General features: G+C 52.2%; 222 protein-coding genes and 3 tRNA genes (2 of these 225 only partly in view). 94 read left to right on the top strand and 131 right to left on the bottom strand.

From position 1 onward, the window contains the following. Nucleotides 1-624 carry the 5' portion of a tetratricopeptide repeat protein gene (locus tag ACIKP9_RS06990; RefSeq protein ID WP_400880960.1) on the bottom strand. It extends 345 nt beyond the left edge of the window, so the window shows 624 of its 969 coding nt (coding positions 1-624); the start codon lies at nt 622-624; the stop codon falls past the left edge of the window. A gap of 232 nt (nt 625-856) precedes the next feature. Between ACIKP9_RS06990 and ACIKP9_RS06985 the strand changes: the two genes are divergently transcribed. Beyond that, nucleotides 857-1,291, top strand: coding sequence for a hypothetical protein (locus ACIKP9_RS06985; protein WP_400880958.1), 435 nt, complete (start codon nt 857-859; stop codon nt 1,289-1,291). A gap of 14 nt (nt 1,292-1,305) precedes the next feature. Here ACIKP9_RS06985 and ACIKP9_RS06980 read toward each other — a convergent pair whose 3' ends face one another. Continuing rightward, entirely contained in the window at nt 1,306-1,791 is a 486-nt protein-coding gene (locus ACIKP9_RS06980) for a helix-turn-helix domain-containing protein (RefSeq protein ID WP_400880956.1), read from the bottom strand. 525 nt (nt 1,792-2,316) lie between these two features. Between ACIKP9_RS06980 and ACIKP9_RS06975 the strand changes: the two genes are divergently transcribed. The 3 genes from ACIKP9_RS06975 (at nt 2,317) to ACIKP9_RS06965 (ending at nt 4,765) form a co-directional block, all read left to right on the top strand. After that, nucleotides 2,317-3,027: an Lcl C-terminal domain-containing protein gene (locus ACIKP9_RS06975; RefSeq protein WP_400880954.1), complete on the top strand. Its 711-nt coding sequence runs from the start codon at nt 2,317-2,319 to the stop codon at nt 3,025-3,027. A gap of 780 nt (nt 3,028-3,807) precedes the next feature. Continuing rightward, nucleotides 3,808-3,996: a hypothetical protein gene (locus ACIKP9_RS06970; RefSeq protein ID WP_400880952.1), complete on the top strand. Its 189-nt coding sequence runs from the start codon at nt 3,808-3,810 to the stop codon at nt 3,994-3,996. Continuing rightward, the gene (locus ACIKP9_RS06965) at nt 3,986-4,765 is read left to right on the top strand and encodes a hypothetical protein (protein ID WP_400880950.1); all 780 of its coding nucleotides are present in this window, start codon (nt 3,986-3,988) and stop codon (nt 4,763-4,765) included. Before ACIKP9_RS06970 ends, ACIKP9_RS06965 begins: the two co-directional genes overlap by 11 nt. 359 nt (nt 4,766-5,124) lie before the next feature. On the opposite strand, the gene ACIKP9_RS06960 is transcribed toward ACIKP9_RS06965, so the two are convergent. From ACIKP9_RS06960 to mog, 10 genes are all read right to left on the bottom strand, one after another. Further along, complete coding sequence (locus ACIKP9_RS06960; RefSeq protein WP_400880948.1) at nt 5,125-6,816, bottom strand: DUF6538 domain-containing protein; 1,692 nt, start codon at nt 6,814-6,816, stop codon at nt 5,125-5,127. Nucleotides 6,817-6,924: 108 nt separating this feature from the next. Then, nucleotides 6,925-7,018 (bottom strand) — tRNA-Ser (locus ACIKP9_RS06955). A gap of 61 nt (nt 7,019-7,079) precedes the next feature. Next, a complete protein-coding gene (locus ACIKP9_RS06950) occupies nt 7,080-8,306 on the bottom strand; it encodes an aspartate kinase (RefSeq protein WP_230347978.1) in 1,227 nt (408 codons plus the stop codon). A 66-nt stretch (nt 8,307-8,372) separates the two neighbouring features. Next, entirely contained in the window at nt 8,373-11,045 is a 2,673-nt protein-coding gene (gene alaS / locus ACIKP9_RS06945) for an alanine--tRNA ligase (protein WP_230347977.1), read from the bottom strand. 66 nt (nt 11,046-11,111) lie between these two features. Beyond that, nucleotides 11,112-11,579 carry a recombination regulator RecX gene (gene recX, locus ACIKP9_RS06940; protein ID WP_400880946.1) on the bottom strand — a complete coding sequence of 156 codons (468 nt, stop codon included), beginning with the start codon at nt 11,577-11,579 and terminating at the stop codon, nt 11,112-11,114. After that, nucleotides 11,560-12,594 (bottom strand): recombinase RecA, encoded by a 1,035-nt coding sequence (gene recA, locus ACIKP9_RS06935; protein ID WP_400880944.1) that lies wholly within the window; start codon nt 12,592-12,594, stop codon nt 11,560-11,562. The genes recX and recA overlap by 20 nt, the downstream gene beginning before the upstream one ends. Before the next feature lie 44 nt (nt 12,595-12,638). Then, nucleotides 12,639-13,142 carry a nicotinamide-nucleotide amidase gene (gene pncC / locus ACIKP9_RS06930; protein ID WP_400880942.1) on the bottom strand — a complete coding sequence of 168 codons (504 nt, stop codon included), beginning with the start codon at nt 13,140-13,142 and terminating at the stop codon, nt 12,639-12,641. Beyond that, a complete protein-coding gene (locus ACIKP9_RS06925; protein ID WP_400880940.1) occupies nt 13,118-13,615 on the bottom strand; it encodes a phosphatidylglycerophosphatase A family protein in 498 nt (165 codons plus the stop codon). The genes pncC and ACIKP9_RS06925 overlap by 25 nt, the downstream gene beginning before the upstream one ends. Next, nucleotides 13,593-14,549, bottom strand: coding sequence for a thiamine-phosphate kinase (gene thiL, locus ACIKP9_RS06920; RefSeq protein WP_400880938.1), 957 nt, complete (start codon nt 14,547-14,549; stop codon nt 13,593-13,595). The genes ACIKP9_RS06925 and thiL overlap by 23 nt, the downstream gene beginning before the upstream one ends. 3 nt (nt 14,550-14,552) lie before the next feature. Then, the gene (gene mog / locus ACIKP9_RS06915) at nt 14,553-15,140 is read right to left on the bottom strand and encodes a molybdopterin adenylyltransferase (RefSeq protein WP_230347971.1); all 588 of its coding nucleotides are present in this window, start codon (nt 15,138-15,140) and stop codon (nt 14,553-14,555) included. 118 nt (nt 15,141-15,258) lie between these two features. Here mog and ACIKP9_RS06910 point away from each other — a divergent pair, with 118 nt between their 5' ends. Together ACIKP9_RS06910 and ACIKP9_RS06905 are read left to right on the top strand one after the other, a co-directional pair. Next, nucleotides 15,259-16,020, top strand: a complete 762-nt coding sequence (locus ACIKP9_RS06910) for a PDZ domain-containing protein (protein ID WP_400880936.1) — start codon at nt 15,259-15,261, stop codon at nt 16,018-16,020. Nucleotides 16,021-16,102: 82 nt separating this feature from the next. Beyond that, nucleotides 16,103-18,136 (top strand): site-specific recombinase, encoded by a 2,034-nt coding sequence (locus ACIKP9_RS06905; protein ID WP_400880934.1) that lies wholly within the window; start codon nt 16,103-16,105, stop codon nt 18,134-18,136. Nucleotides 18,137-18,148: 12 nt separating this feature from the next. Here ACIKP9_RS06905 and ACIKP9_RS06900 read toward each other — a convergent pair whose 3' ends face one another. From ACIKP9_RS06900 to yjgA, 7 genes are all read right to left on the bottom strand, one after another. Beyond that, complete coding sequence (locus tag ACIKP9_RS06900) at nt 18,149-18,517, bottom strand: Na+/H+ antiporter subunit G (RefSeq protein ID WP_230347968.1); 369 nt, start codon at nt 18,515-18,517, stop codon at nt 18,149-18,151. Beyond that, a complete protein-coding gene (locus tag ACIKP9_RS06895; RefSeq protein WP_230347967.1) occupies nt 18,514-18,783 on the bottom strand; it encodes a K+/H+ antiporter subunit F in 270 nt (89 codons plus the stop codon). The genes ACIKP9_RS06900 and ACIKP9_RS06895 overlap by 4 nt, the downstream gene beginning before the upstream one ends. Further along, nucleotides 18,780-19,268 (bottom strand): Na+/H+ antiporter subunit E, encoded by a 489-nt coding sequence (locus ACIKP9_RS06890; RefSeq protein WP_400880931.1) that lies wholly within the window; start codon nt 19,266-19,268, stop codon nt 18,780-18,782. The genes ACIKP9_RS06895 and ACIKP9_RS06890 overlap by 4 nt, the downstream gene beginning before the upstream one ends. Further along, nucleotides 19,268-20,800 (bottom strand): monovalent cation/H+ antiporter subunit D, encoded by a 1,533-nt coding sequence (locus tag ACIKP9_RS06885; RefSeq protein ID WP_400880929.1) that lies wholly within the window; start codon nt 20,798-20,800, stop codon nt 19,268-19,270. The genes ACIKP9_RS06890 and ACIKP9_RS06885 overlap by 1 nt, the downstream gene beginning before the upstream one ends. Next, nucleotides 20,797-21,126, bottom strand: a complete 330-nt coding sequence (locus ACIKP9_RS06880) for a Na+/H+ antiporter subunit C (protein ID WP_400880927.1) — start codon at nt 21,124-21,126, stop codon at nt 20,797-20,799. The genes ACIKP9_RS06885 and ACIKP9_RS06880 overlap by 4 nt, the downstream gene beginning before the upstream one ends. Continuing rightward, the gene (locus ACIKP9_RS06875) at nt 21,114-24,014 is read right to left on the bottom strand and encodes a monovalent cation/H+ antiporter subunit A (protein WP_400880925.1); all 2,901 of its coding nucleotides are present in this window, start codon (nt 24,012-24,014) and stop codon (nt 21,114-21,116) included. Before ACIKP9_RS06875 ends, ACIKP9_RS06880 begins: the two co-directional genes overlap by 13 nt. Nucleotides 24,015-24,144: 130 nt before the next feature. After that, nucleotides 24,145-24,687: a ribosome biogenesis factor YjgA gene (yjgA, locus tag ACIKP9_RS06870; RefSeq protein ID WP_400880923.1), complete on the bottom strand. Its 543-nt coding sequence runs from the start codon at nt 24,685-24,687 to the stop codon at nt 24,145-24,147. Between the two features lie 38 nt (nt 24,688-24,725). Between yjgA and pmbA the strand changes: the two genes are divergently transcribed. Further along, nucleotides 24,726-26,084 (top strand): metalloprotease PmbA, encoded by a 1,359-nt coding sequence (pmbA, locus tag ACIKP9_RS06865; protein WP_400880921.1) that lies wholly within the window; start codon nt 24,726-24,728, stop codon nt 26,082-26,084. Nucleotides 26,085-26,143: 59 nt separating this feature from the next. Here the strand turns inward: pmbA and ACIKP9_RS06860 are convergent, their stop codons facing one another. Continuing rightward, nucleotides 26,144-26,884, bottom strand: a complete 741-nt coding sequence (locus ACIKP9_RS06860; protein WP_400880919.1) for an MlaA family lipoprotein — start codon at nt 26,882-26,884, stop codon at nt 26,144-26,146. A gap of 211 nt (nt 26,885-27,095) precedes the next feature. Between ACIKP9_RS06860 and ACIKP9_RS06855 the strand changes: the two genes are divergently transcribed. Continuing rightward, nucleotides 27,096-28,091: a class 1 fructose-bisphosphatase gene (locus ACIKP9_RS06855; RefSeq protein WP_400880917.1), complete on the top strand. Its 996-nt coding sequence runs from the start codon at nt 27,096-27,098 to the stop codon at nt 28,089-28,091. Between the two features lie 33 nt (nt 28,092-28,124). Here the strand turns inward: ACIKP9_RS06855 and ACIKP9_RS06850 are convergent, their stop codons facing one another. The 4 genes from ACIKP9_RS06850 to panD are packed head-to-tail and all read right to left on the bottom strand — an operon-like array spanning nt 28,125 to nt 30,799. Beyond that, nucleotides 28,125-29,561: a cryptochrome/photolyase family protein gene (locus ACIKP9_RS06850; RefSeq protein WP_400880915.1), complete on the bottom strand. Its 1,437-nt coding sequence runs from the start codon at nt 29,559-29,561 to the stop codon at nt 28,125-28,127. An 18-nt stretch (nt 29,562-29,579) separates the two neighbouring features. Next, nucleotides 29,580-30,047, bottom strand: coding sequence for a 23S rRNA (pseudouridine(1915)-N(3))-methyltransferase RlmH (rlmH, locus tag ACIKP9_RS06845; RefSeq protein ID WP_400880913.1), 468 nt, complete (start codon nt 30,045-30,047; stop codon nt 29,580-29,582). A 12-nt stretch (nt 30,048-30,059) separates the two neighbouring features. Then, nucleotides 30,060-30,419 (bottom strand): ribosome silencing factor, encoded by a 360-nt coding sequence (gene rsfS / locus ACIKP9_RS06840; protein ID WP_400880911.1) that lies wholly within the window; start codon nt 30,417-30,419, stop codon nt 30,060-30,062. Further along, nucleotides 30,419-30,799, bottom strand: a complete 381-nt coding sequence (gene panD, locus ACIKP9_RS06835) for an aspartate 1-decarboxylase (RefSeq protein WP_400880909.1) — start codon at nt 30,797-30,799, stop codon at nt 30,419-30,421. Before panD ends, rsfS begins: the two co-directional genes overlap by 1 nt. Before the next feature lie 93 nt (nt 30,800-30,892). Here panD and ACIKP9_RS06830 point away from each other — a divergent pair, with 93 nt between their 5' ends. After that, nucleotides 30,893-32,635, top strand: coding sequence for a DUF4153 domain-containing protein (locus tag ACIKP9_RS06830; RefSeq protein ID WP_400880907.1), 1,743 nt, complete (start codon nt 30,893-30,895; stop codon nt 32,633-32,635). Between the two features lie 40 nt (nt 32,636-32,675). Here ACIKP9_RS06830 and ACIKP9_RS06825 read toward each other — a convergent pair whose 3' ends face one another. The 3 genes from ACIKP9_RS06825 to ACIKP9_RS06815 all read right to left on the bottom strand — a co-directional run bounded on the left by ACIKP9_RS06825 (nt 32,676) and on the right by ACIKP9_RS06815 (nt 36,661). Beyond that, nucleotides 32,676-35,081: a TonB-dependent siderophore receptor gene (locus ACIKP9_RS06825; RefSeq protein WP_400880905.1), complete on the bottom strand. Its 2,406-nt coding sequence runs from the start codon at nt 35,079-35,081 to the stop codon at nt 32,676-32,678. A gap of 87 nt (nt 35,082-35,168) precedes the next feature. Continuing rightward, the gene (locus ACIKP9_RS06820; protein WP_400880903.1) at nt 35,169-36,143 is read right to left on the bottom strand and encodes a FecR domain-containing protein; all 975 of its coding nucleotides are present in this window, start codon (nt 36,141-36,143) and stop codon (nt 35,169-35,171) included. Continuing rightward, entirely contained in the window at nt 36,140-36,661 is a 522-nt protein-coding gene (locus ACIKP9_RS06815) for a sigma-70 family RNA polymerase sigma factor (RefSeq protein WP_400880901.1), read from the bottom strand. The genes ACIKP9_RS06820 and ACIKP9_RS06815 overlap by 4 nt, the downstream gene beginning before the upstream one ends. A 143-nt stretch (nt 36,662-36,804) precedes the next feature. Here ACIKP9_RS06815 and ypfJ point away from each other — a divergent pair, with 143 nt between their 5' ends. After that, complete coding sequence (gene ypfJ, locus ACIKP9_RS06810; RefSeq protein WP_400880899.1) at nt 36,805-37,653, top strand: KPN_02809 family neutral zinc metallopeptidase; 849 nt, start codon at nt 36,805-36,807, stop codon at nt 37,651-37,653. Nucleotides 37,654-37,975: 322 nt separating this feature from the next. On the opposite strand, the gene ACIKP9_RS06805 is transcribed toward ypfJ, so the two are convergent. The 13 genes from ACIKP9_RS06805 to ACIKP9_RS06745 all read right to left on the bottom strand — a co-directional run bounded on the left by ACIKP9_RS06805 (nt 37,976) and on the right by ACIKP9_RS06745 (nt 51,265). Continuing rightward, entirely contained in the window at nt 37,976-40,438 is a 2,463-nt protein-coding gene (locus ACIKP9_RS06805) for a TonB-dependent siderophore receptor (RefSeq protein ID WP_400880897.1), read from the bottom strand. An 88-nt stretch (nt 40,439-40,526) separates the two neighbouring features. Continuing rightward, nucleotides 40,527-41,366 (bottom strand): FecR family protein, encoded by an 840-nt coding sequence (locus tag ACIKP9_RS06800; protein WP_400880895.1) that lies wholly within the window; start codon nt 41,364-41,366, stop codon nt 40,527-40,529. A gap of 6 nt (nt 41,367-41,372) precedes the next feature. Beyond that, on the bottom strand, nt 41,373-41,840 hold the full coding sequence (locus tag ACIKP9_RS06795) for a sigma-70 family RNA polymerase sigma factor (protein ID WP_400880893.1): 468 nt from the start codon (nt 41,838-41,840) through the stop codon (nt 41,373-41,375). Nucleotides 41,841-42,037: 197 nt separating this feature from the next. After that, nucleotides 42,038-42,889, bottom strand: a complete 852-nt coding sequence (gene panC / locus ACIKP9_RS06790) for a pantoate--beta-alanine ligase (RefSeq protein WP_400880891.1) — start codon at nt 42,887-42,889, stop codon at nt 42,038-42,040. A 3-nt stretch (nt 42,890-42,892) separates the two neighbouring features. Further along, the gene (gene panB / locus ACIKP9_RS06785; protein ID WP_400880889.1) at nt 42,893-43,681 is read right to left on the bottom strand and encodes a 3-methyl-2-oxobutanoate hydroxymethyltransferase; all 789 of its coding nucleotides are present in this window, start codon (nt 43,679-43,681) and stop codon (nt 42,893-42,895) included. A 4-nt stretch (nt 43,682-43,685) separates the two neighbouring features. Then, nucleotides 43,686-44,333: a deoxynucleoside kinase gene (locus ACIKP9_RS06780; RefSeq protein ID WP_230347944.1), complete on the bottom strand. Its 648-nt coding sequence runs from the start codon at nt 44,331-44,333 to the stop codon at nt 43,686-43,688. Beyond that, on the bottom strand, nt 44,330-44,821 hold the full coding sequence (gene folK / locus ACIKP9_RS06775) for a 2-amino-4-hydroxy-6-hydroxymethyldihydropteridine diphosphokinase (protein WP_400880887.1): 492 nt from the start codon (nt 44,819-44,821) through the stop codon (nt 44,330-44,332). Before folK ends, ACIKP9_RS06780 begins: the two co-directional genes overlap by 4 nt. Nucleotides 44,822-44,823: 2 nt before the next feature. Continuing rightward, complete coding sequence (gene pcnB, locus ACIKP9_RS06770; protein ID WP_400880885.1) at nt 44,824-46,182, bottom strand: polynucleotide adenylyltransferase PcnB; 1,359 nt, start codon at nt 46,180-46,182, stop codon at nt 44,824-44,826. A gap of 215 nt (nt 46,183-46,397) precedes the next feature. Beyond that, nucleotides 46,398-47,474, bottom strand: a complete 1,077-nt coding sequence (locus ACIKP9_RS06765; protein WP_400880883.1) for a sulfate/molybdate ABC transporter ATP-binding protein — start codon at nt 47,472-47,474, stop codon at nt 46,398-46,400. Between the two features lie 35 nt (nt 47,475-47,509). Beyond that, on the bottom strand, nt 47,510-48,406 hold the full coding sequence (cysW, locus tag ACIKP9_RS06760; protein ID WP_400880881.1) for a sulfate ABC transporter permease subunit CysW: 897 nt from the start codon (nt 48,404-48,406) through the stop codon (nt 47,510-47,512). A gap of 9 nt (nt 48,407-48,415) precedes the next feature. Next, nucleotides 48,416-49,255: a sulfate ABC transporter permease subunit CysT gene (cysT, locus tag ACIKP9_RS06755; protein WP_230347935.1), complete on the bottom strand. Its 840-nt coding sequence runs from the start codon at nt 49,253-49,255 to the stop codon at nt 48,416-48,418. Nucleotides 49,256-49,378: 123 nt separating this feature from the next. Continuing rightward, nucleotides 49,379-50,263 carry an EAL domain-containing protein gene (locus tag ACIKP9_RS06750; protein ID WP_400880879.1) on the bottom strand — a complete coding sequence of 295 codons (885 nt, stop codon included), beginning with the start codon at nt 50,261-50,263 and terminating at the stop codon, nt 49,379-49,381. 12 nt (nt 50,264-50,275) lie between these two features. After that, a complete protein-coding gene (locus tag ACIKP9_RS06745; protein ID WP_400880877.1) occupies nt 50,276-51,265 on the bottom strand; it encodes a sulfate ABC transporter substrate-binding protein in 990 nt (329 codons plus the stop codon). 356 nt (nt 51,266-51,621) lie between these two features. Between ACIKP9_RS06745 and epsC the strand changes: the two genes are divergently transcribed. The 3 genes from epsC to ACIKP9_RS06730 are packed head-to-tail and all read left to right on the top strand — an operon-like array spanning nt 51,622 to nt 55,414. Further along, a complete protein-coding gene (gene epsC / locus ACIKP9_RS06740) occupies nt 51,622-52,584 on the top strand; it encodes a serine O-acetyltransferase EpsC (RefSeq protein WP_400880875.1) in 963 nt (320 codons plus the stop codon). Between the two features lie 54 nt (nt 52,585-52,638). Next, nucleotides 52,639-53,556: a family 2A encapsulin nanocompartment shell protein gene (locus ACIKP9_RS06735; RefSeq protein WP_400880873.1), complete on the top strand. Its 918-nt coding sequence runs from the start codon at nt 52,639-52,641 to the stop codon at nt 53,554-53,556. Next, nucleotides 53,543-55,414, top strand: coding sequence for a family 2A encapsulin nanocompartment cargo protein cysteine desulfurase (locus tag ACIKP9_RS06730; RefSeq protein WP_400880871.1), 1,872 nt, complete (start codon nt 53,543-53,545; stop codon nt 55,412-55,414). The genes ACIKP9_RS06735 and ACIKP9_RS06730 overlap by 14 nt, the downstream gene beginning before the upstream one ends. 99 nt (nt 55,415-55,513) lie before the next feature. On the opposite strand, the gene ACIKP9_RS06725 is transcribed toward ACIKP9_RS06730, so the two are convergent. The 6 genes from ACIKP9_RS06725 to ACIKP9_RS06700 all read right to left on the bottom strand — a co-directional run bounded on the left by ACIKP9_RS06725 (nt 55,514) and on the right by ACIKP9_RS06700 (nt 60,068). Continuing rightward, on the bottom strand, nt 55,514-55,729 hold the full coding sequence (locus tag ACIKP9_RS06725) for a TOBE domain-containing protein (protein ID WP_230347929.1): 216 nt from the start codon (nt 55,727-55,729) through the stop codon (nt 55,514-55,516). 39 nt (nt 55,730-55,768) lie between these two features. After that, a complete protein-coding gene (locus tag ACIKP9_RS06720; protein ID WP_400880869.1) occupies nt 55,769-56,122 on the bottom strand; it encodes a DUF2325 domain-containing protein in 354 nt (117 codons plus the stop codon). Nucleotides 56,123-56,195: 73 nt separating this feature from the next. Next, nucleotides 56,196-57,206, bottom strand: coding sequence for a sulfate ABC transporter substrate-binding protein (locus tag ACIKP9_RS06715; protein ID WP_400880867.1), 1,011 nt, complete (start codon nt 57,204-57,206; stop codon nt 56,196-56,198). Between the two features lie 24 nt (nt 57,207-57,230). Next, on the bottom strand, nt 57,231-57,431 hold the full coding sequence (locus ACIKP9_RS06710; RefSeq protein ID WP_400880865.1) for a YezD family protein: 201 nt from the start codon (nt 57,429-57,431) through the stop codon (nt 57,231-57,233). A 169-nt stretch (nt 57,432-57,600) separates the two neighbouring features. Beyond that, nucleotides 57,601-59,181 carry an alginate export family protein gene (locus ACIKP9_RS06705; protein WP_400880863.1) on the bottom strand — a complete coding sequence of 527 codons (1,581 nt, stop codon included), beginning with the start codon at nt 59,179-59,181 and terminating at the stop codon, nt 57,601-57,603. Between the two features lie 320 nt (nt 59,182-59,501). After that, nucleotides 59,502-60,068, bottom strand: a complete 567-nt coding sequence (locus ACIKP9_RS06700) for a cob(I)yrinic acid a,c-diamide adenosyltransferase (RefSeq protein ID WP_400880861.1) — start codon at nt 60,066-60,068, stop codon at nt 59,502-59,504. A gap of 105 nt (nt 60,069-60,173) precedes the next feature. On the opposite strand from ACIKP9_RS06700, the gene murI reads away from it, so the two are divergent. Then, the gene (gene murI, locus ACIKP9_RS06695; RefSeq protein ID WP_400880859.1) at nt 60,174-60,995 is read left to right on the top strand and encodes a glutamate racemase; all 822 of its coding nucleotides are present in this window, start codon (nt 60,174-60,176) and stop codon (nt 60,993-60,995) included. Between the two features lie 60 nt (nt 60,996-61,055). Here the strand turns inward: murI and ACIKP9_RS06690 are convergent, their stop codons facing one another. Both ACIKP9_RS06690 and ACIKP9_RS06685 read right to left on the bottom strand, forming a co-directional pair. Next, the gene (locus tag ACIKP9_RS06690; protein WP_400880857.1) at nt 61,056-61,247 is read right to left on the bottom strand and encodes a zinc-finger domain-containing protein; all 192 of its coding nucleotides are present in this window, start codon (nt 61,245-61,247) and stop codon (nt 61,056-61,058) included. Between the two features lie 20 nt (nt 61,248-61,267). Then, entirely contained in the window at nt 61,268-62,188 is a 921-nt protein-coding gene (locus ACIKP9_RS06685) for a branched-chain amino acid transaminase (RefSeq protein ID WP_400881896.1), read from the bottom strand. Between the two features lie 248 nt (nt 62,189-62,436). Between ACIKP9_RS06685 and ACIKP9_RS06680 the strand changes: the two genes are divergently transcribed. The 12 genes from ACIKP9_RS06680 (at nt 62,437) to ACIKP9_RS06625 (ending at nt 73,528) form a co-directional block, all read left to right on the top strand. Next, nucleotides 62,437-63,099, top strand: coding sequence for an OmpW/AlkL family protein (locus ACIKP9_RS06680; RefSeq protein ID WP_400881894.1), 663 nt, complete (start codon nt 62,437-62,439; stop codon nt 63,097-63,099). Nucleotides 63,100-63,260: 161 nt separating this feature from the next. Beyond that, complete coding sequence (locus ACIKP9_RS06675) at nt 63,261-63,770, top strand: SCO family protein (RefSeq protein ID WP_400880855.1); 510 nt, start codon at nt 63,261-63,263, stop codon at nt 63,768-63,770. A gap of 82 nt (nt 63,771-63,852) precedes the next feature. Further along, nucleotides 63,853-65,310 carry a cytochrome-c oxidase, cbb3-type subunit I gene (ccoN, locus tag ACIKP9_RS06670; protein WP_230347918.1) on the top strand — a complete coding sequence of 486 codons (1,458 nt, stop codon included), beginning with the start codon at nt 63,853-63,855 and terminating at the stop codon, nt 65,308-65,310. A 41-nt stretch (nt 65,311-65,351) separates the two neighbouring features. Continuing rightward, nucleotides 65,352-66,086 carry a cytochrome-c oxidase, cbb3-type subunit II gene (gene ccoO / locus ACIKP9_RS06665; RefSeq protein WP_400880853.1) on the top strand — a complete coding sequence of 245 codons (735 nt, stop codon included), beginning with the start codon at nt 65,352-65,354 and terminating at the stop codon, nt 66,084-66,086. 12 nt (nt 66,087-66,098) lie between these two features. Then, nucleotides 66,099-66,266, top strand: a complete 168-nt coding sequence (locus tag ACIKP9_RS06660; RefSeq protein WP_230347916.1) for a cbb3-type cytochrome c oxidase subunit 3 — start codon at nt 66,099-66,101, stop codon at nt 66,264-66,266. Nucleotides 66,267-66,279: 13 nt separating this feature from the next. Further along, nucleotides 66,280-67,221: a cytochrome-c oxidase, cbb3-type subunit III gene (gene ccoP, locus ACIKP9_RS06655; RefSeq protein ID WP_230347915.1), complete on the top strand. Its 942-nt coding sequence runs from the start codon at nt 66,280-66,282 to the stop codon at nt 67,219-67,221. Between the two features lie 91 nt (nt 67,222-67,312). Further along, complete coding sequence (ccoG, locus tag ACIKP9_RS06650; RefSeq protein ID WP_400880850.1) at nt 67,313-68,749, top strand: cytochrome c oxidase accessory protein CcoG; 1,437 nt, start codon at nt 67,313-67,315, stop codon at nt 68,747-68,749. Nucleotides 68,750-68,752: 3 nt separating this feature from the next. Further along, a complete protein-coding gene (locus tag ACIKP9_RS06645; RefSeq protein ID WP_400880848.1) occupies nt 68,753-69,550 on the top strand; it encodes a FixH family protein in 798 nt (265 codons plus the stop codon). Continuing rightward, nucleotides 69,543-71,963, top strand: coding sequence for a heavy metal translocating P-type ATPase (locus tag ACIKP9_RS06640; protein ID WP_400880846.1), 2,421 nt, complete (start codon nt 69,543-69,545; stop codon nt 71,961-71,963). The genes ACIKP9_RS06645 and ACIKP9_RS06640 overlap by 8 nt, the downstream gene beginning before the upstream one ends. Nucleotides 71,964-72,167: 204 nt before the next feature. Continuing rightward, entirely contained in the window at nt 72,168-72,656 is a 489-nt protein-coding gene (gene bfr, locus ACIKP9_RS06635; RefSeq protein ID WP_230347911.1) for a bacterioferritin, read from the top strand. Between the two features lie 10 nt (nt 72,657-72,666). Beyond that, nucleotides 72,667-73,146 carry a bacterioferritin gene (gene bfr / locus ACIKP9_RS06630; RefSeq protein ID WP_400881892.1) on the top strand — a complete coding sequence of 160 codons (480 nt, stop codon included), beginning with the start codon at nt 72,667-72,669 and terminating at the stop codon, nt 73,144-73,146. A gap of 184 nt (nt 73,147-73,330) precedes the next feature. Then, complete coding sequence (locus ACIKP9_RS06625; RefSeq protein ID WP_400881890.1) at nt 73,331-73,528, top strand: (2Fe-2S)-binding protein; 198 nt, start codon at nt 73,331-73,333, stop codon at nt 73,526-73,528. A 76-nt stretch (nt 73,529-73,604) separates the two neighbouring features. On the opposite strand, the gene hmpA is transcribed toward ACIKP9_RS06625, so the two are convergent. The 8 genes from hmpA to lnt form a co-directional block, all read right to left on the bottom strand. Next, the gene (hmpA, locus tag ACIKP9_RS06620; protein ID WP_400880844.1) at nt 73,605-74,813 is read right to left on the bottom strand and encodes an NO-inducible flavohemoprotein; all 1,209 of its coding nucleotides are present in this window, start codon (nt 74,811-74,813) and stop codon (nt 73,605-73,607) included. Between the two features lie 83 nt (nt 74,814-74,896). Beyond that, the gene (locus ACIKP9_RS06615; RefSeq protein ID WP_400880842.1) at nt 74,897-75,346 is read right to left on the bottom strand and encodes an RrF2 family transcriptional regulator; all 450 of its coding nucleotides are present in this window, start codon (nt 75,344-75,346) and stop codon (nt 74,897-74,899) included. A gap of 105 nt (nt 75,347-75,451) precedes the next feature. After that, entirely contained in the window at nt 75,452-76,162 is a 711-nt protein-coding gene (locus ACIKP9_RS06610) for a M48 family metallopeptidase (RefSeq protein WP_400880840.1), read from the bottom strand. Further along, nucleotides 76,162-76,872 carry a lysophospholipid acyltransferase family protein gene (locus ACIKP9_RS06605; RefSeq protein WP_400880838.1) on the bottom strand — a complete coding sequence of 237 codons (711 nt, stop codon included), beginning with the start codon at nt 76,870-76,872 and terminating at the stop codon, nt 76,162-76,164. The genes ACIKP9_RS06610 and ACIKP9_RS06605 overlap by 1 nt, the downstream gene beginning before the upstream one ends. A gap of 3 nt (nt 76,873-76,875) precedes the next feature. Further along, entirely contained in the window at nt 76,876-77,418 is a 543-nt protein-coding gene (gene gmhB / locus ACIKP9_RS06600) for a D-glycero-beta-D-manno-heptose 1,7-bisphosphate 7-phosphatase (RefSeq protein ID WP_400880836.1), read from the bottom strand. 31 nt (nt 77,419-77,449) lie between these two features. Then, on the bottom strand, nt 77,450-79,552 hold the full coding sequence (glyS, locus tag ACIKP9_RS06595; RefSeq protein ID WP_400880834.1) for a glycine--tRNA ligase subunit beta: 2,103 nt from the start codon (nt 79,550-79,552) through the stop codon (nt 77,450-77,452). Then, complete coding sequence (glyQ, locus tag ACIKP9_RS06590; protein ID WP_400880832.1) at nt 79,549-80,487, bottom strand: glycine--tRNA ligase subunit alpha; 939 nt, start codon at nt 80,485-80,487, stop codon at nt 79,549-79,551. Before glyQ ends, glyS begins: the two co-directional genes overlap by 4 nt. Before the next feature lie 111 nt (nt 80,488-80,598). Next, complete coding sequence (gene lnt, locus ACIKP9_RS06585) at nt 80,599-82,092, bottom strand: apolipoprotein N-acyltransferase (protein WP_400880830.1); 1,494 nt, start codon at nt 82,090-82,092, stop codon at nt 80,599-80,601. 126 nt (nt 82,093-82,218) lie between these two features. Between lnt and mscL the strand changes: the two genes are divergently transcribed. Continuing rightward, the gene (gene mscL, locus ACIKP9_RS06580) at nt 82,219-82,638 is read left to right on the top strand and encodes a large conductance mechanosensitive channel protein MscL (RefSeq protein WP_400880828.1); all 420 of its coding nucleotides are present in this window, start codon (nt 82,219-82,221) and stop codon (nt 82,636-82,638) included. Nucleotides 82,639-82,924: 286 nt separating this feature from the next. Next, nucleotides 82,925-84,640 (top strand): methyl-accepting chemotaxis protein, encoded by a 1,716-nt coding sequence (locus ACIKP9_RS06575; RefSeq protein WP_400880826.1) that lies wholly within the window; start codon nt 82,925-82,927, stop codon nt 84,638-84,640. A gap of 66 nt (nt 84,641-84,706) precedes the next feature. On the opposite strand, the gene ACIKP9_RS06570 is transcribed toward ACIKP9_RS06575, so the two are convergent. The 5 genes from ACIKP9_RS06570 to miaB form a co-directional block, all read right to left on the bottom strand. Then, entirely contained in the window at nt 84,707-85,081 is a 375-nt protein-coding gene (locus ACIKP9_RS06570) for a hypothetical protein (protein ID WP_400880824.1), read from the bottom strand. A 97-nt stretch (nt 85,082-85,178) separates the two neighbouring features. Continuing rightward, nucleotides 85,179-86,039: an HlyC/CorC family transporter gene (locus ACIKP9_RS06565; protein WP_230347897.1), complete on the bottom strand. Its 861-nt coding sequence runs from the start codon at nt 86,037-86,039 to the stop codon at nt 85,179-85,181. A 9-nt stretch (nt 86,040-86,048) separates the two neighbouring features. Further along, nucleotides 86,049-86,501 carry an rRNA maturation RNase YbeY gene (ybeY, locus tag ACIKP9_RS06560; RefSeq protein ID WP_400880821.1) on the bottom strand — a complete coding sequence of 151 codons (453 nt, stop codon included), beginning with the start codon at nt 86,499-86,501 and terminating at the stop codon, nt 86,049-86,051. A 3-nt stretch (nt 86,502-86,504) separates the two neighbouring features. Beyond that, nucleotides 86,505-87,485: a PhoH family protein gene (locus tag ACIKP9_RS06555; RefSeq protein WP_400880820.1), complete on the bottom strand. Its 981-nt coding sequence runs from the start codon at nt 87,483-87,485 to the stop codon at nt 86,505-86,507. 8 nt (nt 87,486-87,493) lie between these two features. Beyond that, a complete protein-coding gene (gene miaB, locus ACIKP9_RS06550; protein WP_400880818.1) occupies nt 87,494-88,822 on the bottom strand; it encodes a tRNA (N6-isopentenyl adenosine(37)-C2)-methylthiotransferase MiaB in 1,329 nt (442 codons plus the stop codon). A gap of 238 nt (nt 88,823-89,060) precedes the next feature. Here miaB and cysG point away from each other — a divergent pair, with 238 nt between their 5' ends. Continuing rightward, a complete protein-coding gene (gene cysG, locus ACIKP9_RS06545; protein WP_400881888.1) occupies nt 89,061-90,464 on the top strand; it encodes a siroheme synthase CysG in 1,404 nt (467 codons plus the stop codon). Here cysG and ACIKP9_RS06540 read toward each other — a convergent pair. Then, nucleotides 90,385-91,713 carry an ATP-binding protein gene (locus tag ACIKP9_RS06540; protein ID WP_400880816.1) on the bottom strand — a complete coding sequence of 443 codons (1,329 nt, stop codon included), beginning with the start codon at nt 91,711-91,713 and terminating at the stop codon, nt 90,385-90,387. The two genes, cysG and ACIKP9_RS06540, sit on opposite strands and share 80 nt — an antisense overlap. Before the next feature lie 48 nt (nt 91,714-91,761). Next, nucleotides 91,762-92,496, bottom strand: coding sequence for an osmolarity response regulator transcription factor OmpR (gene ompR / locus ACIKP9_RS06535; RefSeq protein ID WP_449815731.1), 735 nt, complete (start codon nt 92,494-92,496; stop codon nt 91,762-91,764). Between the two features lie 221 nt (nt 92,497-92,717). Here ompR and ACIKP9_RS06530 point away from each other — a divergent pair, with 221 nt between their 5' ends. The 3 genes from ACIKP9_RS06530 (at nt 92,718) to ACIKP9_RS06520 (ending at nt 95,148) form a co-directional block, all read left to right on the top strand. Beyond that, nucleotides 92,718-93,389, top strand: coding sequence for an EF-hand domain-containing protein (locus ACIKP9_RS06530; protein WP_400880813.1), 672 nt, complete (start codon nt 92,718-92,720; stop codon nt 93,387-93,389). A 226-nt stretch (nt 93,390-93,615) separates the two neighbouring features. Further along, nucleotides 93,616-93,828 carry a glycine zipper 2TM domain-containing protein gene (locus ACIKP9_RS06525; protein WP_400880811.1) on the top strand — a complete coding sequence of 71 codons (213 nt, stop codon included), beginning with the start codon at nt 93,616-93,618 and terminating at the stop codon, nt 93,826-93,828. A gap of 192 nt (nt 93,829-94,020) precedes the next feature. Further along, the gene (locus tag ACIKP9_RS06520) at nt 94,021-95,148 is read left to right on the top strand and encodes a GNAT family N-acetyltransferase (protein ID WP_400880809.1); all 1,128 of its coding nucleotides are present in this window, start codon (nt 94,021-94,023) and stop codon (nt 95,146-95,148) included. Between the two features lie 25 nt (nt 95,149-95,173). On the opposite strand, the gene ybaL is transcribed toward ACIKP9_RS06520, so the two are convergent. Beyond that, entirely contained in the window at nt 95,174-96,841 is a 1,668-nt protein-coding gene (ybaL, locus tag ACIKP9_RS06515) for a YbaL family putative K(+) efflux transporter (RefSeq protein WP_400880808.1), read from the bottom strand. A 276-nt stretch (nt 96,842-97,117) separates the two neighbouring features. On the opposite strand from ybaL, the gene ACIKP9_RS06510 reads away from it, so the two are divergent. Together ACIKP9_RS06510 and ACIKP9_RS06505 are read left to right on the top strand one after the other, a co-directional pair. Then, a complete protein-coding gene (locus ACIKP9_RS06510) occupies nt 97,118-97,594 on the top strand; it encodes an SRPBCC family protein (protein ID WP_400880806.1) in 477 nt (158 codons plus the stop codon). Nucleotides 97,595-97,637: 43 nt separating this feature from the next. Next, nucleotides 97,638-97,805, top strand: a complete 168-nt coding sequence (locus ACIKP9_RS06505) for a hypothetical protein (RefSeq protein ID WP_400880804.1) — start codon at nt 97,638-97,640, stop codon at nt 97,803-97,805. 257 nt (nt 97,806-98,062) lie between these two features. On the opposite strand, the gene ACIKP9_RS06500 is transcribed toward ACIKP9_RS06505, so the two are convergent. The 4 genes from ACIKP9_RS06500 to ACIKP9_RS06485 form a co-directional block, all read right to left on the bottom strand. Beyond that, a complete protein-coding gene (locus tag ACIKP9_RS06500; RefSeq protein ID WP_400880802.1) occupies nt 98,063-98,323 on the bottom strand; it encodes a hypothetical protein in 261 nt (86 codons plus the stop codon). Between the two features lie 121 nt (nt 98,324-98,444). Beyond that, nucleotides 98,445-98,894 (bottom strand): hypothetical protein, encoded by a 450-nt coding sequence (locus ACIKP9_RS06495; RefSeq protein WP_400880800.1) that lies wholly within the window; start codon nt 98,892-98,894, stop codon nt 98,445-98,447. Then, nucleotides 98,869-99,789 carry a zinc dependent phospholipase C family protein gene (locus ACIKP9_RS06490; RefSeq protein ID WP_400880798.1) on the bottom strand — a complete coding sequence of 307 codons (921 nt, stop codon included), beginning with the start codon at nt 99,787-99,789 and terminating at the stop codon, nt 98,869-98,871. Before ACIKP9_RS06490 ends, ACIKP9_RS06495 begins: the two co-directional genes overlap by 26 nt. A gap of 124 nt (nt 99,790-99,913) precedes the next feature. Further along, nucleotides 99,914-100,234 carry a hypothetical protein gene (locus ACIKP9_RS06485; RefSeq protein ID WP_400880796.1) on the bottom strand — a complete coding sequence of 107 codons (321 nt, stop codon included), beginning with the start codon at nt 100,232-100,234 and terminating at the stop codon, nt 99,914-99,916. Between the two features lie 173 nt (nt 100,235-100,407). Here ACIKP9_RS06485 and ACIKP9_RS06480 point away from each other — a divergent pair, with 173 nt between their 5' ends. Beyond that, the gene (locus tag ACIKP9_RS06480; RefSeq protein WP_400880794.1) at nt 100,408-102,000 is read left to right on the top strand and encodes a phospholipase D family protein; all 1,593 of its coding nucleotides are present in this window, start codon (nt 100,408-100,410) and stop codon (nt 101,998-102,000) included. A 57-nt stretch (nt 102,001-102,057) separates the two neighbouring features. Here the strand turns inward: ACIKP9_RS06480 and ACIKP9_RS06475 are convergent, their stop codons facing one another. Both ACIKP9_RS06475 and crcB read right to left on the bottom strand, forming a co-directional pair. Then, nucleotides 102,058-102,294, bottom strand: a complete 237-nt coding sequence (locus ACIKP9_RS06475; protein ID WP_230347879.1) for a hypothetical protein — start codon at nt 102,292-102,294, stop codon at nt 102,058-102,060. A gap of 122 nt (nt 102,295-102,416) precedes the next feature. Continuing rightward, a complete protein-coding gene (crcB, locus tag ACIKP9_RS06470) occupies nt 102,417-102,797 on the bottom strand; it encodes a fluoride efflux transporter CrcB (protein WP_400880792.1) in 381 nt (126 codons plus the stop codon). A 976-nt stretch (nt 102,798-103,773) separates the two neighbouring features. Between crcB and ACIKP9_RS06465 the strand changes: the two genes are divergently transcribed. Beyond that, nucleotides 103,774-104,178, top strand: a complete 405-nt coding sequence (locus ACIKP9_RS06465) for a hypothetical protein (protein WP_400880790.1) — start codon at nt 103,774-103,776, stop codon at nt 104,176-104,178. Nucleotides 104,179-104,372: 194 nt separating this feature from the next. Beyond that, the gene (locus ACIKP9_RS06460) at nt 104,373-105,107 is read left to right on the top strand and encodes a PEP-CTERM sorting domain-containing protein (protein ID WP_400880787.1); all 735 of its coding nucleotides are present in this window, start codon (nt 104,373-104,375) and stop codon (nt 105,105-105,107) included. Between the two features lie 5 nt (nt 105,108-105,112). Here the strand turns inward: ACIKP9_RS06460 and ACIKP9_RS06455 are convergent, their stop codons facing one another. From ACIKP9_RS06455 to ACIKP9_RS06440, 4 genes are all read right to left on the bottom strand, one after another. After that, complete coding sequence (locus ACIKP9_RS06455) at nt 105,113-105,730, bottom strand: hypothetical protein (RefSeq protein WP_400880784.1); 618 nt, start codon at nt 105,728-105,730, stop codon at nt 105,113-105,115. Nucleotides 105,731-106,510: 780 nt separating this feature from the next. Next, nucleotides 106,511-106,735: a helix-turn-helix transcriptional regulator gene (locus ACIKP9_RS06450; RefSeq protein ID WP_400880780.1), complete on the bottom strand. Its 225-nt coding sequence runs from the start codon at nt 106,733-106,735 to the stop codon at nt 106,511-106,513. Nucleotides 106,736-106,919: 184 nt separating this feature from the next. Beyond that, the gene (locus ACIKP9_RS06445) at nt 106,920-108,131 is read right to left on the bottom strand and encodes a tyrosine-type recombinase/integrase (protein ID WP_400880777.1); all 1,212 of its coding nucleotides are present in this window, start codon (nt 108,129-108,131) and stop codon (nt 106,920-106,922) included. Nucleotides 108,132-108,295: 164 nt separating this feature from the next. Further along, nucleotides 108,296-108,372 (bottom strand) — tRNA-Met (locus ACIKP9_RS06440). A 298-nt stretch (nt 108,373-108,670) separates the two neighbouring features. Between ACIKP9_RS06440 and ACIKP9_RS06435 the strand changes: the two genes are divergently transcribed. After that, nucleotides 108,671-110,143, top strand: coding sequence for an iron-containing redox enzyme family protein (locus ACIKP9_RS06435; protein ID WP_400880774.1), 1,473 nt, complete (start codon nt 108,671-108,673; stop codon nt 110,141-110,143). A gap of 80 nt (nt 110,144-110,223) precedes the next feature. Here ACIKP9_RS06435 and ACIKP9_RS06430 read toward each other — a convergent pair whose 3' ends face one another. Both ACIKP9_RS06430 and ACIKP9_RS06425 read right to left on the bottom strand, forming a co-directional pair. Continuing rightward, nucleotides 110,224-110,466, bottom strand: coding sequence for a KGG domain-containing protein (locus ACIKP9_RS06430; RefSeq protein ID WP_230347876.1), 243 nt, complete (start codon nt 110,464-110,466; stop codon nt 110,224-110,226). A 157-nt stretch (nt 110,467-110,623) separates the two neighbouring features. Further along, nucleotides 110,624-111,181 carry a DUF4142 domain-containing protein gene (locus ACIKP9_RS06425; RefSeq protein ID WP_400880771.1) on the bottom strand — a complete coding sequence of 186 codons (558 nt, stop codon included), beginning with the start codon at nt 111,179-111,181 and terminating at the stop codon, nt 110,624-110,626. Nucleotides 111,182-111,407: 226 nt separating this feature from the next. Between ACIKP9_RS06425 and ACIKP9_RS06420 the strand changes: the two genes are divergently transcribed. After that, nucleotides 111,408-111,881, top strand: coding sequence for a DUF421 domain-containing protein (locus ACIKP9_RS06420; protein WP_400880768.1), 474 nt, complete (start codon nt 111,408-111,410; stop codon nt 111,879-111,881). Between the two features lie 67 nt (nt 111,882-111,948). Here the strand turns inward: ACIKP9_RS06420 and ychF are convergent, their stop codons facing one another. The 8 genes from ychF to ACIKP9_RS06380 form a co-directional block, all read right to left on the bottom strand. Beyond that, nucleotides 111,949-113,034, bottom strand: coding sequence for a redox-regulated ATPase YchF (gene ychF, locus ACIKP9_RS06415; RefSeq protein ID WP_400880765.1), 1,086 nt, complete (start codon nt 113,032-113,034; stop codon nt 111,949-111,951). A 27-nt stretch (nt 113,035-113,061) separates the two neighbouring features. Beyond that, nucleotides 113,062-113,646: an aminoacyl-tRNA hydrolase gene (gene pth / locus ACIKP9_RS06410; RefSeq protein ID WP_400880762.1), complete on the bottom strand. Its 585-nt coding sequence runs from the start codon at nt 113,644-113,646 to the stop codon at nt 113,062-113,064. 74 nt (nt 113,647-113,720) lie between these two features. Then, nucleotides 113,721-114,338 (bottom strand): 50S ribosomal protein L25/general stress protein Ctc, encoded by a 618-nt coding sequence (locus ACIKP9_RS06405; RefSeq protein WP_400880759.1) that lies wholly within the window; start codon nt 114,336-114,338, stop codon nt 113,721-113,723. A 110-nt stretch (nt 114,339-114,448) separates the two neighbouring features. Further along, nucleotides 114,449-115,384 carry a ribose-phosphate pyrophosphokinase gene (locus ACIKP9_RS06400; protein ID WP_230348079.1) on the bottom strand — a complete coding sequence of 312 codons (936 nt, stop codon included), beginning with the start codon at nt 115,382-115,384 and terminating at the stop codon, nt 114,449-114,451. A gap of 118 nt (nt 115,385-115,502) precedes the next feature. Beyond that, a tRNA-Gln gene (locus ACIKP9_RS06395) sits at nt 115,503-115,579 on the bottom strand. Between the two features lie 17 nt (nt 115,580-115,596). After that, nucleotides 115,597-116,472 (bottom strand): 4-(cytidine 5'-diphospho)-2-C-methyl-D-erythritol kinase, encoded by an 876-nt coding sequence (gene ispE, locus ACIKP9_RS06390; RefSeq protein WP_400880757.1) that lies wholly within the window; start codon nt 116,470-116,472, stop codon nt 115,597-115,599. A gap of 22 nt (nt 116,473-116,494) precedes the next feature. Further along, the gene (lolB, locus tag ACIKP9_RS06385; protein ID WP_400880754.1) at nt 116,495-117,097 is read right to left on the bottom strand and encodes a lipoprotein insertase outer membrane protein LolB; all 603 of its coding nucleotides are present in this window, start codon (nt 117,095-117,097) and stop codon (nt 116,495-116,497) included. Between the two features lies 1 nt (nt 117,098). Continuing rightward, nucleotides 117,099-118,787 (bottom strand): tetratricopeptide repeat protein, encoded by a 1,689-nt coding sequence (locus ACIKP9_RS06380; RefSeq protein ID WP_400880751.1) that lies wholly within the window; start codon nt 118,785-118,787, stop codon nt 117,099-117,101. A gap of 362 nt (nt 118,788-119,149) precedes the next feature. On the opposite strand from ACIKP9_RS06380, the gene ACIKP9_RS06375 reads away from it, so the two are divergent. The 11 genes from ACIKP9_RS06375 (at nt 119,150) to ACIKP9_RS06325 (ending at nt 129,485) form a co-directional block, all read left to right on the top strand. Further along, nucleotides 119,150-120,082, top strand: coding sequence for an ABC transporter ATP-binding protein (locus ACIKP9_RS06375; protein ID WP_400880748.1), 933 nt, complete (start codon nt 119,150-119,152; stop codon nt 120,080-120,082). Between the two features lie 31 nt (nt 120,083-120,113). Beyond that, a complete protein-coding gene (locus tag ACIKP9_RS06370; protein WP_400880745.1) occupies nt 120,114-120,860 on the top strand; it encodes an ABC transporter permease subunit in 747 nt (248 codons plus the stop codon). Nucleotides 120,861-120,872: 12 nt separating this feature from the next. Next, nucleotides 120,873-122,246 (top strand): GldG family protein, encoded by a 1,374-nt coding sequence (locus tag ACIKP9_RS06365; RefSeq protein ID WP_400880742.1) that lies wholly within the window; start codon nt 120,873-120,875, stop codon nt 122,244-122,246. After that, nucleotides 122,243-123,124 (top strand): DUF4340 domain-containing protein, encoded by an 882-nt coding sequence (locus tag ACIKP9_RS06360; RefSeq protein ID WP_400880739.1) that lies wholly within the window; start codon nt 122,243-122,245, stop codon nt 123,122-123,124. Before ACIKP9_RS06365 ends, ACIKP9_RS06360 begins: the two co-directional genes overlap by 4 nt. 9 nt (nt 123,125-123,133) lie before the next feature. Next, complete coding sequence (gene mutM, locus ACIKP9_RS06355) at nt 123,134-123,952, top strand: bifunctional DNA-formamidopyrimidine glycosylase/DNA-(apurinic or apyrimidinic site) lyase (protein WP_400880737.1); 819 nt, start codon at nt 123,134-123,136, stop codon at nt 123,950-123,952. A 257-nt stretch (nt 123,953-124,209) separates the two neighbouring features. Continuing rightward, on the top strand, nt 124,210-125,241 hold the full coding sequence (locus ACIKP9_RS06350; protein ID WP_400880734.1) for an AAA family ATPase: 1,032 nt from the start codon (nt 124,210-124,212) through the stop codon (nt 125,239-125,241). A 3-nt stretch (nt 125,242-125,244) separates the two neighbouring features. Beyond that, on the top strand, nt 125,245-126,108 hold the full coding sequence (locus ACIKP9_RS06345) for a DUF58 domain-containing protein (RefSeq protein ID WP_400880732.1): 864 nt from the start codon (nt 125,245-125,247) through the stop codon (nt 126,106-126,108). Then, complete coding sequence (locus ACIKP9_RS06340; protein ID WP_400880729.1) at nt 126,105-127,010, top strand: nonribosomal peptide synthetase MxaA; 906 nt, start codon at nt 126,105-126,107, stop codon at nt 127,008-127,010. The genes ACIKP9_RS06345 and ACIKP9_RS06340 overlap by 4 nt, the downstream gene beginning before the upstream one ends. Further along, nucleotides 127,007-127,987 (top strand): vWA domain-containing protein, encoded by a 981-nt coding sequence (locus ACIKP9_RS06335; RefSeq protein ID WP_400880727.1) that lies wholly within the window; start codon nt 127,007-127,009, stop codon nt 127,985-127,987. Before ACIKP9_RS06340 ends, ACIKP9_RS06335 begins: the two co-directional genes overlap by 4 nt. Next, nucleotides 127,972-128,508, top strand: a complete 537-nt coding sequence (locus ACIKP9_RS06330) for a hypothetical protein (RefSeq protein WP_400880724.1) — start codon at nt 127,972-127,974, stop codon at nt 128,506-128,508. The genes ACIKP9_RS06335 and ACIKP9_RS06330 overlap by 16 nt, the downstream gene beginning before the upstream one ends. Beyond that, entirely contained in the window at nt 128,505-129,485 is a 981-nt protein-coding gene (locus tag ACIKP9_RS06325) for a vWA domain-containing protein (RefSeq protein ID WP_400880722.1), read from the top strand. Before ACIKP9_RS06330 ends, ACIKP9_RS06325 begins: the two co-directional genes overlap by 4 nt. A 12-nt stretch (nt 129,486-129,497) precedes the next feature. On the opposite strand, the gene ACIKP9_RS06320 is transcribed toward ACIKP9_RS06325, so the two are convergent. The 5 genes from ACIKP9_RS06320 to ACIKP9_RS06300 all read right to left on the bottom strand — a co-directional run bounded on the left by ACIKP9_RS06320 (nt 129,498) and on the right by ACIKP9_RS06300 (nt 134,427). Next, nucleotides 129,498-130,979, bottom strand: a complete 1,482-nt coding sequence (locus ACIKP9_RS06320) for a sodium:solute symporter family protein (RefSeq protein ID WP_400880719.1) — start codon at nt 130,977-130,979, stop codon at nt 129,498-129,500. 142 nt (nt 130,980-131,121) lie between these two features. Beyond that, complete coding sequence (gene ubiB, locus ACIKP9_RS06315; RefSeq protein WP_400880716.1) at nt 131,122-132,666, bottom strand: ubiquinone biosynthesis regulatory protein kinase UbiB; 1,545 nt, start codon at nt 132,664-132,666, stop codon at nt 131,122-131,124. An 11-nt stretch (nt 132,667-132,677) separates the two neighbouring features. After that, a complete protein-coding gene (locus tag ACIKP9_RS06310; protein ID WP_400880713.1) occupies nt 132,678-133,265 on the bottom strand; it encodes a ubiquinone biosynthesis accessory factor UbiJ in 588 nt (195 codons plus the stop codon). Nucleotides 133,266-133,296: 31 nt separating this feature from the next. Next, nucleotides 133,297-134,037 carry a bifunctional demethylmenaquinone methyltransferase/2-methoxy-6-polyprenyl-1,4-benzoquinol methylase UbiE gene (gene ubiE, locus ACIKP9_RS06305; protein WP_400880710.1) on the bottom strand — a complete coding sequence of 247 codons (741 nt, stop codon included), beginning with the start codon at nt 134,035-134,037 and terminating at the stop codon, nt 133,297-133,299. A 15-nt stretch (nt 134,038-134,052) separates the two neighbouring features. After that, nucleotides 134,053-134,427: a gamma-butyrobetaine hydroxylase-like domain-containing protein gene (locus tag ACIKP9_RS06300; protein ID WP_400880708.1), complete on the bottom strand. Its 375-nt coding sequence runs from the start codon at nt 134,425-134,427 to the stop codon at nt 134,053-134,055. A gap of 193 nt (nt 134,428-134,620) precedes the next feature. Here ACIKP9_RS06300 and ACIKP9_RS06295 point away from each other — a divergent pair, with 193 nt between their 5' ends. Continuing rightward, complete coding sequence (locus ACIKP9_RS06295; RefSeq protein ID WP_400880705.1) at nt 134,621-136,579, top strand: dynamin family protein; 1,959 nt, start codon at nt 134,621-134,623, stop codon at nt 136,577-136,579. Next, nucleotides 136,576-136,782: a cbb3-type cytochrome oxidase assembly protein CcoS gene (gene ccoS, locus ACIKP9_RS06290; RefSeq protein WP_400880702.1), complete on the top strand. Its 207-nt coding sequence runs from the start codon at nt 136,576-136,578 to the stop codon at nt 136,780-136,782. The genes ACIKP9_RS06295 and ccoS overlap by 4 nt, the downstream gene beginning before the upstream one ends. Before the next feature lie 211 nt (nt 136,783-136,993). Here ccoS and rpoH read toward each other — a convergent pair whose 3' ends face one another. The 6 genes from rpoH to ACIKP9_RS06260 form a co-directional block, all read right to left on the bottom strand. After that, the gene (rpoH, locus tag ACIKP9_RS06285) at nt 136,994-137,851 is read right to left on the bottom strand and encodes an RNA polymerase sigma factor RpoH (RefSeq protein WP_400881886.1); all 858 of its coding nucleotides are present in this window, start codon (nt 137,849-137,851) and stop codon (nt 136,994-136,996) included. Between the two features lie 173 nt (nt 137,852-138,024). Further along, the gene (locus ACIKP9_RS06280; protein WP_400880699.1) at nt 138,025-138,633 is read right to left on the bottom strand and encodes a DUF3299 domain-containing protein; all 609 of its coding nucleotides are present in this window, start codon (nt 138,631-138,633) and stop codon (nt 138,025-138,027) included. 36 nt (nt 138,634-138,669) lie between these two features. Beyond that, the gene (locus ACIKP9_RS06275; RefSeq protein WP_400880696.1) at nt 138,670-139,938 is read right to left on the bottom strand and encodes an ABC transporter permease; all 1,269 of its coding nucleotides are present in this window, start codon (nt 139,936-139,938) and stop codon (nt 138,670-138,672) included. Then, nucleotides 139,935-140,642: an ATP-binding cassette domain-containing protein gene (locus tag ACIKP9_RS06270; protein WP_400880693.1), complete on the bottom strand. Its 708-nt coding sequence runs from the start codon at nt 140,640-140,642 to the stop codon at nt 139,935-139,937. The genes ACIKP9_RS06275 and ACIKP9_RS06270 overlap by 4 nt, the downstream gene beginning before the upstream one ends. Then, nucleotides 140,636-141,166, bottom strand: a complete 531-nt coding sequence (locus ACIKP9_RS06265; RefSeq protein ID WP_400880690.1) for a DUF2796 domain-containing protein — start codon at nt 141,164-141,166, stop codon at nt 140,636-140,638. The genes ACIKP9_RS06270 and ACIKP9_RS06265 overlap by 7 nt, the downstream gene beginning before the upstream one ends. A 43-nt stretch (nt 141,167-141,209) precedes the next feature. Then, on the bottom strand, nt 141,210-141,956 hold the full coding sequence (locus ACIKP9_RS06260) for a ZIP family metal transporter (RefSeq protein WP_400880689.1): 747 nt from the start codon (nt 141,954-141,956) through the stop codon (nt 141,210-141,212). Between the two features lie 556 nt (nt 141,957-142,512). Here ACIKP9_RS06260 and ACIKP9_RS06255 point away from each other — a divergent pair. The 3 genes from ACIKP9_RS06255 to ACIKP9_RS06245 all read left to right on the top strand — a co-directional run bounded on the left by ACIKP9_RS06255 (nt 142,513) and on the right by ACIKP9_RS06245 (nt 146,138). Next, a complete protein-coding gene (locus tag ACIKP9_RS06255) occupies nt 142,513-142,785 on the top strand; it encodes a hypothetical protein (RefSeq protein WP_400880687.1) in 273 nt (90 codons plus the stop codon). Nucleotides 142,786-143,389: 604 nt separating this feature from the next. Further along, nucleotides 143,390-145,378, top strand: a complete 1,989-nt coding sequence (locus ACIKP9_RS06250; RefSeq protein ID WP_400880684.1) for an LTA synthase family protein — start codon at nt 143,390-143,392, stop codon at nt 145,376-145,378. Beyond that, nucleotides 145,365-146,138: a phosphatase PAP2 family protein gene (locus tag ACIKP9_RS06245; protein ID WP_400880681.1), complete on the top strand. Its 774-nt coding sequence runs from the start codon at nt 145,365-145,367 to the stop codon at nt 146,136-146,138. The genes ACIKP9_RS06250 and ACIKP9_RS06245 overlap by 14 nt, the downstream gene beginning before the upstream one ends. Nucleotides 146,139-146,146: 8 nt before the next feature. Here ACIKP9_RS06245 and ACIKP9_RS06240 read toward each other — a convergent pair whose 3' ends face one another. Both ACIKP9_RS06240 and ACIKP9_RS06235 read right to left on the bottom strand, forming a co-directional pair. After that, nucleotides 146,147-146,359: a DUF3820 family protein gene (locus tag ACIKP9_RS06240; RefSeq protein WP_400880678.1), complete on the bottom strand. Its 213-nt coding sequence runs from the start codon at nt 146,357-146,359 to the stop codon at nt 146,147-146,149. 3 nt (nt 146,360-146,362) lie between these two features. Then, nucleotides 146,363-146,680 (bottom strand): DUF4144 family protein, encoded by a 318-nt coding sequence (locus ACIKP9_RS06235; protein ID WP_400880675.1) that lies wholly within the window; start codon nt 146,678-146,680, stop codon nt 146,363-146,365. 123 nt (nt 146,681-146,803) lie between these two features. On the opposite strand from ACIKP9_RS06235, the gene ACIKP9_RS06230 reads away from it, so the two are divergent. Continuing rightward, entirely contained in the window at nt 146,804-147,133 is a 330-nt protein-coding gene (locus ACIKP9_RS06230) for a cupin domain-containing protein (RefSeq protein ID WP_400880672.1), read from the top strand. A 78-nt stretch (nt 147,134-147,211) separates the two neighbouring features. On the opposite strand, the gene ACIKP9_RS06225 is transcribed toward ACIKP9_RS06230, so the two are convergent. Next, entirely contained in the window at nt 147,212-148,363 is a 1,152-nt protein-coding gene (locus ACIKP9_RS06225) for an MFS transporter (RefSeq protein WP_400880669.1), read from the bottom strand. Further along, nucleotides 148,363-148,869, bottom strand: a complete 507-nt coding sequence (locus tag ACIKP9_RS06220) for a MarR family winged helix-turn-helix transcriptional regulator (protein ID WP_400880666.1) — start codon at nt 148,867-148,869, stop codon at nt 148,363-148,365. Before ACIKP9_RS06220 ends, ACIKP9_RS06225 begins: the two co-directional genes overlap by 1 nt. A gap of 176 nt (nt 148,870-149,045) precedes the next feature. Here ACIKP9_RS06220 and ACIKP9_RS06215 point away from each other — a divergent pair, with 176 nt between their 5' ends. Further along, complete coding sequence (locus ACIKP9_RS06215; RefSeq protein ID WP_400880663.1) at nt 149,046-149,357, top strand: hypothetical protein; 312 nt, start codon at nt 149,046-149,048, stop codon at nt 149,355-149,357. Here the strand turns inward: ACIKP9_RS06215 and ACIKP9_RS06210 are convergent. Both ACIKP9_RS06210 and ACIKP9_RS06205 read right to left on the bottom strand, forming a co-directional pair. Continuing rightward, nucleotides 149,344-150,699 (bottom strand): ATP-binding protein, encoded by a 1,356-nt coding sequence (locus ACIKP9_RS06210; RefSeq protein ID WP_400880660.1) that lies wholly within the window; start codon nt 150,697-150,699, stop codon nt 149,344-149,346. The genes ACIKP9_RS06215 and ACIKP9_RS06210 overlap by 14 nt on opposite strands. Before the next feature lie 19 nt (nt 150,700-150,718). Further along, the gene (locus ACIKP9_RS06205; protein WP_400881884.1) at nt 150,719-151,417 is read right to left on the bottom strand and encodes a response regulator; all 699 of its coding nucleotides are present in this window, start codon (nt 151,415-151,417) and stop codon (nt 150,719-150,721) included. A gap of 206 nt (nt 151,418-151,623) precedes the next feature. On the opposite strand from ACIKP9_RS06205, the gene ACIKP9_RS06200 reads away from it, so the two are divergent. Beyond that, a complete protein-coding gene (locus tag ACIKP9_RS06200) occupies nt 151,624-152,124 on the top strand; it encodes a Spy/CpxP family protein refolding chaperone (protein ID WP_400880657.1) in 501 nt (166 codons plus the stop codon). Nucleotides 152,125-152,208: 84 nt separating this feature from the next. Here ACIKP9_RS06200 and ACIKP9_RS06195 read toward each other — a convergent pair whose 3' ends face one another. The 6 genes from ACIKP9_RS06195 to ACIKP9_RS06170 form a co-directional block, all read right to left on the bottom strand. Beyond that, nucleotides 152,209-152,424 (bottom strand): formate dehydrogenase subunit delta, encoded by a 216-nt coding sequence (locus ACIKP9_RS06195; protein WP_230348075.1) that lies wholly within the window; start codon nt 152,422-152,424, stop codon nt 152,209-152,211. A 2-nt stretch (nt 152,425-152,426) separates the two neighbouring features. After that, nucleotides 152,427-153,263: a formate dehydrogenase accessory sulfurtransferase FdhD gene (gene fdhD, locus ACIKP9_RS06190; protein WP_400880654.1), complete on the bottom strand. Its 837-nt coding sequence runs from the start codon at nt 153,261-153,263 to the stop codon at nt 152,427-152,429. A gap of 2 nt (nt 153,264-153,265) precedes the next feature. Then, on the bottom strand, nt 153,266-156,115 hold the full coding sequence (gene fdhF / locus ACIKP9_RS06185; protein WP_400880651.1) for a formate dehydrogenase subunit alpha: 2,850 nt from the start codon (nt 156,113-156,115) through the stop codon (nt 153,266-153,268). Between the two features lie 76 nt (nt 156,116-156,191). Further along, nucleotides 156,192-157,742 (bottom strand): formate dehydrogenase beta subunit, encoded by a 1,551-nt coding sequence (locus tag ACIKP9_RS06180; protein ID WP_400880648.1) that lies wholly within the window; start codon nt 157,740-157,742, stop codon nt 156,192-156,194. Continuing rightward, nucleotides 157,739-158,206 carry a formate dehydrogenase subunit gamma gene (locus tag ACIKP9_RS06175; protein WP_230347828.1) on the bottom strand — a complete coding sequence of 156 codons (468 nt, stop codon included), beginning with the start codon at nt 158,204-158,206 and terminating at the stop codon, nt 157,739-157,741. The genes ACIKP9_RS06180 and ACIKP9_RS06175 overlap by 4 nt, the downstream gene beginning before the upstream one ends. A gap of 306 nt (nt 158,207-158,512) precedes the next feature. After that, on the bottom strand, nt 158,513-159,922 hold the full coding sequence (locus ACIKP9_RS06170; protein WP_400880645.1) for an FAD-binding oxidoreductase: 1,410 nt from the start codon (nt 159,920-159,922) through the stop codon (nt 158,513-158,515). A 233-nt stretch (nt 159,923-160,155) separates the two neighbouring features. Here ACIKP9_RS06170 and serA point away from each other — a divergent pair, with 233 nt between their 5' ends. Continuing rightward, the gene (gene serA / locus ACIKP9_RS06165) at nt 160,156-161,388 is read left to right on the top strand and encodes a phosphoglycerate dehydrogenase (protein ID WP_400880642.1); all 1,233 of its coding nucleotides are present in this window, start codon (nt 160,156-160,158) and stop codon (nt 161,386-161,388) included. A 120-nt stretch (nt 161,389-161,508) separates the two neighbouring features. Here the strand turns inward: serA and ACIKP9_RS06160 are convergent, their stop codons facing one another. The 6 genes from ACIKP9_RS06160 to ACIKP9_RS06135 all read right to left on the bottom strand — a co-directional run bounded on the left by ACIKP9_RS06160 (nt 161,509) and on the right by ACIKP9_RS06135 (nt 167,189). Further along, entirely contained in the window at nt 161,509-161,988 is a 480-nt protein-coding gene (locus tag ACIKP9_RS06160) for a cupin domain-containing protein (RefSeq protein ID WP_400880639.1), read from the bottom strand. 109 nt (nt 161,989-162,097) lie between these two features. Further along, nucleotides 162,098-162,652, bottom strand: coding sequence for a TetR/AcrR family transcriptional regulator (locus ACIKP9_RS06155; protein WP_400880636.1), 555 nt, complete (start codon nt 162,650-162,652; stop codon nt 162,098-162,100). 8 nt (nt 162,653-162,660) lie between these two features. Further along, the gene (locus ACIKP9_RS06150; protein ID WP_400880633.1) at nt 162,661-163,440 is read right to left on the bottom strand and encodes a hypothetical protein; all 780 of its coding nucleotides are present in this window, start codon (nt 163,438-163,440) and stop codon (nt 162,661-162,663) included. 97 nt (nt 163,441-163,537) lie between these two features. Then, nucleotides 163,538-164,062 carry a DUF2380 domain-containing protein gene (locus ACIKP9_RS06145; protein WP_400880630.1) on the bottom strand — a complete coding sequence of 175 codons (525 nt, stop codon included), beginning with the start codon at nt 164,060-164,062 and terminating at the stop codon, nt 163,538-163,540. 540 nt (nt 164,063-164,602) lie between these two features. Further along, nucleotides 164,603-166,252, bottom strand: a complete 1,650-nt coding sequence (locus ACIKP9_RS06140) for an electron transfer flavoprotein-ubiquinone oxidoreductase (RefSeq protein ID WP_400880628.1) — start codon at nt 166,250-166,252, stop codon at nt 164,603-164,605. 10 nt (nt 166,253-166,262) lie between these two features. Beyond that, entirely contained in the window at nt 166,263-167,189 is a 927-nt protein-coding gene (locus tag ACIKP9_RS06135; protein ID WP_400880625.1) for a LysR family transcriptional regulator, read from the bottom strand. Between the two features lie 113 nt (nt 167,190-167,302). Here ACIKP9_RS06135 and ACIKP9_RS06130 point away from each other — a divergent pair, with 113 nt between their 5' ends. The 4 genes from ACIKP9_RS06130 (at nt 167,303) to ACIKP9_RS06115 (ending at nt 170,376) form a co-directional block, all read left to right on the top strand. Next, the gene (locus tag ACIKP9_RS06130; protein ID WP_400880622.1) at nt 167,303-168,049 is read left to right on the top strand and encodes an electron transfer flavoprotein subunit beta/FixA family protein; all 747 of its coding nucleotides are present in this window, start codon (nt 167,303-167,305) and stop codon (nt 168,047-168,049) included. Then, nucleotides 168,049-168,978, top strand: a complete 930-nt coding sequence (locus ACIKP9_RS06125; RefSeq protein ID WP_400880619.1) for an electron transfer flavoprotein subunit alpha/FixB family protein — start codon at nt 168,049-168,051, stop codon at nt 168,976-168,978. The genes ACIKP9_RS06130 and ACIKP9_RS06125 overlap by 1 nt, the downstream gene beginning before the upstream one ends. Nucleotides 168,979-169,009: 31 nt before the next feature. Continuing rightward, nucleotides 169,010-169,786, top strand: coding sequence for a ferredoxin--NADP reductase (locus tag ACIKP9_RS06120; protein WP_230347817.1), 777 nt, complete (start codon nt 169,010-169,012; stop codon nt 169,784-169,786). Nucleotides 169,787-169,869: 83 nt separating this feature from the next. Further along, the gene (locus ACIKP9_RS06115) at nt 169,870-170,376 is read left to right on the top strand and encodes a GNAT family N-acetyltransferase (RefSeq protein ID WP_400880614.1); all 507 of its coding nucleotides are present in this window, start codon (nt 169,870-169,872) and stop codon (nt 170,374-170,376) included. 61 nt (nt 170,377-170,437) lie between these two features. On the opposite strand, the gene ACIKP9_RS06110 is transcribed toward ACIKP9_RS06115, so the two are convergent. Genes ACIKP9_RS06110 through ftsY form a run of 4 tightly spaced genes read right to left on the bottom strand, consistent with a single transcriptional unit; the run spans nt 170,438 to nt 174,108 of the window. Beyond that, the gene (locus tag ACIKP9_RS06110; RefSeq protein ID WP_400880611.1) at nt 170,438-171,496 is read right to left on the bottom strand and encodes a hypothetical protein; all 1,059 of its coding nucleotides are present in this window, start codon (nt 171,494-171,496) and stop codon (nt 170,438-170,440) included. A 30-nt stretch (nt 171,497-171,526) separates the two neighbouring features. Continuing rightward, on the bottom strand, nt 171,527-172,426 hold the full coding sequence (gene ftsX, locus ACIKP9_RS06105) for a permease-like cell division protein FtsX (RefSeq protein ID WP_400880608.1): 900 nt from the start codon (nt 172,424-172,426) through the stop codon (nt 171,527-171,529). Next, nucleotides 172,423-173,079 (bottom strand): cell division ATP-binding protein FtsE, encoded by a 657-nt coding sequence (gene ftsE / locus ACIKP9_RS06100; RefSeq protein WP_400880605.1) that lies wholly within the window; start codon nt 173,077-173,079, stop codon nt 172,423-172,425. Before ftsE ends, ftsX begins: the two co-directional genes overlap by 4 nt. 18 nt (nt 173,080-173,097) lie before the next feature. Continuing rightward, complete coding sequence (gene ftsY / locus ACIKP9_RS06095) at nt 173,098-174,108, bottom strand: signal recognition particle-docking protein FtsY (protein WP_400880602.1); 1,011 nt, start codon at nt 174,106-174,108, stop codon at nt 173,098-173,100. Between the two features lie 326 nt (nt 174,109-174,434). On the opposite strand from ftsY, the gene ACIKP9_RS06090 reads away from it, so the two are divergent. From ACIKP9_RS06090 to ACIKP9_RS06060, 7 genes are all read left to right on the top strand, one after another. Further along, nucleotides 174,435-175,757, top strand: coding sequence for a M16 family metallopeptidase (locus ACIKP9_RS06090; RefSeq protein WP_400881882.1), 1,323 nt, complete (start codon nt 174,435-174,437; stop codon nt 175,755-175,757). Further along, nucleotides 175,747-177,084, top strand: a complete 1,338-nt coding sequence (locus ACIKP9_RS06085) for a M16 family metallopeptidase (protein ID WP_400880599.1) — start codon at nt 175,747-175,749, stop codon at nt 177,082-177,084. Before ACIKP9_RS06090 ends, ACIKP9_RS06085 begins: the two co-directional genes overlap by 11 nt. Further along, on the top strand, nt 177,071-177,628 hold the full coding sequence (gene rsmD, locus ACIKP9_RS06080) for a 16S rRNA (guanine(966)-N(2))-methyltransferase RsmD (RefSeq protein WP_400880597.1): 558 nt from the start codon (nt 177,071-177,073) through the stop codon (nt 177,626-177,628). The genes ACIKP9_RS06085 and rsmD overlap by 14 nt, the downstream gene beginning before the upstream one ends. Before the next feature lie 39 nt (nt 177,629-177,667). Next, nucleotides 177,668-178,150, top strand: coding sequence for a pantetheine-phosphate adenylyltransferase (gene coaD / locus ACIKP9_RS06075; protein WP_400880594.1), 483 nt, complete (start codon nt 177,668-177,670; stop codon nt 178,148-178,150). A 19-nt stretch (nt 178,151-178,169) separates the two neighbouring features. Beyond that, nucleotides 178,170-178,427 carry a YfhL family 4Fe-4S dicluster ferredoxin gene (locus ACIKP9_RS06070; RefSeq protein ID WP_400880591.1) on the top strand — a complete coding sequence of 86 codons (258 nt, stop codon included), beginning with the start codon at nt 178,170-178,172 and terminating at the stop codon, nt 178,425-178,427. A 124-nt stretch (nt 178,428-178,551) separates the two neighbouring features. Then, nucleotides 178,552-179,307 (top strand): methyl-accepting chemotaxis protein, encoded by a 756-nt coding sequence (locus tag ACIKP9_RS06065; protein ID WP_400880588.1) that lies wholly within the window; start codon nt 178,552-178,554, stop codon nt 179,305-179,307. A 90-nt stretch (nt 179,308-179,397) separates the two neighbouring features. After that, nucleotides 179,398-180,348, top strand: coding sequence for a substrate-binding periplasmic protein (locus tag ACIKP9_RS06060; protein ID WP_400880585.1), 951 nt, complete (start codon nt 179,398-179,400; stop codon nt 180,346-180,348). 51 nt (nt 180,349-180,399) lie between these two features. Here the strand turns inward: ACIKP9_RS06060 and ACIKP9_RS06055 are convergent, their stop codons facing one another. Then, the gene (locus tag ACIKP9_RS06055; RefSeq protein WP_400880582.1) at nt 180,400-180,936 is read right to left on the bottom strand and encodes a DinB family protein; all 537 of its coding nucleotides are present in this window, start codon (nt 180,934-180,936) and stop codon (nt 180,400-180,402) included. Between the two features lie 264 nt (nt 180,937-181,200). Here ACIKP9_RS06055 and gloA point away from each other — a divergent pair, with 264 nt between their 5' ends. The 9 genes from gloA to leuA all read left to right on the top strand — a co-directional run bounded on the left by gloA (nt 181,201) and on the right by leuA (nt 196,411). Beyond that, nucleotides 181,201-181,599, top strand: a complete 399-nt coding sequence (gloA, locus tag ACIKP9_RS06050; protein WP_400880580.1) for a lactoylglutathione lyase — start codon at nt 181,201-181,203, stop codon at nt 181,597-181,599. 103 nt (nt 181,600-181,702) lie between these two features. Beyond that, the gene (locus tag ACIKP9_RS06045) at nt 181,703-182,659 is read left to right on the top strand and encodes a bifunctional enoyl-CoA hydratase/phosphate acetyltransferase (RefSeq protein WP_400880577.1); all 957 of its coding nucleotides are present in this window, start codon (nt 181,703-181,705) and stop codon (nt 182,657-182,659) included. Next, entirely contained in the window at nt 182,656-183,852 is a 1,197-nt protein-coding gene (locus ACIKP9_RS06040; RefSeq protein WP_400880575.1) for an acetate/propionate family kinase, read from the top strand. The genes ACIKP9_RS06045 and ACIKP9_RS06040 overlap by 4 nt, the downstream gene beginning before the upstream one ends. 178 nt (nt 183,853-184,030) lie before the next feature. Further along, nucleotides 184,031-185,401 (top strand): MdtA/MuxA family multidrug efflux RND transporter periplasmic adaptor subunit, encoded by a 1,371-nt coding sequence (locus ACIKP9_RS06035; RefSeq protein ID WP_400880572.1) that lies wholly within the window; start codon nt 184,031-184,033, stop codon nt 185,399-185,401. Nucleotides 185,402-185,412: 11 nt separating this feature from the next. Then, nucleotides 185,413-188,529 carry an MdtB/MuxB family multidrug efflux RND transporter permease subunit gene (locus ACIKP9_RS06030; protein ID WP_400880571.1) on the top strand — a complete coding sequence of 1,039 codons (3,117 nt, stop codon included), beginning with the start codon at nt 185,413-185,415 and terminating at the stop codon, nt 188,527-188,529. Nucleotides 188,530-188,560: 31 nt separating this feature from the next. Continuing rightward, nucleotides 188,561-191,707: a multidrug efflux RND transporter permease subunit gene (locus ACIKP9_RS06025; protein WP_400880568.1), complete on the top strand. Its 3,147-nt coding sequence runs from the start codon at nt 188,561-188,563 to the stop codon at nt 191,705-191,707. Continuing rightward, a complete protein-coding gene (locus ACIKP9_RS06020) occupies nt 191,704-193,131 on the top strand; it encodes an efflux transporter outer membrane subunit (RefSeq protein WP_400880565.1) in 1,428 nt (475 codons plus the stop codon). The genes ACIKP9_RS06025 and ACIKP9_RS06020 overlap by 4 nt, the downstream gene beginning before the upstream one ends. Before the next feature lie 97 nt (nt 193,132-193,228). Next, nucleotides 193,229-194,224, top strand: coding sequence for an alpha/beta hydrolase (locus ACIKP9_RS06015; protein ID WP_400880563.1), 996 nt, complete (start codon nt 193,229-193,231; stop codon nt 194,222-194,224). 504 nt (nt 194,225-194,728) lie between these two features. Beyond that, a complete protein-coding gene (leuA, locus tag ACIKP9_RS06010; RefSeq protein ID WP_400881880.1) occupies nt 194,729-196,411 on the top strand; it encodes a 2-isopropylmalate synthase in 1,683 nt (560 codons plus the stop codon). Nucleotides 196,412-196,498: 87 nt separating this feature from the next. Here leuA and ACIKP9_RS06005 read toward each other — a convergent pair whose 3' ends face one another. Continuing rightward, nucleotides 196,499-197,719, bottom strand: a complete 1,221-nt coding sequence (locus ACIKP9_RS06005) for a Bcr/CflA family multidrug efflux MFS transporter (RefSeq protein WP_400880560.1) — start codon at nt 197,717-197,719, stop codon at nt 196,499-196,501. A 177-nt stretch (nt 197,720-197,896) separates the two neighbouring features. Between ACIKP9_RS06005 and ACIKP9_RS06000 the strand changes: the two genes are divergently transcribed. After that, a complete protein-coding gene (locus ACIKP9_RS06000; RefSeq protein ID WP_400880558.1) occupies nt 197,897-198,445 on the top strand; it encodes an HNH endonuclease in 549 nt (182 codons plus the stop codon). Between the two features lie 87 nt (nt 198,446-198,532). Here ACIKP9_RS06000 and dnaJ read toward each other — a convergent pair whose 3' ends face one another. The 4 genes from dnaJ to waaC form a co-directional block, all read right to left on the bottom strand. Next, nucleotides 198,533-199,660 carry a molecular chaperone DnaJ gene (gene dnaJ / locus ACIKP9_RS05995; RefSeq protein ID WP_400880555.1) on the bottom strand — a complete coding sequence of 376 codons (1,128 nt, stop codon included), beginning with the start codon at nt 199,658-199,660 and terminating at the stop codon, nt 198,533-198,535. Nucleotides 199,661-199,734: 74 nt separating this feature from the next. Continuing rightward, nucleotides 199,735-201,657, bottom strand: coding sequence for a molecular chaperone DnaK (gene dnaK, locus ACIKP9_RS05990; RefSeq protein WP_400880553.1), 1,923 nt, complete (start codon nt 201,655-201,657; stop codon nt 199,735-199,737). Nucleotides 201,658-201,778: 121 nt separating this feature from the next. Then, nucleotides 201,779-202,306 carry a nucleotide exchange factor GrpE gene (grpE, locus tag ACIKP9_RS05985; RefSeq protein ID WP_230347796.1) on the bottom strand — a complete coding sequence of 176 codons (528 nt, stop codon included), beginning with the start codon at nt 202,304-202,306 and terminating at the stop codon, nt 201,779-201,781. Nucleotides 202,307-202,427: 121 nt separating this feature from the next. After that, the gene (waaC, locus tag ACIKP9_RS05980; RefSeq protein WP_400880548.1) at nt 202,428-203,378 is read right to left on the bottom strand and encodes a lipopolysaccharide heptosyltransferase I; all 951 of its coding nucleotides are present in this window, start codon (nt 203,376-203,378) and stop codon (nt 202,428-202,430) included. A 70-nt stretch (nt 203,379-203,448) separates the two neighbouring features. On the opposite strand from waaC, the gene ACIKP9_RS05975 reads away from it, so the two are divergent. The 12 genes from ACIKP9_RS05975 to ACIKP9_RS05920 all read left to right on the top strand — a co-directional run bounded on the left by ACIKP9_RS05975 (nt 203,449) and on the right by ACIKP9_RS05920 (nt 217,656). Continuing rightward, complete coding sequence (locus ACIKP9_RS05975; RefSeq protein WP_400880545.1) at nt 203,449-204,609, top strand: glycosyltransferase family 4 protein; 1,161 nt, start codon at nt 203,449-203,451, stop codon at nt 204,607-204,609. Further along, complete coding sequence (rfaP, locus tag ACIKP9_RS05970) at nt 204,606-205,442, top strand: lipopolysaccharide core heptose(I) kinase RfaP (protein ID WP_400880544.1); 837 nt, start codon at nt 204,606-204,608, stop codon at nt 205,440-205,442. Before ACIKP9_RS05975 ends, rfaP begins: the two co-directional genes overlap by 4 nt. Nucleotides 205,443-205,475: 33 nt before the next feature. Beyond that, nucleotides 205,476-207,179 carry a phosphoethanolamine transferase CptA gene (gene cptA / locus ACIKP9_RS05965; protein WP_400880541.1) on the top strand — a complete coding sequence of 568 codons (1,704 nt, stop codon included), beginning with the start codon at nt 205,476-205,478 and terminating at the stop codon, nt 207,177-207,179. After that, nucleotides 207,172-208,656, top strand: coding sequence for a lipopolysaccharide kinase InaA family protein (locus ACIKP9_RS05960; protein ID WP_400880539.1), 1,485 nt, complete (start codon nt 207,172-207,174; stop codon nt 208,654-208,656). Before cptA ends, ACIKP9_RS05960 begins: the two co-directional genes overlap by 8 nt. Nucleotides 208,657-208,674: 18 nt before the next feature. Beyond that, complete coding sequence (locus tag ACIKP9_RS05955; protein ID WP_400880537.1) at nt 208,675-210,393, top strand: carbamoyltransferase family protein; 1,719 nt, start codon at nt 208,675-208,677, stop codon at nt 210,391-210,393. 143 nt (nt 210,394-210,536) lie between these two features. After that, nucleotides 210,537-212,351, top strand: coding sequence for a phosphogluconate dehydratase (gene edd, locus ACIKP9_RS05950; RefSeq protein ID WP_400880534.1), 1,815 nt, complete (start codon nt 210,537-210,539; stop codon nt 212,349-212,351). Between the two features lie 43 nt (nt 212,352-212,394). Then, the gene (eda, locus tag ACIKP9_RS05945; RefSeq protein WP_400880531.1) at nt 212,395-213,024 is read left to right on the top strand and encodes a bifunctional 4-hydroxy-2-oxoglutarate aldolase/2-dehydro-3-deoxy-phosphogluconate aldolase; all 630 of its coding nucleotides are present in this window, start codon (nt 212,395-212,397) and stop codon (nt 213,022-213,024) included. Nucleotides 213,025-213,108: 84 nt separating this feature from the next. Further along, nucleotides 213,109-213,777 carry an HAD family hydrolase gene (locus ACIKP9_RS05940; protein WP_400880528.1) on the top strand — a complete coding sequence of 223 codons (669 nt, stop codon included), beginning with the start codon at nt 213,109-213,111 and terminating at the stop codon, nt 213,775-213,777. Further along, on the top strand, nt 213,771-214,460 hold the full coding sequence (locus ACIKP9_RS05935; protein WP_400880525.1) for a BUD32 family EKC/KEOPS complex subunit: 690 nt from the start codon (nt 213,771-213,773) through the stop codon (nt 214,458-214,460). Before ACIKP9_RS05940 ends, ACIKP9_RS05935 begins: the two co-directional genes overlap by 7 nt. Before the next feature lie 3 nt (nt 214,461-214,463). Beyond that, nucleotides 214,464-215,588, top strand: a complete 1,125-nt coding sequence (locus ACIKP9_RS05930) for a glycosyltransferase (RefSeq protein ID WP_400880522.1) — start codon at nt 214,464-214,466, stop codon at nt 215,586-215,588. After that, nucleotides 215,546-216,607, top strand: coding sequence for a glycosyltransferase family 9 protein (locus ACIKP9_RS05925; RefSeq protein ID WP_400880519.1), 1,062 nt, complete (start codon nt 215,546-215,548; stop codon nt 216,605-216,607). Before ACIKP9_RS05930 ends, ACIKP9_RS05925 begins: the two co-directional genes overlap by 43 nt. After that, the gene (locus ACIKP9_RS05920) at nt 216,604-217,656 is read left to right on the top strand and encodes a CgeB family protein (protein ID WP_400880517.1); all 1,053 of its coding nucleotides are present in this window, start codon (nt 216,604-216,606) and stop codon (nt 217,654-217,656) included. Before ACIKP9_RS05925 ends, ACIKP9_RS05920 begins: the two co-directional genes overlap by 4 nt. An 18-nt stretch (nt 217,657-217,674) precedes the next feature. On the opposite strand, the gene ACIKP9_RS05915 is transcribed toward ACIKP9_RS05920, so the two are convergent. The 8 genes from ACIKP9_RS05915 to hrcA form a co-directional block, all read right to left on the bottom strand. Further along, complete coding sequence (locus ACIKP9_RS05915) at nt 217,675-218,871, bottom strand: hypothetical protein (protein ID WP_400880514.1); 1,197 nt, start codon at nt 218,869-218,871, stop codon at nt 217,675-217,677. Beyond that, the gene (locus ACIKP9_RS05910) at nt 218,868-220,016 is read right to left on the bottom strand and encodes a glycosyltransferase family 4 protein (RefSeq protein WP_400880511.1); all 1,149 of its coding nucleotides are present in this window, start codon (nt 220,014-220,016) and stop codon (nt 218,868-218,870) included. The genes ACIKP9_RS05915 and ACIKP9_RS05910 overlap by 4 nt, the downstream gene beginning before the upstream one ends. Before the next feature lie 3 nt (nt 220,017-220,019). After that, on the bottom strand, nt 220,020-221,048 hold the full coding sequence (gene waaF, locus ACIKP9_RS05905; protein WP_400880508.1) for a lipopolysaccharide heptosyltransferase II: 1,029 nt from the start codon (nt 221,046-221,048) through the stop codon (nt 220,020-220,022). A gap of 3 nt (nt 221,049-221,051) precedes the next feature. Continuing rightward, on the bottom strand, nt 221,052-222,518 hold the full coding sequence (gene hldE / locus ACIKP9_RS05900; protein ID WP_400880505.1) for a bifunctional D-glycero-beta-D-manno-heptose-7-phosphate kinase/D-glycero-beta-D-manno-heptose 1-phosphate adenylyltransferase HldE: 1,467 nt from the start codon (nt 222,516-222,518) through the stop codon (nt 221,052-221,054). A gap of 23 nt (nt 222,519-222,541) precedes the next feature. Further along, nucleotides 222,542-223,105 (bottom strand): D-sedoheptulose 7-phosphate isomerase, encoded by a 564-nt coding sequence (locus tag ACIKP9_RS05895; RefSeq protein WP_400880502.1) that lies wholly within the window; start codon nt 223,103-223,105, stop codon nt 222,542-222,544. A gap of 18 nt (nt 223,106-223,123) precedes the next feature. Continuing rightward, entirely contained in the window at nt 223,124-224,104 is a 981-nt protein-coding gene (rfaD, locus tag ACIKP9_RS05890; RefSeq protein ID WP_400880499.1) for an ADP-glyceromanno-heptose 6-epimerase, read from the bottom strand. A gap of 74 nt (nt 224,105-224,178) precedes the next feature. Further along, nucleotides 224,179-225,213 (bottom strand): ferrochelatase, encoded by a 1,035-nt coding sequence (gene hemH, locus ACIKP9_RS05885; protein WP_400880496.1) that lies wholly within the window; start codon nt 225,211-225,213, stop codon nt 224,179-224,181. A gap of 79 nt (nt 225,214-225,292) precedes the next feature. Then, nucleotides 225,293-226,315: a heat-inducible transcriptional repressor HrcA gene (hrcA, locus tag ACIKP9_RS05880; protein ID WP_400880493.1), complete on the bottom strand. Its 1,023-nt coding sequence runs from the start codon at nt 226,313-226,315 to the stop codon at nt 225,293-225,295. A 173-nt stretch (nt 226,316-226,488) separates the two neighbouring features. On the opposite strand from hrcA, the gene ACIKP9_RS05875 reads away from it, so the two are divergent. Further along, a complete protein-coding gene (locus ACIKP9_RS05875) occupies nt 226,489-227,352 on the top strand; it encodes an NAD kinase (protein WP_400880490.1) in 864 nt (287 codons plus the stop codon). Nucleotides 227,353-227,408: 56 nt separating this feature from the next. Further along, on the top strand, nt 227,409-227,831 hold the 5' end (the start) of the coding sequence (gene recN / locus ACIKP9_RS05870; protein ID WP_400880487.1) for a DNA repair protein RecN. It continues 1,236 nt past the right edge of the window; the window shows 423 of its 1,659 coding nt (coding positions 1-423); it begins with the start codon at nt 227,409-227,411; its stop codon lies beyond the right edge, outside the window.

Genomic DNA, 227,831 nt, shown 5'->3' with positions numbered 1-227,831 from the left:
GAGAATCTTATTGTAGCTATATTCATACATTGATTTCTTATGACCAAGATCACAAGCTCTCTTTTGATATTGGTGGCTTTTAGTGTGATTTCTTAGTTGTTTGATCTCGCTGTATATTTTCGACAAAGCTACTAGGGCATCAATATGATTTAGTCTGGCTGCTTTTGATAACCAGGATTCCCCTGTCCGAACATTCTTTTTAACCCCTTTCCCATAAGTTAAAGCTAGTCCGTAATGGAACATGGCTTCTGGATTACCTTTAGTTACAAGTTTTTTTAGATAGGGGATGACTCTGGCAGGGCTCTCATTCATACGGATGTATAACTGCATCAAATTTAACTCTGCCTCGGTATTGCCTTGTTCTGCAGCCTCTTCCCACCAATATTCGGCGAGCTCAATATTTTGTTCAATGTGGATCCCATCATAGTAAGCATTTCCAATAATCACCTGAAATTTAGCTATCCCCATTTCGGCTTTCATATTAAAAATTGAAAGTTGCTTAATGGGGGATAGATTGGGATCAAGATTTGCAGTTGTATCCTCCGAGGAAAACAATGTGGATGCTATTTGTGCAATATCTGATAGAACAAGAGGTGGAATAACTTTTGGTTTTTGAACTGACATTTTTAATTTCCTATATTAGTTAGCTCCTTTCTTAAGGTGTACGATGGATTGGTTTTTCAATGCATGCCTGCTTACTATCCGGAGATAGCGCTTGGGACACCTCCTAAAGGAGGATCACCGATTGATGATGTAAACATTGTAATACAAATGATACCATATGTCAATATGTGTATTCTTTTTGTTGTTTTTGGTTTACAATTTCTACTTGAATGTTGAGTGCGATTGGATCTATATGGAAGAAACGCCAAAAGGCAAAGCTGAAGTGATGAGCTTGAGGTTGAATGCCAAACTTAAATTTGAGCTTGAAACCTTGTCTAGGCTGGAGGACAAAAGTATCGCCCAAATCATGGTGGCTGCTTTAAATGCTTATCTAGATAACCAGGATAACTGGCCAAAAGGCTCAAGGTGGGAATTGGATCAGTTTGTCTGGGATATCTATCCGCAATTTAGAACATTGAGAAAAATGTTTCATCCAGCCTTCAATAAAGAGCTTACCTTGCAAGAAGAGGTAATTTTGAGAAACATTATCAGCCAAGGGAAATATTGGCATGATAAGAAACCCAGAAATTGGACTGAGCGAGACAATTTAAAATATACAGACCTCAATGATGTTGTTATTTTTAGGGATTGGAGCAAACTCAAAACTAACCAACTGAACATTGAATAGGATTGAGCTCCATATCAATATTCATCAAATGGGTCTTCAAAGTCAGACAATTCAATATTCATTACTTTTCTCACTTCTCTGGCTACTTGATAAGGCTGTAATAATTTAGCATCTACTCCTTGGGGTAAGTAATCTCCTTTACCATGCCCTTTACCTTTTCCATGTTTTTCTTCTACAAGTTTCTCAATAGTATTTGTTCTGGGAACTTTCAACCTAATAGTGTTGCAGGCGTTTAAGCCAATTTGTTGACGATGCTCAATGAAACCTATCTCTTCAAGTTCTGAATAGGTTTTAGATATATCAGAAATATGAATTCCAGTTTTCAAGGAAATTTTTTCTCTGGAAATAATGACATTCCCTAGCTTATCGGAGTGGCTGCACAAAACTAGAAGAACAAGAAGTTGACGTTTAGTGAGCCCCATATAAACAGCCTCTGTCGGAATCATGATGAATGATTGACTAAATCCATTGCGCTGCCATGATGAGTTTGAGTTTTTCATATGTATACCTTATACAAGTTGTTAAAAATAAGTATAGGTATTTCAAATGACTTATTGTGATTAATATACTTTGGTGAATGGGAGCGAAGCGACTTTCTATATTTTTTAACTATGAGGAGAGTGTGTGCATATTACCTAGACTGGTAAATTTAGTGATATACCTATACTAGGAGGTGTAGGTGTTTTAAAAGATTTTAGGCAGGTTATAAGTTGTTTTTCTTTGGATGTCACAACAACTACGATCAAGGCAGTCTGTGTGTTTGGTGATTTACATATAACGCCTTGAGGTTGTTTTAATCGCGAAGAATGCGCCTCGCACTACGGGGATATCATTAGGGGTTTCCAGACTAGCTCTTTATTCAAACTGGTGTCATCCACCATCCCGAAACTACATTGACAGTTCAGGTTGTTATTTGTCGATGCAATTGCTCGCGGCACTGAGTTGAATTTTTATAGTGTTTTAAGTTTGCATCTGCAATATACCTGTTGATTTATTTTAACCATCCTCAACAAAGGAACTATCACATGTACTTCAAACCCACTTTGCTAGCTAGCGCCCTGCTGTTTGCCAGCCTTAACGTCCACGCTGAGCTTACCAGCTACAACCCCAATGGCGTAGAACTCGTTTACAGCTCTATCAGCGATGTCACCTGGACCAAGGACGCCAACCTGCTCGCCAGCCTCATCAGCAGCCAGGGTCATAGCACCATCGTTGACGCCATTATTGCTGTCACCCCCACCATTACGAATACTCCTAATGTTAACAGCCCCTTGGGCATTTACACGCTCAGTGCTGCCGACTTTTCTGAAAACGGACGCACCAGCTGGTGGGGCGCACTGGGATTCGTCAACTACCTCAACAGCGTCAGCTATGGCGGTAGCGACCAATGGCGTTTGCCCACGGTGGCCACTTCCTCTGACGAATTTCCCGAATTGTTCTTCCAGGAACTGGGAGGCACGGCATGGAGACCCATCCCCAACACTGCCACGTTCGACAACGAACAGTCCTACACTTACTGGTCTGGCGCAGAATATAGTAGTGTTCCTAGTGTGTTTGCCTGGGTTTTCGGCAACCACAACGGCTTTCAGGGCTATGGCCTTAAGGAAGACCAGCGCTACGCCTGGGTCGTGACCTCTGGATTAGTAGCAGCGGTACCGGAAGCAGACATCTACGCCATGTTACTGGTAGGCTTGGGCTTGCTGGGTGCAGTAATGCGCCGTCGTCACGCTAAATAATTCGGCTCATCTGACTGTCAAAACTCAGTCAATGTTCTGTCAATAACAAAGCTAGTAGATGACTACCAGCTTTGTTAATTACTCTTCCCCAAAACAATCAGGCTTGTGTTTTCTTACTGTCCTGCTTGTTCTGTCCATCTGACATTCTCTACCATGCTATCAGTTACCAATGCCTTGGATTGATCGTCATTCAGTTCCTTGATGGTGAGTTCAGGGAATGATTCCTGAGTCTTTGCGAATTTTTCTAGAAACAAGCTGCTGTTAGTTAGATCGCCCGCATTCTGTAGGTTGCCTCTAAGCGGTTAACCTTAATAATTACTATGCTCAACAATACCTCTTCTAAATACTAGACTTCAAAATTTCATGAGGGGGCCCATTACATATTTTTTCGCCAACGAAAAAAGCTCTCCCAAGAGCGATATATGTAATGGGGAGCGAAGCTCCGCAAAATCCCTGAGCTGCAAGCAGCTCGGGGCAAGGCACTGAAGGTGAATATGTAATATTGACCCGTAGCTTTAGCGAAGTCGAAGCATGTTAAGCAGTCGCCCTAGCGATTGCTTGCTGAGATTCAGTGCCTTGCCCCGAGGTGTGGCAACACAAGGGCTCGGGGATTTTGCGCAAAGAAATCGGCGTTGCTTCCCAAAGCAATAGTCTCATAGCTCGTCCAGAGCGCTAATGAGAGTTTTAGCCGATAATTAATTTTAATTATTCACTACTTTCTTCATTTCACTCGCTATACATCAGTGCACAAGGGTCTGTGCGGATATATAAAGGATTGATATGAAAATAAATGAAATTGTGACTAAGGATTTTTTTGAAGCCTTGCTTGCCGAGTTGGAATTTGTTGCAAAGCAGATTAAAAATGATCCAGCAACCTATTACAGAATCTTAGTTTTACATGACAGGTTAGCGGATATATCTGGAAAACCTCATTTGAAAAAAATAAAAAGGAGTACAAATGAGAGATAAGCAAATGATAGGAGTGGAGCAGCACGAGCTAATACTTAAATATATAAATCGTTTTGGTTGGCTGACAAGCAGAATGATCAAAAAGCTAGTCTATGATGACTCAAGCCAAGGGCTTGCATTGGCAAGGCGAGCTTTGGTGAAAATGATAGATAATAAGCTAGTGATTAAAAGAGGACTTCCGAACGGTGGGGAGGCTTACTTGCTAGGAACAAAGGGAGCTGCTTTCCTAAGATCATTGAATATTAATATTGATGCACAAAGTGGAGCAAGGTTAAAGCTAGGTAATCCAGTTCATCGTGCATGCTCAAATTGGTTTCTGATTGATGAGTTGGTAGATAATAAATCATCAATATGGACTGAATTTGAAATTCAGAATGGCACATGTCCCATTCATCAAATTTTTGGAAAGATTCCCGATGGATTGATTAGATCGGATTCTGAAGTCGAATGGGTGGAAGTTGAGAATTCTTGGAAAAATAGAATGGAACGTGAAAGAATCGTACGGTTCTGCGCTGACATGCTTGGTTGCGAAAATTATCAACCTCTCAGTAGTGACTTCTATCTCGTAAAAATGATTATTGTATGCTCAAACAAAGAGTCTTCGAATTATTTGGTTAGAAGTTTCATAGAAGCCTTTGAGGCTGGGGTCATCACTGAGGCTGTTCTCAGTGAAGTTGAGATTGTATTTGCTGAGGTTAGTTCTAATCTTATGCCGCCTACTAGTATGATTAGAGCAAATCTTTGGTATGACTTAATACAGCGTGTCTAGAATGGCTTGTCAATTTTCATTGGAGTGATTTTTTTGATACAAGCATTATTTTTCCAGAGATGTCTAGAAGATACTCTTAAGAAAACTCAAAGTGTCTCGCACTTTGAGTTTGTGATTACTGATGAGTATTTGAAATTTAGTTAGCTTTATGGCATAAAAATTTTTAGCTATCTGAATCAAAATTACTAAAATTTGAGTTGTTGTTTATATTATCTGACCAATCATTAATGCTTTGATGAGGTGCGGATTGTCCCCAGGAATTTTCCCAGTTGGATTCTATCAATGGTGTAGTCTCTGTAGGCTGGTGAGAGGATTGATTTTGATCATTGGTAAATGTATTGCGTATAAAATCAAATAAATTAAACATTGTGTTGATCCTCCTTAAACAAAATTGGGACTTCTAAACCATGATATTCAACTTTTAAAATTGCCTGTGCTGCCAGTTTGAGTTTTTTTGCACCTCCATACACGCTTCCCTGATTCCCGCTATTACTATGACCAAGAATAATGTTCTGAAGCTCAGGATCAATTTCTGCTAATCGCAGTGCATCTTTGAAGTTATGTCTAAATGAATGAAAAACCTTTGTTCTGCTCTCAATTCCTATAGTTTTTCTTAAATATCTACTCCACCATTTTGACCAGTTGGCTGTATATTTATGATTACTGTCTAGCGTTAGTTCAGGAAAGACGCGTGTGATAGCGCGCGATCTGAGTTGCTTAACATACGCTATAAACCCTGCCTCAATAAGCTTTGAATGAATTGGGATCATTCGACGAGCATTCATGGTTTTAATTGAATGGTCTTCGTTGTGGTCGTTTACATCGATAAAGTAAGAGCCATATTCAAACTTGATGTCATCAATGTTCAATTGTCCCAGCTCTTCTTCCCGTGCCCCTGTATATAGTGCCAGGAGGGGAAGCCAATATGCCGCAGCCCCTTTGCCTCCAATCGAAATATCTCCACCATGGAATATTGGGGCTGAGAATATTTTCGTTAGATCATCTTCCGAGAAGGGTTCACGTACCGCATTCAGAATAGTAGGTTTCTTTACTGAGAGCCGGACTGCTGGATTGGTTTTGATTCGCTCGTTATCAAAAGCCAGATTGAAGATGGTAGCGACTTGCCTAACTCTCTTCACAATCGTTTTATAGTAAAGCTTTCCATCTGAGACTAAGGAGTCTCGCCAGTCCAATATGTCTCGCCTAGAGACTTTATTAGCCTCTTTATTCGCCACGAATTGTGTAAATGCTAGAAAGGTCGAGGAGTAATCCTTGATGGTTTTTGTATTTCTTGGAACTGCATTGACCCATTCAGATAGTATGAGATCAAGTGATACAGCTTTGGGTATATCTACTTTTGGCACGACCTTGTGCGTCTCGACAATCTGACCATTACTTTTTTCCAAAGCGAATTCAAGACTGCGAATATTAGTTTTAAGCAGTGCTTCGCGAATCCGATTTTTACTATCACTATCAACAGAATCTGGATCATAACCCCACTGTTTGAGAATAGTCTCCACAACAGTGCCACTAATCATAGTGGTGTCATTAATACTTAATGCCTGTCTTGCAAGCCGTAAATTATCCTCAACGATGCCAATAAAGTTGGGTAGCGTGGACAGCTTAAGGTTTTTCTCTCTTCTCCAGTGGTCATCCTTGTTTAACGATTCATGCAGTAGATTTGTGAAATGGGCATCAATTACTTCATTAGGTATGACAGTTAATTGAGAGGTGGTAGGAATGTCCAAGATATTCCTTGCTGTCTCAATTGTTTCATTTGGTGAGATCAGACCTAAGAGCGCCTCAAAGAAGCTGTTGTAGGTTGCCAAATGACGATCTCTGAGCTTTTTTGCTACTGAATAATCTTTTGTCTCAAGAGAAAGTTTGATTTCCTTTGAAGAGTATTTTTTCTGAAGCGGCTCTGGAATGATGTGTGAAATATCATTTCCAGACCGGAGATTGTCTTGAATGAAATTTCTGACTTGCTTGGGAATGGTGAGGCGGAAATACCAGGTTGAATCTACTTTATAGATGTAATCCTGAATGGTCATGTCGGGGGCTCGCTTTGTCATAAGCGTCTCACCTCAGTGTCTTACCAGGCCATCTTGAAACCCAAGCCCCTATTGAATTCTTTATAAAATAGGAGGTTAGGTTGTTGATGGCGGAGAGCGAGGGATTCGAACCCTCGATACAGGTTTAAGCCCGTATGCTTCCTTAGCAGGGAAGTGCCTTCGACCACTCGGCCAGCTCTCCGCACGAGGGCGTAACAATACTTGATTACGCCGTAAAAATCAACGCCAAAACGGCGTAATTCTTAAACTTCTTCTAGTCCAAAAGCCTTATGCAATACGCGTACTGCCAATTCCATGTATTTCTCGTCAATAACGACAGAAATCTTAATCTCGGAGGTGGAGATCATCTGGATGTTGATGCCTTCTTCAGCCAAGGTGCGGAACATCTGGCTGGCTATACCAACGTGGGAGCGCATGCCGACGCCGACCACGGAGACTTTGGCGGTCTTGTCGTCGCCGATGATCTCGCGTGCGCCGATATGGCCTTGTACCTTGTCGCGCAGGATGTCTAGGGCCTTCTGCAGGTCGTTCTTGTGCACGGTGAAGGTGAAGTCGGTGGTGCCATCGGCGGCAACGTTCTGGATGATGATGTCGACGTCGATGTTGGCATCAGCCACTGGGCCCAGGATCTGATAGGCAATGCCTGGGCGGTCAGGTACACCTAGTACGGTGATTTTGGCTTCATCGCGGTTGAAGGCGATACCGGAAATGATGGGTTGTTCCATATTGTTGTCGTCCTCAAAAGTAATCAACGTGCCTTCGCCTTCTTCCTCAAAGCTGGAAAGCACGCGTAGTTTGACCTTGTATTTGCCTGCAAACTCGACTGAGCGGATTTGCAGTACCTTGGAGCCCAGGCTGGCCATTTCCAGCATTTCCTCGAAGGTGACCGATTTGAGGCGGCGTGCTTCAGGCACGACGCGTGGGTCGGTGGTGTAGACGCCGTCTACATCGGTGTAGATCTGGCACTCATCGGCCTTGAGAGCAGCTGCCAGCGCGACGCCGGTAGTATCGGAGCCACCGCGGCCTAGGGTGGTGATATTGCCTTGCTCGTCAACACCCTGAAAACCAGCGACGACAACGACATGGCCGTCATCAAGATCTTTGCGGATACGCTCTTCATCAATCTTGAGAATGCGCGCCTTGGTGTGAGCATTGTCAGTGATGATGCTGACCTGGCTACCGGTGTAGCTCTTGGCTTTTACCCCAAGCTCTTGCAGGGCCATGGCAAGCAGGGCAATGGTGACTTGTTCGCCGGTGGAGACGAGCACATCAAGTTCACGTGGGCTAGGGTTGGGCATCACTTCCTTGGCCAGGCCGATCAGGCGGTTGGTTTCGCCGGACATTGCCGAAACCACGACCACGACTTGCTGACCTAATGCCTTGTGGCGAGCCACGCGGCGGGCGACGTTGCCGATGCGTTCTGGATTGGCGACTGAGGTGCCGCCGTATTTCTGTACGATAAGTGCCATATCTATGTCGGTATCAAAAGTGCATCAATAAAACGCGGGTGGCTGTCATGCATGCCCCCGCGGCGGTTAATTCAGTTTTTCGCCTACCCAGCTAGCAACGCTGGCGAGTGCTTGTGGCAGCTTGCTGGCATCGGTGCCACCTGCCATGGCCATATCCGGCTTGCCGCCACCTTTGCCGCCGACTTGTGCGGCAACAAAGTTGACCAGCTCGCCAGCTTTGACTTTGGAGATAGTGTCAGCGGTGACACCAGCGGCAACGCTGACCTTGTCGCCATTAACGCTAGCAAGCACGATAGTAGCAGTCTTGAGCTTGTCCTTGAGCTTGTCCATGGTTTCGCGCAAGGTGTTGGCATCTGCGCCTTCCAATGTCGCAGCCAGAACCTTGACGCCATTGATCTCCACCGCTTGGCTTACAAGCTCATCACCTTGCGATGAGGCCAGCTTGGATTTCAGGCGTGCGAGTTCCTTCTCCAGCGCTTTGATATGATCCAGAGTCTGGCTGATCTTGCTAGCCAGTTCTGCTGCTGGTGCCTTGAAGGAGGCAGCAGCATCGGCAAGCAGTTGCTGCTGTTGCTGGATATAGTGTAGCGCTACATCACCAGTAGCTGCCTCAATGCGACGCACCCCGGCAGCAACGCCTGATTCGGAAGTAATCTTGAATAGGCCAATATCGCCTGTGCGGCCGACGTGCGTGCCGCCGCACAGTTCGCGCGAAGTGCCGATGTCGAGTACGCGGACTTCATCGCCATATTTCTCGCCGAATAGCATCATGGCACCGGTTTTCTGTGCCGATTCAATATCCATCACACGTGCCTGGGTCGGCGCATTGGCGAGAATCTCGGCATTGACGATATCTTCAATGCGACGGACTTCCTCATCGGTGACGGGAGCATTGTGCGCGAAATCGAAGCGTGTCTTGTCAGGGTCTACCAATGAGCCTTTTTGCTGCACATGGCTGCCCAGCACTTCTCGCAAGGCTTTGTGCATGAGGTGGGTGGCCGAGTGGTGGCGCATGGTGCGATGGCGCGAGACGAGGTCCACGCGTGCGCTGACTTCGTCGCCTACGCGCAGGGTGCCGGTGTTCAATACGCCGTGATGGCCGAACACATTAGCCTGGATTTTTAAGGTGTCTTCTACCTGGAAGATACCTTCCGCGCCCTTCAATATACCTTGATCGCCGACCTGGCCGCCAGATTCGGCATAGAAGGGGGTGTTATCTAGCACGACCACGCCTAGCTCGCCTTCATTCAAGCTATCGACAGCGCTGCCATCCTTATATAGTGCCAGCACTTTGCCCGGCGCTTCCAGAGTGTCGTAGCCTTGGAATGTAGTGGCCGCCCCTACATATTCAAGGTTAGTGGCCATCTTGAACTTGCCTGCGGCGCGGGCTTGTTCTTTTTGGCGTGTCATGGCGGCGTCGAAAGCGGCGGAGTCTACGCTGACTTCACGCTCACGGCAGACATCTGCTGTGAGGTCAAGCGGGAAGCCGAAGGTGTCGTGCAGCTTGAATGCGGTTTCGCCGTTGAATACGGTATTGCCGGTTTTAGCCATGTCGGCCAACTCAGCGTCCAGGATCGCCATACCGTGCTCAATGGTCTCGAAGAACCGGTCCTCTTCCAGGCGCAAGATGTCGGTAATACGCTGTTCGCCGCTCTTGAGCTCGGGATAGGCATCGCCCATCTCGGCTACCAAAGCAGAAACCATTAAATGAAAGAAGCTGCGTCTGGCTCCAAGTTTATAGCCGTGGCGAATCGCGCGGCGGATGATCCGGCGCAATACATAGCCACGCCCTTCGTTGCCAGGAATTACTCCGTCAGCAATCAAGAATGCACATGAGCGAATATGGTCTGCTAAAACTTTCAGCGATGGATTAACAATGCCTTGTTCTTTTTCAGTCATTAGTGCATTGAATGATGAGTCATCTTCATATGCAGTGAATATTGCTGAACGAGCACTGGTAATTAAATTTTCGAACAGATCGATCTCGTAATTGCTATGTACGCCTTGCAACACAGCAGCAATCCGCTCCAAGCCCATCCCAGTATCGACCGAAGGCTTGGGCAGCGGATGCATGACACCAGCTTCGTCACGGTTGAACTGCATGAAGACGTTGTTCCAGATTTCGATGAAGCGGTCGCCATCTTCTTCGGGGCTACCTGGAGGGCCGCCCCAGATATGGTCGCCGTGGTCATAGAAAATCTCGGTACAGGGGCCGCAGGGGCCAGTATCACCCATCATCCAGAAGTTGTCGGAAGCATAGCGCGCGCCCTTGTTGTCGCCGATGCGAATCACGCGCTCGGCAGGTACGCCGATTTCCTTGGTCCAGATATCGTAGGCTTCGTCGTCTTCTGCATAGACAGTGACGGTGAGCTTGTCTTTGGGTAGCTTGAAGACTTCGGTCAGCAGCTCCCAGGCAAAATTAATGGCATCACGCTTGAAATAGTCGCCAAAGCTGAAGTTGCCCAGCATTTCAAAGAAGGTATGGTGGCGCGCGGTATAGCCGACGTTTTCCAGATCGTTGTGCTTGCCGCCAGCGCGTACACACTTCTGCGAGGAGGTGGCACGGGTGTAGGGGCGTTTGTCAAAACCCAGAAATACGTCCTTGAACTGGTTCATCCCTGCATTGGTGAAGAGCAGTGTAGGGTCGCCAGCGGGGACCAGTGAACTGGAACTAACGATCTGGTGGCCCTTGGAGGCGAAGTAATCCAGGAAAGCCTGGCGAATCTGGTTGCTCTTCATTGATATATGTTCTTGCTCAAAGCGTTAATGTCAAAAAAATCCATGGATGCAACGTGCTATGTTGCATCACTCAATATCTTCCGGGCTGCCACGCAGCACTTTGCGTATTACTTCAAACCCAAACCCGCGGCCTTGCAGGAAGCGGGCTTGCTTGGCCCATTCTTCTCGCGATTGCGGTGCCTGGGTAAACTTCTTCTGGTATACCGTCCTGGCAGCGGCCAACTCATCTGTTGCCATGTCAGCAACTGCTTTGCTGATCAACTCATCACTGATGCCATGTTGCCTGAGCTCATGGGCTACGCGCAGGCTACCGTAGCGGCCTTTGCGTGCATGGACGATCTGCTCGGTATAACGGGTATCGGATAACCAGCCACGTTTCTTGAAATCTTCAAGTAGTGAGGGTAGGTCATCGTCCTCTCCCACATGCGGGGTCAGCTTTTGCTGCAGTTCCTTATAGGAATATTCCCGGCGTGCCAGATAAGCCAAAGCCCGCTCGCGCAGGCTGGTGGCAGGTTTATTCGTCGTCTTCTTCATCCGGCGCCGTGGTCATCGCGGCATTGGCCAGGTTGGATTGTTCACGAATCTTGGCATCAATTTCATCGGCAATCGCCGGGTGCTCCTTGAGGAACTCGCGCGCATTATCTTTGCCTTGGCCAATTTTATCGCCCTTGTAGCTATACCAGGCACCCGCTTTTTCAACCAGCTTGAGGTTCACGCCCAACTCGATGATTTCGCCTTCACGCGAGATACCCTCACCGTAGAGAATGTCGAATTCTGCTTGCTTGAATGGGGGCGAAACTTTGTTTTTCACCACCTTGACGCGAGTTTCGGAGCCGGTGATTTCATCACCCTTCTTGATGGCGCCAGTGCGGCGGATATCCAGGCGCACAGAGGCGTAGAACTTCAGTGCATTACCGCCAGTGGTGGTTTCGGGGTTGCCGAACATCACGCCGATCTTCATGCGGATCTGGTTGATAAAGATGACCAGCGTATTGGTGCGCTTGATGTTGGCCGTGAGCTTACGCAGCGCTTGTGACATCAGGCGGGCTTGCAGGCCCATGTGTGAGTCGCCCATTTCGCCTTCGATTTCGGCCTTGGGTGTCAGTGCTGCTACAGAGTCGACAACAACGATATCAACAGAGCCTGAGCGCACCAGCATGTCGGCGATTTCAAGTGCTTGTTCGCCAGTATCAGGCTGGGAGATCAGTAACTCGGAAACATTCACGCCTAGCTTTTGCGCATATTGCGGATCAAGTGCGTGTTCAGCATCAATAAACGCTGCCGTGCCACCCAGTTTTTGCATTTGTGCAATCACGGACAATGTCAGCGTGGTCTTGCCTGATGATTCAGGGCCATAAATTTCCACGATACGGCCACGTGGCAAACCACCAATGCCGAGGGCAATATCCAGGCCCAGCGAGCCGGTAGAGACTGCCTGGATGTCAGCGGCGACGTCAGTGTCGCCCATGCGCATAATGGAGCCTTTGCCGAATTGTTTCTCAATTTGCGAGAGGGCGGCGGCTAGCGCTTTGCTTCTATTTTCATCCATCAGTGAATACCTTTTCGAGTTACCTGCTAAAGCCTGCAATTATTTCATAAATCAGTGGCTAAGGTAAGTTGCAACAAGCCTGTTAATGCGGTTTTGACCGCTTGTCTCCGCACCGCCTCGCGATCACCTGAAAATACTTCTGTTTGCGTGAGGATTTGACCGCTTTTACAACTCCAGCCAAAGCATACCGTACCGACGGGCTTTTCAGTGCTGCCGCCCTCTGGCCCGGCAATGCCGGTAATGGCTGCACTGATGTCTGCCGAGCTGTGGGCGATGGCACCCAAGGCCATTTCCTCTGCAGTTTGCTCGCTGACCGCACCGTATTGTTCCAGTGTATCTGCGCCAACCCCTAGCATCTGTTGTTTAGCAAGGTTGCTGTAGGTGACAAAGCCGCGGTCAAACCATGCCGAGCTACCAGCGATCGCTGTAACAGATTGCGCTGCCCAGCCACCGGTGCAGGATTCGGCGAGGGTCAGGTTCCAGCCTTTATTCTTCAAGGCGGTGCCAAGCTCGTGAGCCAGAGTTAAAAGTGTTGCATCATCCACCATTGGGTTCCTTTCAATACGGCAATTGCATAGATTGCGGCGAGCACATCATCCAGCATCACGCCGAAGCCGCCATGTACTTGGCGATCCAGTGTGCGGATGGGGAAGGGTTTCCAGATATCGAACAGACGGAAGAGCAGGAAGGCATAAAGCCACCATTCCCAGGCCTTGGGTGTGAATTCCAGCACTAGCATGAAGGCGACAATCTCATCCCAGACGATACCACCGTGATCGCTGACGCCTAAGTTGCGTCCCGTTATGCCGCAGAGTGGAATACCCATCAGGAATAATAGCGCCAGGATAGGCAGGTGGCTCACTTCAGGCAACAGCAGCAATAGGCCGAATAGTGGTAATGCTACCAGGGTGCCGAACGTGCCCGGGCCTTTGGGCGCCAGGCCGCTGCCAAAACCAAGTGCAAGGAAATGCGCAGGGTGGCGCAACAGAAAGTGGCGATCAGGCAAAATGGTCAAAGCCATGCTCCTTGAGAGTCAGCGGGGTGTCGTCCAGCCCTAGAATGGTGAGTGTGGGGGATGCGGTCATCTGCCCGATGACTGCTAGGGTCAGGCCTAGCTTTTGGCCAATCTCTGCAATACGGTGGCGATTTTTTGCTGGGGCAGTAAAGCATAGTTCGTAATCATCACCGCCGGAGAGAATCATCGCCTGGACTTCGCTTTGGTGAGAGTGTGCGCTTACAGTTTTTGACTGTGGAATGGCATTCAGCCAGACCTCAGCTCCTAGCTCTGAGCGTTCGAGGATATGCCCAAGGTCGGCAAGCAGGCCATCGGAGATATCCAGTGCGCTGTGAGCTAAACCCTGCAAAGCCAGCCCCAGGGCCACTCTGGGTTGGGGTTGATGCAAGGCCGGGCTACATGCGTCAAGTTCAGCCTCGCTGAGGGGGAATCGTCCCTGGATGGCTGCCAGCGCCAATGCGGCATCGCCTAATGGCCCAGATACCCAGAGATCATCACCCGCTTGGGCATTGCTGCGTAGCAATGATTGGCCTGGCGCAATTTCGCCCATGATCTGTACACTGATGGTGAGCGGCCCGCGTGTGGTGTCGCCACCTATCAGGGCGACATTGAATTGCTCGGCGCAGGCAAAAAAACCTTCAGCAAACCTGGCGACCCAGGTTTCATCCGCTTTTGGCAAGGCGATAGCCAATGTGGCCCAACGAGGTTGAGCGCCCATGGCAGCCATATCGGAGATATTCACTGCCATGGATTTCCAGCCTATCATCCAGGAATCTATGTCTGCATAAAAGTGAGTGCCTGCTACCAGCATGTCGGCAGAGATGGCCAGCTGCATGCCTGGAGAGACTTGCACCAAGGCTGCATCATCGCCCACGCCCAGGATAGCGTCTGGCTGCGGGCGATTAAAGTAACGCTTGATGAGGTCGAATTCCGAGGCCATGGATCAAGCGGGCTTTTGTGCGGATTTAGGGCGGAATGACGATACGATGTCGGGATTGGTCTCGATGTAAGGTGCCTCGATCAAATCTAGGCAATAAGGCACGGCGGCAAAAATGCCAGGCACCACGGTTTTGCCATGTTCATCCTTCAGGCCTTCGAGGGTTTGGGCAATAGCCTTGGGTTGCCCCGGCAGGTTGATAATCAGGCTACGCTTGCGGATGACCGCGACTTGGCGTGAGAGGATGGCGGTGGGCACGAAGTTGAGGCTGATCTGGCGCATTTGTTCGCCAAAGCCAGGCATCACCTTGTCTGCCACTGCCAGAGTTGCCTCTGGTGTGACGTCGCGAATAGCAGGCCCAGTGCCGCCTGTGGTCAGCACCAAGTGGCAGCCATCGAAATCCACCAGGTCGCGCAGGGTTGCTTCTATTTCATCCTGTTCGTCAGGAATCACGCGTAGCGTGCTTTCCCACGGGGTTGCCAATGCGCGGCCTAGCCACTCTTGCAGGGAAGGGATGCCCTTGTCTTCGTAAGCGCCGCTGGATGCACGGTCACTGATCGAAACCAGGCCGATACGGATGATGTCTATTGCCATAAGTGAAGAGTGATGGTTGATGGAGTTGGTCGGTTAATCTGCCTGTAGCGTGTACGCAGGCGATGAAAAAAACATCGTTTCATCATACCATTGTCGCTAGGAAAAATGAGTGGAGAGGATGATGCATCCCTATGTCATCGTATTATTGCTAGCCATGCTGGCTGCTTGTAGCAAGCCGGTGGTGAAGCAGCCGATACCGGATCAGCCCGTGATTGCTGTGCCGCCGGTGGAGGTACCTGCTGAGGATAATCCTTATACCCAGCACTATGTCGCTCGCCAATTGCATGGCGTGAAACTGAGCCCAGGTGGCCAGGAACCAACCATCTATAAAGGCGTGAATGAAACGGATGATTACCAGCGCATGCTGAATGATGGTTACGAAATGTTGGGTTATTCCAGTTTTGAAACCACCGATGTTCCGCCTTCACGCGCCGTTTCTCAGGCAGCCAAGGTCAAGGCGGATGCGGTGATTGTGTATACCAAGCTGATCGCTGCGCCAACTGCGGCAATGAGGCTGCAGCAAATCAAGGAGCAGTCAAAGAGCCAGGGAACCAGTGCTGGGAAAGGTGAGGTCTATAGTTACTTTGCTACTTACTGGGGCAAGCTGGCACCGCCCGCGCTGGGTGTGCATGTCATGCAACCCAGCAAGGACGATGCTAAACCCGGCTTGACGGTGCTGGCGGTGATTACCGGATCTCCTGCGGCGCAAGCTGGGGTGGCTGTGGGGGACGTCTTGCTCAATCTTGCTGGGGAGCCTATTCCGTCAGCGCAGGCACTACAGCAAATCGTTCATCGCCATGCTGGGCAGGAGGTGGAATTGGTCTTGCGCCGTGTCAACAGCGAAAAGCGCCTGCATCTGACGCTGGGAGCGGCATTATAGTGCGTGCCTCAAGCTCATATGTGGGATGATAAGAACAAAGAAATCAATTCCTGATAATCACAAAAATGTTTTCGATAGAAATATGCTGATGGAAGAAATCCTGCGCGATTACGCACAACATAATACGAATGCCGCCCACTTGGTTGCTGACTTGGTGGCAGAAATTCGTCCACGCCACAATAACGATACCGCGCATGCTGCCCATGCAGTGCAGGCACTTTGCCATGTATTGAACAGCGATCCGGACAAGGCACGCTTGCTGCGTGATGCTATCGTCAGCCTGCTGGTGGGACGCAAGCCTATCTCGCTGTATGTGGATTCTGGCATTCAGCCTAACAGTGGTTTTTTTACAGAGTTGGCACGCCGTATTGGCCACAAGATGCTGCCCGATGCCATTAATCCGGCTTATCTCAAGGACTTATTTGGGCAGATATTCCCAAAGAATGGCGATGAGGAGTGGGTATCTTCCGTGCCTGATGAGGTCTGGCTGCAACTGGTGCATGCCTTGCGCTTTAATGAAGTGCCTGCCGAGAAGGTGGCTGAGTGCCAGAAAAGCCTGCTGGATGCGGCGCAGGTGCTATCTTACCGGCTCGCTGCTTCTGGCCTTGAGCCTGAGTTGATCCGCAATCACCCCGAGATCGAGTACCACGATTCGCCTTTTATTACCCAGAGTGTTGAGTTGCAGGCTTTGCTTGCCAAGCCCCTGGAGCAGCAACACGATGTGGGCCACATACTCGTAATGCTGGATCAATGCCGCCAAGTGATTGCCAAGATAAGGCGCAATAGTTCGCAAACCGGGACCAGCGTGCGCCTGACATTCTTGCTGCAGCGCATGGGGCAACAGGTGCGGCGGTTGGAGAGCTTGCTGGGTATCATCAAGCTGGTACGCAGCGAGGCAGATGCTGGCGTGGCCATGGTGCAATTGTTCAAGACGCTGGTTTCCGCTGAGCGTCACAAGAATGATGTGCGCCAGCATTTCCGTGAGAATGTCGAGTTGATGGCTTTGCGCGTGACGGAGAATGCGAGCCGTACTGGCGAACACTACATCACCGAGACGCGTAGCGAATATTTTGGCTTGATGCGCTCAGCGATGGGGGCGGGCGTGATCATTGCACTCATGACCATGCTCAAGATCATTGCCGCCAAGCACCATTATGCGCCCCTGACTGAGGCTATCCTGTTCAGCCTCAATTACGGCCTGGGTTTTGCGTTGATTCACATCCTGCACTTCACGGTAGCCACCAAGCAGCCCGCGATGACGGCAGCGGCGATTGCGGCGAGCATTGACGCCAGTGACCGCAAGAACAAGAACCTCGATAAGCTGGTGACCATTATTGCGCAGACATTCCGCAGTCAAACCATTGCTATCCTTGGTAACGTAATGATGGCGGTACCAGTGGCGATGCTGGTGGGCTGGTTGATCCTGACGGCGACTGGCGAGCACTTCATCACGCCGGAAAAAGCGCATGCCTTGCTGGACGCCAACGATCCGTTCCATAGCGGCGCCGTGTTTTATGCGGCGATTGCCGGGGTGTGCCTGTTCCTTTCCGGCCTGATTGCGGGCTATCACGACAATATGGCGGTTTATAACAAAATCCCGCAACGCTTACGTGCTTTGGGCTGGCTGGAATGGTTGCTGGGGCCTGCGCGCCTTGATCGTGTCGCGCGCTATGTGGAGAATAACCTGGGCGCGTTGGCAGGTAACTTTTATTTTGGTTGCTTGCTGGGCGGCATGTCTGGCCTAGGTGTGCTACTGGGCGTGCCTATCGATATCCGCCATATCGCTTTTGCCTCGGCGTTTACCGGTTATTCCTTTATGGCGCTGGATTTCATTTTTTCATGGCAGGTGCTGGTGACTGCTATCCTCGGCATCTGGCTGATAGGCACGACCAATCTTGTGGTGAGTTTCAGTTTGGCGCTGTATGTGGCAATGAAATCACGCAAGGTCACCTTTGCCCAGTGGCGCTTATTGTTGAAGACCTTGGCCAAGCGCTTTATCCAGAACCCAGCCTTATTCCTGTTTCCGCCCAAGCGTAGCAGTCATGTGAGTGTGGAGGATTTGCAAGCTGCCACACAGGATCAGGCGGGCGCTGACAAAGCGCCGCCAGCGCATTGAGTATTTAGTAGCTTAGTCCAGTGTCTGGTAAGGCTTGTGTTGGCTGTTCTTGCGGGCGATGGCTTCGTCCGGCAAGGGCACCAGCGACTCCACCTTGAGGTGCAATGCTGATTTCGCTAGCAAGTGAGCGCTGATTGGTGCAGTGATAAACAGAAACAGGGTAATCAGCACTTCATGCAAGCTGAGGCCCTCTCCTTGCACGCTGAAAAAAATGGAAGAGGCAATCAGCAGGCAGCCCACGCCCAGTGTCGTTCCTTTGGTCGGGCCGTGCAGGCGGGTGTAAAAGTCGCGTAGCCTGGCCAGGCCAAGTGAGCCGATAAAGGTGAGCAAGGCACCGGTCACAATCAGTAGCGAGAGCAAAATTTCCAGTACGATATTCATTCGATAATGTCTCCGCGCAACAGGTATTTGCACATGGCAATGGTGCCAATGAAACCCATGAGGGCAATCAGCAACGCCGCCTCGAAATACACCATGCTCTTGATATGGATGCCAAACACGACCAGTAAGGCGATGGTGTTGATGTAGAGCGTATCTAGGGCCAGGATGCGGTCAGGCGCGCTTGGGCCTTTGAGCAGGCGCCAGGCATTCAGTGCCAGCGCGGCTGAAACCAGCACGAATGCGATATGGATGGCGATTTCTATCATTCCTCGAAAATCTCCTTCAGTGGCAGTTCGTAACGTGTCTTGATGGTATGGATGAAAGCATCGACGTCATCGACGTCAATCGCATGCACCAGGATGCTTTTACGGTCAGGTGCGAGTAGCGCCGACAGTGAGCCAGGGGTCAGGCAGGTGGTATTGGCGAGAATGCTCATGCCGAAATCGGAATTCAGGTCGATAGGCACCACGATAAAGGCCGGACGCAGCTTCTCCGGGTTGCCCAGAATACGCATGGCGACAATGAAATTGGCCTCGATGATGTCATAGAGCAGGATAAAGCTGAACCGCAACAAGGTGAGCGGTTTATGCACTTTGAGTTTATCTGGCCAGAATTGCAGGGCAAAAAATGGGATTGCCCAGCCGAGCAGCAGGCCCAGGACAATTTGCCCTGGCTCTATGCTGTTGTTGAGCAATAACCAGATGATCGCCAGGATGATGGTGAGCAGCGGGTGGGGCAAGAAGCGTTGCATTATTGTGCTTCCTTTCCAAGAACGGCATCAATGTACGCTGGTGTATCCAGTAACTGGTTGGCAGTTTCCAGGCTGTAGCTATTGATGGGGCCAGCCCACAAAGTCATGAGCACGCACAGGCCGAGCAATGACAGGATGGGCAGTAGTTCGCGTACCTTGAGCGGCTCGGGTTCGCTCTGCTTGATATAGGTGTTGGTGGCAGTGTCGACTGCATGGGCTGCAAAGAAGAACAACGCGCCTGTGCGTGCCATGGCAATCACGGTCAATAGGCCATTCACCAAGACAATCGCCATGATGTAAGGCAGGGCTGGGTGTTCCAGTGCAGCACGCAACAGCATGAACTTGCCGAGGAAGCCCGACAGAGGAGGAAGGCCAGAGGCAATGATGGCGAGTACGAAGAACATGACGCCGAGAAATTTTTGCTTGGTGATGACCAACCCGGCCTCCAGCTTATCTTCCATCTGGTCGCGGCGCTGTACGATGAGGTCGGCAAGCAGGAATAGCGCAGCCGTCGCGAAGGTCGTGTGCGGCAGGTAATACAGCCCGGCGGCAATGCCAGCCTGCGAGTTGAGGCTGAAGCCGGTGAGCAGGGTGCCTGCGGAAATCACGACCAGATAGGCGACTTGCTGGCGTAACCGTTTGCTGCCCAGCAGGCCAAAGCTGCCAATGATGATGGTGGTGAGCGCCATGCCCAGCAACCAGCCATCCAGCAGGTTGGCAAGCGGGCCTGCTTCGTTGCCGAAGATCAGGCTGTAGACGCGCAGGATGCTATAAGCACCTACCTTGGTCATGATGGCGAACAAGGCAGCAGCAGGGGCGCTGGTTTGCGAATAGGCGGTGGGTAGCCAGAGGTAAAGTGGCAACAACGCGGCTTTTAATGCAAATACGACAAACAGCAGCAAGCCCGCGGTTTTCACGAGGCCGATATTCTCGGGGCTGACATGGGCGACCTTGACTGCCAGATCAGCCATATTCAGTGTACCCAGAATGCCGTAGAGAATACCGACGGCAAACAGGAACAGTGAAGAGCCCACTACATTGATGACGACGAAGTGCAAGCCGGAGCGTATGCGCTTGCGTCCTCCACCATGCAGCAACAGGCTGTACGACGCCAATAGCAATACTTCGAAGAACACGAACAGGTTGAACAGGTCGGCGGTGAGGAAAGCCCCGTTAAGCCCGAACAACTGCAACTGGAACAGGATGTGGAACTGGCGTCCCTGCCTATCCGTGCCACTCATGGCATAAATGAGTGAAAACAGGGCTAGTAGCGAGGTAGTCAACACCATCAGGGCTGCCAGGCGATCTGCCATCAGCACAATACCGAAAGGCGCAGGCCAGTTGCTCAACGAATACACCAGGATGTTGCCATCGCTGACGGCACACAATAGCTGGGTGGAGACGGCAATCAGTGCAATGCTGCTAAGGCCGGAGATGGTACGTTTGATATAGATGCGTTGCTCGCGCAACAGCAATAGGAAGATGCCGGTAAACAGCGGCAGTAGCAACGGGATGATGGCAAGGTGGCTCAACGGATATCCTTTCCATCCACATGATCATTGCCCATCTCGGTACGTGCCTTGAGTGCCAATACGATGATATAGGCGGTCATGGCAAAGCTGATGACAATCGCCGTCAGCACTAGTGCCTGTGGTAATGGGTCAGCATAGCTGCTGGCTTGTTCGCTGATGATGGGAGGCTTGCCGATCACTAGGCGCCCCATCATGAACAGGAACAGGTTCACGGCATAGGACAACAGCGTGAGACCGAGGACGACGGGGAAAGTGTGGCTGCGCAGGCAGAGGTAAACGCCGCCTGCGGTGAGTATGCCAATCAGGATGGAGATCAACGCTTCCATGGCATGTCTTCCTGTGTTTGTGTTGTGGACTTGTCGGTCTTGTTGCCGACTGGTGTACTACGTGCCGCTTTGGGCTCTTTATTACCTGGGTTTTTATTCACGCGTGGCAGGTAGCTAACCTGATGGATCATGCCCAGGTTGATCAGAATTAGCAGCGAGGTGCCGACCACTACCAGGAACACGCCGATATCGAAGGCCATGGCGGATGCCAGCTCAAACTCGCCCAGCACTGGCAGGTTCAGGTGATCAAAGGTTGAGGTGAGGAACGGGTAGCCAAAATACCAGCTGGCAATGCCGGTGCTGGCTGCAATCAAGAGGCCATAGCCAATAAGTGGGTGTGTGTTGGCAGGCAGTTTGCTGCGTGTCCATTCTACGCCATTGGCGAGATATTGCACGATCAGCGCAGCAGAGGTCACCAAGCCTGCAATGAAGCCGCCACCCGGTAGGTTATGCCCGCGCAGCAGGATAAAGATGGCAACCAGCAAGGCCAGTGGCAGCAGGATGCGGCTGAAGGTGGCAAGAATCAAGGGGTGGGTATCGGGGTTCCAGGGGCGGCCATCGGCATCCTGCTTGGGACTGAGCAATTTGAGCTGATCCAGCATGGCATAGATGCCCAGGCCAGCTAGCGCCAGCACCGTGATTTCCCCCATGGTGTCGAAGCCGCGGAAATCCACGAGCAAGACATTGACCACATTGGCACCGCCGCCACCGCTGACGCTGTTGGTGATGAAGTAATCGGCAATGGTGTCATAACCACGAGTCAGCACGGCATAGCTCAAGGCTGCAATACCTAGCCCTGACACTACGGCGATGAAGATGTCACGCGCCTGGCGCAGGCGGTCCTGCTCATCTGGGGTCGTCTGAGGCAGAAAAAACAAGGCCAGCAATAGTAGAACGGCCGTGATGAACTCGACCGCGAGCTGTGTCAGCGCCAAGTCTGGTGCAGAAAACTTCACGAAAGTGAGTGCTACGCCCAAGCCCACGGCGCTCACCAATACCAGTGCGGTAAAGCGTTGCTGATGCATGACGACAGTCGCAATGGCAGCTGCCATCATGATCACGGCGACCATCACGCTCATGGGATCAACAGGTAGCATGGGGCGGTTACCGGTCAAGGCGCTGCCGCCACTGATGAAGCCATAGCCTCCCAAGACAATGGCCGTGACGAATAATATCCATAACATGCGTTTTTGCGAGAGATTGTCGGCATTCATGGTGATGGCGCTGGACCAGGCAAACAACCTGCGCATGGCGCCGTTATAGATGATCTTGGCATCAAGTCTGCCATCCACCAGGGTTTGCAGGGAGAAGAAGGCTTCACGCTGGCGATAGACCAGGATGCCGCCTGCGAGTGCAATTGCGCTCATGTACAACGCTGGGGTAAATCCATGCCAGATGGCAAGGTGAATCTCAGGTGCGGCACCTTGTAGCGAACTGCCAACGACCAGCGTGACCAGTGGTTCGGCAATGGCTGGAAACAAGCCAACGACAATACAGGCCAGCACGAGAATAGCCACTGGAATTTGCATGCCGGCGGAAGGATCATGCGGCTCTTTTGGCAGGTCACTAGGTTCGCCGCCAAAGAAGACATTGTGTGCAATGCGAATAGAGTAAGCCGCTGAAAAGACCGCGCCTAGCGTCACAATCGCAGGTAGCAGCCAGGTGTGTGTGGCGTGATGACCCTGCTCGACGACTTGTTCAAGAAACATTTCCTTGGAAATAAAGCCATTGAGCCCGGGAATGCCCGCCATCGCGGCGGCGGCAATCACCATCAGCACCATGGTGTAAGGCATGTAGCGCCACAGGCCGCGCAACTGACGCATATCGCGCGTGCCGGTTTCGTGGTCGACTATCCCCGCGAGCATGAACAAGGAGGCCTTGAAGGTGGCATGGTTGATGATATGGAATACGCCAGCGACTACTGCCAGCGGCGTACCGATGCCGAATAGCGCGACAATCAGGCCAAGATGGCTGATCGTGGAATAGGCCAGCAAGGCTTTCATATCGTGCTTGAACAGCGCGATATAGCTGCCTGTCAGGAAAGTGATGATACCGACAGTGGAAACGATCCAAGTCCATTCCGGCGTGCCAGACAAGGCAGGAAACAGGCGTGCCAGCAGGAAAATACCCGCTTTGACCATGGTGGCAGAATGCAGATAAGCCGACACAGGCGTGGGGGCCGCCATCGCATTGGGGAGCCAGAAATGGAAGGGGAACTGCGCTGACTTGGTGAATACTCCCAGCAAGATCAGGAGCAACATGGGCAGGTAATGCTCGTGGCTGCGGATGGCATCACCGGCCAGCAAGATATCGCTGAGATTGTAACTGCCAGCCATCTGCCCTAAGAGGAGAAACCCACCTAGCATGGCAAGGCCACCGCCGCCGGTAATCGTTAGCGCCATACGCGCGCCACGGCTGGCTTCTTCACGTTGTTGCCAATAGCTGATCAGCAGGAATGAAGACAGGCTGGTGAGCTCCCAGAACATGAGAAGCTGGATGATGTTTTCCGAGAGCACGACACCCAGCATGGAGCCCATGAACAGCAACAGGTAAGTATAAAAACGCCCCATGCTGTCGCGCGGTGAGAGATAGTAGCGGGCATAGATCACCACGATGAGACCGACGAGCAGGATCATCAGGCTGAACAATAGCGATAGGCCATCCAGCCGGAACGATATATCAATGCCAAGCTCTGGCAGCCAGGGACTGACGCGCTGGATGATGGTGGCACCCTGCCAGACTTGCGTAGCCAATGGCCATAGCAAATACAGCGATAGCGTTGCAGAGAATAAGGAAACCCAGGCCGATGAGTATCGTCCCAGCCGGGTGCTGAGTTTCGTGAAAACTGCCCCGAGAAAGGGGATAAGTGTTAAATAAGCTAAGCCCATGAGGTTTGCAATGTCTTGTTAAAGTTTACGCTGGTGTTGCCCGAGTCATTCGGGCAATCAACACATGCTCAGCATTAGCTGGCACAGCCGGAAACTCCCAGAGGGCCTGACTGGCTATTGCACTGATGGATTAATCAGCGTCGAGTTCAGTTTCTGGCGTTATATTTTCCGTGATGCCACGGATGAGTTTGAACAGCTCCCGGCTGCTCTTGGGTGGCTTATCTGCGGCGTGCTCCCGGCGTGCATTGCGAATCAGGTTGCGAATCTGCTGTGCTTCGGTGTTGGGATATTCATTAATGAACTCTGCCAGCGCAGCTTCGTCTTCCAGCAAGCGGGTACGCCATTGTTCCAAGCGGTGGAAGCGCGCATTTTCTTCATTATGCGAGCCTTCCCAGCGCTGCAATTGATCAACGATAGGTGCAGTGTCAATATCGCGCATCAAGCGTCCGAGGTATTGCATCTGTCGGCGCAACGCACCATTGGAGTTAATACGCTTGGCTTCATTCACTGCATCCAGCAGGGCTTCAGGCAGTTCCAGCTTGGCAAGCTTGTCCTTGGGCAGGCCAACTAGTGTGACGCCGATGGCTTGCTGCGCATCGGCTTCGGCCTTGCGCTTGGTTTTGCTGATGGGTTCGATACCCGGTTCGGTGTTTTCTGTCTTGTTCGGTTTCATGCTGATGTATGATAACAGTTTTTTGCAAAGAGACGCCCGTGAACGACCAGACAGCCCATGATTCGCGCTTTTCATACACGCTGGATGAGCTGAAGGGACTGAGCGATGAAGTGTTGCGTTTTGCCAAAGCAGCAGGGGCAAGCGCAGCTGAAGCAGAAGTGAGCCTGGGCATTGGCCAGAATGTCTCGGTACGTATGGGTGAGACTGAAACCATTGAATACAACCGTGACAAGGGTATGTCTGTCACTGTGTATTTCGGTCAGCAGAAAGGTCATGCCAGCACCTCTGATCTCAGTATGCAGGCGCTCAAGGATACCGTCGCAGCGGCTTGTAATATTGCACGTTATACCGCACAGGATGAGTTCTGCGGACTGGCTGATCCTGCTTTGCTGGCACGCGACATTCCAAATCTTGATCTGCATCATGCCTGGGATATCAGCGTTGATGAGGCTTTAGCCTTGGCACTGGAGTGCGAGCAGGCCGCCCGGTCTGCTGATCCCCGTATCAGTAATTCCGAAGGCGCTTCGGTTTCCACTTATGAGGGCCTGTTTTCCTACGCCAATAGCAATGGCTTTAACGCTGGGTATCCCAGTTCCCGCCATGGATTGAGCTGCTCGGTCATTGCTGAGGCAGGTGAAAGCATGCAACGGGATTATTGGTATTCCAGCGCCCGGCACCCTGCTGACCTGGATTCAGCGCTTGCGGTAGGCTTGCGTGCCGGTGAGCGTACAGTACGTCGTCTCAGCCCAGGTCGCGTCAAGACTTGTCAGGTACCCGTGCTATTTGAGGCGCCACTGGCTTCTGGCTTAATTTCTCACCTGGTTTCTGCGATCTCGGGTGGCAGTTTGTATCGAAAATCATCTTTCCTGCTGGATAGCCTAGGCAAGCAGGTGATGTCTTCACTCGTGAATATTGAAGAGTTGCCGCACGTGCCGCGCGGACTGGCAAGCTCACCATTTGACAATGAAGGCGTGGAAACCCATGCACGGACCTTGATCAAGGATGGCGTGTTGCAGGGCTATATGCTTGGCAGCTATTCCGCTCGTAAGTTAGGGATGCAAAGTACGGGTAATGCTGGTGGTAACCACAATTTGATCATACGACACGGTGATCTTGATCTTGCTGGGCTACTGAAGACCATGGGCACAGGGCTGCTGGTGACGGAGTTGCTGGGGCACGGTATCAATATGGTAACGGGTGATTACTCCCGTGGTGCAGCTGGTTTCTGGGTGGAAAATGGCGTGATTGCCTATCCGGTTGAGGAAATCACGATTGCCGGCAATTTGGCAGAAATGTTTATGAGTATCGTGGCAGTAGGCAATGATGTGCTGGTACAGGGTTCCAAACACACAGGGTCTATCTTGATTGAACGCATGACGGTTGCAAGTGGAGAGTAAGTCAGTCAGCTTCTACGCATCAATAAAAAAGCCACGCATTTGCGTGGCTTTTTGTTTGGTTATTGCTGTCCAGCTGGGGTTTCGTCGTCATCATCATCGTCGTCGAAATCATCATACTGCGTGGCTTTGCCATGTACAGCGATATCACGACGTTGCAGGTAGGCTTCGCGCATGAAAATGTATGGATCAAGTGCTGCATCATCGACCAGATCGCTCGCTGGCAAATATTGTGAACGCAGATCAACGAAGCTGAGCATACGCAATTGATTACGTATACGGACATGATTGGTGTACTGGATAGGGTCGAAGTAGAGCGTGTCAACCGTCAGGCCAGCGGTATCGCGGATGGTGCTTGGGCCTACAAATGGCAGCACCAAGTAAGCGCCACTGCCAACGCCCCATTTGCCCAGTGTCTGGCCGAAATCAGCTTTGTGTCTAGGTACGCCATCCATCGAGGCAACATCAATCAGGCCACCAATACCAATGGTGGAGTTGATCACCAGGCGGCCAGCATTATCCATGGCCTTACCCAGCTCCAACTGCAGGATGTTGTTGATCAGAGAGGTGAAGGTGCCCAGGTTCGTGAAGAAATTGTTGACCCCTGTGCGAATCGGGCTAGGAAGGACTGCCTTGTATGCGCCTGCAATGGGTTTCAGTACGGCTTTATCAGCAGTATCATTGAACTTATAAACGCCACGGTTAAAGCCTTCCAGTGGGTCTTTATTGGCTTGGGTGGCACAGCCGCTGATACTCAGTGCGAGTACTAGGCTGGTGGCGATCCCTGAAATTTTAATGCGCATACATCTGTCCTAATTATTATTGAGTGTCTCTAATTTGACACAAACGGAACCCACTTTAACCGAGCGGTTTTTAGTTGTCTATCGAATTTAATACAACTAAAACCTCTTAACGGTAGCGAGTTGTAAAAATGAAACACCTCATGCATAGAGGTGTCTGGTACAACCAATGGCTTGCAGTATGCCGCAAGCATGTAGAGAGGAAGCACTGACGATGTTGAATTTATCGGATTTCCTGGCAGAGCAGGCCACGCAATTTCAGCTTGCTCCAAGCCTGACTGAGGTAGTGGCAACGCTTGCATTGGCATGCAAGGCCGTGGCGCATGAGATTAGTCATGGTGCGTTGCGAGGCAATATGGGAGAGGCTGATCAGCAGAATGTGCAAGGCGAGCAGCAGAAAACATTGGACCTCATCAGCAACGATATTTTTGTGCAGATGGCTGCCCAAAGCCCACAGGTCGCGGCGCTGGCCTCAGAGGAGCTGGAGCATGCCCAGATATTTACTGGTAAGCAGGCACCTTACTTGTTGGTGTTTGATCCGCTTGATGGATCATCGAATATCAACCTGAACTTGTCCGTAGGCAGCATTTTTTCCATTCTGAAGGCTCCAGAGGGTCACATTGATGAGGCTGCATTTTTACAATCTGGTAACCAGCAGCTGGCGGCTGGGTATGCTTTATATGGCACGTCGACCATGCTGGTGCTGACCCTTGGACATGGTGTATATGGGTTTACCCTTGACCCTGAACAAGGTGAGTTTTACCTGACCCATCCAGCCTTGACCATTACCGCCAGCACCCAGGAGTTTGCCGTCAATATGTCTAATCAACGCTTCTGGCAGCCTCCGGTACAGCGATATATCGAGGAATGCATTGCAGGGAAAAGTGGGCCGCGTGGCAAGGATTTCAACATGCGCTGGGTGGCGACCATGGTGGCAGAGGTACATCGTTTATTGGTGCGTGGTGGCGTGTTTCTTTATCCACTCGATAGCCGCAGCGTAGGGCGGGGCGGGCGTCTGAGGTTGTTGTATGAAGCCAACCCCATGGGTTGGCTGGTGGAGCAGGCTAGTGGTCTTGCCAGTACTGGGCACCGGAATATCCTCGAGGTGGAACCCGGTAGCTTGCATCAGAGAGTGGCCGTGATTCTGGGGGCGCGGGAAGAGGTTGAGCGTTTGCAGGAGTTTCACTCCTTCACTGACCCGACTGCATAGATATCGGGCCAGTTTTTGTCACTGGCAATGGGATTATGTTGCGGTAGAGGCCTTGTGGCTGACTTGTTTATAGAGTGCGAGTGCTTGTTCACGCCGCATGGCGTGATCCACGATAGGGCTGGGATAATCCTTGCCTATCATAAGGCCGAGGGCCTGTTGTCGTAATGGGGGCATTAGCCAAGGCGCGTGGATTTCTTTGCTGGTGCATGCTTGTAGTTCAGGTACATATTTGCGGATGAATTTGCCATCGGCGTCGAATTTCTCTGATTGTGTGACCGGGTTGAAAATGCGGAACCATGGTTGTGCATCACAGCCGGTAGAGGCCGCCCATTGCCAGCCGCCATTGTTTGCTGCGAGGTCGAAGTCGATCAAGTGTTCTGCAAAATAGCGCTCGCCCCAGCGCCAATCAATCAATAGATCCTTGACTAGGAAGCTTGCTGCCACCATGCGCAGGCGGTTGTGCATATAACCAGTCTGGTTCAGTTGGCGCATGGCAGCATCCACCAGCGGGTAGCCCGTCTGGCCCTTGCACCATGCCTCGAATAAACGCTCATCGTTAGGGAACGGGATATGCTCGAATTCTGCTTTGAAGCTTTTCCCGGTGGCCACCTGGGGATGGTGGTGCAGGATCTGGAAGTAGAAGTCCCGCCAGAGCAATTCATTGAGCCAAGTTTCAGCGCCCAAGCCTCCTTGCTGCCAGGCCGTGCGTGCTAAGTGGCGGATAGACACCGTGCCAAAGCGCAGGTGGACGGAAAGGTAAGACGGGCCTTTGATGGAGGGAAAGTCGCGGGCATCGCGGTAACGTGCCATGCGGTTGCTAAAGTCTTCAAATAATGTGCTGCCGCCGGACATGCCTGTGGGAAGCTTAAGCTGCTTCAGGTTGGTGCGTCCAAAACCCAGTGACTCCAGGGACGGCATGGATTGCGGATCCATTATTGCCAAGTGATGTATATAGCGATCTACAGGGTAAGCCTTGAGGTAAAAATCATTGAGTGTTTTAAGGCAGGCGTTTTTGTAAGGCGTGAACACGCTGAAAGACGTGCCGGATTTGGTGAGAATTTCATCCTTTTCAAATAAGACCTGGTCTTTGAATGACTTGAAGGCTATGTCTGTCTGATCTAATGCCTGCTGGACGGTGAGATCGCGCGCCATGGCATCCGGCTCGTAGTCATGATTGCAATATACGGTATCAACTGCCAGAGTTTGTGCTAGCTTGGGGATTTCATCTGCCGCCTTGCCATGCAGCACGAGCAGGTCGCTACCTTGTTGTTGCAGGGCGGTTTTGAGCTCATGCACGCTTTCCCAGATGAACTCGACGCGTCTATCCTGCTTATTGGTGAGTTGCGTCAGGATATCGGTGTCGAAAACGAAGGCACAGATAACTTGTGTTGAGTTTTTCAGTGCGTGATAGAGCGCGGCATGATCGTAATCTCGTAAGTCGCGGCGGAACCAGACGAGTGATTTGTTCATGAGTTTGGGCGCGAAAGCTTATTCGCGATGGTAAGGATGATTGTTGATGACACTTAATCCGCGATAAAGTTGTTCGCTCAACATGACGCGCACCATACCGTGTGGCATAGTGAGTTTTGACAGGCTCCACAGCCAATCTGCCTGGCGTTTCAAGCTGTCGTGCAGGCCATCGGCACCACCAATCACCAGGCTGACATCGCGCCCGCTTTCCATCCAGCCGCGCATCTTGTCAGCCAATTGCAGTGTCGTCACTTCTTGACCACGCTCATCCAATGCCACGAGATAGTCTCGGCCGGCAGCCTCGAGGATGCGCTTGGCTTCAGCTTCCTGCACGACTTCCGCATTTTTGCCTGAGGCGCGCTTGTCTGGCTTGATCTCGACAATGTCCACGCTCATTTCACGTGGCATGCGCTTGGTGTATTCGTTGCATGCGGATTGCACCCAGTCCGGCATTTTATGTCCGACAGAGATGATCCGCAGCTTCAAGGGAGTATCGCGTTACTCTACAGCTTTGATATGGCCGCGACGGCTTTCAGCTTCGCCCCAGAGTTGCTCCAGGTTGTAGTAAGCGCGGGTCGCAGGCACCATGACGTGCACGACGATATCGCCCAGGTCTACCAGCACCCATTCGCCCTCTTTCTCGCCTTCAGTGCTCTGGATATTAGCGCCTTTTTCCTTCAGTTTTTCGCGGACATTGTCGGCAACTGCCTTGGCTTGGCGAGTGGAATTGGCACTGGCGACGATCATGTAATTGGTCATGGAGGTGAGCTTTCGCACATCCATCACAGTAATATCAAAGGCTTTGATATCTTCCAGCGCGTCGACGACGGCCAGCTTCATTTGTTCTAAATCTAGCATTAGGCAGCTTGTACAGGGATATGCTGGCGTTGATCCTTGATGCGGTTTTGCGCATCAACGTACACCAGCTTGGGTTTGAAAGTGGCGAGCTCAGCTTCGGAATATACCGCATAGCTGGCGATGATCAATAAATCGCCGGGGCTGGCCTTGCGTGCAGCCGCACCATTGACGGAAATCACGCCGGAGTTGCGTTCGGCCCGGATCGCATACGTTGTGAAGCGTTCGCCGTTATTGACATTGTAGATGTCGATCTGTTGATATTCCTTGATGTCTGCTGCGTCCAGCAGCGTTTCATCAATGGCACAGGAACCCTCATAGTCCAGCTCCGAGTGCGTCGTGCGTACCCGGTGCAGCTTGGATTGGAGCATAGTTCGTTGCATGGCCTGCCAATGTAAAAAAACGAGACCCGCTATTATAGTGGAAACAACACGCTGAATAAATGAAGATTTATTGGTTTAGAGGAGATTACTTGCATGAGTAGACAAGCGCGTAGCTGGATTATTGCCTGGGCGACGGGGCAGGGCTTGGGTCTGTGGCTGTTGCATGAGTGGATACTCAAGTTGGCTATCCCTCAACAATATTTCAGCGTTATCTGGGCTTTGTATGCTTTGGTCATCACTCTGCCCCTCAGTTTCATGCTACTTCCGGCCTATCGCCAGCAGCGACGCTTATGGGGAATGGCGCTGGCTTATTCCCTGTTGATGGCAGGCGCTGCTGCGTATAGCGGGTACCAGGCCTGGATGTCGGGAATTCCCTATCATCAAACCTGGGAGCTGGGTTTTATCCTGGGCTGCATTACCTTCTCTAGCTGGTTTGTATTGCTGCCGTTTGCCGAGCATGGGCTCTGCAAGGGGCAGTGGTTTAGTGATTATGCCTTCCTGTTTTCCGCAGCCTGGCGCAACTGGGTCAAGCTGATGCTGGCGGGATTGTTTGCTGGCCTGTTCTGGGTCTTGTTGTTCTTGCTAGCCGGGTTGTTCAAGGTGCTGCATGTCAATTTTCTCATGGACTTGATCAGCAGCAGGATATTTGCCTATCCAGTCACCGCCATTACCTTTGGCATAGGGCTCTCGTTGTATGCCGCTAAGGAAGATGCCTTGGTCGGCATTTACCGAGCCAGCCTGGATATATTGGGCTGGCTGCTGCCCGAGGTCAGTTTTATTCTGATTCTGTTCTTGCTGGCACTGCCGTTTCAGGGCCTGGCCTTGCTCTGGAAAACAGGTTATGCCACTAGCCTGATGTTGTGCCTGCTGGCGTGGACGATTTTCCTGTTCAATGCTGCCTGGCAGGATGCTACGCGTGAGGAACGTTTCCCAAGGTGGCTGCGACGCTTCATCGGCCTCGGCCTGCTAACCATGCCTGTATATATCCTTTTGTGTGCTTATTCTTTAGGGTTGCGGGTGACGCAATATGGCTGGACGATCGATAGGGTCTGGGCGGCCTTGGCCATTCTGATCATGGCCATCTACGCGCTGGGATATGCCTGGGTTGTGTTACGACGGAATGCGGTCTGGATGTTACAGGCAAGGCAAGTCAATATTGTGGCGGCATTGTTCGCCGTGACATTGCTGATACTGACCCTGACGCCAATCCTTGATCCTGTCAGGTTGGCAGTGCATAGCCAGGTTTCCCGGTTGCTGGATGGCCGTACGTCAGTTAGTGATTTTGATTTCGAGTATTTACGGTTGGAAGGCAGGCGATATGGTAACCAAGTGCTCCAAGAGCTAGCACGCAATACCACGCATGAGCATGCTGTCTTGATCAGGCAAAAGGCAGAGGACGCAATGAAAGTGACGTATCGCACGTTCAAGCCACAAGGGCCGGAGCCTTTGACGCATGCGCAATTGCAAGAACAGTTAACGCCGTATCCCCATACTGTTGCACTTGATCCGGCCTTCGTGGATTTCCTGCTTGAGCAGCGCAATAGCGGCAAGCTTTATCTTAACTGCAGCACCAGCAAACCTTGCCCAGTATTGGTACTTGATATGAACGATGACGGCGAGCAGGAACTGGTGGTATTGAGTGGTTATAGCAGCCACGTATTTCAGCGTACACAAGGCGTGTGGAAAGTCGCTGGGCGGCTGACAGGCAAGGATATGGATGCGCTGGGTGCCACCAAGATACAGCGTGAGTTGGACGCGTTGGATTTCTCCGCCAAGCCCAATGCCTGGCGTGACTTATGGATAGGGAATATGAAATACCAGGTGGAGGAGAGATAACGGCAGCAGTGTAATCTACTGCTGCCGATGTTTCGGGGTATTAGAAATCGACAGATGCCGACAACACAAAAGTGCGTGGAATAGCAGGGGAAACAGCACCCCACGAGGTAATGCCTGACCAATATGCACGGTCTGTGAGATTCTGGACGGTGGCCCGCAATGTGGTATGACGTCCAGCGATGCTGGTTTGGTAGCGTGCTCCGACGTCAATGCGCGTCCATGAAGGGATGTGCAGTGTGTTGGCCTGGTTGACATATTGACTGCCGGTATAGATAACATCGGCAGTTAATGTCATGTCCTGAATGAAGGTAGAGTCCCATTCCACGCCCAAGTTTGCCTGTTGCTTGCTGGTGCCGATGGGTCGATTGCCTATCAAGCTAGATGTTGCTGCGCTGGTGATTTCACTATCTATCAAGGTGATGCCACCCATTGCCCGCAGGCTGGGTAACAGAGTGCCGTAACTATATAGTTCAAGGCCTCGATTGCGCTGTTCACCATTGGCGGAAAATACGCCATTGTCCAGGCCTCCGCTGGGTTTCTCGATCTGGAACACGGCCATGGTAGTCATGAAATGACCAGCGTCATACTTGATGCCTGTTTCATATTGTTTGCTCTTGTATGGTGCCAGTACTTCGCCATAGTTTACGGCAGCGGGTGGTGCGATGTCTCCTTTGCTCAGGCCTTCGATATAGTTGGCATACAGTGATAAATGCTTGACCGGTTGTACGACGATACCAATAGCAGGGGTGGAGACACTGCGGTCATAATTGTTGTTATTACTAGCACTCAGCACATTGTGATTAGTAGTTTTGATTCGCTGGTGACGAAGCCCAAGTGATATCTGTAGCCTATCGTCTAACATGGACATGGCATCGACCAAGGCAAAGCTAGTATTCTGGTTATCATAGATGCGTGGAATATAGCTAGGCTTGGCAATATGCTGTTTTGCATAGTCCATCGTATCGTAAATATTCGAGGTCACTGCGGTTCCTGCAAGCAGAGCTCTATCTAGTTGGTCGCGGTAAACACTGGTTTGGAATGTGACAGAGTGTTGAATTGAGCCGGTCTGGAATTTGCTGCGTAGGCCAGCATCATAAGTTTTGCGGGCAACATCAAATACGCCATAAGTTGGTGTGATCTGTGTGGTGCCTTGCTCGGTCACTAGTCGAGGAGCCGAGTCGTATACACGGGAGACGTTGGCTGAGGATGTGCCTACATTCGCAAATAATGATAAATACTGATTGAAGTCATATTCCGTGCGTAACAGGATGGCTTGCTCTTTGTTATCCGACCATTCCCAAGGCTGGGTGACATTGCGTTTGCCATCTGGTGCGCCCGGCATACGACTAATACCGGAGGGCATCAATGGACGGGTGGGAGCATTGATATGCTCTTTTTGCAAGATGATATCCAGCGTAGAGCGGAAGTGCTCTCCCTCATAATCCAATGCCAATGCACCCGTGTGCCCTTCCATAGATTGCTTGTCGGTAGCAGTGTCACCGTTGTAATAGCTACCATTGAAGCGAATGCCAAACTGGCTATCTGTACCAAAGCGCCTGCCAATGTCCAAATGGCCCCCAGCTTGGTTGTTGCTGATCAGCGATGTGGTGAATGTGGTGACGTCCTTGTTGGCTCGCTTGGGAGCAATATTGATGACGCCTCCGACCGAGCCGTTTGGCGAGATGCCAAACAATAATGCGCCCGGCCCCTTAATCACCTCAATACGTTCCACATACTCTGTCCTGACACGGTAATTGGGAGCAATACCATAAATGCCATCAAAGGCGATTTCTCCTGAGTTTCCCTCCCAGATTGGAAAGCCTCGTATGTATAGATTGTCCACATTGCCACCAGGAGCAACTGTGTAGCGCACGGATGGGTCGCGATTGATTGATTCCGCGATGGTTCTTGCCTGCTGATTTTGGATGGCGACCGATGTGTAGCTGGTGGTGCTGAATGGGGCGCGGAGGTTGGAGGTGTTGCCCAATATTCCTAGCCTGACACCTTTTGCGATCTGCTCGCCGGCATATGGTGTTGGTAAGAGATTGATGTTCTGGTCGCCAGCACTGACCTTGATTTCAGGTAGCACCTCGGTTTTGATGTCATTGGGGACAATGGTGTAGCGTTGTTTTTCTTGTTGCTGATAGCGGAGACCAGAACCTTTCAATAGTTCTTTAAAACCAGTTTCTATACTGTATTTTCCATTTAGCCCAGGGCTGGTCTTGCCATCGGCCAATGCGGCATCTGCTGAGAGCAGAATCCCAGCATCGGCAGCGAAATGGCTCAATACCTGGCTCAGTGGTCCTGCTGGGATATGGTAATCGTGTAATTCTACATTCGGTTCGGCAGCGATGGATGGTATGGCTGATACGCTGCCGATAGAAATGACCAGAAGCGCTGCACGTAAAAGGTGTCGGAGCGGAGTAATGGACGGATGAGGTTGCATGGGTTTCCCTGATTGAGTGTAGAAATGAAATGCTTCACCTCTAAACCGAAGCAGATGTAGAAAAGGGAACCTCGGATGTGAAAATTTTTAATGAGCAGGTATCAGCATGATGCCGTCTGCGCCTAACTGTTGCAGAGATACAGGTAGTGTCTGGGTAATCGCGTTGAGCGTTTTTGGCACGTCGTTAAACGGATAGGCTCCCATCAGCCGCAAGTGCGCGATAGAAGGCGACACACTAAGCTTGCCGGGGTAATAGTTGCTTAGCTCGGCAATAAAGTCATCTAACCTGCGGTTATCAGCGATGAGTATGCCGCGTGTCCAAGCTTCCCTGGCGGGTGATGCCGGTGCGGTGTGTGCAACGTGCTGGCGGTCGAAGCGGGCTTGCCAGCCAGCCTCAATAATGACTGTTTTACCTTGCTTCGGCTGAATAGCTACCTGGCCTTCATAGACGGCGAGCAAGGTGAATTCTGCCTGTTGTTGCACGCTGAAGCGTGTGCCTAGCGCTGTCAGCCGGCCATGGAGCGTGTCGACCACCAAGGGGCGGAGTGCTTGATCATGACCAGATTGCAGTAGTAGTTCCCCTGCTACGAGGGTGATGCGTCGCAGCGTGATGCCATATTCCACCTTGGCTTCGCTGCCAGCATTAAGCCAGAGCTTGCCTCCATCAGCCAGCGTGACCACGTCGGTCTTGCCTGGTTCCGAACGATGGATGTCTGATTGTGCAGTGAGTGTAGTGGCCCAGTCTTGCCATGGCGTATAGCGTTTAAGCAGCATGCCGCTAACAAAGGCGGCACCGGCAAACCCTAATAGTTTCAAGGCCTGGCGGCGGGATGCTGGATGGTGCAGCGCACGATGTGCGGCAGGCTTGTCGGCAATGGCAGTGAGTTGTGTAAAAGGTGTATTGATCGCTTCGACTTCTTGCCAGGCTGATTGATGCAATGGGCTGGCGTTGAGCCATACCTGCCAGGCAGCAAGGTCATCTTGCTGCACATGCTCATCGCGCAGTACGGCAAACCACTCTGCCGCTTGTTGCAAGGCAATATGGTCAGTGGTTTGCTTCATCCGGCTGCAGCGTTCAGGTCACGTTTTAATAACAGGCAATGCATCATGGCTGTGGCCATATATTTCTTCACCATGCGTTCTGAAACCCCCAAGTTGTCAGCAATTTCCTGATAGGTAAACCCATCGATCTGAGCGAGCAGGAATGCCTGCCTGGCCCTGGGGTTGAGCCGGTTCAGCATGGCATCAATTTCTAGCAGGGTTTCGATCACCATAGCTTGTACTTCCTGAGATGCTAGCGATGGCTGGGTATCTATCCTGAGTGCCTCAAGATACCGTTGCTCCAGCTCCTGCCGCCGCCATTGGTCAATGATCAGCCCCTTGGCAATCTTGACCAGGTAGGCGCGAGGCGTGCTCAAATCCTGCAAGGCATCATGCTTGAGTAGTAGCCTGACAAAGGCATCCTGGGTAATGTCGGCGGCGTTGTGCTGGCAGCCCAGCTTCTTGCTTAGCCAGCCGCATAGCCAGCCATGATGAGCGGTATATAAGCCAGAAAATGAATAATCATGCTGGACGGACATGAGAAGTGTTTGATCTAGATATGATAATTATTCGCATTCTAAATCCTGATGCAGTGTTCCACAATGGGAGTAAGCCCAATTCATCATAATCAAGCCACGGGATGGGCGTATGATGAAAACCATCTTGGCTCGGGAGAAGTCACATGAAGTGGGATGGATTAAGGCGCTCAGGCAATGTAGAAGATAGGCGCGGAGGCGGCGGAAAAGGTGGCCTTGGATTAGGCGCTGTCTTGGTGGCGTTGGTGGCGGGCTGGATATTCGGCGTTAACCCCTTGACCATACTCGGTTTGCTCGATGGTGCCAATGCGCCGGCAACACAACAACAAGGCACGGCTCCGTCCATGGATGACAAGCAGGCCATGTTCGTTTCGTCGGTGTTAGCCAACACCGAAGATGTCTGGGGCAAGCTGTTCAGTGAAGCAGGGCGCACTTATCAGGAACCCAAATTAGTGTTGTTTGGTGGTAGTTCCAACACTACGCAAACCGGTTGCGGCGTTGGGCAGAGCGCCATGGGGCCGTTTTATTGTTCCCTTGATCGCACCGTGTATATAGACCTTGGGTTTTATGAAACGCTGGAAAGGCAGCTAGGTGCACCGGGCGAATTTGCGCGGGCCTATGTGATTGCGCATGAAGTGGGGCACCATGTACAGAACCTGCTTGGCGTATTGTCTAAAATTGACCAAGTGCGTGCGCATATGAGTGAGACTGAGGCCAATAAGTTATCTGTATTGCAGGAGTTACAAGCAGATTGTCTGGCTGGGGTGTGGGCGCATCACGCTGATAAACAGTACAGCGTGGTCGAGGCGGGAGACATTGAATCTGCACTGAATGCAGCCTCTCGCATTGGTGATGACTATTTGCAAAAACGCGGTCAGGGCCATGTTGTGCCTGAAAGCTTTACCCACGGCACTAGCGCGCAACGCATGAAGTGGTTCAGTACGGGTTATAAACTGGGTGATATACAGGCGTGTGATACGTTTCGGCAAGAGTAAAAAATAAAGCCAGCTTCCTGCTGGCTTTTTAGTATCAATATCTACCTTGGCCACCTTGCTGTTGACCGCCTCCAGGTCCACCGCCCGGGCCTCCACCAAATGGAGGGAACCAGCAACAACCATTGAGTAAGATGGTTGCCATTGCAAGTAATGCAATTGTTTTCTTCATCTTGATGTCGCCCCTTCAACTGTTAATAAACGCTTTTAGCATTTTAGTGGTAGAGCTTAGTGGCGATTGTTAATCGGGGTAAAAGTTCGTTGAGCACATACCCATCCCCCTAATTTTTGCGATATCAGGGGGATGGTTTTAATTGAAGTAATATTAATAATCGATGGTATAGCTCAGTGCTATCGTTCGACCCTCTGCGGGAATGCTTGAAATGCGACCAAAGGTGACAGCAGCCTGTTGGGTATAAACCGTACGGTAATATTTGTCGAACAGGTTATATACTCCAACATCGATACGTCCCTTGGGGGCAGGGAAGTGTGCCAGCACATCAATCAGTGCATAGCCCTTGATCTCTGCCGCGCTATTGGCGACTACATTGCTATCGTATGTGGCAACTAAAGCATCTTTGTATGCTTCGTTGGTGCCTTTGATGGCCAGCATTTGCACCCTGACGCCCGATCCACGTTGATTATCCCACTCGCCGAACAGCGTAGCCTTGATGGGGGAAATTTGGTAAGCGTTCAGTTCGCGCCACTCGCCTGCTGCATCCTTAAACTGCCCTCGGGTATAGCCCAATGTGCCACCTACCTTGAATTGCTCAAGCACGGGATAGCTGGTGTTTAGCTCCACACCATAAATACGCTGGTCTGTGCTGGCAACATTGATGGTTCTATTGGCCTGGAATTGCACCACTTTGTTGGAGTCATTGAAGAATGCCGTGATGCCGGTATTCAGGCCGCGTGGTTGTTGCAGGCGCCACCCTAATTCATAGCTGTTCACGGTGATAGGCGTAATATTGGCAGATGCCAAGTTATAGCCAGTGGGGACATCACGCATGATGCGTTGCACATCGGGATAGCTGAAGCCTTGTGAGAAGTTGGCAAATACCTGCTGTCCAGCTTGCAACTTATATACCGCACCCAGGTTGAATAGTGCTTTGCCCGCGCTGGTGGAACCGCCATCTACCGGGGTCAGGTTTGCTGCATTGCCAATTGCTGCATTTCTAGCGGCGGCCGTTGGAATGAATGCTTCCGTTTTTGCGCGAATATATTGATAGCGAACTCCCGCCTGGATATTCAGCTTTTCTGTTGCGGCAAAAGCGCTTTGCAGGAATGTGCCCAGGTTCTGGACAGTGGTATCCGGGCCAGCATCGAATTGGTTGCCAGTATCGGTATAGTTGGTTCCCAGGTTGGTAAAACTTAAGACATCGATATATTGATGATCTTTTTCGTGATCATAATCCAGGCCATAGGTGAGCGTTAATTCCTTGCCTTGTAGTTGCAGATCACTTTGCATGGTAGACCTGAAGCCTGCTACATCAATATTGGATTGTGATTGGGTGGCGTAACTCGTTGTGAACAGGGTCGGGAAAAAGCGCGCTTTTTCCTTACGGTAATAAGCCTCGATATTCAGGATTTGGCCCAGAAAGTCCTTATTCTGGTATTGCGTATTGATGGCATAGCGCTCTGTAAATGCCTGCTTGCTCAGGTGCAAGCCTTTGACAGCTCGGTAGCTTGGGTTGAGTAAATAGTTACCGGAGTAGTCTGGGGCATAAGCAGTGTCTTGCTCATCCTTGAAATACTGCACACCAACGCTGAGTGATTGGAGGTTGTCTAGTTTGAAGTTCAGGCGGCCATTGATATCAATGGTATCGGTGTCTGAGCGGCTGGTTTGGGCTGGGTCCGGTGCAATACGGTTGCCGTTGCCATCTATTTGGTCACCACGGCTGGTGTAATTGATGCCTAGAAAGCCATCCATGCTGTCCTGGTTAAAAGACACGGTTTGCCCTAGTTCATAAGCCAAGCCATCGCGGTTGAAATTGGTACCAGAAGCCACGCCTACTTTAGATTGGAAACTGAGTGGCTTGGATTTATCCGTGCGCTTGGTGATGATGTTGATGATGCCACCGGTCGCACCAGAGCCGTAAATACTGCTGGCACCAGAGACGACTTCAACACGTTCAATCATCGCCGGGCTGATGCTGTTCAACTGACGTGAGACATCGCGCGAACCAGTCTGCGAAACACCATCAATCATCACCAACACTTGCCTGCCTCGCATGGTTTGACCGTAATTGCTGGTGGTACCGCTGCTTGGTGCCAGGGATGGAATCAGTTGTGCCAGTGCATCGGCAGTCTTGCGCCCAACAGCGGCTTGCTGCCTGATTTCCTCATGGCTGATGGTCTGCACGGTCCCGGCGATTTCCGCAATATTCTTGGGAGTGCGGGTTGCTGTGACAATGGTTTGCTCCAAAGTGTGTTCGGCTTGTTCTGTGGTGGAAATTTCTGGCAAGACCGAAGTTTTTTGTGGTGCGGCTGTGATGATGAAGCTGTTGTTGCCTTTTGACTGAATGACCAACTCCGAGCCAGCCAATAAGCGTTCCAGCGCTTCCTGTGCCGTGAAGTTGCCTTTTAGCGCCGTGGCAGCAATGCCTTGCGCCAGATTGCTGGCGATCAGTACCTGTACATTGGCTTGCTTGGCAATACGGTTGACGGCTTGTTCCAGCGGTTCTGCTGGAATGTCGAAGGCAAGCTTGGCGGTATCGGCATAAATAGAGGTAGTGAATAACAAGCTGATCGCGATGACTATCTGCTTGAGTGGTTGATGGTGTGACACGATTAATTTCCCTTTGATTAAATGACCTACAGGGCGTTAGACGTTTGGCAGGCTGAGTACCCCAACCTGGGAATGAGAATTTTTTTGATTATTTTTCGCTAATCAGCAGGCTGCCATCTGACTGTGGATTCACCTTGATGGGCAGAATAGCTGGCAGCAGCTGTAATAAGGCATCGGTATTGTCGATGCTGAATACACCGGAGAACTTCAATCTACCCAGCGCTGCGGATTGCAGGCGTATGGGTTCACGGCGGTAGCGCTGGATGTCGGCAATGGCCTGCGCCAACGTGGTTTGTTCAAATACGAGTTTGCCATCGCGCCAGGCGAGGCTGCTTGTTGGCTGGATTACATTAACGGCGTGCAAGTTGCCATCTGCTGAGATGGTGATCTGCTGATTGGCGGTGAGCATGTTGCGCAGATAGCCAGCGGTTGCCTTGCTGGTGACTTGCACTTTGCCTTCTTCCACCGTCACTGTGACATGATCGGGATGGTGGTAAACATCAAAAACCGTACCGACTACCTTGATATGCGCTTTGCCCGCTGCAACCGTGAATGGGCGATAGGTGGCCTTGGCGACTGCAAACAGCGCCTGTCCTCGGTGTAGTGCCACGCGGCGAGAGCGCAGGTGCCAAGAAACCTCCAGTTGCGTATCGGTATTGAGCGTGAGCTTGCTGCCATCCGCCAGTGTAATGTCGGCACGCTGCCCGATGACGGTGGCATGCTGTTCGCTCCTGTAGGCCGGGTCCAGCCAGAGTAAGCCTGTCGCGATCATGGCGAGCAGCAGCATTGCGTTCGCGGCGGTTTTCTTCTTGCGTGACTTCTTGATTACCGGCAGCGGGAAAAGCTCTTTCAATGTATCGCGGTGCTGCGCCAGTGCGTCTTCTGCACTGTGTTGTTCTTTGCCGGGCGGTAGATTTTTCTGCGACATGGATGCTTAATCACGTCCGAGTTGTTTTTTGCAGGCAGCCAGCCCCAGGCGGGTATGGCGTTCGATCATCTTAACGGAAATGCCGAGTTGCGCGGCCACCTCGGATTGAGCCAGGCCATGGATCTTGTGCATAATAAATACCTGCTTGCAGCGCGGCGGCAGTTGTTCGATGGCTTGTGCCAGCAGTTGCACCTCACGCTGGGCATCCAATGCGGCAGCATGGTCAGGCATGCTGGCTGTTTCAGGCAATGTTGCCATGGATTCAATCAGGCGATTGCGTACGCTCTCGGAGCGGCATTCATTCACTGCCATGTTGTGCGAGATGCGCTTGAGTAAGGCAATCGGTTGTCGCGCTTCAATGGCGGGTTTTTCCAGCAGGTGTACGCAAACGTCATGCACTATTTCACGAGCAAACATCTTGCAGCCAAAGCGCCGCCGGACATAATCCACCAGGTCGTCATAATGTCGGACCAAAGAGACCAGAAGGGGAGGAGTGGATGAGTTAGGTAGCACGCGTGCAAACCAGCCAGTATTAAGTAGGTGTTTATTATAAATAATAATGCTTCTTAATTGTAGTTGATTGGGCTGGGATCGTAGCTTAAAAAAGGATGAGCGCTGCAAGTATTTTTCAGCGCTCTTGATGGTTAATGCCTCATGACATGGCTGTGTAATCAGGTTGAGGCGAATGATCGTGTGAATTCGATATTGTCGATCAGACGGGTATTGCCTTGCCGGGCCGCGGCAAGCACGACAAGCTCAGTGTCTGTTGCGCTGGCAGGCAGCAGCGTCGCTGCGGAGCGGATGGAGATGTAATCTACAATCCAGCCCAGTTGGGTAAGGTATTGGCTGGATTGAGCTTCAATGGCGACATAGTCATGGTGACCTTTTTGCACATTGTCGACAATCATGTTCAGGGTGCGATAGAGGCGTTGTGCTTCCAGCTTTTGCGCGCTGCTCAGGTAGCCATTGCGTGAACTCAAGGCCAGGCCGCTATCTTCGCGCTGGGTATCGCCAGCAATGATGTCGATGGGCAAGTTGAACTGATGCACCAGCTCGCGAATGATGAAGAGCTGCTGATAATCTTTCTTGCCGAATAAGGCAACTTGCGGCTGCACGATATTGAACAGCTTCAGCACCACAGTTGCCACTCCATCGAAATGTCCTGGCCGTGCAGCGCCGCACAATTCATTTGCAATCGGTGGTGGGGTGACGCGCATGGTTTGCACCGTTGGGTACATCTCAGTGACAGAGGGCGTGAAGACGATGTCTGCACCAGCAGCCTGCAGTTTTTCACAATCTTCCGCGAGTGTGCGTGGGTAGCTTGCAAGGTCTTCATTGGCGCCGAATTGCAGCGGGTTGACAAATATACTCACGACCACGCATTGCGCATGTTGCTTGGCAAGCTTGACTAGGTGAATATGCCCGGCATGCAGGTTGCCCATGGTAGGTACAAAAGCAATGCTGGGCGCTGTTTTTAGCCGAGCGCGCAGTGTGGCAATGTCAGGGATGATGTCTAGTGCCATGGCTTATTCAAAGCTATGCTCGGTATCAGGGAAGGTTTGTGCCTTGACGGCAGCCACATAGTCGCTGATCGCTTGTTCAATGCTGGTGGCGCCTTGCATGAAGTTGCGCACAAAGCGTGGTGACTTGCCGGCATAAATGCCCAGCATATCCTGCAAGACCAATACCTGGCCATCGCAGTACTTGCCCGCGCCAATACCAATGACGGGAATCTTGATCGCCTGGCTCACTGCCGCTGCCAGGGCGGTTGGCACCATTTCCAGCACTAGCATGCCTGCACCCGCAGCTGCCAGGGCCTTGGCATCCTCAAGCAATTGACGCGCAGCGGCCTCATCACGTGCTTGTACACGATAGCCGCCAAATTGATGTACCGATTGCGGTGTCAGTCCGAGATGGCCGCAGACGGGAATGCCGCGCTCTACCAGAAAGCGCACAGTATCCAGCATGATGTTGCCACCTTCTACCTTGACCATTTGCGCGCCCGCAGCCATCAGCAAGGCTGCATTTTCAAAAGCCTGTTCAGGGTTGATCTGATAGCTGCCGAAAGGCATGTCGGTGACGATAAAGGCTTGTTGCACGCCCTGGGCAACACAGCGCGTGTGATATTCCATATCGCGTAAAGATACGGGCAAGGTGCTGGTGTGGCCTTGAATGGTCATGCCCAGCGAGTCGCCGACCAGCAGCACGTCTACTCCTGCTTTATCACTGAGCGCGGCAAAGCTGGCGTCATAGCTGGTCAGTACGGCGATCTTCTCGCCACGCTCCTTGAGTTGCTGCAATGCAAGCAGGTTCATGGCCTTACTCCAGGTTGGGGTTGAAAAACTCGCGACGGCCACGCATCTGCATCACGCGATCAAGCAGCATGGTCATGGCGGCATCATTTTCGGTGATGTCGAGTTTTTCATTATTCACGATGAGCACAGGAGCCCCATCGTACTGGTGGAAGAAATTGCTGTAGGCATCCGATAGGCGCGAAAGATATTCGCGCGGGATTTCCTGTTCATATGAAGTGCCGCGCTGGTTAACGCGCTCATGCAAGGTTTCCACCGGGGATTGCAGGTAGATCACCAAATCTGGCGTTGGCACTTGTACATGCAGGTGCTTGTACATCTGGCGATACAGCGCATATTCCTCATCATTGAGGTTGAGTTGCGCAAACAACGGGTCTTTTTCCAGGAAAAAATCGGCAATGGTCGCTTGGTTGAACATATCTCGCTGACATAAGTCCCGGATCAACTCCACACGCTGGAACAGGAAAAACATCTGCGTAGGCAAGGCATAGCGCGGTGCATCCTGGTAGAACTTTGGCAGGAACGGGTTGGCACCTGCGTTTTCCAGCAAGAGATTGACGGGGAACATATCGGCCAGCTTTTTTGCCAGCGTGGTTTTGCCGCTGCCAATCGGCCCTTCAATGACGATGTAATGAAAGCGATCAAAAATACTCATGCCTGATCTTCCTGCAACAAGGCAACCCCTTGATCTGCACATTGTGCGGCCAAATCCGTGACTGAGCCGTGGTCAGCAAGCTGCAGGTCTGGGGCAATCTCCGCGAGCGGCAGCAGCACAAAACCACGTTCATGCATGCGCGGATGGGGCAAGGTTAATTCTGGGTTATTCGTGGACACTTGATCGTACAACAACAGGTCCAGATCCAGCACCCTTGGCGCATTGGGGAAAGGACGTTCGCGGCCATGCTGGGTTTCCAGTGCAAGGATGGCGCGTAACAAGGCCAGTGGTTCTAGGCTAGTCTCAATCTCGGCGACTGCATTAATGAAATCGGGTTGATCATCGTAGCCAAGCGGTGCGGTGCGATAGAGTGAAGAAGGGCGAACCACATGCGTTCCTGGCAGGGTGCCAAGCTCAGCCATGGCTTGGCGCACTTCCTGCACCGGGTCACGCAGGTTGCTGCCTAAGGCAATATAAGCACGTGCCATGCTTATTCTCCTGCGGCTGCGGTTGCTGGCTTTTTGGTGCGACGGCGTCTGCGTTTGCGTGGCGTGGCGTCAGGCAGCAACATGGTTTGGCGTTTGTCACCATCGGCATTGGCAAAGTCAGTCCACCATTGGCCAAGCTCTGCAGGCAGCTCGCCAGACTCACAACGTAGCAAGAGGAAATCATAGCCAGCGCGATAGCGCGGGTTTTCCAGCAAGCTGTAGGGGCGCTTGCCAGCACGTTGTTCAAAGCGAGGCTGCAAGCTCCAGATTTCGCGCATCGTCACGCTATAGCGCTTGTTGATCGCCATTTTCTCGGCCTGGATGTCACAGACTTCGTCCATCGCCATAAACAAGGCGGGGATAGGCTTATTGCCTTGCTGCTCAAACTTTTTCCATGCCAACAGCACTTCGTGCCACAGCAGCGTGGCAAATAAAAAGCCAGGAGAGACCGGCTTATCTGCCAATACACGCTCATCGGTATTTTTTAAAGCCAGCTTGACGAAACGCTCGCCCATTGGCTGCTCCAGCACCACATCCAGCAAAGGCAGCAAGCCATGGTGCAGGCCATGCTCGCGCAAGGCATTTGCACTTTCGATCGCATGGCCGGAGAGAAACATCTTCAGCATCTCGTCGAAGAGCCGTGAAGGTGGCACATCGTGCAGTAACTCTGCCAACTCGGAAATCGGCTGTTCAGTTTTCTTGTCCAGCTTCAGCCCAAGTTTTGCCGATAAACGCACGGCACGCAGCATGCGTACAGGGTCTTCACGGTAACGGACTTCTGGGTCACCAATCATGCGTAGCACGCCTGCCTGGATATCAGGGACGCCATTGTGGAAATCCAGCACTTCTTCGGTCGCCGGATCGTAATAAAGCGCATTGGCTGTAAAGTCGCGCCGTACCGCATCTTCTTCCTGTGAGCCAAAAACATTGTCGCGCAAGATGCGCCCGGTATCGGCGACCTTGGCATCGCCTTGATCATTTAAATGGCTACCACGAAACGTCGACACCTCAATTGTCTCATCGCCAAACATTACGTGCACCAGCCGGAAGCGTCGGCCAATGATACGAGAGCGGCGGAAAATCCGGTTCACTTGCTCTGGCGTGGCATTCGTCGCCACATCGAAATCCTTGGGGCGTTTTTTCAGCAAGAGATCACGTACCGCCCCCCCCACGATAAATGCCTCAAAACCGGCCTTCTGCAATCCTTCAGTCGTCTTGATCGCAGCATGGCTGATCAGCTTGCGGTTGATTTGGTGGGTCTTGGCAGTAATACGAGTGGCGTGCTGATTCGATTTGGCTGCGGGCGAAGATGCGGATTTTTTAGAGGGTTTAAAAACGCGTTGCAGCAGTTTTTTAATCATTTAGAGGTGGAGCCTAAGCATCTGGTTGAATGTGCGAATGCCAGTAATTATATCGTATGTCTTCTGCACGCATGTAATTGTCATTACTCTTCACTACTATGCTACGTAGTGAATGACTACATTGCGGCATATCGGATAGAGCGATGCTCATTATTGATAGCAAATAAAAGCCCATGCAAGAGTGCATGGGCTTGGGGATATGCTGCAAGCAAAAGTTAGCGCGTACTGGTGCTACTTTCCAGAAACACTTGCACGCTACGTGGTTTGAGATAGACATTGCTACCTTGGCTAATAGCAAGCTCGCGGAAGCGTTCACGGGTGATTTCTGCTTCGATGATGTCGGCATTGTTTGTAGGCTGCAGTTCAAGCCTGACTAGTGGGCCAGCCGCATGGATATAGCTGACCACGGCTTGTAATGCGGGGCTGCCGTTTTGCTCGGTATAGATGTCGATGTCGTGTGGGCGTACGTAGGCGAGTGCATCGCTGTTCTGTACGGTATGGTGCTCGTCCAGTGTTAGGCTGATGTCGCCGATATGCGCTTTGCCTTGATCTACGCGGCTGTGGAACTGATTGACGTTGCCGAGGAATTGATAGACGAACGGTGAGGCTGGGTTGTCGTAAACCTCCTGTGGAGAGCCTATTTGTTCGATCTTGCCTTGGTTCATAACGACGATGCGATCTGCGACTTCAAGCGCCTCTTCCTGATCATGAGTGACGAAAACGCTGGTGATGTGCAGTTCGTCGTGCAGTCGGCGCAGCCAGCGACGCAGGTCTTTACGCACCTTGGCGTCCAAGGCTCCAAATGGTTCATCCAGTAACAAGACTTTGGGCTCAACGGCCAAAGCGCGGGCGAGTGCGATGCGTTGGCGCTGACCACCGGAAAGTTGTGGTGGATAACGATCAGCCAACCAATCCAGTTGCACCAAGCTTAAGAGTTGGTGAACTCGGCGGTGGATTTCAGCCTCTGTTGGGCGTGTCTTTTTAGGGCGAACACGTAAGCCAAACGCGACATTCTCGAATACTGTCATGTGGCGGAACAAGGCGTAATGCTGGAATACGAAGCCGACTTCGCGTTCACGTACGTCGCGGTTTGTGGCTTCTTCACCGTGGAAATGGATACTGCCAGAATCGGGAGATTCCAGGCCCGCGATGATGCGCAATAGTGTGGTTTTGCCGCATCCTGAAGGGCCAAGCAGGGCGACAAGTTCGCCGCTAGGGACATCAAGGCTGACGTCTCCCAGTGCGGTAAAGCTGCCAAATTCTTTTTTGATATTGCGGATTTCGATACTCATGATGTCATCCTTGTGACGGTGATGCGGTCAGTGCGTTATTGGTCAGAGGCTTTTTCACGTGCGCTGGCGCTACGGCCGCTTTGCCACTCAATGTATGACTTAAGTGCCAGTGTAATCAGCGCCAGGAAGGCCAGTAGTGAGGCGACGGCAAACGCCGCAGCATAGTTATATTCGTTGTAGAGGATTTCCACATGGAGCGGCATGGTATTGGTGAGCCCGCGGATATGGCCCGATACCACTGAGACAGCGCCAAATTCGCCCATGGCGCGGGCATTGGTGAGGATGACGCCATACAGCAAGCCCCACTTGATGTTGGGGAGCGTGATATGCCAGAGAATTTGCCAGCCTGACGCGCCGAGAACCAAGCCTGCCTCTTCTTCTTCCTTGCCTTGTGCCTGCATGAGTGGGATGAGCTCACGGGCAATAAAGGGGAAAGTAACGAAAATCGTGGCCAGCACTATGCCGGGGATAGCAAAAATAACTTTGTAATCATGATCAATCAGCCATTCGCCAAACCAGCCTTGCAGGCCGAAGATCAGCACGTAGATCAAGCCGGCAATTACTGGTGAGACTGCAAAGGGCAAGTCGATCAAGGTAATCAGGATGCTTTTGCCCTTGAACTCGAATTTTGCAATGGCCCAGGCGGCGGCAATACCAAATACCAAGTTCAGCGGTAGCGAGATGGCGGCAGCAATCAGGGTCAGCTTAATGGCGGAGACGGCATCGGGCTCAATCAGTGCGGCAAGGTAGGTGTCGAAGCCCTTGCGCAATGCCTCGGTAAATACGGCTGCCAAGGGAACAAACAAGAATAAGCTGAGGAACAGCAGGGCGGAGATAATCAGCGTCCAGCGAACCCAGGCAGGTTCTGAAGTGGCACGGCTGCGTGCTACCTTGGCATTGTAACGGGCGAATTGGGAAACGGTGGTTGACATAATGTATTCCTATCGCGAGGCGCTGTTGCGGCTGCTGCTCCACCATTGCAGGCCGTTGATGGTGAGCAATAGTAGGAAAGAGATGACCAGCATGACGACGGCAACTGCAGTCGCGCCTGTGTAGTCGTATTGTTCGAGCTTGGTGATGATGATGAGCGGTGTGATCTCGGAAATCATCGGCATATTGCCTGCAATGAAAATCACGGAGCCATACTCACCCACTGCACGGGCAAAAGCGAGCGCAAATCCAGTGAGCAGGGCTGGCCAGAGGGCAGGCAGGATAACGCGATGAAAGGTCTGCCAGCGATTGGCGCCTAAGCTTGCGGCGGCTTCCTCAGTTTCTGCTTCCAGGTCTTCCAGCACGGGTTGCACGGTGCGGACAACGAATGGCAGCCCAATAAATGTCAAGGCGACGACGACGCCTAGTGGGGTAAAGGCTACCTTGAGGCCGTATGGCTCGATCAGGCTACCAATCCAACCATTGCCTGAATACACAGCGGTGAGTGCAATACCAGCGACCGCGGTTGGCAGGGCGAATGGTAAGTCTACCAATGCGTCTACCAGCTTCTTGCCGGGAAAGGTATAGCGGGTCAGCACCCAGGCTGTGAGCAAACCGAACACGGCATTGATCAGCGCCGCAAATAAGGATGCACCGAAAGTAAGCTTGTATGAAGCGATCACTCTGGGGGTGGTGACGGTATGCCAAAACTCTGCAAGGCTTAACTCTGTCGTCTTGAAAAAGGCAGCTGATAATGGAATCAGTACTATCAGGCTCAGGTATAACAAGGTATAGCCGAGAGATAGGTTAAAGCCGGGCAGTACGTTATGCGGTTTGTGTTTTTTTGCCATATTGTGAAATTAGTGTGTGTGGCTAGAGCAAGGCCGCTGCAATGTAGCAGAAGTGGCTGTGTGCAAAAAATAATATGTTTTTATAACGATATAGCTCAGGGTTATTTTTCGATAGCCGGTTGCTTATGCGGCTGCGCGTTTGTTCAATTGCAATGATGGCTTGAGCGCTTGCGTGGGTTGAAGTTCCTTGGCAGTCACGGGCCTGCCAAGGAAGTATCCTTGCAGCAAAGTGGTACCGGATTCCACAGCAATATCGAGGCCAGTTTGCGACTCGATACCGGTAATCACAGGTTGCGCACCGATGTCATGGATGAGCTGGATCAAGCGCGGCAATATCTTGCGCATACGGGTATTACGCTCGGCTTCCTTGATCAGGCCAATATCAAGTTTGACAAACTCAGGGGCAAGTTTCCATAGCCGTTCCAGATGGGAGTGCTTGCTGCCAAAGTTGCCAATCGCGATACGGTAGCCTCGTTCTTTGTAGTTTTCAATGGCATCTGCCAGTTGATGCTCATGCTCGACGACACTTTCCTGTATTTCAATGACAACGCGATGCGTGGGAACAGAGTTTGCGTGCAGGATGCGCTCGAAAACTTTGCCGTGCGCGTTGACGCTCATGAGCAAATTGGGATGCACATTGAGGAACAACAAGCCATTTTCCGCATAAATCTGGCGGAAATTCAGTACATGAAGTGTGCGGACAACGCGATCAAACTTCACCAGCTTGCCCACTTGCCCGGCAAAGCTGAAGGCAAATTCTGGATTAATGGCTTGTTGGCCACCGAGCGAGGGGCGGATAAAAGCTTCATGACCAAACAAATCTCCCGCTTCGCTATCGTAGATAGGTTGGAAGGCGCTGTTGAGCTGCAATCCCAGAAAGGAGCTATTGAACTCTCCTGAAGACTGCTCCTCTAGCCCATATTCATCAAGGTCCAGGTAAAGAGACTCGCGCAACTGGGCTTTCAATTGTTCGATAGCGATGGAGGTGGGGACGCTGTGCTTGGTCATGATCTTGGCTGCTTATTTATTCACGTAAATCTGGTCAAATACGCCGCCATCGGCAAAATGCGTTTTTTGTGCTTTTTGCCAGCCGCCAAATGTCTCATCTACGGTAAAGAGTTGCAGTGGCTTGAAATCAGCTTTATGTGCTGCCAATACCTCAGCAGAGCGCGGGCGCAGGTAATGACGCGCGGCGAGCTCCTGCCCTTCTGGTGAGTAATGGAACTCCAGGTAAGCTTGTGCAATTTGGCGTGTCTTGCGCTTGTCCACCACCTTGTCAACGAGTGCGATGGGGTTTTCTGCCAAGATGCTGGAAGATGGATAAACCACGTCGAAGTTATTGTTGCCTAACTCCTTATTGATGAGGAATACCTCGTTTTCAAAAGTCAGCAATACGTCGCCAATGCCGCGCTGTACAAAGGTCGTTGTTGCGCCACGGCCACCTGCATCAAGTACAGGGACATTTTTAAACAGCTTGGTGACAAAATCACGCGCCTTGGCTTCGTCACCGCCTTTTTTGAGAACGGCACCCCAGGCAGCAAGATAGCTATAGCGGCCATTGCCAGAGGTTTTGGGGTTGGGGATCACGACACCGACGCCGGGTTTAATGAGGTCGTCCCAATCCTTGATGTTCTTGGGGTTGCCCTTGCGCACGAGGAAGACGGTCGTGGATGTCGTGGGTGAGCTGGCATTAGGCAGGCGTTTTTGCCAATCAGCGGGCACCAGCTTGCCGCGCTCGAACAAGATATCAATATCATTGCTCTGGTTCATGGAAATGATGTCAGCCTGCAAGCCATCTGCTACGGCCCTGGCCTGCTTGCTGGAGCCGCCATGGGATTGATTGATGGTAACGGATTCACCTGTTTTTTGTTTCCAGTACTTACTAAAGGCAGGATTGAAGTCTTTGTAGAATTCACGTATCACATCATAGGAAACATTGAGTAGTGTGGTGTCTGCATGAGCAATTCCGGCGACGGCAAAAAGACTGATTGCCACTATTTTTCTTAGCATGTAGGCCTCAAAAGATTGGTAGTGAATGTGCGGTACTATAAGAATTTATTTTAATAATGTAAAAGAATATAGTGGAATATAATTAAATTTAATGGTTATTTGATTGGCGTTGATGCATATATTTTTTTGTTCTATGTATAGAAGTTAATTGAATATGTGATAGTCTTCGCAACATGATATGTTTGTTGCACCATCTTCAATATGGACAGCAAGCATAGTGAGCTTGAATGAGTTTAAGCTTATTAGCATTGCCATAATATCGTTAGCGTAAGCTGACCGGACAACCGGAAGCCAGCATCTCTCTTGAGAGGTGCTGGCTTTTTTGTTTTTACAAGGTCACTTGTAGGTAGGGTTTGATGAGTCAACGCGAAAAAATGAGTGAACTGGGTGACGAGCTGGGGATTAGCCAGATCGTTGGTGAGTTGCGTGAGGTGAGGTTGACGTCGCTGGAACATCGCAATCGCTTGAATCGTCCTCCCAAGCTCCCTGCGCGCAAGGCGCTTGCAGGGGTGATAGAGGGGTTGGGGGCTGCCTTGTTTCCCAATCGACTTGGCCTGCCAGACTTGCGAGAGGAAGGTATCGACTATTTTGTCGGTCATACGCTGGACGTAGCCTTGCGAGAACTGGTGGTACAGGTACGCCTGGAGTTGAGTTTTGTCGCGGAAGCATCACAGTTGACTGCAGTGAGAGAGCGTGCCACAGCGTTGGTGCGTGAATTTTCTGCCCAGTTGCCAGCCGTGCGCCGCTTGCTGGATAGCGATATTCGAGCGGCTTATGAAGGTGATCCAGCAGCACGTAGTGTAGATGAGGTGTTGGTTTGCTATCCGGGAATAAATGCCATGATCCATTACCGGATTGCGCATTTGCTACACCAGCTTGGTGTGCCATTAATTGCGCGCATGATCACTGAAATTGCTCATTCTGCCACTGGTATTGATATTCACCCCGGCGCTCAAATCGCCGAGGGTTTTTTCATTGACCATGGCACCGGGGTCGTCATCGGAGAAACCAGCATTATTGGTCGGCATGTCAGGCTTTACCAAGCCGTGACACTAGGTGCCAAGCGTTTCCCAGTGGATGCCGATGGTAGCTTGGTAAAGGGCAATGAACGACACCCCATTGTCGAGGACGATGTCGTGATTTATGCCGGTGCAACCATTCTGGGACGCATCACGATTGGGCGAGGTTCAGTGATTGGCGGCAATGTCTGGCTCACATATAGCGTCCCACCCAATAGCAATATTAGCCAGGTACAGATGAGGGACGGTGCATCTGCAGGCCATAGTCATGGCGCTATACATCATCCAGTAGTTCAGTAGTGCATAGGGTGGGCATCGGCCCGCCATTGATTGGTCATTTTTAGGAGAGTTTTCATGTCAGATATTCATCAGGCCCATACCGCATTGGGTGATGTCGCAGCGCGTACCCTTGCCAATGCAACCAAGACTGTTCCCATGCTTGGGTCCATTACGCCGCGTTGGCTGGTGCACCTGATGCAATGGGTGCCTGTCGAGGCGGGTATCTATCGTGTCAATAAGGTAAAAGACAACCACAATGTAGAGGTAGATTGCTCCAATAAGGATGAGCGTGAGTTGCCAGCTACGTTCGTTGATTATGAAGAGTGGGGGCGCGAATATGTATTGAATGCGGTGAACACCGTGGTGGATGTGCATACCCGTATTTCTGATCTTTACAGCAGCCCTCACAACCAAATCCGCGAGCAATTGCGCCTGACCATTGAAACAGTGAAGGAGCGCCAGGAAAGTGAACTGATCAACAACAAGGAATATGGATTGTTGCACAATGTAGCCGCTGACCAGAAGGTCAAGTCGCGTACTGGATCACCAACGCCTGATGATTTCGATGAGTTGATTTCCCGGGTATGGAAGGAGCCGGCATTTTTCCTGGCTCATCCGCAAGCGATCGCCGCATTTGGTCGTGAGTGCACACGTCGTGGCGTGCCACCGCCAACAGTGAGCATGTTTGGCTCACAATTCATTACTTGGCGTGGTATTCCATTAATCCCTTGCGACAAGCTGCGCGTGACCAAGGGTAAGACCAATATCCTGTTGTTGCGCACGGGCGAGAGCCGTCAAGGGGTTGTTGGCCTTTACCAGCCTAATCTGCCAGGGCAGCAAAGCATGGGGCTTTCAGTACGTTTCATGGGTATTAACCACAAGGCGATTGCTTCCTACCTGGTATCACTCTATTGCTCGCTGGCGGTATTGACCGAAGATGCGATTGCTGTGCTGGAGAATGTAGACGTAGGCAACTACTATGACTACAAGTAACCTGAACGATCTATCTTCTTTCGAGCCAGAGGCCATCCTGGCTTCTGTGCCTGGTGAGCATCCACGGATGGCGGCTGCATTGGCCGTGGGTCGGGATGCCCAGGCGAGTGGTCACTTGGATGTTGATGAGCTGACCCGTATTGCCAATGAGCTTTACGCGGAAGGTTTCCCTCGCTTGCCACAAGATCCACCCTCAGTCACTTCACTGTCTGATTCAGCCGCGCCTTTTGCGGCGGGTAGCCCAACTATCGGTGCTCCGGTCCCGGCTGCACCATCCGTGATGTCTGCGGCGCCAATGGGCTTTCCCGCAGCAAGCAATGTTATCCCGGGGGCGGAAACAGTAGCCTTCAGTGCACCTAGTCTTGGGGTATCTCCTTCTGACTTGCCCTCCGCATTCAGCGAGGAGCGTGTGGATGCTGTTGGCCCGACTCCAAGTCTATCTGGGCTGGATGTCAGCAGTCTGTTGGGTGGGGTCGATATTCCTTATGCTATCGATTTGGGATTGTTGGCATCTCCGCTGAGCAGCGTGCTTGGGGCTGGTACAGGCTCTGGCAAAGCTCCTGCAAGCAAGGCTTCTTCGCCTTACTACTTCCTCGCCGAGTCACCTAAGGCGCCTGCTGTTGCAGATTCTGCTCATCCAGCGTTTGACGTTAACTTGGTGCGCAAGGATTTCCCTATTTTGCGTGAGTTGGTCAATGGCAGGCCATTGATCTGGCTGGATAACGCGGCGACAACGCAGAAGCCGCAAGTGGTGATTGATCGCCTGTCGTATTTTTATCAGCACGAAAACTCCAATATTCACCGTGCAGCACATGAGTTGGCCGCGCGTGCAACTGATGCTTACGAAGGCGCGCGTGAAACGGTGCGGCGCTTTATCAATGCGCCTGCGGTGGAAAATATCGTGTTTGTACGCGGGACGACCGAAGCGATTAACTTGGTGGCCAAAACTTGGGGCAGGAAGCATCTGGGTGAGGGAGACGAGATCGTGGTCACCAACCTGGAACATCATGCCAATATCGTCCCCTGGCAACAGCTATGCCAGGAAACAGGGGCCAAGTTGAAGGTAGTCCCTGTCGATGATAGTGGCCAAGTGTTGCTGGATGAATACCAAAAACTCTTAACCTCACGTACCAAGCTGGTGTCGTTTACGCAAGTGTCCAATGCTTTAGGGACAGTTACGCCCGCACAACAGATGATCGCTATGGCGCATGCCGTGGGTGCAAAAGTGCTGCTGGATGGTGCCCAGTCGGTTTCCCACATGCGTACGGATGTTCAGGCGCTAGATTGTGATTTCCTCGTGTTTTCCGGACACAAGATTTTTGGCCCGACAGGCATAGGTGCGTTATATGGCAAGGCTGAAGTGCTTGATGATATGCCAGCCTGGCAAGGTGGCGGCAACATGATTCAAGATGTCACCTTCGAGAAAACCATCTACCATGGTGCTCCGGCCAAGTTTGAGGCAGGCACGGGAAATATCGCGGATGCGGTTGGCATGGGGGCCGCCCTTGAATATGTAGAGCGCTTGGGCATTGAAAATATTGCTCGCTATGAGCATGATATTCTGGTGTATGCCACCGCTGCCTTGAATAAAGTGCCTGGCCTGCGGTTAATCGGGACTGCTCAGAATAAGGCCAGCGTACTTTCATTCAATTTACATGGTTACAAGAGTGAGGAAGTTGGTGCGGCATTAAATCAGGAAGGCATCGCTGTACGCTCTGGGCATCATTGCGCGCAACCTATATTGCGACGCTTCGGTGTAGAAACCACGGTCAGACCTTCACTGGCGTTCTATAACACTTATGCAGAGGTTGATGTGCTACAGAGCGTGTTGCTCAAGCTGGCATCTGCCAAGCGTTAATGTATTAACTTAAGAACGTAATAACACAAAAGGCCAGGGAGCAATCCCTGGCCTTTTTATTCATGACATCAGGCTTGCGTTGCGCCTGAGCGTGGCTAATTAAACCTTGGCGAGAGAAACCTCAGTCGCTTTGATCAGCGCCAAGACTTCAGTGCCAATCTGCAAGTTCAGTTCATTGACTGAGCGCGTGGTGATGACTGATGTGACGATACCTACCGGAGTCTCGACATCGACTTCAGAGACCACAGGCCCCAGAACGATTTCTTTGATCCTGCCGCGAAATTGGTTACGGACATTAATTGCGTGAATTGCCATGATAAAACTCCTTTTGCTACATCAAATCTTGATTGCTGGTTAATTCAGTGAGTGGCGCGCTTGCCACTGGCTTTGGTATTGGACGCTACACTCACTCTCCTGGACGTAGTCTGGGTTGATTTGCTTCAGGCGTATGCGCAATGCACTTGGGCCATTCGGCGTATATACAATCCTGACGCCGCGCTTGGCTGCGCTCTGCTTGATCTTGTGAGTGAAGGTGTGGCTGATCCAGTCAGTCACCAATACGATGAGGTCAGTGTCTTGGGGAATGACTTTTTTGCCATCACCAACTTTACGGCCTGACCAGTGGTTGATATGCGTAACACCAAAATTGGATAGCTCTTGCTTGATGCCTTCAATTTGGTCGCCACCTACAATTAACGCAGTGCTCATGATAAGAGTCTCCTTTGGCTGCTGGCGGTGCCAGGTTGTGCTTGGCGCCGCCCGTTAATCAAGAAATTAAGGTTTATTGTTGGTAAATCTGATCAAAGGTACCGCCATCAGCAAAATGCGTTTTTTGCGCTTTTTGCCAACCACCAAAAGCTGAATCAATCGTCACCAGCGTCAATTTAGGGAAAAACTTCTCATATTTCTTGGCGACTGAGTCCAGGCGAGGACGGTAATAGTTTTTGGCGGCAATCTCTTGGCCTTCTTCGCTATATAGGTGCTCAAGATAGGCCTCTGCTACTTTGCGAGTGCCACGCTTATCGACGACCTTGTCGACGACAGAAATGGAGGGCTCAGCTAGGATGGAAAGTGACGGAGCGACAATCTCAAACTTGTCGGGCCCAAGCTCTTTCTGCGCCAAGAAAGCTTCGTTTTCCCATGCCAGCAGTACATCGCCGATGCCACGCTCTACAAAGGTAGTGGTAGCGCCGCGAGCACCAGAATCAAGAACCGGTACGTTCTTCAGAATCTTGCCAATGAATTCGCGGGTCTTGGCTTCATCGTTATTGAATTTCTTCTGGCCATATGCCCAGGCTGCCAAGTAGTTCCAGCGTGCGCCACCGGATGTCTTGGGGTTGGGTGTGACTACCTTGATGCCAGGTTTGATCAGGTCGTCCCAATCCTTGATGTTCTTTGGGTTGCCTTTACGCACCAGAAAAACAATCGTGGAGGTATAGGGGGAGCTATTGTCAGGCAGGCGGGTAATCCAGTCCTTGTTGACCAGCTTGCCTTTCTCTGCCAATGCATCCACATCGTAGGCCAATGCCAGAGTGACGACGTCGGCCTGCAAGCCATCAATCACGGAGCGGGCTTGTTTGCCCGAGCCGCCATGAGAAGCTTTGATGGTGACCTTATCGCCTGTTTTTGCTTGCCAGTATTTGGCAAATGCACTGTTGTATTCCTGATAAAGCTCCCGGGTCGGGTCGTAGGAGACATTCAATAAGGTGACATCAGCAGCCAATACCGTCAGCGAGCTGCTTAATGCGGTCAGGGTGAGGAGGCTGGCCAAGTGAGGTAAAAAACGTTTCATGCAACAATCCTTTTTATTATCGATTTAGTGATTAGCCGCGCTTTGCAGGGCGGGCTTAATTTTTTGAGTGTCACTGTTGAAGCGCACTTTTTCTCGACGCTCTATCTGTGTCACCCGCCCATCGTGTACGGTGATTTCAATCGAGCCAAAACGCAGTAGGTCAATTGAACGCAGAATTTCCTGAATCACGTCATCGTTGGGTTTCTGTTTGGATTCGTGTGACATACCTTTGCCCTTGGCTGTGTTCAATGAGTAGGTGCACTGTAGCAAGGTTATTAAATAGTTAAAAATAATTTGTTTTTATATTTTTATATATTTTATGGAATATTGAGGTGTAAAAAAACCGGCAGCCATGGGCTGCCGGTTAAGTGGAGGTATACCTGAGTAGTAGCGATTAGAAGGCGCTGACTGTCAATTCAACATAGAAGAAGTTGGAAGAGTCTTTGCGATCCGCGGTTGCTGCAGCGTTTTTGATAAAGTCACCACCCTTGAAATAGGCGTAGCCTACGTTGGCTGATACTTGTTTGACGACAGGGAAGCGCACGCGGATATCCCATTCCTCGCCGAGATCACGGCCACTGTTTCCAGTGGCATCTCTCAGGTTATTACCCGCACCCCAGCGATCAGTGGCGTTATCAAGCTTATACCAACTATAACCGGTATCGATATTGACCCCGGTGAAAGGGCTGAACTCGGCGCGTATCTTGGTGGCATTGATGTTTTCCATTTGGATGTAATCATTGCTAGACCATGGACGGGCAAAGCCGAACAGTCGGTCAAAGCGTTCGTTCGTACCTGTGCTGGAGTTTTTATCGCCACTAGCTACACCGTAGTTTGCGCTGAAGCGTGGTTTCCATGCATGGTCAGCGGTATAGCCAATTTCGGCAATATAAGAGTAGGCACGATAATCACGCTTGGCCGTAGGGGTTCTGTCTTCCTCACCCCATTGGCGATAGTAGCTGGCATCGTAATCAAACCCGGTCTGGCCGATCAGGCCATAGCCACGCAAGCCAGCAGTGTGTATTTCTCTATCCTTGAAATCATTGACGCCGGTCACTCTGGCACCGGAAGCGTTGTATTTCACTTCATCGCCATCTTGCTTGAGATAGAAGTATGAAGGAGACAGCGTAATGACATCAGACCATTTGCGCCAATCGAATACAGCACCATAAAACCATTGTGCCTTGTCGCGCTGATTAAGTTGCTCGGTGAAGCGCACGATAGGCTGTAACGCAAACAGATCCAGCTCCCAGTCGTTCTTGTGCTGGCCGAAGGTGGCGCGCACGCCTTGGAATGTGTTTGTTGTATTACGCCATTCGTTACGTGCGATTAAGCGGCGATCAAGCTGTTCAAATGCCATACGGCCAGCCTTGATGCTCACCGGGCGATCATTACCGAGATCATCCTTGCCTAAACCATCCTTGAAGAACAGTTCTGCATAAGCCTGGATAGGTTCTGCCAAGTCGACATCGCGGTTATCACGGGCGAAGTTGCTGTGGTTGCGACGCGCATCTTCGGCTTCCAGCGTGAAACGTAATGGATCAAATTTATTGCGCACGGCTACATAAATACGTGAACGTAACAGGAAAGGTTCGTCGGTGACGTTAACGCCTCGGCGGAAGTCGTTTTCACGGTTTTCGTAGCGGAAGCGATAGTCTGCGCCCACATCTAACCAGTCAATATCGGTATATTTCTTTAACCAGGTTTTTTCAATGGGTTTCACAAAGCGTGGAGGCTCTGTCTCACGTTGCGTTCCATAAGCACGAGGTGCTACCCAATAGCCTTTTTCGGCTTTTTTTGCCAAGGCTGCCTCGGCTGCAATCTCAGCTTTGCGAGCCTTGATGCGTGCTTGTTGATCTATTTCTTCCGCTGAAAGTGCGGTGTTTGCGGCCTCTTCGGCAGCATAGCTGAGTCCTGCCGTGAGCGTAATGCCGCTGGCAATCAATAGCTGGATAAGCCCAGTTTTATTGAACAAGATAAATCTCCCTGATTGTTGTGTCGCTTCCAGTAGACTGGTGAGCGAGCCTTGCTTATGAACAAGTGTGCTGTTTAACCGCTGGTGATACAGTAGGTATTAAAGGTGGCTAGAGGGTAACGTGGTGCCAGCGCATAGCCTTAGCGGGATGTAGCCTGACAGATCAGGTGATGACTCTGGTCACTGATAAGACCTAATATAAATGCCCAGATTGATATCGACATGATGTAGACGTTCTTTAAAAGTGCGCAGCAAAAGATAGCTCGCACTTTAGCAATGATGTTTAATAGTTAAAAATACTTTTTTTTTATATTTTTATATTATTTTTCTATATTGCTGTGCGAGCGTTGCTTTTGCCACAACACATCGCTTTGACCGGCGGCTTGATTAAGATAACGTGCGATGACGAACAGCAGGTCGGAGAGGCGATTGAGATAAGGTAATGCAGCAGGCGAGGTTGCATGTTGACGATGCAGGGCAAGCAGGACTCGCTCTGCACGGCGGCAGATAGTGCGCGCCATATGGCAGAGTGCTGCGGGGCGTGTGCCGCCAGGTAAGATAAACTCCTTGAGTGGTGGCAGCTGGGCATTGAGCGTGTCCAATATTTCCTCTAAAGCCGTCGCACGGTCAGCTTGCAATAATTGGAAGCCAGGGATAGATATTTCACCACCTAAATCAAAAAGATCGTGTTGAATGTGCACTAAAGCATCCTTGATTTGCTCAGGTAGTGGTTCAGCAAGCAAAATGCCCAAGGCGGCATTCAGCTCATCAATACACCCCATTGCCTCTACCCTTAGGCTGTTCTTCTCAACGCGGCTGCCATTGCCCAGGCCTGTCGTGCCGTCGTCGCCGGTGCGTGTATAGATTTTGCTTAAGCGGTGACCCATGTTCATCCTTATTGAAGCGATGAGTCGTATTGTAAAGCAATGCGCCTGCTGGCTCCTCAGCGTAGGCTTGGGTAAACTATCTGGATATTCACTTTTTTATAGATCGTGCCTTACTCATCAACACTTGCTGCGGGAAAACCAGAACTGCCATCTGCAATTGGAATCTTTGATTCCGGGGTCGGTGGTCTGAGTGTATTGCGACATATTCATGAGCAATTACCCAGGGAGTCCCTACTGTACTTTGCGGACTCACTGCACGCGCCTTATGGACCTAAATCCCAAGCTTTTATTATCGAGCGTTCTCGTACCATTGCCCGGTTCCTGATAGCGCATGGAGCAAAAGCGATCGTTGTGGCTTGTAATACGGCAACCGCTGCTGCGATTCACTCGCTCAGGCAAGAGTTGGACTTGCCGATTATTGGGATGGAGCCTGCAGTGAAGCCCGCAGTAGCTGCGACGCGTACTGGTGTTGTGGGGGTATTGGCAACGACGGGGACACTGCAAAGCGCACAATTTGCTGCTTTGCTGGAAAACTACGGGAAAAATATCAAGATTGTCACCCAGGCCTGCATTGGCTTGGTTGAGTGTGTCGAGCAGGGTGAGTTAACTTTTGAAACAACGCGTGCACTGATCGCTAGATATGTCCAGCCGCTCATTGATGCAGGAGCCGACACGATTGTACTGGGATGTACGCACTATCCTTTTGTAAAGCCCCTGATTGCCGAGATAGCGGGGCCTGATGTCGTGTTGATTGATACGGGCGAGGCAGTGGCTAGGCAGGTGCGTCACCGATTGCATGAGGGCGCTTTGCTCAGTGGTTCCTCTCTATCGGGAGAGATCAAGTGTTGGACCAATAGTCCTGACAGTAGTGCGTCCCAGCTCATCCAGAGGTTGCATGGCGGGGAGATCACGATTGAGTGCTTGTGAAATCAGCAATGGATGTTGCAAGGAGTAAAAATAAAGCCGGACATGTCCGGCTTTATTGCATTAATGCTGGGCGATGGTTTCGCCTGCTTTTAATTTATATTTAGTCCCGCAATAAGGGCAGGCAACGTGCCCATTGGCAGCAATATCAAGGAATACCCGGGGATGCGAACACCAAAGCGCCACCTCCTTGGTTGGACAATGCAAGGGCAAGTCTTTTGCAGTGACCTCAATTTCCTTGATATCTGTTGCCATATAGAAATCTTTTCCTTGAGTTAGACCAGGGTGAGCCAGCCGATATGCTCTGGAGAGCGGCCATGGACTACGTCAAAATACTTCGACTGTAGCTTCTCGGTGATTGGGCCGCGTGTGCCGGTACCAATCGCACGGTTGTCCAGTTCACGGATTGGCGTTACTTCTGCCGCAGTACCCGTGAAGAAGGCTTCATCTGCTGAGTAAACTTCATCGCGTGTGATGCGCTTCTCAATGATCTGGTAGCCAAATTCGGTGGCCAGTTGCACAACGGTGTCGCGTGTAATGCCTTCCAGGGCACTGGTTAAATCTGGCGTGTAGATCTTGTTGTTGCGGATGATGAAGATATTTTCACCTGAGCCTTCGGCAACAAAGCCATCGACATCCAGTAACAAAGCTTCATCATAGCCATCTTGGGCTGCTTCCTGATGTGCCAGGATGGAGTTCATATAGTTGCCATTGGCTTTCGCTTTGCACATGTGGATGTTGACGTGATGGCGGGCAAAGGACGAAGTCTTGACGCGGATACCGTGCTTGATGGCATCGTCACCCATATAGGCGCCCCATTTCCATGCAGCCACTATCACGTGGGTAGACAGAGTCTTGGCGGAAATGCCCATGGCTTCTGCGCCATAAAATGCCATTGGACGCATGTAGCCTGATTCAAGATTGTTTTCACGGATCGCGGCTTTTTGCGCTTCCAGCAGGGTTGCCTTGTCGAAAGGCATCTTCATGCCCAGGATGTGGGCGGAGCGGAATAGGCGATCAGTATGATCCTGCAGGCGGAAGATTGCAGTGCCTTTGTCTGTTTTATAGGCACGTACACCCTCAAAGACACCCATGCCATAGTGCAATGTATGGGTCAGTACATGTGTGGTGGCATCGCGCCAGGGTACCATTTTTCCATCATACCAAATCAGACCATCGCGGTCGGCCATCGACATCTTTGCTTCTCCGTTACCAAGTGCTGTCAAAAACGCCCATTGTACGCGCAAGGCCTTGTATTTGAATAGCGGGTTTTCTGATTTTGTTGCCATGGAACACAGTGGTTTGTGAGGGATGCAGTTAGATAATATGGCTCCTAAATAAGTTGAGTAAATTGATAGGTTATTAACCACTTTTAAATTATGGTTAATGGGGGTAGAATGAATTCCATAAATTTTTTGTGGTTAATAATAAAGCGAGAGATATGATGAAACTGAAGCAAAGTGTTCTGTTGGTATGCGCCTTGTTGTCCCCTTTGGCTGCGATGGCAGAGGCTGGGGATTGGGTGATTCGTGCGCGGGCAGTGAATGTGAGCCCGAACGAAAGTAGTGATCTGGGCAAGTATCTGAATCGAGAGGCTGGTGCTGGTGCTGGCTCCAAGCTGGAAGTGAATGACCAAGTGATTCCTGAGTTGGATGTTTCTTATTATGTTACTAAGAATATTGCGCTGGAGTTGGTGCTTGCTTTGGGTACCCGTCATGATGTAAGTATTAAGGGCGCTAATGGTGTAGCGAGTGAGAATCTGGGTTCTGTGAATTTGTTGCCGCCAACATTGACTGCTCAGTGGCACTTCCGTCCTGATCAAACATTTGATCCATATGTTGGCGCTGGTATTAACTATACTCGCTTTATGGATAATGGATTGCACACTAATCAGCTTGGTGGGCAAGACATTCGCGTTGAGCGCAATAGTTGGGGGCCTGCCCTGCAAGCTGGTTTCGATATCAACCTCAAGGATGGTTGGTTGCTGAATGCTGATGTGAAGTATTTGTGGATTGATACCGATGTGAAGCTGAAGAATGGCCCCAAGATTGATAGCTTGGATATTAATCCATGGGTCATCGGTTTTGGTTTTGGTAAGCGCTTCTAAAAGCCTGCTCGCGCATCAATTCCTGATGCGCGGTTTGGCATAACTTGCCTGATGGCCGATAATCCTATGGATTGTCGGCTATGGGTATGTGGATGATGTTGAGATGTTGTTTGTTCGCGCTTTTTTTACTGTTAGCTGGATGTGGGCAGGATCAGCGTGATTTGGATTTGTTTGGTGCGGATATTAGCGATAAGGCGCTGACCGGGGCGTTTGCCTTGATGGATCATGAAGGCAATGTGCGCCATCTTGATGACTTCAAGGGGAGGGTGGTTGCCGTATTTTTTGGATACACGCATTGTCCGGATGTGTGCCCAACTACCATGCTTTCCATGGCTAATGCGATGAAGTTGCTGGGTAAGGATGCAGGGGAGGTGCAGGTGCTGTTCGTGACTGTTGACCCTGAGCGCGATACGCAGGCGGTGTTGGCTGAGTATGTACCGTTCTTTGATAAGCGCTTTATAGGGCTGTATGGAACGCCTGAGCAGTTGAAGCAAGCCGCCAGAAATTACAAGGTGGTATATGCCAAGAGGCAGGCTGATGCGGGAGATGCTTATACCATGGATCATAGTGCGGGGGTGTATGTGGTTGATCGCGCAGGAAAAGTACGGGCCTACTTGAAGCATGATGAAACACCCGAGCAGCTGGCGCATGATATTACCCAATTTTTTTAGGGTTTTTCTTGTCCAGGGGCTTGGATAAAGAATATAATTTTGCGGTTTTTTACAAATAGACTTTTAGATGAGGAGTGCGACCATGGCAACGGCAAGCATTGCGTCTGCTGGTGTTGGTACTAGCGAGCAATATAACTACGATATTATTCGCAAGTTCGCCATCATGACCTTGATCTGGGGTGCGATTGGTATGTTCGTTGGCGTGTATATCGCCTCCGAGTTGGCCTTTCCGTTCCTGAATTTTGATAGCCCATACATCACATTTGGTCGCTTGCGCCCAGTGCATACCAGCGGTGTGATCTTTGGTTTCGGTGGTAGTGCCTTGTTCGCCACTTCTTATTATGTTGTTCAGCGTACCTGCCAGGCCCGATTGTTCGGCGGTGAAGGCTTGGCTAATTTCACTTTCTGGGGCTGGCAAGCAGCGGTGGCGTTGTCTGCACTCGGATATATGTTCGGCTATACGCAAGCGCGTGAGTATGCCGAAATGACATGGCCAGTTGATTTGCTGATTCTGTTCGTCTGGGTAGCTTACTTGGCGATCTATGTCGGCACCTTGCTTAAGCGTAAGCAGCCTCACATCTATGTTGCCAACTGGTTCTACCTGGCATTCATTCTTGCAACGGCATTGCTGCACATTTTCAATAACCTGCAAGTGCCTGTGAAGTTGTTCTCCCTTGAGTCCTATAGCTTGTTTTCTGGCACTCAGGATGCGATGACCCAGTGGTGGTATGGTCACAATGCAGTGGGCTTCTTCCTGACTGCGGCGTTCTTGGGCATGATGTACTACTTCGTTCCGAAGCAAGCTGGTCGTCCAGTGTATTCCTATCGCTTGTCCATCCTGCACTTCTGGGCAATTATCTTCCTCTACATGTGGGCTGGTGCGCACCACTTGCATTGGACAGCTCTGCCTGATTGGACTGGTACGCTTGCTGCGACCTTCTCCATCATGCTGTTGTTGCCATCCTGGGGCGGTATGATCAACGGCATCATGACCTTGTCTGGTGCTTGGGACAAACTGCGTACAGATCCTGTGATCCGCTTCCTCATCGTGGCATTGTCCTTCTACGGTATGTCTACCTTTGAAGGTCCGATGATGTCGCTCAAGGATGTGAATGCCCTATCTCACTATACTGATTGGACTGTAGGTCACGTGCACTCTGGTGCATTGGGCTGGGTTGCGATGATTACTTTCGGCAGTATGTACCATCTGGTTCCACGTATCTGGAACACACAGATGTACAGCTTGCGCCTGATCAATGTCCATTTCTGGCTGGCTACTATCGGTGTGCTGCTTTACATCACCGCGATGTGGATCTCCGGCATCATGCAGGGTCTGATGTGGCGTGCTTTTGATGACTTCGGCAACTTGCAGTATTCCTTCGTGGAATCTGTTGCCCAGATGCATCCGTTCTACGTCATGCGTGCATTGGGTGGGGTGTTCTTCCTGACTGGCATGATCATCATGTGCTACAACATGTTCAGGACCATCCGTCAGGGCAGTACGGCTGCCCACGCAGGCCTCAATGTAGCGGCTGCCTAATCGGCGCTTGATTGTAAAGAGACGAGTTACTGGAGTTATTCATGAAGCATGACAAAATTGAGCGCAACCTAGGTATCTTGCTGGTGTTTACCATGCTGGCCATTAGTGCAGGCGGCATGGTGGAGATCATCCCACTGTTTTTCATCAAGGAGACAGTGGAAAAGGTGGAAGGCGTGCGTCCTTATACCCCTCTTGAGCAGCGTGGCCGTGATATTTATACCCGTGAAGGTTGTTATCTCTGCCATTCGCAGATGATTCGTCCTTTCCGTGATGAAGCATTGCGCTACGGTCATTATTCCCTGGCAGCTGAATCCAAGTATGACCATCCGTTCCAGTGGGGTTCCAAGCGTACTGGCCCTGATTTGGCTCGCGTTGGTGGTAAGTATTCCAATGATTGGCATACGCAACATTTGATCGCGCCTCGCTCGCTGGTACCCCAGTCCGTGATGCCTAACTACCCATGGTTGGCGAGCACCGAACTCAAGTATGACGATATCCAGGATCGGATGAAGGCTTTACGTCGTGTTGGTGTTCCTTATTCCAACAGTCAGGTGGAATACGAGCGCAATGTGAAGGAATTCGGTGAGACTGTCGCCAAACAGTTGCACATTCCTGATGCGGAGAAGAACCTAGTCGCACAGGCGCAATTGGGTAATTATGATACCGATCCAAGCAATATCAGCGAAATGGATGCCTTGGTGGCCTATTTGCAGGTGCTGGGTACCATGGTTGATTTCAAGAAATATGATGACGATTATTTCGTCAAGTTCCGCTAAGGGGTAAAGACGATGGAATGGTTGCTATGGTTCACTCGTTTCGAAAACACCAAGCCTTTGTCCTTGGCGATTTTCTTCCTCGTGTTCTGCGGCATCTTGTTCTATGTCTTCGGAAGCAAAAAGCGTGGCGAGAGGCTGGAAAGCCACAAGAATATTCCGCTGCAAGATGACGAAATCTAGTTAGGAAAGCATTATGAGTCAGGATAAGGCTACTACGACAACACCAAAAACCACTGGCCATAGCTGGGATGGGATTGAGGAGTACACCAACCCGTTGCCTTCATGGTGGATTTGGGGTTTTTATATTACTTTCATTTTTACCGTGGTTTACTGGTTGCTCTATCCGGCATGGCCGATTGGCGACAAGTTCACCAAGGGGGTTCCTGGGCTGCATACCATTACCTATACCGCTACTACGGTGGATGGCAAGGAAGTGGAGAAGACTTCTCACTGGAACATGCGTGCCAAGTTCATGCATGAAATGAACGAGATGCAAGCAACCCAGAAGCAATGGTTCGACAAGGTGGCTGCGATGCCCTTTGAGGACGTATCCAAGGATGCTGAGTTGATGCAGTTCGTGAACTCTGCGGGTAAGACATTGTTTTCTGATAACTGCGCTCCTTGCCATCAGTCTGGCGGCCAGGGCAAGATTGGTTTTTCTCCTAACCTGACCGATGACCATTGGCAGTTTGGCGGTACTTATGCTGAAATCAATCAGACTATTGACCATGGACGTCGCGGTTTCATGCCTGCGTTCAAGGAAGTGCTGAACGAGCAGCAAATTACCCAACTTGCCAATTATGTATTGAGCTTGTCTGGTGAGCCTCACGATGCGAGCCAGGCAACAGCTGGCGCGCAGTTGTTCAAGAGCGAGGAAGCTGGTTGCTACTATTGCCATGGTGCCGATGCCAAGGGCAATACCCAAATGGGTTCGGCTAACCTGACAGACAAGATCTGGCTCTGGGCTGATGTGGGTGGCAAGACTGGTCAAGAAGCCAAGCTGGCTGAAGTTAAGCGTGTCATTACTGCTGGTTTGGATCGTGGTGTCATGCCAGCCTGGGGTGGTCGCTTGAAGCCAGAACAAATCAAGCTCTTGACTGTCTATGTGCATGACAGCCTAGGTGGTGGCCGTTAAGGCGCATGGAGGTTGAATAAAGGCTCACGGTTGCGTGGGCCTTTATTTCTTGGAGTGTTGCATTTTTGAGGGGTGGTGTGTCACCAGCGTTATGGAAGCAACCAGTTCGACCAGCAGTACTAACAAATCCCCGCTTCTAAACCGGCAGATCCCGATTGTCACGCGTTCGGTGAAAGGTAAGTTTCGTACCTTCAAGACCGCGGTGATGGTGATTGCCTATTCAGTGTATTTCCTGTTGCCGTGGTTGCCGTGGTCGCGCAACAGTGCCGCAAGCCAGGCAGTGTTATTTGACCTGGAATCGCGTCGTTTCTTTATTTTTAACTTGGTGGTATATCCACAAGATATCTTCTGGCTGGCGGTGCTGCTATTCATTGCTGCCGCATTGTTATTCTTTACTACAGGTTTGATCGGCAGGGCATGGTGCGGCTATTTCTGCTTCCAGACTTTGTGGACAGATCTTTTCATCATGATTGAGCGCATGATTCAGGGAGAGCGGCCTGCACGCTTGCGCTTGCTAAAGCAGCCCTGGAACGCCGAGAAAATCCTCAAGATGGGTAGCTCGCATGGGCTGATGATACTGATTTCGTTCTGGACTGGGGTGACGTTTGCCTGTTATTTCACCTATGCCCCGGATTTCATACCACGCTTGTTCAGTGGTACGGCTGCTGAAGCCGGATATATCACGGTCATTGTCCTGACCATCACGACTTATGTTGCTGCGGGTTTGTCACGAGAGCACATTTGTACATTGGCTTGCCCATATGCCAGATTCCAGGGTGTCATGTATGAACAGGAGACGCTGGCCGTTGCCTATGATACACGGCGCGGGGAAGGTAGCGCTGGCCGTAAGGCGCCTGCCAAGGGCTTGCGTACACGCGAGGAGCGTCAAGCAGCAGGGCATGGAGATTGTATTGACTGTGGTTTTTGTGTGCAGGTTTGCCCAACGGGGATCGATATACGCGATGGTTTGCAGTACCAATGTATTTCTTGCGGTTTGTGTATTGATGCATGCAATAACATTATGGACTCGATTGGTTCTCCACGAGGTCTGATCCGTTATGATTCAGAGCAGAACATCGCTAGTCCCGCGCCACACAAGCCGCGCCTAGAGTGGAAGCGTCCGAAGGTATTGGGGTACGCTTCAGCACTAATAGTGGCCACAATCATCTTGTTCTACAACATTGGCACTCGCAACGATACCGAGGCGAATGTGCAGCAAATCAGGCAGCCGCTATTTGTCATGTTGTCGGATGGTAGCGTGCGCAATCGTTACCAGATCAATATCGCCAACAAGAGTGAGTTCGAGCAGCGTTATGAGCTCAAGGTGCAGGGTATTCCTGCTGCTGCGCTAGATCTTGGCAATATCCCGGAAATCCGTGTGCGCGCGGGTAAGAGCTTGAGCTTGAATGCCAAGGTTGACCTAGCCAGCGAAATCGCGCGTAATACTAAAGAGTTCTCGTTTGTCATTATCCCGACGATCGCAGATGCCGAGCCCGTTGTGGTGAAAACTAATTTCAATAGTCATTGATACATGCTTAAGCTGATTCCTGTGTTATCCATCGCCGAAACCTTATTCGGCGGCCTGATCTTTGCCATTGGGCTTTACTTCCTGCTGCGTGTTCTCAGGGTTGCCAATTTCTGGGCCGCTGTGTTGAGTGGTGCAATTCCGTTTGTCCTGTATATCGTGTACAGCACCCAGCATTGGGCAGGGGGCGATGTGCTGGCTATCCACTTTGCGGTGTTCTTGGCGAATGCCGGCTTGCTGGGCGTGTTTGGTAGCATGAAACAGAACAAGCAAACCATGCATTGGGGCCCCAAAATCATTATTGGTTTCTTTATCTGCCTGGTGATTTCCAATGCGATCTTGCTGTCAGTCGCAGGACGTGGCTTGCCACAAAGCCTGACCTCCATGTTCCTGCCCAGCCCGGAGAATCAGCGTGTGCATACTGCTTTCCCCGGCATCATGCCGCATGATCGCAACAAGAGTTATCAACCTCATCTTGAGCAATTGCAGCAACAACAGGCTTTGGGCTGGCAATTAAAGTTGATTGGTGCGGATACCTTGAGCCCAGGCAAGCAGCAGCAGATGTTGGTGCAAGTGCGCGACGAGCATGGCAATGCCGTGACGCAGGCCGAAGTCACGCTGAATTTCTGGCGCATGGCGAATAGCCGTGACGACAAGGTTTACCCGCTTGTAGAGCAGGCTGGGGGCGAATATGCGGCAGATGTGCTGCTACCCGACTCGGGCCGCTGGGTCGCCGAGGTGTTAGTCAAGCAGGGTGACCAACGCTACCGCAAGCAGGAGTCGCTATTCATCGGCGATGAATAAGCCGCCAGACATGGAGGCAGCTTGCTACCATTGCGGGTTGCCTGTTCCAGGCAACACTCATTTCCACGCTAGCATCCTGGGTGAGCGCCGAAGGATGTGCTGCCATGGTTGCCAGGCTGTGGCGGAATCCATTGTTGAGAATGGCCTGGAAAGCTATTACCAGCATCGTACCGAGCTGCCTCAAACCGCTGATGAACTGGTGCCTGAAGAGCTACGCCAGCTTGAACTCTATGATCATCCAGAAGTGCAGAAAAGCTTTGTGCATGATGAATCTGGCGATGTATTGGAAGCCTCGCTGATTCTGGAAGGCATTACCTGTGCCGCTTGCATCTGGCTGAACGAACGCCATTTACAGCAGTTGGATGGCGTTGTATCCGCTTCCATCAATTACTCGTCTCATCGCGCACGAGTACGTTGGGATGACCGCAAAATCCGCCTGAGCCATATCCTCACAGAAATACGTAAATTGGGCTATCACGCCCATCCATTCAGCGCCCAGCAACAAGAGGCGGTGCGTGAACAGCAACGTCGACAGGATTTTCGCCGATTGGCGATTGCGGGCCTGTCTGCCGCACAAGTCATGATGGTGGCGGTTGCATTCTATGCCGGGCCTGCTCAGGGTCTTGAGCCCGCCACCGAACAATTGCTGCGCTGGTTCAGCTTGGTGATGACGCTGCCAGCGATGATCTATTCAGCCTGGCCTTTTTATCAGTCAGCCTGGCGCAGCATCACGCATCGTAGCGTAGGCATGGATGTGCCGATAAGCCTGGGGCTAGTGACTGGTTTTATTGGCAGCGTCTGGGTGACGTTCCAGGGGCAGGGTATCGTCTATTACGACACGCTGACCATGCTGATTTTCTTCTTATTGGCGACACGCTACTTGGAGCGGCATGCGCGCGAGAAATCTGTAGAGGCGGCAGAAAACCTGCATCGCCTGATTCCTCCCATGGCGACCAGGCTGGATGAACAGCAGCAAGCGAGTATTGTGCCTTTGCATGATTTGCGCGTGGGAGACACCTTGTTAATTAAGCCGGGAGAGGCCATTGCCGGTGATGGTGTCGTAACACAAGGCGAAAGCCAGGTGGACGAGGCCCTGCTGACTGGTGAAAGCCATCCGGTTCCCAAGCAGCCTGGTGCTTATGTCTATGCAGGTAGCGTCAATTATGAAAGCCCGCTACAGGTAAAGATCACAGGCCTGGGTGAGCAAACGGTGATTGCAGGAATTGCGCGTCTGCTGGATAGGGCGCAGGCTGAAAAGCCACGGCTGGCAAGAGTGGCAGATCAAGTGGCCATCTATTTCACCACGGTTCTCTTGCTGGCTGTCATCGTGATCGGACTGGCTTGGTGGTGGATTGCATCTGAGCGTTGTTTTGAAATTATCCTGGCGGTACTGGTTGTCAGTTGCCCATGCGCGTTATCGCTCGCGGCGCCTGCGGCATTTGCTGCCGCCGGGTCACATTTGGTTGGTCGCGGGGTCTTGCTGACACGGGGCCATGCGCTGGAATCGCTGGCCAGGGTCACGCATGTCGTGTTCGATAAGACGGGTACATTGACCATGGGGCATCCGCGTATTACCAATACCATGACCTATCAAGGCGCGGATGCCAGTGAGATGTTACGTATTGCGGCCAGCTTGGAGCAAGCCTCGGAGCATCCGCTGGCGCGTAGTTTCACGGATGCCGTACCTGCCACAGAGCGTTATGTCGTGCTGGAGGCCAATAACCAGCCTGGGCGTGGCTTGAGTGGAGAAGTGCTTGGCAAGCGCTACTTTATTGGCAACATGGCGCTCAATTCTCAATTGGTCTATCCGGAGATTGCAGGCCTGGAGCCTGGAGCCAGTATTGTGTGGTTGAGTGATGCGCAGCAGGTGCTGGCAGCATTTGTGTTGGCAGATACCATGCGGCCAGGTGTCACGGCGCTGATCGATCAGCTCAAGGCGCGCAAGATTGCCGTGTCAATATTGAGTGGGGATACGGCCTCCAGCGTACAGCACTTTGCTGCTATCGCTGGAATTGGCGATTGGCAGGCAGGCTTGACGCCAGAAGGCAAGTTGACGGCCCTGCGTGATATGCAGCAGCGTGGCGATGTTGTGGCGATGGTGGGTGATGGTATTAACGATGCCCCGGTATTGGCTGGTGCCCAGGTATCGTTTGCCATGGGTAACGGCACGCAAATGGCGAGGGCTTCTGGCGATATCGTGCTGCTGGGTGAGAGCCTCCAAGAGATAGAGCATGCCCTGGCGACCGGTCGATTTACTGTCAGTGTGGTGCGCCAGAACTTTACTTGGGCATTGGTATATAACGCCGTGGCATTGCCATTTGCCGCCACGGGCTTGATCGCACCGTGGATGGCCGCCATCGGTATGTCTGTCAGCTCCTTGATCGTCATCCTCAACGCATTGCGCTTGCGATAGCGTAGCTTCTAACCTGCTGCAGTATTTCCTCTTGCTCCTGTCGCGAAAGTGACTTGTTCTCGGCTAATACGAAGAATGATTCTTGTTGGTATTTTTCTTTATAAAATCATTAAAAATCAATAATTTATATAAAAATATTCCTATCTTTTTACTCATGCCTTGGGTATGATGCCTTCCATTGAGAAACCGCTTATGGAGTGCGCGATGAAAGGCGATAAAAAAATCATTGATACCCTGAATGAATTACTGGCAGGGGAGCTAACGGCAGTGGATCAATACCTGCTACATGGCGAAATGTATGCGGATTTTGGCCTTGGGCATCTAGCGCAGAAAACCTTGCATGAATCTGACCACGAGCGTCAGCATGCGCGTGCCATTATTCAGCGTATCTTGTTCCTGGAGGGTAAGCCCAACCTGGAAAAGCGTCATGGCCTGACAACAGGAAAAACCGTGACCGAGATGCTCAAGTCTGATCTGGCGCTGGAATACAAGGTGGTGAGTGATCTCAAGGCTGCCATGGCGCAATGTGAAAAGACGGGTGATTATGTCACGCGCGATATGTTGCTGCTGCAACTGGATGATACTGAAGTCGATCATGCCTACTGGCTTGAAAAACAATTGCGCCTGATCGGGATGGTTGGCTTGGAAAATTATCTGCAAAGTCAGATGGGCTCTGACGCGGCATCTGTATAAGGAGAAAATGATGAAGGGCGATAAAAAGATAATCGACATCCTGAACAAGGTGCTGAAGAATGAGTTGACTTCCATCAATCAATATTTCCTGCATGCCCGTATGTTCCGTAACTGGGGGCTGGAAAAGCTCAACGACTACCAATACAAGCAATCCATTCGCGTGATGAAAGAAGCGGATGAGTTGATTGAGCGCATTCTGTTCCTGGATGGCTTGCCTAATCTACAAAACCTCGGCAAGTTGCTGATTGGTGAAAATGTCGTGGAATGCTTGCAGGGCGATCTCAAGTATGAGAGGGAAATTCACCGTCCCTTGTTGATCGAGGCTATTGCGTTGTGCGAAGAGCTACAGGATTATGTCAGCCGCGACTTGCTGGAAGAGTTGTTGGAAAAAAGCGAGGCCGCTATTGATTGGTTGGAAACCCAGCACAGCCTGATTGCCGACGTGACATTGCCCAACTATCTGCAAGCGCATATGGAAGTGGCAGACTGAGATTGACCATATCTTTCTGAAAAAACCGCAGCTTTGCTGCGGTTTTTTTATGCGCGCGATAGTGAGATGGTGGTGATGCGCCGGGCAGGAATTCTTCTTGACAAGTAAATGTCTTAAAAACGATAATGGTTATCGTTTGTTAACGCATCTTGATTTCGCAAGAGAAAGTATCTGGTCGTTTCATATGTACGTCTGTGTGTGTCGTGCTGTTACTGATCGCCAAATTCTCCAGGCCGCCCGGGATGGAGCTAGCAGTCTCAAAGACTTGAGGCGTGAATTGGGCGTGGCTACCGAGTGTGGTCAATGTGCCAGTTGCGCCAAGCAATGCCTGCGTGAGGCCCATCAAGGCAGTGATGCCGCCATGCCTATCAGCTTCGCCTGACTAGGTGTCATGATCAAAGCATCGGCAGGATTGCTCCCGCCGATTATGTCAATTCACACCTGAATTTCTTACAATCTTAAAGCAAGTGATCCAGCAGATCGGGCCCAAATACTTCCCGATGTATGCGCTGTGGATCCACGCCAGCATCAAGTAATTGTGAGCGTTGCGCCTGCATGAACCCGAGCGGGCCACACATGTAGATATCTGCCGTTTTTAAAGCTTGCGGCCATAAAGTGGTGATATCCATCAGCCCCTGATGTACACCACCTATGCCACCATGAGCGCCTTCCAGTGTTTCGTAGAATAAAGCCGTCGAGAGTGAGGACATGCGGCTCTTGGCTTCTTGCAAATCTAACGCATGGCTTTGCCAAGCTGGACTACGTGCGGCATGCGCGAAGAACACTGGGCGCTGTGGTGCCAAGTCACGGACGGTATTGAGCATGGATAGCATAGGGGTAATGCCGATTCCGGCGGAGAGCAATATGAGTGGTTGTTCGCTCGCGACAGGGTCTAGCACGAAGTCGCCAAATGCAGGTGTCACCTGCAATAAGTCGCCGACTTCGACCTCATCATGTAGCCAATTGGAGAGGCGGCCTTGTGGTTTGCCCGCATCTTGCTCACGCTTGATGGAGATGCGCCACCATGGTGCTGCTGTGGAGTCCGACAAGCTGTATTGTCTAAGTTGCTTGCTGCGCCCTTCGTCAAACTGCATTTCCACGCTGACGTATTGTCCCGGCAGGAAATCTCCAGGCTTACGGCCATCTGGATGTTGCAAGTAAATTGAAACAATGTGTTCTGACTCAAATACCTTGCGGGCAACCTTGAGTGGCATTAACGCGCCTGCCGTGGTGGCGGTCGTGGCGTAGAGCGTCTTTTCTTCCTCAATAAGCAGGTTTGCCAGCAACCAATAAGCCTCGCCCCATGCCGCTAGCAATTCATCCGTCGCAGCGTCTCCCAGCACCTGCTTGATAGCTCCCAGCAAGTGTTCGCCGACGATGGGGTAGTGTTCAGGCTTGATGCCTACGGCGGCATGTTTGTGCACGATACGTTTAACCACCGGGGCCAGTGCAGCAGGATTGTCGATATTGGCAGCATAAGCAAACACGGCAGAGGCCAGCGACTGTTGCTGGACGCCGCTGGCTTGATTGCCCATATTGAACAGGTTCTGCAGTTCTGGGTGGCTACCCAGCATATTCTGGTAAAAGGCCTTGGTGATCGTCAGGCCGTGCTCACGTAACACTGGGACGCTGGCTTCAATATAGGGGCGGGCGGTGGCAGAAAGCATAGTGGTTCCTTATGTTGTATATAAAATGAAACAATTAATGCAGAAAAAAAGCGATCAATCGCACAGGTTTTTTCTATCCCTGATTAATGTAATTCGGCCAAATGATGTTGCTGCAGCCTGATGATGACATTGGCGGTATGGTCGTGGATCACGTCTGCGAGGGTATAGGTGTCCATGTGTTCGTAAAAAGCATTCAATCCTAAGTCCAGGGCGTGCTTGAGGCCGCATTGCCCTTTGAGCGGGCAGGGTGGTTCCTGGCAGTTCACCAGTGAAGTGCTGCCTTCCAGTATTCGGATTGCCTGCCCAAGGCGTAATGAGGCTGGGTTGATGCCAAGGCGCAAGCCACCATTGGGGCCGCGTGTTGTCTGGATCCAGCCAGTTTTATTGATAAAGGTGACGACCTTGATCAGGTGATTACGCGGAATATTGAATTGCGTGGCGATTTCACTGATGGTGATGGGCTTGTCGCGTTCATATTGGGAAACGTACATCAGTACGCGTAAGCCAAGATCGGTGAATTTTGTCAGCTGCATGTCGCGCAGTATAAGATTGTTTATTTGTATATGCAACAATAAAGGCAGCAAAAATTTCAAGGCTGATGGAGGGGCGCAAGTGCTGAATTGGCCTGAGCGCTTGGCTTAGCCAAGGCGATACAAGGCTTGGGAGCAGGCCTTCAAGCCTTGTTCTGCGGCAGGGTAGTCAGGATGAATCTTGGCGACAACGGCCCAGAAGCGTGCGGAGTGATTCATCTCGCGTAGATGAGCAAGCTCATGCGCGATGACATAGTTAATCAACGCAGGTTGCGCCTGGATCAAGCGCCAATTTAGCCTGACCTTACGCCTGGAGTTACAGCTGCCCCAGCGAGTCTTCGCGTTAGAGAGAAAGAGAGCGGGTGTTGGTTCACCCAATTTGGCAGCCAGAATGTGCAGGCGCCTGGCAAAATCCAGCATAGCCTCTTTTTGCAGCCAATGAATGACCTTGCGTGCAATCATGACTTGGTCATGGATATTACTCGTCGCAATTTGTAAGGTATTGCCCTCCAGCTTGGGCTGGCTGTTGCGTGTGGATGGGAGGATACGCAAGATGAGTGGCTGGCCGAGTAATTGCAACTCTGCACCATCGCGCCAACTGAATGCAGGCAAGGTGGCAGCTTGCCTGGCTTTGAGCTTGGTGCTGATCCAGCGGGCCTTGCTGCGCAGCAAGGCCTCCAGGTCAACCTGGCGGATGCGTAAGGGGGCATGCACAACCAAACCATCCGTGGTGATCTTCATGCCAATGGTGCGCCGGGCGCGGCGCTCAAGCAGGTAGGGGATATTCTCCCCATTGGGCAGTGCCAGGATGTGCTGCATTATTTGCGGTCCAGCAAGCGCATTTCCTGTTCTATCCAGTCTTCAACACGCTGATTGAGCACATCAGCCTTGATACCTGCTGTTTCAATAGGCTTGCCTATGCTCAGCGTAATCGTGCCTGGGCGCTTGAGGAATGAGTTTTTCCCCCAGTATTCCCCTGCATTGTGTGCCACGGGGACGACTGTGCTCTTGCTATGCGTTGCCAGCCAGGCACCACCAATATGGTATTTGCCGCGTGTGCCGGGAGCCACACGCGTACCCTCGGGGAAGATCACGACAAAAAAGCCTTGTTTCAGGCGCTCCTTGCCCTTGGCGACCAATTGTTTGAGCGCTTCGCGCCCGGCAGCGCGGTTGATCGCGATGGGCGAAGTCAAGGCCAGGCCCCAGCCGAAAAAGGGGATCCATAACAGTTCACGCTTGAGTACCCAGACTTGCGGCGGAAAAATCTGCTGTAGTGCCAGGGTTTCCCAGGCGGATTGGTGTTTACAGAGGATGACGCTGGGATGGTCGGGAATATTCTCGCGACCAAGCACCCGGTAGCGCAAGCCGCAGGTAATGCGTAGCCACCAGAGCATGCTGCGTGCCCAGCCGCTGATCAAGATATAGCGTGTGCGACGCGGTAAAGGGAAAGTGAGCAGTGAGAGCGTGGTGAAGATGGGAGTGAAGATCCACATCCCCAGTGCATAAAGAAACGATCGGATATAAATCATGGTTTAACCAAGTTCGGTGATGATGCGGCGTGCTGCATCGGCCAGGTCGTCGCAGACCCAGGTGTTATCGGGCATGCCGCCGGCAGCCAGTGTCTTCTCGCCTTTGCCGGTGCGTACCAGGATGGTTTGAGCACCGAACGCGGCGCTGGCTTGCAGGTCGCGCAGTGAGTCGCCTACGCTGGGCACGCCTTTGAGGTCCATGCCGAAACGCTTGCTGATTTCTTCTATCATGCCGGATTTTGGTTTTCGGCAATTGCAGTTGGCATCGGCAGCATGTGGGCAATAAAACAATGCATCAATGCGACCGCCGAATTGCGCAAGTGCTTTATGCATTTTGTCATGAATGGCATTGAGCGTGGCCATGTCGAACAGGCCGCGCCCGATGCCGGACTGGTTGGTTGCCAGTGCCACACGGTAGCCGCGTTGATTGAGCAAGGCGATAGCCTCCAGGCTGCCAGCGATAGGCTTCCATTCATCGGGGCTCTTGATGAATTGGGCGCTGTCGTGGTTGATCACCCCGTCACGGTCAAGAATGACAAGTTTCATGATGGTTTCCGCTCAGGCTGCAATGACACGATTATGCCGCGAGCCTGGACAAATCGGCTACCTGGTTCATGGCTTGATGCAGCGTGGCCAGCAATGCCAGGCGGTTAGCCTTCAAGGCTGGGTCCTCGGCGTTTACCATGACGTGGTCAAAGAAGGCATCCACTGGCGTTTTGAGTGCTGCCAAGGCTTTGAGCGACTCGGTATAGTTACCAGCGGAAAACGCTTGTTGTGCCTGTGGTTGTACTTGCTCCAACGCTTGTGCCAATGCCCGCTCTGCATCTTCCTGCAACAAGGCAGGGTTGATGCTAGGCTCGATGTTTCCTTCTGCCTTCTTGAGGATATTGCCGACGCGTTTGTTGGCGGCGGCCAGGCTGGGCGCTTCGGCAAGTGCAGCAAAAGCTTGCACGGCATTGAGACGCTTGAAAATATCAGCGATCAATTGTGGCTTCAGGGCTAGCACGGCTTCGACTTCCTGTGCGCTATAGCCTGCATCGCGCAGGTTGCCCGCCAGACGGTCATAAATAAATTCATTCAGTGCCTGTAAGGTGGCATCACGATCAAACTGGTGCTGGAACACTGACAAGGCTTGCGCCAGCAGAGTATCTAGACCGAGCGCGATATTGCCATCATTGAGCAGGCGCAGAATGCCAATCGCATGGCGACGTAGCGCAAATGGGTCTTTCTCGCCGGTTGGCTTTTCACCAATGCTGAACATGCCAGCCAGGGTTTCCAGCTTGTCAGCTAGAGCGACGATCAGGCCAACGCGATTGCGTGGCAACTCGTCGCCAGCAAAACGTGGGCGGTAATGATCCTCAATGGCATAAGCAATGTCGTCACTCAGGCCTTCATGCTGGGCGTAGTAACGGCCCATGATGCCTTGTAGTTCGGGGAATTCGCCGACCATATCTGTGACGAGGTCAGCCTTGGCCAGTTGGGCCGCCTGCGAGGCTTGAGCTGCGAGTGCGGCGTCACCAAGTGCAGTAGCGATCAGGTTGGCGATGCCGCTAACGCGGGCGATGCGCTCGCCCTGTGAGCCCAGCTTGTTGTGATAAACCACCTTAGCCAAGCCCGGAATGCGTGACTCCAGCGTTTTCTTGCGATCTTGCTCGAAGAAGAACTTGGCATCGGCTAGGCGTGGGCGCACCACACGCTCATTGCCGCCAATCACCGCGCTTGGGTCTGTCGGGCTGATATTCGAGACGATGAGAAACTGGTTTGTGAGCTTGCCTTGCGCATCCAGCAATGGGAAGTACTTCTGGTTGGCCTTCATGGTGAGGATCAGGCACTCTTGCGGTACAGCGAGGAATTCCTGCTCGAACTCGCCGACCAGCACATTGGGGCGCTCAACCAGGGCGGTGACCTCGTCCAGCAAAGCCTCGTCTTCGATTGGGCGCAGGTTGAGCTTGCTGGCAGCGGCTTCAAGCTGTCGTGTAATCTCGTTACGGCGTTCCTCGAACCCGGCAATCACTGCGCCATCCTGCTGCAATTGCTCAACGTAGCTGTCAGCATTGCGCAGCACGATAGGGTTTTGTGTGGCCTCAAAGCGATGGCCTTGGGTTTGGTTGCCAGCAGTCAGGCCCAGGGTATGGAGCTGGACAATCTCGCTGCCATGCAATGCGACCAAGCCATGTGCCGGGCGTACAAAGTTGACGTTGCTCCAGCCATCTTGCAGTTGGTAAGTCATCACCTTGGGAATAGGCAGTTTGGCAATGGCCTCATCGAGAGCCTTCTGTAATCCTTCTGCCAGGGTGGCTCCGGCAACGGTCAGGTCAAGAAACAACACTTCCGCCTTGCCATCGTGCTCGCGCTTGAGCTGGCTGACTACGCTGGCATCGGCACCGAGTGCAGTGAGTTTCTTCAAGAGTGCCGGGCTGGCATTGCCCGCTGCATCGAGGCCCACGCTCACTGGCATGAGTTTTTGTGCAACGGCTTTGTCATCGGCTTTGGCGGCAACATCGGTGATATGCACTGCCAAACGGCGCGGTGATGCATAAGCGGTAATGGCTGAGCTGGGGGCAGTCAGGCCTTGGGCCTGCAAACTATCGAACAGGCTTTGGGAAAATGCTTGTCCCAGTTTGTTTAGGGCCTTGGGAGGCAGTTCTTCAACGAATAATTCTACGAGTAGGTTGCTCATGCTGCTGCTTTCTTTGCCAGTTCTGCCAATACTTCATCTGCCCATTCCTTGGGCGCCATCGGGAAGCCCAGGCGGGCACGGCTGTCGAGATAACTCGCAGCAACGGCGCGTGCCAGGTTACGGATGCGACCGATATAAGCAGCGCGCTCGGTGACGGAAATCGCACCCCGAGCGTCCAGCAAGTTGAAGGTATGGGCAGCCTTGAGCACTTGCTCGTAGGCAGGTAATGCCAGCTTGTGCTCCATGAGTTCCTGCGCCTTCTTTTCGTGAGCATTGAAGGCGGTGAACAGGAAATCGGCATCGCTGTGCTCGAAATTGTAGGTGGATTGCTCTACCTCGTTCTGGTGGAAAACATCACCGTACTTGAGATCAGTCGCGCCATTAATGCCCTTGGAGTAAATCAGGTCGTAGACGTTTTCCACGCCTTGAAGGTACATGGCCAGGCGCTCCAGGCCATAGGTAATTTCCCCTGTGATGGGGCGGCAGTTGATGCCTCCTACTTGCTGGAAATAGGTGAACTGCGTGACTTCCATGCCATTGAGCCAGACTTCCCAGCCTAGGCCCCAAGCACCCAGCGTCGGGTTTTCCCAATCGTCCTCAACGAAGCGGATGTCGTTTTTCTTCAGATCGAAGCCCAGCGCTTCCAGCGAGCCCAGGTAAAGCTCCAGGATGTTGTCTGGTGCTGGCTTGAGCACCACCTGGAACTGGTAATAGTGTTGCAGGCGGTTGGGGTTCTCACCATAGCGGCCATCCTTAGGGCGGCGGCTGGGCTGCACATAGGCGGCTTTCCATGGCTCCGGGCCAAGTGCGCGCAAGAAGGTGGCGGTGTGTGAAGTACCAGCCCCTACTTCCATGTCATAGGGTTGCAGCAGCGCGCAGCCCTGTTTGTCCCAGTATTGCTGCAGGGTCAGGATGATCTGTTGAAAAGTCAGCATGTTGTATTAACTATTTGTCTGAATTGGGTTTGTTGGCGCGCTGGGCGGTGGCGGCGACCAATGGTTCATCGCGTAGGCAAAGCGTGCAAAAGGGCTTGATTTTACTTCTTTTTAGGGCGCGGCAAAAGGCCGTGCGCGATAGCGCCATAAAAGACCCAGTGTCGTGAATAAGAGTAGCAGTATTGGCCAGTTACCCCAGCGTACATAAGGCGTCGTACCCTGATAACTCTGCGCTTCACCTTCCAATATCATAGTGGTGAAGTGAGGGGCATGGGCTGCCAGTGTGCCATCGGGCCGGATAATAGCGGTGGCGCCAGTGTTGGTGGCGCGTAGCATCATGCGTGCGGTTTCCATGGCGCGTGCCTGGGCAATCTGCAAATGCTGGTAGGCAGCGAACGAATCGCCATACCAGGCATCATTGCTGGTATTCACCAATAGGCCTGCCTCGGGCAATTGCAGGATGATTTCCTCGCCAAATACGTCTTCGTAACAAATATTGATCGCAACAGATTGCCCGGCAATCTGCATCGGACGCTGCTGGAAACCACCGCGCGACATATCGGTGAGCGGGATGTCCAGCCAGTTTTCATAGACCCAGCCAAACACCTTTTTCAGCGGGATGAATTCACCAAAAGGCACTAGGTGTGTTTTGCGGTAGGCTTGTTCCGGCGCAGTGCCCAGGCTCAGCATGCTGTTGTAGTAGTGGTCGTTTTCATGCTCTACCGTGCCGATCAGGATGTCGCCACCGTGTTGCCGCGCATGGTCAGTTAATTGTTGCAGGTAGTCAGCTGGCAACTGGCTGGAAATCAGCGGAAATGCGGTTTCGGGCAGGATAATGAGTTTTGCCTGGGTTTGCAGGGTCATGTCCAGGTAGCGTTGCAGGGTTTCGCGTAGCGTCTGGTTTTCCCATTTCAGGTCTTGCGTGATGTTGCCTTGCAGCAAGGCAACGGAAACCGGCGCTCCTGTAGGCGTGCTCCATTGCGGCAGCTTCAATAGCCCACCGGCGAGCCATAGCATGATCAACAAGGAGGCGGTGCGGACAACCATGGCACGCTGTTGCCAATGTAAGGCAATAGCGGCAAGCAGGCTGGCGCTGATAACGGTGGCCAGTGATACGCCATGGATGCCCAGCACAGGGGCAAAGCCAGCCAAGGGGCTACCAGGAATCTGCGAATAGCCTGATAGCAACCAGGGGAAGCCGGTGAATATCCAGCCACGCACCCACTCACTTAACACCCATAATACCGGGATGCTGAGCCATAGCTTGCCTAGTTTGCGGGCTGCCCAGCCAGTAGCCGCTGGAAACAGTGCGAGGAACAGGCTGAGCATGACGGTAGCAAATACCGCCATGGCTGCGGGCATGCCGCCAAAATCATGCAGGCTGATATATATCCAGTAGATACCGACACCAAATAAGCCCAGCCCGAACGCCAAGCCTAGCCACCAAGCCTGTGCCGGTGTTGAAGATCGGTGCCATAGGTAAACTAGAGCGGCTATCCCGACAATCGTGGCTGGGTAAGCATAAAAAGGCGCAAAGCCAATGACGCTGAATGCACCTGCAAGCAGGGCAAGGAAATGAGCTAAGCCTAAGCGCGGAAGTTTCAAGTAAGCCTCGGGGGTAGTAAACTGGACGGGAGTTTGCTGTTTATCGCATTATAGCGGCTCGTATTGATATTCAGGCATGCGGCATGCATGCGCTACTCAAACTGACTGTTTTTGATGGGAGATAATATGTTTAAAGAATTCAAAGCGTTTGCGATGCGCGGCAATGTGGTCGACATGGCTGTGGGTATCATCATCGGCGCGGCTTTTGGCTCTATCGTGAAATCCCTGGTGGATGATGTGATCATGCCGCCGATTGGCTTGTTGCTCGGTAACGTGGATTTCAGCAACTTGTTTATTGTGCTCAAGGATGGCGCTGAAATTGCGCCTCCCTATGCCTCGGTCGCAGCAGCTCATGCTGCGGGTGCCGTGACGCTGAATTATGGCTTGTTCATTAATGCCGTCGTTAGTTTCCTTATTGTGGCGTTTGCTGTGTTCCTGCTGATCCGTGCGATCAATAAGCTCAAGACAGCTGAAGAGCCTGCACCAGCAGCTACACCGGAAGATATCCTGCTGTTGCGTGATATTCGTGATGCATTGAAAAAATAATCTTCATTCTGTACGTGATCTAAGGCGATGTTTTCATCGCCTTTTTTATTGCCCGTGACGGGCGGATGCCTGCTTTATTGGAGTAGAGAGATTAAAGATTACGACTTTTTCGTCGTTCCCAATTGGGAGACTGCATGAGCCTTGTGATGGGGTGAATAAATAACTTAGGGCTTCTCAGTTTGCTACATGAAGGCGAAATGGTATTGATGCAAGGAGTACCGGTAGCCTTGGTAAATGCTGTGTTGACAATGTGCACCAGCGATATGAAAAGAATGGGAGTCATAGCATGAAATTTTCGGATTGGAAGGTTGGAACAAGATTAGGCGCGGGGTTCGCGGTCATTTTGTTCTTGCTGATAAGCATCGTTGGTATGGGAGTAATGCAACTATCCGTCGTGGGCAAGGCGGCGAAGCAGGTGACTGCGGACGAATTGCCAAAAGAGCGACTGGCACAAGAGTGGCTCTCGAATGTGAAACAGAATGGCATCCGCATTTATGCTGCATTGATGATGCAGGACGATGTCATGGTAGCCATGTATAAAAAGCAGATTGCAGAGACGGTCGATATCAATAATGAACTGAGCCACAAGCTGGAGTCTTCCATTTCCAACCCGGAAGCTAAGCTCAAGTTTGCTGATGTGCAGGAAAAATTCAAGGCATTCTCCAGCCATAGAGATGAGCTGATGAAATTGCGCGACCAACGGGCAATTGATGCTGCCACCATGGAGCAAAGGATCAGGACAGAGCTTCTGCCTGCGCGTGAGGTTTATTTTGCCGCTATGGAGGATTTTGTTGCGTTTGAACGCGGTGTTATCGATACTGCCGGCGATCAGATACAGGATGTGAAAAACTCCAGCAGTTTATGGTTTCTGGTGCTGGGGGCGATTGCCTTGGGCTTAGGTATATTCAGCGCCTTGCGTCTTTCCCAGGGCATTACCCGCCCGATTGCGGATGCAGTAAAGTTGGCAGAAACGGTGGCGTCAGGCGATCTTACGGCAACTGTCAAGGCGAGTTCCAAGGATGAAATTGGCCAGTTATTACAAGCACTGGGCAAGATGAATGATAACTTGGCCAAGATTGTGGCCGATGTCCGGCATGGAACAGAGTCCATTGCAACCAGTGCAGGTGAAATTGCCAATGGCAACCTGGATTTGTCATCCCGCACCGAGGAACAAGCCAGCTCGCTGGAGGAAACGGCTTCTGCCATGGAAGAGTTGACCTCTACCGTGAAGCAGAATGCCGATAATGCAAGGCAGGCCAACCAACTCGCTGCCAGTGCTTCCAGTGTGGCAGTGCAAGGCGGGCAGGTGGTTGACCAAGTGATTAGCACAATGGGCACCATCACCGAGTCTTCCAAACGCATTTCAGACATCATCGGCGTGATTGATGGCATTGCCTTCCAGACCAATATCTTGGCATTAAATGCTGCAGTAGAAGCGGCGCGTGCAGGGGAGCAGGGACGTGGATTCGCGGTAGTAGCAAGTGAGGTACGGAATTTGGCGCAACGTTCCGCCAATGCGGCCAAGGAAATTAAAGGCTTGATAACAGATTCGGTCGAAAGTGTGGAGGCTGGTAGCAAGCTGGTGGCCCAGGCTGGAGCGACGATCACCGAAGTGGTGGAAAGCGTGCGCCGAGTCACAGATATCGTTAGTGAAATCAGCGCTGCAAGTGCGGAGCAAAGTACCGGTATTGAGCAGATCAACCAAGCTGTGGTGCAAATGGATGAGGTGACGCAGCAGAATGCTGCGCTGGTGGAAGAGGCTGCGGCTGCTTCACAGGCAATGCAGGATCAATCGAACAAGCTAGAGCAGTTGGTGAGTGTGTTCAAAGTTAGCGGTGGGCAAGCTAGAACCGTGACTGAGCAGGCGCCGAAACCGCGTCCAAGGCCTGTGGCTATGCAAAAGCCCAAGCCTAAACTGGCTGCCTCTAGTATTAAAGCAGTGGGCAATGCTGGGGCTGGTGCAGCGGCTGTGGTCGCAGGGGATGAGTGGACCGAATTCTAGAGAGAGTTGGCCCGATAAAGCAAAAGCCGGATTGATTCCGGCTTTTTTATTGAATGGCCACGCGATCTAAAGATCAGGGGTGAAGTGGCTGGGTGCGGCGGGGTCCTTGCCGTCATGGTTCATGAAAACCACCATTACCACATTGTCACCGACGAAATCGAGCTCGGTGGTCTGGTAATAGCTGCCTTCTAAGTCGGTATTGATGTAATGGTATTGCCAGACCGAGGCCATCAGTTCATCAGTACCTGGCCGATGATAATCCTTCTTGCTAGCAGGCTCGCCAAACTGGGCAATGATGGAGGTTTTGTCGAACTGATGGATGTTCTCGATAAACTCAGTTTCAGTAGTTGGGATAGGCGTACTTGACTGAGGCTGATGTTCCTCTGCCAACACCGGGGAAGAAAATAGCGGTAACAACAGGGTAAGCCACACGATGCGCATCACGTTACTCCCTATCGAAGGTATCAGTCTATTTGGATAAGCGTTTTGATCTAAAGTTCCTGATTCAACAAGGTGTTATAGCTGAATTTGTAACTTTCTATATCTCATTTTCCGTGTGTGTGGGCGGAGTGATTTCAATGAGTAGAGAGTACACGCGTCGGCTATCTGCGCGTAGTACTGTGACGTTGAGATCATCGAAGCTCACTTCTTCACCGCGCTTGGGCATGTGCTGGAATTTGCTGACGACCAAGCCACCAATCGTAGAAAACTCCTCATCGCTGAGTGATGTGCCAAGAATCTCATTGAAGTCAGCAATTTCGGTCAGTGCCTTGACGCGATAGCGGCCATGAGCATCCTGAATAATGTTGTCTTCGTTTTCGTCTTCATCGAATTCGTCTTCGATGTCACCAACAATCTGCTCCAGCACATCCTCAATTGTCACCATGCCTGCGACACCGCCGTATTCATCAACAACGATGGCGATATGGTTGCGGTTGCTGCGGAATTCCTTCAGGAGCACATTCAGGCGCTTGGATTCTGGGATGAACACGGCGGGGCGCAATATCTCGCGTACGTCAAAATCCTTGCCGCTGTAAAAGCGCAAGAGGTCCTTGGCGAGCAGGATGCCGATGACGTCATCCTTGTTTTCATCAATGACTGGAAAGCGCGAGTGTGCAGCCTCAATGACAAAAGGGATAAATTTCTCAGGCGGGTCAGTGATGTCGATGACATCCATTTGCGAGCGCGGGATCATGATGTCGCGCACCTGCATCTCGGAAACCTGTAATACCCCCTCGATCATGGAAAGGGCATCGGCATCAAGCAGGCTGTTTTCGTAGGCGGTGTGGAGTTGTTCGATGAGTTGCTCGCGGTCTTCTGGTTCGCGTAGCAGGAAGTTGGTCAGGCGTTCCAGCCAGTGGGGTTTATCGTTGGAACTACGTTTGTCGGGTTCTGCCATGATGATGGGTTAAGGCTTCTGTTTTTCTGATAAATAAGGGTCGGCATAGCCAAGCTGCACCATGATGAAGGATTCTATAGACTCCATCAGTTCCGCCTGCGCCTCTTCTTCGTGGTCGTAGCCGTGCATGTGCAGTATGCCATGCACGGTGAGATGTGCATAATGCGCTTCCAGGCTGATGCCTTGTTCTTGCGCTTCCTTCTCTACTACTGGCGCGCAAAGAATAATATCGCCGATCAGCCAGGGATCTTCTGTCAGCGGAAAGGTCAGTACATTGGTCGCGTAGTCCTTGCCGCGATAATCGCGGTTGAGCGCACGGCCTTCTTCTTCGTCAACGATGCGCAAGGTCGCTTCGGTATCTACGCGCAAGGTGGTCCGCGCCCATTTGCGGAATTGTTTCTCGCTGGGGACGCCGTTGTTGCTTTCGGTGGCGTATTGCACGCTCATGGCAAGCTTGGGCATGGCTTATTCCCTGCCTGCTTCAGGCTTGCTGGCGCTGGGTTGTGCATGGCGCTCGCTGTCGAAGCGCTCGTAGGCATTGATGATCTTTTGTACCAAGGGGTGGCGCACGACGTCTTCGGAAAGGAATTGCGAGAAGGCAATGCCGCGTACATCCTTGAGCACTTTTTGCGCTTCAACCAGGCCGCTTTTTTGGCCGCGTGCGAGGTCGATCTGGGTGACATCGCCGGTGATGACCGCTTTTGTTCCAAAACCAATACGGGTGAGGAACATCTTCATCTGTTCTGGCGTCGTGTTCTGCGCTTCATCCAGGATGATGAAACTCTGGTTCAGGGTGCGACCACGCATATAAGCCAGCGGGGCAACCTCAATCGCGCCACGCTCGAACATTTTGTTGACTGAGTCGTAGCCTGCTAAGTCATAGAGCGCATCGTAAAGTGGGCGCAGGTAAGGGTCGACTTTCTGCGATAGGTCGCCGGGCAAAAAGCCGAGTCGCTCGCCAGCTTCCACAGCAGGGCGCACGAGGACGATGCGCTTGACGCGGTCCCGCGTCATGGCGTCAATCGCGCTGGCGACGGCGAGATAAGTTTTGCCGGTGCCAGCAGGCCCGATGCCGAAAGTAATGTCAAAATCCTGAATTTGCTGCAGGTAACTGACCTGGCGCGGTGTGCGGCCATGCAAATCCTGGCGGCGCGTCATCAGTGTCGGCATCGGGGTGGTAACCTGGTCGGCAGGTAGGCGATCAAGCTCCACCAAGCCCAATTGGATTTCTTCCAGGCTGATGGGTTTGCCTGCCCGTTCGTAATAGTTTTCCACCAATTGGGCAGCCAGCCGAGTGTTGCCCAGCGCACCAGAGAAACGGAAATGTGCGCCACGTCGCGAGATGCCGACATCCAGTGCATCTTCTATCTGTTTGAGGTTTTCATCCAGTGCACCGCACAGGTTGGCCAGGCGCAAGTTGTCTTCAGGATGTAAGGTAAGCTCCACAGGCAATCCTATATCAGCTCGCCGCGCAAGGTATGCGAGGCTGCCTCGGTAATTCGTACATTGACGAATTGGTTGATCAGTGTTGCATCGCCGGGAAAATTGACGATGCGGTTATTGTCGGTACGCCCTGCAAGCTCGCTATTGCTTTTGGCAGAGAAGCCTTCGATCAGCACGCGTTGCACGCTGCCAACCATGGCTTGGCTGATGGCTTTGCCCTGTTCCTCATTGAGCGCTTGTAAGCGTAGCAAGCGCTCTTGCTTCTCTTCGGCACTGCATTCATCAGGCAGGTAAGAGGCGGGTGTGCCTGGGCGGGGGCTATAGGTAAAACTGAAGCTGAAATCAAAGCCCACGTCACGCATTAATTTCATTGTGGCGGCAAAATCTTGCTCGGTTTCACCAGGGAAGCCGATGATGAAATCAGAGGTGATGCAAATATCTGGTCGTGCCGCACGCAGCTTGCGAATGACGGATTTATATTGCAAGGCCGTGTAATTGCGCTTCATGTTCATGAGCACGCGATCTGATCCAGCTTGTACGGGCAAATGCAGATGCGAGACCAGCTTGGGGATACGGCCATAGCAATCTATCAAGGCTGGCGTCATCTCGTTCGGGTGTGAGGTGGTATAGCGGATGCGCTCGATTTCTGGGATTTCTGCCAGGTATTCGATCAGCAAGGCCAGGTCGGCGGTTTCGCCTTCAGCAGTCTGGCTGCGATAGCCATTGACGTTTTGCCCTAGCAGCGTGATTTCCTTGACACCTTGCTCGGCTAATTGGATAGCCTCGGTGAGAATGTCGTCAAACGGGCGTGAAACCTCGTCGCCACGGGTGTATGGCACGACGCAGAAAGTACAGTACTTGCTGCAACCTTCCATAATCGAAAGAAATGCAGCGGCTCCTTCTACGCGAGGAGGCGGCAAATGATCGAATTTTTCTACCTCGGGGAAGCTGATATCCACCTGTGAAATACCAGTCTTACGCTTGGATTGAATCATGTCCGGCAGGCGGTGCAGGGTTTGCGGGCCGAAGACGACATCCACATAGGGTGCGCGGGCAACGATGCTTTCGCCTTCCTGGCTGGCCACGCAGCCGCCTACGCCAATCACCAGGTTGGGGTTCTTTTCCTTCAGTGGGCCGAAGCGCCCCAGGTGGCTGAACACTTTTTCCTGCGCCTTTTCGCGTACCGAGCAGGTGTTGAGCAGGATAACGTCGGCTTCTTCTGGGTTTTCCGTAGTTTGCATGCCTTCGGCTGCATGCAGCATATCCAGCATGCGTGACGAGTCGTACTCGTTCATCTGGCAACCAAAGGTTTTGATAAAGACTTTTTTAGGCGGATTCATACAGCGGGTCAAACTGCACTCAAAGCGAGGGAGGGGCGAAAGGTAGGCGATGCAGGCTGCAAAATAGCGTAAGAAAAACAGTAGGGTAAGGCTTTATTTTAGCGTAGCTGCCGCGGAAAGCCAATCGTAGCGTCGTTTCATCACCAATTTATCTGACCGTTGTCGTTGCCATGCGCGCTTGCTCTGTGTCGTCACGCCTAATCTCGTATTACATTGAAAATGGAATAAAATGGCGCGCATGGAAACATTGCCTATCTTTATGAAAGTACAAAGCCGCCCTTGCCTAGTTGTTGGGGGAGGCGAAGTCGCCAGCCGTAAAGTCAACCTGCTGGAAAAGGCAGGGGCGAGTATCACGGTGGTTGCGCCTGATCTGCATCCCGAGTTGCAACAATTGCTAGTGGATGGGCGCATTCGCCATCTGCAGGCTGTGTTTGATCCTGCTCAGTTGGATGGCGTCATGATCGTGATTGCTGCGACTGATGATACCGAGGTCAATCGTGCGGTCTCTCACGCAGCACAGGCACGTAATATTCCGGTGAATGTGGTGGATGCGCCAGAATTATGTACTTTTATCGTACCTTCGATCGTGGATCGCTCCCCCTTGCTGGTGGCGGTCTCCAGCGGTGGAGCTGCACCCGTATTGGCGCGCATGCTGCGCACGCGAATTGAGACCATGATCCCTGCCACTTATGGCCGCTTAGCTGCGTTTGCTGCTGAATTTCGCGATGCCGTGAAGCGTCGTTTTTCTACTAGCCAGCAGCGGCGTATTTTTTGGGAAGATGTATTTCAGGGGGCGGTTGGTGAGTTGGTGTTGTCAGGGCAGGAGCCTGCAGCGCGTCATGCCATGCAGCAAGCGCTGGCTGGTGATGAAGAGCTGCATCATGGTGAGGTGTATCTCGTCGGTGGCGGGCCGGGGGATCCCGATCTGCTGACTTTTCGGGCTTTGCGCCTGATGCAGCAGGCGGATGTCTGTGTGTATGACAAGCTGGTGAGTCGGGAAGTGATGGAGCTGGTGCGGCGTGATGCGGAGTTGATCTATGTTGGTAAATCGCGTGACCAGCATACTTTGCCTCAAGAAGATATCAACCAGCTATTGGTGCGTCTTGCCAAGGAGGGTAAGCGCGTACTGCGGTTGAAAGGTGGCGACCCTTTCATTTTTGGCCGGGGTGGCGAAGAAATCGAAACCCTGATGGAGCATGGTATTGCATTCCAGGTTGTGCCTGGTATTACGGCTGCCAATGGCGTATCGAGTTATGCCGGAATTCCGCTGACGCATCGGGATTATGCCCAGTCATGCCTGTTCACTACCGGACATCTCAAGGATGGCTCCGTTGATCTGGACTGGACGGCCTTGGTGCGCCCCAAGCAAACCGTGGTGATTTACATGGGCTTGGTGGGGTTGTCAGAGATTTGCCGCCAGCTGGTGCAGCATGGTGCACCTCATAGCCTGCCTATCGCGATCATTCAGCAAGGCACCACCCAGCGGCAACGTGTGGTAGAGGGTACATTGGAGACATTGCCAGGATTGGTGGAGCAAGCAGGGCTAAGAGCACCCTGCCTGATTATTGTCGGCGAGGTTGTGCGTTTACGCGAAAAGCTTGCTTGGTTTGCGCCGTCACTTGAGGCTGAATCGGCAAAGTAAGCCGTGCTTCCAGCCCACCCTGTGGGCGGTTGAGTAGGGTGAGCTGACCCTTATGCAACTTGGCGATACGATCGGAAATCGCCAACCCCAGTCCACTGCCACTCTTGTTGCCGCGAGCCGTATCCAGGCGCTCGAAAGGGCGCAGTAACCTTTCCATCTGTGAAGCTGGAATGCCGGGGCCGTTATCCAGCACGCTGAGAATGATGTTGCCTGCCGTGATGCGCGTCATGACCGTTACATCGCCGCCGCCATAGGCAAAGGCATTGTCGATCAGGTTGGTGAGCAGGCGCTGCATGGCTAGAGGCCGCAAGGGGATGAGGTGGGTAGGTGCCAAGGAGACCGTCAGCTTGCGACCAGCACGGATATGGCGATCTGCAATCGAAGTGAGTAAGGAGTTGAGGTCCATCATTTGCGTGGGCTCACCCTCAATCCCACGGACAAAATCTAGGAACTGGTGAATGATGCTGTCCATGTCGCCAATATCCTGGATCATGCCGACTTTCAAGCTGGCACAATATTCATCTGGCAACATTTCCACGGAAAGCCGCAAGCGCGCAAGCGGTGTACGCAGATCATGCGAAATGCCCGCTAGTAGCAGTGTGCGTTCGTTATCTAATCGCACCAAGGCCTCGGTCATTTCATTGAAGGTGCGGCTCACCTCGCGTAGCTCATGCGCGCCTTCCTCAGGCAAGGGCAGCGGGTACTCGCCACTACTAAGTCGCCCTGCCGCTTTAACGAGCAGGCGCAAGGGGTGGTGAATATTGGAGGCGATCAGGTAGGCACCCAGGAGTGACAGCATAATTACTAGCGCCCCCCAGCCTAGCCACTGCCAGGGAAAGGGGCGATCTACCTGAATACGCGGAATGACAACCCAGTAATCATCCTGCCCGAGACTAAAGCTTACCCACAAGCCAGGGATGCCAAAATGGTTGAGGACGACCAGGGTGTCCTTGCCCAGACGTTCGCGGATTTTCTCCGCGATCATGCGGATGAGATGGTCATTGGGTAGCGGCTCGATTTCTTCCAGCATGTCCGCTGCGTAAATGCGTACGCCTTCGCGACCAGAAAGCTCGGAAAGCAAGGCTAGGCGGCGGTTTTCATGCGCAGCAAGCAGCGAGGCACGTGTGTAGTTGACGACCGTGATCGCCTGTAGCGCCGCTGCCATTGCACGCGGCTCACTCTCAAAGTAGTCAAACAGCTTTAGTGCTGCAAACTGCCCCGCTGCAAGCAGCAGGGCTATCAGCAGCATGACGCGTGCCAGAAGTGTACGTGGTAACAGGTTCACGAGAGAGTGACACTAGCTTTTCTGGGTTTCGCCATCGGGTACGAACACATAGCCAAATCCCCACATGGTTTGTAGATAACGAGGGTGTGAAGGATCAGGTTCAATCAGACGGCGCAGGCGGGAGACTTGTACGTCGATGCTACGGTCAAATACATCCAGCTCTCGACCACGCGCCAGCTGCATAAGACGGTCGCGTGACAAGGGTTGGCGTGGGTGATCTACAAATACCTTGAGCAGGGCGAACTCACCGCTGGTGATGGTGACAGGGTCGCCATTTTTGGTCAGGGTGCGTGTCGATGGGTCAAAGATGAAATCGCCAAAACTGATGTGGTCTGCTTCTGCTACCGGCGTGCCAGGAGGCAAGCGGCTGTGGCGACGCAGCACCGCATTGATACGGGCCAGTAGCTCACGTGGATTGAATGGCTTGGGCAAGTAATCGTCCGCCCCCATTTCCAAGCCGATGATGCGGTCTATCTCGTCGCCACGGGCAGTCAGCATGACTACGGGAATGGTGCTGCCATTGGCACGCAGGCGGCGGCAAATGGCAAGACCATCTTCACCGGGCAACATGAGATCGAGTACCAGCAAGTCTACGTGCTCGTGGGCAAGCGCTTGATCCATTTCGGCAGCGTCAGACACTGCTTTGACGGAAAAGCCTTGTTCGCCTAAATAACGTTGCAACAACTCGCGCATACGCAAGTCGTCGTCCACCATTAATATTTTTTTCGGAGGTGTTTGCATAGTCATATTTTCTGCGGAAATGGGGGTCGATGAAAAGTATTATTTGCAAGGTTCCATACAATCATGCCGATTCTTGCCTTTCGCTTATATTAAGCGTGCCTGTGAAGGAGAAGTCTGGCGCTGCTGATGTTACAAATTTTTACAATCACAAGTCGATGTGAAACACTCAGTTTACATCAATGCGGGATGATGTCGCCTCATTCAGCTCTCACCTAGGGTGAGTTTGAGTGGTTTCTGAGCTGTTGCGTCCGAATGTAGTACGCAAGGAAACAGGTAAGCTTAAAACAGAGGCGAGCGAATCATATGATCTTGCAAGTGTACGGTTTAGCTTTATGTTGATGCTGACAGATCTAGTTTGGCATCATAAGTTGGCATTAACGGCAGTTTTGCTGGGAGTGGCCAGTGTCGCCCATGCGGCAAATCTCCGCTATGCGAATGATGATCTGGCAAGTGACACACAGGATGTGCCGACAGCGAATATTCATCAGACCCTAGATGCAAAAATTTCTGGTGAGGATCGTCAGCGTTTGAGGCGCGATCTTTACGAGTACTCCCGTAATGTTGATGCTGCACACGCTCAGATAGAAGAGCGTAGGCGTGCCATGCGCCAGCGTATCATGGAACGATTTCAAGAAGCCGATAAAGACGGTAATGGTGTTATTTCCCGTGAAGAAGCGGTAGAGATGATCCCTCAGGTGGCGCGTCATTTCATGCAGTTCGACTTGAATGGTGATGGCGTGATTACAATGAACGAGCTTGAGGTTATGCAGGCTCGTATTGCAGAGCGCCAGCACAAGGCGCTCGATAAGAAAGAAAAAGAGTTGCAGGATGTAGTGGAGCCAGCGCCGCTACATGATGTAAAGGAGATGAGTGCCGCAGTTCCTAAGCGAGCACTATGACCGAATTCCAATAATAATCTTCCTTGTGAACCACTTAAGCACTGCCTTGCCGGGACAGTGCTTTTCTTTTGTCTGTCATTAGCGACGATTTTGCCTTTATTTTGCTGTGTAATAGCAATGTTGATTTTTTAACCAATTGATTTTAATTGATTATTGAATGGTGGCCTATTTTTTGCAAATTGGAGCATGAACAGGCAGAGGCCTGGAATTTGCAAGGAGCAAAAAAATGAATAAAACGATTGCAGGTGTATTGCTGGTATTGATGCTGAGCGGTTGTTCTGGTTTGTCTACGCGTCAAAAGAATGCTGCGACCGGTGCCGCGATTGGTGGTGTTGCCGGTGCGGTGCTGACAGGCGGAAGTTCCTTGGGCACGGTCGGTGGTGCTGCCATTGGTGGCGTGATTGGTCACGGGGTGGATTCTGTCGGTAAGCGCAAGTAGTGGCTGAGCATTGAGGTGTCGTGATTGTGCGACACTTCAATGTGTGTGGCATGTTATTGTTCTGAATCAGCTTGGCCCCGCGAAATAACTTGCCCCTGCGAAATAAATGAATGAGTGTTATACATGCGTTGGGGGCATGATGATTGGCACTATAATGCAGCTTCTATGATGCATAGGTCGTAGGTGTGCTGGATGAAGATAGAGGCTGAATTTGTCGATGGCGTGAGTGGTCTTGATTGCGCACAATGGGATGCATTGACCGATGGTTCACCCTTGCTTAGCCATGCTTTTCTCAGTGCATTGGAGCAAAGTGGCTCGGTGGGTGAGGGTAGCGGCTGGCAACCCATGCCCTTGGTAATCAAAAGTGACGACAACTTGCTTGGGGCCGTGCCTTTATATCTCAAGCAGCATTCTTACGGGGAGTATGTGTTTGACTGGTCGTGGGCTGAAGCCTATGCCCATCATGGTCTTGAATACTATCCCAAGCTGGTTGCTGCTGTACCTTTCACGCCGATTACAGGCAGCCGCTTGCTTTCCCATGATTCTCTCCTGCAAAAGCGTATGGCGGAAATGTTGTGTGAAACAACGCAACATCTACAGTTATCCTCTACCCATGTGCTATTCCCCGATGTGAAAAGCGCGCAAGCTTTATCAGGCCCACATTGGCTAAGGCGTCAGGGTGTACAGTTTCGTTGGGAAAACCAAGGCTTTTCTAGCTTTGATGCATTTCTCACGACCTTGTCGCATGATAAACGCAAGAAGATTCGTCAGGAGCGCAAGAAAGTAATGGGTGCTGGCGTGACTTGTCGGCGCTTGCGCGGACATGAAATCGGCGAGCGTGAGTGGGATTTTTTCTATAAATGCTATATCAATACCTATCTTGAGCATCATTCCAGCCCTTACCTGACGCAAGCATTTTTTCATGTGATAGGGCAGCGTCTGCCTGGCAATGTCATGATGGTGTTGGCCGAACGTGATGGGCGCTACATAGCGGCTGCACTCAACCTTTATGATGCCGATTGCTTGTATGGGCGTTATTGGGGGGCATTGGCTTATGTGCCTAACTTGCACTTTGAGCTGTGTTATTACCAGGCGCAAGAGTTCTGCATTGAGCAAGGTATCCGTTTCTTTGAAGGTGGCGCACAAGGCGAGCATAAACTGGCACGGGGTTTCACCGCGCGGGAAACTTGCTCATTTCACCATCTGACTCATCATGATTTCGAGGCCGCTGTCAGTCGTTTCCTTGCACGCGAAGGGGCCGATATGCACCATTACCAGCAAGAGCTGGATGAGCGAGCGCCCTATAAAAAGACTGATTAAATGAACAGTGCGCTACGTGGCATGCCTACCATTCCACGCCAGCACGTACCCAGTTAGCCATGCCCTTGGCAATCTCTCTTTCACCCATGATGGTGTAGGAAGCACCATGTTTTTCCAGATGCTCAATCTGAGCATCGGAGTGCGCACGCGCGACCACCTCGATTTGAGGGTTGATTTTACGGGCGTGCTCAATAATTTGCCCCGCTTCCAAGGCATCAGGGATGGCAACCAGCAACCAACGTGCAGACTTGAGATTGGCTGCTTCCATCATGCCGGGTGCGACGGCATTGCCACATAAGGCAGGCGTCCCTTGTTCGCGTAGCATCTGTACAACTTCAGGTTGGTCTTCCAGCACAATGAAGGGCTGATCCTGCTGACGCAGCGATGCGCCTACCAACTTTCCCACACGTCCATAGCCTACCAAGACGGCATGCGCATGAAGGTAGGGGTAAGAGATGATGCGAGTACCGCTTTCACCCTTGAGAGGTTTCTTGTCTTCGCGATTAAGTAGCCATGGTTTCAGGCGATCCAGCCACGCAAATAGGAGTGGATTGATGAGGATAGACAAGATGGCACCGCTAAGGATGAGGTCGCGCCCGGTATCTGAGAGCAAGCCCAGAGATGCTCCCAGGGAAGCAAGAATGAAAGAAAACTCGCCAATCTGCGCCAAGCTGGCAGAGATCGTCAGGGCGGTACCTAATGGGTGACCGAACGCGAGCACAATGGCATAAGCTGCCAAAGATTTGCCGAAGACGATGATAAATAGTGTCGCCAGAATCAGCCAGGGCTCGCGGATCAAGATTGAAGGGTCGAACAGCATACCCACAGAAACGAAGAACAGCACGGCAAAAGCATCACGTAAAGGCAAGGACTCTTCTGCGGCACGATGGCTGAGCTCGGATTCACTCAAAATCATGCCGGCGAAGAAAGCGCCCAGCGCAAAGGAAACGCCAAAAATATAGGTAGCGCCCAGTGCAAAGCCAAGAGCAATGGCAAGAACGGCTAGCCTAAATAACTCACGTGAGCCAGTGGCTGCGGTGCGGGCCAGCAACCAGGGGATTACTCGGCGCCCGACCAGTAGCATGACCGCCACAAACGCAATGACCTTGCCTATTGTCAAGGCCATGGTGTTGAAGAGCTCTCCACCATCCAGGCTAGCCCCATTGCCGCCCAGCATACCGCTCAAGGCGGGAACCAGCACCAGAGTGAGCACCATGGCAATATCCTCGACAATCAGCCAGCCAATGGCGATTTGTCCACGCTTGGTTTCGAGGATGCGTCTTTCTTGCAGGGCAGTGAGCAAGACCACGGTGCTGGCTGTGGAAAGGGCCAGGCCAAAAATCAGCCCTTCTCCTAATGGCCAGCCGATGGCTAACGCTAGCGATAGGCCAAGCAATGTTGCGATGGCGATCTGCACGATGGCGCCGGGGATGGCAATTGATTTGACGGAGAGCAGGTCGCGTAATGAAAAGTGCAAGCCGACGCCAAACATCAGCAAGATGACGCCAATTTCAGACAGTTCATGGGCGAGATTGGCATCGGCAACAAAGCCTGGCGTATAGGGACCAACCACGACACCGGCAAGCAAGTAGCCGACGAGAGGAGGCATTTTCAGGCGATGGGCGATCATGCCAAACATAAAGGCAAGTACCAGTCCTCCGACGATGGTGGCAATGAGTGGCGTGTGCTCCATGGCGGGGGAAACCTTTCAAACTTGGCAGGAAATCAAATTGCTGGCCACACACCAAGTAATTGCGTCAATGGTCTATGGATACTCCGAAATTAACTCAAGATTATGTCAGTGCGCAACTTTTTATATGAAACTAGTTGAAGCCCGGGAGCTATATGATTTCTGCCGTGCCTAAAGACATCGTTGGTTTTTCTGACATTTTTTTAGGAACAGGCCAACTCTTGTGTCTGGATTGAAAACTTTACACTGCTAGCTAAGTAATACGTTTGGAGCGCTGATATGCCCACGATTGCAACAAGCATAGACATCAAGGTTCCAGTGAAGATTGCTTATAACCAGTGGATCCAGTTTGAAACCTTTCCCTATTTCATGCAGAGCGTGATTAACGTCAAGCAATTAGATGACAGGCATGTATGGTGGCTTGCCCAGGCAGATGGGCATGCGGTGGAGTGGGAAGCGGAAATTGTTGAGCAGGTGCTAGATGATTATATTGCTTGGCGTAGTGTCTCTGGCGTACATAATGCAGGTGTCGTGTCTTTCCAGCAGGTGGATCCTCACTCAACCCGTGTGCGTCTGGAAATTGAGTATGAGTGTGAGGAGTTCGTTGAAGTTGCCAGCGATATTACTGACAGGTTGGAGCGTAAAATTGTTGAGGATCTGGAGCGTTATCGCCATCTCTTGGAATCTCGCAAACTGTCGGGAGGCAGTTGGCACCGACAGTTTGCCAATCGTATTGGATTGTCATCACGATATTAGGTAGGGGTGTGCTATGGGATTGTTCATGGTGAGTGTGCGTTCCATGAGTCAAGGTCAAGCTGGAGGACCGCCTGTATGGCGCAATCAAGTGAATGCTTCCAACATTGAGGAAGCCTATCGCATAGGCAAGAGCCAATTTGAGTTGGAGTGTCCTGATCTAGCCAATGAGGCTGTGACTATACAAGCCGTATCAGAATATGTGGAAAAATAATATTCCATCGACATGGAAAGCCTAATTACCAAACTGAAAACACCTTCTCCTCATCATGAGGTGGAATTGGTGTTGAATGGTTTCGTTATCACACCACGGGACTCAAGTCAGAGAGCTCTTGATGACTTTCAGCTTATCGTCGAGGAGGCGCTACATTATGCTGGAGACGATTATCAAGTGGTGGCTGTTCCTATGACTGATGCAGTTGGTAAATATGCCAGGGTTTACTTTAATCAGCTAGCCGGGACTTGAGCCACTTACTGCTGGCAGAGGCTAAGCCACTTTTCTATGTATTGGTTGAGATAGTCGTGGTCTCCATCCACGATATTGCCAATCACACCTTGTTCAACCAACCTCTCGCGCTGTTCTTGAATGCAATTTGATAGCGCAACCTTGTCGGGGTGCGACTCTACTACCGCCTTCATGAGGATGCGGTATTCCAGGCTTTCCAACGTGCGTTGATTCAACTGCAGCGCCATCGCTTCCACCTGTGCTTGCAATTTTGGAATTCGTTCCATGATGCATTCTTTCCAAATATATTCCCCGAGATAATCAACGATCAGTACTTAATGCCGCGCTGGCGGTATGCTCCGCCTGCATCTATTGTTACAAAATGAATGCTCCCTGCCAACCGCGTGCCTAGTGAGGTGAGGGTGGTGATAGACATACCTCAGTGATTTGCAGGGTAAATTCACAAGGCGCCGAGGGGGACATCCATAAATGCTTGTCTGCCGCAGCGCTGCATCCAGCATCCTCAATTAGTCCCCGGTGGCCATCCTTGGTACAGACCAGTACCAGGGCATGTCTGTTTTCCACCTTCACTCGTAATAGGCGATGCTGAAACGAGCTGAGTAATGTGCTGTCATGCGCTGTGGCCTGTTGCAGGATTTCTGCTTCGCTTAAGGTGTGGACATCAGGTTCATATCTCACGGTGGCTTCTACAGCACTGCTAAGCTTGGTCAGGCGGGAGGCCTCCATGAGCATGGCTTCCTCATGCGAGGTACGAATTGTGCTGCATCCGCTAGTCAGCATCAGAATGCTGACCAGAAAATATAAAGTGGACTTATGCCCAAAAGCCGAATTGGCCATGCTCGTTCTTTCCGGTATCAAGGTTCCAGTTGCGTACCACAGTTTTATAAGTATCATCTTGATTGATAACGGCATTGGCAACCACTGTCCATATTTGCAGCGTATTGTGCAAAGCATGGTTGAACAGGACGTCATAATCCATCCGTTCGCCAGGAGTCTGTAATTGTTTGATGTATTGCTGGTCAACCTCATTGGGATAGGTTAAGCCTGCACGTACTCCAAGATGGCGTGCAAAAGGCATGAGGCGGTTACCTTCCTCCGCAATTTTATTCACCATGCGATTGAAGCGTTGGTGCCACTTGTGAATTGCAGGTAGATTATCCGCGTAGGCTTGCGGATAGGTTCGTTGCAGCATCCCTGACCATAAGGCATGAATATCTTTATCCAGCATTTTGGTTCCGGGCTCGCGACAAGCCCAGATGCCCGACGATAAGTGTTCGGATAAGCCGATGCCTCCCAGGTTTAGGCGTTGAAAGATATAGGCGTCCTGATGCATTTCACATTGCCGATGATGGCGCTTATTGGCAGCATAAGGCCCGACTTTCAGCTCTACCACTGGGTGGATCGTGACATCCATGATCACATGCGACACATAGCCTAATAACCAGGCCATTCCCTTTTCCCTTTGCATGCCTTGCCATTGCCTGAGGATATGAATACCGGCATGAATGATTTCGCCAGTGCGTAGGTAGTGCATGTTATCTGCCCAGGCTAGCGAAGATGCATCGCGAATGGCGAGGTAAGGATAATCTGGGCTAACTGCGCCAAGCTCGGCGAACTTGAAATGTCGCAATAGCCAAGGAATGGCCTGGCGCGGGAACCCAGGAGCAGTTTCTAGCCTAGGTGTTTCCCGCAAGTGGTTGATGAGAGTGAGGTGGGCAAATGCACCGGGCATGATGGTTATCTCTTGTTATTAGCCTGGATTGCTTGTTCCAGGTGAATGGCTTACCCCGCCATTCTTGAGAGTCCCCGATATATTGAATGAAAGTTTTTTATTTTTTATGGGTTAGTGCTTGGAATTAAGGGTTCTGCCGATATTTCAGCACAAATTCATTTTCCATAAACTCGCAAGCCTCGGCGACATATTTGAGCTCAGTGGGCGATAGTGCCGAGTTGGCGTGACGTTTCCAGCAATCCTCGATCGCTGCGCGATCATTTCTCTGCTCCAAGCTATCAGGTGCCGCAGGCGTACCAAATATATAGTAAAGCAGTACTGCACCGACAAAGACAAAAATAAATAACCAAAGCCAGATGCGCGAACCTTTTTGTTGGGATGGGTTGGTCACCATATGCTTCTCCTTGTTCATCAATAGTAGATTGCTGTTGTTGGTATTATGCATGGATTATAACCTGGCTGGATTGTTCCATTTTTCCCGATAAGGCGAGTATTTCGCGTAGCAAACAATTCACAGAACCTGCGATATTTTGATGTGTCACAGCACACAGCATTACTCTCTTGATGATTCTTGAAAGATAAGCTGAACATGAAAAAGACAGCAGCATGAGGGGCTTCTTGAATAAACCCGGCATACGCAGTTTGTTACCAGGAGGCATCACTTGGTATCAGCGCATCATCATGCTAGTGCTTATCATGCCCTTGCTAGCCTGTGGCCTGCCACATGTGCGTGATAGCGAAAAGCCACCCTCTGTCGCGCTAAAACCAGAAGAAGTCGTGGGCACCAAGCTGGGCCAGACCATGCAGCCACTTAAGGCTGCACATCCTGGGCAATCGGGCATCATGCCTCTGCTGGATGCCTATAGTGCTTTCGCTGCCCGTATGTTGTTGACTCATTCCGCGCAAAAAACCTTGGATGTGCAGTATTACATCTGGCGCAATGACAATACCGGCATCTTGTTTCTGGAAGCTTTGCGCAAAGCCGCCGAACGAGGCGTGAGAGTACGTTTGCTGCTGGACGATAATGGAATTGATGGACGGGCACTGGACGCCAGGCTCGCAGCACTTAACCAGCATCCTAATATGGAAATTCGCTTGTTTAACCCGTTTCCGTTTCGTACATTCAAGAAGCTAGGGTTTCTCTTTGATTTTTCGCGGCTTAATCGCCGTATGCACAATAAGTCCTTTATTGCCGACAACATGGTGACCATTATTGGTGGCCGTAATGTAGGGGATGAGTATTTTGGCGCAACTGATGGCGTGCTATTTGCAGACCTTGATGTAATGGCGATTGGTGCGGTAGTGGACGATACTTCGCGGGATTTTGATCGTTATTGGGCAAGCGCTTCGGCTTATCCTTTGAGTGTATTGATTCATGAGCCAAATGACGATGAGTTGCAAAGATTAAGTGACGCAGCAGAACAGGCAGAAAAAACTGTGACAGGGCAAGGCTATCTGAAAGCGCTAAAAGACAGTCAATTTATTCACGATTTTATTGATGGGCAACATGCATTTGACTGGGCCGAGGTTGAGTTGCTGAGTGACAGCCCAGAGAAGGTCACAGGTGAAGTCGCAGATCGAGACCTGATGGTGTTTGATTTGGCACGAATTCTCCGTAATCCGCGAGAAAGTGTAGACCTTGTCTCGCCTTATTTTGTGCCAACCCAGACAGGCGTTAATGGGTTCTCCCGCCTAGCTGGACGAGGAATCAAGATACGAATTTTGACCAATGCACTTGAATCTACCGATGTGGCAGCAGTGCATGCAGGTTATGCCAAGTGGCGTAAACCATTGTTGCAAGCTGGTATCCAGCTATATGAAATGCGTCGTCAAGCAGGCACTAGACATATGAAGGATTATTTGGGGCCATTTGGTAGCTCAGGCTCCAGCTTGCATGCCAAAACCTTCACGATTGATCGCTCCCATGTTTTTATCGGATCATTCAATTTTGATCCACGCTCTGCAAGGCTTAACACCGAGCTAGGGTTTATTATTGAAAGCCCTAGCTTGGCTGAGCAAGTGGAAAATGCATTCAAGTCAGGTATACCCGAAAATGCTTATGAAGTGCGCTTGAATGAAAATAATCGGTTGTACTGGGTTTCATATCAGGATGGCGTGGAGCAACGATATGATGTTGATCCTGGCACTAGCTGGCTACAACGACTTTTTGTCCGGGTATTATCTGTGATGCCTATCGACTGGTTGTTGTAAACAAGGCAATAAAAAAGGCGGAAACCAATCCGCCTTTTTTATTGCAACAATCTGGCATTACACTTTCTTGGATAATGTCATACCAGTTCTTTTTGCCTTGAGCAGTACTTCAAATACGTCCACTGCTGCGACCTTATGAGTTTTGACAACTGCATCAAATGCTGCAATCAGTTCTGGCATGCCTTCACTTTGACGATTCAACTCTACAGGCTTTTGTTCGAGAGCTTCCAGTTGTTCGGTCAATGCAGAAATCTTTTGCTTCAGTTTTTCTCTTTTTGTATCAATGTTTGCCATGTGTAGATCCTGTTTTTAAGGGTGTGGGAGTAAATGGAGATGAATGTATTAAAGGCATTAATGATGCACTATGGATTTGCATTATATTCAAATTAAATCCAAAAATAAAACAATGATTAACTTCAAAAGAGATGACGGAAAATCATAAAGCTGCCATACATTAGTACAACACCAATGATGACGCTGAGTGATACATAAAGTAGGGCAGTCATGATGTCTCCATTTCTGAGAAGTATCATGGTTTCTAAGCCAAAAGCAGAAAATGTAGTAAATCCACCCAGCAATCCAGTGAACAAAAAAATCTTCCAATCAGGTGAAAATAAATCGTATTTATCCGCCAGGCCTGCGAGGGCGCCAATCACCAGGCAGCCTAAAATATTCACAGTGAAAGTGCCTAGCGGAAATTTCCAGTCAGTCGCTTGATTCATCATGAATCCAGCAAGCTTGAATCGGGCAATAGATCCAATGGCTCCACCAATGGCTACTAAAAATAATTGCTGCATGCTGCCTCACCTGATTGTACAGTTTGATGGGAAGTAGGCTATCACAAAGTGTCAAATTAAACAGTCGAAAAAGACTGATTGAGTTAGTTGAAATATGACAGATATGTGTTGATTGTTAGGATTTTGTATCGAGACATCATGCTGATCTGTTGTTGGCTATTTTTACCTGCATTGCACTGAAGTTTTGTACATAAAACAGCTTTATAGGGTGTCTGCATGATGACGTGATGCATACGGAATGATGAAAATGTATGCTTGCGCTATTGAGATTGATGGCAATAAAAAACCCGCTTGGAGCGGGTTCTTTATTATTTGGTTAATCATCCCTGAATAGGTGTTTGGTGGGATGGGGTCTCCCAAACAAGTGGGTAAAATCCTTGTGCTGCAATGGTTTTGATAATTTTATTTTTCAAGTTACCCCCAAAGTTACCCCAATTTTTTCGAAGTGACTTTTCGTTTACGTCATCTATGTTTTCTTACCTATTCACTAAAACCATTCAGAATTTCCTTAGACTACCGGTGAAGCCGGTCATCTATTTCATTCGATCTCTGCTCTCGTTGTGAGAGTGTATCTAAAGCGCACACAGTCGCGATTAGAGCGATTCTAATCATTTTTAACATGGGGCGGGGAGGGGCCGGAAAGAAAACGGGCCTCATGAGAGGCCCGCTATGACAAAACATTACGTTGTAAAACAGCGCTACGGTACCGCTCCTTTGTTTCACTGTGATGAACCAATTCCAAATTTTCAAATTGCAGTGAAATTTTTTTGACCATGGCCTTCTACTAGTCAGGTCATTTCTAAGATATTCACTTTTGGGAGAGTAGTAGCGCCTTTAAGGAAGCTCTTACTATTGAAGTAATTAATTATATATAAAATAAATCATTTTAAATATTTTAATTTATTTTACATATAACAACCCTGTCACATTATCTGCATAGGATGGTGGCTTATTCATAGCCTTCCGGAAAGAATGTATGCAAGCCGCTCCTGTTCATCATGCCACCCAAGTTAGCCACCCGGAGTTCGTACAATTTATGGGTGCTGTAGCTTCCGACGAATTTGTGGTGGAAAAACAACTTGCAGGTGCTGATATGTTCTTTGTGTATAACGCGAAGAATCACGAGGTATCGTCCATCGGTGTGTATTCCGGCCTGTGCTGCATCATTCAACACACACCTAACCATAGGTTGCCCCTTGGCTCCTTTGTGTCTACTCATCACGTTGAAGAGTATTCAGTTTTTCTTGATGAGATGGAAAGCAAGAGGATTGATGAATCATTACCGGGTTTTGCTGTTACCTATGGCAGGCATTGGTTACTGGGTAATATGGTAGGCATATCAACAACCCGGGGCTGCTACATTCTGAGGGAGCGTCCCTAACTCTTTGGCTGGCAGGTGACAAAGGCCGGACAATACTCTGCCAACCATTGTATTCCGAATTGCCCCCACCAGCCTAGTTCCGGTATTCACACTGTTGCAACCTGACCCGATAAAACTGCATGGTCTAGGGCCTTAACACTGTGGTCAAACAGTGTTGTGGTTTGTTTTCACCATTTTCACAACGAAACTATCACATGTACTTCAAACCCGCCATGCTAGTCAGCGCGTTGTTCCTTTCTAGCTTTAGCGCTCACGCTGAACTCTCCAGCTATAACCAAAACGGTGTAGAACTCGTTTACAGCTCAGTGAGTGACGTCACTTGGACCAAAGATGCCAATCTGTTCAAGACCATGTATGACGCGGACAACAGCCTTATAAGCAAGATAGCTGCGGCTACCACTTCCTACAATGATTCATATTTTGGCTATCGAACCTTAGATAAGCGGGACTTTAACACGACCTATGGAATAGCCAGTTGGTGGGGTGGACAAGCCTTTGTCGGGTATCTGAACAGCATCAGCTATGGTGGTAGCAACCAGTGGTATTTACCCACGGTGGTAAATAATGTCTCAGGCATCAATCTACCCACCAATGGTACTGTCACAGGTGATGAGTTTGCTGAGCTGTTTTACCAAGAACTAGGAGGTATCGGATGGAACTCTATACCAGATACAGCTATTTTCGATAACGAGAACTCTTGGGTATTCGGCTTTTGGTCAGGCACAGAACACGAAGTTGCAACCTATCGTGCGTGGGGGTTTGATAGCAGGAGTGGTTTCCAGAATAGCAACCGTAATAAAGACTTCCAGCGTTATATCTGGGCCGTAACGCCAGGCCAAGTCACAACAGTGCCGGAAGCTAGCACTTATGCAATGCTGCTAGCTGGTTTAACTGCGCTTGGTCTAGCAATACGCCGCTATCGAGCTTAATGGCTTTATTCACCTAAAATAACCCGGCCTTCGTCATCGTCTGCCGGGTGTTCTTCTTCCCACCCGCTATCCTCTACCATTCCGTCTGCCATCAGCGCTTTGGCCTCATCATTTGAAATTACCCTTACCGAGAGTTCCGGTAGTGATTCCGGGGCCTCTGCGAGGCTTTCCAATGGCAGGGTAACCCTTACCATATCCGAGGTGTTTTTAAGTGCTGTAGAGGCTGCCGCTGCTGCTCTCATAACCACGGCGGCGGTGAAAGGGTCTGTTGCTTCCAGGTGCTGAGAGGCTTTAAGAACAATGTCCCGGATGTGCTGAGAGTGAGCAATGTTATCTGCCAACAGCTTTGCCGCCTGATACCGGACTGTTTCATCATCCAAGAGTAACTTTAAAACATCCTGCCGGGCCTGCTCTATCAGTTCCTGCTTGAGCTTGCCTTTCTTGACTCCACCAGCCGCGATGTAACGATGAACGGTGCGAGAAGAAAGGTGCACCTTTTGGGCAATCATGGCGACTGTGTAGCCCGCCTCCCGGAGTGTTTGAATCTGTGCTACCTGGTCAGGGGTTGCATCTGGTGATTTGGTCTTGCTGGTGGGTGTTGCTGGTTTGGTTGCTGTTGTCATATCTATCCTTATTCATCGTTGAGTTTTTCCTTTCTCTCTAGGTTGTTTGTGGCCCGCCTCGCGCGCGCGAATTAATTAATAATTGTTTTAAAAATTGTTATATATATAGGGCTTCAAAATTTCTTACCCAATATATTCCTTCAAATACACCGGGGTGGGGTTGTTGCTTTCTAGTTATTATTATTTATCTTAATGAGGCTTCTGGTAGGGAGCTGTACAACCCCTAACCCAGCTCTATTAAGCAAGGTTGGTTGCACGGCTCCCCTATACTGCGTCTTTGCTTCCGTATAGGTTCCTCCAATCTTGAGGCATGCATTCTCTAGGTAACAATGAACCAAGATTGGTCCGCCGTATTCATTTGTTACCAGACCGGCGCGGCTGCATGCCAAGCCCTTGTGAGGCCAGACCCTACCGCTGAAACGTATTGCCGGTTCCTTCTCGCTTCCGCTCGGTGTTCTGAGCTTGCTCCCCTGCTTTGAACGTGGGCAACCCGATAGTGGGCAGGGGGTGTTGCTTTCTAGTTGGTGTGCAACGTACCAGTATTAAATTTGTGGGTCTATGACCCACTGGTTGGACCTTCAAAGTATAAGTTCGTAGATCACTTTTGGGGCCTGCTGCCCACCAGCCGGATATAAAGCTGTGTGCTATTCACTCAGGCTGTTTCCTGGTCGGGAAAGTTTGCCTTTGTTAAGTGGATATGGCTCAAGCCAGACATGAGGAAATAATGTGTCATTAACTGGCGCAATATGAACTTCGTGTTGTCCATCCTGCATGAAAAGCTCAATCTCGCTCAATTTTTGCAAGGGCGGCTCTTAGTTCACCAGCTCGCCATGCTGTTGTTCTTGGCGAGAGTTTATAAGGTGCCGGAATGCGGCCCTCTTTGACCCATCGCCAAACGGTGCCCCTTGAGCATGTCCATAAAGCGGCAACAACGGGTAAACGAACAAAGCCCTCATCGGGCAGGCTATTAAATCCAATAAGTGCTGAGCTGTATATTTCAGGCATTATGACGCCTCCTAGTATAGGTTTATAGGAAGCAGAATTCGTCATAAAAAGGAAGACTTGGCATGTTGCCTGTCTTAATGAAACAAAACATTTGCTTGTTTCTAGATAAATAGGCCGTTCTGCTATCGGCAACTGGGGATTATAGTTTGTTTTTCATTCGTCGCATAGTGTCTTATAAAATAATTCACGCCTGCTTGAGTTGAATTACCTGTGCACCGGCCTTGAGTTCGTCCAAATAATCCGCCCATGCCTGCATCATCTGTTTGCGCTGCTCGATGAATTTGGTCCGGTTATAAGCACTGCCCAGGGCATCCGGCACCTTATGCGCTAGCTGGTGCTCGATGATGTGTGGATCTATATTCAGGCGTTCATGCAACAGGGTACGAGCCATTGCCCGGAAGCCATGTCCGGTGATCTGTGTCTTAGTGTCGTAACCCATGCGTTTCAATGCGGCATTGATGGCACTCTCGCTCATTGGCTTGAGTGATGTATGGCCTCCCATGAACACGTATTCACTATGGATAGAAAACGGCTGCAACTCTCTCAGAATTTCTACGGCTTGCCTGGGTAGTGGAACTAGGTGGTCTGTCTTGGTCTTGCTTACAAGATAGCGCCACTCACCAGCATCGAGGTTGATGTCTTTCCATTTGGCCTGTCGTAATTCTCCAGGACGGACAAATAGCATAGGAGCAACAAGCAGGGCAGAGCGAACGGTAAATGTTCCCGTGAAAGCATCGATGGCTCTCAAGAGTTCCCCTACTTGCTTGGGTTCTGTGAAGGCTGCCATATGTTTTGTGGTGGTGGGTGGGAGTGCCCCCTTTAAGTCGGCAGTCACATCCCGAACAGCCCGGCCAGTTTGTACGGCATAGCGGAACACTTGCCCGGCTGTTTGTAAGGTGCGGTGGGCGGTCTCCAGTATGCCTAGCTTTTCTATTCGGCGAATGGCTTCCAGAATATCAGGGGCAGTAATGTCAGCAATGGGCCTGCTACCCAGCCAGGGGAATAAGTACAGCTCAAAGCGTCTCAGTACTTTATCCCGGTGGCTGGCTGCTTTATTTACCATATGAGCCGCTATCCACTCACGCGCAACAATTTCAAAGCTGTTTGATGCATTGGTTTGCCTGCTTTGCTTGGCTGCCTTGCGATTCTCTCCCGGGTCTACGCTATCCGCTAAGAGCTTTCGGGCTTCATCTCGTTTTTCCCGTGCTGCCTTGAGTGAAACATCAGGGTAAGTACCCAGGGAGAGCAATTTTTCTTTGCCATCGAAGCGATATTTGAAGCGCCACCACTTACCGCCGGATGGAGTAACCTGCAGGAACATCCCGGCCTCGTCGTAAAGCTTGAATGCCTTGTCTCTAGGCTTGGTGTTGCGGATGGTGGTGTCTGTTAGTGCCATTTGGGGTAACCATTTGTGAGGTAAGTGCTGTTACCCCTAAAGTTACCCCTGAAATTTGGGGTATGTCAATAGACCGTATGGTACGGTATGAGACAATAAAAAAGCCGCTCAGCTAGTATCTGCGCGGCTTTTTTTACTTGGTGAAACCCTGTGAAACAGGAGGTTGGTGGTGATGGGGGGACTTGAACCCTCGACCCCAGGATTATGAATCCTGTGCTCTAACCAGCTGAGCTACATCACCATCATCTAAAGCATGGATTAAACCAAGCCCGCTATTCTATTTTCTTGTTTGCCCAATGTCAAAGCCAATATGCGTTTTCTTGGTATGGATAAATGAGGGAGTGCTAGAACAAGAGTCCTGATTATATCGGGAGTTTTTCATTTTTATATTTAACTATATGAAATTAATGTGTATTTTTTGTTATTACTTGAGTTGTGATGATTTTCCTACGAGAGTCGGGGAAGCTGTCTGACGGCAGGGTTATGTTAATTTCCAGATAATGCATCATTGTCGCTGATGTTCTATATGGGGGTGCATCATGAAGGAAGTTATGCAGGGGCGCGGCTCCTTAGCTGGCGCTGTTCCAAGCTTAGTATTTAGGCGTGATGTCTCCTCAATTGTATTGCGGCGAAGTCAGTTGCCACATCCCCCGACAATTGCCACTCCTGCTCGTGACTTATTTCATGCACTATCGCAGCCGACGGGTATTGAAGCAGTGCGCGAGCAAGCACGTACATTTCTTGATGAAAAAATTGCCGAGGCATCGTTACTGCATAGTGGGTTGCCTAAAGATATGACGGCATTGCCAGCATGGCTGGAGCAGCGTTGCTTGCGGGTGAGAATGGATTATCGGGCCTATTTAGCTGATCGACATGCGGGACATCAGCCTCGATATTTTTCTGCTAAATCCCATGCCTTACATTTCTTGCAGTCTATGGCTCCAAGCCGAATGGTGGAGGGGGCATGGCTATATGGTTTTCTCAAGCATTGGCGCGAAGCCAAGTTTGCGCCGTTGTGCAGGGTGTATCTTAGAAACCTAGGCGATGGTGATGAGTCCAGTAATCAGGTGAGCTTGTATCAGCAGTTGTTGCATCAGAATGGTTGTTCAGATTGGCGCGGGATGGCTGATCAGTACTATGTACAAGGTGCGATCAGGTTGGCATTGGGACATCATGTCGATGATTACCTGCCAGAAATCATTGGGTTTAACTTGGGATATGAGCAGGTTTCGCTACCGATGCTGATTGCCGCATATGAGCTCAGTGAAATGGGCGTACAACCGCATTATTTTACTTTGCAGGCAACCGAGGATGATGCTTGTGTGGTGGCTACTATCAAGCTGTTATGCGTGTTGCTTGATGAGGCTTCAACTCAGAAAGATCAGCATGCTTTGCTGCAGCGTGTAGCCAATGGCTATAAATTACATCAGTTAGGCTTGGACATTCCCGACATTGTGGCATCGTTTGATTTACAGCAGGCTTTTCTTAGCGTGATTCAGCCTTATGCCGTACATATTGAGCGAGCCTATCGTATTGACTGTATGGAACGGGGTATTCGTGGCCGGTGGCCAGATAGTTTGCCGCTGCCCTTGCTGGTACAGCAGTTGTGTCATGAAGGCTGGATGCAGGCTGATGAAAAAGGGAAAACACGCTTATGGCAAGTGTTGGAGCGAGGGCATTGCTTGCCCTGGGATGCTTATCAGCAGCAAGTCCTGTTGGATTGGATAGCTTCCAGCCAGGAGTACGTCAAACGTTTGCAATATACCGACATGCCTGCCTTGGTCATAGCTTCGGGCCCTAGTGCTCATATAACGGCTGTGCAATCTGGTCCGCATGAGGTTGATGAGCCTCAAGAAGATGTGATGGATTACATCATTCGGCTTTTGTCTCCGGTTGTGCACTATACCCAAGAGAGCCTAAAGGCGGCACGTGTTTACAAATCCATCCTTGATAAGGGCAGTGAGCTTTATGCCCAGCATTATGCTTTTTTGCTAAGGTACGATCCGGTGTAAATGAATGCAGTAAAAAAGCCCGGCCTGAGTGACTAACAGGCCGGGCTTTTTTATGACATAAATTTTACGTGTTAGCGCTGCTATGAACTGCGGCGACCACCTTTACGGCCAGCAGCACGAGCCTCGGTTGATGTGAATTGATGGGCAGTGCCTTTTGCGTGGGCAGCTTGGCCTCCTTTGCGGCCTGCTAAGCGGGCAGAGGCCGAGTCGAATTCGTGTGCAGTACCCTTGGCATGGGCAGCTTTACCTCCCATGCTGGCAATCTGACGTTGTTTCTCAGGACTCATTGCGGCAAAGCCGCGCGGGTTTGCAGTCTGGACCATAATAAACCTCCATGATGATGGGATGGAATCAAGCGGTGAATGCGACCACTGCTCTTTCCAATAGAAAGGAAAGTATGTTTATTATTGGTGGTGGCAGAGCATGTTGTTATAAGCCTGTGTCTTATATCCATGTCAGAAAACTCAACCTTGTAGGCATTTAGTCGCTTTCTGTTGCCTTGATGACAGCAAGCAAAGCTTTACCTGTTTCTAATGAGTTTGTTGCTGAAGATAAGTGTTGAAGAGCGAAGGTCTTGATATCTGGGTCTTCAGTACGTTCAGCAATTTTGCCTAACAGCTTGACGATATTTTCTTGGGATTTCACTCCAATAGTCTTGGCATAGCCTAGATCAAACTCATTCCCCTCCTTTGATGACAAGCTTCTGAACTTGGCTTTTTGCCAGAGGGACGGTTCTTTCGGTAAGTCTGCACGTTTCTGGTTGGCTAATTGTCTGATTGCCTCACCTAGTTGTGATTGTGTCTTGATCATTTCGCGTGCGAAGTCACGCACCTGTTCATTTCCCGATTTAAGTACTGCCATTTCGCTAGCTTCGGTTTGCAGGATTTCTAGGCGAGTAATATCTTTCAAATAGCCTTGATCCTTGGAGGACAGCGCCTCGGCTGCAGCTGCGTCATGCAGCACTAGCATAGGCGCTGCAAGCAAGGATATGGCGAGCAGGTGAAGGAAATGCTTTCTTAGCCATAATTGAGAGGTCATATTGAGCTCCATGAGATATGGAGTTTGCATGATCGTATCAAATGATCATGTTTGTGAATCAGACATGGCTGATCATTGTGTAGGAGTGAAGGTGACAAGTGGATAGGGTACACGTTGACATCAAGCCATTTTCCTACTTTCTCCTACAATGCTTTGCGATTTGGGACTACAAAGAACGGAATGATCACGGCTATAAGATGGCGACACATAGTCTTGAAAGATTGCAATGGAATTGTTCACTTTCAGCATTTCGCCTTGGGAGATCATCTTGCGGGGTACATTGGTCTTCTGGTTGTTATTTCTCATCTTCCGCTTTGTCTTGCGGCGAGATGTTGGCAATCTGGGGATAGGTGATTTTCTATTTGTCGTGATCGTGGCTGATGCTGCGCAGAATGCGATGAGCGGCGACGCCAAGACATTCTTGGACGGTGCCTTGCTTGTGATGACATTGTTGATCTGGAATTTGCTATTCGATTATCTGGGGTACCGTTTTCCATTGGTACGTCGTTTTACCGAGAGTGCCAGTATGCTGCTGGTGCGCAACGGCGACATACAATGGCGTAATCTTCGACGTGAATGGATTACCAAGGACGAGCTCATGTCAAAAATGCGTGAGGAAGGCTTGGAAAGTCTGGAGCAAGTCAAGGAAATGCGCTTGGAGCCGGATGGCCGGATCAGCGTGATTCGCCATTCGACATAAATTGATGGAACATAAAAAAATCCGCGGGCTAACGCGGATTTTTTGTCGAACTTACGAGAGGGGAAAGCTAGACGTTGAAGCGGAAGTGCATGACATCGCCATCTTGCACGATGTAGTCTTTGCCTTCGAGACGCATCTTGCCTGCTTCCTGTGAGCCTTTTTCTCCCTTGTGCTTAACGTATTCGTCATACGCGATCACTTCTGCACGGATAAAGCCGCGCTCGAAATCGGTATGGATCACGCCAGCGGCTTGTGGGGCAGTAGACCCTTTGCGCACAGTCCAGGCACGTACTTCTTTCACGCCGGCTGTGAAATAAGTTTGCAGGCCGAGCAAGTCGTAAGCTGCGCGGATGACTCGATCCAATCCTGGTTCTTCCAGGCCTAATTCAGATAGGAACATCGCCTTGTCTTCATCTTCGAGATCGGCAATTTCACTCTCGATCTTGGCGCAGATCGCTACGACAGGAGCACCTTCCTGCTGGCCAAGCGCTACGACCTTATCCAACAATGGGTTATTCTCAAAGCCACCTTCGTCCACATTGGCAAGATACATTACAGGCTTGACCGTAATCAGGCACAACGGCTTGATCAGTCTCAGTTGATCCTCATCCAGGCCCAGCGTGCGTACTGGGCTACCTTGATCCAGATGTTTTTGTATCTTTTCCAGCACGGCGCAAAGTGCAATTGCTTCCTTGTCACCAGACTTGGCTTTCTTGCTCTCGCGTTGCAGGGTTTTTTCCACGGTTTCCATGTCGGCAAGCGCCAGCTCGGTGTTGATGGTTTCAACATCCGCCAGCGGATCAACCTTGCCTGCAACGTGCACGATATTGCCATCATCAAAGCAGCGAACTACGTGGGCGATAGCATCGGTTTCACGGATATTGGCGAGGAATTTGTTGCCCAAGCCTTCACCCTTGGATGCGCCTGCTACCAAGCCGGCAATATCAACAAACTCGACAATGGCAGGCTGGATTTTCTGTGGGTTGACGATCTCAATGAGCGGCTTGAGGCGCGGGTCAGGCACTTCGACGATGCCAATATTCGGTTCTATGGTACAGAACGGGTAATTGGCGGCTTCGATGCCTGCGCGGGTAATCGCATTGAAGAGGGTGGATTTTCCTACGTTGGGTAGGCCAACAATTCCGCATTTCATGATGATCTGCCTGTTCTTGGTTAAGGGTTAATTCTGTTTTGTTTTGGTGTGCAGCTTGAGCATGGCTTCTTCAAACCTGCCCTCCAATAGCTGCGGCAATATGAGGGTGCTGTCATCCATGGCGTATTCTATCTGCTGCATTTCATCACGCAGTGGCGCATGCAAGACGTAATTGACGACGGCGCTACGATCACCGGGGTGGCCGACACCAAGGCGCAGGCGCCAAAAATCGTTGGTCCCCAGTTGTGCGGCGATGTCCTTCAGGCCGTTATGGCCACCGTGACCGCCACCTTTTTTCAGGCGGGCAATCCCTGGTTCGAGGTCAAGCTCGTCATGGATCACCAAGATTTCCTCTGCAGGAATCTTATAAAAGCGTGCCAGTGCTGCAACAGCACGACCACTGGCATTCATAAAGGTTGTAGGCTTGAGCAGCCAAGTATCGGCCTGGCCATTCAGCCGGCCACTGAGGCCAAAAAACTTGGCTTCCAGACTGGTTTTGCTGGAAGTCTGGGCGCAAACTTGGTCTATCCACCAGAAGCCTGCATTATGGCGGGTGTCTTCATATTGGGCGCCCGGATTACCGAGGCCAACAAAAAGGCGGATACCGTTCATGGGTGTGTGACTCTTTAAAATGAATACGCGCGCCCTAGTTGCCCAGAGCGCGCGTTCAAGCATTTACACCGAGATTATTCGGCGGCGGCGTCACCTTCAGCAGCGTCATCGCTTGCTGCGCCACCACGTGGCTTGGCGATCGATGCAACAGCAGCATCATTTTCGTGAGCCAGTTGTACGAACTCAACACCCTTAGGCAACTTGATTTCGGACAGGTGGATAGAGTGACCAGCTTCCAAATTGCCGAGATCAACTTCAATGAACTCTGGCAGATCCTTAGGCAGGCAGCTCACGTCTGCTTCTGTCAGGATATGGGAGACAATACCGCCACCCAGTTTCACGCCAGGAGCCACGTCAGCATTGATGAAGTGCAAAGGCACCTTCACGTGTACTTTTTCGCTGGCGCTAACGCGTTGGAAATCGATGTGCTGAATGGTATTGCGTACTGGGTGCAGTTGGTAGTCACGCAGAACAACTTGCTCCTTCTTGCCGTCTACTTCCAGGTTCAGGATGGAAGCGTGGAATGTTTCGTGACGGAACTCAAGGAACAGTTCCTTGTGGTTGAACTCAAGGCTAACCGCCTCTTTTTCACCACCGTAAACAACACCGGGAACATTACCAGCGCGACGGAGACGGCGGCTCGCACCCGTACCTTTGCCTTCGCGTGTGGTTGCTTTGATTGTAATTGCCATGTTACTACTCCTAAAAAAGGCCAAATAGGCCCTGGGGTTGCCTGTTATCCGCGACCAGATAACAGAAAAGGCGGTTGAGCATTGCTCAGCCGCCGGAACCATGTTCCTGTTTAATCTACAAACAGGGAACTGACTGAATCTTCATTGCTGATGCGGCGTATAGTTTCCGCAAACAGTTTCCCCGCACTCACGACACGAATCTTCGGTGATTGTTGTGCATTGGGACGTAATGGAATGGTGTTGGTGACGACCATTTCATCCAGTTCGGAATTTGTAATGCGTGATACTGCTTCGCCAGAAAGGACTGGGTGAGTACAGTAGGCCACCACTTTCTTTGCACCTTGTTGTTTGAGCGCAATAGCGGCTTCGCACAAGGTATTGGCGGTATCGACCATGTCGTCCATCAGCACACAGGTGCGACCTGCTACATCACCAATGATGTTCATGACCTTGGCCACATTGGGCTTGGGGCGGCGCTTGTCGATAATAGCCAGGTCGACGTTAAGGTGCTTGGCTGCTGCACGGGCACGTACCACGCCACCTACATCTGGTGAAACCACGATCAGGTCATCATGCTTTTGCTGGCTCAAATCTTCTAGCAGGATAGGCGTAGCGTAGATGTTATCTACCGGAATATCGAAAAAGCCCTGAATCTGGTCAGAATGCAAATCCATGGTCAGCAGGCGATTCACGCCGACTGTGGTCAGCATGTTGGCAATGACCTTGGCGGTGATCGCAACACGTGCCGAACGTGGCCGTCTGTCCTGACGGGCATAACCAAAATAAGGAATCGCTGCCGTGATGCGACCAGCCGATGAGCGACGTAGTGCATCAACCATGACCATAACTTCCATGAGGTGGTCGTTGGTTGGCATGCAGGTGGATTGCAGGATGAAGACGTCCTTGCCACGGACATTGTCCAGCAACTCGATCATCACTTCGCCATCGCTGAAGCGATCTACAGTGGCCCGCCCCAGTTCGATGCCCAGGTGACTTACTACCTCTTCGGCAAGCGCACGGTTGGCGTTGCCGGTAAATACCATCATGTCGCCCTTGGCCACAGTTGGAATCCTTATCTCTTTAAAGTAAACCGCGAGGAATAGCTTGTATAAATCACGTACAAAAAACAAAAGCGTGTAATTTTTAAGTTACACGCTTTTATTCTGGCTGGGGAAGAAGGATTCGAACCTTCGCATGCCGGAATCAAAATCCGGTGCCTTAACCAGCTTGGCGACTCCCCATTTGATCGTTATTTCTGTCAGTTGGCGAAACTGTGTAATGGATGTTGATCTAATCCTTTTGCATGAAATCCTGAGACATCGCAATCTACATATTGTTGCAATTCGCGCGTTTCATTTATTCTTGCAAGTACAGCTTTCGCAGCTTCCTGGTTATCGAATGCAGCGAATACCGAAGCGCCAGAACCACTCATACGAGCCTTGGAAAACTGAGAGAGCCAATCTATGCATTTCTCAACTTCCGGGTACTGCCGTCTAACTACGGTTTCGAGATCGTTGTGAACCAAGTCCCTCAGAAAGGCCGCTATTGTCGTGGGATTCGTGTCCCTTGTCAATTGCTTTGATGCAAAAATTTCTGCGGTCGAGATGTGGATGCGAGGCGTAATGACCACGTAATGGGTATTAGGCAATTGAATTGATGTTAATTTTTCGCCTATTCCCTCTACCCAGGCATTTTCGCCAAAAATAAAGAAAGGGACATCCGCCCCGAGTTTTAATCCCACAGAGATCAATTCCTCGCGATGGAGGTCTAGTTTCCAGAGGCGATTGAGGGCCAGTAAAACGCTGGCTGCATCAGAGCTGCCGCCACCCAGTCCACCACCCATGGGCGTGCGTTTGGTGACATGAATGTCAGCACCTAATTGGCTGCCAGTGTGTTGTTTGAGAAGGTGGGCTGCGCGAATGCATAAATCACTAGCCTCAGGTACGCCGGGCGTATCTTCTGTGCGATGAATGGCCTGGTCTGCACGCGGGCGGATATGTATGGTATCGCCAAAATCTAGCAGGCGGAACACGCTTTGCAAGAGGTGATAGCCATCTGGTCGACGGCCAGTGATATGCAGAAAGAGATTGATTTTTGCCGGTGCTGGATAAGCTTGAAAGTCTTGCAAGGTCATGATGAGGCAGTGTTGCTTGGGGCTAAGGGAGTTGCCATTGCTGCACGATCAGCTTGAGCGTGAGTCTGCTGGCGTTGCGCAGGGTAATTCGGGTGGGTAGTTGATATTGGTTGATGCCAATATATTGGCCATATTCAATTTCCCAGCCATCTTGTTTGAGCTTGACCAAGCGCCCAGCAGCATCCCACTGTGAGGCCTCTACGGCTTCTTGGTTCGGGCGCCCTAACACCCAGTCGGATAGTCCGCGCATGGGCAGTCGCCAGCCCAGATTTTGCTCGGTCAAGGTTTCGGCGTCGGCAGCTTCATAGTGCTTATTGTCGCTGGTTATCAGGCTAACCTTTTCTGCCGTTCGCGTGATGGAGGCGGCCTGGCTGCCTAATGGCGAAAACAAGGCGACAGTATCCTGATCTGCCGTGTGTTGCCACTGAGTGGAGCCAGAGAAACCCTTGGTATCGGTTTGCACACCGATACGTCCCTTGAGCTGGAATTGGTCAATGTCAGCCAAGCTAGCCAAGTGTTCCTGGTGTATTTCAGGCGTACTTGGGCTGATGGAGGGAGGTAGGCTGGCACAGCTAGTCAGCGCCAATACCGCGCCTAGCAATAGCCAGCGTGTAACGAACGGCATCTTAACGCTTGAATTTCCTGTTGGTATTGAGCAGGACTTCATTCTCTGGGAAGGCGGAAATGGCGGCTTCCCAGGTCTTGACGGCTTCATCGCGTTTGCCTTGTTTCCAGAGTACCTCTCCTAGGTGAGCGGCAATTTCTGGATCGGGTTGTTGCGAGTAGGCGCGGCGTAGGTAATCCAAGGCCTTGTCCAAATTGCCCAGGCGATAATATACCCATCCCAGGCTGTCGAGGATGTAATGATCTTCCGGGCTTAATTCATGGGCTTTTTCAATGAGTACCCTTGCCTCTTCCAGGCGTACGTTGCGGTCAGCCAGGGAGTAGCCGAGGGCGTTGTAGGCCTGGGAGAATTCTGGCTGCATCTTGATCAGTTTGCGCAACTCACGTTCCATCACGTCGATTTTATTGACGCGTTCTGCTGCCATGGCAAAGTCATACACCAGCTCAGGCGAGTTGGGCAGTGTGTTGATAGCATTTTCCAGCCGGGAGTATGCTTCCTGATAACGCTTGGCTTGTGTGAGTACATTCGCCTGGGAGTGCACGACGGCTGCACGTTGTGCATCGGTCAGGTCTGGCAGGTTTTCCAGTGACTGGATGGCGGCATCAATGCCTTCGCGTTTGGAGATAATGTTTGCGACACCGAGCTGGGCATCTACATAGCGCACCTCGCCAGGGGCAACCTTGCTATACCATTGCAGCGCTTCATCGTCATTACGGTTTTTTTCCGCGATCTGCCCGAGGTAGATATAGATTTGGTCTTTATCCTTGAATCCCTTGCCTAGCGCATCCTTGAAGTATTTCTCTGCATCAGGCAGTTCATTGGCTTGTAGCGAGAGCAGGCCGACGACGACCAGTATTTCTGGATTGCCGTTAGATGCCTCAATGAGCTTGATGAACTCGCTCTTGGCCTCGTCAAACTTTTTCTGTGCCGCCAGGATGCGTGCTAGAGCCAGGCGCACCTCGTTGGCATCGTTATGCTGGGAAAGAAAGCTGCGATAAAAGTCCACGGCTTGTGCTGGAGACTTTCCCAGCAGAACCTGGCCTTGCATGAGTGCTGCCATTTCCCAGCCGGGATGTAGCTTGTTCGCCTGGTTAAGTTCGTTGAGTGCTAGCTCGGTATTGCCTGCATTCCAGGCAGCGTGGGCGATGGCAAAATGAGCTTCAGGGAGGTCAGGGTAGTCACGCGCCAAATCCTGCACCAGGGTCAATACCGCCGCCTTGTTTTGCTGGCGAGAAAGCAGGTTGTTGAGGAACATGAAGCCACTGGCGCGACCTTCTTCGTTAGCCAGCAAGGCCTTCAGGTGGGGTTTTGCTTCATTGAGCTTGCCAGTGTTGATCAGCATCTGGGTCAACGCCTGGTGTGCCTCGGTGGAGGCTGGGTCCAGTTGCGACCACAGGTTAGCTGCATCAATCGCAGTACGGCCATCATTGCCCATGACCGCAGTCTTGGCAGCACGCTCCGCTAAGCGTGAGTCTTGGCTAGTCTGGGCAAGATCAAGGAATAATGCGCTGGCCAGGTCAAACTGCCCACGCTGCCCAGCAATTTCGCCAATCAGGTATTTGTAGACGAACTCGCCTGTGAGCGTAGGCTCAGGGTTTGTTGTCTTGGTGGCTGCACTGGCGGTATTCCCCATGCCTAGTGACATGGCTGCGCAGGCAACTGCAAGTACGATCTTTTTGCTGATAGGCATTTTCAAGGAAATCTCGTGGCGGATTGGTTAAATAGCATATTGAGGCCTGCTGGGCTTGTTTTCAATGGGGTGGATGCAAGTTTTGCATCATTTTTCACCGTATTTCTTAGTCCGTGACAGTACACACAAGTTCACCCATAATGCGCGATGCTATAAACTTTGCGCTATGCGGGTGGGGTTTACCTATCTGTATGATTTAGTGCGTGGCTTTGTATTGTTACTAGCGTGAGGTTGAATGCGATATGTCAATCAAGTCAGGGTTTTCTTGCAATGCAGATAGGTTGCAACGGCGAGACAAACTTGACAGGCGAGTGATGTTTTTCTAACTTAGCACCCCTTAAAACCGGATAATTCACTCATATATGACGACTATTACCGTAGAGGCTTCAGAGTTAACCCGTAAGTATGGCAGCCGTGCTGCGGTTAACGATGTCAGTTTTACCCTGAATAAGGGCGAGGTGCTGGGCTTTCTTGGGCCTAATGGCGCAGGCAAATCCACCACCATGAAGATGCTGACGGGCAACCTGGCTCCCAGCAATGGTTCGGTGAAGATTTGCGGTATTGATATAATGGAGCGCCCCAAGGATGCCAAGGCGTTGATAGGCTACTTGCCTGAGCAGCCTCCCTTGTACCGTGAGCTGACCGTTGATGAATTCCTGACCATTGCAGCGCGTCTACATCGTGTTAGCCGCCAGCATATCAAGAAGGCCGTTGACATTGCCAAACAGCGCTGTGGCCTGACCGAGATGGGCCAGCGCCTGATCGAAAATCTATCCAAGGGCTATCAGCAGCGTGTGGGTATTGCTCAAGCCATCATTCACAACCCGATGGTGGTGATCCTGGATGAGCCGACCGTGGGGTTGGACCCGATCCAGATTCGCGATATCCGCGCCTTGATCAAGGAGTTGGGTGGCGAACACAGCGTCATCCTTTCTACCCACATCCTGCCGGAAGTCGAAATGGTGTGTGATCGTGTACAGATCATACATAAGGGCAGCCTGGTGTTTAATGGCGGTATTGATGTCTTGAAGCAACAGCGCCATGGCAACCGTTTGTTGGTGGGTCTCAAGCAGCCTCCCGCCCACGAAGCCTTGTTGGCTATTCCGGGGGTAGAGTCAGTCGAGGCCTTGGAAGGCAATCTGTTGCGACTCCGCCATACCCCCGGCGAAGCGCCGTCGGAGGCATTGGTGCAGGCTGCTGTTAGCCAGAACTGGGGCCTGTTCCAGATCAATCCTGACCAGACCTCGCTGGAAGAGGTCTTCGTCCAGCTCACATTCCAGGAAGCTGCTGCCTGATGGCAGGCAGTGTGTGTTTTAAGGATTTCTCATGATCGTCAATATCGCCAGAAAAGAATTGAAGGGCTTGTTTTCCTCGCCGATGGGCTGGGTGATTCTTGCCCTGTTGCAGTTTGTGTTCGCCACGTTCTACCTGATGGGTGTGGATCAATATTTCCTCACCATGTCAGGTGCCATGCGGCCAGACCAGCGTATCGGTGTTACCGAGTTCGTTGGTGGCAGCGTTTTTGGTATCGCGCCTTTTATCATGTTGTTTGCCGTGCCATTGCTCTCAATGCGCCTGATCAGCGAAGAGCGCCGCCAGCAAACGCTGCCTTTCCTGTTCAGCGCTCCCTTGTCGCTGAGTGAAATTGTCCTCGGCAAGTTTGTGGGGCTACTGTCTTTCCTCTCCATCAACGTATTGCTGATAGGTGCCATGGTGTTTTCGCTCAATCTTTGGGCGGATATTGATTTCGGCTATTTGCTGGCCAATCTGCTGGGCTTGTTCCTGTTGTTGGCGAGTTACTGTGCATTGGGGACCTATGTCTCCAGCACCACGCAACAGCCGGTGGTTGCCGCCATCATTACTTTTGTTGCCTTGCTTGCATTGCAGTTGATCGAGTATTTCCTTGCTGGTGATCCAAGCAACACGGTGGCTAACTTCTCCCTGATGCGCCACTTTGAGCCATTTTCACGCGGCATGCTGGATACCCGCGATATTGCTTATTTCCTGTTGTTTATCGTTACTTTTCTGACCCTGACTATTCGTAGGCTGGATGCAGATCGCTTGCGTGGCTGATCGAGAGAATTTATGAAAACCAATCGCAAACTACGCTTTCAATTATTCGTACAAAATAGCTTTTTCGTGGTGCTGTTCCTGGTGCTGGTATTCCTGCTCGGCTTCCTGACTTACCAATACCATGTGAGCCGTGATGTGACGCAGGGTGGGCGCAATACCCTGACAGAGGGCAGTGTCAATGTCCTGAAAGAAATGAAGGGGCCGATCAATATCACGGCCTACGTCGTTAAGGACAATGACACCCGCAAGTACATCAACAAATTCGTTGAGCGCTACAAGCGTATCAAGCCGGATATCAATCTAAGCTTTATCAGCCCCACCGAGGAGCCTAAGGCGACCCAGGATGCTGGTGTAAAGGCCGAGATTGAGCTGGTGGTGGAGTACAACCAGCGTACCGAGCATATCGTACCGCCGCAGGCTTTTGTTGAGCAGGACATGACTAACCTGCTGGTGCGCCTGTCACGCACTAACCAGAACGCTATCATGTTCCTGGATGGGCATGGTGAACGTAGCCTCATCGGCGTGAAGAATCATGACTTGGGAGACTTTGGTCGCCATCTGGAAAAGAAGGGTTTCAAGCTTTCCAATCCTGACTTGCTGCTAGCGCAAGAGGTGCCAAGTAATGGCTCCATGTTGGTGATTGCCAGCCCCGCTGTAGATGTGACCGAGGTTGAAGTCCAGAAGATCAAGCAGTATCTGGAAAAAGGCGGTAATTTGCTGTGGTTGATTGACGATGAGGTCAATCTGCATGGCTTGCAACCAATTGCCGAATACCTAGGCCTGCAACTGACACCAGGCATGGTGGTTGATTTGTCTGCGACTCGCTATGGTGCGGATGCCAAGGTGGCATTTGCTAACCAATATGGCGTACATGCGATCACCAAGAATTTCATGCTGCGTACCTTGTTCCCAGAAGCGCGCATGATTCACGCTGAGGATTCTTTTGATAATGGCTGGCGTGCATCCAACTTGGTCGAAGTTGCGCCCAATGGCTGGCTGGAAACCGGCAAAGTGGATGATAACGTCAGTTTTGACAACAAGAAGGACTTGCCTGGCCCGATCAACATCGCAGTGGCGCTGGAACGTAAATACGGCGAAAAAGGCCAGCGCGTGGTCGTGGTGGGTAATGGTAACTTCCTTGCCAATACCTTCCTTTCCAACGGCGGCAACCTAGACCTGGGTTTGAACATGGTTAACTGGCTGGCCGGTGACGATAGGCTTATCACCATACAGCCCAAGCCGCGTAAGGATGTGAACATCGTGATCCCATCCGAAGGCTGGGCCAATTTGCTGGCACAATTCGTCTTCATTGGTTTTAGCCGCATCTTGCCTATCGGCTTGATCGTGATTGGTATTGTGATCTGGTGGAGGCGTCGCAAGGCATGAGGTCAAGATGGATCGTAAATCTGGTGCTGCTGCTATTAGTGGTAGGGATCGTGGCATTCCTATATCTAAAGCCGCAGGAGCATGAAGAGCAGGCCGCAACCTATGAGGTATCCAGCCTCAAGCTGGCTGATTTCAACAAGCTAAGCCTGGAGTTCCCTGCCAAGGCGCCTGTGACCTTCGAGAAAAAGGATGGCTTTTGGTACTTGACACAGCCGTATTCTGCTCGTGCCGATCAGGTGACTGTGCAGCGTATCGTCTCGATTGTGGCTGCAACGAGCCGTGAGAAATTTTCTGCGGCAGACCCTGCGCGGTTTGGTCTGGATAATCCACGACTCAAGATCAAGCTTAATGATGAAGAGTTCATTTTTGGGCTTTATAACCCGGTGACTGCAGAGCAATACGTGGCCTACAAGGATGGCGTTTATCTGCTCTCTGGCCTGTATGCGGAAACAGCTTCCACGCAATTGCTGGAAATGCTCGACAAGAGCCCGCTGAAACCGAGGGAGGAAGTCATTGGCTTTGATTTCTCGCGCCTGGAGCAATGGGAAGATGTGCGCCTGCAGCTAGAGATGGATACCAATGGAAAATGGCAGGTGTCTGTGGCTAATGCCAAACCAAAGCAGGATGATATTAATGCTTGGTTTGACGAGTATTGGACAAAAATCCGTGCGCTGTCGGTGGAGCCATATACGCCAGATCGCAAGGCCAACTATCCTTCGTTTTCGGTAAAGCTCAAGGATGGTAAGCAGGTACATTTCGAGAAGCTGCAAGAGTCACCGCAACTGATACTGGGGCGTCCGGATGAAGGGATGCGTTATTATTTCCCTGCCGATGTTGGCTTTACCTTACTCAATCCACCAGTGGGGCTGGGTAATTAAACAAAGGCCATGCCTGAATTACCAGAAGTCGAAGTAACGCGTCGCGGTTTGGTGCCCTTGGTGGGTGCTACCGTGACGCAAGTTGTCATTCGCCAGCCTGCGATGCGCTGGCCGATTCCCGCTGATTTGCCCATGTTGCTGCAAGGCAGCCAATTGCTGGAGCTTAATCGGCGCGGTAAATACATCATTGCACGCTTTGAGCGTGGTTGCCTGATTCTGCATTTGGGCATGTCTGGGCGGCTATGCCTGCTTGAGCAAGATATTCCCGCTGAAAAGCACGATCATTTTGACCTGCATTTTGCCGATGGGCGCGTCATGCGCTTGCGCGATCCGCGCAGGTTTGGTGCCGTATTATGGGCTGGTGAGCAGCCCGATGAGCATGCGTTGCTCAATGTGCTTGGGCCGGAGCCGCTGGATGCTGCGTTTACCGGCGAGTTTCTGCATGCGGCTATTCGTAATCGATCTTCGCCAATCAAGGTGGTCGTGATGGATAGTCACCTGGTCGTGGGCGTAGGGAACATTTATGCCAGTGAGTCGCTGTTTCGTGCGGGCATCCATCCAGAAACGCCCGCGAAGGCATTGACGCTGGCGCAATGCCAGCGACTGGTTGGTGAGATCAAGCTGACATTGCAGGATGCCTTGAATGCCGGAGGAAGCAGTTTGCGCGACTTTTTTGGTGCAGATGGCAACCCTGGCTATTTTCAGCAAACCTATTTTGTCTATGGGCGCACGCATCAACCTTGCCTAGTGTGTAATACCCCAATTCAAGTGCTGCGCTTGGGGCAACGATCGACTTTCTACTGCCCTTCCTGTCAAAAAAGACGTTGATCTTGTATCGCTGTGCCATGGATAAGCGTGAGCTGATCTAGGGCTAGGCATCTTGGTGGTCTATGCCGTGTTGTCACTTTTCTCTCATCGTGCTTGGCAAAGCGTTGTATTTGATGAGGGGTGTAGTCAATGATTGTTGTATGGTCTGCTGGGATTAAATCCTGTTATTCAGGAATTTTTCTAAAAATCATTGCCAAAAGTTAATTCATCTTTCAAAATATACAGATCTGTATACAAGTGTTCGACTGAGGATGGCTATGGCAATTGCAGCAACGGAAGGTCAATTGGCAGACTGGAGAATGCGTGCTCTGAAGTTAGAGGATGCGGTAAAGAGTGTGATTGTGGGGCAGGATACGGCAATACGCCTGATCAATATCGCAATCTTCGCGCGTGGACATGTCATGCTGGAAGGCGGGGTGGGTGTCGGCAAGACCACCTTGCTGCAATCGGTGGCGCGCGGCATTGGCGGTGCTTATGAGCGTATCGAAGGCACGGTGGATCTGATGCCGAATGATCTTGTCTACCATACCTTCCTCGGGCCTGAGGGCCGTCCGCAGATCGACGAGGGTCCCTTGCTGCGCGCAGGGGAGAATCTCTCTGTGTTCTTCTTCAACGAGATCAACCGTGCCCGCCCGCAAGTCCATGCCTTGATGCTGCGCGTGATGGCTGAACGTCATTTGCATGCGTTCAAGCGTGAATACCGCTTGCCACATATGATCGTGTTTGCTGATCGCAATCAGGTTGAAAAGAATGAGACGTTCGAGATTCCTGCTGCGGCGCGTGACCGCTTCATGATGGAAATCCCGATCAATGTGCCAGACGACAAGGCGCTACGCAAAGCGCTGGTATTCGATACGCGTTTCCAGCACGCCGAGCAATTGATGCGCACTGTCGAGAGCGGCCTGCTGCCATTCAATATGCTTAACGATTTCTCCGACGTGTTGCAGAACCATGTGCAGTCCTCCCAGGCGCTGGAAGATTATGTCATCGATCTCTGGGATGCCACGCAAAAGCCGCAGAATTTCGGCATCACGCTTGATGGCGTCGACATGCAGCGCCTCATCCAGGCCGGGGCTAGCCCACGCGGCATGGGCATGCTGCTCAAGGCGGCCCGCGTGCATGCCTGGCTCATGGAACGGGAATATGTCTATCCCGAGGATATCCATGCGGTCTTCCACGAGGTGATTGCGCACCGCCTCGTGTTCAACTCCATGTACGAAAGCCGCCGCACGGTGTTGGCCCGAGAATTGACTGCCAAGATACTGCAAACCGTGGCGGTGCCGTCCTGAGTCATGCTGCCGTCATATATCAAGCCGTTTTCCTACCAGATCCCCTGGAAGTCTGCCAGCATCCATGCTGGCGATCACTTGGGGATACAGCGCGGGCTGGGGTTCGAGTATAAGGGTAACGCCTCACTGGTTGATTATCCTGACCTGCGCCGCATGGATTTGCGCCAGAGCCTGCGCGACCCCTACGAGCAGGTGCAGGTGCGCCTGTTCTACCATGACTCGATCACCCCGGTGTATGCGGTGTGTGACCTGTCCAGCTCCATGCAGTACAAGGGCGACCGCCGCAAGATTGAGCTGGTGCAGGAGGTGGCGGCATCGATCGCGTATTCGGTATCAGCCGAGAACGATGTATTCAGCCTGATCGGCTATGACCAGCATGTGCTTGATGATTACGTGCTTCCACTCAGCTACCAGATGCATGAAGCCCTGGAGCGTATCGACTCCTTTACCGGCATAGACGCGCTCGGGCGAGGCTCGAATGGCATTCTGGAGGTAGGCCCCCTGTTGAGCCAGAACAAGGGGCTGGTGTTCTGGATATCGGATTTCCACATGCCGTTCGGCACCATCATCCAGGCCATGAACATGTTGTCCCGTCACCAGGTGGTGCCTGTCGTGCTGTGGGAAGAGGAGGAATACCGGCGCCTGCCGCGCTTTGGCCTCGGCACGATGCTGGACCCAGAGACCGGGCGTGACCGTACGATTTTCTTCCGCGAGTCGATCCGTGCCAAATTCATTAGCGCATTCGAGCAGCGCCGGGCGGCGCTGGAAGACCTGTTCCTGGCGTTCGAGAGCCCGCCGCATTTTGTCAGCGGGGTATTCGAGGCCGAAGCAATGACGCATTATTTTGAGAAATACCTGACAGCATGAAAAAACTGACGACCTTGTTTTCCATCTGCCTGCTTCCTATCGGCCTTTGCGCGGGAGCTATGGCACATGCAGCGGAAGCTGCCCTGGTCAGCCTGGACAACCCGCGCATTGCGACAGGCATCACGATAGGTGACGTGCTCGAGCGCAGGCTGGTGATCGAGGCCAGCCCTCCCTACGAGTTGTCTAAGTCGGCCTTGCCGCTAAAGGGTGAGCGCGTTGACGGCATAGAGCTGGTGGGCGTCGCGCTGCAGGGTGAAAAAGCTGCAGGCAGCCAGCGCTATGAGGTCAAGCTCAGCTACCAGGTGTTCGCTGCGGCAAGCAAGCCCAGCGTCATGCGTTTGCCCGCCTTGACGTTGGCGCTCGGCGGCGGCGATACGCCAGCGGAGGTGAACGTGCCTGCTTGGCATTTCTGGAGCGCGCCACTGGCGGCGGGCAACATCCATACCGCGCGCAGCAATGCGCAGCCGCAACGCAAGCCTGCTTTACTCGATACCGGGCCGGAGCGCCTGGCGCTTGCGTTGACTGTGTTCCTGGTAGGCGTAGTCGGGCTGGTCTATATCAATGCTGACCGTCGCTGGCTGCCTTGGATGGGCGGCAGCTTCGCACAGGCTTATCGCAAGCTACGCAAGACGCCTGCGCAAGCCGGGCACCAGGCGCAGGCCCTTGGCTACGTGCACCAAGCATTCAACCAGGTGCATGGAAGCACCTTGTTCCGGCCGCAATTGGGTGAGTTTTTTGCGCAGCATCCGCAGTATCAGCCGCTCGCAAAAGAGATCGACAGCTTTTTCCAGCACTCCGAGTCTTTGCTGTTCACCGGCGAAAACGCAGATAGCCCAGCCCTGCTCAAGGAGCTGCAGCAGCTTTGTCGCCGGCTGAGGGATTGTGAACGGGGAGTTGCATGAGTTTGCTCAATCCCTGGGCCCTGCTGCTATTGCCGCTCGCACTGGTGCCTTTCTGGCTCAAGAGCCTGCAGGGGCAGCGCTACTCCTGGCTGGAGATGGTGCCGGAAGACTCATTCTCGGACAATATCGTCTTGCTGCTCAAGGTGGTGACGGCCGTCATCATCGCTAGCCTCGTGCTTGCCCTGGCAGCCCCGCAAGGCAGCGACAATATCGTGAACCGCGTCGGCAAGGGCGCGCAGACCGTGATGGTGATCGACCGCAGCGTGAGCATGGACCATCCTTTTGCCGGGGACGCTACCAGCGGCCGGGCGGGAGAAATCAAGTCCGGTGCCGCACGCCGGCTGATTACGCAATTCATCGACTCCAGGCACGATGACATGATGGGCGTGGTGGCGTTTACCAATTCTGCCTTGTATGGCGTCAAGATCACGGCCAATCGCGATGCCATCCATGCCGCGATCAACGCGGCGACTAGCGCCGGCATCAACCAGACCAATATCGGTGCGGGCATCACCCAGGCGGCCAGCCTGTTCGACAGCATCCAGAGCTCGGGCTCGCGCGCCATCATCCTGTTGTCCGACGGCGCGGGCAAGCTCAGCCCCCGCGTCAAGGCGCGGATCAGGGAAGAGCTCAAGGACAAGGATATCAAGCTTTATTGGATCGTGTTGCGCGAACCGGACGACGTGAGCATATTCGGCGACCGCGTGTTCGAAGAGGACAGGGGGCCGGCGGCGATCCAGCTCGACCGTTTCTTCAAGTCGCTCAATATCACCTACAAGGCTTACGAGGCGGATAATCCCGTGGCGCTGCAAATGGCGATCCAGGATATCGACAGCCGCGAGAAGAATACGATCCAGTATGCCATCACCGTACCGGGGCGCGATTATGCGCGCGACTTGATTGTAGTGGCCCTGGTGTTGAGTCTGGGCATGTTTGTCATTAAAAATTTCAGGGTAAAAGCATGGGAATCCGCATAAAAGGCCTCAACCTGCTGTTTGGACTGCTGGCGGTTGCCGGGTTGGCGGGCAGCGTCTACCAAGTCAATGCGCTGGTGCAGCGCCATGATGCCAACCAGCAGATTCAGGCCGGGGCATTGGTCACTCACGACGGCTATGGTTTTGAACAGAAGTTCATGGCGGCTTATAAACTGGGAGAATCTGGGGATTACAAGCACGCGGTGCAAAGCTACAGCCAACTGCTTGAAACCGGGTTGAGCCAGCCGCAGCAGGCGCTGGTGCAGTACAACATTGGCAACAACCTCCTGCAGTCCGGCTTGAAGCGCCGTCTCAATGACGATGGCAGCCTCAAGGACGAGGCGAAATACGACTTGTCCCAGGCGCAGATCGCCTATGAGCAAGCCTTGCGGCTAGATCCCGCATTCAGGCAGGCAAAGTTCAACCTCAGCCTGATGCTGCTGGTGCAGCCTAATGGCATCGAGGGGCTGAAAAAGGAACAGGAAGGCATGGAGCTCAGCAACATCCCGGTGGGCCTGCCATGAAGTGGCAGTTGAGGCTGCGCCATGGCTGGCGCTGGGCAAGGGATCATTACGAGTCTGGGCTATATCTGTTGGTGGTCATCTTGCTGTTGCTGGCGATCTTCAAGCCGGAAATACAGCTCAAGCAGCGCGTCCATAACTACCTCTTGCTCGCCGATGTCTCGCAAAGCATGAACGCAGAGGACGTGAGTCTCAACGGCAAACTGGTGAGCCGCATGGCCTACACGCGCCACCTGATGCGCAAGCTGGTGGAGAATTCGCCCTGTGGTACTTACTTCAGCCTCGGCGTGTTTGCCGCGGAAGACGTCGCGTTGTTGTTCACGCCGCTGGAGACCTGCGCCAACTACGACATCATCGTCGATGCGATTGAGCATCTGGAGTGGCGCATGTCCTGGCGCGGCAACAGCCGCATCAGCTTTGGCGTCAAGGGCGCTGCCAAGGCCTTCGACTCGTTGAATGCGCCTGCGCGCCTGCTGTTCTTCACCGACGGCGACGAAGCGCCCAAGGTGAACGCCATCAACAAGCTCAAGCTTGATGACGTGCAGATCGGCGAAAATATCGTCTTCGTCGGTGTCGGCGGCAGCGAGGATGTGCCGATCCCGCGTTACAACTCCAGCAACAAATGGGTGGGCTACTGGTCGTCAGATGCCAAAGAGAATTCTGCCGGTGCGGTCGGCGTCACCTATAGCGATACCAGCCGTGATGATCCCGACCCGGTAGTGGCTTCTGCCGACTACGACCGCTATCTTTCCAAGCTGGAAGAGGCATATTTGAAGGAGCTGGCCGAGGAGATCAATGCCCAGTACGTACTGGGCCAGGATAAGCCCGATTTCTACACCTTCGTGCAGAAGCAGAAACCGGTCGCCAGCTTTGTCACTGCCTATTCATTGCGCTGGGCCTATCTCTTGCTGGCCTTGGCATTGATTCTCGCCAGTTATTGGCCGTATATCCGCCAGAGATTAAAAGCAGAGCCTACCTAGCTTAATAGCTTGTTAGCTTCCCTTATGCGGCACGTGAGGATGCGCGGCATGACTATGCAGGTAACTTGCTTGCTCATGTCGGCGCTGAGGGGCGATCTTCTGCGGTAATAGTGAACCTGCCACCATGCCGATGATACTGACGCCTAGCCCTAGCAATTGTGGCGGTATCAAGCTTTCCTCGCCCACCAATACTTCGACCAACACCCAGGTGCTGATGCCGCCGATGATGGCGGCCAGTGCGCCTTGGTTGGTCGCGCGTTTCCAGAACACGCCGAAGAACAGTGGCACAAAGGCACCCGCCAGCGTGATCTTGTAGGCAGATTCCACCATGCGGAAGATCGATAAATTGGTGTTCAATGCATAGACCAGCACGCAGCTGGCAAAACCCAGCAGGCAAATACGCATGATCTTGAGGAAGCCACGATCATCCAGGTGCGGGAGGTAGCCGCGCACGATGTTCTCCGCGAACGAGATGGAAGGCGCGAGCAAGGTGGCGGAAGAGCAGCTCATGATCGCCGACAGCACAGCGCCGAAGAAGATCACTTGGGCCGCGATCGGCATATGCTGCAAGACTAGCGTAGGCAATACACGCTGCGAGTCCTGATCAATTAGTGTATTGAAGAAGCCTGGGTCGATCAGGGTGGCCGAATAGGCGATGAACATGGGCACGAAGGTAAAGCAGAAATAGATAGAGGCGCCCAGGATGGAGCCCCAGATAGCGACCTTGGCACTCTTGGCTGAGGTGATGCGCTGGAACACGTCCTGCTGTGGAATGGAGCCCAGCATCATGGTCATCCAGGCACCGATGAAGGTGACCCAGAGCCAGGGATCGGCTGGCGGAAGGAAGTCCAGCTTGCCGGCAAGCCGGGCATGCTCAATCACAGGTGCAACGCCGCCGGTCATGCCTGAGACCATGTAGGCGATATAGAGCATGCCGCCTATGATGACGCTCATTTGCACGAAATCCAGGATGGCGACCGAGAGCATGCCGCCCAGGGTGGTGTAGGTCAACACGATGGCGGTGCCAAGAATCATCCCGGCTTCTTCGCTCACTGCGCCGTCAGTGATGATGTGGAAAATCAGTCCTAATGCCTTGATCTGCGCGGCAACCCAGCCCAGGTAGGAAATGACGATCGCAATCGTAGTGAGCACTTCCACGGTGCGGTTGTAGCGCATACGGTAGAAGTCGCCCAGGGTGATGATGTTGAGCTTGTAAAGCTTGGTGGCGAAGAAAAAACCTGCAATCACCAGGCACATGCTGGAGCCAAAAGGGTCAGCAACAATGCCGTTGAGGCCATCCTTGACGAAGGTGGCAGAAACGCCGAACACAGCTTCTGCGCCAAACCAGGTGGCGAACACGGTTGCCATGACCACGGGCAGCGGCAAGTGGCGTCCAGCCACGGCGTAATCCTTGGTGGTCTTGACGCGGGTGGCGGCAAATAGGCCGATGCTGATCGACACCATGACGTAGAGAATGACAAACCAGATCAGCACTAGACCAGCCCTTTGCTATGAGGTTGAAAGATGAATAAAAAAGTGGCCTGTTCAAAGGCAGGCAGATTTTAGCAAAAACTTATCCTGAAAGTGGGCTTTGTTGCTCAAAATCAATGGGTTTGTGAATGTTAGTCAAGCAGGTTTAATGCTGACTTAGCCACCAAGCCAATAGGGCTGCACTTTGCAATAGCACGAGCAAGATCAATGCCACGGAGATCAGGCGTAGCCAACGTGACTGGCGCTGGTGTTCAACGAGGAGGTGTTGCAACTCGGCCAAGCTTGCAGGCGCTTGCAGGCCGCGTTCCAGATGCTGGTGAATCAGGCGTGGCATTTGCGGCAGTATCTTGCTCCAATAAGGTAGCTCTGCCTTGAGGTTGTCGATAGCGCTACGCCAGCCTACTTGCTCTGACATCCAACGCTCCAAATAAGGGCGAGCGGTCTTCCACAGGTCCAGATTAGGGTCCAGGTCGCGGCCCAAGCCCTCAACATTGAGCAGGGTTTTCTGCAGCATGGCAAGCTGGGGCTGGATTTCAACACCGAAGCGGCGCGAGGTCTGGAACAGACGCAGCAATACCTTGCCGAACGAGATTTCCTTGAGCGGTTTGTCAAAGATAGGCTCGCACACGGCGCGGATTGCGGTTTCGAATTCGTCGATAGGGGTATCCTTGGGCGCCCAGCCTGATTCGATATGTGCTTTTGCTACTTCACGGTAATCACGGCGGAAGAAAGCCAGGAAGTTGCGCGCGAGGTATTGTTTGTCTTCATCATTGAGGCTGCCCATGATGCCGAAATCCAGTGCGACATAACGGCCATCATCGGCGACCTGCACATTGCCTGGGTGCATATCTGCATGGAAGAAACCATCACGGAACACCTGCGTGAAGAAGATTTCCACGCCATCGCGTGCCAGCTTGGGAATGTCGACACCAATTTCGCGCAGATAGGCCACTTGGCTGATGGGGGTGCTGACCATGCACTCCATGACCATGACCTGTTCATGGCACCAGTCCCAATAGACCTCTGGCACGATGAGCAGGCGCTTGTCGGCAAAGTTGCGGCCCAGCAGGCTGCAGTTGGCAGCTTCCAGCATGAGGTCGAGCTCGCTATGGATGTGGCGTGCGAATTCAGCCACGACCTCTCGTGGTTTCAGGCGTTTGCCATCTGATGACAGCGTGTGCAATAACCATGCTGCACCATCGAGCAGCTTGAGGTCTTTTGCGATGGTTTTGCCTATGCCAGGGCGCAGGATTTTGACGGCTACCGGCTTGCCATCGGGCAGCTGGGCAAAATGTACCTGGGCGACAGATGCGCTGGCGATCGGTTCGACATCAAAGCTCTGGAACACATCCAGCACTTCCTTGCCATAAGCTTGCTTGAGGATAATTTCTACGTCTTGGTAGGGAAAGGCGGGAACACGATCCTGCAACTTTGCCAGCTCGTCAGCGAGATCTAGTGGAATCAGGTCGCGACGCGTGGAAAGCATCTGACCGAACTTGACGAAGATCGGGCCGAGGGATTCCAAAGCCAAGCGCAAGCGCTCACCTCTTGGCTGTGAAGTATTGCGCCAGAACAGCAGTATATTGACTGGGCGCTGCAAGGGGCGCAGCTTGGTATGGCTCAGAATGAATTCATCCAGGCCAAAGCGCAGGGTGACAATAATGATTTTAAGCAGGCGCAACCAATGCATGCGGACTCTTTCTATTGATCCGCCTGCAGGCGGTGTTTCAGTTTGTTAATGCGTTTTGCCAAGCGTTCCGTATCTTCTTGCAGGATGTCTACATCCTTGATGAATTGCGTTACATGACGTGGCTTGGCTAGCAGTGGCTGCTCTTCCTGCCAGTATTCGGCCAGCATGCTGGCCACATTGTGGGCTTGGCGTTTGGTTCTCTCAACCGCGCTGCGACCAAACTTGGCGATTTCATGGGCCGGAATATCACCGACGATGCGGCTGAGGTCTTCTTCATACTCCCAGCTTATCCCTTGCAGCACCCTGGCGAGGCCAGCAGCAAATTCGGTATCGCCAGTGATGGATGCCGATGCACCTGCATGGTCATCACCCGCCAGGATACGTAGTGCTACTGACGGCGGCACGGTAATGGTGGCATCGACGCTCGCTGTTTCCCCCGCAAGCGCAAGTCCGCCATCTTCCAGCACGATAATGGTAGCGCTTAGTGGAGGCAGGATGAGGCGTGCATGCTTGCCTCCAAATGGTTGCAAAGCCTCCGCAGCCCAGCTGTTTTGGGCCAATAAGTGGTTAAGCAGGCGTGTAAGCAATGGTTTCAGCATGATGAATATAGTCCAGGCTGATGAATGGTGATCAGGTTTTCCAGCCCTTGTGCAGGGCGACAACGCCAGCAGCCAGGTTGTAATAGTCGACTTTGCCCAGGCCGGCATCCAGCATCATTTGCTTCAGGGTTTCCTGATCGGGATGCATGCGGATGGATTCGGCCAGATAACGGTAACTGTCTGCATCATTCGCAAACAGTTTGCCCATGATAGGTAGCAGCTTGAAGGAGTAAGCATCATAAAGCGGCGCCAGAGGCTTCCATACCTGGGAGAACTCCAGCACCAGCAGACGACCACCTGGCTTGAGCACACGCTGCATTTCAGCCAGCGCCTTGTCCTTGTGCGTCATGTTGCGTAAGCCGAACGCGACGATGACACAGTCAAAGTATTGGTCGGGGAAAGGCAGCTTTTCGGCATCACATTGCAGCGCGGGAACAGCCTTGCCATCATCAATCAGGCGATCACGCCCCACAGCCAGCATGGAAGCGTTGATATCGGTAAGGATCACTTGCCCTGTCGGGCCCACCTTGTTGGAAAACAGGCGCGATAAGTCGCCGCTGCCGCCAGCCACATCCAGTACGCGATCTCCTGGCCTGACGCCACTTACCTCAACGGTGAAGCGCTTCCAGGCGCGGTGGAGGCCGGCAGACATGACATCATTCATGAGGTCATACTTGCGTGCCACGGAGTGGAATACTTCACCGACTTTACCGGCTTTTTCGCGCTCATCCACAGTCTGGAAGCCGAAGTGTGTCTTGGCGTTGTCGCTCATGATATTTGCCTTAAATCAATGGTCAGCGTCACGGCTGGCACCTGCCTGTGCAAGCCGTTCGAGATATTCTTGCCACAAGGTATCGTGTCGTTGCAGCAAGGCGTAAAGATAATCCCAGGAGTAAAGACCAGTATTGTGCCCATCGCTAAACACCAGTTTCACGGCGTAATGGCCGACCGGTTCGATGCCGGTGATGTTCACATCCCGCTTGCCGGTTTGCAGCACCGGGTTGCCATGCCCTTGTACCTCGGCTGACGGTGAATACACCCGCAAGAATTCGCATGGCAGCATGCCGCTGACACCATTATCGAAGGTGATTTCCAGCGTGCGAGAAACCTGGTGCAAGCGGATATCGGTGGGAAGTGGGGTGTCTGGGCTTAAGCCGCTCATCTGCCAAATGCCGGAATTTACTCAAAAAGCGATGATAGCAGAATGTATTCATACGCTTCAAAATACCGTCATGATTGGTATGCATAATATGCCGTGAATCGGCCTGTGGAAACGGATTTAGACGGCTGATTCGTTTGATAATTTACACAAGCGTGCTAGAGTAGCGCTTAAATAAAAAGCATCGGGGGGTGCTATGGCGGAAAACAAGCTTGAACGCCACTTTCAGGCATATGCCGATTGGCGCAAAGCCTTGGTGGACACCATTAGTGACTATCGTAGCTGGCTCAATGAGCAGGAGCTCAATGATGCCCAGATAGACCTGCGATTGCAGCAATTGCTCGAGCGCCTGCGTGAAGACAAACTCAATGTCGCCTTTGTCGCTGAGTTTTCGCGTGGAAAATCTGAGTTGATCAATGCGATCTTCTTTGCCGCTTATGGCCAGCGCTTGCTGCCATCCAGCGCTGGGCGCACGACCATGTGCCCCACTGAGCTACTCTACGATCCATCAAAACCTACTTCGTTGCAGCTCCTGCCGGTAGAAACCCGTACTTCAGATGCGACGACGACCGAGTACAAGCGTTACCCCGAAGAATGGACCATCTTGCCATTTGATGTCAGCAATAGCGACAACATGGTGGAGGTGTTCCGGGAAGTCAGTCGCACCAAGCGCGTATCGGTGGAAGATGCCGAGCGTTATGGATTGTTCGATACGAATAGTGCCGATGATGCACTGGCGGTGAATGCCGATGGCACCGTGGATATTCCTTGCTGGCGTTATGCTGTCATCAATTTCCCTCATCCTTTGCTGGAGCAGGGGCTGGTGATTCTGGATACCCCAGGCCTCAATGCGATTGGTACCGAGCCGGAGCTTACCCTCAACATGCTGCCGAACGCGCATGCTGTGCTTTTCCTCCTCTCTGCTGACACTGGTGTGACCAAGTCCGAGATTGATGTATGGCGTCAGTACATCAGTGGTACGCGCTGGAAGCAAAAGGGCAGGCTGGCTGTATTGAACAAAATTGATGGTCTATGGGATGAGTTGCGTAACGAGTCAGAGATAGACCGTGAAATAGCCAAGCAAATCAAGACCAGTGCCGAGTTGCTTGGGCTGGATGAGGAACAGATTTTCCCGATTTCGGCGCAAAAAGGCTTGCTAGCGAAGATTGCCAAGGATGATGCCTTGTTGGCGCGTACTGGCTTGCCTGCATTGGAAAAGGCTTTGTCCGATGAGCTGATTCCTTCCAAACGCGAGATCGTGCGTGACAATACGCTGAGTGAAGTTGATGAGCTGGTAAAAAACTCGAACATCCTTCTGGATGCTCGTCTCGCTAGTCTCAATGAGCAGCTAGACGAGTTACGTGGGCTGCGAGGCAAGAATGAAGATGTCATCGAGCACATGATGAACAAGGTGAAGGTAGATAAGGAAATCTTTGAGAAGGGCTTGCAGCGGTTCCAGGCGCTACGCAGTGTGTTCTCTCAGCAGACCAACAAATTGTTTACCCTGCTGGGCATGGAAACCTTGCGCGTGCAGGTGACCAATACCCGCAGTACCATGATCAATGCCAGTTTTACCAAAAGTATCCGTAGCGCGATGGATGGGTTCTTTGCTGATTTGCGTGATCGCCTAGTGAAATCCGAGGCTCAGATTGACGAAATCAAGCGCATGATGGATGCGATGTACGACAAGTTTGCCGAAGAGCATGGCCTGCGCAAGGCTGAACCACCTGCGTTTTCAACACTGCGTTACCAGAAGGAACTTGGCAAGCTGGAGCGCGCCTATCGTGAACAATTTAATACGACGTTGAATATGTTGACGAACGAAAAGATGACATTGACGTCAAAGTTCTTTGAGACTCTGGCTAGCCGAGTAATCCATGTGTACGAAGTGGCCAATCATGACGTTGAAAATTGGTTGAAAGCGGTGATTGCCCCGATGGAGTCGCAAGTGCGCGAACATCAGTTGCAATTGCGTCGTCGCCTGGAAAGTATCAAGCGTATCTACAAGGCAACAGACACACTGGAAGATCGTATTGGTGAGCTTGAAGTCATTGAGAAAAGCATCCTGAGCCAGATGGCTGACCTCAAGGTGCTACGTCAGCACATGCATAATGCGCTGGTTTTTGAAAACAGCATTGAGGATGAAGCAGCGTGAATCTAACCAGCCTGGTGTTGCAGCTGGGCCTTACATTTGTGTTTATCGGCTTTGCTGCCGCTGGTATTTTATGGGCGATCAGGAGCGGCCAGTACGATGACCTTGAAGGCCCTGCGCAGCGGATATTGATGGATGATGATGATCCCATGATTCCATTTAACCACTTGAAGAGTGGGGCTAATCAGAATAGAATTACTAAATAACTTGCTGGGGAATTTTGAATGGCTACTACCAATAATGCGGACGAAGGTCTCAAGTCCTATTTTACTTTTGCAAATCTGCCGCTCACGATCACGATCGGCCTCATTGTCATGTCTTGGTTGAGCGCGTTTTCAGTTATCTTTTTTGGATAAGATGACGAATTAAAGAAAAAGGCTGCGATTGCAGCCTTTTTTATTGTGTTGCGAGATTGAGTTATGCCGGGGTTAAAAACCCCTTCATCTGTTTCATGGCTTTCTGTTCGATCTGACGGATACGTTCGGCAGAAACGCCAAACTCTTCAGCCAAGTCATGCAGGGTCGCGCTACTGTCTTCCTGTAACCAGCGTGCTTCCACGATACGGCGGCTACGATCATCTAGCTTGGCAAGTGCGGTAGAAAGACCAGCCGTATGCAGATGCTCGACTTCCTGCTCTTCCAGAATCTCGGAGGGTTCAGCCTGTGTCGCTTGCAAGTAAGAGATGGGGGCGAAGACATCCTCAGTCTCATCATCCGCGTTGCCCTCAAGTGAAATTTCATGCCCGGACATACGAGATTCCATCTCCAGCACATCTTCGGGCTTGACGTTCAACTCACGTGCAATATGTGCAACCTCTTCAGATTGCAAGCTTGCAGATTTGCCGCTCTTCATGCTACGCAAGTTAAAAAAGAGCTTGCGCTGAGCCTTGGTCGTGGCCACTTTCACCAAGCGCCAGTTACGCACGATATATTCGTGAATCTCTGCCTTGATCCAGTGCATGGCAAAAGATACCAGCCGTACACCGCGCTCAGGGTCAAAGCGACGTACCGCCTTCATCAGTCCGATATTACCTTCCTGTATCAGGTCTGATTGTGGCAGGCCATAACCTGAGTAGTTGCGTGCGATGCTAGCCACTAGGCGCAAGTGTGAAACAACGAGCTTCTTCGCCGCTTCCAGGTCATTTTCCTTTTTGAGGCTGGTAGCAAGTTGATATTCTTCTTCCGCGCTGAGCACGGGGAAGCTCTTGATCGCACGCATGTACTGATCAAGGCTGTCGTAAGATGAAATCGCAGGTAATGTCATGCTGTTGGTCATGTTGGAAACCTCTCTCATGAAAATGATTCTAGCACTCACTCTTTGAGAGTGCTAGAGGGTAAAAGTTTCAAGTAAGGTGAGTGTTTTTACGAGAGGTAAATCTGTTGGCCTGTGAGGCACTTATTGCTGGTGACTTGCTGCGACTTATTTTGCCTTGTCTTGGGCGCGTGAGCTTAATTATTTTTCAGGGAATATGGAAGCAGTTGGTCAGCCTGGATGCGGTAACCGGAGGTGCCCATTGTGGTATGGCTGGGGACGGTTTCAAGTAGGCCTCTGACCGAAATAGGGCCATATTGCCGCGCGGCCTGGTTGAGTGTTTTTTGCTGGTTCTTGGGGAAAGCCTTAGGTAGGATCACATGAATGACCTGGTTGCTTGGAGGCGGCGGCACATGAATGCATGCTCCAAAGTAAGGGACGAGCAAGAACTCTTGCACTTGTGTGCCATTCATATCCAGCGGCACCACAAAGCCCGGAATCTGTACTCGCTGTTTGTTGAGCTTGGGCACAATGGGTGCATCGTTCCAAGCATTGCGCATTTGCTCAAGAGCCTTGATGGCACGAGGATCGGCATCATCTAGCTTGTCCAGGTTCAGGCCTTTGATCGATTTCATGGGATCCCAGTCTGCGGGCATCATGTCATCCCAGTCGAGCGGCTGGTAACTCGTGCCAGGTTTTGTTGTGTGCTTGGTGTCGCTGATGCGTTCGCCTACTTGATAATCTCCCCCTATAACGTGGGTGCATGCCATGACGGCAAGTAATGTGGCAAATATCCGGGAAAACATGCTTGTCCTCGCGCCTGTGGTATGGGTTGTCAATGTCTAGAGCCTGGGAGTCAGGCCATCTGCGAGCGATAGCTTGTAGGCCATATATGCCGGGAACAGGCTGGCAAAAAGGCCTACCAATGCAATGATTGCGAGTAGTTGGAGCTCTTCCGCACTCAGCCAATGTAGTGACATCGCAATGCCGAAATGAGCTTGCATCAGTGGGGCTGCTAACAATGAGGCAATGGTCAATGCGGCCAGGCCGATGACGATGCTGAGCAGTGTGACAAACATCCCCTCATACAAGAGCAGCAAAAGAATTTCTCTTGGCTGCGCGCCTACTGCCCGCAAAATGGCCAGCTCCCTGCGCCGTTCATTTAGTCCTGAGATCATGATGGCGACTAGCCCCGTCAAGCTAACGACAACCACAATGGCTGAAACTGCAATCAGGCTTTTCTCTGCCACATCGACCACCTGCCATAGTTGTTCTAATGCTACGCCTGGCATGGTAGCCAGCAGAGGTTCATCCTTGAAGTCATTGATCAGTCTTTGCATGCGAAATACTGCAGCACGGCTTTTCAGGCCGATCAATGCCGCGGTAATTTCCTTGGGCTTCAGGTCAAATTTCTGCACATATTGTGGTGGAATATGAAATCCCGGTAATTGTGTTCCTCCTACCCAGTCAAGGTGAATGGCGCTGAGCGCCTCCAGACTGACATGCAGGGTATGGTCAACAGGTGTGCCGGTGGGTTTGAGGATGCCGCTGACGATAAATGGTTTGTCAGCGTGGTCAGCATGATGTCCCAGGCCTGTACCATGGCTGAGTGTGATCTGGCTACCAAGCGAGTAGCCTAGTTTCTTTGCTACCTCGGAGCCGATGACGGTATCAAAAACCTCATGGAAAGGCTTTCCCTCTGCAAGTTGCAGGGAAAGGCGGTCTCCATAGTGATAATGCTTGAAATAATCCTGATTCGTGCCCAAGACAGCAAAGCCACGATGCGAATCGCCTAGGGAAATCGGGATGCTCCACGCCACCATGGGGTTTTGTTGCAACTTTTCAAAGCTTGCCCAGCTGATGTTGTTGGTGGGCTCTCCCACGCGGAATACGGCATATAGCATCAGTTGTACTGGGCTAGTGCGTGCGCCGATTACCAGGTCGGTGCCGGAAATAGATAGACCAAAGCCCTGATGCACCTGCTCACGCAGGCGTTCGACCCCAAGTAATAGCATGACACTCAAGGCAACCGCCATCATGGTCATGCCCAAGGTGAGCTTGCGGTTCCATGCGCTATGTATGGCTAGGGTAAGCAGGTATTTCAAGTTCATGCAAACGCCTGCCTTCCTGCTTGATTGAGGTCGCTCAGGGCAATACTGCGGTGAAAGTTTGAGGCTAGCCTATGATCGTGGCTAACAAAAAGCAGGGTTGCCTGGTTGGCAAGGCACTCTTGTTTTAGTAGGTGTAGAAAGTGGAGTTGGTGGTGTGCATCCAGGGCAGATGTTGGCTCATCTGCAATGATGATTTCTGGGCTCCCGATCAATGCTCGTACTGCTGCAACACGTTGTTGTTGGCCAATGCTTAGGCTGGTGACTTTGCGTGACCACAGCGTGGCATCTATGCCCAAGGCGGCAAGCAGGCGATGTGCCTCAGTCGGGGCGCTTTCTCGAAGGTTGCTGTGGCGATAGCGGGAAAAGCGGCATGGTAGCAGGACGTTTTCCAGTACAGATAGATAGGGGATCAGGTTGAATTGCTGAAATAGAAAGCCGATATGATCCGCCCGGAATCGGTCTCGCGCTGCGCTACTCAGTGTGTCCAGGCGCTGGCCCAATATGCTAACCATGCCTACCTGGGCTAAATGTACGCCTCCGAGGATGCCCAGCAAGGTGCTTTTCCCGCTCCCACTTTCCCCATGCAAGAAGATATGCTCACCGCGGTGAATGAGCAGTGAAGGGATGTCTAGGCAGGGATGATGTTTTGCCCATGCAAACTGTAGATTTTCCAGTGCAATGGCTGGGGTGTTGGGCTCTACCATTTGACTTGGTTCTTTTTCGGTGTCAGTTGCATCATGTGCTGCCCGCTAATGGTGATGATTTGTACATCTATACGCTGGAGGCGGGGAAATCGCTCGAAAATCTGTACCGTGAGATTGGTCAAGGATTGAGGCTGCGTGCATTCATAGGTGAACTCTGCATCCAGGTCTGCGTGAGAGAGGCTTTGTTGTGCTGCTGGCGTGCTCCATAAGGGGGAGTCCAGATGGACTGCGATGCTTTTGCATACGGCTTTAGCCGGCAGAGCGAACAGTTGTGATGGCTGTAATAGTTGTTGTTTCAGGTTGGCGAGCGCTACTTTTTCTTCCGGCTTTCTTGGCGGGTGCTCAAATCCCAGCAGGCTTTCCATCGGGCTCTCCAGCGACAGAGTGAGATTTTTACCCTCTACAGCAATGTTGAGTTTGGCTACTCCATGGACATGGGCATGCTGTTCATGGGCAAAAGCAGGTGGCATGAATAGTAGAGCAAACCCCAACATCCAGAGGTACATTGGGCAATTACGATGCATGGTCTCTCCTTTTTTTGTGTGCTCCATTAATGTCATGACGCCATCAATGATGATGCAACTGCTGGGCGAGCAGGGATACTGCTATTCCGCAAGCGATCAGCCCCAGTTGATAGATGCTGTCTTTCAGTGAACGTTTTTGTTGCAATTCGGGCACAAGGTCAGCTACTGCAATATAGATAAAGCTGGATCCGGCAATGACGAGGATAATCGGGATGGCGGCCTGTGTTGCCTCTAATGCCAACCAGCCAATCACGCCACCTACCATCATGCTGGCGCCGGAGGCTGTATTCAGTAGTAGTGCTCTTGATTTGGAAAGCCCGGCATTGAGCAATACCATGAAGTCTGATATTTCCTGGGGAATTTCATGCATCATGACAGTGATTGCAGTTGCCCATCCCAATATTGGATCTGCCACGAATGCTGCCGCGATTAACACCCCGTCGACAAAATTATGCAGGCCATCGCCAATCACGATCATGGACACCTTCTGGTCAGCAAGAACTTCTGTGTGGGCATGATGGTGTTCATGGCGCCACAGCGCCATTTTTTCTAGTAGAAAAAACCCAAGGATACCTCCCAGTAATATCCAGCCCGCCTTATGTGGCTCCAGGCCTTGTTCAATTGCTTCAGGAATAATGTCCGTTAAAGCAAAACAGAGTAGGGTGCCAACTGCAAAAGCCACCATTTTGTCTGCAATTTTTGCCAGAGAGGTCAAGGATATGATGGCAGCCAATAGTACCGAAATGACACCACCGATCAGGGTGGCCGCCAGGATAGAGATCAGGAGCATTGAGGTAGGCGTAAATAGATGATTGGAAAAGTGGTGCTTTGGGCGCAAGCAAGGAAGACATCGGAGTGACGCTCCATGTGTTTTGTTTTTGCACGCGTATGTTGTAAAACTGGCGTGACGTCACGCAGGGTGAGAGTGCGGCAGAGGCCTCCTCCATGGGAGCATTTGGTCAGGCTGACTTTTGTATGGATGTGGGAGTTCACTGCAATGATTCAAGTGATTCAATCGTGGTGAGAATGGTAGTGCAATTCTGCTGCAATTTGCAACATAATTGCATTTTTGTTGTAAAGCGTGCATGAGGTGATGCGCATGGAGACAAGAGTGTTATTGATCCTAGGCTATGCAGCTCAATAACCGTATGTGCTCATCTTGATTAAATATAAGTGATTTGTTGGTGACTATACTCAGGAGGCATCACCATGGGTAGCAGGCATGATTACACGCAGTGACTAGTTCCACTGACATATAAATGTCATGTAGTTGACATGATACTGGGTTACTTTCTCCTCAGTGGCTCATGCTGAGCCTGATGTTATTCAAGGGAGACGAACGAATCATGAAAACTTATACATGCCAGGCAGAGTATCTGAAGAAGGCCATTGATCTGAGTGAAAAGAAGGCAGAGCGGCTGCTTTCTCGCATGAGTGTGCATTTATATTCTGAGCTGCTACGGGATGCTTATTCGCCTCACGAGATATTGGCTATCCAGTTGCAGATTGAGGCAGAACAGCTACAGGAATGGCGTCAACGCGTGGCGCAACTCCGCCAGCAAGAGCAGGTGTGGCTTTCCCAGCGCACTCCATTGGCTAGCCCTGCCACTGTCAATTGAGGCATCGTGTCATGAGACCCAACTGATATCTTCAGCATGTTTCATTCAGATGTTACCGGGGTGTCTCTTTTTTGAGACGACATATTTTATATTTAAAACAATGGGATATTGAATTGTGGCGTCATAAGTTGTGGGGGGTGTGTCTCTTTTTTGAGACGAGGTAAGATTGCCAGGGTTGCTAATATATTTAAATATTATGTTTAGAATCAATTGGTTGTTTTTGTTGGCATGGATGATGCTATATGTTCTAGTGAAGTACTAGTCTATTTTAGACTACCGAGTCCAAGCCATCCCCCCCTGGCGGAAGACTCACCATCCAACGCCGGGCTTTTGCCCGGCGTTTTCATTTCTGTGTCCTTCACAATCCATCATTAGTACTGTCATTTATTGCAGTCTCTATGGCTGCACTCTGCAAAAAATACCTGCATGTTTTGTTGATTATGAGCTTTTTCAAGAGCTTGGGAAGCTGGGCCTAGATTTTACATATGTAAAATTGTTTAAATAATCATCATGTTAAGAATTGTTGTTTTCTTCTATTCATCACGCTGGTGAAGTGGAATGGCATTTGCCCTCTTAGGCATATCTTGTTTAAGGGAATGAATCGATGCCAACTTCTCAATTTTCTCAGGGCCTGTCGCGGACAAAGCGCACATGGTCGTTGAGTGTCGTCTTGGCCATGGTGGCCATGATGCTCTGGTTGATATTGCGCATGGTGCTGTGGCTAGATTTAGGCAAAGTTGGCCCAGGATGGGGGGATGCCTTTCATGTGCTGGCCTTGGGGGCTTGGTTTGATACTTGGACACTGGCGTATCTCCTAGCACCGATATTGCTGCTGAGTGGCGTGCTACCTAATCGTCTCAGAGTCAGTCGTGCTGCAACAGTATTCAGGTGGTGGCTATTAGGGGCGGCGACGGCCTTGCTGATGTTTGGTGTGGTGGCTGAATTCATTTTCTGGCAGGAGTTCACCACGCGCTTTAATTTCATCGCAGTGGATTATCTGGTCTACACCCATGAAGTGCTAGGTAATATCTGGGAGTCGTATCCTGTGCCTGCCATTTTGGCGGCCATCGTCATGGTGGCAACAGGTTTGACCTGGGGGTTGGGACGCATGTTGACCATCAAGGCTAGCCCACATGGCTGGCGTACCCGTATGGCTTTGGTCGCTACCGCGATTGCGTTGCCAGTGGCGGCAACGCAATTTGCCAACCTTGATCAGGCCGAGAGTCGTAACCATTACGCACAAGAGCTGGCGAGCAATGGTGTGTTTGCATTGGCTGCGGCTATGCGTCGTAATGAGCTTGACTATGATCGCTTTTATGCCACGTTGCCAGAACAGCAGGCCTCGCAAGTGCTAGCTTCGATGGGGCTGCATATGGGGCATGGCCAGGGTGCGATTCAATTGGCTAGCCTGGATGCATCTACGATACATCCAGTAGACGGCCTGCCAGTTAATTTCAAGCGTAGGCCGAAGAATATTGTGCTGGTGACCGTGGAGAGTTTATCGGCCGATTATCTTGCCAGTTTCGGTGGTCAACCTGGCTTGACACCTGCTTTGGATAAATTGGCTGCCGAAGGGCTGAAATTCACCCACCTTTATGCCAGTGGTACGCGCACGGTAAGGGGGCTGGAGGCGCTCTCGCTGGGTACGCCGCCTATCCCGGGGCAAGCGGTAATTCATCGCCCGAATAACGAGCACCTAGTCACGCTAGGAGAGCAACTGCAAAGCCATGATATGGCGAGTTACTTTATCTACGGCGGCTATGGCGTATTCGACAATATGAATTATTACTTCCGGAATAATGATTACCGGGTGGTTGATCGCACTGATTTTCTTGCCAATAGTATTGCGGCAGAAAACATTTGGGGTGTTGCGGATGAAAGCCTATTTGCCAACACTTTAACCACGCTGGATGCAGCCTATGCGCAAGGCAAGCCTTTCATGGCACAGGTGATGACGACCAGCAACCATCGCCCTTACACATTCCCGGATGGTCGTGTGCAGGCGGAGCAGGGGACGCGTAGCGGTGCTGTGGCTTATACCGATTATGCGATTGGCCATTTCATTGAACAGGCGCGTAGCAAGCCTTGGTTCAAGGACACCTTGTTTGTGATTGTGGCCGACCATTGCGCCTCGGTCGCGGGGAAAACCAGTCTGCCTGTTGCTCGTTACCATATTCCCTTGATTTTTTATGCGCCGGATTTGTTAGTAGCAGGCACCTATGACCGCATGGCCAGCCAGATAGATATTGCGCCCACCCTGATGCAGGTACTTGGCTTGCCCCAGCAAGGATTTTTCGGTGAGTCGATGTTTGCAGAAAATTTAAGCGAACCACGCGCGTTCATCAGCAATTATCAGGATTTGGGTTATTACAAGCGTGATCAGTTGATCGTATTGTCGCCAAAAGGCAAGGTGACAGCATTCAACATTAATCCAACAGATTTTGAGGCGACGCCGATTGCGGTAGATGAGGGGCTGAGACAGGAGGCCATTGCCTATTACCAGAGTGCGTCACATGCATTCCAGCGTGGCGAGCTCAAGTATGCACTACCTAGGCGCTTGCTGGCAGAAGGAGGCCGTCATGCGCATAGCTAACAGCATTGTGCCTTTACGGCCTATTTTGGTGACATTGTTCCTTGCGGCGCTGGCGATGTTGGCATTGGAACATTTCACTCATATTGATGTGTGGCTGGAGGATTGGTTTTTTGATGCAGCCTTGCATGATTTCCCGTGGCGCAATAGCTGGTTTGCCACGGATTTTGCCCACGGCAGCCTGAAAAACTTCATTATCAACAGTGGGACCATATTGCTGGTGGTGATGCTGATCGACAAAATATGGCGCATTCGCCGTATGCCGAATTTCTGGCGCTATCGCCTGCAAATTGTCGCCTGGGCTTCTGTCTTGGTGCCAGCCGTGATTCGCGGCATTAAGCGTACATCAGTGCTGAATTGCCCGTGGGATATAGACCGTTATGGCGGTCATGTGCCATACCTCAAGATGTTTGATCATGTGCCTGCAGGGTGGGTACCTGGCCATTGCTTCCCAGCCGGTCATGCCAGCACTGGCTTGTGGCTGGCATCACTGTGTGTGTTTTGGCTGCCTCATCATCCACGCCGGGCGTTGGGCGTGTTTTTTGCTGGTTTGTCGGTAGGCCTTGCCATGGGCTGGATACAGCAAATGCGGGGCGCACATTTCCTGAGCCATACTTTATGGTCGGGCTGGATAGCCAGTGTAACGGTGCTGCTGCTGGTTTTTGCTTATCAACGTCAGTTGCGATTGCACACACAAATGCCAGCTTGCACTTGGCTAACACGCTTGAGAAGCTTGGCCAGCGCTCACAGGCGCCCCTCTTGATGAAAGACTTATTGCTTGCGTAAGGGTTTCAGCAGATCAGCAAGACCATTGTGGTCCAGCTCTTGCATCAAGGCCAGTAACTTGCCTAGCTCCCCGGGAGGAAAGCCCTCCCGCGCAAACCAATTGAGGTAGTTGCCGGGTAGGTCGGCAATCAAGCGGCCTTTATATTTGCCAAATGGCATGGTGCGGGTGACCAGTAGCTCAAGGTCGTGCTGATTCATGCCTTAATCCTTTACCAGGCTGGCGAGTATTGCAAAGGCCTCGGGGATGCTGGCTGCGCCTAGTTTGGATGTGCAGCAAATACCTTCCAGCAGGGCATGCTGACGGATGAGCGTCAGTATTTCACTTAGCGTAGCTTGACCATTGGCGGTCAAATGCTTGTCCGGGCCCGGTATGAATATCTGGCCTGTGGCATCTATCAATCTTGTTGCTGTGCTAGGCACAGGCCATGTGGCGAAAGCTTCGGCGTTATTCAGCAACGCTAATTCAGCATCACCAAGATACTGGATCAATGCTGGCCAATGGATAGTTGAGGTTGTCATGTCTATGGGGTGGTTGGTCTTTACGCAATAGGGCGTTACCATAACGCCTTTTCCCTGGCGTTGTCAGGATCATTTTAACGCCTCTGGCCCAAGCAGGAAGAGGCAAGACCGAAAGCAGCTAGCATGAGCAAGATAGTCATTGAAAACAAGCCATCCTCCACCCGCCTGGAAACCTTAGGGGTCAGCAAGTGGCCTACCTGGTCCAAGGAAGTATCGACATTTCCCTGGGTGTTCCCTGAGCAGGAAATTGCTTATATCCTCGAAGGTGAAGTGGTGATCACGCCGAATGATGGCAGCGCTCCCGTCACTTTTCGCAAGGGGGATCTGGTGACTTTCCCTGCTGGCTTGCGCTGCACTTGGGAAGTCAAGCAGCCACTGCACAAGCATTATCAACTGGATGGCAGCTTGATTGGCCGCATCTATCGTCGCATCAAGCTGTTTTTCACCAAGTAAGTTAGTAGAAACAGTATCAATTCCTTGACGATCCAGCCTGGTGATAATGTCACTGACTGGATCGCTTCACACCTCGCGCTAGCGCCTGATATGCAAGGCGTATCGCTTCGGATCAAACCCCCAGCCTAGCCCCATGGTGATGATGAAGATGAGCGTTAAGCCAAGCCATACCATGCTGAAATCATGCAATGCATCGCGCAACATGCCGGCCAGTATTGGTGATGCTCCCGCAATCAAATAGCCTACCCCTTGCACGTTCGCGGTCAATATTCCGGCTGATTGCGCGTCTTCCAGGTGATCCATGCAGGCAATCAAGCTCAAGGGAAATAATGCTCCTACGCCACATCCTGCCAGAATCACTCCTACCCACGCCATCTGTGCTCCGGCATTCAGGCAGAGTATGCCTGCAATCGCCAGTAGCAGTGCCAGCATGATCCAGGGGCGCCTGTCTGGGGACCTGGCGGCAAGTTGCGATAACAGCAGGCCAGAGATAACTTCAGTGGTGCTGAGTAGTGATAAGGCCAGCCCTGCTGTCGTGGCATCATAGCCAAGATCAATAAAATGCGGTGGCAACCAGGCTAGCATGCACGTGAAGCCGGATGTTCCCAAGCCAAAAAAGCCAGCCAGCCGGCAGAAACGCCCGGGTTTTAATGTGACCTTGGCATTGGCGGCGGCAGTATGTGGCATGGCTGGTACCAACCATAGCAACAGCACTAGGGTAGGGACTGCCAACAAGCCCCAACCTCCCAATGCCCAGGCAATATTACTCGTATGCAGTATCTGCGGCGCGAGTGCGGCTGATATGGCTGCCCCGGCCATGATGGCCGAGACATACATCCCCATCAAGGATGCTGTTTGTGCTGGCCATTGGCGTTTGATGACGATAGGCAGGAATGCCTGTACCAAGGCAATCCCTAGACCTGCAACGATGGAGGACAAGATCATGCTGGCTGGGCTTTGATTGAGCAGGCGACTCAAGGTGCTGATGCCAAGTACGATCAAGGCCAGGGCTAACAAACGTCGCAAGTCAGCTCGGCTCAGTAGCCATTGGCTGCTCAGTGCTCCCAGCCCCATCATGACGATAGGTAGGCCATTGAGCAGGGAAATCCAGCTATAACTGAGGTGCCAGCTTTGCAGCAGGTATTCTGTCAGTGGGCCGATAGAGGCCATCACCGGGCGTAAGTTGAGCCCCAATAATACTAGCAAGAGGATGACGGAAAGCTTGTGCATTATTGTTCCCCTTCGAGGCTGAGCAATAGCTGGCGCAAACCATGATTGATCGCAGTTTTATCCGCTTGTTCAAGTGGGCTGAATGTAGTGGCCAGCTTGGCTAGGTAAAGCTCTAGCAACGGTTCAAACAGCATGTGCCCCTCAGGAGTCAGCTTGACTTCCATGCTGCGTTTGTCAGCCGGATTTACCCGTCGTTGAACCAAGCCTTTGTTTTCGAGGCAGTCCAGGCGGTTGGTCATGGCACCTGAGGTAATAAGTAGGCGCTGATATAGCTCGGTGGGAGAAAGTGTGCCGCCATTGCGGCATAAGGTGGCAAGCACATCAAACTCTCCCTGGTTCAGGCCTGCGTCCTGGATCACTGGCATGATGTGTTTGACGAGAAGCGTGACGCTGCGAAGCAAGCGTGTAGCCAGCTCCATGTCAGCATAGCTCCTGTTGGGTGCAATATGCTTCCAATCGTCGATGAGGCCGTCAATATGGTCTTGGAGTTGGTTGGCTGTTTGCATAGTATCTTAATGTAAAGATAATTTATCTTGATATTAAGATAAATGCATAAGCCAAGCAAGCTGTGTATTTTTATCAGTATTGTCCTACATCAGCTTCAGTCCTTGCTGACTGCGCATAGCATCAGATTTGTGGATGATGTCGCTACCTACAAATAACAGCAAAAATGGAAAGCGACATGGACTTGTTCAAGGTGTGTGTGGCATTTGATGATGCCGATGACATCTATCTCAGCGATGCATTCGAGCATCAGGATGATATTTGCCTGGCATTACGCTGGATTGATGAGCCCGCTCATGACAGCAAGCGTCCGGAGCGCGTGTTAAGAGTCCCCAAAGCGCAACTGCAGTCAACGGATGACTCTTTGCATTACGAATACCTCCTACCACGTGCATTGCCAGGACAATTACGTACGGCGCGACATAGTGCGGAAATCCCGCATGGTTATGCGCTGGAGCTCAGCCCTAATTACACCTTTACCCTGCAATAGGCGAAGAGTTGCTGGTGATGGATAAGGGGAAGGAACAACGTACGCATAGCCCGCCATCGGCACAGTTACTGAGCACGATATTGCCTTGATGATGCTCAATGGCTCGTTTCGCAATGGCCAGCCCTAACCCATAGCCGATATGCCCCGGCTTATCCGTGCCTTGTACGCGGTAAAAGGGTTGAAACACTGATTGCGTCTCTGTATCCGGCAAGCCAGGCCCATGATCCCGTACTTCTACTATCAGTGCTTGGTGATCCTGGCGGATAGAAACTTCTATCGATTCGCCAGCCTGATTGTATTTGAGCGCGTTGCGAATGATGTTCTCGAAAGCGCGGCGTAACAATTCATAATGTCCATGCAAGATGATTTCATGCGATGCTTTGAACTGGATATTGCTCCCCACCGCTTGCGCCTCAAAATTAGCATCCTGCACAATGGTGGCTAATAAATCATTGAGGCTCAGTTTTTCACTACTTTCGCTACTGATACCAGATTCCAGGCGCGACAGCGTCAACATTTGGCCTAGTAGCTCGTCCAGTCTCTCGGTTTCACGCTCAATGCGACTCAAGGCAGATGCCAGTTTTTCTGGTTGTTGTTGGGCCAGGCCCACCGCCAGCCGCATGCGAGCCACTGGCGAGCGTAGCTCATGCGATACATCGTGTAGTAGCAGACGTTGTGCGTCCAGCAGGGTTTGCAGTCGCGTCGCCATATAGTCGAAGTCTGCTCCCAACTCGATCAGCTCATCGTTACGATTCCCCAGTTCCGGGCTGACCCGTGCGCTTAAGTCACCCTCGGCCAGCCTGCGGCTGGCCTTGCGTAGCAACTTGATCGGTCGGCTGAGGTAAAGGGCGAAGCCTGCACTAAATAGCAGGCTGGCCAGCAGGGCGATGAATATTTGCAGTTGCAGGTTGTAGCGAGGAGGCCCGGCTGATTCAGCGCTGGTGGCTGGAATAAACAAGATATATTCATGTTGGTTGCTGGCTTTGACGCGACGCACACTGGGAATCGGTGGAGCCTGATCCAGCGCAAGAATGGCTTGTTGCAATGCTTCGGGTGGCACGCTACGTCCGAGGATGTCCTGATGCTCTTGGTTGATGACCAGTACCGTGGGGGAGCGATGTCCTGGCCAGCTCTCAAACAAGGCTTTGGCACCAGCCTCACCACCATATTGCAGGGCATTGGCGGCAATGCCGACGACGAAATCTGCCCTGCGGTCTCGCAGGAAACCTTCTTCACCTGATAGCGTTTTTTCATTGAGGTAGATGGCACCGCCCACGCCTGCCAGCGTGACCAGCAGTGTCAGTGAAAACCCAAGGAATATTTTCCAGAATAACTTGCCCATCAAAGATGCCTCGCCAGTGTTAGCTCGCGATGAATTGATAGCCCACGCCACGTACGGTCTGGATTGGCGAGCGACCATCTTCCAGCAGGCCTAGCTTTTGGCGCAAATTGCTCACATGTACATCCACGCTACGGTCATAACGCGTTTCTGCTCGTCCTAATGCCTGGGTGAACAAGTCGGCTTTGCTAACGACGCGTCCGGCATTGCGTGCCAGCACTTCCAGTAATGCATATTCGCTGGTGGTGATGTCTAGCGGTTCGCCTTTCCATTCAATGATGCGTTCCGAAGGGTAGATGGCGATCTTGCCGACGCGTGTGATGTTCGGCGTGTTTTGGCTGTGCAGGGCTTCATCCCTAACGACGACGCGACGCTGTATCGCACGTAGCCGGGCGACCAATTCACGTGGGTTGAATGGTTTTGAGAGGTAGTCATCCGCGCCCAATTCCAAGCCAACAATGCGGTCGATCTCATCCCCTTTGGCTGTCAGCATAATCACCGGGATCTGGCTGCTGGTCCGGATGAGGCGCAAGGTGTCAAAGCCATTGAAACGCGGCATCATGACGTCTAGCACCACGAGGTCATATTCGCCAGAAAGGGCCAGGCGGGCGCCTTCTTCCCCATCGTGGGCAATGGTCAAGGTGAAGTCTTCCGCACCCAAATATTCTTCCATCATCTGGCAGAGTTCGACGTCATCATCGATGAGCAAGATACGTAGCACTGTTTTCACCTTTCACTTCTTTCATGTTGCACATGGCATTCTGCCGTAGGCATGGCTTGGAGAATCAGCATCTTACAAAGTTTTACGCACAATTACACCGATTTGACCTAAGCCAACAAACATTTATCCAGGCGCTTGATCATAGTAGGCAGACAAGCTTATTTGTCATGTGATGATTATTTTTAACAAGTAAAGGAGTATTGATCATGATCAAGCTACGCAAGTTGCTGGTTCCATCTTTTATCTTGGCCTCTTCGGTATTGGCGATGGGTATGGTAGCCGTGCATGCCGAGTCGGGGTCTGGGGACAGCAAGTGTGATAAGGGCAAGCAGCATGCAGCATTTGGCGAGCGTCATGGCTTTTCCGAAGGACGCTTGCTGGAACATAAACTCAGCAAGCTGAACCTGACTGACCAACAGCAAGCTGAAGTTAAGCAGATTGTCGACCAGCAGAAGCCATTGCTGGCAGAAAAACGCCAAGCATTGCATGCCTCCTTTAAAGCGCTCACCTCGGCTTCAACCAGTGAGCAATATGATCAACAGAAAATACAAGCCTTAGCTGGAGAGCAGGCCAAGTTACAGGCGGATTTGCTGGTGTTGCGCAGTAATACCTTGCATGAGGTCTATCAAGTGCTAACGCCGGAGCAGAAGCAGAAATGGGGCGAGTTTCAATCCAAAGTACGCCCCAAGCATGATGACAAAGCTTGAGTGCCGCCTGACTGACACATTCTCGATCACATGAAATAACAATGCCCGGTGTCGCCGGGCATTGTTATTGAAGTGTCATGCACCTTAATGCATGTGTTCCTTGATGGCGCTTAACACCAAGGGACTGAGGCCAGTGTCGGGATGCTCGCCGATATATCGCACAATTTGCTGCCGCATCTGCGGAGCCCAGAAGCGTTGCAAATGGCTGGCAATATCCTTCTTTGCTTGCTCAGGGTCAGGGTAGGATCGAAAGAAATCACCGATCTGGTTCGCCATTTTTACCAAGTGTTCTACGTTCATGCTCATACCAGCTCCTTGTGTAACAAACGCTCTGCCACGCTATACACCACATGCTGCTCCTTACGCGCAAATCCTACCAGGGTAAGCCCGCAACCTTGGGCCATCCTGATAGCCAGACCGGTTGGCGCAGAAATGGCGACCAGCATGGGGATATCCGCGCTGGCTGCTTTTTGCACCATTTCATAGCTGGCGCGGCTGGAGGTCAATACGAAACCGTCACGCGGCAATGCTTGCTCGGCAAGCGCGCCTATCAGTTTGTCCAGGGCATTGTGGCGTCCGACGTCTTCCCGTACCAACAAAACCTGGCCTTCCCGGTCTGCCCAGGCCGTGGCATGAGTGGCACCAGTACGCCCCTGCAAGGCTTGCTGCGCCTGCAATTCCCGTTGGGCGCGGTAAATGGCTGCGGCATCAAATGTGATCTCAGTCGCTTGTATTTTCCTGGGTACGCGAATCGCCTGATCCAGGCTTTCGGAACCACATAAGCCGCAGCCAGTACGTCCAGCCATGCTGCGCCTGCGCTCCTTCAGATGAACAAAGCGCTCTGTCGAAATTTCCATCTGCAACTCTATGCCGTTGACGCGCTCGACGATGTCAACGCCATACAAGTCTTGTGGGCTGGACAATATACCTTCGCAGAGCGAAAAACCCAGCGCAAAGTCGGTGAGATCATCCGGGGTTGCCAGCATCACGGCATGCGAGATGCCGTTGTAGATCATGGCAATCGGTACTTCCTCGGCGACTTGGTCTTGCCGCTCCTGCAGTTCACCATGCTCGTACTTGAGCACGGTGACGCAGCTATCGGTTGCTTCGGCTTCTATCAAAAACGCTGGTGCTTTCATCCTTATTCCACACGGGCTGTATCCCGTTGTTTGACCAAGGCAATTTGATCACTGCTGAATTCCTGGTAATTGCGCTGCCATTCTGACAGCTGCGATACACGGGTGACCTGTACCGCAGTTACCTTGAATTCAGGGCAGTTGGTTGCCCAGTCTGAGTTGTCGGTAGTGATGACGTTGGCACCAGATTCGGGGTGGTGGAATGTGGTGTAGATCACGCCAGGTTGTACGCGCTCGGTAATCTTGGCACGTAGCACCGTATTTCCGGCCCGGCTGGTCACACCTACCCAGTCGCCATCCTTGATGCCGCGATCTTCGGCGTCCTGCGGATGAATTTCCACCACATCCTCGGGGTGCCAGGCGACATTGTCGGTGCGGCGTGTCTGGGCGCCAACATTGTAGTGCGACAGTATACGCCCGGTGGTGAGGATGAGAGGGTACTTGTTGTTGACCTTTTCAGAGGTAGGCACATATTCCGTGATCATGAAGCGCCCCTTGCCGCGGACAAACTCATCCACATGCATGATAGGGGTGCCATCAGGATGATCTTCGTTGCATGGCCACTGAATGCTGCCCATCTCTTCCAGTTTCTTGAAGCTGACACCATGGAAGGTAGGCGTGAGCCTGGCGATTTCATCCATGATTTCAGAGGCATGCTGGTAAGGCATGGGATAGCCCAGTGCCTCGGAGAGCATGGCGGTAATCTGCCAATCCTCGTATCCATTCTTCGGCGTCATCACGCGGCGCACGGGCGAGATACGGCGCTCCGCATTGGTGAAGGTGCCGCTCTTTTCCAGGAAAGAGCAGCCAGGCAGAAACACGTGCGCGTACATCGCGGTTTCGTTGAGGAATAAATCCTGCACGATCACGCACTCCATTGATGCTAGCGCATGGGTCACATGCTGGGTATTGGGGTCGGATTGGGCAATATCTTCGCCTTCGCAATACAGCGCCTTGAAGCTGCCATCAATCGCGAAGTCCAGCATGTTGGGGATGCGCAAGCCTGGCTCGTTATCAAGTGGCCGGCCCCAGGCTGATTCAAACAATGCGCGGGTGGCATCATCCGAGACATGGCGGTAGCCAGGAAACTCATGTGGGAAGGAGCCCATGTCGCAGGAACCTTGCACATTGTTCTGGCCGCGTAGTGGATTGACACCTACACCTTCGCGGCCAATATTGCCGGTGGCCATCGCTAGGTTGGCGATGCCCATGACCATGGTCGAGCCTTGGCTGTGCTCGGTCACGCCCAAGCCATAGTAGATCGCGGCATTGCCACCAGTGGCAAATAAGCGTGCGGCAGCACGGATATCGGCAGCAGAAACGCCAGTTGCTTCTTGCAAGGCTTCTGGCGCGTTTTCCGGTTGGGTGACGAACTCGCTCCAGTATTGGTATGAGTCCCACTCGCAACGCTCACGGACAAACGCTTCGTCGACCAGGCCTTCGGTCACGATGACATGGGCCATGGCTGTGATCAGCGCCACATTGGTACCGGGGCGTAGTTTCAAGTGGTAATCAGCCTTGACGTGGGGGCTGGAGACCAGATCGATGGCGCGAGGGTCAGCAATGATGAGCTTGGCGCCTTGGCGCAGTCTCCGCTTCATTTGCGAGCCGAATACCGGGTGGCCATCGGTTGGGTTGGCACCGATCACCATGATGACATCGGATTTCATGATGGAGTCAAACGTCTGTGTGCCAGCAGACTCACCCAAGGTTTGTTTCAACCCATAGCCGGTCGGGGAGTGGCAGACGCGGGCGCAAGTATCGACATTGTTGTTGCCAAACGCTGCCCGCACCAGTTTCTGTACTAGGTAAGTTTCCTCATTGGTACAACGGGATGAGGTGATCGCTCCGATGGAGTTGCGTCCATGTTCGCCCTGAATGCGCTTGAGTTCGCTGGCAGCGTAGCTGATCGCTTCTTCCCAGGAGACCTCTTGCCATGGGTCGCTGATATGTTTGCGTATCATCGGCGTGGTGATGCGGTCGCGGTGGGTAGCATAGCCCCAGGCAAAACGGCCCTTGACGCAGGAGTGGCCATGATTAGCGCCACCGTTCTTGTCCGGCACCATGCGCACGACTTGCTCGCCCTTCATTTCGGCACGGAAAGAACAGCCGACGCCGCAATATGCGCAAGTAGTGACCACACTATGCTCGGGCTGCCCATGTTCCACCACGGTTTTTTCTATCAGTGTCGCGGTAGGGCAGGCGGCAACGCAGGCCCCGCAGGAAACGCATTCGGAATCCAGGAAGTTATCAAAATTACCTGCGGCCACCTTGGAGTCAAAGCCGCGTCCTTGGATAGTCAGTGCAAATGTACCTTGGGTTTCTTCACATGCACGGACGCAACGCGAGCACACAATGCACTTGGAAGCATCAAACTGGAAGTAGGGGTTGCTGATGTCCTTGGGGGCGGCCAGGTGATTTTCACCTTCATAGCCATAACGTACTTCACGCAGGCCGACCGCGCCTGCCATGTCTTGCAGCTCGCAGTCGCCATTGGCAGAACAGGTCAGGCAATCCAGGGGGTGGTCAGAGATATACAACTCCATGACGCCGCGACGGATGTCGGCTAGCTTGGCGGTTTGGGTATGTACCTTGAGACCTTCATCCACCGGGGTCGTACATGAGGCAGGATAGCCGCGCCTGCCCTCAATTTCCACCAGGCATAACCGACAGGAGCCAAAAGGCTCCAGGCTGTCGGTCGCACAGAGTTTGGGAATGCTGACTCCTGCCTCCATGGCGGCACGCATGATCGATGTGCCTTTGGCGACGGTAATCTGTTTTCCGTCAATTTCCAGCGTGACTTGCTGCTCAGTTGTCCGGCTCGCTGGGGTGCCGTAATCCGCTTGCTTGTCCATCACTTTCTCCTCTTGAACTTCTTTGACAGGCTCCGGGTTTTTATTGGGGATGCCTGCCGCTATTTACTGCCCTAACTCATGCTGCACGTTCCTTCTTACTGATGCCAAAATCCTCGGGGAAATGGTTGAGCGCGCTCAAGACCGGATAAGGCGTCATGCCCCCTAACGCGCACAGCGAGCCATTCAACATGGTGTCGCTGAGATCGCGTACCAGGGCGATCTGTCTGGCGTGATCGGTGCCTGCGATGATCTTGTCCATGACCTCAACGCCGCGTGTGGAGCCGATGCGGCACGGCGTACATTTGCCGCAAGATTCAATCGCGCAGAATTCCAGTGCATAGCGCGCCATGTGGGCCATATCCACCGTGTCGTCAAAGGCGACGATGCCGCCGTGGCCGAGCACGGCCCAGAGTTTGCTGAATGCTTCGTAATCTAGAGGTGTGTCGAATTGTGACTCAGGCAGGTAAGCGCCCAATGGCCCGCCCACCTGTACCGCCTTGATTGGCCTGCCCGAAGCAGAGCCGCCGCCGTAATCGTAGAGTAACTCGCGCAGGGTCACGCCAAAGGCTTTCTCTACCAGCCCGCCGTGTTTGATATTGCCAGCGAGCTGGATGGGCAAGGTGCCGCGTGAGCGGCCCATGCCATAATCGCGATAATAGGTGCTGCCTTTATCAAGAATGATGGGGATGCTGGCAAGCGAGATGACATTATTGATCACGGTTGGCTTGCCAAACAGGCCCGCAATGGCGGGCAATGGTGGCTTGAAGCGAACCAGGCCACGCTTGCCTTCCAGACTTTCCAGGAGGGCAGTTTCTTCACCACACACGTAAGCGCCGGCAGCTCTGCGTACTTCCAGGTAAAAATCGTATTCGCTACCAAGAATGCCGCGTCCGAGATAACCCGATTCATAAGCGCTCTTGATGGCAAGATTGAGCGCCGCGATCGAGTGGGGATACTCAGAACGTACATAAATATAACCCTGGGTGGCACCGACAGCGACCCCGGCAATGGTCATGCCTTCGATCAATACAAATGGGTCGCCCTCCATGATCATGCGGTCAGAGAAGGTGCCCGAGTCGCCTTCGTCAGCATTACAGACAATATATTTCTGCTCTGCCTGTGCATCCAGCACCGTCTTCCACTTGATGCCGGTTGGGAATGCAGCACCGCCGCGTCCGCGCAGGCCTGAATCTGTGACTTGTTGTACGATGTCTTGCCGCGCCATGGCGATGGCATTGCGCAAGCCCCGGTAACCATCATGATTAATGTAGTCTGGCAACGACACCGGGTCAGTAATGCCGACACGTGCAAAAGTCAGGCGCTCTTGCTGTTTCATCCATGGCAGTTCTTCTGTCAGGCCCAAGCTGAGTGGGTGATTGCCACCATCAAGAAAATTGGCATCAAACAATGCACTGACTTGATTTGGCGTGACTGGCCCGTAAGCCATGCGTCCTTGTGGCGTAACCACCTCAATCAATGGCTCCAGCCAGAACATGCCGCGTGAACCATTGCGTATAATTTGTAATGGTATGTGGCGCGCCTCGGCCTCCTTGGCGATGGCGGCAGCGACTAAATTAGCGCCTAGAGAGAGTGCGCTGGAATCGCGCGGGATATACAGTGTTTTCATGATGCCCTCCTGGCGTTGGCGAGCAATTGCTCGACTTGCTGGGGGCTGACGCGACCATAAATCTCATCGTCGAGCATGATGGCGGGGGAGCAGGCACAGTTGCCAAGGCAATAAACAGGTTCGAGGGTGATGCTGCCATCGCTGGTGGTTTCATGATAATCAATGCCCAGCGTGGACTTGACGTGTGATTCCAGTGCATTGCAACCCATGGCTTGGCAAGATTCAGCACGGCATACCTGCAATACATGCTTGCCTGGCGGGTGCGTGCGGAAATGGTGATAAAAGCTCACCACGCCGTGGACTTCTGCAACAGAAAGATTCAGTGCCTTGGCGATATTGCCATAGCACTCCTCTGGGATATAGCCTAAATCGTCTTGAATCGCATGCAACAAAGGCAGCAACGCACCAGCCATGTGTTGATGTGATTCGATGTGCGATTTAATGCGTGCCATCTGGTCATGCATTACTTTCTCCTCGAATCCATATTCACTACGGACTACGTTATTGTTATTGCTTCTACTGCTTATAGTACGAACTATATACTGAATTGTACACAGTAGGACAATAAAAACCATGATATGTAAACAGGTTATTTTTCGCCCTACATAACGCGTTTTTCACTGGCTATTGATATGCCCAAAAGAAGCTACCAGCATCTATCACTCGCTATACTTGTATGTCTCTATTGCTAAGACAGTTGGGGATGATGATAGTTTGGAATAAAAAAAGCCCTGTTATGTAGAACAGGGCTTGGGGAAGAATATCTGGAATTAAAGGTCGAAAATCTTGCCGGGATTCATGATGCCATTGGGGTCGAATACCTTTTTGAGTTCGCGCATGTAGCCGATTTCAATGGGGTCACGGGTGTAGGCAAGATAATCTTTCTTGGTCATGCCTACGCCGTGCTCGGCAGAAATTGAGCCGTTGTATTTCTGTACAGTCTCGAAGACAAATTGGTTGACCACTTTGCACTTCTCGAAGAAATCATCCTTGCTCAGGTTCGCCGGTTTGAGGATGTTAAGGTGCAGATTGCCATCGCCGATATGACCAAACCAGCAGACTTCAAAGTCTGGGTAATTGGCGCTGACCACTGCATCAATGTCCGCAATGAAGGCTGGCACGTGGGTGATTAGCACCGAAATGTCGTTCTTGTAGGGTGTGAATGGCGCAATGGTTTCAGATATGCCTTCGCGCAAATGCCATAAGGCTTGGGCCTGCGCTTGCGATTGGCTCATCACGCCATCAAGGATCCAGCCTTGCTCCATGCAGTGCTCGAATATCTGCATGGCATCGTCGACCACGGCTTCGAATCGGCCCTCGAATTCCAACAGCACATAAAGCGGTGATTCTGTGTCGAACGGGCGTGCGGCATGGCCATGGGCGAGGACTTTTTCTAGTGCCACTTGGTTGAAGAATTCAAAGGCGGTGAGGTCGATACGTTGCTGGAAGGCATGCAGAATAGGCATCACGGAGGCAAAGTCAGGCACGCTCAACACCAAGACTTTCAAATCTTGTGGTGCACGTGTGAGTTTGATCTCCGCTTCGGTGACGATACCCAATGTGCCTTCTGCGCCAATAAAGAGCTGGTGCAGTGCATAGCCCGTGGCATTCTTGATCATTCCCTTGTTGAGGTGCAGAACATCGCCCTTGCCGGTGACCACGGTGAGGCCTAGTACCCACTCACGCGTCATACCGTAGTGGATGACCTTGATGCCACCGGCATTGGTGCCAATGTTGCCACCCACTTGGCTGGAGCCAGCCGCGGCGAAATCCACGGGGTAGTAAAGGCCTTGCTGCTCGGCGTATTGTTGCAACTGTTCGGTCACCACGCCCGCTTGTATCTTGACGAGGCGATCGGCAGGCAGGAAATCCAGTACCTTATTCATGCGATCTAGGCTGATGACAATCTCACCATTGGTAGCCACGGCACCCGCAGAAAGTCCGGTGCGGCCACCACTCGGGGTAACGGGGATATTGTATTCATTGGCGAGCTTGACGATGGCTTGCACTTCCTCTGTGCTGCCTGGAAACACGATGACGGAAGGCTTAGGCTCGAAATGCTTGGTCCAGTCTACGCCCCAGGTCTTGAGGCTGTCTTCATCTGTTTTGACGCGTTGTTCGCCCACGATGGCGTGCAGTTGTTGCAGCAGTGCTGGTGGAAGGCTGGCTGGAGCATTCATTCAATGTGACCCTGGAAATAGCAGTGAAAAATTTATTGCAAGATTGTCAACGATCGGGCGATCTGGTGAGTTATTCTAGCAGCTTTTACAATTGATATTGATTCCCGATCTCAGTTTTATCTTGGCTGGTTTGCTCATTAGGCAGTTCAGGCTGTATCCCTTGCTTCATCAGGGTTTAATAAGTCTGCCGCTATGCTAGGATGACTGATTTTTGGCCTTTTCCCGGAGCTGTAATGACCCAACAACTATCCCTGCCAAAAGACAAGATCCGCTTTTTGCTGCTTGAAGGTGTGCACCAGAACGCGGTTGAAGTGTTGAATGCCGCAGGCTATCACAACATTGATTATCGTAAGACTGCACTGGATGAAGATGTCCTGATCGAGGCGATCAAGGATGTGCACTTTATCGGTATCCGCTCGCGCACCCAGATCACCACCAAGGTGCTGGATGCTGCCAATAAGCTTACCGCCATCGGCTGCTTCTGCATCGGTACCAATCAGGTTGATCTGGATGGTGCGCTGGAGCGCGGTATCCCGGTATTCAATGCACCTTATTCCAATACCCGCTCTGTAGCTGAATTGGTGCTGGCGCAGACTATCCTGCTGCTACGCGGCATTCCCGAAAAGAATGCCTTGGTGCACAAAGGCGGCTGGACGAAATCAGCAGAAGGTTCCTTTGAAGCACGTGGCAAGACCCTGGGCATTGTGGGTTACGGTTCTATCGGTTCGCAATTGTCCGTATTGGCGGAAAGCCTGGGCATGAAGGTGATCTATTTTGACGTGATTGCCAAGCTGCCATTGGGCAATGCGCGCCAGGTTGGTTCCATGCAAGAGCTGCTGTCACAGGCTGATGTGGTGTCGTTGCACGTGCCTGAGTTACCTTCGACCATGAACATGATGCGTGCGGAACAGTTCGCCCAGATGAAAAAGGGCGGCATTTTCATCAATGCGGCACGCGGTACTTGCGTAGATATTGACGCCTTGGCAAATGCCATCGACTCCAAGCATCTGGCTGGTGCGGCGATTGACGTGTTCCCGGTTGAGCCTAAGGCCAACGATGAGGAGTTCCTGTCGCCATTGCGAGCTTTCGAGAATGTGATCCTGACCCCTCACATCGGTGGCTCCACCCAGGAGGCGCAAGCCAATATCGGCATTGAGGTTGGCGAGAAGTTCGTGCGTTATTCTGATGCAGGCTCTACTGTCACGGCGGTGAATTTCCCTGAGGTTGCCATTCCGCAACAGCCTGGTACGCATCGCTTATTGCATATCCATCGCAATGTCCCGGGCGTATTGTCTGCGGTGAACAGCTTGTTTGCGCGCAACAACATCAATATTGCCGCTCAAAGCATGATGACCAAGGGCGATATCGGCTACATGATCATGGATGTGGAAGCCTCTGCCTCCAACGCTGCCATTGAGGCCTTGCAGACCGTGGAAGGTACTTTGCGTACACGCGTACTGTACTAGGCTTTAAGCATTACTTCGCTTTAAGAACAGTTTGCAGCCTGCTTTACTTAATGCCCCTTCATTCTGATTGCCAGAATGAAGGGGTTTTCAATTAAACCGTGTTAACACGACACCTGTAGCTTATTTCTTCCTCGGATCATCCTTGGGGTTGGAGTAGCTAATATCCCAAGGCCCTGTGGCAATCAGTTCCACGATGGTTTCCTCTTTTTCGGTCCATACATAATGCGCATGGCCGGCGGGCAACACAAAGCTTTCTCCTACCTTCAGCGTTTCACCCTTGTTCTTATCCAGGACTTCGCCCATACCATTGCCAAGTTTACCCTTGAGTACAGTGATGACTTCGGTGTAGGGGTGGGTATGTGCCGGGATAGGGTAGTTAGGGGGGAATTTCAGCCAGGCGATAAATACACCTGGCTTGGATGGATCCCCAAGAATTAGGGCACTCTTGGCACCTTTGGGCAGAAGGGGCTCGTCTTTCCAGTTGATGTTGGCCGCGTTGTAAGACTGCATCTTGTCTGCTGTCATACGTTCTATCTGATCTGCAGCCTGTGCGCTCAATGTTGTCAATGCAAGACACAGGGTGATGAATATAGATTTCATTGCTACTCTCCTCTATTTGATGAGTGCCCGCTTTGCGCGTGCTAAACAGTTTTTACAATCACGAATGAAGCTAGAAATGATGCATGTGGTATTGAGTTCCTCCTTTTTGTTATTGAGCGGACTTGATCAACGTTTGCACCAAGCTCTGCGCGTGCTGAATGGAAGGGTTGCCTTGTTGCTGGCGCCCCGTGATTGAGGCGCCCTCTATAACCAAGGCCAGCTGCAGGGCTAATGCTTCTGCTTGCTTGATGCCGGCACGTGTTGCCAAGCTGGCAATCTGCTCGCGTAATTGCCTGGAGAATTCTTTTGCAGTTTGGTTGACCGGGTTATCGTGCTGTGGAAATTCAACCTCTGCATTCAATGAGGCAAAGCCCTTGAAATTCTGATCGGCAATGACATCTAGCAGTTGCTGCACCAAAGACTCTAGCTCAGCCAGTGCATTTTCCTGTTGCGATGATGCGGCAAGTTTCTTCCAGAGCTTGGCATCCTGTTCGCGGAGATACTCGATGATCAGCAACTCCTTGGATTTGAAGTATTTGTAGAGCGTGACCTTGGCGACCTGTGCCTGGGCGGCAATGTTGTCTACGCTGGTGGAGTTGAAACCCTGGCGCGAGAAAAGATCGCCCGCGGCTTCAAGAATGTAATCGCGCATTCTGGATGACATATAAATCCTTATATCCTTGAGATAAATCGTTGCTTGATCTGAGCTTGGGGATAGCACTCCCAGGCACGTTGTTGTTCATACCAAGCCAGGAAATTGGCCAGCTTTTGGTTATCGATATTCGGGTTGTCGGATAACCTGGAATGCGCTACCTCTAGATAGACCGGTATCTGTTCCTTGGGCATGCTAAAGAAATTGGGGGTAGGGCAGGTGCCAGCTTCCATGCTTTTGCGCAGCGCAAATGCCTTGAGCAGCAGGTCTGGCGCTATGCTGGTGGTGACGAGTTCGTCGCCAGCATCCTGCTGCGCATGGTAGATAGCTTGTGGCTGATTAGTGGGCCAGAAATGCATTGCCAATAACACGCTGGCTAGACCTGCTGCGGCATAACCGCTAGTACGTATAGCTTGATTCAGTCTTGCCATCTTTGGAGGTTTCGCCTGTGTAATGACTGCGCTAGCAGCGCTTTGCGCAGCTTGTAGCGCCCCCATTCCGGGATTGCGTAACTCCTCTGCGATAGCGCCTTGCAGCAGGATCAACATCTGGTTCACGACCACTGAGGGATTCTGTAGCTTGGCCATCGTGGCTAATGTAAGCAGATGGGCAGTGAGTGCTGGGCAGGCATGTAATAGATCTGGATTGTTGGCGTGTGCTTGACGGGCAGCTGTGCGCATACCAGGCGCCTGTAGCCAGGTTTCCAGCAAGCTGTACAAGGCTAACATCTTGGTACTAGGTTCAGGGCCCGCTTGCTCGATCATGCGAATCAGCCAGGCACTATTGAGAAATTCCATCATGTGGCGTTATCCAGGGTGAATTGCAATTTTCGGTGTTATATCTATGGCAGTTTATTTTGCTGTCTGTAATGCGTATCTTTGCCTGCAATTTGCGATGCTACTTTTTAACATGAAGCGCATCTAAGCGCTGTTTCACCACCTGGGCTAGCTTCTCAGCTGTGCGTATGGTGGTGCGCTCATCTGACCATGAACTTTCCAGCTGTGCGGAATTGGACACCACTACAGTCTGGCTGCGGACATCGACGATGATCAGCCGGGGATAGACAAACAAATAGGTCGGCTTGAGTGCTACGCCTATTACTAGGTAGTCAGCTCCCATGTCTTTATTAAGCTCGATAGCGGTGCCCACATTGTCGTAAAGATAAGTGGGGGAGTGTTTTTCGATTTCTGCTTGTACCTTCGAGTCTACAGGCAACACATTTATTCCCTGACTCTTCAGGCTTTCCTTGAATGTGGATGACAGCAAGGCGATGCGCTTGAGCTCTTCAGGTGCATTGGGCAGGTCGGTCATGTCATTCAGTTCAAAGGCCAAGACGATGACTTTGGGGTCTGCGTTGGCGGCTGATGAAATGAAAACACCTAGGAATAAAAGTGCTTTCAGTAATTTCAACAGTGAGTGCATTTATTCTCCATGATGAAACAAGCGAGCGAAGCGAAATGGTGCAAATGTACAATACTAAACTGTTTAGTATGAATTTGTACTAAATAGTACACTTTTGGAAAATGTTTGCAAGCGAGTATTAAGAATTCAATACGGATAGTGGGTAGGAGAGATTCAAAAGCTCAGATGGGAAATGTCTTGTATGGCATTGTGTGGTGCATCGCTTGCATTAGGCCATTAGGTGTAGGTGCGCTAGCTTTTACTGCATTGCTAGGTAGGTGGCACGTGAGATGAGCAAGCGATTAATCAAGCCCAGCTATCCAGGCATCTGGGCTGAAACGTCTGCAAATGAAGCCGAGGGCCCTAATGCTGCGATAGGGCTATCAGTGTGGTTGGGGAAGGAGGTCTATGCTGGCAGAGTTATGCAGCAGGCATCTAGCTAGGCCTATACGGAGATCGCTGAAATCGGGTTGGTGTGACTTAGTGCCTGGTCATGCAAATCCAGGGCAAACAGCGACATTCACGGCGGTCGTGCAGTCTGTCTGCCCTGGGTCGGATAGGCTACATTCCTATGTAGGTTGGGCCGCCGCCACCTTCGGGCGTGCGCCAATTGATGTTCTGCAACGGGTCCTTGATATCGCAGGTTTTGCAATGGATGCAATTGGCGGCATTGATTTGTAGGCGTGGGTTGCCTTCGGACGTGACGATTTCATAGACGCCCGCCGGGCAATAGCGTTGTTCAGGCGCATCGTATTGCGGCAGGTTGATATCGATGGGGATGCTTTGGTCACGCAGCACCAAGTGGCAGGGTTGGTCTTCCTCATGCATGACATTGGTGAGGTAGACCGACGATAGCTTGTCAAAGCTCACTACGCCATCAGGTTTTGGGTAGGTGATCTTGGGGCTGGAAGCAGCAGGTTTAAGGCTTTCATGATCTGCCTTGCCATGCTTGAGCGTCCATGGCGTGGTGATGCCGAACGAGGCCAGCCACATTTCCATGCCGCCGAAGATGCTACCAAGGATGTTGCCGAAGCGTGAGAGCGCAGGCTTGACGTTGCGTACGGCCTCCAGATCTTTCCAAATCCACGAGGCGCGGATTTTTTCTGGGTAACTTTCCAGTGTGGCACCGATTTTTTCCTGTGCCAGTGCTTCCACGACTGCTTCTGCCGCGAGCATGCCGGACTTCATGGCATTATGCGAGCCCTTGATGCGCGGTACATTCATAAACCCCGCAGTGCAGCCGATCAATAAGCCGCCGGGGAAGGCCAGGCGTGGGATGGATTGCAGACCGCCCTCGGTGAGGGCGCGGGCACCATAGCTGATGCGCTTGCCGCCTTCCAGCAGTGGGCGGATCGCAGGGTGCGTCTTGAAGCGCTGGAACTCGTCAAACGGGCTTAGGTGCGGGTTGCTGTAGTTAAGGTGCACCACGAAGCCGATAGCAACGGTGTTTTCCTTGAGGTGATAGATGAACGAGCCACCACCCGTGCTGTTGTCCAGTGGCCAGCCCTGTGAATGCGTGACCAGGCCAGGTTGGGATTTCTCCGGCTCAATCTGCCAGATTTCCTTGAAGCCTATGCCGAATTTCTGTGGCTCGGACAGGGCGCGTAGCTGGAAGTGCTCGGTGAGGTCTTTCGTTAACGAGCCGCGCGCACCCTCGGCAAACAGCGTGTAATGCGCACGTAATTCCATGCCCAGCGCAAAGCCCGGCTTTTCGTTGCCTTGCTTGTCGCGACCCATATCGCCAGTGATCACGCCTTGTACGACACCAGCTTCGTCATAGATGACTTCGGCAGCGCTGAAGCCTGGATAGATTTCCACGCCGAGTGCTTCAGCTTGCTCACCCAGCCAGCGGCATACATCTCCCAGGCTGACGATGTAATTGCCATGGTTGTTCATGAGCGGAGGAATCAGCTTGGTGGGAATCTGCCAGCTTTTTTCCTGCCCCAAGACCAGGAAGTGATCATCCGTGACTGGTGTGTGCAGGGGAGCTTCTTTGTCTTTCCAATCGGGGATGAGTTCGTTGAGGGCAATCGGGTCGATCACGGCGCCAGACAGGATGTGAGCACCTACCTCGGCACCTTTTTCCAGCACGCAAACACTGACTTCACGCGCTTGTTCCAGCGCCAGTTGCTTGATGCGGATCGCGGCAGAAAGCCCGGAAGGGCCAGCGCCGACGATCAGTACGTCATAATTCATTACATCGCGTTGCATGCTAAAACTTTCATGGAATATACGGTATGTTGATTTCGTCACTGCGCTGCACATCGCGGGTTAGCAGTCGACAATGATTTAAGAATGCGCGTACTGCGGCTGTCTGATATTTTTTCTTATGCCAGACAAACATGAACTGGCGTTTCAAGTCCAGTTCTGGGGTTGCCAATGCCACCAGATTGCCCCGGGCAATATCATCCTTGAGGGCTAGGCGGGAAATGCAGGCCAGGCCAATGCCGGATTCGACGGCACGTTTGATGGCCTCGGTATGCTCCAGCACCATGCGTACGTCCAAGCGGCTTTGATGGTGGCGCAAGGCATGATCAAAGGTTTCCCGCGTACCTGAGCCTTGTTCGCGTAACACCCAGCTTGAGATGAGCAGTTCATCCAGGCTGGCGCTGCCTTGTTTGGCAAGTGCATGCTGTGGTGAGCAGAATACGGTTAACTCATCTTCTATCCATGGCTCTACTTGCAAGTCTGGATGATGGCAATTGCCCTCTATTAGGCCAAGGTCAAGATCATACTGGGCAACCTGTTGCATCACCGAGTTGGTGTTCTGCACGTGCAATTGTACCTGGCAATCCTGATGCTGCTTCATGAATGAGCCGATCAGCAGGGTGGCGAGGTAGTTGCCTATGGTGAGCGTGGCCCCCACTTTTAGTAAGCCAAAGGTAGATTTTCCCTGTAAAATACACTCTATTTCAGTGGCCCGGGAAAGCACCTCGGCTGCCATTGGCAGCAGGCTACGGCCTAGCTCATTGAGTTTTAGCACTTTACCCATGCGGTCAAACAGTTTGCAGTCAAACTGTCGTTCCAGTTCGGCAAGTGCAGTGCTGGCAGCCGATTGCGACAAAGACAAATCCTCGGCCGCTCGTGACACATTCTCCAGGCGTGCAATGGCAACAAACACTTCTAGTTGTCGTAGGGTATGCTTCACCTGAGAATGATTCTCATATCGATATAATAGATATGTGATATACTGATAATTGATTTAACAGATATTTTACCGCTGATTAAAATACGCGGCAAATGATGGAGTGGGATCACAATATGAAAGTGTTAGTTGCGGTAAAGCATGTGGTGGATTACAACATCAAACCACGCGTCAAGGCTGATGGTTCTGATGTGGATATTGCCGGGGTGAAGTTAAGTATCAACCCTTTCGATGAAATCGCCGTGGAAGAAGCAGTGCGCCTGAAAGAGCGTGGCATTGCAACTGAAGTGGTAGCCGTGACGATCGGCAAGACCAATAGCCAAGATAGCCTGCGTCATGCACTGGCGATGGGCGCAGACAAGGCTGTTCTCATTGAGACTGATGTCGAAATGCAGCCACTGGCGGTTGCCAAGCTGTTGAAGTCGGTCATTGAGCGTGAGCAGCCTGGTTTGATCATTCTGGGTAAACAAGCGATCGACGATGATCTGGGCCAGACTGGTCAGATGTTGGCTGCCTTGATCAATGCAGGGCAGGGCACATTTGCTTCTGTGATTGATGTAAAGGGTGACGAAATTGAGGTGACGCGTGAAGTCGATGGTGGTACCGATGTCGTGGCACTCAAGCTGCCAGCCGTAGTAACGACTGACTTACGCCTCAACGAGCCACGTTTCATCAAGCTGCCAGCCTTGATGATGGCAAAGAAAAAGCCCATCGAGACCATTAAGGCAGCAGAGCTTGGCATTGATATCAATCCGCGCCTCAAGCAGCACAAGGTGGCTGATCCTGAGCCGCGCAAGCCTGGCATCAAGGTCGCCAATGTCGCTGAACTCGTCGAAAAACTACGTCTTGCGGAAGTCCTGTAATGAGTATCCTGATTCTCGCCGAACATGACGGCAAACACATCAAGCAATCCACCCGCCAAGCAGTCACTGCTGCTGGCGCATGGCAATTGCCTATCCATCTGTTGGTAATTGGCGCCAATACGGCTGATATTGCCGCACAAGCGGCTGGTATTGCTGGCGTTGCCAAGGTATTGCAAGCCGATGCTGACCACTTTGCACATCCATTGGCTGAGGATGTCGCCGCCTTGCTGGTACAGCTGGGTAAAGATTACAAAGCCATTCTTTCCGCTCACACGGCATTCAGCAAGAGCGTGCTGCCGCGTGTGGCCGCGTTGCTTGATGTTGGCATGGTGTCTGATGCTATCAGCATTACCGCCCCTGCGACTTATGTGCGCCCGATCTATGCTGGTAATGTGCTGGCGACAGTGGAAAGCAGCGATGCGATCCAGGTGGTGACTATCCGTGCAACCTCTTTTGTGGCGGCTGCCGATGGTGGCAATGCAGAAGTGGCGGCTACTGCCGTACCTGCGCCTACTGGCCTTAGCCGCTGGATCAAGGAAGACAAGAATGTCTCCGACCGTCCAGAGCTGTCCTCGGCGCGTGTTGTGGTTTCTGGTGGCCGTAGCCTGGCTGAGCGCTTTAATGAGTTGCTTGAACCACTGGCGCATCGTTTCGGCGGTGCATTGGGTGCGACTCGCGCTGCCGTTGATGCAGGCTTTGCGCCCAATGATATTCAGGTGGGGCAGACCGGTACCATCGTGGCGCCAGAGTTGTATTTCGCGATCGGTATTTCTGGTGCGATGCAACATTTGGCCGGGATGAAGGACAGTAAGATTATCGTGGCCATCAACCACGATCCTGATGCGCCTATCTTCCAGTATGCGGATTACGGCCTGGTGGCAAACCTGTTTGATGCCGTGCCTGAGCTTACCACGGCCCTGAACCAATAATATTCAAAATCGTAAAGAGAATAGAATCTACATGAGTGCATTCAATACCGAGAAAGTCCTGAGCGTTAAGCACTGGAACGACAGCTTGTTCAGCTTCACCACCACCCGTAACGACGCCTTGCGCTTCGAGAACGGCCAGTTTGTGATGATCGGCCTGCAAGTCGATGGCAAGCCGCTGATGCGTGCTTATAGTATCGCCAGCCCCAACTATGCTGAGCATCTCGAGTTCTTCAGCATCAAGGTGCCGAATGGCCCGCTGACTTCACGCCTGCAACACTTGCAAGTTGGGGATGATTTGCTGGTCAGCCGCAAGCCAACAGGTACGTTGTTGCTGTCTGACCTCAAGCCAGGCAAGCACCTTTACCTGCTTTCCACTGGTACAGGTTTGGCTCCTTTCATTTGCCTGATTCAAGACCCTGAAATCTATGAGCGTTTTGAAAAAGTGATTCTGGTACACGGCGTGCGCCATGTGAATGACTTGGCTTACGAAGAGTTCATTACCAAGGAGTTGCCAGAAAACGAATTCTTCGGTGAGCAGGTCAAGAATCAGTTGATCTACTACCCTACCGTGACGCGTGAAGAGTTCCGTAACCAGGGCCGTCTGACCGACCTCATGGAAAACGGCAAGTTGTTTGCAGATATTGGCCTGCCACCACTCAACCCTGAGACTGATCGCGCCATGTTGTGCGGTAGCCCACAAATGCTGATCGATACCTGCAAGGTGTTGGATGCTGGTGGCTTGAAGATTTCCGAGCGTATTGGCGATGTGGCTGATTACGTGATCGAGCGGGCGTTTGCAGAGAAGTAATCTTTAGTCCTGCATCAAGTCTCAATAGAAAGCTGGCATAGTGATATGCCAGCTTTTTTATTATCTAATGCCTAAGGTGCAACATGAGTAGGGTATATGTCAGACAGCCCCTGATGACAGATCAGGCCGAGTTCTTGGAAACGGTGCGCAAGAGTTCAGCGTTGCATGCAGCGTGGGTAAGCCCACCTGCGACTGCGGAGCAATTTGGCTTGTATCTGGAGAAGAGGCACGCGATCAATAGTGCGGCTTTTTTGATTTGTCATGCTGCGTCGGATGAAATTGTCGGTGTGGTGAATGTCACCAACATTATTCTGGGGGCATTTTGTAGTGCCTACCTTGGCTATTACGCATTTGCGGGTTACGAGCGCCAGGGGCTCATGCAAGAAGGCTTGCTGAGCGTGATGGCTCACGCTCGCGACAAGCTTGGTTTGCATCGTTTGGAAGCCAATATCCAGCCTGATAATGCGCCATCAATTGCTTTGGTGAAGAAATGCGGATTTTCGCTTGAGGGATATTCGCCGCAATATCTCAAGATTCATGGTCAATGGCGTGATCATGAGCGTTGGGCGGTTATTCTTTCAGCCAATTAGTCTTTGCCTCATCGGCATCGCATGCGCAATGCATGATGTTGGCTAGTAAAAGGGCCTGCTACTAAGGCACTGGATAGCGCGGTGGTCCAGGTGGTTGCCCTGGTGGACGGCGGCGCTGCATATCCAGGTAGCGCATGTCGCCATCGCCGAAGAACTCCTTAATCAGGAAGTCTTCTAATCCGGCGCTGTCTTCCATGCGGGCAGAGAGCACGACCACACGTCCGAGTTGTCGCGATTCCCAGTTGAAGTCGCCGGAGTAGTGGCGGCGAATCAGCTCTATCATCTTGCGCACGGTAGCGCGCTGAATGTCCTCACCAGCCTTGGCTTCAATCTGGAACACTTCACGCTTGGCGGTGCTGAAATCGTTGATCCAGCCACGGAACTCGAACGTGGAGGTGTAATTGCTCATGCTGAGGATGCGGAACACGCCGCTTGCGCCCGAGGACAGGTTCTTCTTGATGGTCTCGTCGCGCTTTTGTTCTTCCGAGAGTGAGCGGTTGCCTGATTCACGTTGCGCGCGCTGGTTTTCCATCATGGCAGCATAGTTACTGTCAGTTGAGCTGCGATATTCGCGCATAGCATTCATGTACGAAGCCATGTCTGAATATTGTGACGGATCGGGTGGCTGCGGGCGTGTGGGTGTTGGCACAGGCGTCGGGGCCGGTGCAGGCGTTGGCTTTTCAACCGGTTGGGGCACTGGCTTATCCTTGCCCGTGATGACCTTGGGTTGCTTGCTTGATTGACGCGGCTGTTTGGGCGTCTTGCTGGGTTTTGCTACCGGAGGTGGTGGTGCAGAAGCTGGTGGTGGCGCCATCTCTTGCTGTGGTTTTTTCTCGGGCTGGGCCAGGCTGACTACCAGCTCTTTTTGTCCGCCTTCCTTGTCGGCTTCTTCTCCTTGATCCATGGTGGGCATAATGAAACCAAAGAACAAGATCAGGTGCAGAATGAGCGAGAAGATCAGCGCATACAGCGTACGGCGACTGATGCGAAACTCAATGAATTGTTCGTGGTCAGCAGGTATTTCCCAGGGAAGATTGGCTGTGCCGGGCTGAGAGGGCGCCTTGCCGAAATGGCTCGCAATCCATGCAGTGATATGGCGAAACAGGCGCGGTGCAGCCACGGTAAATGTAGTCCGGGGTTCTTGGGTTGATTAGTTTGGGTTGAGACTTGCCAGTGAGCGGTTGACGGCAATATAAGAGCCCAGCCAACCTAGCACAATAGCGCATGCGATTACTCCCAAGCTGATTTCCCAGCCGGGTAACACTAAGATGAAGCTGCTGCCATAAAGTTCTGCCAAATCGGCCACGGAGTGGTTAAAGATTGTAAGGATACCGTTGACGAATCCAAGTCCAAGCAGGCTGCCGCCAAGGCCATACAGCGTGCCGGCATAAAGGAAAGGGCGACGGATGAAGCCATCGGTGGCACCGATCAGCTTGCTGACTTCAATTTCTTCGCGCTGGGTGGCAATTTGTAAACGAATGGTATTGCCAATGATGGCGATCAGGGCAAACCCAAGCAGGCCAGAAAGTATCCATACGGCTTTTTTGCCTAGCTGTAACACGGCATAAAGGCGCTTTGCCCAATCAGCATCTGCCAGCACATGTTCTACCCCTGACCAGCCCTCGATTTCATGTTGTAACTGGGTAATCGCGTCTGGTGAGTGATCTTTGGGCTCGATAAAGAAGGCATCTGGCAGGGGGTTTTTCTCCAATTGGCTGGCGACGCTTTGCGCTTCTTGCATCTGTTTCCACGCATCATTCCTGCTGACAAACTGCTGCTTGGCGATACCTGGATGCTGTTGCAGTTTTTGCTTGAAATCCTGCAAGGCGGAAGATGTGACATCCAGCTTCATGAAGACGCTGATCTGGGGTTCGTTCTTTACCTCACCTGCCAGTTGGTTGAGGTTGTCGATCACGACGTAGAGAATGGCTGGAAGGCTTAGCGCAATACCGATCACGCTCCAGATCATGATGGTGGAGAGCTTGTTGCGCATGATACGCGACAAAACGAGACGCCAGACCTGGGTGTGCTGGTTGATCCAGTGTTTCATGATACCGAGAGCTTTCCATGATCAAGGTGCAGGATTTTTGCCGGGATATTCTGGATGCCATGGGCATCATGGGTGGCGATAATCACGGTAGTGCCAACCTGCTGAAACGCGCGGAATAGCGTCATGATGTCAGTGGCGTACTCTTCGTCGAGATTGCCGGTAGGCTCGTCTGCGATGAGGATGGCAGGACGGCTGACCACGGCACGAGCAATGGCAAGGCGCTGCTGTTCTCCACCGGATAGGGTGATGGGGATAGCTTTTTCCTTGGCGAGCAGGCCCACTTTGTCGAGTGCTGCACGGATGCGTTTAGCAGCTTCTTGCCCAGTGATGCCATTAATGTAAAGCGGCAGGGCGACATTCTCGAAGCAGTTGCGGTCGTAAAGCAGCTTGTGGTCCTGGAACACCAGGCCAAATTTACGGCGCAGATAAGGCAGCATGCGTGGGCGTAACTTGCTGATGTTCTGGTTGCCTATCAGCACGGTGCCACTGGTCGGGCGTTCTATGCCTGCCATCAGCTTGAGTAGGGTGCTCTTGCCCGCGCCGGAATGGCCAGTGACGAAGACGAGTTCGCCCGCAGCGATCTCGAAAGTCACATTGCGCAAGATATCGTCGCTGCCGCGGTAACGCTTGTTGACCTGGTCGAAACGTATCATGCGTATGCGTTTTCCTGATTATTCAAACAATGCATCAATAAACTCGCTGGCCTTGAAGGGGCGCAAGTCGTCAATCGATTCGCCAACGCCGATATAGCGGATGGGAATCGGGCGTGATTGAGCAATTGCCGCAATGACACCGCCCTTGGCAGTGCCGTCCAGCTTGCTCAATACCAGCCCTGTGACGCCCAAGGCATCATCAAATGCTTTTACCTGGGTGACCGCATTTTGTCCGGTATTGGAATCCAGCACCAGCAGCACTTCATGCGGTGCGCCTGGCAAGGCCTTGTCAATCACGCGTTGCACCTTGCGGATTTCTTCCATCAGGTTGAGCTGGGTGGGCAGGCGGCCTGCGGTATCTGCCAGCACAATGTCTATACCCTTGGCCTTGGCGGAATTGACCGCATCAAAAATCACCGCTGCCGGGTCGCCGCTTTCCTGTGCGACGACATGTACATTGTTACGCTCACCCCAGGCTTGTAACTGCTCGCGCGCCGCTGCGCGGAAAGTATCGCCTGCCGCGATCAGCACTGATTTTCCTTGTGCCTGGAACAAGTTTGCTAGCTTGCCGATGGTCGTAGTCTTGCCTGCGCCATTGACGCCTGCAAGCATGATGACAAAGGGCTGGCCTTTTGTTGTGTCCAGTGGCTTTTCCAGCGGAGCCAGCAGTTCCAGCAAGGATTGCTTGAGGGCTTCCTTGAGCTGGGTGGTGTCGTTGAGGTTCTGGCGTTTGACGCGGGTACGGATCTGCTCAAGCAGTGCCTGAGTTGCCGCGATGCCGACATCGGAGGTGAGGAGGATAGTTTCCAGCTCCTCATAAACATCCTCATCAATCTTGCCGCCGCCAAACAGGCTTGCCAGTTGCAGGCCTAATTGGCTGCGAGTCTTGGCGAGGCCGCGCTTGAGTCGCTCTGTCCAGCTCAGGGTTGGTTTTTCCTGAGTGGGTACCTGAGGTGTGACTGGCGCTATTTTCTCCGGTTCAGGAGCTGGCGCTGGCGGGTTTTTATCTTTTTTGAAAAAATCGAACATGGAATGTGTTTTTAGCAATAAGCCGATATTTTAAAGCAAAACAAGGCGCTTGCACTGGCACAAGCGGGATATTCTAGGCATATCTTCAAGTATTTTACCTAGCCATCATCGGCTTGCTATATCTGGCATGTATATATGCTTCTGCTACAAGAACTAATGCTGAAACGGCTGGGTCAGAGCATGGTTGCATGACGGTTGTTTTCATCCGGAACTTGGTAGCGCTGGTGGTGCAGGCAATCAGGCACTGCCGCTATAATGCATGAATAATGCGGCTAAAGGAGAATCGCAAGGTGTTTATTCGAGGAGTGTGGCTGGCACTGGCATTGATGCCAATCGCCGCCCAGGCAGCAGATACGCACGAGTTCAAGCTCGACAATGGCATGCGCGTCATCGTGCAGGAAGATCACCGGGCGCCGGTCGTGGTGTCTCAAGTGTGGTATCGCGCAGGCAGTGTGGATGAAGTTAACGGCAAGACCGGTGTTGCTCATGTGCTGGAGCACATGATGTTCAAAGGCACCAAGGCGGTGCCGCCAGGGCAATTTTCGCGCTTGATTGCGGCGGCGGGTGGTCGTGAAAATGCCTTTACCGGTACTGATTACACCGCTTATTACCAGCAACTGGAAAAGTCTCAACTACCGCTGGCGATCAAGCTGGAGGCAGACCGCATGGCCAACCTGCAATTGACCAAGGAGGAGTTCTCCAAGGAAATCAAGGTGGTAATGGAAGAGCGTCGCTGGCGTACTGATGACAAGCCGCAAGGCATGCTTAATGAGCAATTCAGTGCCGTGGCCTACCAGGCACATCCTTATGGCCGCCCTATTGTTGGCTGGATGAACGATCTTGAGAACATGACGGTGGAAGATGCGCGCGAGTGGTACCAGACTTGGTACACGCCGAGCAACGCCATCCTGGTGGTGGCAGGAGATGTGGACGCACAATCTGTACTCAAGCTTGCCAAGCAGCATTTTGGTGTGATCAAGCCACATGCCCTGCCTGCACGCAAACCACAGCTTGAGCCGCAGCAGATAGGCGAGCGCCGCCTGGTCGTGAAGGTTCCCGCTGAGCTGCCGTATGTGCGCCTGGGTTTTCATGTGCCGATCTTACGCGATGCGGATAAAGATTGGGAGCCTTATGCGCTGGAAATCCTCGCCGGTGTGCTGGATGGCAATGCCTCGGCACGCTTGAATCAAAACCTTGTGCGTCAACAGCAGCTTGCTGTTGATGTGGGCGCTGGGTATGACCTGATTCAACGCGGACAAGTGGGTTTGTTCGAGCTGGAAGGCACCCCAAGCGAAGGCAAGACGGTTGTTGAGCTGGAAGCCGCGCTGATTAACGAAGTGGAGCGCATCAAGCAGGATGGTGTCACCGAGGAAGAGTTGCAGCGCGTCAAGGCGCAGGTGATTGCCGCGGATGTTTACCAGCGTGATTCCGTGTTCTACCAGGCCATGCAGATTGGCCGCCTGGAAACTACCGGTTTTTCATGGCGCACCTTGCAAACTTACCCTGCCAAGTTGCAGGCGGTAACGCCGCAGCAGGTGCAGGAGGTTGCGCGTAAATACTTGGTCAGGGACAGCATGACCGTTGCCACCCTGGACCCACAACCGATAGACCCCAATGCAAAACCAAAAGGCAAGCCACATGCGCATTAATCTTTCTCTTGTCCGGCGCGCGCAGCAGGCGCTCGTCGTTGCTGCCGGGCTGGTTGCCCTGCAAGCCCATGCCGCCCTTAACATTCAGCACTGGCAAACCAGCAAGGGCAGTGAGGTGTATTTTGTCGAGAATCATGATCTGCCCATCATTGATATCAGCACCAATTTTGCCGCAGGCAGTGCACGCGATGGTGGCAAGCCAGGCCTGGCAGGTATTACACGCTATCTCATGACCTTGGGGGCTGGTGGTCTTACCGATCAGCAGATTTCCAATGGCATGGCGGATGTTGGTGCTGTGCTCGGCGGGGAGCTGGATGCAGACCGTGCAGCCCTCAAGCTGCGCACCTTGAGCAGTGTGCGGGAGCAAAATGCCGCACTGGATATTTACACCAAGATACTGCATCAACCTGATTTCCCCCAAGCGACGCTGGCGCGTGAAAAGGCGCGCATCATTGCGGGCCTGAAGGAATCCGCTACTCAGCCAGCGAGCATTGCCAATCGCGCCTTGCTGAAAGCCTTGTACGGCAATCATCCCTATGCGGTGGACGAAGAGGGCGAACCTGAATCGGTCAATGCATTGGCTGCGGCAGATTTGCAGCAGTTCTATCGGCAATATTATGGTGCGAAGAATGCCGTGATTGCCTTGATGGGCGATATGACGCCGGAGCAGGCCAAGGCTATTGCCGAGCGTATTTCCGCTGGCTTGCCTGATAGCCCAGCCGCTGCCGAGCTGCCTGAAGTGAGTTATCCGCAGGCTGCGGTGGAGCGCCGCATTCCACACCCAGCCAGTCAGTCGCATATCATGCTGGCCTACCCTGGCGTGAAGCGTGGCGATGCAGATTACTTTGCACTTTATGTTGGCAATTACATCCTCGGTGGTGGTGGCTTTGTTTCGCGCCTGACCGAGGAAGTGCGTGAGAAGCGTGGCCTGGTGTATAGCGTGTATAGCTACTTCATTCCCATGCAGCAATTGGGCCAGTTCCAGATCGGTTTGCAGACCAAGCGTGATCAGGCCGAGGATGCACTCAAACTGGTGCGCGAAACCTTGGGTAAATTTATTAGCCAGGGCGTGACCGAGGCCGAGCTTAAAGCCGCCAAGCAGAACATCATCGGCGGCTTCCCGCTGCGTATCGATAGCAATAGCAAAATCCTCGATTATCTTGCCGTGATTGGTTTCTACAAGTTGCCGCTGAATTATCTCGATGAGTTCAATGGCAAGGTGGAAGCAGTGACGGCGGCCCAGATCAAGGATGCGTTCAGCCGCCGCATAGACCCGAACAAACTGGTGACCGTGGTGGTGGGTGGCACTGATAGTGGCAGCAAGTAATCGTGTACGTATCAGCGGCGGCGAGTGGCGTAGCCGCCTGCTGAGTTTTCCCGATGTGCCCGGCTTGCGCCCCACGCCTGACCGTGTACGCCAGGCCGTGTTCAATTGGCTGGGCCAGGATATGCATGGGCAGCGTTGCCTGGATTTGTTCGCTGGTACTGGCGCGATGGGCTTCGAGGCATTGTCGCGAGGTGCCAGTGCTGCCGTGCTGGTGGAAAAGTCTCCCGTAGCAGCAAAGTCTCTCCAGCAAAATCAAGCCTTGCTCAAGGCAGGTCAAGCCAAGGTGTTGCAGCAGGATGCTACTCAGTTTCTTGCACAAAACCGTGAGCGTTTCGATGTGATTTTTCTTGACCCACCCTACCAGCAAGGCTGGCTGTCCAAGCTGCTGCCGCACCTGCCTCCCCACTTGGCGGAGGGCGGTGTGGTGTACGTTGAGGCGGAGTTTGCACTGGAAGATGACGAGCTTTGGCAAGTCATCAAACACGGCAAGGCGGGCAATGTTTTCTATCACCTGTTAAAATTGGCAGATAGATCAACCGATTGACAGGTGCTTTGCCTGTCTCGCCTCGCAAGGATTGTTTTTTTGAGCCAGTTGAAAGTCGTTTACCCCGGAACTTTTGATCCCATTACTCGCGGTCATGAGGATATCGTACGTCGTGCTGCAGGGTTGTTTGACCATGTGATCGTGGCGGTGGCTAGAAGTACAGGTAAAAACCCCATGTTTTCCTTGGATGAGCGCGTTGAGCTGGCTTCCAAGGTGTTGTCCGATTGCCCGAATGTAGAAGTGCTGGGCTTCTCTGGCCTATTGATGCAGTTCGTGCGTGAACAAGGTGCACGTGCGGTGGTGCGTGGCTTGCGTGCGGTGTCTGACTTTGAGTATGAATTCCAGTTGGCGGGCATGAACCGCCAACTATTCCCTGAGATGGAAACCATTTTCCTCACACCGGCAGAGCAATATATGTTTGTCTCTGCTAGCCTGGTGCGCGAGATTGCCCAGCTCAAGGGTGATGTCAGCAAGTTTGTTTCCCCACTGGTGCAAGAGCGCATTGCGCTCAAGCTCGCTTGAGTAAGGTTGGGAGTCCACCATGGCCTTGATGATCACAGATGAATGCATCAATTGCGATGTCTGCGAGCCTGAATGCCCGAATGGTGCTATCTACCAGGGCGAGGAAATCTACCAGATCGACCCTAATCTTTGCACCGAGTGCGTAGGCCACTTCAATAACCCTCAATGCCAGGATGTTTGCCCGGTGGCTTGCATCCCGCACGACCCTACCCGCGTGGAAACCCACGATCAGCTTTACCAGAAATACCAGCAAATCATGCTGGTGAAGCAAGCTTAAGCTCAATCACAAGTAACACAATTTTTTCATTCAGGTAAAGATAGTTTCTTTTTAGGCACATTTTTTGCCTAATACAGTCATCTATTGTTCTTTGCACAGCCTCTTGCTGGGCTGTTATCTCGCCATGAAACTGATTGCCTCCTTGCTGGCCTGGATATGCCCGGCCTTGTCAGAACCCGCACAGGGAGAAGTTTCTCGACCGCAATCGCTTGCATTAGCCTACGATCAAACTAGCCGGTATCTAGCTGCTTTAGCGGAGCGTATCGGGCATTTGATGCGGCAGTTGCTCAATACTGAAAGCACCCAGTCAGCGCGTTTTGCTGAGGTAGAGAGCCGACTTGGTGCAATGACGGCGCAAGTCGGCCAAACCACGGCCCGTATGCAGCATAGCCTGGAGGAAGCCGAAACCTTGCGTAGTCAATCGCAAGAGGATTTTTCCTTGGCCAGTAGCGAAATTTCCCAGGGTTTGCTTAGCTTGGAGCAGGCTCTGGCGGCCAAATTGTCACGTGTCAACGAAGTGGTGCAGGGGCTGGGGCGCATTGGGCGCGAGCTGGAGCTGATCGGGATCAATGCAGCGATTCAGGCTGCGCATGCGGGTGAGTCTGGGCGTAGTTTCGGTGTGGTGGCCGAGCATGTGCGTGAGCTGGCGCGGCATACCGTGAGTAACTCCAAGGAAGTGTCACAAATGCTGGATTTCAGCGATTTTCAGCAGCAACTGATCGGCTTCGGCCATTCCAGTCGTGACAATGTGGAGCGGGTAGACCGGGATACGGCACAGGCCTTTGGCACCGTGCAGCAGGCTTTCCGCGAGATAGGCGCTTCCATGCAAACCCTGCTGGAACATGGCAACGTGATCGAAACCATGCATCAACTAGACTGAGGCAGCTATGCTGGCCAGCGCCAGAAAGTTGGTTGGGCGCAGCAGCTGGCCACTGACATCGCTGGTCTGGAAGCTTACCCTGCACAGCAATTGCACGAATCGTTGGCCACCTTGCTGCGCAAGGATGGTGGCTACAAGCCGACAGACTATGACCGTCTTGCGGATATCCAGGCGCGCGGCGTGTTAAGGGTGGCCATAGAGCCTGCTTTCAAGGGACTATCGTTCCGCATGCGGCCAGGTGAGCCATTGCGTGGATTGGATGTGGAATATGCCACCGCCTTTGCTCGGGCAATAGGCGTCAAGGTCGAATTTATCGAGCATTCGTGGGATCAATGCGTCGAGTTGCTGCATATTGGCCGTAGCCGTGGCGAGCCTGAGGCTGACGTTGTCTGGAGCGCGTTACCACCAAGTGCCAGCTATCACCAAGTTGCTTATTCCGAGGCCTATACCTACCTGCATTACATGCTCGCCAGACGCAAAGGCGACCAGCGTATCAACATCAACGGTCTTGCTAGCCTAGAAGGCAAAGTGCTGGGTTGTATCAATGACCCAGCGGCATTTGCCACGCTTGAAGCTGCTGGCCTGCGCTGGAGCAAGCACAGCAAGGCCGAGCGCGGTACAGTCAGGTTGGCAAACCTGATTGGCTATACCGATCAATCCATCATCCACGATGCCTTGGCTAGCGGAAAGGTCGATGCCTTCGCTGTTGACCAACCCATCTTCGCTTGGGCTTGCAACGGGCAGGATAGCCCCTGGCATGGGCGCATCGAACTATTGCAAGGCAACCTCGCGGCTAGTCCTTGGTATTACGTGGCAGCGGTAGCCGATGACCCATCCAGCTATACCTTGCTACGCGAGATCAATCAATTCATTAGTGAGTTCCGCTACACTTCCGAACGGCAGGCACTCGAACAACGCTGGCAGTTTAGCGTGGTCGAAGGCAATGCTGGCTATCAGGATGAGCCTGGGCATTTGCGGGGAGAGGCTGAGCTTTATCAGGAGTATCAGCAGATGGGGGTGGGCAGTGTAAGGGAGGCCTAATGCTGGGGGCTTCCGTTAGCGTTGTGCATGGCTCACCCATTGCTCAGTGGTTCAGATATTGTCGTCTGGGATATAGGCGATGAGGTCTGTGATACCAACATCTATACCAGCCTGGAAAAGCAAGGTGGAGGCTTGGCCGCGGTGGTGTGTTTGATGGTTGAAAAAATGCTGAAGGACTGCGCCTAAATTCTTGCTTGACTTCACCCCGGCCATGTTTGCATATGTCAGGGTAAAAGCAAGATGCTCACATGTAAGTTCGGAAACCCAAAGATCAATCAAGCTGTCGAGGCCTTGGCGATAGGTCTCAAGACTCAGCAAGTCAGAGGCGATGATCTGCCGTAGCGAGGTAGGCCGCTCAAAAGATGATAACCCTGCAAGTGCAGGGAACTCGCCAGAATGCTGGGCAAAGCGATGCAGCCAGATAGTATCTGCCACTGCAATGTGATTGAGTGTCCCGATAATGGAGCCGAAGAATGCACCTCTATCAGCGGCGAGTTCAACGCTGTTAAGCTTTTTCGCTGCTTCAAACATTTGCTCATTCATTGAACGGTTGTAATTCGCGAGTAGCTTGGCGATTTGTGATGTCATGTTAAGCCTTGGCGGCACGTTCGTAAGGTGGGCGTTTCGGGGTGGTCACAATTGAAACCAATAGCTTGTTCCTAAGTTTGTACAGCAAAAAGCTTCCTGTGATTGCCCAATTCGTATGAACATGAATAAATCCTATTGGATGAGGTTGAGCTAGGTCAATTCATCTCTATTTCTCAATCAGGAAGCCGCACTAGCCTCCATCTTGCAATCCCTGAAATTCATTATGGTTATAATGGCGCTTTGAATCTGTCTGGAGAGGGTGTCGTGCGCATATTGCATACCATGTTACGGGTCGTTAACCTGGAAAAGTCGATCACGTTTTATACCAATGTTCTTGGCATGAAGCTGTTGCGTCGGCATGAGTATCCTGATGGAAAGTTCACGCTGGCTTTTGTTGGGTATGGCAGCGAAAGTGATCAGGCGGTGATTGAGTTGACGCATAACTGGGAAACCAAGAGTTATGACAAGGGCAATGCCTATGGGCACATCGCCGTTGAGGTTGACGATGCCTATGCTGCCTGTGAGGCGGTCAAGCAGGCGGGCGGCAAGGTGGTGCGTGAGGCTGGGCCGATGATGCACGGCACGACGGTGATAGCTTTCGTTGAAGACCCGGATGGTTACAAAGTGGAGTTCATTCAAAAGGGCACCTGGACGCCTGCGTGAGCGGATGCCGGGGAGTAAGGCGCTCTTGCTATAGGCGTATCTCCTCAATCGCACATTGTCTGCGTGATACATTCACTGCCATCTATGTCGTAAGGAGCTACTGATGTCACAAGCCTTACCCTTGGCTAATCCAGGGCATTCACAGGATTTGTTGCAGGCGTTGATTGCTTATGCGCAAGCCTTGCCCGCGGTGCGTACCGGGGTAGTGCACCCTTGTGATGCTGTCAGCCTGGAAGCGACGTTGGAGGCCAAGGCGCTCGGGCTGGTCACGCCAGTGCTGATCGCGCCGCGGGCGCGTCTTGAGGCTGTGGCTGCGCAACATGGGCTTGCACTGGATGGTGTCGAGATTGACGATGTGCCGCATAGTCATGCAGCAGCGGCCCGAGGCGCGGAGCTTGCGGCGGCAGGCAAGGTGCAGGCGCTGATGAAGGGCAGCCTGCACACCGATGAGCTGATGTCCGCTATCCTGCCTTCCAGTGCTGGCTTGCGCACCAAGCGCCGCGTATCGCATTGCTTCCTGATGCAGGTGCCGACTTATCCGCGTGCTTTCATTATTACCGATGCCGCCATCAATATTGCACCTGACCTGCTGGCCAAGGCCGATATCGTGCAAAACGCCATCGATCTTGCACATGTCCTTGGCGTGACTTCTCCCAAGGTGGCCTTGCTGGCAGCGGTGGAAACGGTTTCGCCAAATATGCCAGCCACATTGGATGCTGCTGTGCTCTGCAAGATGGCGGACCGTGGGCAGATCACTGGCGGCCTGCTGGATGGGCCGCTGGCATTTGATAACGCAGTTTCCAGCGAGGCAGCGCAGATCAAGGGTATACGCTCCGAGGTTGCTGGTGCGGCAGATATTTTGGTCGCACCGGACCTGGAAAGTGGCAATATGCTCGCCAAACAACTGGAGTATTTGGGCAACGCCCACAGCGCGGGCATTGTGCTTGGCGCCAAGGTGCCGGTGGTGTTGACCAGTCGTGCCGACCCCAAGCCTAGCCGTTTGGCCTCCTGTGCTGTGGCAGCCATACTCGCCGATCATTATCGTGAGAGCCCGCCATGAGCCAATGGGTGTTGGTGCTGAACTGCGGTTCTTCCAGTATCAAGTTTGGCTTGTTCGATATCAGCCAGGCAGTCATCTCGCGTAAGCCGCGCTGGAACGGCAAGGTGGATGGCATTCTTGGCACCGGCCCGACCTATGGCGATAGCGTGACCACGCCACACGCGATAGCGCTGGGAAGCGAGCATCCTTACTCAGAGGCATTGCGCCATATTATTGAGCGTACCCAGGCGCAACTACAGGGTGATGCTCTGGTGGCGATTGCGCACCGTGTGGTGCATGGTGGCAGCCGTTACTTCACGCCTGTGCTTGTCAATGATGAGGTCCTGCGTGATTTGTGCAGCTACATTCCCCTAGCACCACTGCACCAGCCCTTTGCGCTGGAAGCGATAGAACGCTTGCTGGAAATCGACCCCAGCCTACCGCAGGTTGCTTGTTTCGATACCGCTTTTCACCATACTCTGCCCGAAGTCGAACAAGTCCTGCCGTTGCCCTATGCTGTATTCGAGCGCGGCATCAGGCGTTATGGATTTCATGGCTTGTCTTACGAGTATATGGCAGTGCACCTGCCTGAACTGGCGGGCGATCGTGCCAGGGGGCGTGTCATTGTTGCCCATCTTGGTAGTGGCGCCAGTTTGTGTGGCATGCAGGATTTACAGAGCGTGGCGACCACCATGAGTTTTTCTGCGCTAGATGGCTTGATGATGGGCACGCGTAGCGGTGCGCTTGATCCCGGCGTGCTGCTGCACATGATGGAGGTGGAGCACCTGACACCTGCCAGGGTGGGGGAGATGCTGTACCACGAATCAGGTTTGCTCGGCCTCTCTGGCATTGCTGCTGATCCGCGCGTGTTGCTGCAATGCGAGGCAACAGAGCCGCGGGCGCGCTTGGCGTTGGCGTTGTATGTGCGGCGCATCGTGCGCGAGATCGGCTCCATGGTCGCAGCGCTTGGCGGGCTGGATATGTTGGTATTCACGGCTGGCATTGGCGAACACAATGCCGAAATCCGTCTGCGCATCACTCAAGGGTTGGCGTTTCTAGGTGTGCAGCTTGATCTTACAGCCAACCAAGCGGATGCCACGGTGATTTCATCTGCTGCCAGTGCTATCCCCGTGCTGGTGGCCTTGACCAATGAAGAGTGGATGGCAGCTAGCCATGCGCAACGCTTATTAAAGCCCGGCTTGAGCGAAGTGTAAGCCTTTGTAAGCGTTGACAGCGCTAAGCCCGTGGCTGTGTAGGGTTGTGTAAATTCAATTGCGGCGATTCCTGGGGGACAATACTATTGTTCTCAACTATCCCTACTATTGGCTGGCTATGCATGGTTGACAGGCATTGCGGCCAGTTTAACCATCCAATGCAGATGCATCATATCTTATGTCTAGACCACTATTGAAAACCCTGCGTCCCTGGCTCATCTTGTTGATTGTACTGGCTGCCGTTGCGTATGCACTGTGGAAGTATGTGCCTTTGAATTCCTCTGCTAACCAGGGTCCTCCAGGCATGGGACAGAGTATGCCACCTGGTGGGCCGGGCGGTCCTGGCGGTGGGGCATCCAGGCCAAGGCCAAGCGGCGGTTTCCCCGGTGGTGGTCATCGCGGCATGTTCGGTGAGAGCATGCTGGTCAGCGTTGGCCAGGTGGTGCAGGCACCGCTCACGGTGCAATTGGATGCGGTGGGGACGGTGACTTCGTTGAATACCGTGAATGTAACGGCTCGCGTGGAAGGGCAATTGAGCCGGATATTGTTCACTGAGGGACAAGAGGTGAAGCAGGGCGATGTGCTGGCCGAAATCGACCCGCGTCCTTATCAGGCAGCGCTTAAACAGGCCGAAGGCGTGGTGAGCCAGTATCGCGCCCAGCTCAAGAATGCCGAGATAGACTTAGCGCGTTATCAGGAGCTCAAGGATGAGGACTCCATCGCCGTTCAGACCCTGGATACGCAAGCTGCCTTGGTGCGCCAATACCAGGGCAATCTTGATAATGCCTTGGGGCAGCTTGAAGCGGCAAAGCTTAATCTCGAATTCACTCAGGTGCGTGCGCCTATCAGTGGCCGTATCGGTTTGCGTCAAGTTGATGTGGGCAATCAGGTGGCTGTGAATGCGACGACCCCAATCACGGTGCTGACGCAAACACGCCCGATCAGCGTGGTGTTCAGCTTGCCGGAGCAGCAATTATCTACTGTGCGGCGCCAGCTCAAGCAGAATCCCGACAAACTGGTGGTGGAAGCGCTGGACCGCCAGCGCCAGGTGCGCCTTGCCATGGGCAAGGTGGCGAGCATTGATAACCAGATCGATGTGACGACCGGTACATTCAAGCTACGGGCACGTTTTGACAATGGTGATGATAGTCTCTACCCCAACCAGTTTGTTAACGTGCGGCTGCATGCGGCCGAGGTGGCCAAGGCCTTGCTGATCCCGAGTGGCGCTTTGCAACGCGATGACCAAGGCACGTATGTCTATGTGATTGGCGCAGAAAAAACCGTGGCCAAGCAGCGCGTAACCGTGGGCATCAGCCAGGCAGAGCAGGTGGAAATCCGCCAGGGTTTGAATGCAGGGCAGCGTATCGTCATTGATGGTGTAGACCGCCTCTCTGACGGCATGACGGTGCGTGTGGCAGGCGAGGATGATGCGCAGCCTGCGGCAGGCCGTGGTGGTGAAGGTAGACAGGGCGGCGCATGGCAGCAAGGCGGTCAGGGTCGTGGCGGTGATGGTGCTTCAATGGGACAGGGTAGAGGCCCACGTTCATGAACCCCTCGCGGATGTTCATTGAAAGGCCAGTGGCGACCACGCTACTGATGCTCGCCCTATTGATTTCGGGCATCCTCGGTTACCGCTTGCTGCCCGTCGCTTCATTGCCCGAGGTGGAGTATCCGACGATGCAGGTCAAAACCCTGTATCCCGGTGCCAGCCCGGAAGTCATCAATGCCATGGTCACAGCACCGCTGGAAAGTCAGTTGGGGCGGATTGCCGGCCTGGATGAAATGTCATCCAGTAGCGCGGGTGGGGCATCTGTCATCACTCTGCGCTTCAATCTCAATACCAGTTTGGGCATTGCCGAGCAGGGCGTGCAAGCAGCGATCAATACGGCTTCCAACCTGTTGCCCAGTGATTTGCCCAGCCAGCCGGTGTATAGCAAGGTTAACCCGGCGGATGTGCCTGTCCTCACGCTGGCTGTGACCTCGGAAGCGCTGTCCATGCCTAAGGTGCAGGATTTGGTCGATACCCGGCTAGCGCAGAAAATTGCGCAGATTTCCGGCGTGGGTATGGTGAGCATCAGCGGCGGGCAACGCCCTGCGGTGCGCGTGAGCGCAAACTCTACCGCCCTGGCGGCATATGGCCTTAGTCTTGAATCCATACGCACGGCAATCGCCAACAATAATCTCAATGGTTCCAAAGGCAGCTTCAATGGGGCGACGCGTTCCACGACCATCGATGCCAATGACCAGATGCGTAGCGCGGAGGAATACCGCAACCTGGTGTTGAGTTACCAGAATGGCGCACCAATACGCCTCAAGGATGTGGCGCAGGCCTATGATGGCGCCGAGAATGAATATCTTGCCGCCTGGGCCAACGACAAGCCTGCCGTGATCGTCAATATCCAGCGCCAGCCGGGTGCCAACGTGATTGACGTGGTAGAGCGTGTGCGGGAGATGTTGCCAGCACTGGAGGAAAGCCTGCCGGAAAATGTGCAGGTGTCTGTTCTCAGTGATCGTAGCCATACCATCCAGGCCTCGGTCAAGGATACGCAGTTTGAATTGTTGCTGGCGATTGCACTGGTCGTGCTGGTGACTTTCTTCTTCCTGCAAGATGGCCGGGCGACACTGATTCCCTCGGTGGCTGTGCCGCTGTCATTGATCGGGACATTTGGCGTCATGTATTTGGCGGGTTTTTCCATCAATAACCTGACGCTGATGGCGCTGACGATTGCGACCGGTTTTGTCATCGACGATGCGATTGTGATGCTGGAAAATATTGAGCGCTACATCGAGCAGGGCGACCATCCCTTGCAGGCAGCGCTCAAGGGCTCCAGGCAGATCAGTTTCACCATTATCTCGCTGACCATTTCGCTGGTGGCGGTGTTGATCCCGCTGCTGTTCATGAGTGATGTGGCGGGCCGTTTGTTCCGTGAGTTTGCCCTGACGCTGGCGATTGCCATCCTGGTATCCATGCTGATTTCCCTCACCTTGACGCCCATGCTTTGCGCGTTGTGGCTCAAGCATGCGCCTGCCAGCGAGAAAGGCCGTTTTGCCAATGCTGGCGCACGCATGATGCAAGGCCTGATCGACCGTTATGCTAAAGCCTTGAAATGGGTGCTGGCGCATCAGGTCTTAACGCTGATGGTGGCGCTGGTAACGCTGGTGATTACCGTGCTGTTCTATCTTTATCTGCCCAAGGGCTTTTTCCCGACCCAGGATACCGGCTTGATCCAGGGTGTCAGTGAAGCGCCACAATCGGTTTCGTTTGCTGCCATGGCAAAGAAGCAGGAACAACTGGCCCGTATCATCAAGCAAGACCCGGCAGTGGACAGTGTGTCGTCCTATATCGGCGTGGATGGCACCAACGAAGCGCTGAACACTGGCCGGGTACTGATCAACCTCAAGCCGCATGCCGAGCGTGACGTGACGGCCAGCCAAGTCATTGCGCGCCTGAAGCAGGCGACTGCAGACATCCCGGATTTTAAGCTTTACCTGCAAGCCGTGCAGGATTTGAGCATAGAAGACAAGACCAGCCGCACGCAGTATCGCTTCCTGCTCACTGACCCTGATATTGCCGTGTTGCAATCGGCCATGCCACGCGTGATGGAAAAGTTGCGCCAGTTACCGGAGATTACCGATGTGGCGAGTGATTTGCAGGATAAGGGCTTGCAGGCTTACCTAGTGATAGACCGCGACAATGCCGCCCGCCTGGGCGTGACGGTGTCCAGCATTAATGCCGCCTTGTACAACGCTTTTGGCCAGCGCCTGATTTCCACTATCTACACGCAGGCCAGCCAGTATCGCGTGGTGATGGAGGTGCCGCCCAATTTCCGCAATGGCCCAGAGGCGCTTGCCAACCTTTATATCCCCGGCAGCAGCACGGATAGTGCTGGCAATGTGGTGACAACGCAGGTGCCGCTGACTGCCCTGGTGCGGGTGGAAGAGCGCAATACCTTGCTGGCGATCAACCATATTGCCCAGTTCCCGGCGGCAACGGTCTCCTTCAACCTTGCCGACAATGTCGCGCTTGGACATGCGGTGGCGGCCATTCGCACTGCTGTTGATGAGCTACAGTTGCCGGGCAGCGTGCAGACGCGCTTCCAAGGCGCCGCGCTGGCGTTTGAGGCTTCCTTGTCGAATACCTTGTTCCTTATCCTGGCCGCCTTGGTATGCATGTATATCGTGCTGGGCATACTGTATGAGAGTTTTATTCATCCCGTGACTATTCTCTCTACCTTGCCGTCGGCGACCGTCGGCGCCTTGCTGGCCTTGTGGATACATGGGCAGGAGATTGGCATGGTGGCGATCATCGGCATTATTCTCCTGATCGGCATCGTCAAGAAAAACGCGATCATGATGATCGACTTCGCCTTGGCTGCCGAGCGCGAACAAGGGCTCAAGCCGGTAGACGCGATCTACCAAGCTTGCCTGCTGCGCTTTCGCCCCATCCTCATGACAACCATGGCGGCTTTGTTTGGTGCACTGCCGCTGATGTTTGCCAGCGGCGCTGGGGCTGAATTGCGCCAGCCGCTTGGCATCACCATGGTGGGCGGCTTGCTGCTGTCGCAACTGTTGACCATTTTTACCACGCCCGTGATCTACCTGCTGTTTGATCGATTGACACGCCGCCGTGCCAAGCTGGCAACCCGCATCAGCGACGCAGACGAGGAACTGGCGTGATGCAAGCCGTGAGTGCAGGCACATGAGGCGCATGATTTCCTGGGCGCAGCTCAAGGCGGATGAGCGTGGCCCTGCCTCTTTGTTTATCCTGCGTCCGGTAATGACGCTGCTGGTATCGCTTGGGCTGATGCTTGCCGGTTGGATGGCGTTTGGTTTATTGCCGATTGCGCCACTGCCGCAGGTGGACTTCCCCACCATTAATGTCACCGCTTCGCTGGCAGGGGCTAGCCCGGAAACCATGGCTTCCTCCGTCGCCACACCGCTGGAGCGTAGCCTGGGACGCATTTCCGGCATCAGTGAAATCACTTCTTCTAGCTCCCTGGGCAGTACGTCGATCACCCTGCAATTTGATCTCAGCAAGGATATCAATGTGGCGGCACGTGAAGTGCAGGCTGCTATCAACGCTGCGGCAGGTATGCTGCCAACCGGCATGCCGACTCGCCCTAGCTATCGCAAGATGAACCCGGCGGATATGCCTAGCATGGTGCTGACCATGACTTCCAAAACCAAGACAATGGGCGAACTGTACGATCTGGCATCCAATCGGGTATCGCGCAAGATTGCCCAGGTGCAAGGCGTAAGCCAGGTGAATGTGGCAGGTAGCTCACTGCCTGCGGTGCGTGTGGATATCAACCCAGATGCCTTGGTTCAGCAGGGCCTTGCACTTGACGATGTGCGCAGCGTTATCAGCGCAGCGAATGGCAGTGGGCCCAAGGGTTATCTGCAAAATGACGCCTATAGCTGGCAGCTGGATGCGGATGACCGCTTGCTACGCGCCAAGGATTATCGCTCGCTGGTGATTGCGCGTCACAATGGCGCGGTCACACGCCTCAGTGATGTCGCGCGTGTCTATGACTCCGTGGAGGATATCCGCAACGTCGGTTTCCATAATAAGCAGCGTGCCATCCTGCTGATGGTGAGCCGTGAGTCGGGCGCGAATATCATCGAAATGATAGATCGCATTCGTGCTGAGCTACCCAGTATCCAGAGCAGCATTGGCGATGATATCAAGCTGACCGTGGTGGAAGACCGCAGCCCTAATATCCGTGCTTCCTTGCATGAAGCCGAGCTGACACTCGCGATTGCCGTAGCACTGGTGATCCTCGTCGTGTTCCTGTTCCTCAGGAATGGCAGAGCCACGCTGATACCGGCGCTGGCCGTGCCGGTATCGCTCATCGCGACCTTTGCGGCGATGTATTTGTGTGGCTATTCGCTCAACAATTTGACCTTGATGGCGCTGATTATCTCTACGGGTTTTATTGTGGATGATGCCATTGTGGTGGTAGAGCACATCAGCAAGCGTATTGAACAGGGCGATCATCCTTTCCGTGCGTCGTTGTGCGGTGCACGCGAAGTCGGCTTTACGGTGATATCCATGAGCATATCGCTGGTGGCAGTCTTTATTCCGCTGCTGTTCATGGGAGATATTACTGGCCGCCTGTTCCGCGAATTTGCCGTCACGCTCTCTGTTGCCATCCTGATTTCATTGTTCGTATCGCTGACATTGACGCCGATGTTGTGCGCCTACTTGCTCAGGCGCAAGGATGCCTTGGCGGTGGAAGGTGAACATCCAACAGGACAGGCGCATACCGGACTGTTCCAGCGTATGCAGCGTGGCTATTGCAAGAGCCTGGCCTGGGCGCTGGAGCATGCTGGCTTGATGCTGGTGGTGTTGCTGTTCACCATTGCTGTGAATGTCTATCTCTATATTGCCATTCCCAAGGGCATGTTCCCCGATCAGGATACCGGCCGCCTGTTTGGCATGGCGCGGGCTGACCAAGGGGTTTCCTTTGATGAGTTGCAGCACAAGCTGGAGGCTTTTCGCAATATCTTGCTGACAGACCCCGCCGTCGATCAAGTGATGGGGATGTCGGGTGGTGGGCGCGGGCCAGGGGCATCAAGTAATTCCGGCAATTTCATTATTATCCTCAAGGATATTAAGCAACGTGAGCCGGCAGAAACCGTGATCGCCAGGCTGCGGCCCAAGTTGGCACAAGTGCCAGGCGCTTCGATATTCCTGGTCAATATGCAGGATTTGCGCATTGGAGGTCGTTCGGCAGATTCCAGCTACCAGATGACGCTCAAGAGTGATGATGTCAAAGACCTGCGCACCTGGGAAACCAAGGTATTGGATACCTTGCAGTCCTTGCCTGGCATTACTGACGTGAGCGGTGGTGGTCGTAGCCGTTCCGTGCAGGTTTACCTCGATATAGATCGCGAAGCAGCCACACGCCTGGGCATTGATGTGAGTATGGTGATTGCACTGCTGAACAACTCTTATGCGCAGCGCCAGATTTCCACTATTTATCAGGACCAAAATCAGTACCGTGTTGTGATGGGCGTGGCTGATCAATACATGCAAAGCCCGGATATCCTTTCCAGCCTGTATGTCTTGACCAGCAGTGGTGCGCGCGTGCCATTGTCCAATATCGTCACGCTGGGCTATAACACGGCCCCAGCCTCGGTACAGCATGAGGGGCAGTTTGCCTCGATTACCTACTCCTTCAATCTGCCAGAGGGTGGCAACCTGGAACAGGCCAAGCAGCAGATCAAGCAAGCGCTAGCTGATCTCAAAATGCCTCTCAACGTGCAGGCCACCTTCTCGGGCACGGCTAGTGCCCAGGGCAAGGTGCTCAATCAGATGCCTTGGCTGATTCTGGCGGCGCTGGTATCTGTGTATATCGTCCTTGGCATGCTGTATGAGAGCTATGTGCATCCACTCACTATCCTGTCTACCTTGCCATCTGCCGGGGTAGGGGCTTTGCTGGCGCTGATTCTGTTTGATACGCCGCTGACCTTGATCGCGTTGATCGGCATCATTCTCCTGATTGGTATCGTCAAGAAAAACGCCATCCTGATGATTGATTTTGCCCTGGTGGCCGAGCGTGAGCGTGGCCTGTCATCAAGGGCGGCCATCATGGAGGCTTGTGAACAGCGATTGCGCCCCATCCTCATGACGACCATGGCGGCTTTGCTGGGTGCTATCCCGCTGATCCTGGGCACTGATGGCGATGCACCCCTGCGTCGCCCGCTGGGCATTGCTATCGTGGGTGGCTTGCTGCTGAGCCAGTTGCTTACCCTTTATACCACCCCGGTGGTTTATCTTTACCTGGATCGTTTACGCCTGTGGGTCTTGCGTCGCAAACCTGAGGCTGCAATGTTGGAGAAAATGGAATGAGTACCAGTGCCAAGCTTGGTGTCGTTAGCTTGTCCGTCCTGTTATCTGCCTGCATGGTAGGCCCGGATTATCATAGACCGCAGAGTGCCGTGCCTGCTGCATTCAAGCATCAAGAGGGCTGGAGCGTTGCAGCCCCGGCAGATGAGGTGCCGAAAGGACAGTGGTGGATGCGCTACGGCGATACAGCGCTTAACCAGTTGGTGGCACGGCTCAATGACAGCAACCAGACCGTGGCGCAATACGAGGCGCAATACCGCCAGGCTTTTGCCTTGGCCCAGGGCGCCCGTGGTGCCTTATGGCCGCAACTGAACGCTACCGTTGGCAAGACACGCGCAGGGCAGGGAACGGGTAGCTCGAACTCTAGCCAAGCCGTGCAGATCAGCGGCATACGCACCACTTACAACGCCGCGCTCAATGCCAGCTGGGAGCTCGATATCTGGGGCAAGCTCAGGCGCACGCTGGAAGCCAATCGCGCCAGCGCTGATGCCAGCTTTGCGACGCTGGCTGCCATGCGGCTCAGCATGCAATCCGAGCTGGTACAGAACTACCTGCAGATCCGTGTGATGGACCAGCAGAAGCGTCTATTACAGGAAACCGTCGATACCTACCGTCGGGTCGTCCAATTGACGCAAAGCCAGTACAAGCGTGGTGTGGTCGCCAGTGCGGATGTTGCCGCAGCCACCACGCAGCTCAAGAATGCAGAAGCCGATCTGGTGGACTTGGTTTGGCAGCGAGCACAGCTGGAAAATGCCATTGCCGTACTGATTGGTGTGCCGCCCGCCGATTACAGCCTGGCCGAAAGCGATGCCGTGCCGCAATTGCCTGCCATTCCAGCCTCCGTGCCTAGCCAATTGCTGGAGCGCAGGCCAGATGTGGCCTCTGCGGAGCGCTCCGTGATGGCGGCCAATGCCAATATTGGTGTGGCGAAGTCAGCCTATTATCCCAGCTTGAGCTTGTCTGCTAGCGGGGGCTACCGTAGCAGCACTTTCAATGACTGGATGACGCTGCCGAACCGTTATTGGTCAGTGGGGCCGCAATTGGCCATGACCTTGTTCGATGGTTTGCAGAACAAATATAACGTCGTGCAATCTGAGGCCAGCTACGATGCAGCAGTAGCGAGCTATCGCCAGACAGTCTTGACTGCATTCAAGGAAGTGGAGGATTACCTGGTAGCTTTGCATACACTGGGTGAGGAATCTGCATTGCGTGAAGAATCCGTCGCTGCAGCGCGCAAGGCGCTCAAGCAATATACCAATCAATACCGCGTGGGGCTGATTGGTTTTCTTGATGTCGTCACGGCGCAAACCACTGCGCTCAGTAGCGAGCGTACCTTGCTGACTTTGCAACAAAGTCGGCTGATCAACAGCGTACAGTTAATCGCTGCGCTGGGTGGTGGCTGGGAAGGTTTGCCTGAGCAGGAATAGCCCGCTTCCTACAAGCACGTCAGCGTCCTGCTGACATACCACGCTGCGTCATGGGCGCAAAATGCATATTCACTACTACCTGTACAGGAGATGTACCGTGAATATTCTCGACCCCATTCTGCATTCATTTACTTCCGATAAGCAGGAATATAGCGGCATGGAGCCGCGTACCCGTGCCTTTCTCGAAGAGTTGGCAGCCGCTGACAGTACGCCAGTGGAAGAACTGGCGCCTGCCGAGGCCCGCAAGGTCTTGAGTGATTTGCAGGCCAGTGTTGAAGTCAATCTGGATGGTGTTAGTGTTGAGGAACGTGAGGTCGCCATTGAAGGCCATTCCATCCATCTCTTTATCGTGAAGCCTGCTGACATTGCCATCAAGCCGCCCGTCATCATGTTCTTCCATGGCGGTGGTTGGGTGCTCGGGGATTTCCCTACGCACCAGCGCTTGGTGCACGATCTCTGTGTGGCATCTAACTGTGCCGTGGTTTTTGTTGATTACACGCGCTCTCCAGAGGCGAAGTACCCCACGGCAATCGTCGAGTGTTATCTTGCCACCAAGTGGGTGGCGCAGCATGGCGAGGAAATCGGCGTAGATAGCCAGCGTCTGGCCGTGGCTGGCAATAGCGTTGGTGGGAATATGGCCGCCGTGGTTTGCATGATGGCAAAGGAAAAGCGCGAGCCCTTCATCAAGCACCAGACCTTGTTCTGGCCAGTGACCGATGCAAAGTTCAATACCGAGTCCTACCAGCATTTTGCGGATGGCTATTTCCTCACCCGCGAGATGATGAAGTGGTTCTGGGATAACTATCTGGAAAACAAGGATGCCCGTGAGGAGCCCTATGCCTCACCGCTCAATGCCAGCCTGGAGCACTTGGCTGACCTGCCGCCAGCATTGATACAAACGGCAGAGTTCGACGTGTTACGTGACGAGGCAGAGGCCTATGCACATCTGCTGACCGATGCCGGGGTCAGTGTCACCTGTACGCGTTACCTGGGTGCGATTCATGATTTCGGCTTGTTGAATCCGCTTGCCAAGACCCCACAAACCTATGCTTCCATCATGCAGGCAGCGGGCGAGATACGTAAGCATATCTAGCATATTGCTCAACATCCCACATCAGACGAACGTGGCTGTGGCTGCACAACCATGTTCGCCTTGATGCAAGCTTGCGCTGCAAGTTAACGCAGTTATTTTTGGGTTTGACAGCAAGTAGGTTTGAAGCAAGCGTCTCTGGGGTTTGACAGTCAGTATGCCTTCTGTTTATCATGGCCCCACTATGCAAATCCAGCAGACCACATTGTTTGTGTTTTCCGCCCAGGCCCTCCTAAGCCTAGGTCTGCTGCTGCGCTCCGCGCGCATCTAATTCTTACTTTCTCCTGCCGGTTTTATTGAGTTGTCCTTGTTGTCCAAAGGGCAATAACGATTGATTGAGTTTCGCTTCATCCCATAGGATATTTGCATCATGTGTCATATAACATATTGTTTAAGAGTATTCCGACTGCCACGCGGTTGTCAGGCCTTGCGTGAGCGGTAGCCTGGCAGCCCTGGATCACAATCTAGATACCGCAGTCCGCGAACTGAACTTTTGAAAGAAATATGATGTTGAAGAATCCAAGCAGCAAATACCGCCCGTTTACGCCGATCAACTTGCCAAATCGCCAATGGCCGATGCGTACCATTACCCGTGCGCCCATCTGGATGAGCACAGACCTGCGCGATGGTAATCAGGCCTTGTTCGAGCCCATGAATGCTGAACGCAAGCTGCGCATGTTCAAGATGCTGGTGGAGATCGGCTTCAAGGAGATCGAGGTGGCATTTCCTTCTGCATCGCAGACTGACTTCGATTTTGTGCGAAACTTGATCGAGAACGGTCACATTCCCGATGATGTCACCATCGAGGTGCTCACTCAGGCGCGCGAAGACTTGATCCGCCGTACGTTCGAATCCTTGCAAGGTGCGCGGCGTGCCATCGTGCACGTTTACAATGCGACGTCGCCAGTATTCCGTGAGACGGTGTTTCGCACTGATAAGGCCGGCGCCAAGAAGATTGCCACCGATAGTGCCCGCTTGATCAAGCAATTAGCCGATGAGCGCCCCGAGACTGAGTGGGTGTTTCAATATAGCCCGGAAACCTTCACTGCAACCGAGCTGGATTTCGCCAAGGACGTGTGCGATGCCATGACAGACATCTGGCAGGCAACACCTGAGCGCAAGGTTATCCTCAACCTGCCTGCTACAGTGGAAGTGGGTACGCCTAACTACTATGCCGACCAGATCGAGTGGATGCATACCAACCTTGCTCGCCGCGATAGCGTCATCATTAGTGTGCACCCACACAATGATCGCGGTACCGCAGTGGCGGCAGCCGAGCTGGCAGTGATGGCGGGAGCAGACCGTATTGAGGGCTGTTTATTCGGGCATGGCGAGCGTACTGGCAATGTCGACCTTGTGACCCTGGCGCTCAATCTTTATACCCAGGGCGTTGATCCAGGCCTGGATTTTTCCCAGATCAACAGCATTGCCCGCACGGTGGAGGATTGCACGCAGTTGCCGGTGCATGCGCGCCACCCGTATGCCGGTGACTTGGTGTTTACTGCGTTCTCCGGCTCGCATCAGGATGCGATCAAGAAAGGCTTTGCCGTACAGCAGCCAGAGGCGCTCTGGCAAGTGCCGTATTTGCCTATAGACCCACACGACGTGGGCCGCACCTATGATTCCATCATTCGCGTCAACAGCCAATCGGGCAAGGGCGGCATCGCTTACTTACTGGAGTCGGGCTATGGCCTCGCCATGCCACGCCGCATGCAGGTTGAGTTCAGCAGCGCCGTGCAGCGATTGACCGATAGCAGCGGGCAAGAGGTGAATGCCGAGGGCATCTGGCAATTGTTTAACGAGGAGTACATCGCTGCCAATGCCCCCGTGCACTACATCGACCATACACTCGACGAACGAGATGGCATCCAGCACATCAAGCTTACGGCAAGTATTCATGGTGTTGAAACCGTGCTGCAAGGCAAGGGCAACGGCCCAATCGATGCCTTGGCACACGCATTTGGCAGCAAGTTCCGTATCCATGATTACGAAGAGCGTGCGCTGGGTGCAGGCGCGGCAGCCAAGGCGGTGGCTTTTGCCGAGCTTGAGACCGACGGGCAGCCTGGTACGGTGTACGGGGCAGGCATACACGATAATCTCGTGACGGCTTCCATCCTGGCGGTGATCAGTGGCATTAACCGTTTGTATCAGCGCTTGGGTGCTGAGGCAAAACAATCGTTCTTGTTGTGACAACTCTACCTTTGCTCTGACCGAGCAAACATGAAAAGCCCACCAGGGGTGACCCTGGTGGGCTTTTTTACTTCAGCTCAAGCCAGCTCAATTAGCATGAGAAACAGGTTTGACGATGATCAGGCGGTGTGCCAGCCATGCCCCAATTCCGCAGCCTGCCATCACAATTGCCATCGGACATGTTGTGCCGTCATGCAGTAGATTGACTAAGCCACCTGCCAGTGTAGCGAGGCCGAATTGCAATGAGCCCATCAATGCAGAGGCAGTCCCTGCCTGCTGCCCGTGAGTGGCTAATGTTGCAGCACTGGAGTTGGGGCCAATATAGCCGATGCTGGCAACGAAGCAGAAAATCCCCACTAGCAATAGCGGCAAGGTGATATGGCCTGTCAGCGATAAACCAAGCAGAATGAGGCCAATGCCGCCAGGAAGCCACAATGCCCGTGAGAGCAGCACCGTTGCATCATGCTTTTTCAGGCGCCAGGCATTGATCTGGCTAAAGAGGATTAATCCGGCTGCATTGATGCCGAAAATCCAGCCATAATGCTGCGCGGGAATTTCATAATACTCAATGAACACAAATGGCGAGCCTGCGATATAAGCAAACATCCCTGCGCGCGCCAAGCCGCCGCTTAAGGTGTAACCGATAAAGCTGCGGTCTATCATCAGCCTGCCGTAATTACGCAGTACGTGACGCAATACCAGCGGAGGCTCGTGGCGCGTATCGTGTGTTTCCTCAAGGTGGAAATACACGGCTAATAATCCTAGGCTGCCTGCGAATGCCAAGGTGAGGAATAGGGCGCGCCAATCGAACGTGGTCACGATCCAGCCGCCAATGAGCGGGGCAAGAATCGGTGCCAGGCCCATCACCAAGATGAGCATCGAGAGTGCCCGTGCCGCGTCATTGGCGCTACAGCGGTCACGGATGATGGCGAGTGTCACTACCATTCCTGCACAGCCGCCCAGTGCCTGTAGAAAACGCCAGATAATCAGTTCCGGAATACTGCCTGCGAAGGCGCAGCCAATGGATGCGGCAATATAAATCACCAGCCCTACCATCAATGGCAAGCGGCGCCCAAAGCGGTCACTGAGTGGGCCATAGAACAGCTGCCCGATTGCCAAACCAATAAAATAACTTGCCAGCGTTAATTCTGCACTGCCAGCTTGCGCGAGCAAGCTTTTCTCAATGGCGGGAAAGCCAGGGAGATACATGTCTATTGATAATGGTGCGAGGCCGGTCAGGGCGCCTAGCAGGAGCAGCCATCCGCTGAGGAGGGATAGATCGGATGGGGGAGTATTGTTGTTAGCCATGAAAAATGGGAGTGGATATGGTTCGTGTAATAATTTAGGAGAAACTTTTTTACTTGATAGTTGCTCGGTGAGTTAATAAGAAAAATGCTTAGAACTTGTTTTCGATTGCCAATACCAGAAATCTTTTACTGTGCTGAGCTATTGCGTCAAGCGGTGAAAGCACATCAGGAGGGAGAAATGAAGAAAGCATATTCCCTTTTTTCTGAGGCAAACGATGAAATTGTGCGGCAATGGTTAGAGTCTGTTTGGGGGAAAAGAAGCGAATATGTTCAATATCGTTTCGTAGAAGGCGCTTTACCCATTATAGAGAAATCAATGCGTGTTGAAGTGCGCATGCCAACATTAGCGGAAAAGATCACCTTGCATCATCGAGATGGCTTTAATTGCCGGTTCTGTGGTATTCCTGTTATTCGTAAAGAGGTTCGAGTATATCTTCATAAGCTTTATCCCGAAGCAATTCCTTGGGGCAGGAAAAATATTATGCAGCACGCGGCTTTCCAAGCATTATGGGCACAATATGACCATATTCTTCCTCATGCTCGTGGGGGTAGCAATCATCTAGATAATATGGTTGTGACTTGTGCTGCATGTAATTTTGGTAGGATGGACTTCACGCTAGATGAGGTGGGTTTGCAAGATCCTAGATTCAGGACACCATGTCTGACCGAGTGGAGTGGATTGGAGGAGGTTTTACCATCCAATAAGCGAATAGAGCTTTTGTCATAAGCTCAAAGGCAATTATGAGGCTTGGAAGTTATTCGATAGGAAACAAAAGACATGGTTTTTTACCATGTCTTTTGTGTATTTCAAGGTTTACTGGAAGAAGTCTTTCACCTTCGTCATCCAGGATTTGGCCCTAGGGCTGTGTTTCCCGGAGTCCTGCTGGTTGATGTCTTCAAGTTCTTTCAACAGTTCTTTCTGTCGCTCGGTGAGCTTGACGGGCGTTTCCACCACGACGTGGCACATGAGGTCGCCCATGTCGCTGCTACGCAATGGCTTGATACCCTTGCCGCGTAGGCGGAATACCGCGCCGGTTTGGGTTTCAGGCGGCACCTTCATCTTGGCGTGGCCATCCAGGGTCGGGATTTCGATCTCGCCACCCAGGGCTGCGGTGGTGAAGCTAATCGGCATTTCGCAATGCAGGTTAGCGCCGTCACGCTCGAAGATTTCGTGCTTCTTCAAATGCACTACGACATAAAGGTCGCCCGGAGGGCCGCCGTTGACGCCAGCTTCGCCTTCGCCTGAGAGGCGGATGCGATCACCTTCGTCCACACCGGCTGGAATCTTGACCGACAGTGTTTTGTGCTGCTTGACGCGACCACCGCCGTGGCAGGTGGGGCATGGCTCTTTCACCATCTTGCCGGAGCCGTGACACTTGGGGCAGGTCTGTTGTACGGAGAAGAAGCCTTGCTGCATACGTACTTGGCCATGGCCGCCACAGGTGGTGCAGGTGACGGGTTGTGTGCCGGGGCGTGCGCCTGAGCCGTGACAGGTTTCGCATTCTGCCATGACGGGAATACGGATCTTGGTCTCGGTGCCGCGCGCAGCATCCTCAAGCGAGATTTCCATGTTGTAGCGCAGGTCTGCACCACGGTAGACGTTGGAGCGTCGATTGCCTCCACCGCCGCCACCGCCAAAAATATCACCAAAGATATCGCCAAAGGCATCGGCAAAATTACCAAAACCAGCACCGCCTGCACCAGCACCCGCGCTAGGGTCTACGCCAGCATGGCCATATTGGTCATAGGCGCCGCGCTTCTGGTCATCCGACAGGATTTCGTAGGCTTCCTTGGCTTCCTTGAAGCTTTCTTCGGCCTTGGGGTTGTCCGGGTTGCGGTCCGGATGGAATTTCATCGCCAGCTTGCGGTAAGCCTTCTTGATTTCATCATCCGAAGCGTCGCGGTTGACGCCCAGTACCTCGTAATAATCTCTTTTTGCCATATTTCTCTACTAACAATAAATGAGGCACAGCAGGGAAAGCCCTGTGTGCCTCATGAGGTTACATGGTAAAGGAATTACTTTTTGTCATCCTTGACTTCCTCGAACTCGGCATCCACCACTTCAGCGTCCACGGTCTTTTCCTGTGGCTCGCCTTGTTCAGCGGCACCGCCTTCAGCCTGGCTTGCAGCGTAGACTTTTTCGCCCAGCTTCTGGGAGGCTTCCATCAGGGCATTGGTCTTGCTCTCGATGGCTTCCTTGTCGTCACCCTTGACGACGTCTTCCAGCTCTTGCACAGCCTTTTCAATCGCTTCCTTCTCGGCTGCATCCAGCTTGTCGCCGTGGTCAGTCAGGGACTTCTTCACGCTGTGGATTGCGCCATCGGCACTGTTACGCGCATCCACCAGTTCACGCAGCTTCTTGTCTTCGTCAGCGTACTTGGCGGCATCTTCTTCCATGCGCTTGATCTCTTCATCAGACAAACCGGAGTTGGCCTTGATGGTGATCTTGTTTTCCTTGCCGGTTGCCTTGTCCTTGGCAGATACGTGCAGGATGCCGTTAGCATCGATGTCGAAGGTGACTTCGATTTGTGGCATGCCGCGTGGTGCTGGCGGAATGTCGCTCAGGTTGAACTGACCCAGGCTCTTGTTGCCGGAAGCGACTTCACGTTCGCCTTGCAATACGTGGATCGTCACAGCAGACTGGTTGTCGTCGGCTGTCGAGAACACTTGCGATGCCTTGGTCGGGATCGTGGTGTTCTTCTGGATCAGCTTGGTCATCACGCCACCCAGGGTTTCGATACCCAGGGAGAGTGGTGTTACATCCAGCAGCAATACATCCTTGACGTCGCCTTGCAACACGCCACCTTGAATGGACGCGCCAACAGCCACGGCTTCGTCAGGATTCACGTCCTTACGTGGTTCCTTGCCGAAGAATTCTTTTACCTTTTCCTGCACCTTAGGCATACGGGTCTGACCACCTACCAGGATCACGTCCTGAATGTCGGTAATCTTGACGCCAGCATCCTTCAAAGCCACTTCGCAAGGCTTGATGGAGCGCTCGATGAGGTCTTCTACCAGGCTCTCGAACTTGGCACGAGTGATCTTGACGACCAAGTGCTTGGGACCTGAAGCATCTGCCGTGATGTATGGCAGGTTAACTTCAGTCTGGGTGCTGGAAGACAGCTCGATCTTGGCTTTTTCAGCTGCTTCTTTCAGGCGTTGCTTGGCCAGCAGGTCGTTGCGCAGGTCGAGGCCGTTTTCTTTCTTGAATTCGTCAGCTAGGAAGTCGATCAGGCGATTGTCGAAGTCTTCACCACCGAGGAAAGTGTCACCGTTGGTGGACAATACTTCAAACTGGTGCTCGCCATCGATTTCGGAGATTTCGATGATGGAAATATCGAATGTACCGCCGCCCAAGTCATATACGGCAATTTTGCGGTCACCTTCTTGCTTGTCTAGACCAAAGGCCAGCGCAGCAGCTGTTGGCTCATTGATGATGCGCTTAACGTCCAGGCCTGCAATACGGCCTGCATCCTTGGTAGCTTGGCGCTGTGCATCGTTGAAGTAAGCAGGCACGGTGATGACGGCCTCGGTGACTTCTTCACCCAGGTAGTCTTCGGCAGTTTTCTTCATCTTGCGCAGTACTTCTGCGGAGATTTGCGGAGGTGCCAGTTTGTCATTGCGCACTTCTACCCAGGCATCGCCATTGTCAGCCTTGGTGATGGTGTAAGGCATCAGGCCGATGTCCTTTTGCACTTCTTTTTCTTCAAAGCGGCGACCAATCAGGCGCTTCACTGCGTAAAGCGTGTTCTTTGGGTTGGTCACTGCCTGACGCTTGGCTGGTGCACCTACGAGGATTTCACCATCTTCCTGATAAGCGATGATGGAGGGAGTGGTGCGAGCGCCTTCGGCGTTCTCGATCACGCGTGGCTTGCCACCTTCCATGACGGATACGCAGGAGTTGGTGGTACCTAAGTCAATACCAATAATTTTTCCCATTGTCTTGATTCCTTGTGTTCTTTTAACTCTGAAAGTGGATAACTATGTTGCCAAAGTGGGGATAGGCAGTGTGATTTCAAGCCTTGTTTTGTAAAAAATCCCCGTTGGCAATTTCAATGATTTATTTGGCTACCATCACCAAGGCCGGGCGCAACACGCGCTCATTCAAGGTATAGCCCTTTTGCAGCACATTGACCACGGTGTTGGCTTCGGCATCGCTGTCGACAGTGCCAATCGCCTGGTGCTTGTTCGGGTCGAACTTTTCACCTACTGGGTTGATTTCGGCAATGCTGAATTTCTCGAATACGGAAGTCAGTTGCTTGGCGGTCAGCTCAACGCCATCGCGATAGCTTTCCAGTGTGGCGGAGCCTACATTCAATGCGGCATCCAGGCTGTCCTTGACGGCCAGCAGCTCGTTGGAGAATTTCTCTAACGCGAATTTACGTGCCTTGTCGATATCGTCTGCGGCACGGCGACGGATGTTTTCACCCTCGGCCTTGGCGTAAAGCACGGCAGCCTGTTGTTCGGCAATCTGGGCTTCCAGTGCAGCAATCCTGTCATCAATCGAACCTGCGGCACCAGCGTCTTGTTGGCCGGTGGATACATTGTCTTGCAGGTCGGTTTCTGGCGTCTTGTCTTCGTGTTGCATGATAGTCCCTGTTGGTAATGATGTAACAACGAAGCAAATGGGGGTATCTGCCCGGATTACAAGAGGGGGCGGGTAATTTTATTCAGGCAGCAGCGAAAGGCGAGTGGCGGAAGCCACATCGTTAATGTGTGACGTGTGCCAATGCTTCCAGGACAGCGCTGACTTCTGGCACCTGGCCTTGACCGCCCAGGTTGCAGATTTTTTCTGCATGTTGAGCCAGTACGCCTGTTAGCTTGGGGTCGGTGTCGGTATAGATCGCGACCGTAGGCAGGTTAAGGGCGGCGGCAAGGTGCACGAGGCCGGTATCGACACCAATCGCTGCCTGGCTGTGGCCAATGGCGGCTGCGAGTTGGGTGAGGCGTAAGCGGGGTAGCACCACACTGCCTGCAACTGCGCTGGCAATGCGCTGTGCGCGGGCTTCTTCGCTGGCATTGCCCCAGGGGAGAACCAATGTCAGGCCTTGCTGTAGCAGGGCGTTGCCCAAGGTAACCCAATGTTGCTCTGGCCACAATTTGGAATCGCGGCTAGTGGCGTGTAGCCCGACAATATAGCGGCTGGGTAATTGCAGGCTGGCATCCGGCGCTCCAGCATGAATGCCGTAATCGGGTGGGTTCGTGGGGATGTTGTAGCCTAAGGCACGCGCCGCAAGCTCGCGGTTGCGCGTCACGGCATGTTGGCCACGCAATACCGGGTGGCGATGCTGGTAAAGCCAGGATGCCCAAGGCTCACGCGCCGAGGCTCGATCTTGTCCGTGGTAGATGCCGCGTGCCTGCTTGCCGATCAAGGCGCTTTTCAGCAGGCCTTGGGTGTCGATGATGGCATCGTAATGATGTGTTTGCAGCTGATGGCGCGTCTGGCGGATTTCGTGCCAAGTGGCCGCCTGTAGCAGGTGTTTGCGCCAGCGGCGAACGGCGACGCGAATAATCGCATCAACGCCAGGGTGCAGGCGTGGAATGTCGGCAAAACTTTCTTCCACCACCCAGTCTATCTGCATCTCTGGGAGTGCCGCCTTAATGTCCGTAATGACCGGCAGATTATGGATGACATCACCTAGGGAGGTGGTTTTGATCATGAGCAAACGAGGCATGGGCGGCATTTTCGCATACAATTCAGCTTCTTTTCCCAATTGAAAGCCTGAGCCGTTGAAGTTTGCCTTCCTCATCTTCAAGTATTTTCCTTATGGCGGCATGCAGCGCGATATGCTGCGCACCGCCACACGCCTGGCAGAGGCGGGACATTCTGTGGATATTTTCACGATGTCATGGGATGGCCAAATGCCAGGAGGGAATATGCGCGTGCATGTCATGCCGGGCAAGGGGTGGTTCAATGTACAGAAATACGATGACTTCATCCGTCAGGCACAAGCCCGCATCAAGCGTGAATTCAGTGTGGATCTGGTCGTGGGTTATAACCGCATGGGTGGCCTGGATGTCTATTTTGCGGCTGACCCCTGTTTTATCGAGCGGGCACATAAGCAGCGCAACTGGCTTTATCGCCTCACGCCGCGCTATCGCTGGTTCCAGGCGATAGAACAAGCGATTTTCTCGCCACAGGCCAGTACGCAGATGTTGATGGTGGATATGGCAGAGAAGGCTGTGTTCCAGCGCTGGTACCACACCGAGGATGAGCGCTTTCATTACATTCCGCCTTATCTTTCTAGCGAGCGTCTGCAATTGCATGACCGTGCGGAGATGCAGGCCTATTTGCGCAAGGCTTTTAACTTGCCTGCGCAAACCCGGGTGGCGTTGTTGGTCGGTTCTGGCTTTTACATGAAAGGCTTAGACAGGGCGGTGCATGCGCTGGCTAGCCTCCCTGCCGATATGCGGCAACATTTCACATTGATTGCGATTGGCCAGGATAAACCCGCACCTTTTATCAAGATGGCACGCAAGCTCAATGTCTCGGAAAACCTCATCATCTCGCGTGGTCGGCCTGATATCCCACAATTGATGCAAGGGGCAGATTTCTACCTGCATCCGGCCTATCGGGAAAATACTGGCTTGGTGATTCTCGAAGCCATGGCTAGCGGCCTGCCGGTGCTGGCAACAGCCAGTTGCGGCTATGCCGTGCATGTGCAGGCAGCCGAGGCTGGCCGAGTAGTGCCGGTGCCCTTTGAACAGGCAACCTTGAATAAGATGCTGGCTGAGATGGTGTCCCTGACGCTATCGCAAGATAGGCAATTACAAGTTTGGCGCGACAATGGCTTGCAGCATGCCCGCAAGTTGATGACTGAAAACGATGGTGATGCCGAGGCCAAGATCATGTTGCATCTGGCGCAGCAAAAGACCGGGAGTAGTGCATGAGTTGTGACAAATTGGAATTGTCGCCAGCGGTGCAGCAGGCGCTGGGTGACCAGGATGTGTTCTCTCGTGTGATGGCGTTGGGTGGCGAGGTGTTTCGCGATGTGCGGGGGCGCAAGACCATACGCGTGCAACTGGCTGGCCAGCCGTATTTCATTAAGCAGCATTTCGGTGTAGGTTGGGGCGAGATTTTCAAGAACCTGCTGGCATTCAAGGTGCCCGTGGTGAGTGCAATCACCGAGAAGCAGGCGATAGAAAAGCTGGGCGAGATCGGCATTGCTACCACCCCATTGGCGGGTTTTGGTAGCCGTGGTTGCAATCCTGCCAGCAGGCAATCCTTCCTCATCACAAAAGACCTGGGCGATATTCTTTCCCTGGAAACGCTGGCAGACCAATGGCTACTATCGCCACCAGAGCCAAGCTTTAAGCGACACCTGTTGCTGGAGGTGGCGTCCCTGGCGGCACGGCTGCATGATAGCGGCCTCAACCACCGTGACTTCTATATCTGCCATATCTGCCTAGATTTGCCGCAGCTAAGGCAGGGCAATATCCATTTGTATCTCATCGACCTGCACCGGGTTGGTATTCGTGAGACAATCCGGCCCCAGGATCGCATGAAGGATATGGCAGCTTTATATTTCTCTGCGATGAATGCGGGACTAGCTCCCAGGGATTACCTGCGGTTCCTGCGTCGCTATCGTGGCAAGCCGATCAGGCAGGTCATGCGAGAGGAACAGGATTTCTGGAGGCAGGTGCAGGCCCGCGCGATCAAGCTCTACGTCAAATTACATCAAGTCGCGCCAGAACTACGCCAGCTCGGCGGCATCATCGCCTAGCGTGTGGCAGGCCGGCATATAGTCGGGATATTTATGCAGACATCGATCAAGTTTGGTTCCAAGCGCTCTGACTGGGGCGCTTTGTTCAGCTATTACCTGTTTTTCTTCTATTTTTCTGGCATTACCCACATCCTGCTGCAAATCAGTGGCGCCACGATTTTTGTCGGCATGCGCCAGGCGATCGTGATGAGCCTGCTTTGGCTGATTCCCGTGATGCTGGTGCCAAGGTTCTCGCGCCAGATAGCAGCTGGCATTGGCTTGGTGCTGTGGGTGTTCTCGCTGATCAGCCTGGGGTATTTCTGTATTTATGGGCAGGAGTTCTCGCAAAGCGTGATGTTCACGATTTTCGAGTCCAACCCGGCTGAATCCAAAGAATTCATTGCCCACTATTTTGTCTGGTGGATGATCCCGGTATTGCTGGCGCATAGCGCTGTTGCTTTCTGGCTCTGGCGTCGACTGCGACCCTTGCAAGTCACCCGTCGTCTGGCATGGTCGGCAACGGTGCTCATCTTGTTGTTGCTCTTCGTATATCCGATGTTCAAGCAGTTGGCGGTCAATCATGCGAGCCTGGATGACGCTGTGGAAAAGCTGCAATTGCGAATGGAGCCTGCAGTGCCATGGCAAATGGTGATTGGCTATATTCACTATCGAAAACAGTTGGCCAATATGGAGGCCTTGCTGGAGCAGAACAGCAAGATCCCACCGTTATCCAACTTGAAAGATGCCAACGCTGGCAAGCCTGCCACGCTGGTGTTGGTGTTGGGTGAATCTACCAATCGACTGCGCATGAGCTTATATGGCTACCAGCGCGAGACAACCCCAGAACTTGATGCTATCAAGGATGAGCTTAATCTCTTTACCAACGTGGTGACGACCCGACCTTACACGATAGAGGCATTGACGCAGGTATTGAGTTTCTCTGATCAACTGCATCCAGATTTGTATCTCACCAAGCCATCGCTCATGAACATGATGCGGCAGGCAGGCTATACCTCTTACTGGATCACCAATCACCAGACGATCAGTAAGCGCAACACTATGCTGGCCAATTTTTCCAAACAAACGGACAAGCAGTTCTACATGAACAACAGCCGGGCGCAGAATTCACGTGAGTACGATGAAAATGTGTTTGAGCCATTTGACGAAGTGCTGGCTGACCCTGCACCTCGCAAGTTCATTATTGTGCATTTGCTGGGCACGCACATGAAATATGAATATCGCTATCCTCCAGAGTTTGACGTATTTACTGATCGTGAGGGTGTGCCTAGTGTGTTGAGTAAGGATCAGGCTAAGGTCTATAACCAATATGACAATGCTGTGCGTTATAACGATCACGTCATTGCGACATTGATCAGCAAGTTGCGACAGCAGGCAGGCAATAGCCTGATGGTGTATTTCTCCGATCATGGGGAAGATGTTTACGACGGTCCGGGATATGACATGTTGGGCCGCAATGAGGCCAAGCCTACCATCGCCATGTATGCGATCCCCTTCATGATCTGGGCTTCACCAGAATGGCGGGCTGGGCATGAGATGGCATTTGACGGCATGTTGGATCGGCCTTATAGCAATGCGCATTTCATTCATACCTGGGCGGATCTGGTTGGCTTGAGTTTTGATGGATTCGACCCCGCCTTCAGTTTGGTGAATCCTCAGTTCAAGGAGCATCCTTTGCTGATCGGCGACCCGTATCAACCTAATACCATTCGTCCGCTGGATATTCACGTGCATGAGTAATGCCAACCATGTGGCGACTGCCCCTGATTTGCTGTCCTATGCCAATGGGGCGCTGACAGAGCCATTGAGCTTAAGGCTGGACGATGGCAGCTTGCTGCAAGTGGACGCCGTCGTCCGGCGGGTGCCTGCTAAGCGTGTGGTTGGCAGGGGAGTGCTGAATGGCAAGCCTGTTTATGCCAAATGCTTTATTGGGCCGCGTGCCGCACAATATGCTGCCCGTGATAAGCGCGGCGCGATCTGGCTGGCCGAGGCAGGGCTTGCTACCCCGGCCTTGTTGCTGGACACCGCGATTGAGCAGCAAGGGGCGAGTGTGCTGGTATATGAGGCGATATCGGCGAGCAATGCTGAACAGGTGTGGCAAGCAACGCCAGATGATCAGCGCCTGCCACTGGCCATGCGCCTGGTAGAGGCCGTGGCAGCACATCACCGTGCTGGATTGTCGCAGACGGATTTATATCTCAAAAACTTCCTCGTGGATGGCGATGCCATTCATACCCTGGATGGTGACGGCATACGGCGATTGAGCGGCTTGGGGCGGCTTGGCAAGCGGTTGCACAATCTGGCAGTCCTGCTTTCCAAGCTCGATGTAGCGCGTATTGATGGCTGGTTGCCTGCCTTGCTGCAGCAATATGCCAATGTGATGGATGAGCCACCGCCAGAATTTTTTGATATGCAACGGCGCATTGCACGACTTTGGCAGCAGGAAATGCAGGATTACGCGCGCAAGGTGCAGCGTACATGCACCGATGTCCGTACCTTGAACGCCGCCACCGGCTATATCGCGGTTAATCGCCTTTACGATAGCCCAGGCTTGCACGCAGCTTTGCTAGCGCCCAATGCCTTGCTGGAAGGCCCCGGGGTAAGCCGATTGAAAAGCGGGAATACCTGCACTGTGGCTGCGACAGAAATTGATCAGCGCAAACTGGTGATCAAAAGGTACAATATTAAGAGTTTTTGGCATGGCCTTGGCCGCGCCTGGCGTCCATCACGGGCCGTGGTGTCATGGGCCAATACCTTCCGCTTGCAATTGAAGGGCATTGCGACACCGGTTGCGGTGGCAGTCATGGAGCGCCGCCGCTGGGGTTTCCGTGAAGAGGCATATCTACTCACGGAGTTTGTGCATGCCAGGGATGCGGTCGAGTTCTTTGCGGATCAAACGATGCCTGATACAGCGCGAGCACTGGTGGCGCAACGCATTGCCCAGTTGTTTTATCAGTTATATTGCCTGCAACTGGAGCATGGGGATTTCAAGGCAACCAATCTTTTGATTCAAGATCAGGAGCCCTTGTTGATCGACCTGGATAGCATGCAGCAACATGCATGCAAGCGCAGTTTTCTGCGTCGGCATGTGCGTGACGTGAAGCGTTTTTTCAGGAACTGGCAGTCGGATCTGGCAACGCGACAGCTGCTGATGAGCGCGTTCAAGACGGTTTATACAGATGCCCGCGTGCTGGAGCGGGCGGGTATCGCGAATTAAGTACAAAGTGAAAGACGAATGATCATTCTAGGTTTATCAGGTGCGCTGGGGCATGATGCTTCGGCTGCCATTATTGTCGATGGAAAAATTGTGGCGGCAGCGGAAGAGGAACGCTTCCTCCGCGACAAGCACGCCAAGAACACTTTCCCGCTGGAAGCGGCAAGGTACTGCCTGCGTGAGGCTGGAGTAAAGCCGGAGCAAGTGGATATCGTGGCATTCCCTTATGGCGAAATTCCATTGAGCAGTGAAGCGCGCTGGCATTATGCCAAGCGTTATTGGTATGCGCCCGATCGTGCCCTGGATGCCATTTTTAACGGCAATCGCCGTTTCCGCCGCAATCGTGATAAATCCCTGGAGTTGATGCGTCAGCTGGGCTTGACCAAGGCGCGCTTCGTGCCGGTGGAGCACCACTTGGCCCACGCCAGCAGCGCTTACCACTTGAGTGGCTTCAAGGAGAAGACGGCCATTGTTGGTATCGATGGCAAGGGTGAATATGCCACGACCTTCTTTGGTTATGGCGAAAACGGCAAGATCCACAAGATCAAGGAGTTCTACGACCCAGATTCCCTGGGCGGCATGTATGGCGCGATTACCGAGTATCTTGGTTTCGAAATGCTGGATGGCGAGTTCAAGGTTATGGGCATGGCGCCTTATGGCGACGCTAAGCGCTACGATTTGTCGCGTTTGGCCAAGTTCGAGGATGGCGAGCTCAAGATCAACACCGATTACGTCAATGTCGTGGGCTTGCGCCGTTACAAGGAAAAAGGCAAGGGCTTCTACTTCACGCCCAAGTTGATAGAGTGGCTGGGCCCCAAGCGCAATGGCGACGAGATCGATGATCCCTACATCCATTACGCTGCCTCGGTGCAACAGTTGCTGGAAGACCTCGCGCTCGAGATGATCGAGTACTATCTCGGCGACATCATCCGTGAAACAGGCCGTATTGCCATGGCTGGTGGCGTGGCGCTCAACGTCAAGCTCAACCAGCGCATCATTGCCTTGCCGCATGTGAAAGAGCTGTTCGTGCAGCCGGCCTCAGGCGATAACGGTACTTCCCTGGGTGCGGCCAGCTATGTGGCTGCAGAGATGGGCGAGTCGCTCGAGCCTATGCCCCACGCTTACCTAGGCCCATCGTTTACTACGGAAGAGTGTATTGCCGCCTGTGAGGCGCACCCTGCGAAACCCAAGTTCCAACGTGTCGAGAATGCGCCTAAAACAGGTGCTGAGCTACTGGCTGCTGGCAATCCGCTGGCCTGGTTCCAGGGGCGCATGGAGTTTGGCCCGCGTGCGTTGGGTTGCCGCAGCATCCTGGGTGATCCTAGCCACCCGGGCGTGGCAGACCGAATCAATGCGCAGATCAAGTATCGTGAGCGTTGGCGTCCTTTCTGCCCCAGTATGCTTGACCGTGTGGCTGCTGACATCTTGCAGACAGATCATCCAGCACCTTACATGACCTTTACCTTCGATGTCGCAGAGCACTGGAAGCCACGCATACCTGAGGTGGTGCATGAGGATGGCACTGCGCGTGCGCAGATCGTGACCAAGGAAACCAATCCGCGCTATTACGCGTTGATCGAGGAGTTGGAGCGCCTGCGCAATGTGCCGGTGGTGCTCAATACCTCATTGAATCGTCGTGGTGAACCCATGATTTGCAGCCCGACTGATGCGCTCAACATGTTTTACGGGTGTGATCTCGAGTATCTCCTGATGGAAGACGTGCTCGTGACCAAAAACTAGGCCAGGTGGGGGTTGCGGCGATGATGCCGTTGACGCAACCCCATGGTTTTTTTACCTTATCCCGGGCGTGGTTAATTTGACGATGCCTAGCGCTTTCAGCGATAATTCCCGGCTAAATTCAACTTTTCAGCAGCAAAAAATTAATGACACAAACCCTGATAGAAGTCACCGAGCGCATTCGGGAACGTAGTGCGCCTACCCGCAAGGCCTATCTGCAACGTATAGACCAGATCATCAACCGCACTCGCGGTGCTGAGCGTCTGGGCTGTGCCAACGTGGCGCACGCTTTTGCTGCCTTGCCCAATAACGATAAATTCCGTGTTGTGGCAGAGAAGGCCCCGCATATTGGCATCGTGACGGCTTACAACGACATGTTGTCTGCACACCAGCCATACGAGACCTATCCTGACATTATTCGCGATGAGGCACGTAAGCACGGCGCGACTGTGCAAGTGGCTGGTGGTGTACCTGCGATGTGTGATGGTATTACCCAGGGTGAGCCAGGCATGGAGCTGAGCTTGTTCTCACGCGATACCATCGCCATGAGTACGGCGGTTTCACTGTCTCACGATGTATTTGATGCCGCTTTGTTGCTGGGCGTCTGCGACAAGATCGTGCCTGGTCTTCTGATTGGTGCTTTGCATTTTGGTCACTTGCCTACCGTATTCGTGCCTGCTGGCCCAATGGCGACAGGTATCGACAATACGACCAAATCCAAGGTGCGCGAGAAGTACGCACAAGGCTTGGTTGGTCGTGAGGAACTACTGGCTTCTGAATCTGCGGCTTACCACGGTGCAGGCACCTGTACTTTCTTTGGTACCGCCAACAGTAACCAGATGCTGATTGAAGCCATGGGCTTGCATGTGCCGGGCGCTGCTTTTGTACACCCACACGATGACATGCGTGAGATGTTGACCCGTGAATCGGTCAAGACCGTGCTTTCTATCACCAAGGGCCAACGCTTTACCCCAATTGGGCAGATGGTGGATGAACGTGTGATCGTCAACGCTATCGTGGCATTGCTGGCTACCGGTGGTAGTACCAACCACTTGATCCACTGGGTGGCAGTGGCACGTGCTGCTGGCATTATCATTGACTGGTCGGACTTCTCCAAGTTGTCGCAGAATACGCCATTGCTGGCACGTGTTTACCCCAACGGTACTGCCGACGTGAACCAGTTCCAGGCCGCAGGCGGCCCAAGCTTCGTGATTCGCGAGCTTGTCGACGCTGGTTATATGCACGGCGATGTGAATTCTGTCGTGATTGGTGGTTTGCGTGATTTCGGCAAGAAACCCACCAAGTCCGATGACAGCCTGATCTGGGTCGATTTGCCCAAGGAAAGCCCAGACGAAACCATTGTGCGCAATGCTTCCAAGCCATTCAGCGCATCGGGCGGCTTACGTCTGTTGACTGGTAATCTGGGCCGTTCCGTGATCAAGAGCTCTGCTGTGCCGGAAGACCGTCAGATCATTGAAGCACCTGCGATTGTCTTTAATGGACAGGAAGAGTTGCTGGCAGCATTTGAGCGCGGCGAGCTGGAAAAAGACTTTATTGCGGTTGTGCGCTTCCAAGGTCCGCGTGCCAATGGTATGCCTGAACTGCATAAGCTAACCCCGCCATTGTCTGTATTGCAGGGCAAGGGCTTCCGTGTTGCCATCGTGACCGATGGCCGCATGAGCGGTGCATCAGGCAAAGTGCCTGCCGCGATCCATTTGAGCCCAGAGGCTGTGGCTGGCGGTGCAATTGGCAAGATTCGCACTGGTGACATGATTCGCCTGAATGCGGTTGTCGGCACCCTGAACGCGCTTGTTGACGACGAAGAGTGGCAGGCACGTACTGTAGCTGTCATGACCGAGGCACAGCGTAATAACAATGGCCATGGCATTGGTCGTGAGTTATTTGGCGGTATGCGCAAGAATGTGCACAGTGCCGAAGAAGGTGCCGTCACCTGGCTTTAAGCATTCATAGCTTTTTAATAATCAATCCATAGGTATATAGAATATGAGCACTCTCGATTTAGCCAACCATGGCCCGGTGATTCCGGTTATTGTCATCAACAAGGTGGAAGATGCCGTGCCGATGGCAGAAGCCTTGCTCGAAGGCGGCATCAAGGTGCTGGAAGTGACCTTGCGTACGCCTGTGGCATTGCAAGCCATGGAAGCGATTGCCAAAGCTGTGCCTGATGCAATTGTTGGCGCTGGTACTGTGCGTAACATTAAGGATGCACAGAACTGCAAGGATGTCGGTTGCCAGTTTGCCGTTAGCCCAGGCTATACCAGCGAGCTCGGCCGCGCAGCCCGTGAAATGGGCCTGCCATTGTTGCCTGGCGTTTCCACTGGTAGCGAAATCATGCAGGCTAATGTCGATGATTACTACTTCCTCAAGTTGTTCCCGGCTGTTGCCGTGGGTGGTATCAACCTGCTGAAAGGCTTTGCTGGCCCATTCGGTGACGTGAAGTTCTGCCCCACAGGTGGTGTAACTGTTGAATCTGCCCCGCAATTCTTGGCATTACCTAATGTCGTGGTCTGCGGCGGTACTTGGCTCACACCTGCGGATGCTGTAGCACGCAAGGATTGGGCGCATATCACCAAGCTGGCTCGTGAAGCCAGCGCGATTAAGGCAGCAGCCTAATCCATCACAGGCCCCTCGGGGCCTGTTTGCTTTCGTCCTTCCCGGCATCTTTTGCATGCCGAGCATCAACCTTTAGGTAGCGCCATGCTGAATCTAGAGCAATATCACACCTTGGTGTTTGATTGTGATGGTGTCATTCTCAACTCCAATCATCTCAAGATCGAGGCATATTTCGCGACTGCCAAGAATTTTGGTGCAAATGACCAGCAGGCTCAGGCGTTGGTGGACTACCACATCAAGCTCGGTGGAATTTCCCGCTTTGTAAAGTTTGAATATTTTCTCAAGGACATTCTGCAACGGCCTGCGACGCAAGCAGATGTAGATTTTCTTTTACACGATTTTGGGCGTGAAGTGCGCGAGCGCCTGGCAAATTGTGAGATTGCACCAGGGCTACATGAATTGCGTGCAAAAACCGCCTCTAGCAACTGGTTGGTGATTTCAGGAGGCGACCAAGCTGAATTGCGTACCATTTTTGCCGAGCGTGAGCTGACAGCATTATTCGACGGCGGCATTTTTGGTAGCCCGGATAACAAGGACGAGATCATGGCGCGTGAAATCAACCATGATAATATCCGTCAACCTGCGTTGTTTATTGGTGATAGCCGTTATGATCATGAGTCGTCCAGCCGCGCGGGCCTGGACTTTGTCTTCCTACATGCCTGGACCGATGTTCCTGGCTGGCAAACCTATTGTGCCAAACACGGGATTACTACATTGCCTGACGTCCAAGCCTTGTTGCACTACCCATGCTGATACCTAGACTGAAAATTCGCAACAGCCACTTGCTGACGCCAGAGGATTTTGCGCAGTTGAGTCTCAATGCCAAGGTGCTGGAGCGGGATGAGCGTGGTGTCAAAGTGCTGCAAATGGGGAATGGCAATATTCTCAAGGTGTTTCGTGTGCGCCGTACACTGAGCTTGGCGCGGTTTTATTCCTATGCTCGCCATTTTTGCCGCAATGCCGACAAGCTCAAGCAGTTGGGGATTCCCACGGTGGAGATTGTGCAGCTGTTTCATTTCGAGGACAGCACCAACACAGCCGTCATTTATCGTCCGCTACTTGGGCAGACATTACGGCAGTTGAGTATGTTGGGGCTGATCGATCAAACATTGATGGAAAATTTTGGCCACTTTGTCGCCCGCTTGCATCAGCATGGTATTCATTTTCGTTCCCTGCATTTTGGCAATGTCGTCAAGACGACTGATGGTGCGCTCGGGCTGATCGATATTGCTGATCTCAAGATTTATCGCCATCGCTTGGGAAGTTGGCACCGGATGCGCAATTTTCAGCACCTACAACGCTATCCGCAAGAGTGGATGGCTTTATCCCAGGCTGAACGCCAGGCCTTTGCGGATGGCTATTTTTCTACAGCGCAATTGCCATCCAAAATAGCATCGGCGCTCAGGTTAAAGCTGAAATTTTTATCAGAGGCCTGATCCATGTACGTCCTGCATATCTGCCATAGCTATTATCCGCCTTTCCTTGACTGCGCCCGTCAATATGCTGCCTTGTTCCAGGGTAGCCCATACAAAGTGGTGACGGTTTACCTCACTGGCAAGCCAGATGCTGAAGTGGAGCGCGGCAGTGCATCTGACGAAGTGATTTTTCTCGGTTATAGCAGCAAGCAGGTGAGGGGGCTCAAGCTGGGCGCGATTGCAAAAATACGCCAGCTGGTGAATAGCCGGGATTTTGCATTCTGCATTGCCCATCGCGCCAAGCCTACTTATGTCGCCTTGCTGGCGACCAATCTGCCAGTGGTCAGTGTGCATCACAACTACGATGATTACGGACGATTCAGCCGCCGCATCTTGGTCAATCTATACCGCAAACGCCTGCTCATGCTCTGCGTATCGGATTCTGTGCGCGATCAAATGCGACAACACCTCAAGCACTGGCCAGCCGAGCAGATACAAACACTCTACAACCGCATTGATGTCGATGCAGTTAAACAATCCCTCTTACCCAGGCAAGAGGCCCGCCAAATGTTGGATATCGATGACGATACCTATGTCATCGCTAACGTCGGGCGCCTGCACCGCGACAAAGACCAGGCTACTTTGTTGCGTGGCTTTGCCCAGGCATTGCCGCAGCTGCCAGCCAATACTTTGCTGCTAATTTTGGGAAAAGGCCCACTGGAGCAAGATCTCAAGGCATTGGCGAATAGACTGGGCGTTGCTAACCAGGTTCGATTTGTTGGACAAGTGCCAGATGCACGGCGATATTTCCGCGCGTTTGATCTCTTCGTTCTAAGTTCGGATCATGAACCATTTGGTATGGTGTTGCTTGAGGCCATGGCAGCAGAATTGCCGATTATCTGTAGTGATAGCGGAGGTGGCGTGGAGGTGGTCAGGGCTTTTGCACCTTTATTTACTCTTGGGAGTGTAGAGGAGTTATCCCGAGAGCTAGTAAACTCTGTTGACTATAAAATTGACAATAAAATACAATTGGCCTCCGATATTCTGATACATAGCTTCTCGGACGAAGCTGCCAGAATAAGATTCTTTGAGCTAATAGATCGCGCATGGATACACAACAAGACACTACCACCGCGCGTATTGCGCTAGTTTCTTTCAACTCCCTTGGGGATAGCTTGATTTATTACATGTTGGCAGAGAATCTGCGCCAGCATGGTTATGAGATGACGTTGTATGGGGACATTGCATACCAGTTGCGAGAGTGGATGCCACAGATACCCGTCAGGCCTTATCCTGATTTTAATGCGCTTGATCGTGAGTTAAGCCAATATCACCATGCGATCATTAGTCCGCCCCAGGCACTCCGCCAGCGCTTGAATGGGGAGTTTCTGGAGCATGTCAGGAGCCACTGGCAGTTGCTGTGCCAAAAAGCACCTCCTACATGGGCTAGTGAGCAATTAAAGCATGAACGCCAGCGTGTACTGCCGGGCAAGATATTTTCTCAGTTAGCCCCGTTGCTGGATTGTGGGCCATCCATTCGCTTCAAGAAGTTTAATGATGGCAGCTCCTTGGTTGATGTGGTGGTAGCGTTTATGCGAGAGCGGATGAAGCTTACACATGCGCAAGGGAATGTACACCTTACTCCGCCGCCTCATCTTGTTTATCAGCGATACCCACGGCGGATTATTATTAGTCCTGATTCGGCTTGGTCAGATAAGAAGGATTGGACGCCTGCATCATTCATCAAGACGGCAAGGTTATTACAGCAACGCGGGTATCAACCTGTTTTCACTGTTGCCCCAGTATCACATGAGAAATGGGATGTGATACTCAAGGGTGAATTTGAGCATGCAAAATTCAACGACATACATCAGCTTGCGAGCTTTGTTTATGAGTCGGGCGCATTTATTGGCAATGATTCAGGAGGTGGTCACCTTGCTTCCATGTTGAGAGTGCCAGTGGTTACTATTTACAGAAAACGGAATCGTCAGTTCTGTTGGCGCCCTGCGTGGGGTAAAGGAACAGTGGTTGTTCCTCGCTTGGTCTTACCTTGGTTCAAAGGCGGTATATGGCGCGCTTTCATTCGTCCTGCAGATATATTGCTCGCGTTGGAATCATTATTGGAAAATCAAGATAAAACACTCATCAGTGGAAAAGATTCGTCATGAAAAAATTGTTGATATTGGATGGTATCTCTGGCGTACCACTGGGCGAGGAGTTAGCGCAGGCTTTCGGCCATATCGGCATTGAAACCGCATATTACAATCTGTTGAGCATGCCGAAGATCCCATTCTATGGCTTGAAATCGGCGCTAACGAAGGTAGTGAATCGAGCCAAGGACAGCAGCGGGGATGCGTTTTTTCATCTGCCGAAAGGCAATCTTGCGGCTATCACGGCATTGATCAAGCAAGCACGGCCTGATGCCATCTTGGTGGTGGGCTTTATCTATAAATTCATTACCCCAGCTGCGCTAAAGGCTTTGGCTCAACAGCATCAGGTCGATTTGTATTTGTATGATACGGATAGCTGTAACCTATACACCAAGCGTCGTGAGTTTATTTTCTTTCTGGAGCAAGAGCTGCCAATTTACAAAAAAATATTCTCATGTTCCAAGGTGACGGCTGATTTCTTCAAGGATACTAGGCAACTGGATGCCAGTTTTGTGCCATTTGGAGCAAATTTTATCGCGGCACCGAGTGGTTCTGATGCTGACAAGCAACACGACGTGTTATTCGTTGGTAGTGGGGATTTGCGCAGGATTTTTGTCCTGGAAAGCATACGTGACCACCTTTCCATTTTTGGGAATCGATGGAAACGCAATTTTCCCTTGATGTCGCCAGGGTTGATCAAGCGCGTGGATGATCATCCAGTTTGGGGGGCTGATTTACACCAATTACTGACTAGCTCGAAGATTGTCCTGAATGTCACACGTGGCCCTTATTATGCGGCTGGTACTGGCGTGAATCTGAGAATTTTCGAGGCGCTGGCAGCAGGCTGCTTCTTGATCACGGATTATTGTGATGAAGTCGCTGAGCTCTTTAAGCCTGGGGAGGAAATTGAAACTTTCAATGGCCCCCAGGAGTTACAGGAAAAGGTACGTTTTTATTTAGCCAACCCAGAGAAGCGTATGGCAATCGCCCAACAAGGGCATGCCGCTTATCTCAAGCGTTTTACCTGGGAGGCCAGGGCGCAGGAGATGCTGCAATCCATGCGCTGATGAGTGCCAAGTGTCACTTTAGTTAGGTCGTGTAGCTTGCTTATTGCCTTTGAATAATGCAGGGGCATGTTGATGCAGTTGTTGTGCAATCAACAACGCCAGTGGCAGGTGAAAAACCAGCCAGCGTTGACTTGGGCTGTGTACCAAGCTGCTACCATCAAAACAAACACCCAAGGCACCGACAATAAAATACCATCCGGCCCACGACCTCGCCTTGTATCCTTGTACAGCAGCCAGGATGGTCAGTGCGATGAGTGGAATGAAACCAACCAGCCCCGCTTTATAGAACTGAGTGACGAATACACTGTGTGGATGCACCATCGTAAAACCATCGTGCGAGACATACTGGAAGTCGTGTTCGGGACCACAACCAAATGTGATACCGCATCGTACGGTTTCTGCAATATAGCCTGCCCATATCTCTGGTCGATAGAAGTTACGCGCCAGTAAGCTTTCCCCAATTGAGGTAAAAAATAATAGATAGGCAATGCCCGACGTCAGGAGTATTGCAGCGACGGCCATTGTGCTGATGACTTTGATATTGCGCAATTGGTGCTTGTAGAGCGCGATATACGTCATGAGTACAGTTAATGCCCAGATACCAATGATGCTGCGTGTCTGGAGCAGCACTAGGCCAAAGAACAATACGAGTGCATGTGCGACCAACACTTCACGGAATTTCTTCTGCTCTATACCTAACAGGGTGATGATGGCCATCATTCCTCCCATGGTATTGGTCACATAAATCACATTTTCAAGCTTGGCGTGCATATCGTTTAAGCGTACGCCAAGCTGCCAATAGCCTTGTGAATATTGCCAAATGGCATTGCCGCTGACATATAGGCATAGCAGGCCAAGAAATATCCAGGCAGCTCGATAAACTGCAGTATTTGAGATCATTGGCAAGCGTGCAACTGCAATAAAAAACAGGATGACAATAAGGCCGAATTTGACTTGTCTCCAAGGGTCTCCATCACCCAGCGCGGCGGCTAATATCAAGCTCAAGATCACGAGCAGTAAACCTTGGGCTAGTCGATTCTGGAAAAAGGACTTGATCTCTTCAAAGCGTAAGGAAATCAGTGTAGGAATAAGCAAAACCAGATAGCTGAAATTGTTATGAGCTTGTGATCCACTAATGACCAAAAAGCTCACCATCCATGTGCCAACGGCATATAGCGCAAAGGTCGGGCTACGCAGGAAATTGATGAGGCTCATTGTGATGTGGTTTCCTTAAGTTGTTTCTCTATCAGGGAACGATATTGTTCGCGGTATGCTTCAATGCTGTGTTGGCTGGCTAGATAATGAAAGGCCTGCTCGCCTTTGATCTTTAATTGTTGTGCATCTAGGCTTAGATATTCAGTGAGGGCTTGACTTAAGCTTTCGATGTCTTCTGGTGGGGTGGCGAGACCGCCTGCACCGAGGATGACATCACGCATTTCAGGAATATCTGAGGCAATGACGGGTAAATGACCGCTTATTCCTTCCATCAATGCTAATGGCAGCCCTTCTTTCAGTGATGGCATTGCCCAGATGTCAAAGGCACGGACATATTGCAGGGCATTGGCTCTGAACCCCAACAAATGTACCTTGTCTTCCAAGCCCAGGCTGGCAATCTGGGCTCTCAGGTTTTGCTCTTCTGATCCTTTACCAATAATGCCGATGTGAGCATCGGGGAATTGATGCTGAATCTTGGCGAGTGCGGCAATCAGGAAGCGGTGGCCTTTACGGGCAAAGAGTTGACCAATCGCACCTATGATGCGGTTTCCATTGGGCAATCCAAGGGCTGCTCTAGCTTGTTCCTGAGGTAGTTGGGATGCTTCTGATTTGGCAATATCAATGGCATTGGGGATTGCATGCGTATTAAGGGGAGTGAACCCGCTTTGGTAGCCAATCAAGCTATCCTTTACCGCATCGGAAACACCGACGAAATGCCAATGCCTATCGGCAAAAAGTTTCACCTGGAATCTGCGATATGGGCGGTGATATTCGTTCAACACATGCGATATGCCAATGCATAAGGGAATGCGCAGTATTTTATTCAGTTGCAGCAACATGCTGACAACTTTGAATCTGTTGCAGATGACGACATCAAACTGATTGGTTTTGCAAAATCGATACAGTTGCCATAGTGCTTGCAGCCTGAGGCCGCGCATTTTGGTATCAGGGATATCAAAATAATGCACATGCTCGGCAATGCTATGCGGCTGCGATGCTGTTGGTTTCCCGGAAAGGTAGGCGCAGGTTACCTCAAACTGATCTCTAGGCAAGCCCTTGACGATTTGCTCACCAAGATCAGAAACGTCATTGGTTTTGACGTTGTAATCAGGATGTAATTGTAAGACTTTGATTCGCTGCTTCATTGTTCATGAACGGGGGGGTAAAAGTCGATTGATAACGGTTGTCGGCTGAATTTGCTTCAAGCAATTCAAATGTCCCAGTGGGCATTCCCGCTGAAAGCAGGGGCTGCATTCCAGTCCCAGGTATTCAATGACCGCTTTGCTGCTCATGGGCGGTGTATGGTGTGGGTCAGAAGAGCCGTAAATGGCGATGAGTTTTTTATCCAGGGCCGCCGCCACATGCATGAGGCCTGAATCATTGCTGACAATCGCGTCGCATAGCGACATGAGGTCAATGGCATCGCCTAGTTTGGTTTTGCCGCCAAAGTCTTCGCATACCTGATAGCTCAGGCGATTGATCTCAGCAGTATAGGGAACATCCTTGTCTGAGCCGAACAGCCAGATCTGCCAGCCATGGGCATGGGCAGTGCGGGCAACTTCGGCATAATGTTCCAGCGGCCAGCGTTTGGCCTCGCCATATTCTGCACCTGGGCAAAGCCCCAATACAGGGGCTTGCGGTGCTGCTATGCCGAGTTTTTCCAGGCTGGCAAGGGCATTATCTCGGCTGGCAACCAGGCTGGGGTTGGGAATGTGGTCGGGCATACTGCTTTGGGCATCAACACCGAGAGCGACAAAGCGATCCACCGTGCGAGGTAATTGGATTTTATCCAATGGCCGGATGTCGTTAAGCAGGCCATAGCGCATTTCACCCAGAAAGCCGGTGCGACGGCTGATACCGCTGGCGGCGGGGAGGATTGCTGATTTCAGCGAGTTGGTGAGCATGATGGATTGGGTATAGTGCCGATCTTTCAGGCTACGGCCAAAGCGGATGCGCTCTTTCAAGGCTAATTGACCGTGCTTGAAAGGTAGTGCGATGGCCTCATTTACTTCCGGCATACGCTCCAGCAAGGGTAAGGTCCAGGCGGGGGCTGCTACGTCAATGGTGCAGTCGGGTTTGTGTTGTTTGAGGGTTTTGAACAGGCTTTGTGCCAGCACCATGTCGCCTACCCACGAGGGGCCCATCACCAGGATTTTTTCAGCGGTATGCAGTGTCATGCTTCAGGAGGCGAGTTTTTGGATGATGTTGCTGGTACTGCGACCAGGTACGACATCAATCAGTGCGACTTTGCCGCCCCAGGATTTAACTTCCGTACCGCCAACGACTTGGTCCTCGGTATAGTCGCTGCCCTTGACGATGATGTCGGGGCGTACGGCTTTGATCAGTTCGATCGGGGTATCCTCATCAAACAGGATAACGGCATCGACAGATTCCAGTGCGGCGAGGACGCGCGCCCGGTCTTGCTCATGGATCACTGGGCGGGTGGGGCCTTTAAGGGCGCTTACTGAGCGATCGGTATTGAGCCCCAGAACCAGTCGATTACCCGTATTGTGCGCAGCTTCGAGATAGGTGACGTGCCCAGCGTGGAGCAGGTCGAAGCAACCGTTGGTGAAGACGATGCGTTCGCCACGATTGCGCCAGGCTTGTACGCGGGCCAATAGGTTTTCCAGCGTGCAGACCTTGTCTGCCTGTGCGGCAGATTGCTGAGATTGCAGCTCATGCTCAAGCTCGGCCTTGTTGATAGGCACGGTGCCTACTTTGCCGACCACGATGCCAGCGGCGATATTGGCAAGCTCGATGGCATCGTGCAAGGGCAGGCCGTGGGCCAGGCCGGCGGTCAAGGTGGAGATGACGGTGTCGCCTGCACCGGAAACGTCATAGACCTGACGCGCAGTTGCGGCTAAGTGAGTGCTGCCTTGGGCGTTCAGCACGGTAATGCCTTCCTCGCCCCGTGTGACGGCAAGAAATTCAAGCTTAAGCTGCGTGCGTAGCTGTTCTGCCGCAGCAAGCAAAGCCTGGTTATCATTCATGCCAACATCACAGGCTTCTGCGGTTTCACGTTTATTGGGGGTGAGCCCTGTGGCACCCTGATATTTGCTGTAATCTCGGCCTTTAGGGTCAACCAGCACCGGGATGCTGGCTGACCGTGCCTGGGCAATCACATTCTGGCATACCGCGTCGCTGAGCATGCCTTTGGCGTAGTCGGAGAGGATGATGGCGGCGGGCCGGTCAGCTAAAGCCTGGCTGATCATGACTTGTAGGGCAGAGTGCTCATCATTGGAAAATGCCGCAGCATCTTCCTGATCCAGGCGCATCATTTGCTGATGTCCACCGAGGATGCGCGTCTTGGTAATGGTTGGCCTACGTGTGCTGTGGTAGACATGCCGGGTATCAACGCCGATGTCTTGCATGAGGCCCAGCAGGGTGTGGGCTTCGCGATCATCGCCCACGACTCCGGCGATCCGCGTGCTGATCTCCAGTCCACGCAGATTGGCTGCGACATTGGCCGCTCCGCCCGCCCGCTCATCTTGCGATTTGAGCAATACCACGGGTACAGGTGCTTCTGGTGAGATGCGTTGTACATCGCCAAACAGGTAGCGGTCTAGCATCAGGTCGCCGATGACCAGTATCCATATCGGGTCGTGGCCAAAGCGTTGCTGGATGGTGTTGAGGAAAGACTCGCGCATGGTTGATCGTCGTCAGTAGGCTGTTAATCGGCTTCCACCAGGTCGCACAGGCTGTGACCAATGAGAATATGGGCTTCCTGGATGCGCGGTGTATCGCTGGTGGGCATGGTCAGGACATGGTCGCACAGGTTGGCCAGCTTGCCACCAGTGCCGCCAGTCATGGCCACCGTGATCGCGCCAATCTCGCGGGCTTTTTCTATGCCCAGTACCACGTTGCGGCTGTTGCCAGAGGTGGAGAAACCAATGACCACATCGGCGGGCGTGCAGAGTGCTTCCACCTGGCGCGAGAAAATGAAGTCAAAGCCATAGTCATTGCCAACCGAGGTGAGAATGGAAGTATCCGTGGTCAAGGCGATGGCGGGTAGGCCGCGCCGTTCCTTCTTGTAGCGGCCAACAATTTCTGCGGCGATATGCTGGCTGTCTGCCGCGCTACCGCCGTTGCCGAACAGCAATATCTTGCCACCATTGGCAAGGCAGTTGCGCATGACATCAGCAACTGCGGCGATCTCCGGTAGCAGGGGTTCCAGCGCTGTAATCACGGCCTGGTGTTCGTTAAAAGCTTGTTTCAGGGTATCAATAGCGGTCATGAGATTTCCTTGCTAGGCTCAGCAATAAGGGTCTGCTTGCAGCAGGTATTGCTGGACATAATCCTGCACACCTTGCTCCAGGGTGTGGAACGGCGTGGTATAGCCTGCGTTGCGTAGCTTGCTGATATTAGCCTCAGTGAAATACTGATACTTGCCCATCAGGTCTTGCGGCATATCAATGTATTCAATATTGGCTTCGCGGCCCATGCTAGTCATAACTGCCGTCGCCAGATCCTTGAAAGCACGCGCTGCGCCAGTACCGATGTTGAATAAGCCGGAGTGCTGCGGTTGATCCAGGAAGTGTGCCATCACGGCGACTGCATCCTTGACGTAAACGAAGTCGCGTAACTGCATGCCATCCTCGAAGCCAGGCTTGTGGCTCTTGAACAGCTTGACGTGACCTTGCTCGCGGAACTGGTTGAAGGTATGGAAAGCAACGCTGGCCATGCGTTCCTTGTGATATTCGTTGGGGCCGTAGACGTTGAAGAATTTGAAGCCACACCATTGCGGCGGTGTTGCCAAGCCATCACTGCATTGGCGTAGTGCCCATTGGTCGAAAAACTGCTTGGAGTAGCCGTAACCATTCAGCGGGCGTAACTGGTCGATAGCAGATTCTTCGTCATCGTAGCCAAATTCACCACCACCATAAGTGGCCGCAGAGCTGGCGTACAGGAAGGGCACTTCATTTTCGGCACACCAGCTCCACAGCAATTGGCTGTAACGGATGTTCTCCTGTACCAGTTTGTTGAAATCGCGCTCAGTGGTGGCGCTGATCGCGCCCATATGGATGATGGCGTCTACTTTGCCGATCTTGGGGAGCCAGTTGAATAGCTCGTCCTTGTCCAGATAGTTGGCATAACGGCGGTGGCAAAGGTTTTGCCATTGTTCAGGGTGCGCGAGGCGATCCACGATCACAATATCGTCGCGTTGCAGCACGGTATTGAGATGCCAGGCCATCATGCTACCTATCATGCCTGCGCCGCCAGTAATGACTATCATGGTTTAAATCCGTTTCTAGCGAATCCGAGAGTATAACAAAAGCCAATTCATTCTTGGCCGCGCTTTAACGAAGATTAACGTAGCGTTACCCAGCCTGGCAGGTTGTCCAGCGCGATTTCGCGCATGGCCTTGATCCAGGTATCCCTATCGTTGAGCGCTGGTATGTAGTGATATTCGCCACCGCCAGCTTCGAGAAACAGGGTTTTGCCTTCCATGGCGATTTCCTCCAGAGTTTCCAGGCAATCACTGGAAAAGCCTGGGCAGACGACATCGACGCGGCCCAGTTTTTGTTTGCCCAGCGCCTCAATAGAGGGGGCGAAATAAGGCTGTAGCCACTCGGCCGCACCAAAGCGTGACTGGAAGGCAATCAGGTATTGATCTTCCGAGAGCTCCAGCGCCTGGGCGATCAACTTTCCGCTGACCTGGCATTGATCGTAATAAGGGTCGCCCAAGTCATAAGTGCGGCGTGGCACGCCATGAAAACTCATGACGAGTTTTTCCGGCTTGCCGTGTTGTTGCCAATACAGCCGGATACTTTCTGCCACCGCCTGGATATAGGCAGGGTGGGTGTGATAGTCGCGTATGGTGCGTATTTCCGGCATGTTGCGCGTGCGCATCAACACCCGCATGGCCTCATCAATCGCGGAGGCACTACTGCTGGCGGCATATTGCGGATAAAGCGGGAACAGCAAGATGCGGTTGCAGTTCTGAGCTTTCAGTTTTTCGATGGCCGATTGTACGGAAGGCTGGCCATAACGCATGCCCAGCTCAACCGCATAGGGCGAAGCAATCGCTTCGTGCAGGTAGCCAGTCAATAATCTTGCTTGTTTCTGGCTGTTGACCATCAGGGGTGAGCCTTCTTTATCCCAGATACTGGCATATTTATGTGCTGATTGGCGCGGGCGCAAGGTCAGGATGAAGCCGTTGAGGATAAACCACCAAATCAAGCGCGGAATTTCGATGACGCGTCGGTCACTGAGAAACTGGCGTAAATAAGGGCGCAAAGCTTTGGCTGTTGGTGCTTCGGGCGTGCCCAGGTTCATCACCAGTATGCCGGTACGTTCTGGTTCTTGCGCGTGAATCTGAGGCTCTTTTAAGTAAAAAGACATGCATGTTCCTTAAGGTTGGTCGCCACTTGCAATAAGCTGGCGAGGCAGGCTGCATACATTGATGCTGCCTGCCTGATGCTCAATGGTTATTGGACAACGCGTTGGAAAGTAGTTTCGCCGTAATGTCCACAATCGGGATGACGCGCTCGTAGGCCATGCGGGTAGGGCCAATGACGCCCAGGGTGCCTATGGTTTGCCCATTCGTTTCATAAGGCGCGGTGACCATGCTGCATTCATCCAGTGGCAGGTAACCTGATTCACCACCGATGAATATCTGTACGCCATTGGCCTTCTGGCTATGATCCAGGAGCTGCATCAGCGAGGTACGGCGCTCGAACATATCGAATAGCTTGCGCAAGGAGCTGACGTTGGTGGATAAGTCTTGCACATTCAGCAAGTTGCGCTCTCCGGCAATCACCACGCCATCTTTGTTGTTGTCCGCGGTCTTGCTGCTGGCCTCCAAAGCGGCCGCCATCAGGCGAGTCATGTCGGATTGCATCTGTTTCAGCTCTTCATGCAGCTTTTGTTTGACCTCATCCAGGGTGTTGCCGGCATAGTTCTGGTTGAAGAAGTTGCTGGCCTGGGTCAGGTCTGCTGCACTGTAAGGCTTGTCGGCCAGGATAATGCGGTTTTGCACCGCACCATCTGTAGTCACGATAATGAGCAGGATGCGTTTTTCCGACAGGGGCAAGAACTCCAGGTGACGGAATGCGATGCCTTGGCGCTTGGGGATCATCACCAGGCCTGCGAAATCTGTCAGGCTGGATAATAGCTCTGCTGCGGAGTTGATTAGCTCCTGCGGGTCGGGAGACGATAACACATGCTCAAGCTTGCGGATTTCCTGATTCTGTAATGGTTGTACCGTCAGCAGGGTATCCACGAACAGGCGATAGCCACGCTGGGTGGGAATGCGCCCCGCAGATGTATGGGGGCTGGCAATAAAGCCGTGCTCTTCCAGATCTGACATGATGTTGCGGATGGAGGCGGGGCTAAGGTCAAGCCCGGATGCCAACGATAAGGTGCGCGAGCCAACAGGTTGACCATCACTGATGTAATGTTCTATCAGGGTTTTCAGCAGAATCTGAGCGCGTTTATCTAGCATGTTGGTATAGATGGAGTTGTGCAGTGACTAATTCAATGAGTAATGGCGCGCTTTAAGCATGAAAAAATTATCCGATACAGGCCACGCTTGCGCAATCTATTATTGATGTCGATGATGGATTTGACATACGGCAAGGGTTTTACACACTTATCTTCTATGATTTAATGCCAGCCATGAAAAGTGCGTTTCAGACAGTGGCATTGATTGGCAAATACATGAACCCGGAAACCCGGGAGCAGGTCATTGCCTTGGCGCGTTTTCTTGGTGAGCGCCAAGTTGGCGTCTTCATCGAGGAAAAGACTGCGCAACATTCCAGTATCAAAGGTTATACCACGCTACAGATGAACGCGATTGGCGCTTATGCCGATCTTGCGATCGTGCTGGGTGGGGATGGCACCATGTTAACTGTGGCGCGCGCCCTGGTGGATTACAAGATTCCGCTGGTTGGGGTCAATCGCGGGCGTTTCGGTTTCCTTACCGATATCAATTCCGACCATATGTTGGAAAGCGTGGCGGCTATCCTCGATGGCGTGTTCGACACCGAGCAGCGTATTCTGCTGGAAGCCTGCATCGAGCGTGATGGCACTACTGTTGGGCAGGGCTACGCCCTTAATGATGTGGTCGTCAACAAGAATGGCCTAGCGCGCCTGATCGAGCTGGAAATCCATATTGATGGACACTTTGTGCAGAAGCAGCGCTCGGATGGCCTGATCGTGGCAACGCCTACTGGTACTACAGCGTACTCTTTGTCGGCGGGCGGCCCTATTCTCTACCCAACGCTGGATGCCATTGCCTTGGTGCCGATCTGTCCGCATACATTAAGTAATCGGCCCATTGCGATCAGTAGCGCCAGTGAGGTGCTGATTCAGGTTGTGCATGCCGAAGATGCCAGTGTGCATCTGGATGGCCAAATGAAAATGGCATTGCAGCCTGGTGACCGTGTGCGGGTGAAGCGTGCCAAGAATACGATTACATTATTGCATCCGCCGGAACATAACCATTTTGACGTCCTGCGGGAAAAGCTGCACTGGGGCTAAGGTGCACCCATCAGCCCTTGCTGCTTGCATTGCCAATATAACGAGAACAGACCCTGATGCTGCAAACACTCTCTATTCGCGATTTTGTCATTGTCGACACACTTGAGCTCGAGTTTTCCTCGGGGTTTACCGTATTGACCGGTGAAACCGGCGCGGGGAAATCTATCCTGATTGATGCCTTGTCCCTGGTGCTAGGCGCACGCGGCGAGGGTGGGATTACGCGGGTGGGGGCAGAAAAAGCCGAGATCAATGCGGTGTTTGATATTGCGGCCCTGCCAGTGTTGCAAGCTTGGCTGCGGGAACATGAAATTGATGTAGATGATGCGCAGTTATTGCTGCGACGAGTGATCTATGCGGATGGTCGCTCGCGTGCGTTTGTCAACGGTTCGTCGGCGACTATTCAACAACTACGCGAGATTGGCGAGTTTCTCGTCGATATCTATAGTCAGCACGCGCACCATGCTTTGCTCAAGGCCAGC

Source organism: Methylobacillus methanolivorans (genome assembly GCF_044751345.1).
In the GTDB taxonomy this organism is placed as follows: Bacteria; Pseudomonadota; Gammaproteobacteria; order Burkholderiales; family Methylophilaceae; genus Methylobacillus; species Methylobacillus methanolivorans.
Note: the sequence above shows the minus strand (reverse complement) of the source record. Positions and strands in the feature narration are given on the sequence as shown.

Coding starts and splice junctions, on each gene's coding strand:
- ACIKP9_RS06985 (WP_400880958.1), top strand. CDS start 857: ATGGAAGAAACGCCAAAAGGCAAAGCTGAAGTGATGAGCTTGAGGTTG.
- ACIKP9_RS06980 (WP_400880956.1), bottom strand. CDS start 1,791: ATGAAAAACTCAAACTCATCATGGCAGCGCAATGGATTTAGTCAATCA.
- ACIKP9_RS06975 (WP_400880954.1), top strand. CDS start 2,317: ATGTACTTCAAACCCACTTTGCTAGCTAGCGCCCTGCTGTTTGCCAGC.
- ACIKP9_RS06970 (WP_400880952.1), top strand. CDS start 3,808: ATGAAAATAAATGAAATTGTGACTAAGGATTTTTTTGAAGCCTTGCTT.
- ACIKP9_RS06965 (WP_400880950.1), top strand. CDS start 3,986: ATGAGAGATAAGCAAATGATAGGAGTGGAGCAGCACGAGCTAATACTT.
- ACIKP9_RS06960 (WP_400880948.1), bottom strand. CDS start 6,816: ATGACCATTCAGGATTACATCTATAAAGTAGATTCAACCTGGTATTTC.
- ACIKP9_RS06950 (WP_230347978.1), bottom strand. CDS start 8,306: ATGGCACTTATCGTACAGAAATACGGCGGCACCTCAGTCGCCAATCCA.
- alaS (WP_230347977.1), bottom strand. CDS start 11,045: ATGAAGAGCAACCAGATTCGCCAGGCTTTCCTGGATTACTTCGCCTCC.
- recX (WP_400880946.1), bottom strand. CDS start 11,579: ATGAAGAAGACGACGAATAAACCTGCCACCAGCCTGCGCGAGCGGGCT.
- recA (WP_400880944.1), bottom strand. CDS start 12,594: ATGGATGAAAATAGAAGCAAAGCGCTAGCCGCCGCCCTCTCGCAAATT.
- pncC (WP_400880942.1), bottom strand. CDS start 13,142: ATGGTGGATGATGCAACACTTTTAACTCTGGCTCACGAGCTTGGCACC.
- ACIKP9_RS06925 (WP_400880940.1), bottom strand. CDS start 13,615: ATGGCTTTGACCATTTTGCCTGATCGCCACTTTCTGTTGCGCCACCCT.
- thiL (WP_400880938.1), bottom strand. CDS start 14,549: ATGGCCTCGGAATTCGACCTCATCAAGCGTTACTTTAATCGCCCGCAG.
- mog (WP_230347971.1), bottom strand. CDS start 15,140: ATGGCAATAGACATCATCCGTATCGGCCTGGTTTCGATCAGTGACCGT.
- ACIKP9_RS06910 (WP_400880936.1), top strand. CDS start 15,259: ATGATGCATCCCTATGTCATCGTATTATTGCTAGCCATGCTGGCTGCT.
- ACIKP9_RS06905 (WP_400880934.1), top strand. CDS start 16,103: ATGCTGATGGAAGAAATCCTGCGCGATTACGCACAACATAATACGAAT.
- ACIKP9_RS06900 (WP_230347968.1), bottom strand. CDS start 18,517: ATGAATATCGTACTGGAAATTTTGCTCTCGCTACTGATTGTGACCGGT.
- ACIKP9_RS06895 (WP_230347967.1), bottom strand. CDS start 18,783: ATGATAGAAATCGCCATCCATATCGCATTCGTGCTGGTTTCAGCCGCG.
- ACIKP9_RS06890 (WP_400880931.1), bottom strand. CDS start 19,268: ATGCAACGCTTCTTGCCCCACCCGCTGCTCACCATCATCCTGGCGATC.
- ACIKP9_RS06880 (WP_400880927.1), bottom strand. CDS start 21,126: ATGGAAGCGTTGATCTCCATCCTGATTGGCATACTCACCGCAGGCGGC.
- ACIKP9_RS06875 (WP_400880925.1), bottom strand. CDS start 24,014: ATGGGCTTAGCTTATTTAACACTTATCCCCTTTCTCGGGGCAGTTTTC.
- yjgA (WP_400880923.1), bottom strand. CDS start 24,687: ATGAAACCGAACAAGACAGAAAACACCGAACCGGGTATCGAACCCATC.
- ACIKP9_RS06860 (WP_400880919.1), bottom strand. CDS start 26,884: ATGCGCATTAAAATTTCAGGGATCGCCACCAGCCTAGTACTCGCACTG.
- ACIKP9_RS06855 (WP_400880917.1), top strand. CDS start 27,096: ATGTTGAATTTATCGGATTTCCTGGCAGAGCAGGCCACGCAATTTCAG.
- ACIKP9_RS06850 (WP_400880915.1), bottom strand. CDS start 29,561: ATGAACAAATCACTCGTCTGGTTCCGCCGCGACTTACGAGATTACGAT.
- rsfS (WP_400880911.1), bottom strand. CDS start 30,419: ATGCTAGATTTAGAACAAATGAAGCTGGCCGTCGTCGACGCGCTGGAA.
- panD (WP_400880909.1), bottom strand. CDS start 30,799: ATGCAACGAACTATGCTCCAATCCAAGCTGCACCGGGTACGCACGACG.
- ACIKP9_RS06830 (WP_400880907.1), top strand. CDS start 30,893: ATGAGTAGACAAGCGCGTAGCTGGATTATTGCCTGGGCGACGGGGCAG.
- ACIKP9_RS06825 (WP_400880905.1), bottom strand. CDS start 35,081: ATGCAACCTCATCCGTCCATTACTCCGCTCCGACACCTTTTACGTGCA.
- ACIKP9_RS06820 (WP_400880903.1), bottom strand. CDS start 36,143: ATGAAGCAAACCACTGACCATATTGCCTTGCAACAAGCGGCAGAGTGG.
- ACIKP9_RS06815 (WP_400880901.1), bottom strand. CDS start 36,661: ATGTCCGTCCAGCATGATTATTCATTTTCTGGCTTATATACCGCTCAT.
- ypfJ (WP_400880899.1), top strand. CDS start 36,805: ATGAAGTGGGATGGATTAAGGCGCTCAGGCAATGTAGAAGATAGGCGC.
- ACIKP9_RS06800 (WP_400880895.1), bottom strand. CDS start 41,366: ATGTCGCAGAAAAATCTACCGCCCGGCAAAGAACAACACAGTGCAGAA.
- panC (WP_400880891.1), bottom strand. CDS start 42,889: ATGGCACTAGACATCATCCCTGACATTGCCACACTGCGCGCTCGGCTA.
- panB (WP_400880889.1), bottom strand. CDS start 43,681: ATGAACCTGCTTGCATTGCAGCAACTCAAGGAGCGTGGCGAGAAGATC.
- ACIKP9_RS06780 (WP_230347944.1), bottom strand. CDS start 44,333: ATGAGTATTTTTGATCGCTTTCATTACATCGTCATTGAAGGGCCGATT.
- folK (WP_400880887.1), bottom strand. CDS start 44,821: ATGGCACGTGCTTATATTGCCTTAGGCAGCAACCTGCGTGACCCGGTG.
- pcnB (WP_400880885.1), bottom strand. CDS start 46,182: ATGATTAAAAAACTGCTGCAACGCGTTTTTAAACCCTCTAAAAAATCC.
- ACIKP9_RS06765 (WP_400880883.1), bottom strand. CDS start 47,474: ATGAGTATCGAAATCCGCAATATCAAAAAAGAATTTGGCAGCTTTACC.
- cysW (WP_400880881.1), bottom strand. CDS start 48,406: ATGTCAACCACCGTTTCCCAATTCGCCCGTTACAATGCCAAGGTAGCA.
- cysT (WP_230347935.1), bottom strand. CDS start 49,255: ATGGCAAAAAAACACAAACCGCATAACGTACTGCCCGGCTTTAACCTA.
- ACIKP9_RS06750 (WP_400880879.1), bottom strand. CDS start 50,263: ATGACCAAGCACAGCGTCCCCACCTCCATCGCTATCGAACAATTGAAA.
- ACIKP9_RS06745 (WP_400880877.1), bottom strand. CDS start 51,265: ATGCTAAGAAAAATAGTGGCAATCAGTCTTTTTGCCGTCGCCGGAATT.
- epsC (WP_400880875.1), top strand. CDS start 51,622: ATGAGTCAACGCGAAAAAATGAGTGAACTGGGTGACGAGCTGGGGATT.
- ACIKP9_RS06735 (WP_400880873.1), top strand. CDS start 52,639: ATGTCAGATATTCATCAGGCCCATACCGCATTGGGTGATGTCGCAGCG.
- ACIKP9_RS06730 (WP_400880871.1), top strand. CDS start 53,543: ATGACTACAAGTAACCTGAACGATCTATCTTCTTTCGAGCCAGAGGCC.
- ACIKP9_RS06725 (WP_230347929.1), bottom strand. CDS start 55,729: ATGGCAATTCACGCAATTAATGTCCGTAACCAATTTCGCGGCAGGATC.
- ACIKP9_RS06720 (WP_400880869.1), bottom strand. CDS start 56,122: ATGAGCACTGCGTTAATTGTAGGTGGCGACCAAATTGAAGGCATCAAG.
- ACIKP9_RS06715 (WP_400880867.1), bottom strand. CDS start 57,206: ATGAAACGTTTTTTACCTCACTTGGCCAGCCTCCTCACCCTGACCGCA.
- ACIKP9_RS06710 (WP_400880865.1), bottom strand. CDS start 57,431: ATGTCACACGAATCCAAACAGAAACCCAACGATGACGTGATTCAGGAA.
- ACIKP9_RS06700 (WP_400880861.1), bottom strand. CDS start 60,068: ATGGGTCACCGCTTAAGCAAAATCTATACACGCACCGGCGACGACGGC.
- ACIKP9_RS06690 (WP_400880857.1), bottom strand. CDS start 61,247: ATGGCAACAGATATCAAGGAAATTGAGGTCACTGCAAAAGACTTGCCC.
- ACIKP9_RS06685 (WP_400881896.1), bottom strand. CDS start 62,188: ATGTCGATGGCCGACCGCGATGGTCTGATTTGGTATGATGGAAAAATG.
- ACIKP9_RS06680 (WP_400881894.1), top strand. CDS start 62,437: ATGAAACTGAAGCAAAGTGTTCTGTTGGTATGCGCCTTGTTGTCCCCT.
- ccoN (WP_230347918.1), top strand. CDS start 63,853: ATGGCAACGGCAAGCATTGCGTCTGCTGGTGTTGGTACTAGCGAGCAA.
- ccoO (WP_400880853.1), top strand. CDS start 65,352: ATGAAGCATGACAAAATTGAGCGCAACCTAGGTATCTTGCTGGTGTTT.
- ACIKP9_RS06660 (WP_230347916.1), top strand. CDS start 66,099: ATGGAATGGTTGCTATGGTTCACTCGTTTCGAAAACACCAAGCCTTTG.
- ccoP (WP_230347915.1), top strand. CDS start 66,280: ATGAGTCAGGATAAGGCTACTACGACAACACCAAAAACCACTGGCCAT.
- ccoG (WP_400880850.1), top strand. CDS start 67,313: ATGGAAGCAACCAGTTCGACCAGCAGTACTAACAAATCCCCGCTTCTA.
- ACIKP9_RS06645 (WP_400880848.1), top strand. CDS start 68,753: ATGCTTAAGCTGATTCCTGTGTTATCCATCGCCGAAACCTTATTCGGC.
- ACIKP9_RS06640 (WP_400880846.1), top strand. CDS start 69,543: ATGAATAAGCCGCCAGACATGGAGGCAGCTTGCTACCATTGCGGGTTG.
- bfr (WP_230347911.1), top strand. CDS start 72,168: ATGAAAGGCGATAAAAAAATCATTGATACCCTGAATGAATTACTGGCA.
- bfr (WP_400881892.1), top strand. CDS start 72,667: ATGAAGGGCGATAAAAAGATAATCGACATCCTGAACAAGGTGCTGAAG.
- ACIKP9_RS06625 (WP_400881890.1), top strand. CDS start 73,331: ATGTACGTCTGTGTGTGTCGTGCTGTTACTGATCGCCAAATTCTCCAG.
- hmpA (WP_400880844.1), bottom strand. CDS start 74,813: ATGCTTTCTGCCACCGCCCGCCCCTATATTGAAGCCAGCGTCCCAGTG.
- ACIKP9_RS06615 (WP_400880842.1), bottom strand. CDS start 75,346: ATGCAGCTGACAAAATTCACCGATCTTGGCTTACGCGTACTGATGTAC.
- ACIKP9_RS06610 (WP_400880840.1), bottom strand. CDS start 76,162: ATGCAGCACATCCTGGCACTGCCCAATGGGGAGAATATCCCCTACCTG.
- ACIKP9_RS06605 (WP_400880838.1), bottom strand. CDS start 76,872: ATGATTTATATCCGATCGTTTCTTTATGCACTGGGGATGTGGATCTTC.
- gmhB (WP_400880836.1), bottom strand. CDS start 77,418: ATGAAACTTGTCATTCTTGACCGTGACGGGGTGATCAACCACGACAGC.
- glyS (WP_400880834.1), bottom strand. CDS start 79,552: ATGAGCAACCTACTCGTAGAATTATTCGTTGAAGAACTGCCTCCCAAG.
- glyQ (WP_400880832.1), bottom strand. CDS start 80,487: ATGCTGACTTTTCAACAGATCATCCTGACCCTGCAGCAATACTGGGAC.
- mscL (WP_400880828.1), top strand. CDS start 82,219: ATGTTTAAAGAATTCAAAGCGTTTGCGATGCGCGGCAATGTGGTCGAC.
- ACIKP9_RS06575 (WP_400880826.1), top strand. CDS start 82,925: ATGAAATTTTCGGATTGGAAGGTTGGAACAAGATTAGGCGCGGGGTTC.
- ACIKP9_RS06570 (WP_400880824.1), bottom strand. CDS start 85,081: ATGCGCATCGTGTGGCTTACCCTGTTGTTACCGCTATTTTCTTCCCCG.
- ACIKP9_RS06565 (WP_230347897.1), bottom strand. CDS start 86,039: ATGGCAGAACCCGACAAACGTAGTTCCAACGATAAACCCCACTGGCTG.
- ybeY (WP_400880821.1), bottom strand. CDS start 86,501: ATGCCCAAGCTTGCCATGAGCGTGCAATACGCCACCGAAAGCAACAAC.
- miaB (WP_400880818.1), bottom strand. CDS start 88,822: ATGAATCCGCCTAAAAAAGTCTTTATCAAAACCTTTGGTTGCCAGATG.
- cysG (WP_400881888.1), top strand. CDS start 89,061: ATGGAAACATTGCCTATCTTTATGAAAGTACAAAGCCGCCCTTGCCTA.
- ACIKP9_RS06540 (WP_400880816.1), bottom strand. CDS start 91,713: ATGCTGCTGATAGCCCTGCTGCTTGCAGCGGGGCAGTTTGCAGCACTA.
- ompR (WP_449815731.1), bottom strand. CDS start 92,496: ATGACTATGCAAACACCTCCGAAAAAAATATTAATGGTGGACGACGAC.
- ACIKP9_RS06525 (WP_400880811.1), top strand. CDS start 93,616: ATGAATAAAACGATTGCAGGTGTATTGCTGGTATTGATGCTGAGCGGT.
- ACIKP9_RS06520 (WP_400880809.1), top strand. CDS start 94,021: ATGAAGATAGAGGCTGAATTTGTCGATGGCGTGAGTGGTCTTGATTGC.
- ybaL (WP_400880808.1), bottom strand. CDS start 96,841: ATGGAGCACACGCCACTCATTGCCACCATCGTCGGAGGACTGGTACTT.
- ACIKP9_RS06510 (WP_400880806.1), top strand. CDS start 97,118: ATGCCCACGATTGCAACAAGCATAGACATCAAGGTTCCAGTGAAGATT.
- ACIKP9_RS06505 (WP_400880804.1), top strand. CDS start 97,638: ATGAGTCAAGGTCAAGCTGGAGGACCGCCTGTATGGCGCAATCAAGTG.
- ACIKP9_RS06500 (WP_400880802.1), bottom strand. CDS start 98,323: ATGGAACGAATTCCAAAATTGCAAGCACAGGTGGAAGCGATGGCGCTG.
- ACIKP9_RS06495 (WP_400880800.1), bottom strand. CDS start 98,894: ATGGCCAATTCGGCTTTTGGGCATAAGTCCACTTTATATTTTCTGGTC.
- ACIKP9_RS06490 (WP_400880798.1), bottom strand. CDS start 99,789: ATGCCCGGTGCATTTGCCCACCTCACTCTCATCAACCACTTGCGGGAA.
- ACIKP9_RS06485 (WP_400880796.1), bottom strand. CDS start 100,234: ATGCATAATACCAACAACAGCAATCTACTATTGATGAACAAGGAGAAG.
- ACIKP9_RS06475 (WP_230347879.1), bottom strand. CDS start 102,294: ATGGCAAACATTGATACAAAAAGAGAAAAACTGAAGCAAAAGATTTCT.
- crcB (WP_400880792.1), bottom strand. CDS start 102,797: ATGCAGCAATTATTTTTAGTAGCCATTGGTGGAGCCATTGGATCTATT.
- ACIKP9_RS06465 (WP_400880790.1), top strand. CDS start 103,774: ATGCAAGCCGCTCCTGTTCATCATGCCACCCAAGTTAGCCACCCGGAG.
- ACIKP9_RS06460 (WP_400880787.1), top strand. CDS start 104,373: ATGTACTTCAAACCCGCCATGCTAGTCAGCGCGTTGTTCCTTTCTAGC.
- ACIKP9_RS06455 (WP_400880784.1), bottom strand. CDS start 105,730: ATGACAACAGCAACCAAACCAGCAACACCCACCAGCAAGACCAAATCA.
- ACIKP9_RS06450 (WP_400880780.1), bottom strand. CDS start 106,735: ATGCCTGAAATATACAGCTCAGCACTTATTGGATTTAATAGCCTGCCC.
- ACIKP9_RS06445 (WP_400880777.1), bottom strand. CDS start 108,131: ATGGCACTAACAGACACCACCATCCGCAACACCAAGCCTAGAGACAAG.
- ACIKP9_RS06435 (WP_400880774.1), top strand. CDS start 108,671: ATGAAGGAAGTTATGCAGGGGCGCGGCTCCTTAGCTGGCGCTGTTCCA.
- ACIKP9_RS06430 (WP_230347876.1), bottom strand. CDS start 110,466: ATGGTCCAGACTGCAAACCCGCGCGGCTTTGCCGCAATGAGTCCTGAG.
- ACIKP9_RS06425 (WP_400880771.1), bottom strand. CDS start 111,181: ATGACCTCTCAATTATGGCTAAGAAAGCATTTCCTTCACCTGCTCGCC.
- ACIKP9_RS06420 (WP_400880768.1), top strand. CDS start 111,408: ATGGAATTGTTCACTTTCAGCATTTCGCCTTGGGAGATCATCTTGCGG.
- ychF (WP_400880765.1), bottom strand. CDS start 113,034: ATGAAATGCGGAATTGTTGGCCTACCCAACGTAGGAAAATCCACCCTC.
- pth (WP_400880762.1), bottom strand. CDS start 113,646: ATGAACGGTATCCGCCTTTTTGTTGGCCTCGGTAATCCGGGCGCCCAA.
- ACIKP9_RS06405 (WP_400880759.1), bottom strand. CDS start 114,338: ATGGCAATTACAATCAAAGCAACCACACGCGAAGGCAAAGGTACGGGT.
- ACIKP9_RS06400 (WP_230348079.1), bottom strand. CDS start 115,384: ATGATGGTATTTACCGGCAACGCCAACCGTGCGCTTGCCGAAGAGGTA.
- ispE (WP_400880757.1), bottom strand. CDS start 116,472: ATGACCTTGCAAGACTTTCAAGCTTATCCAGCACCGGCAAAAATCAAT.
- lolB (WP_400880754.1), bottom strand. CDS start 117,097: ATGCCGTTCGTTACACGCTGGCTATTGCTAGGCGCGGTATTGGCGCTG.
- ACIKP9_RS06380 (WP_400880751.1), bottom strand. CDS start 118,787: ATGCCTATCAGCAAAAAGATCGTACTTGCAGTTGCCTGCGCAGCCATG.
- ACIKP9_RS06375 (WP_400880748.1), top strand. CDS start 119,150: ATGACGACTATTACCGTAGAGGCTTCAGAGTTAACCCGTAAGTATGGC.
- ACIKP9_RS06370 (WP_400880745.1), top strand. CDS start 120,114: ATGATCGTCAATATCGCCAGAAAAGAATTGAAGGGCTTGTTTTCCTCG.
- ACIKP9_RS06365 (WP_400880742.1), top strand. CDS start 120,873: ATGAAAACCAATCGCAAACTACGCTTTCAATTATTCGTACAAAATAGC.
- ACIKP9_RS06360 (WP_400880739.1), top strand. CDS start 122,243: ATGAGGTCAAGATGGATCGTAAATCTGGTGCTGCTGCTATTAGTGGTA.
- mutM (WP_400880737.1), top strand. CDS start 123,134: ATGCCTGAATTACCAGAAGTCGAAGTAACGCGTCGCGGTTTGGTGCCC.
- ACIKP9_RS06350 (WP_400880734.1), top strand. CDS start 124,210: ATGGCAATTGCAGCAACGGAAGGTCAATTGGCAGACTGGAGAATGCGT.
- ACIKP9_RS06345 (WP_400880732.1), top strand. CDS start 125,245: ATGCTGCCGTCATATATCAAGCCGTTTTCCTACCAGATCCCCTGGAAG.
- ACIKP9_RS06340 (WP_400880729.1), top strand. CDS start 126,105: ATGAAAAAACTGACGACCTTGTTTTCCATCTGCCTGCTTCCTATCGGC.
- ACIKP9_RS06335 (WP_400880727.1), top strand. CDS start 127,007: ATGAGTTTGCTCAATCCCTGGGCCCTGCTGCTATTGCCGCTCGCACTG.
- ACIKP9_RS06330 (WP_400880724.1), top strand. CDS start 127,972: ATGGGAATCCGCATAAAAGGCCTCAACCTGCTGTTTGGACTGCTGGCG.
- ACIKP9_RS06325 (WP_400880722.1), top strand. CDS start 128,505: ATGAAGTGGCAGTTGAGGCTGCGCCATGGCTGGCGCTGGGCAAGGGAT.
- ubiB (WP_400880716.1), bottom strand. CDS start 132,666: ATGCATTGGTTGCGCCTGCTTAAAATCATTATTGTCACCCTGCGCTTT.
- ACIKP9_RS06310 (WP_400880713.1), bottom strand. CDS start 133,265: ATGCTGAAACCATTGCTTACACGCCTGCTTAACCACTTATTGGCCCAA.
- ubiE (WP_400880710.1), bottom strand. CDS start 134,037: ATGAGCGACAACGCCAAGACACACTTCGGCTTCCAGACTGTGGATGAG.
- ACIKP9_RS06300 (WP_400880708.1), bottom strand. CDS start 134,427: ATGAGCGGCTTAAGCCCAGACACCCCACTTCCCACCGATATCCGCTTG.
- ACIKP9_RS06295 (WP_400880705.1), top strand. CDS start 134,621: ATGGCGGAAAACAAGCTTGAACGCCACTTTCAGGCATATGCCGATTGG.
- rpoH (WP_400881886.1), bottom strand. CDS start 137,851: ATGACCAACAGCATGACATTACCTGCGATTTCATCTTACGACAGCCTT.
- ACIKP9_RS06280 (WP_400880699.1), bottom strand. CDS start 138,633: ATGTTTTCCCGGATATTTGCCACATTACTTGCCGTCATGGCATGCACC.
- ACIKP9_RS06275 (WP_400880696.1), bottom strand. CDS start 139,938: ATGAACTTGAAATACCTGCTTACCCTAGCCATACATAGCGCATGGAAC.
- ACIKP9_RS06270 (WP_400880693.1), bottom strand. CDS start 140,642: ATGGTAGAGCCCAACACCCCAGCCATTGCACTGGAAAATCTACAGTTT.
- ACIKP9_RS06265 (WP_400880690.1), bottom strand. CDS start 141,166: ATGCATCGTAATTGCCCAATGTACCTCTGGATGTTGGGGTTTGCTCTA.
- ACIKP9_RS06260 (WP_400880689.1), bottom strand. CDS start 141,956: ATGCTCCTGATCTCTATCCTGGCGGCCACCCTGATCGGTGGTGTCATT.
- ACIKP9_RS06255 (WP_400880687.1), top strand. CDS start 142,513: ATGAAAACTTATACATGCCAGGCAGAGTATCTGAAGAAGGCCATTGAT.
- ACIKP9_RS06250 (WP_400880684.1), top strand. CDS start 143,390: ATGCCAACTTCTCAATTTTCTCAGGGCCTGTCGCGGACAAAGCGCACA.
- ACIKP9_RS06245 (WP_400880681.1), top strand. CDS start 145,365: ATGCGCATAGCTAACAGCATTGTGCCTTTACGGCCTATTTTGGTGACA.
- ACIKP9_RS06240 (WP_400880678.1), bottom strand. CDS start 146,359: ATGAATCAGCACGACCTTGAGCTACTGGTCACCCGCACCATGCCATTT.
- ACIKP9_RS06235 (WP_400880675.1), bottom strand. CDS start 146,680: ATGACAACCTCAACTATCCATTGGCCAGCATTGATCCAGTATCTTGGT.
- ACIKP9_RS06230 (WP_400880672.1), top strand. CDS start 146,804: ATGAGCAAGATAGTCATTGAAAACAAGCCATCCTCCACCCGCCTGGAA.
- ACIKP9_RS06225 (WP_400880669.1), bottom strand. CDS start 148,363: ATGCACAAGCTTTCCGTCATCCTCTTGCTAGTATTATTGGGGCTCAAC.
- ACIKP9_RS06220 (WP_400880666.1), bottom strand. CDS start 148,869: ATGCAAACAGCCAACCAACTCCAAGACCATATTGACGGCCTCATCGAC.
- ACIKP9_RS06215 (WP_400880663.1), top strand. CDS start 149,046: ATGGACTTGTTCAAGGTGTGTGTGGCATTTGATGATGCCGATGACATC.
- ACIKP9_RS06210 (WP_400880660.1), bottom strand. CDS start 150,699: ATGGGCAAGTTATTCTGGAAAATATTCCTTGGGTTTTCACTGACACTG.
- ACIKP9_RS06200 (WP_400880657.1), top strand. CDS start 151,624: ATGATCAAGCTACGCAAGTTGCTGGTTCCATCTTTTATCTTGGCCTCT.
- ACIKP9_RS06195 (WP_230348075.1), bottom strand. CDS start 152,424: ATGAACGTAGAACACTTGGTAAAAATGGCGAACCAGATCGGTGATTTC.
- fdhD (WP_400880654.1), bottom strand. CDS start 153,263: ATGAAAGCACCAGCGTTTTTGATAGAAGCCGAAGCAACCGATAGCTGC.
- fdhF (WP_400880651.1), bottom strand. CDS start 156,115: ATGGACAAGCAAGCGGATTACGGCACCCCAGCGAGCCGGACAACTGAG.
- ACIKP9_RS06180 (WP_400880648.1), bottom strand. CDS start 157,742: ATGAAAACACTGTATATCCCGCGCGATTCCAGCGCACTCTCTCTAGGC.
- ACIKP9_RS06175 (WP_230347828.1), bottom strand. CDS start 158,206: ATGCATGACCAGATGGCACGCATTAAATCGCACATCGAATCACATCAA.
- ACIKP9_RS06170 (WP_400880645.1), bottom strand. CDS start 159,922: ATGAATGCTCCAGCCAGCCTTCCACCAGCACTGCTGCAACAACTGCAC.
- serA (WP_400880642.1), top strand. CDS start 160,156: ATGACCCAACAACTATCCCTGCCAAAAGACAAGATCCGCTTTTTGCTG.
- ACIKP9_RS06160 (WP_400880639.1), bottom strand. CDS start 161,988: ATGAAATCTATATTCATCACCCTGTGTCTTGCATTGACAACATTGAGC.
- ACIKP9_RS06155 (WP_400880636.1), bottom strand. CDS start 162,652: ATGTCATCCAGAATGCGCGATTACATTCTTGAAGCCGCGGGCGATCTT.
- ACIKP9_RS06150 (WP_400880633.1), bottom strand. CDS start 163,440: ATGATGGAATTTCTCAATAGTGCCTGGCTGATTCGCATGATCGAGCAA.
- ACIKP9_RS06145 (WP_400880630.1), bottom strand. CDS start 164,062: ATGCACTCACTGTTGAAATTACTGAAAGCACTTTTATTCCTAGGTGTT.
- ACIKP9_RS06140 (WP_400880628.1), bottom strand. CDS start 166,252: ATGCAACGCGATGTAATGAATTATGACGTACTGATCGTCGGCGCTGGC.
- ACIKP9_RS06130 (WP_400880622.1), top strand. CDS start 167,303: ATGAAAGTGTTAGTTGCGGTAAAGCATGTGGTGGATTACAACATCAAA.
- ACIKP9_RS06125 (WP_400880619.1), top strand. CDS start 168,049: ATGAGTATCCTGATTCTCGCCGAACATGACGGCAAACACATCAAGCAA.
- ACIKP9_RS06120 (WP_230347817.1), top strand. CDS start 169,010: ATGAGTGCATTCAATACCGAGAAAGTCCTGAGCGTTAAGCACTGGAAC.
- ACIKP9_RS06115 (WP_400880614.1), top strand. CDS start 169,870: ATGAGTAGGGTATATGTCAGACAGCCCCTGATGACAGATCAGGCCGAG.
- ftsX (WP_400880608.1), bottom strand. CDS start 172,426: ATGAAACACTGGATCAACCAGCACACCCAGGTCTGGCGTCTCGTTTTG.
- ftsE (WP_400880605.1), bottom strand. CDS start 173,079: ATGATACGTTTCGACCAGGTCAACAAGCGTTACCGCGGCAGCGACGAT.
- ftsY (WP_400880602.1), bottom strand. CDS start 174,108: ATGTTCGATTTTTTCAAAAAAGATAAAAACCCGCCAGCGCCAGCTCCT.
- ACIKP9_RS06090 (WP_400881882.1), top strand. CDS start 174,435: ATGCCAATCGCCGCCCAGGCAGCAGATACGCACGAGTTCAAGCTCGAC.
- ACIKP9_RS06085 (WP_400880599.1), top strand. CDS start 175,747: ATGCGCATTAATCTTTCTCTTGTCCGGCGCGCGCAGCAGGCGCTCGTC.
- ACIKP9_RS06070 (WP_400880591.1), top strand. CDS start 178,170: ATGGCCTTGATGATCACAGATGAATGCATCAATTGCGATGTCTGCGAG.
- ACIKP9_RS06065 (WP_400880588.1), top strand. CDS start 178,552: ATGAAACTGATTGCCTCCTTGCTGGCCTGGATATGCCCGGCCTTGTCA.
- ACIKP9_RS06055 (WP_400880582.1), bottom strand. CDS start 180,936: ATGACATCACAAATCGCCAAGCTACTCGCGAATTACAACCGTTCAATG.
- ACIKP9_RS06045 (WP_400880577.1), top strand. CDS start 181,703: ATGTCACAAGCCTTACCCTTGGCTAATCCAGGGCATTCACAGGATTTG.
- ACIKP9_RS06040 (WP_400880575.1), top strand. CDS start 182,656: ATGAGCCAATGGGTGTTGGTGCTGAACTGCGGTTCTTCCAGTATCAAG.
- ACIKP9_RS06035 (WP_400880572.1), top strand. CDS start 184,031: ATGTCTAGACCACTATTGAAAACCCTGCGTCCCTGGCTCATCTTGTTG.
- ACIKP9_RS06030 (WP_400880571.1), top strand. CDS start 185,413: ATGTTCATTGAAAGGCCAGTGGCGACCACGCTACTGATGCTCGCCCTA.
- ACIKP9_RS06025 (WP_400880568.1), top strand. CDS start 188,561: ATGATTTCCTGGGCGCAGCTCAAGGCGGATGAGCGTGGCCCTGCCTCT.
- ACIKP9_RS06020 (WP_400880565.1), top strand. CDS start 191,704: ATGAGTACCAGTGCCAAGCTTGGTGTCGTTAGCTTGTCCGTCCTGTTA.
- leuA (WP_400881880.1), top strand. CDS start 194,729: ATGTTGAAGAATCCAAGCAGCAAATACCGCCCGTTTACGCCGATCAAC.
- ACIKP9_RS06005 (WP_400880560.1), bottom strand. CDS start 197,719: ATGGCTAACAACAATACTCCCCCATCCGATCTATCCCTCCTCAGCGGA.
- ACIKP9_RS06000 (WP_400880558.1), top strand. CDS start 197,897: ATGAAGAAAGCATATTCCCTTTTTTCTGAGGCAAACGATGAAATTGTG.
- dnaJ (WP_400880555.1), bottom strand. CDS start 199,660: ATGGCAAAAAGAGATTATTACGAGGTACTGGGCGTCAACCGCGACGCT.
- dnaK (WP_400880553.1), bottom strand. CDS start 201,657: ATGGGAAAAATTATTGGTATTGACTTAGGTACCACCAACTCCTGCGTA.
- grpE (WP_230347796.1), bottom strand. CDS start 202,306: ATGCAACACGAAGACAAGACGCCAGAAACCGACCTGCAAGACAATGTA.
- waaC (WP_400880548.1), bottom strand. CDS start 203,378: ATGATCAAAACCACCTCCCTAGGTGATGTCATCCATAATCTGCCGGTC.
- rfaP (WP_400880544.1), top strand. CDS start 204,606: ATGAGTTGTGACAAATTGGAATTGTCGCCAGCGGTGCAGCAGGCGCTG.
- cptA (WP_400880541.1), top strand. CDS start 205,476: ATGCAGACATCGATCAAGTTTGGTTCCAAGCGCTCTGACTGGGGCGCT.
- ACIKP9_RS05960 (WP_400880539.1), top strand. CDS start 207,172: ATGAGTAATGCCAACCATGTGGCGACTGCCCCTGATTTGCTGTCCTAT.
- ACIKP9_RS05955 (WP_400880537.1), top strand. CDS start 208,675: ATGATCATTCTAGGTTTATCAGGTGCGCTGGGGCATGATGCTTCGGCT.
- edd (WP_400880534.1), top strand. CDS start 210,537: ATGACACAAACCCTGATAGAAGTCACCGAGCGCATTCGGGAACGTAGT.
- eda (WP_400880531.1), top strand. CDS start 212,395: ATGAGCACTCTCGATTTAGCCAACCATGGCCCGGTGATTCCGGTTATT.
- ACIKP9_RS05940 (WP_400880528.1), top strand. CDS start 213,109: ATGCTGAATCTAGAGCAATATCACACCTTGGTGTTTGATTGTGATGGT.
- ACIKP9_RS05935 (WP_400880525.1), top strand. CDS start 213,771: ATGCTGATACCTAGACTGAAAATTCGCAACAGCCACTTGCTGACGCCA.
- ACIKP9_RS05930 (WP_400880522.1), top strand. CDS start 214,464: ATGTACGTCCTGCATATCTGCCATAGCTATTATCCGCCTTTCCTTGAC.
- ACIKP9_RS05925 (WP_400880519.1), top strand. CDS start 215,546: ATGGATACACAACAAGACACTACCACCGCGCGTATTGCGCTAGTTTCT.
- ACIKP9_RS05920 (WP_400880517.1), top strand. CDS start 216,604: ATGAAAAAATTGTTGATATTGGATGGTATCTCTGGCGTACCACTGGGC.
- ACIKP9_RS05915 (WP_400880514.1), bottom strand. CDS start 218,871: ATGAGCCTCATCAATTTCCTGCGTAGCCCGACCTTTGCGCTATATGCC.
- ACIKP9_RS05910 (WP_400880511.1), bottom strand. CDS start 220,016: ATGAAGCAGCGAATCAAAGTCTTACAATTACATCCTGATTACAACGTC.
- waaF (WP_400880508.1), bottom strand. CDS start 221,048: ATGACACTGCATACCGCTGAAAAAATCCTGGTGATGGGCCCCTCGTGG.
- hldE (WP_400880505.1), bottom strand. CDS start 222,518: ATGCGCGAGTCTTTCCTCAACACCATCCAGCAACGCTTTGGCCACGAC.
- ACIKP9_RS05895 (WP_400880502.1), bottom strand. CDS start 223,105: ATGACCGCTATTGATACCCTGAAACAAGCTTTTAACGAACACCAGGCC.
- rfaD (WP_400880499.1), bottom strand. CDS start 224,104: ATGATAGTCATTACTGGCGGCGCAGGCATGATAGGTAGCATGATGGCC.
- hemH (WP_400880496.1), bottom strand. CDS start 225,213: ATGTCTTTTTACTTAAAAGAGCCTCAGATTCACGCGCAAGAACCAGAA.
- hrcA (WP_400880493.1), bottom strand. CDS start 226,315: ATGCTAGATAAACGCGCTCAGATTCTGCTGAAAACCCTGATAGAACAT.
- ACIKP9_RS05875 (WP_400880490.1), top strand. CDS start 226,489: ATGAAAAGTGCGTTTCAGACAGTGGCATTGATTGGCAAATACATGAAC.